This is a genomic window from Prosthecobacter sp. (genome assembly GCF_044236155.1).
Classification (GTDB): Bacteria; Verrucomicrobiota; Verrucomicrobiia; order Verrucomicrobiales; family Verrucomicrobiaceae; genus Prosthecobacter.
This window is the reverse complement of the sequence record NZ_JBIIHA010000009.1, coordinates 1-203,764: the sequence shown is the minus strand read 5'-3', so window position 1 is coordinate 203,764 and position 203,764 is coordinate 1. Positions and strand designations below refer to the sequence as shown.

Sequence of the window (203,764 nt, the reverse complement as noted above, 5' to 3'; positions counted from 1 at the left end):
AAGCTCGGTCGCGACGACCGCCTGCAAGTCTGGAGCAAACCCACGCAGCGCCCCGCTGGCAGTCCGTGGAAGAAGCGCGCCTGGAACAAGCTGCCCGCGCAGCTCGAAGTGCGGGTGGTGCGCGTGAGGATCGAGCGCAAAGGCTTCCGCACCCGCTGCCTGTGGATCGCCACCACCTGCACGGATGCCGTGCGCTACCCGGCCGACAAGCTCGCCGAGCTGTATTACCGGCGCTGGAGCATCGAGCTGTTTTACCGCGACATCAAAACCACCATGCACATGGAGGTCATGCGCACCAAAACACCGGCCATGATCCACAAGGAACTGCTCATGCACGCCATCGCCTACAATGCCCTGCGCGCCCTAATCTTGGAGAGCGCCACCGTGCATCAGCAGGAACTGGGGCGCATCAGCTTCAAAGGCGCTGCGGATCTGCTGCGGCAATGGCTTCCCCAGGCCGCCGCCTGTCATGAGCAGCCGCGCAAGCTGGCGCGATGGCATGAGGAGCTGCTTGAAGCCATCGCCAGCGTGCAGAACCCGCTACGACCGGGACGGCAAGAGCCCAGGGCTAAAAAACGACGCCCCAAGTCCTACCAACTGCTCACCAAACCGCGCCGCCAGTTCAAGGAAATCCCCCACCGCGAGCGCTACCGAGCCGCCGCTTAAATGAGTGCCATTCGGGACAGACACTTTATTCAAGATACTTTAAGGGGAGCGCCGAACGCCTAAAAACTGGCTTTGTGCGCAATAGTGCGGGTGTTCTACCAAACCCCGCCAAAAGCTCGTCATCAATCATTTCCAGCCGTTTTGAGGCATCCAGCGCCGTCACCCTCGTCACTTACTGCCTCCAAAGCCGCTTCGTGCTGCACTAGCTGCACTCTAATGCGTGCCAGCGACAGCCACACGGAAACGCTCTTCGGCATGACGGCCGCGAGACTCGCATGAGTTGACACCAAATCCAGAGACCACAAACTTGCAGCAACATATTCGTAGTGCTACAAGCCAAGTTATCAATGTCGCTAGATATGAAATGGCTGTCGCTGATTTTCGCCCTCTTTCCTGCTGCCTGCTTCTCAGCGGATGCCTCCATGGCTGTTAAGAACAAAGCAGGTAAAGAGCAATGGTGGCTGGAACTGTGGAAGAACGGAACACACTACAATTCTCCTATAATCAAGGTTTCTTTACCTCCTGATCCTACCGACCCTAGCGGTGTTCGGATACCGATTTTGTACGAAGTGCCAATCCGATCTGACTCTTACAAGAGCACGATTATCACCGCGCTAACTCGACTCGAAGAAATGGCTCGGAACGCCAAAATTCAGAAATTGACCTCGCCCATTACTAAGCGAGTAGAGGCTAAAAAGCTGAGCGAATCTTTTGTGTTCAGAATCAACGAAAACGGATCCCATTTGATGACAGTAAATGACAATGTGGTCTCTTCCGAGATGATTGCTGCTCTGAAACTGCTGATCTCGTCAATAGACCGTTACGCAGCAGAATTGGAGAAGATGTCGAAGATTTAACTGCTACTTAGGTCCCACTGTGGATAGCACAAGCCTAGGAAGTGAGTGCGCTAATGTGGCGGAGGAAATGACGGCTGGCGAATTATCCACGCCAGTAGTCCCGCAGCTTGCGGCGAATATTGGCGACGATTGAGAGCTTGTCCTTTGCGGATGATTTGCCAAGGCGCTCCAAGACTTCCTTGGCTAGCTTGCGCAAACCGACGTGGAATGGCTTTGTTGCTGGGCCATAGCGGGCCGCGAGTGTTTTGGAAGCCTCGGAACCCCAATCCGTCGCCTTCATGGCTTCAGGACGGTGCAAGACTTCTGCTTCTTTGCTGAACAGGGGTGGTACGGCGTTCAAGTCTTGCAGGCGCACAAGCGCAGCCCTTGCTTTGCTGTAAGTTCCGCTGCTTCTGTTTGGGCAGATGCTCAAGAGCGTACCCAGCGGCAGGATGGTGTGAGTAGAGTTCTTTTGCGCTTCGCTCACCATCTCCACAACGCTTTCGATGTCGGAGATGCTGAAAAAGTCGGGAATCTCGGGCAGCAACCAGCGATCCGTGGCTCGTAAACCCATTGTTGTCCAGAACTGGATTTCAGAACCGGGAAAGTCGATCAAAGCGATGTCGAATTCATCGGAAAGCGTCGCGAGCGAGTCTTTGAGAACGTCGAGAAAGTTACAGCGCGTTGCGCGATCATAGCCGTTGATTTCCTCGATGAATTCGCGCCAATCTTCCCGATTGGTGGCTAATACTGACAGCGACCCCAGAGGATCGGAACCTTTGCGCGGCTTTCCTCCTGACTCGCGATGCAGCAGGCACCCAAGTGCTTGCTCTTTGAGCACTCCCCCCTTCCGTGCACGATTCAAAAGGGGAATAACAGAGCACCCCTCTTTGAAAGCCTTTTCAATCGTTGCCTCGGGAATCAACGCCTTGGACGTGCTTCCCTGCGGATCAAGATCAACGACAAGAACGCGCTGTTCATGAAGCGAGGAAAAAAAGTCCGCCAGAAATACTGTTAGGGCGCTTTTTCCGACGCCCCCCCTTCATGTGGAAAATGCCGATTGAGATCATGCGCCAAATGAGTGAGGAGATGAATTGAGCTAAGTGTTAATTCGTTTCCACGACACAGCGGAAGCCATAATATGCCCGGCGATGAGTCGGGGGAAGCGCCCCTCTAAAACCTGAAAGCATGTCGTCGGCTTCATATCCATACCATGATCCGCCACGCGAGACGCGCCGTTCTTTCGCATCGTCGAACCAATCTGCGCACCACTCCCAGACGTTTCCACCCAGATCGTAAATGCCCAAGTTGTTGGCTTGAAACTTCATCGCAGGTGCAGTTGTGGCAAAACCGTCGGAATATCCTTTGATGAAGAAGTGTGTTGGAAATTTAGCATTGAAGGCGGTATCGGCATAATTTCCGAACCCGTTCGGTGGTATTTGCATCGCGCCCCATGGGAAAACCTTTGCGGCAGACATGTGCTTTGCGACTGGCGTTCCCGTTTTCGATTCGTTGCCCGCTATTCCGATTGCGGCGCTCCATTCAGCATCCGTGGGAAGGCGATGCTTGCGGCCATCTTTCTTGGTTAACCAATCACAAAATTCCGCCGCTTCATCCCATGTAACCATCGTCACAGGCTCGTTTTCGTCAGTGCTAAACGACACGCCTTCAAAGGACACATTTTTCCAGTTTGGACTGACATCCGTCACTGCGTTTGCATAGCTGGCGAAGTCGCTTCTGCGGGTCTCATGGATGCACATAAGAATGCTTGTTCCTGGAACTGGAACGAATTTCATGCCAAGGCTGTTGGTGTAAGCGCCAGCCTTGATTATGGGTAATGCTGCTGAGGCTGTGGGAGGCGTGTCCGTTCCCGCCGCCAAACTCTCCCGCATCTGCTTCACCAAAAGTGCTCCCTCCACTTTCTGCGCGGTGGTCAATTCGTCCTGAATCTGTGTGAGTCCTTTGTCATAACGCTGCTTAGCGTCGGCGAGGCTAGTTTTCTTGGCAGAATCCAGCTTTCCAAGCTCCAGCTTGTAAGTCGCGTAGATGTGTTTGAGAAGCTCAGGCGGAGTATCGCTGGAATCGGTGAGCATCCCGCCAGCGTTGGTTCTTTCGATGTCTGCCTTGATGCGGACGAGGGCGTCGAGGTCTTTTCGCTGGGCGGCCTCAGCGCTGGCCCGTTGCAAGGCTGGCTTCACTTTTTCATTCAGTGCCTTCAAGCCGTCATCAAAAGGCTTTGTCACATTCTGAAGCACATAAGACTCATATCCGGCCTTCAGCGAATCCAGACGTTTTTGAGCTTCCGGCGGCATGACGGAATCATCTCCCCGAACCGCCCACGACAAGAACAGCGCGGCGAATAATAAAACGGTTGAGGTGAAGGGCGCGGGAGTTCTCATATGAATTGAAACAAACGCAGAATGAGTGCCGGTCAATCCACAATGGATTGTGGAACCGGCTGCCCAGATCGCTCGCATCTTTTTCCAAGAGCTCGCATAAAGGGACGGTTAAAGTGTCCGTCGCTCTATCACGATGCATCATAATAGGTTACGGGCCGGGCGGAGGCGGGGTAGGAGGCTGCGGATCCTCCGGCGATGACGGATTCTCCAGGAGGTGCTGCATCATGTAGAGGCTCAGTTTTTCGGGCTGGCGGGGGAACATTTCGGCGAGCTTGAGGAGACAGAGGAAGAGCATCAGTTGCAGGTTCTCACGGGCGAGCTTTTTGCCCTCCTGGGTGGTGGTCTTGCCGCCGGTGGAGCTTTCACTGGCAGCGTAGATCGTGGCCCAGTTGTTTTTGAGGTTCGTGGCCTGGGTGACGGTGGCCGGGGCCAGGGAGGCGGCGTGCGTGGTGGCGGCCGTGTGCAGGGTGAGGAGGTGTACCTCCACCTGGTCGTCGCGGCAGGTGTTGAAGATGTTGCGGCCGTTTGGCAGAGCCTCCAGCAGCACGGGAGAGTCCGCACCAAAGGCGGCGATGAAGCCGGCCTCGATGCGCTTCACCTCCGTGGGGATGATGTCCGTGCGGAAGTTGTCCTTGGCCATCTTCGCGGCTTTACGGATGCCGAGCTTTCCCTGGTCCTGGGTGACGCAGTCCTCCACCACGCCTAGGGAGCTGGTGATGGCGGTGATGTGGGAGGTCAGCTCGCCACCGGCATTGTTGGCGATGAGCCGCTGGAGGCAATCGGTGGTGAATGCGACGAGTTCCGGCATGCTGATGTTCGGATCGTCGAAGGGGTTTTCGAGGAAGGTCGAGAGCGTTCTCATGGAGGTGGGGTGTGCGTCAGGTGAGTCAAAGCGCACGCCCGAGTCGAAAAAAGCGAAGCCCCAGCGTGCCATGGTGTTGGTCAGTTTAGGATTTTCTTAACGTCCGGGGCCTTTTACAGGAAACAGCTTGCTTGCGTCGATCCTTTTGTGGGCTAGGGAATGGGGATTATTTATGGATGACTACGGAAATCCACCCTATTTTCGGCCATTGCCGGTAATTTGGCTCCCCGCGGCTCCATTTTTCCAGACAGGCCGGGGAGATGTCTCGGAAGTCGTTCAAACGGCGTGAGCGACCGGGGAGATGCCTCGGAAGCCGTTCAAACGGCGTGAGCGACCAGGGAGATGCCTCGGAAGTCGTTCAAGCGGTGTGAGCGGCCGGGGAGACGCCTTGGAAGTTATTCAAACGGCGTGAGCGACCGGGGAGATGTCTCGGAAGTCGTTCAAACGGTATGAGCGACCGGGGAGATGTCTCGGAGGCCACTTCAAAAGGCAAGTCATCAGGAAGGTCGGCAGCGGTGGAGCCTCAAGCCGTAATGATTTCGTCTTCAAACGTAAAGCGATCCAGACTCAGCTTGGCCTTGGCTACGAGCCAAGGCGCATGGTGGCGGGCTCGAAGTTGAAGGACCGTACTCAGGAGGGACTCGCTGCAGTGGTAGCCGACCGTGACTTTCAGGATGCTTGCAGCTGGAATGGGCAGAAAGGCTTTCATCTTCTTATCCAGCAAGCGAAGCTCGCCTTTCTGTTCGGGTTCCTTCTCTTGGCCCATGGAATAACAGTTTTGAGCTGGAAGAATCCAACGGTATTCTGACTCAGGTTTCCAGTCTTCGCCTTTGTGCGTGACGATGTCCCTGAATCGTTTTGGCTTCTCCTCCGTCTCTAGCGACTTATCCAAGGGGTCAAAGCGCACTTCGGAGTCGTAATGGACGCGGAGAATCCATCCACGGTGTTCGGCCAGAGTCTTTCCGAAATCCAATTGGATCATCAATCCTTGATGCTTGTCCCCATAATGATCCCACATTCGAACATTGTGCTCTTTGCTCGTCATGCAGAAGATGAAGGAGTTTCGGCCATAGTCCCGGACTTGATTCTTGGCTTTGGAGGTTCGTTCATCGTCACGTGAATGAGGACTCAACTCGAGCCTTGGCAAAAACTCAAACGGGTCATTAAGATCGGCCGGATTACTGAACATGAGAGTGAGGTTCTCCAATGTTTTGATCCCACCTTCTTTACCCAAATACTTGAAAAGGAGGTTTGGAATGGGTTCTGCCATATCGCGTCGATTTGAGGTTGTTGATTTGAGAAGGTCTCGTGCCGATTGAGCCGACTTGGACTCTACGCCCTTCGCTCTTAGCCCTTCGCTTCTGGCTCCATGCCATCTGCGCCTTGCTCCATGCTGCTTCGTTTCAGCATGATGCCCAGCAGGGCGATGTCCGCCGGGGTGACGCCCTGAAGTCGGGCGGCTTGGCCGAGGGTAGTCGGTTTGGCGGCGGTGAGGCGGTGGCGGGCTTCGGTTTTGAGGGCGGTGAGGGCGGCGTAGTCAAAGTCGGCGGGGATGATTTTTTCCTCCATCCGGGCGGTGCGGGCGACCATGTCCTCCTGCCGGGTGATGTAGCCGGCGTATTTGATGTCGTTTTCGACAAGGCTCATGATCTCGGGGCTGAATCGGCCAAAGAGGTCGCTGGGGAGCTTGTCGGGGGTGTTTTCGGGCCGGCGGAGCCATTTTTCGGCGGAGAGGCCGTCGAGACGGGTCTCGTTGAGAAGGGTCTTGGCGGCCTGGATGGCGTCGAGCTTGGCCTGGGTGTGCTTTTGGCGGAAATCGGAGACGAGCCCGATCTGGGCGGCGAGGGGGGTCAAACGGAGGTCGCAATTGTCCTGGCGGAGGAGGAGACGGTATTCGGCACGGGAGGTGAAGAGGCGGTAGGGCTCGGTGGTGCCTTTCGTGACGAGGTCGTCGATCATGACAGCGAGGTAGGCCTGGCTGCGCTGGAGGAGGAAGGGGGTGCGGCCCTGGACCTTGAGGGCGGCATTGGCCCCGGCGATGAGGCCCTGGCCGGCGGCTTCTTCATACCCGGAGGTGCCATTGATCTGCCCGGCGAAGTAGAGGCCGGAGACGCGTTTGGTCTCCAAGGTGGGGTGGAGCTGGGTGGGGGGGCAGTAGTCGTATTCGACGGCGTAGCCGGGGCGGATGATCTCGGCGTTTTCGAGGCCGGGGATGGACCGGATGAATTCATACTGAACCTCGAAGGGCAGGGAGGTGGAGACGCCGTTGACGTAGAATTCCCGGGTGTGGCGGCCCTCGGGTTCCAGGAAGATCTGGTGACGCTCCTTCTCGGCAAAGCGGACGACTTTGTCCTCCACGGAGGGGCAGTAGCGGGGTCCCACGCCCTCGATTTTGCCCGAATACATGGCCGATTTGTGGATGTTTGCCCGGATGATGTCGTGCGTCTGGGGGGTCGTGTATGTGATCCAGCAGGGAATTTGTTCCACGTGGAACGTTACAGGCTGCCACCGATTCAGGGTGAACTGGTTTGGTCCCGTGGGGGGGAGGGGGGAGGATGAGTTAGAAGTTAGGGGTGATGGGTTAAGGGAGCTCTTAACGCCTAACTCCTCACCATTAACCTCTTCCGCTTCATCCTCGGGAAGGACGCCGGAGAGGTAGCTGAAGCGCGGGGCGGGCTCGTCGCCGGGCTGGAGGTCGCACTTGGAGAAGTCGATGCTGCGGCTGTTAAGGCGGCAGGGGGTGCCGGTTTTGAAGCGCTGGACGTCGAAGCCGAGCTGGCGGAGGCTGTCAGATAGGGTGGAGATGCTGTCGCCCATACGACCGCCGGCCTGGTTTTGCTGGCCGACATGGAGCAGGCCGCGCATGAAGGTGCCGGAGGAGATGACGACCGCTTTGGCCCGGTAGATCATGCCGAGGGAGGTGCGCACGCCGGTGACGGCATCGTTTTCGACGAGGATCTCGGCGGCGTTGCCCTGGTGGAGGTCGAGGTTGGGCTGGTTCTCGATGAGCCACTTCATGCGGAACTGGTAGGCCTTCTTGTCGCACTGGGCGCGGGGGGCCTGGACGCTGGGGCCCTTGCGGGCGTTCAAAAGGCGGAACTGGATGCCGGTGGCGTCGGTGTTCCGGCCCATGACGCCTCCGAGGGCGTCGATCTCCCGGACGACATGCCCTTTGGCCAGACCGCCGATGGCGGGGTTGCACGACATCTGCGAGATGGTGTCGAGGTTCTGGGTGAGAATGGCGGTGCGGCAGCCGAGACGTGCGGCGGCCATGGCGGCCTCGACCCCGGCGTGACCGGCTCCGCAAACGATGACGTCGTAGTGCTTCGGGAAGGTGTACAGAGACATGGAGACAGGGAGAAGAAGGGACTGGGAGACGGGGCGGCGGATCGTCCTCGTCCTCCTACTCGAACTCGTCCTCGATTCAATGCGCAGTGAGGGGTGAGACGTCGGAGGTCGGGCCGGGAAGGGGAGGATAGCACCGATGCGGCGATTGTTCCATGTGGAACGTGGGGGTGGAAAATGACGAAACCAGAATGCCGAATGTCGAAATGCGAAGCCCGCACGCAGTGAAGCGGTGATTCGGGCATCAGGTTTCATTCGGCATTCTGAATTCGTCATTCCCGCCTCACTGCGGGCCCCTCATCGCGCTTGCCTTTGGCACCCTTCCCGCTAGTATCGCGCTCCCCTCATGGCCAAGACGAAAGCATCCTCCGCCTCCCTCGCCGCACACGCTTCGGCTCCGATCAATCAGAAGCTGACGGCGGCTGACAAAGTGAACCTTTACCGCCAGATGGTGCGCATCCGTCGCTTTGAGCAGGTGTCGCTCCAGCACTACCAAGCGGGTCGCATGGGCGGCTTCCTCCACCTTTACATCGGCCAGGAATCGGTTGCCGTCGGCACCGTTTCTGTGATGGGCCCGAACGATCACGTCATCACCGCTTACCGCGATCACGGCCACGCTTTGGCGGTCGGCATGGGCATGAACGAGTGCATGGCCGAGCTCTTCGGCAAGGCCAGCGGTTGCTCCCGCGGCAAGGGCGGCTCGATGCACTACTTCGCGCCGGAGAAGAACTATTGGGGCGGTCACGGCATCGTCGCCGGCCAGACCCCGCTCGGCCTCGGCCTCGCCTACGGTTTGAAATACCGCGGCATCAAGGGCGCGGCCCTGTGCTTCCTTGGTGACGGCGCGGTGAACCAGGGTGCCTTCCATGAGTCGCTCAATCTCGCCGAGCTCTGGGATCTGCCGGTCATTTATGTGATCGAAAACAACGGCTACTCGATGGGCACCAGCCAGAAGCGCTCCTCCGCTTATGTGGACTACCTCGCCAAGCGTGCCGAAGGCTACGGTATGGCCTGGGAGCAGTTCAACGGCGAGGACGTCTATGAAGTGCGTGCCGGCGTGGGCAAAGCCATCGAGCGTGCGCACAACGAATCGAAGCCGAGCATCCTCGAAATCGCCACCTACCGCTGGGAAGGCCATTCCGTGGCCGACGCGAACAAGTTCAAATACCGTACCAAGGAAGAGGTCGAGAAGTTCCAAAACGACCACGACCCCATCCAGGTGTGGAAGCGGAACCTGATCAACGAAGGCGTCGCCACCGAGGACGACCTGAAGAAGATCGACAAAGAGGCGCAGAAAGAAGCCGAGGAGTCGGCTGAGTTCGCCAAATCCAGCCCCTACCCGGAGCCGGAGACCATCTTCGAAGACGTCTATTGGGAAGTGGACAACAAGACCGAGGCCGGACAGACCGGACGCCACTTCTTCAACGATTGATTGCGACCGAATCGGCTCTAATCATCTCATTTTGAGTCTTTTGGAGCTATTTCGGCTGTGGAGGTCGAAGTGTCCGCCGTGGCAGACAAGATGACCGCGTGCTTGTCGTAGGTGGCCTTCGTGCCGGTGAGTTGAGTGACGTAATTCAGCGCCTCGGACAGCGGGATGTTGCTCAGCGCGAGAGTCAACTTCCGCTGGCCGACCTCCTCGCCTTTGATGATCACATTCGGCACCACCTTGCCGCCGCTCGCGTTTTTGGAAAGCGTGCGCAGTCCTTCGATCGCCTCGGTGAGCGAGACCTCACTCATCTCGACCTTCGGCAAGATCACAGCCGCGTATTGATTCTTCAGCGTGTTCTCCGCCGGTTTGTGGTTCGCGCGAATGTAGGCCAGCATGCGGAGCGTGTCCGGATGCTTGGGATTCGCCGCCGCCACTCGTGCGAGAAGCTGCTGTGCCTTGTCAAAGTCACCTTGGTAAAACGCCGCGCGTCCTTGCTGATACACCGCGTTCAGATCCTCCGCATGAACGGGAGCCGCGAACAAAACAAAGGCCGCAAAAAATGCGGCCGTGGAAACAGAAACCTTCATCCCCATCAAATGTGTTTTCATAGGTTGGTTTGGATTTGCGGTGATTTCATCAAATCGCACGCGCCATGTCAAGACCGCTCCCGCAGCGAGGCTTGATGCCACGCGCATCCTGCTCCATCGGTGAATCATGCCGCCGCCCAAGAAAATCACTGCCAGCCAGGTGAATGTGCTCATCGGCAGCGATGAAGCGCGTGTGAAGGAAGCCGCGCTCATGCTCGTGCGCAGCCTCACGCCGCCGGACGCGGGCGACTTTGGCAACGACATCATCGACGGCACGGCTGACAATGCTGAGCACGCTGGAAACATCTGCTCGAACGTGTGCATGGCGCTGCAAACGCTGCCATTCTTCGGCGGCACGAAGGTGGTGTGGCTGAAGAATGCGAACTTCCTCGGCGATTCCGGCCCCGGACGCGGGCAGGACGCCGTGAACGGATTCGAGCGCATCCTCGATGTCGTCGAAGGCGGACTCGGCAGCGATGTGCGCTTCGTCATCAGCGCCACGACGATCGACAAACGCCGCAGTTCCTACAAGCGCATCTCGAAGATCGCCAACATCGAGGTCTTCGACAAACCCGATACCTCTCGTGCCGGCTGGGAGGTCGCCGTGCTGGCTGACGCTTCCCGCAAAGTGAAAGCAATGGGCATCACCTTTGAAAGCGGCGCGCTCGAGCTCCTCGTGCAGATGGCCGGCGACGACACACGGCAGATGGAAAACGAGCTCGAAAAGATCGACCTCTATCTTGGCGAACGCCGCCGTGCCGGATTGAAGACAGTGCAAGGCCTCGTCTCCATGAGCCGCGCCGGAGTGTTGTGGGATCTCGGCAATGCCATCGGCAAACGCGACCTTCCTCGCGCCCTCGAACTGCTCGGCACGCTCATGTATCAGGGACAAAACGCCATCGGCCTGCTGCTTGCGGCGATTGTCCCGCGTGTGCGCAGCCTGCTGCTCATCAAAGATCTCGGTTCCCGCTACAAACTGAACAAATTCAACTACCAAGGCTTCTGCACCTCGCTCGAAGGCCTGACCTCCACCGCGACCGGTCATCTGCCGCGCAAAAAAGACGGCACCGGCTTCAATGCCTATCCGCTGTTCCTCGCACTGCCGGAAACCGGTAACTTCACCCTCGAAGAACTCCACGCCGCCTACAAGGCCTGCCTCGCCGCGAACGTGAAGCTCGTCACCTCCTCGCTTGATCCCAAGCTTGTGCTCGAACGTCTTCTCGTGGGCATGCTGGCGCGTCCTTCACGCTGATCTCCATGACGACTTCCACCATCCTCACCTGTCTCGCCATTGGCATCGTCAGCGGCGTCATTGCCGCTTTGTGCGGCGTCGGTGGTGGCGTGGTGATGGTGCCTGCGTTCGTGTTTTTGTTGAAGCTGCCGCAAAAAACCGCCGTGGCCACCTCGCTCGCGATCATCATCCCCACCGCGTTGATGGCCACCACGCAGAACGCCCGCTCTGGATTTGTGGATTGGAAGATCGCCATCGTCACCGCCATCTCCGCGTCGCTCTTCGCCTACTTCGGCGCCGGCTGGCTCAAAACCATGAGCAACGAAACGCTCACGCGCATCTTCGGCGTTATCCTCGTCGTCTTCGGCCTCCGCATGCTCCTGCAAGGGAAGGCGTGACGTGCTCACCACACGAGCACGTCGAGCAAAAACGCCCCCACCATCCCCAGCGCCACGATCAGGCGCAGCACCAAACCGACTCCGGTGCCGAGCAACGAGCCCCAAGCTGACTTCGCCGCCGGTTGCAGGCGTTTCTTCTCGAAGATCAGCTCAAACGCCACGCCGCCGATGAGCGGACCCAGGATCAAACCCACCGGCACGAAGAACATCCCCACGATCCCGCCGATGAACACGCCCGCGATGCCCCAGCGGCTCGCACCGAACCAGCGCGCGCCCATCGCCCCGCTCACAAAGTCGATCACATACGACAGCACGATCCCCAGGCACAGCGCCACAAAACCCCAGACACTCATTCCAGCCTCCGGCCTCAGCACGGTGTGGATGATTCCTGCGGCGAAAATGAGAAGCGGCCCCGGCAGAAACGGCACCACCGATCCGATCAGGCCCACGATCAGCAGGCAGATCGTCAGCGACCAGACGCCGAGCACATCCCAGGGCATCGAGGTGAAAAAATGCGCGGTCGCATTCCACGCGTTGGTGAGCCATTCAGTCATCGCACCACCTGGTTTTCGATTCCACCGGCTCACGTCGGCTTTGCGGCCAGTACAGCCCCGCACGCGGCCAGCCGAGATAAATCAACCCCACGCAACGATCTTCCGCGCCGATTTGCAGCCAGTCCGAAAATTCGCGCGTCCCCAAAATCGGCGGCGATGACCAGTAGCAGCCCAAACCGGCCGCCGTGGCCGAAAGCTGGAGATTTTGCAGCGCGCAGGCCACCGCCTCGATCTCCTCGACTTCAGGAATCTTCGCGCCGCCACGTCGCTCCATCACGCAGGCGATCACCACCGGCGCGAGCAACGGGTTCTCCCCCATCTTCTTCATCTTGTCCTCGCGGAACTCGTTCGCGGGCGTTGTCGCCTGATAAACACGCTGCATCGTCTCTGCGAGCCGTCCACGCGCTGGGCCTTGATGCACGATGAACTTCCACGGCTCCGTCAGTCCATGATTCGGCGCCCAGGTCGCATCTTCGAGTATCGTCGTCAGCAGCGCTCGCTCCACCACGCGTGACGCATCCATGTCCACCGGCTTGATCGAGCGCCGGTGGCGGATCAAGGCGCTGATTTGTTCATGTGTGGCAATGGTTGTCATGCGCAATCCTCACACCATCGGCAGCACCTTGCTGAATGCGAGCGTCACCAGCAATCCGATCACCGAATCCGCAGTGAGCTGCAACGTCCAGGTGCGCAGGGTTTCTTTTTCGGTCATGCCGCTGAGGCGGTTCACGACCCAGAAGCCGCTGTCGTTCATCCAGGAGCAGAACATCGCGCCGAAGCCGATGGAAGTGAAGAGATACACCGGATGGCAGCCGAGCGCGCCCCCCGCGATCATCGGAGCCATGATCGAGGAGGTGGTCAGCATCGCCACCGTGGCAGAGCCTTGCGCCACGCGAACGACGGCGGCGACGAGCCAGCCGAGGAAGATCAAATTGATGCTGTAGCCCTGTGCGAGAGCCTTCACCGCATCGCCCACACCCGCGCTGCGCAGCGCCAGACCGAAGGCACCGCCGGCACTGGTGATGAGAATGATCATCCCGGCGGTTTCGAGCGGCGGACCGACGAGTTCCTCGACCTTCTTCAGGCCAAAGCCGCGCTGCTTTGCCAGCACCCACAGCGAGATCGCTGCGCCGATGAGCAGGGCGATGTTCTTGTGCCCGACGAAGTCCACCCAGGTGCGAACCGTGTCGAACCCTTGCTGACCGCCGAACGCATTCACCATGGTCAACCCCCAGCCGACACCATTCTTGGCTCCGCTGCCCGCCAGTTCGAACACCGTCGTCAGACTGATGAGCAGGATCGGCAGGATGACCGGCGTCATGCTCCAGAAGAACGACGGCAGCTCGCTCTCCGGCTTCGCGCTCACGCCTTGCAGATCGTCGAGCGAGACACCGCCCGTGGCACGCAGCGGCACGTCGGTCTTCTTGTTCAACCACTGGCTCACCATGAAGCCGAAGACGCAGGTGATCGCGCCGATGACCAGGCCGCCGAGCAGCGACTCGCCCACATTGAGGTGCAAATCATCCACCACCGCCACTGGCCCCGGATGCGGCACCGTCATCGAATGCGTCACCGTGCCACCGCAACAGACGGCGAGAATGTAGAGCGTGTAGTCCTTCCCCGTGCGCATGCGCAGCGCCATCGCCAGCGGAGCCATCAGCATGAACATGGTGTCGAAGAAGATCGGCGCGCTCAGGATGAACGTGCTCCACAGCAGCGCCCAGCCCGCTCGTTTCTCGCCAAAGAACGCCAGGAAGCGCCGCACCACCTTGTCGGCGGCACCGCTCTCCATCAGGCACATGCCGATGATCGCCGCTAGAGCGATGGAGATCGCAATGTCACGTGCCGTGTCGCCCAGCCCTTTGGAAACCATCTCCACCACGCCCACCATCGACGACATCGCCTTCGTCTTGCCATCCTTCTGCACGATGTCCCACGAGTCCTTGTTCGTCATCAGACCCGCCAGCATCGCCGCGAGCACCAGTGCCACAAAGGCATGCATGCGCAGTTTGCTGATGCCGATGATGATGATGGCGACGCTGACAGCGAGAACGACGAAGGGCCAGTAGCTGGCCGTGGTGGCGGCGAGGTGAAACATGGGCGCGATGCTGGCGGCCAGCCGCAATCACGTCAAGACATTCAACAGTGGACTCTCCCTGCTCTCACGATTCGTCACAAAGCGCATCAAAACTGCCTCGAATTGCCTGCTATCAGCGTCTTTTAGCTGACCTCTGGGAGGCGGTCTCACATGGTCCACCCCTGAATTTTCGCTGGCGCAACCGCCCCGGACGACTACTATCCGCCCACTCTCGCCCGAGATGGTGACCGTAGTTCAAAGGTAGAGCCCCAGATTGTGATTCTGGTTGTTGCGGGTTCGAATCCCGTCGGTCACCCCATTTTTCACTGGAGCGCCAGTGTTCCAGCGGCTTGAGTCGCCGCCACGCATGGACACGCTGGAAACCATCCTCGGCCACACTTTTCGCGATCCCGCGCTGCTCCAGCTTGCGCTCACTCATGGCAGCGTCGGCTATGAGAACCAACGTCCGCAAGCTGATAACCAACGCCTCGAATTCCTCGGTGATGCCGTGCTGCAACTGGCGCTCTCCCATCTGCTCTACTCGCGCTCACCAAAGGCTGACGAGGGAGTGCTGACCAAAGCACGTGCACAGCTTGTCTCCACGAAAGCCCTGGCCCGCCTCGCCCGGCAGATCGGCCTAGGTACGCATTTGATTCTCGGGCGCGGGGAGGAAGCCAATGGCGGACGCGATCGCGATTCCACGCTGGCAGACGCACTGGAGGCCGTCGCAGGTGCCATTTATCTCGATGCCGGCAATGCTGCCGCGCACCAATTTGCTACTCGCCTGTTCACGCCGGATCTCGACGCACTGGAGCAAGGACCGCTGGAGCGCAATCCCAAAGGAGAGCTGCAGGAGCTCATTCAAGCAAGTAATGCCACTCCGCCCGTGTATTCCATCGTCGCTGCGGATGGTCCAGATCATGCGAAGAGCTTCTGCGCGGCCGTTTCGTGGCTGGGACACGAACTGGGGCGCGGGAACGGCCGCAGCAAGAAAGAAGCAGAAACCGAAGCCGCCCAGGCAGCCTTGGAAAGCATCACCCTGAAAAAACTGCTGCGAAAAACGTGTGAAGATTCCGTGAGCAATCCTGAAAAGCCGGCCCCTGAGGCCAACAACTGAACGTTGTTCCATCCGATTCACAGCAACCCCAAAAAGCGTTCACAGCATCACGCGATGTGGAACCCTTGTGAATCCAAGGCAGAACACCGTTGTTGCAGTTGTTCGCAGTCCTTACGGATAAGAAGGTTCAGGCAAATGTACTCATCCCAATCATAAGCGTTGGGAACAAGTCACTGCAGCGGCCAGAACAATGGCACCAATGCCAGCACGACGAGCAGCATGACAAAGGTGAGACCACCGCCTACTTTGATGAAGTCAGCAAATCGGTACTTGCCAGGGCCATAGACGAGGATGCAGCTTGGCTCGAAGGGAGTCAGCACGGAGGCGGACGCGCTGAGCATGACGCCGATGGCAAAAGCCCGTTGATTGACTCCCATGCTCGCCGCCGCTTGCAAGGCCACCGGCAGTACGACGAGCGCCGCGGCGGCGTTCGACATTGGCTGCGTGAGCAAGATGGTCAGCAGACAGAAGCCGGCGAAGACCGCGAAGACACCCCATGGCTGAAGCAGCGTGGTGATGGTGTCTGCGACCATCGCCGACGCACCTGACGACTTCATCGCCTCCCCGAAGGCCATCATGCCGCCGATGAGGATGAGCAGCCGCCAGTCAATGTTCGCGTAGGCGTTCTCCAACTTGATGCACCGCGTTAGCACCGCCAGCAAAGCGACGATGACAAACGCGATAGTGTCCGGCACCCAGTCGAAGCTGCTGAGCAACACGGCGAGCACAAAAGCGCCTAGCAGCATGAAACCACGTCGACGTGATTCGGCACTGAACTGGTGCTGCGCCATCACGAGCATCTCACCTCCCTCCTCGACGGCACGGAAGCGCTCGGAAGGGCCCTGCAGAAGCAGCACGTCACCTGCACGCAGTTTTTCGTCCGCCATGTGGTGTGTGAGGGCACGATCGCCACGCGTGAGGGCAAGGACGGAAAGCCCCGTCCGCTGTCGGAAGTTCCCTTCCCGCAGGGAATGGCCGACGAAGCCCGAACGCGGCGCGATGACCACCTCGGCGACCTGCGCGTCCCGCATGTCCACGCCGGAGCTGCGCAGTGTCACATCCTCCAGGATGTCGATACCCTCGATTTTCTTCACCTTGATCAAGTTTTCCACTTTTCCAGCCACCAGCACGACATCACCCTCTGCGAAGCGCAGATGAGGCGCCGCGTCATACTGCTGGTCATCCCGGCGGATTTTGAGCACCTGGAACTCCAGCGCAGAAAAGTCAGAATCGAACGCTTCCTGCCCGATGAGCGGCGAATGCGGCAGCACGACGACTTCAGCGAGGAACTCACGCATCGCGTCGCCGCCAGAAGCAGCATCACGATCACGCTCCGGCACCAAGCGGGTGCCGATAAACACCATGTAAAGAATCCCGGTGAAAAGGATGACCAGGCCGACAGCAGTGAACTCAAACATGGTGAACGGCTTGAGCCCAAGTTTAGAGATCGCGCCACTCACCGCGACATTCGTCGATGTGCCGATGAGCGTGCAGGTGCCGCCCAGCAACGAAGCAAAAGCCAGCGGCATGAGCAGACGCGAAGGCGGGATCTTCAGGCGCCTCGCCAGACCCGTCACCGGTCCCACGAACACGGCGGTGACCGTGGTGTTGTTCATGAAGGCGGAAACACCGCCCACGACGGCCATCATGAACATCATGAGTCGTTTTGGCTGTGTGCCGAAAGTCTGCGCCAGAACTCCACCCATCAGATCCAGCACACCCGTCTCACGCAAAGCCGCGCCGATGACGAAAATCGCCGCCAGCAGGATGATGACACGGTCCCCGAAGCCGGCGAAAGCCTGGTCTGCCCTCAAGATTCCGCAGAGCACGAGCACGCAGAGCATCGTTAGCGTCACCAGGTCCACGGAGATTTTTTCCGTGGCAAAAGCGATGACGGCGACGACGAGCAGTCCGATGACGATCCAGGCTTCCATGAGAAGAGCATTCTTCGCGCAGAGTAACGACACGCTCAAGGCGCAAGCCATGCGCGAGGCAAGGTTTTGGAAGCATTTTGTCCTGGCCGGCGTTACTTCGCGCCCAACACCATGCGTTTCTGCACACGTCTCCTCCTGTTTGCCGCCTTTGTCAGCCTGAATGCCGCCGCCGCGCCGCGGGCGGAGCATGTCTTCATCATCAGCATCGACGGCGGCAAGCCGGCGGTGATTGCCGAGGCCGAGGCACCCACGCTGAAAAAGATCGCTGCTGAAGGTGCTGTGACATGGCAGGCGAGCACGATTTTTCCTTCGATCACACTGCCGTCTCACACGTCCATGCTCACTGGCGTGGGCCCTGACAAGCATCAGATCCTTTGGAACGGCTACACACCGATCAAAGGCTTCGTGAAAGTGCCCACAGTGTTCTCGCTGCTGAAAGCTACGGATCCAAAGGCCGTCACCGCCATGTTCGTCGGCAAGGTGAAGTTCCGCCACCTGTGGCTGAAGGACTCGCTTGATCTCTTCGACTTCGGCGGTCCGCAATCGTCGCAACCCGTCGCTGGCGCTCCTGAAATCGAAAAAGATAAGAAGCCCTCGCAGATGGTTGCGAAACAAGCCGCCGCGTGGCTGAAGGAACAAAAGCCGCGTCTGTGCTTCATTCACTTTCCTGATGTCGATACCGCCGGTCATAAGGACGGCTGGGGATCTCCCCAGCAGAAAGAAGCCCTCAAAGTCACCGATCAGGCGCTGTGGCAGGTGTGGCAGGCCATCAAGGAAGCCGGGATCGCCGATTCGAGCGTCATGCTCATCAGCGCCGATCATGGCGGGCACGACAAAACCCACGGACTCGACATTCCAGACGACATGATCATTCCCTGGGTCGCCTGGGGCAAAGGAGTGAAGAAAAACTTCACCATCACCGACAAGGTCACCACCTACGACACCGCCGCCACGGCTCTCTGGCTGCTCGACGTGCCCGTGCCGGCCGAATTCGACGGCAAGCCGGTCACAAGCGCCTTTGAGTGATCGTTCCGAAAGAAAAACCCGTGAGCAGGACGCTTGGCCTTGCCAAAACAGGGCCGGTTTCCTAACCTCACGCTTCTTATGAGCGAAAAATCATCCGTGAACTGGGAACAGTTGGAAGCGAAGCCGGAATTCCGCGCGCTGCTGGCCCGCAAATGGCGCTTCATCGTCAGCTCCACGATCTTCTTTGTGGCCTACTACTTCGCTCTGCCGGTGCTCGTCGGCTATTTCCCGACGCTGATGAAGAAGGAAGTCATCGGCCGCATCAATTGGGCCTACCTCTTCGCTCTCTCGCAGTTCTTCATGGCCTGGGCGCTCGCCTTCATCTACACGCGTAAAGCAGCGCAGTGGGATAAAGAAGCCGCCGCCGTGATCGCCGATCACTAAACTTCAGAAGACACACGACATGACGATCGCAGTATGGATGTTCCTCGCCTTCGTGGTTGCCACGCTCGGCATCACAATTTGGGCCGCCAAGAAAAACACCAGCGCGGGGGCCTACTTCGCCGCCGGACGCAGCATCACCGGCTGGCAGAACGGTCTCGCCGTCGCGGGTGATTACATGAGCGCCGCTTCATTCCTCGGCATTTCGGGAATGATCGCGTTGTTCGGCTACGACGGCTTCATGTACTCCGTCGGCTGGCTCGTCGCTTATCTCACGGTGCTCATCGTGGTGGCTGAGCCGCTGCGCAACGCGGGCAAATACACCATGGCTGACTTGCTCGCGTATCGTCTCACGCCACGGCCCGTTCGTGCGATGGCGTCGCTGAGCACGATCACCGTTTCGACGTTTTACATGGTCGCGCAGATGATCGGCGCGGGCACGCTGGTGAAGCTGCTGCTCAAAGACCTGCCCTGGATCAGCACGGAGGCCGCCATCATCGGCGTGGGCGTGCTCATGGTCGTTTACGTCGTCTTCGGCGGCATGCTGGCCACCACCTGGGTGCAGATCATCAAGGCCATCCTGCTCATGACCGGCACAATCTTCCTCAGCGTGCTGGTGATGAAAAATTTCGGCTACAGCTTCTCCAAGTTCTTCGACGCCATTGCCAACCTGACCTACGTCGATGCCAAAACGAAACTCGAAGTCACGCGCAACTTCCTCGAACCCGGCATGAAATTCGGTGCCGAGGTCACGAAGGGCTGGGGACCGCTTGATCTGATCTCGCTTGGCCTGGCGCTCGTGTTTGGCACCGCCGGACTGCCGCACATCCTCGTGCGCTTTTACACCGTGCCAGATGCCAAGACCGCCCGCGTCTCCGTCGTGTGGGCCATGGTCATCATTGGCACGTTTTACATCCTTACCACATTCCTCGGCTTCGGTGCCGCCACGATCCTGAAACCCGACCACATTGTCACTGACAACATGGCGGCCCCGCAGCTCGCGGAAACCCTCGGCGGGCCGATCTTCTTCGCGTTCATCAGCGCGGTGGCCTTTGCGACCATTCTCGCTGTCGTCGCCGGCCTTACCATCAGCGCCAGCGCCTCTTTCGCGCACGATTTCTACTCCAACGTGCTGCATCACGGCAAAGAGAACCGTCCCGGCCAGGAAGTGAAAGTGGCTCGCATCACCGCCTTCGTCGTCGGTGCCATTTCGATCTTCCTCGCCATCAAACTGCAGAACGTGAATGTCGCCTTCCTCGTCGGCCTCGCCTTTGCCGTCGCCGCGAGCGCCAATCTGCCCGTCATCGTGCTGAGCATCTTCTGGAAGAAATTCAGCACTACTGGAGCCGTGCTTGGTCTCGCTGTCGGTCTGGTCAGCAGCATTGTACTCATCATTTTGAGCCCCAGCATCATGGGCATCGACGGACCTGAAGTGGTCGCTGCGAAACGTCATCTCATTCAAGCCAACGCCATCTTCCCGCTCACCAATCCCGGCATTCTCAGCATTCCGCTCGGCTTCCTTGCCGCGATCATCGGATCCTTGCTGAAACGCGAGCCGGAGGCGGAAGCCAAGTTCACCGAGCTCAAAGTCCGCGCCCACACCGGCTTGGGTGCCGAGAAAGCCACGGCACATTGATTGGAAGTGATGCGGGCACTCCTGCCCGCAATTGAACGCTTTTTGCGGGCAGGAGTGCCCGCATCACTTCAAGTGCAGCACGGACACGGCTGCACGAAATGCCCTGGCGACACCTCTTTGAGGCTCAGGTCCATCCTCGTGCTCTCCTCCCACTTCGGGTGCTTCATTCGATGACCGAAAGCGCAGCCCGCAGGCGGATTGATCGGCGAGGGCACATCGCCTTTGAGCAACTGGCGCTCACGGCGCTTCGTTGGGTCCGCGATGGGGATCGCATCGAGCAGCGCCTTCGTGTAGGCGTGGCGTGGGTTTTGATAAAGCTCGGCCGCCGGGGCCATCTCGACGATTTTGCCGAGGTACATCACCGCCACGCGGTCGCTCATGTGCTGCACGACGCTCAAATCATGCGCGATGAAGAGATACGCGAGGGCAAAGTCCCGCTGAAGCTCCAGCAGCAGATTCAGAACCTGCGCCTGCACGCTGACATCGAGCGCGGAAACCGGTTCGTCACACACGATGAGCTTCGGCTTCAGTGCCAAGGCCCGCGCGATGCCGATGCGCTGTCTTTGGCCGCCGCTGAACTCGAAAGGATAGCGAAACACGGCATCCGCAGGTAGTCCAACACGCTTGAGCAGCTCCGCCGCCCATTCGCTGCGTTCAGCTCGTGTGCCCATCTTTTGAATGATGAACGGCTCCTCCAGAATCTGCCCGATAGTGTGACGCGGATTCAGCGACTCCGCGGGATCTTGAAACACCATCTGCATCTCACGGCGGATCGTCCGCAACGCACTCTGCGACTGTTTCGAGATGTCGTGGCCATTGAACTGGATGCTGCCCGCCGTCGGTTTGAGCAATCTCACGACCGATTTCGCCACCGTGGACTTCCCGCAGCCGCTTTCGCCGACGAGCCCGAGCGTCTCGCCCGGCTGGAGATCAAAGCTCACACCATCCACCGCCTTGCACGTGGCTTTCGTCGTGTAAAACACGCCACCACGCACCGGGAAGTGCATCTTGAGGTTCTGGACGGTGAGGAGGCTCATGAAGCAGACAATTGTTGGGCGAAACAAGCGCAGGCCTCGACGCCGTGGCCGTGGCCGCAGTCTTTCCAAGGCTGGCGTTGGCTCAAAACGCTGTCGTCGTGCTTGTTCGGGCAGCGAGAGGCGAAACGGCAGCCGGCGGGCATGTCGCGGAGGCTGGGAACCATGCCGGGGATGACGGGGAGGTCGGTCTTTGGCGGGTGATCGAGCTTCGGCAGGCAGCGGATGAGGCCCTGCGTGTAGGGGTGCAATGGTTTGGCAAAGATCTCATGCACCGGGCCGCGCTCGGCGATGCGCCCGGCATACATGACGGCGACGTCGTCGCAGACTTCGGCGATGACGCCGAGATCGTGCGTGATGAGGATGACGGCCATGCCGGTTTCGCGCTGGAGACGTTTGAGCAAGTCGAGAATCTGCGCCTGCACGGTGACATCGAGCGCCGTGGTCGGCTCATCGGCAATGAGCACCTTCGGATGGCAGGAGAGCGCCATGGCGATCATCACACGCTGGCGCATGCCGCCGCTGAGCTGATGCGGATACTCATTCACGCGTTGATCCGGAGCTGGAATGCCGACCCATTCCATCAGCTCAACGGCACGCTTGATCGCCTTTTCAGATGACATCGGCTCGTGGAGCTGGATCGCCTCGATGATCTGTCTTCCGACACGCTGCACGGGGTTCAAAGCCGTCATCGGCTCCTGGAAGATCATCGCGATGTCGTTGCCGCGAATCTTCCGCATCTCCTCAATCGGCAGCTTGGTCAAATCGCGGCCTTCCAGCAGCACCTCGCCGCCCAGGATGCGTCCTGCGGGCTGGGGCAGCAGGCGCATGAGGCTCATGGCCGTCACACTTTTGCCGCAGCCGCTCTCACCGACGACGCCGAGCGTCTTGCCAGCCTCCAGCGTGAAATCGACATCGTCCACCGCCGTGAGCAGGCCGTTGTCGGTCTGGAAGCCGACACGCAAGTTCCAAACTTCGAGCAAAGGGGCCGCCATCACTTGGTTCCTCCTGATTTGAGGTTGTGATCAAAGACTTGATCGACTTCGGGGAAGGTTTTGCCGCTGCGCATCGCGGCCTCGGTCTCGCGTTTCACGTCTTCGTCGATCCAGTGGAGATGATTCGACATGGGCAGCTCGCTCACAGCCACATTGAAGGTCTTTTCCGGCCACTTCACCCAGCGCCAGTAGGCCACGCGGTAGTAGTTCTGCTCGTAGCCTGGAATCCAGGCCGCCTCGTCATGAATGATCTGATCCGCGCCCCATGACGCTTCGCGGATTTGCTCGATGGTGGTGGCACGGCGCTCGTCCTCGCAGAATTTGTCCATGCGCGGATCGGCGAAGCTGGTGAGGTTGTTGGTGTTCGGCTTCGGCGTCTTGCCGTCCTCCATGAAGGCGTCCTTCGAATGCCAGGCCTGGTAGTGATCGGGGATCGGCGGCGTGACGCTGAAGGCGACGGACGCGGCCTGATGCTTCTTCTGCGTGGCCTTTTGGAAGTAGGCGGTGCTTTCGAGGCCTTCGAGTTTGTATTCGAGGCCGGCCTTGATCGCCTCCTCCTTGAGGCGCTGCATGACTTTTTGCACGATCTCGGTCTTGCGATGCAGGATCGTCACGCTGAGACGCTCGCCTTTGTCGTTCACGAGGACGCCGTCGTTGCCGAGCTTCGTGTAGCCCGCCTTGGCAAAATGCTCGCGGGCGAGCTGCACATCGAAGGGCCGAGCTTTGAGCGGTGGATCGCCGATGAGCGGGAAGCCTTCGCTGAAGCTGTTGAGTCGCTGGAAGTCGCCGCGCAGATCGAAGTCGATGACCTTCTGGTAGTTCGTGGCGTAGCTGAGGCCGAGGCGCACGTCCTTGTTGTTCAGCGGCGGCATGGCGCAGTTCAGCCACAGGCCGGCGTGGGAGCCGGGCCAGATGTTGTAGAACTTCGTCTTGTGGATGTAGCCTTTGTGCACCTCCGGGATCTCCAGCTTCTCATACCAGTATTCCGGGATGCCCATCGTGATCTGCTCCACGTCGAGCTCGCCCTGCCGGAAAAGCTCCAGCACCTTGTCCTGCAGGCGGATCACGCGATACACGATGCGGTCCACGTTGAAGCGGTGCTTGTAGAATTTCTTGTCGCGTGCCCACCAGTTCTTCACGCGGGAAAGTGTCACGCTGCGGCCGAACTGGATGTCCTCCTCGTGAATCACGTACGGCCCGGCGGTTGGACGGCAGCGCCACTGGTAGCGCTGCTCGAAGTCCGGCCCGAACTCGCGGTAGAAGTGCCGCGACATCGGTGTGGTGCTCACATAATACGGCGCGAGCGGCTTTGGATCAGCGAGCGTGATGGACAGCGTGCGGGCATCGTAGCGGGTGATGTTCGAGTAGTTCGTGCCATACCACTCGTTGCCGAAGGGGTTCTTCGGATACTCGCTGAGCTGCATGTAGAACTGGTTGAAGAAGTCATCTGCCTCAATGGGCGTGCCGTCGGAGAAGGTCGCGTCGGGATCGAGGCGGAAATAAACCGTGCGGTTATCAGGCGAGACGGCCCATTCCTTCGCCACACACGGGATCACGCGGCCTGTCTCAGGATGCAGGTTGATGAGCGACATCTCCACGTCGTCATATTGATAACCGCGAAAGGAGCTGTTGCTGTTCTCACCAAGCACCCGCAGCGTGGGCGGGAAGGAGAGGATGTAATCCCGAATCGTGCCGCCCTTCTTTGCGTTCGCATCGCCGATCTCCGGCTCGTCCATGCCGTTTTCCCACTTCAAATCGGCCGGAACATCCTCTGGCTTCGCGAAGGTGAAGTACTCGGGCTTTTTCAGCCGCTCGCGCACTTTGACGAGTTCGGCCTCCAGCTCGGCTTTTTTGGCAGCGTCGGTCTCCTTGGCGAGTTGAGCCGGAATATCCTTCTCCTGGCTCTGCAAGCCCTCCAGCACCTTCTTATTGTAGAAGCCCCAAAACGCCTCGCGCTCCTTGGTGCCATCGTAAGGCGGGAAATCGGCCGCATGAAGCGCCCCGCCAGCCAGGAAGGCCAGCAGCACCAAGCACTGGGCACTGAGCACTAGATTCTTCATTGGTAAGTCGTGAACTTCTTCGGATCAAAAGCCTCCCGCAGCGCCTCGCCGACAAAGGTGACGAGCAGGAGGATGAAAACCATCGCGGCGAACATCGAGGTGGAGATCCACAGCGCGGAAAGATGGTTCACCCCATCATCAAAGAGCCAGCCCCATTGCGGATAGGTCTCCGGCAGGCCAAAGCCGAGGAAGGCGAGCGCGGTGATGGATGAAATGATGCCGGCGACGCTGAAGGGCACGTTGGTGACCACGGTGGCGAGCATGTTCGGCAGCAGGTAGCGCGTGAGGATGCGCCAGGTGCTGGCGCCTTGCAGGCGGGCGGCGGAGATGTAGTCGCGCTCCTTCTCCTTGTAGGCCAGCGCACGCAGCGAGTAGGTGAGGCTCGTCCACGAGAAGAGGCAGATCACAGCGAGCAGGATGACGAGATTCATCTCCGCCACGGTGATGATGCTCACCACGATCATCACGATGTAGAGGAAGGGCAGTTCCTCGATGATTTCGATGATGCGCTGCATCGTGATATCGAACACACCGCCCAGGAAACCCATCAGCGAGCCGATGATCATGCCGACGCCGTAGGTGAAGACCAGATAGAGCACGATGGCCTTCAGATTGACCTGCCAGCCGCCGTAGATCTGCGCCAGCACATCCCAGCCCTTGCTATCTGTGCCGAGATAATGACCCGCCTTCCACAGCGGCGGGATCGGCGGATAAATCGTCACCTCATACGGCGTGACCGCCGCCTTCTCGAATTCCTCCTGCGGCATCTCACCCGTCCACTTCTCGCGATCCTTCACCCCCGCCTTGTAGAAGGCCGAAAAGGCCAGCGCACCGTTTTTGGCAAAGCCCTGCGACTCGCCATCGGGCACGCCCTTGCGGAAACGCGTGTCGGTATGCTTCTGCGCAGGCAGATCCACATACGAGGTGCGTGCGCGGCCGGAATACGGCTCCGTTTCACCGGGCTTGAACCATTTTCCATCGCGCTGCTCCAGCGTGATGGATTGCAGCGTGTCGGAATCGAGCACCGGATCCCATGGCACGAGAGGCATGAGCACAAATCCGCGCTTCTCCTTGCTCAACTGCTGCTTCAATTCGCGGTAATTCACCTCCTGCTCGCCCTGGAGGCCAAAATCCTGCGCCTGGTAGCGCTTCGTCACGAAGGCCGGGAAAGTCGTCTTCCCATCGCAGCGCACCATCAGCGCCCGTTTGCCCACGATGATCTGATCGAGCATCGCCAGGGCGATCAAGGCCAGCAGGATGCGAAACGACCACCAGCCGCGTCCAATGCTGCGAAAGCGGCGGAAGCGCTGCAAGGTCACCGGCGTCCAGCGGATCTCACGCGGCAGGAGCAGCAGTCCCAGCACGCCACCCGCGATCAGGAGCACGGAAGTGGCCCAGCCAAAGACACGGCCATTGCTGAAGAACCACGACACCGTGGGAATTAGCAGCCCGCCCAGCTCGCCGAGGATCGCGAGAGCGCCGAGGATGATCGCGGTGATGGAGAGTTTGCGGTTCATCACTCAAATCGAATGCGCGGATCGAGCCGCGCGGTGATCATGTCGGAAAGCACGTTGCCGAGCATGAGCAGCAACCCGCCGACCGTGACGGTGCCCATGACGATGGGGTAATCCTTCTCCAGCAGCGCGTTGAAGCCCATGAGGCCAAAGCCATCGATGTCGAAGATGCGCTCGATCAGGAAACTGCCCGCCACAAGCACCGTGAGGGCCTGCCCCATCGTCGCGGCGGCGGGGATGAAGGAATTCCGCAGCGCATGGCCGATGACGGCTTTTTTGAACTCCACACCCTTCGCCACGGCGGTGCGCACATAATCGCTGGCCAGCTGATCCAGCAGGTTGTTCTTCACCAGCATCGTCAATCCGGCGAAACTGCCGACCATGTAGCAACAGAGCGGCAGCACGGCGTGATGGAAGAGATCGTAGATTTTGCCAAAGAAGCCGAGCTCCGCGAAATCCGCGCTCACAAAGCCCTCCAGCGGGAACCAGCGCAGTCGAGCGGCAAACAACACCATCAAGAACACGCCGAGCACGAAGCCGGGAATCGCGTAGCCGAAGAAAATGAGCACCGAAGTGGCCGTGTCGGTTGGTGTGCGATGCTTGATGGCCTTCAGCACGCCCAGCGGCACGCACACCATGTAGGTGAGGATGATCGACATCACGCCGTAAAACAGCGAGATCGGGAAACGGCGCTTCATCATCGTCCAAACCGGCTCCGAGTAGCGTGTGGAGTCACCGAGGTTGCCTTGCAGCACGCCGGAGAACTTCGGTTGGTAGATCAGCGCCACATACGGCTGCGGTTTGTCGAGCTTTTGGCCCGGATTCGCCTTCTCCCACTCCTGCTTCTGCTTCTCCGGCGTGATGATGCGTGCCCGCCACGCGGAGGTATCCACATCCTTCAGCGGAACGATCTCCGCCTCATCCTTCGCATTGCGCTTTACCGTCACCACATTCGCGGTGCCGGGCAGTTTGACCTCGGTTTCCGTCTTCCCTTCCGCAAAGTCCGCCCGGGAGCGGTTTGTGTCCTTCGGCCAGGCACCCAGCCACGAGGCGTAGGCGATCAGGAAGGGCTTGTCGTGCCCGTACTGTTCCTGGAGCTTCAAAAGCTGCGCCGGCGTGAGGCCGCTCGACTGCTGGCGGCTGCTGCCACCTCGCTGCCCATCGCTTTTCATCCGTGCCTCCAGCAGCGCCTGCTCCATCGGCCCGCCCGGCGTGAAGCGAATGATGAAAAACACCACCAGCGTCATGCCGACAAGTGTCGGCGGGATGAGCAGCAGGCGGCGGATGAGATAAGCGGTCATTCAGCGGGTTGGAGGCGGGGAAGACGAAAAATCTCCGACATTACGAGCGCGGAGACAAGAATTTGTGTGTGTTTCGCGGGAAGTTGACACAAATGCAGCCCGCATGGAAGGCTGGCGGCGCATGAAACGCGTGACCACCGCACTCCGTCTGACATGGCTCCTGGCGGGTGTTATCGGTATTTCGGGCTGCGCGGACTCTTTCGCGATCAAAAACGAGGCCGTGCCTGCGGAGATGCAAAGCCAGCTCCAGGCGCAGGCGGTGCCGGCTTCCGAGCTGAAGGTGATCAGAGGCGGCCTCAATGTGCGCACGCAGAGCCAACCGCCGCCCGAGGGCGTGCTGCGAGTGCCGATGTATTACGAGAACGGCATCCCGCACATCAAAGTCAGCCTCAACGGCCGCAAGCCGAAGAAGTTCATGCTCGACACCGGTGCGACCTTCAGCGTGTTCGATGCGGAGCAGGCCATCGAGTATGGCATGCGCACCGTGCCGCAGGTGCGGCCGGTCATGGCGGGCGTGCTGGGAAAGGAACCCGGCATGGCGGCGCTGATCCCGACCGTCCAGATCGGCTCCTGGAAATTGGAGAACCTGCCGTGCATCATCCGCATGCAGCGCACCGCATGGGGCACCGGCATTTTGAAGGAGCATCTGGGCATTTCCGTGCTCGGTGTGCACCTGGCGGCGAAGCACTGCAAGTATCTCACGCTCGATTTCCTCAAGGAGCAGGTCGAATTCGGCTTCACCCGTGGCTTTGCCGGGAAGACACGCAAGCACATGCACCAGACGAAGCTGAGCATGGCCCGCGGCGTGCCGACGACGTTGCTGAAGCATGGCAAGATCGCCTGGGAGGCGGTCGTCGATTCGGGTTCGGTGTTTGGTGTGCAGTTGGATCAAAACATCGCCCAGCAACTAGGCTACCGGAACGGCGGCTGGCATGTCGGTGGCAATTATCTCATCACCGGCGTCGGCGGCGCCCAGTCACCGAAGGACGCGAAGGTGCGCGTGCTGGAGTTCAATGCGCTCGGCCTTTTCGGCTCGTATTATCCCTTCGCGGAGGTGGATGTCATGCCCGGCCCCTCGCTGCTCGGCACCTACCTGTTGGAAGACTACCGCGTGACGCTGGATTTCGAGCACAAGGTGCTCGTGGTCGAGTGGGGGTGAGCAAATCGAACGTCCATGCTTCGCTTGAATCGTAGATTTTTGCGACGACATCGCAACAGCGCAAGGGAGGCGCATAAAAGTTCAAAAAAAATAACATGACGGTTGCAAAGCGGTGCTCGTCTCCCTATCCTGGAAGTCCTTGTGAAATTTTTCACAAGCATTTTTGCTGATCTTTTTCTATGGGTAACTTTTTTCCGCGCTGGTCCAACTGGCTTCCTCTCAAGCTGGCCATTGCCGTCGTGTTCATTGCCTTCGGCGTGAGTGTCGGCGTTGCCTATTATTTCACACCGAAATACACGCGTGTGGGTTATGAGCCGACACAGCCGGTTCCGTTCTCACACAAGATTCACGCCGGACAGCTCGGCCTCGATTGCCGCTACTGCCACAGCTTTGGGGAGGCCTCCAGCCACTCGAACGTCCCCACGAACCAGACTTGCTTCAACTGCCACGGTCAGGGGAAGGGCGGCATCCGCGCCACGTCTCCGAAGCTGGAGCTGGTGCAGAAGGCGAACGAAACCGGCAAATCCATCCCATGGGTGAAGGTCCACAAGGCGCCTGACTATGTTTACTTCAATCACAGCGCCCATTTGAACCGCGGCATCTCCTGCGTGGCCTGCCACGGCCGCATTGATGAAATGGAAGTCGTCCGTCACGATCAGCCGCAGTCCATGGGCTGGTGCCTCGACTGCCACCGCAACCCCGAGAAGAATCTGCGCCCGCTCGATTACGTCACGAAACTGGCCTTCAAGCCCGCTGACCTGAAGCGTGACGAGTTTTACAAGAGCCTGCTCGACAAAAAAGTGCCTGCGGGTGAAATCGCGGCCGCCATCGGCGGCGAAGGTGCGAAGGCCGACGACCTCGGCGCGCTGCTCGCCCTCGCGGAGAAAACTTACGGCAAGGAAGTGACCCAGACGGAAGTGGGCACGCAACTCAAGAAGCACTGGCAGATCCAGCCGCCGGAAAACTGCACCGCCTGCCACCGCTAAACCCGCCGCCCCTTTTCCTGACACATGAAACGCATTTGGAAGCATCCCGAGGAGCCGCAGAACGCCAAGCGCTACTGGCGCAGTGTCTCCGAACTGGAGCGTCGTGAGAATTTCCTCAAGGATCTGGGCCGCGAATTCCCCGCTGGCGATACCCTGACCGAAGAAGAGCGTGAGAACGGCCGTCGTGACTTTTTGAAAATCATGGGCGCCAGCGTGGGCCTGATGGGCCTCGCCTCCTGCCGTCGTCCGCTGACGACCATCCTGCCCTACACCCAGCACGTCGAGTGGATGGTGCCGGGCAAGGCGCTGATGTATGCCACCACGATGCCGCGCAGCGGTGGTGCCACGCCGCTCGTCGTCACCACGCATGAAGGCCGCCCGACACATGTCACGGGCAACCCGCTCCACCCGCTCGGTGGCGGTGTGGATGCCTTCGCGCAGGCTTCCGTGCTCGATCTTTACGATCCTGAGCGCTCGCAGAAGCCTCTCGGCGCTGGCAAAGAACTTTCCTGGGCCAAGGCGAACGATTTGCTCGCCGCCGCCGCCGCCGAGGCGAAAAAAGGTGCCGGAATTGGCATCGTGACCGGAGCCACAAGCTCCCCGACCTACCTGCGTCTCCTCGCCGAGGTGAAGGCCGCCTTCCCGCAATCGAAACTATTCCAATACGAAGCTGCCGGTGGCGAAGGCCAGCCTGCGGCGAACAAGGAAATCCTCGGAGCGGGCGTGAAGTCCTTCGTGAAGCTCGGCTCCGCGATGCGCATCCTCTCTTTGGACTGCGATTTCCTCGGTCTTGATCCAGTCGCTGGCGAGCCGATCTCCGCTTTCACAAAGCACCGTGCGAAGGACGCCAAGGCGGCGGACATGAATCGTCTCTACGTTCTTGAAAACCGTTACACGCTCACCGGCGGCATGGCGGATCACCGCAAGGCTCTCCCAGCCAGCTTGATTCCTGCCGCCGCTGCCTTGATCGCCGCCGAACTTGGAGACGCCTCCGCCAAGACGCTTGCCGACACGGCTCCTGCCAGCCTGAAGGAGTGGATCGCTCCTGCGGTTCGCGATTTGATCGACAACAAGGGCAAGTCCGTCGTCCTCGCGGGTTCCCGTCACGGTGCGGAAGTGCACGCGCTTGTCGCCTCCATCAACAACGCCCTGGGTGCCTACGGCTCAACCATCGAACTTCTGCAGGACAACACCGCTGCGGAGTTCGGCACCTTCGCCGAACTTCAGGCCGCCGTTTCCGCCGGTCAGATCAAGACGCTCGTTTCGCTCACACCAGCAAACCTGTATTACGACGCGCCAGACGCGGAGTCCTTCAGCAAGCTCGTTACCGAGAAGAAGGTGAAGCTCATCCATGTCGGCATGCTGGTGAACACCACCGCGCGCCACGCCGCACTGCACATCCCTGCGGCCCATTATCTCGAATCCTGGGGTGATGCACGTGCCGCCGACGGCACTTACTCGATCGTCCAGCCGATGATCGCGCCGCTCTACGACGGAGCGAGCAAGATCGAGGTCCTCCTCGCCCTCCTCGGCCGCAAGAAATTCGGTCCGGCCGAGGCTGCCGCGCCTGCGGCCGCCGGTGCGGCCCCCGCAGCGCCTGCTGCTCCGGCGGAAGACGCCGCTTACATCGCCGTGCGTGACACCTTTGCTGCTGTGGTCGGCGGACTCGACGAAACGAAGTGGAATTTCACCCTGCGCGACGGTTTCCTCAAAGGTTCGGCCTTTGCAAAGGCCGGTGCGACGCCGAATGTCGCCGCCGTTGCCGGCATCGTCGCCAAAGCCAAGCCTGCGGCTGCTCCGAGCGACGACGCGCTCGAAATCGTGCTCGCCCCAGACTCCAGCGTGTTCGATGGCCGCTACACGAACAACGCCTGGCTCCAGGAGGCCCCGGATCCTGTGACGAAGCTCACTTGGGACAACGCGGCCTGGATCGGCTCCGTGACGTTCCGTCGTCTTGGCCTCAAAGAAGGCCAGCATGTCAAAATTTCCGTCGGCGGCGCTGAAATCGAAATCCCCGCCATCGAAGCTCCCGGTCATGCGACGAACTCCATCACCCTGCCCCTCGGCTACGGCCAGAAAGGCGTCGGTGTGGTCGGCAGCGATCGCGGTGTGAACGCCTACACGCTCCGCAAGCAACCCGGCGCGTTCGTCTTGAGCGGCGCGAAGGTCGAGGCGCTGGCTACGGTCGCCGAACTCGCGATTACGCAGGATCAGAACACGATGGAAGGACGTGCCATCTACCGCGAAGGCACGCTCGACACCTTCAACCAAGATCCCCATTTCGCCGGCAAAACCGGCATGGACTCCCACATCCCGGAAAATATTTCGTTCTACAAGGGCCAGGTCGGTGTGAAGTCCGACGAAAATCCAGCCGGCTTCGATTACGAGACCAAGCACCAGTGGGGCATGGTCATCGACCTCAGCAAATGCATCGGCTGCACCGCGTGCATCGTCGCCTGCCAGAGCGAGAACAACATCCCCGTGGTCGGCAAAGACCAGGTCCGCAAGGGCCGCATCATGCAGTGGATCCGCATGGACCGCTACTTTGCCGTGCCGAAGTGGGGCAAGAACAATGTCGAGCAGGAAAGTACTTGGGCCGAGGACAATCCGACCCCGGAACAGCTCGAAAACGCCGAGATGGTCAGCCAGCCGATGGCCTGCCAGCAGTGCGAGGCCGCCCCGTGTGAGACCGTCTGCCCTGTGAACGCCACCGTCCACACCGACGACGGCCTCAACGCCATGGCCTACAACCGCTGCATCGGCACGCGTTACTGCGCGAACAACTGCCCTTACACCGCCCGTCGCTTCAACTGGTTCGACTACAACAAGCGCAACCCGCTGACCGAAACGAAGGTGCTCGGTATCAAGATGAACAACCTTTACGCCGGCCCGCTCGGCGAGAAGAAGGAGGACGAAAGCCTCCGCCTGCAGCGCAATCCGAACGTCACCGTCCGCATGCGTGGTGTCATCGAGAAGTGCACCTACTGCGTGCAGCGTCTCGAAAGCGCCAAGATCCTGCAGAAGCAGGTGCAGCGCGACTCGAAGAACTTCCGCGTGCCCACCGACACCGTCAAAACCGCCTGCCAGCAGTCCTGCCCGGCCGACGCGATCGTGTTCGGCGACCTGGCCGACAAAAACTCCGCCGTGGTCAAGGCCAAGGCCTCCCCGCGTGACTACCAGGTGCTTAAATACATCGGCACACGCCCGCGCACGAGCTATCTCGCCCGCTTGCGCAATCCGAACCCGAAAATGCCCGGCGCGGAAAACATCGCCGTGTGGAGCAAAAACCAATTCTAAACCGGACACATGGACGCTTCCGCCACCGCTTCAAACACTCCGCGCATCCTCGACCGCGAGCCGCTGGTCCTGAACAACCGCTCGTACTCCTGGATCACGAACCGCATCTGCGGCATCGTTGAAAACAAGCAGCCTGCCCTCTGGTGGATCCTGTTTGTTCCGTCCGTGCTGCTGACCGGATTGATGGTGTTTTGCTTCGCCTACCTTATCTCCACCGGTGTCGGTGTCTGGGGGCAGAAACAGCCGGTCGCCTGGGCTTGGGACATCACGAACTTCGTGTTCTGGATCGGTATCGGCCACGCCGGAACGCTGATCTCCGCGATTCTTTTCCTCACGCGTCAGAAGTGGCGCACGTCGGTGAATCGCGCCGCCGAAGCCATGACGATCTTCGCCGTAATGTGCGCCGGTCTCTTCCCGGCCTTCCACGTTGGTCGTGTGTGGATGGTGTGGTTCCTCGCCCCGATCCCGAATGCCAACGCCATCTGGCAGAACTTCAAATCCCCGCTGCTGTGGGACGTGTTCGCCGTTTCGACCTACTTCTCGGTCTCATTGGTGTTCTGGTTCCTCGGTCTCGTGCCTGACCTTGCCACCCTGCGTGATCGCTGCCGTCCAGGCCTGAAAAAATTCCTCTACGGCTTGTTTGCCCTCGGCTGGCGCGGTGGCAACCGCCATTGGAGCCACTACGAGACGGCCTACATGCTCTTGGCTGCTCTTTCGACCCCGCTCGTGCTTTCCGTGCACTCCGTCGTGTCCTTCGACTTCGCCACCTCCGTCGTTCCGGGCTGGCATACCACGATCTTCCCGCCCTACTTTGTCGCTGGTGCCATCTTTGGTGGCTTCGCGATGGTGTTGACCCTCATGCTCCCGGTCCGCCGCATCTACGGACTGGATGACCTCATCACGCCGAAGCACGTGGACAACATGGCGAAGATCATTCTGCTCACGGGCACGATCGTCGGCTACGCCTACTGCATGGAGCTTTTCGTGGCCTACTATTCGGGCAATCCGTATGAAGGCGCGGCCTTCACGCTGCGCGGTCTCACCGGTCCGTCCACCTGGGCTTACTACTGGATGTTCGGCTGCAACGTCTTCGCCCCGCAGCTCTTCTGGTCCCGCTGGTGCCGCCACAATGTGTGGATCGTCATGATCGTCTGCATGTTCGTGAACGCTGGCATGTGGTTCGAACGCTACGTCATCATCGCCACCACGCTGGAGCGTCACATGATTCCAGGCTCCTGGCGTGTGTATGAGGCCACCTGGGTCGATAAGTACACCTTCCTCGGCACCTTCGGCTTCTTCATGATGCTCTTCCTGCTCTTCCTGCGTTTCCTGCCCGTCATCGCCATCGGTGAAGTGAAGGGCGTCCTGCCGCAGTCGAACCCGCATCACGACGATCACGGCGAGAAAGGCATCCAGGAGGAAGACCTCATGGACTACTCCGACCGCCACGTCGCCAAACCCGCCGCCGCCTAATTTTCAACCCGCACTCTGACCTGTGAGCACCACCCTCAAACGAGTCCACGGCTACCTCGCTGAATTCGACAGCGTGAAGGACCTGTATCACGCCGCCGAGCAGGTGCGTGACGCCGGCTACCAGCGCTGGGACGTGCATTCTCCCTTCCCCATCCACGGCATGGATGACGCGATGGGCAATCCGCGCTCGAAGCTGCCCTACTTCGTCTTCTGTGGCGGTATCACCGGCACCACGGTCGCCTTCATCCTGCAAACGATCACGCAGACGAACTTCTGGGACAGCATCGGCCTCGGTTTCCTGCAGAAGATCGTCGAAACCTATCCCACCGTCGTCCAGGCGAAGCCCACCGACATCTGGACGCTGCCCGCGTTCTTCCCGGTGATGTTCGAACTGACGATCCTGTTCAGCGCGTTCACCACGCTGTTTGGTTTGCTCGCCCTCATCGGCCTGCCGCGTTGGAATCATCCACTTTTCGCCTCCAAGAACTTCCCCAAGTTCTCCGACGACGGTTTCTTTGTCTGCATCGAAGCCCGTGATCCCAAATTCTCCCAGGAGGGCACCAAGTCCCTGCTCGAAAAAGCCGGCGGCAAAAACATCGAGCTCGTGGAGGACGAAATCTAAGCCGCGCGAATCATGAAGTACTTCTTCCTCAGCCTCATTTTCATCGGCGCGATCATCGTCAGCGCCTTCGGTACCCGTGGCAGCAAGTCCGAGCTCCCGCCGCTTGAGATTTTCCAAGACATGGACCACCAGGCCAAGATCAAATACCAGGCCGCGAGCGAATTCTTCGCCGATGGCCGCGGCGCACGCCTCCCTGTGAAGGGCACGGTGCCGATGGGCTTTGAAATCCCCGCCAAGGCCGCTGTCGATGGCGCTAAACCCGCGCGCTTCGCCTTCACCAACGGCGTGGACTACTACAACACCGGTAAAATGGGTGATTTCTACGGCGACGGCCTTCCGACCGAGATCACCAGCGATCCGCTGGTCTTCAACGAGGCCTTCCTCAAGCGTGGCGAGCAACGCTACAACATCCACTGCGCTGTCTGCCACGGCACCTCTGGCAACGGCAAGGGCGTGACCTCCAAGTACGGCATCCTAACCGCCTTCAACTTGCAGCAGCCCGGCGCGCTCGACCCCGCCAATGCGGCCGCTTTCCGTGCGGACGGAGCCATTTTCGACGTCATCACCAACGGCAAGGGCCTCATGGGTGGTTACGGCGGCAACATCACCGTGCGCGACCGCTGGGCCATCGTGGCCTACATCCGCGCCCTGCAAACCGCCGCCAAAGAGGCCGGCGTCACCCTCCAGTAACGGCACGATCACGCGAATCACGGCATGAGTCACCACGTCACCTTCAACGATCTGCCCCAGGGCGGAGAAAAATTCGAACCGGCCAAGGGCGGCAAGCTCATCGGCGCGCTGGGCCTCGTCGGCCTGCTCGGCATCGCCGCATCCCTCTGGTTCTTCTTCAAGGACACGGACACCTTCGCCTACTCCTGGCTGTTCGCTGTTTTCTTCACCTTCACCTTCGTCGTCGGCGGCTGCTTCTGGATTCTGCTCCACAGTGTGTCGAACTCGAGCTGGGGTGTCGCCGTGCGCCGCATCTGGGAGAATCTGGCGAACATGATCCTCGCGCTCGGCATCTTCGCCGCTCCGCTGCTTCTCCCATCGGTGCAAAAGCCGCTCTACGAGTGGATGAATCATCATCGTGACGCGGCGCAAATTGCCAAGGCGGACAACATTTCCGTCAAGGAAGCACTGCATCACATGGTCGAGCATGGTGGTGAAGTGGTTGCCGCTAGTGGCGAGAAAATTCATTTGCCGGCCAATCCTCATCTCCACGTCCTTGTCTCCAAGTTCGGCTACATGAACTTGAACGCGTGGTACATCCGCTTCGGCCTCTACTTCCTCATTCTCTGGTTCATCGCTCGCTACCTGCGCGGCAAGTCGCTCCAGCAGGAGCAGGATGGAGACATCAAGCACACCATTCGCTCACGCCAGTTCTCTTCCATCGTGCTGCTGCCTTTCGCGCTGACGATCACTTTTGCCGCCTATGACTGGCTTGTGGGTCTCGACTACATGTGGTTTTCCACCATGTGGGGTGTGTATATCTTCGCCGGTTGTGCTTGGGCCTCGATGGGCCTTTCCATCCTCGTCATCACCTGGCTGCGCAGTATGGGCTACCTACAGAAGGTCGTCACCGACGAGCACTACCACTTGATGGGCAAGCTGCTCTTCGCCTTCACGGTGTTCTGGGCTTACATCGCCTTCAGCCAGTATTTCCTGATCTGGTACGCCAACATCACGGAAGAAACCCGCTTCTACCTCACGCGTAACACGGAAGCCTGGCGCGGGGTCTCCATCTTCATCGTCGTCGGCCACTTCGTCGCCCCTTTCCTGCTCCTGCTCTCGCAGCCGCGGAAAAAGAAGCCCGCCGTCGTCAGCCTCGTGTGCGTCTGGATTCTCTTCATGCACCTCGTGGACATTTACTGGAACGTCATTCCTGAGCGTGGCCCGTCCTTGGGCAAAGGCGTCTGGGTGGATGGCGCCTGGGTGCAGGATCTCGCCGCGCTTTGCGCCGTGTTCGGCACGATGGGCTTCCTCTACCTGCGCGGTCTCGCCAAATACAGCCTCTATCCGTGGCGTGATCCCCGCCTCATCGAGTCCGTGAACGTCGTCAACTGATCCGCATCCCCGTTTTCTCATGTCGCAGTCCGAACAACCCAAAAAAGCCGGCGCCACCTTCCTGTGGGTGCTCGGAGCCTTCGCGGGCTTCGCCGTGCTATTCAGTGTCATCCAGACCGTGAGCGGTTCGAAGCTCGGGGAAGATCCCCGCGCTCCGGAACGTGCCGCCAACACCGCCGAGATTGTGAAGGCGCAGAATGAGAACCTCGCCAAGATCGGCATGAGCGACGCCGCGAAGAAGAAGGCCCTGTTTGAAAAGACGATCGCCGCCGCTGCCGCGAAAAAGCCCGCCGTGAGCACCCAGGTCGTCCCCGGCTCGCCCACGCAGCTCAAACAGGCCGCCGCCGCGACTCCTGCTCCTGCCGCCCCTGCCCCGGCTCCCGCCGCACCCGCACAGCCCAAGTAAGTCATGCAGACCACTCCCGCCACCCCTGACGCCGAACTCCAGGCCGACAATCTTCGCCGTGCGGCGATCGACAAGTCGGTGAAAGGCCCGGTGCTCTTCCTTTTCACCAACGGAGCCTTCTGGCTGATGCTCTCCACGCTGCTCGGCGTCCTCGCCGCGATCAAGCTGGTGGAGCCGACCTTCCTCGCCGGCTGCCCTTACATCAGCTACGGCCGCCTCCAGCCCGCGCATATCAACGCGCTCGTCTATGGCTGGGGTCTTCAGGCCGCGCTCGGCGTCATGGTGTGGATCATGGCCCGCCGCTCGGGTCAGGAACTGCGGACTGGCAAGAGCCTCATGCTCGTCGCCGGCGTGTTTTGGAACATCACCATCACCTTCGGAATTCTCGCCATCCTGATGGGAAAGAGCACCTCGATCGAGTGGCTGGAAATGCCCAAGTTCGTCTGGCCGGTGCTGCTCGGCTGCTTCCTTTGCTACGCCTGGCCGATCGCCCGCATGTTTGGCCGCGCCTTCCGTCCTGAAGGCTTCATGGTCAGCACCTGGTACATTCTCGGCGCCTGCTTCTGGTTCACCTGGATCTTCATCACCGCGAATGTGGCGCTCCACTGCCTGCCCAGCCTCGGCGCTCTCGGTGCTGGCATCGACGCCTGGTACATCCACGGCGTGATCTTGCTGTTCTTCGTTCCCGTCGGCGTCGGTGCCGCCTATTACTTCATTCCGAAGATCACCGGCAAGCCCATCGCCTCCGCGCAGCTCGCCTCCGCAGGCTTCTGGACTCTCGCCATCCTCGGCGGCTGGACCGGCATGCAGAAATACATGGGCGGCCCGCTTCCCGCCTGGATGACGGCCATCGGTGCCTGCACCGGCGTGCTGCTGCTCATCCCGGTCGGTCTGGTCGGCCTCAACCATCACCTCACCACGCTCGGCAAACACAGCGCCGTCGCCACCAGTCCCACGCTGCGCTTTGTCTTCTTCGGAGCCCTCTTCTATCCGGTGTCCGGCCTCATTCTCGCGCTGAATTCGTCCTTCTGGACCGGCGCGGGCCTCCAGTTCACCCAGTCCTGGTATTCCTTCCAGATGGTCAGCGTGTACGGCTTCTTCAGCATGTGCGTGTTCGGTGCCATCTACTACATCGTGCCGCGTCTCTCCGGCTGTGAATGGCTCAGCGTGCGCCTGATCCGCAACCACTTCTGGTTCTCCGTCTATGGCGTGGGCACCATTGTCATCATGAGCCTCGTCGCCGGCTGGCAGCAGGGCGCGGACCTGAACAATCCGGAGCACTGGGACCAGAACTTCATGAATCATGTCATCAACTCCCGCCCCTACGTCGTCTCCCGTGCGGTGGCCTGGGCGCTCATCAGCTTCTCGAACTTCATGTTCCTGATCCACCTCCTGCTCATGGTGGCCGGCCTCGGCCGTCGCAGCTCGGCTCCGACGCTGCTTTACACCGAGCATGACGAACACGCCTCTCCCGCACACGCATAATGAACTTCCGCACCTTCATTCTCGGCCTCGCCGCCTCCTTCGGCCTGCCCTGGCTGTGCCTCATCGTCCTTCCGGCGATGAAGTACCAGCAGCTCACCCCTGTCGCTTATGACAAGGAAAAAGACGGCGTCGAAGGCTTCTACCCGCCCGCGCCCGTCAACGGCCAAGGCCAGCTCGTTTACATTCGTGAAGGCTGCAACCAGTGCCACACGCAGATGATCCGCCCGACGCAGCTTGGTCTCGACGGCTGGTATAAAGGCTGGGGCCAAGACCAGGAAGGCCGCCCGGCCGTGGCCGTCCGCCCGAATGTGCTGCGTGACTACCTTGGCGAAAAATACGCCCACCTCGGCGTGCAGCGTGTCGGTCCTGATCTTGCCAACTTCGGCTGGCGCGCTCCTGAGGCGGCAAAAATCCACCTGCACCTCTACGCGCCGCGTTCGGTGAATGACTGGACTTCAATGCCCGCCTACACCGGCCTCTACAAAGTGCAGAAGATCCAGGGTCCGGCCTCTGAGCGCGCGCTGAACCTGCCGAAGAAATTCGCGCCACCCGCAGGTTACGAAGTCGTCCCGACTCCCGAAGCCGACCGCCTCGTCGAATACCTCCTTTCCCTCAAGAAAGATTATCCCATCCCCGGCCAGTCGGCCGTCGCCGCCGCTCCTGCCGCCGCGAAGAAGTAAGTCTCATCATCCAAGCCTTTCATGAGCGCCCCCGCCCATCCTGACAGCACCGATCTTGACCGCATCCACGCCGCTGTGAAGCGTGAGAAGGAGGATCTCGCCCCCGAAAGCCAGCCAGCGCCACTTTGGGCCACTTTTCTGCTCATGCTCGTCGCCATCATTGCCGGCGGCCAGCTCGGGCCGATGACCGGTGGTTGGAGTTTCGATGTGAGCAACCCCTTCGCCCTTGCCGGTGGTGGCGATCCGCGTCCAGGCGGCGCAGGTGCCGGCGGCACGCTCGACCCCTTCGCCTTGGCGATGAAAAAGGGTGCCAGCGGCTACGCGGTTTGTGGTGGCTGCCATCAAGGCAACGGCATGGGCATCCCCGGCCAATTTCCTCCGCTCGCCGGCTCTGAATGGGTGACTGGCGGCACTGAACGCCTCATTCGCGTCACGCAGCATGGCCTTGTGGGCGCGATCACCGTCAAAGGCGCCGGCTACAACACTCCCGGCGGCATGCAGCCCTTCGGCGCGGCTATGTCCTCCCAAGACCTCGCGAACGTGCTGACCTACATCCGCAACTCCTGGGGCAACGAAGGTACCATGATCACGAAGGAAATGGTGCAGAAGGTGCGTGACGAGGAAAAGCGCGCCACCCAATGGACGGAGGCCGATTTGAAGCCCTTCGCCGACAAAAATGTTCCTGGCGATATTCCCGCCGGCCCCGGAGCCACTGCCGCTGCCGCTCCTGCCGCAGCCAAATAAAATAGAGAACCGCGAATCATGTCGAATGTGAAGCACGTCGTTTCCCGCAAGGCATCTTTGGCTGCCTTTGGAATCGTCGTGCTGACTGCGAATGTGAGTTGTGGCAAAATGCCCGAAACTCCGGCCGGTGTGAGCCTTTCTCCAGCGGTCGAGATCGCTGAAACGACCAGCATCGCCGGAAAAGTGACCCTCAAAGGCGCGGATTCGGCCAAACTGCGCCAAGTCGTCGATGTCGGAGGCAATCCTTTCTGCACCGGTCACGGCGAGATCATCAACCCTGCCTGGCGTGTGGGCGCCGATGGTTCATTGGCGGACGCTGTCATCACTGTGAGAGGCAGTCAGCGTGCCAGCAATCTACCTTCAAGCGCTCCCCTGATCGATCAGACAAAGTGCGAGTTTGTGCCGCACACGCTTGCCATCCAGGCCGGTCAAAACGTCCGCTTTCATAACAGCGACCTCACCTTCCACAATATTCGCATCGCACGTCACAGTGCCGCCGGGAAGGAAAACATCGCCAATCTCGGCCAGCCTTCGCGCGGGGATGAAAACGTCCAGACTTTCAATTCCCCGGGGATCTATCGCCTCGAATGTGACGTGCATCGCTGGATGAACGCCTGGGTTTTCGTCCACGAAGGCATTCATGCGGCTGTTTCGGCCGCAGACGGTCGTTTTGCCATCAATCGTGCGCTCCGTGACGGTGATTACATCGTGGAGGCCTGGCATCCGCAGTTCAGCGAGCCTCTCTCGCAGACCGTCACAGTTCGCGACGGCAAAGCCACCGTTGATTTCGTATTCGATTACGCGCAAGCCATCCAACTTTGAAACTTGAACCTGGACCTCTGACCATTCTTCCATGAGCGCCGCCGCCATCTCCCATGACACCGCCCACGATCACGCGCATGACCATGCGCACGATCACCACGAGCCCGGATTTTTGTGGAAATACATCTTCTCCACGGATCACAAGGTCATCGGTGCGCAGTATGCGGTCACCGGCCTGATTTTCCTGCTCTTCGGCTTCTTCCTCATGCTGCTCATGCGCTGGAGCATCGCTTATCCTGGCGTGCCGGTGCCAGCGATCGAGGCGATCCGCGAGATTCCCCTCATCAAGGACCTGTTTGAATCCATGTTCGGCCGCTGGCTGAATCCAGATGGATCCCTCAACGGCGAACTCTACAACATGCTCGGTGCCATGCACGGCACGATCATGGTGTTCTTCGGCATCGTGCCGCTCGGCTTTGCCGGTTTCGTGAACTTCGTGATGCCGCTCCAGATCGGCACCATCGACATGGCCTTCCCGAAGCTGAACATGATGAGCTACTGGTTCTTCTTCATCAGCGGCTTGCTCATGATGTGGAGCTTCTTCGTGGGCACCGGCCCGGTGCAGACGGGCTGGACAATGTATTCGCCCCTGGCATCAACGACGGCAATCGGCGTCACCAGTGTCTGGGCGCACGGTCATACCTGGTGGCTGATGGCGATGGTGTTCAACATCTCCGCCTCGCTCCTCGGTTCCGTCAACGTCATCGCCACCGTGATCAACCTTCGTGCGAAAGGCATGAGCTGGATGCGCATGCCGTTCTTCTGCTGGGCGATGTTTGTGACCGCCTTCCTCCTCTTGCTGGCCTTCCCGCCGCTCGAAGTGGCCGCCATCCTGCAGCTTTCCGACCGTCTGTTCGGCTCGTCCTTCTATCTTCCCACGGGTTTGATGGAAGGCGGCAAGCACCTCGACATTTCTGGCGGTGGCAGCCCGTTGCTCTACCAGCATCTGTTCTGGTTCCTCGCCCACCCGGAGGTGTACGTGCTCATCCTTCCTGCGTTCGCCATTCTCACCGATGTGATCCCCTGCAATGCCCGCCGTCCGCTTTGGGGCTACAAGTCGATGGTCTATTCCGTGCTTACGCTCGGCTTCCTCAGCTTCCTGGTCTGGGCGCATCACATGTACCTCACTGGCATGGGTACGATGATGTCCACTTACTTCCAGATCACCACGGTGCTCATTTCCGTGCCCTCGGTGATCTTGCTGACATGCTTGATGATCTCGCTTTGGGGCGGCTCCATCCGCTTCAACACGCAGATGCTCTTCGCCTCGGCCTTCCTGCCGATGTTCGGTATCGGTGGTCTCACGGGTCTGCCGCTGGCCTTCGCCTTCATCGACCTCGCCCTGCATGACACCTACTACGTCATCGGCCACTTCCACTACGTTGTTGCTCCTGGCACCATCTTCGCCCTTTTTGCTGGCGTTTATCACTGGTTCCCGAAAGTGACGGGCCGCTTCATGAACGACAAGCTCGGCAAGCTGCACTTCTGGCCCTCGCTCGTCGGCATGAACCTAGTATTCGCTCCGATGTTCATCCAAGGCATGGCCGGTTTCCACCGCCGCTGGTATGACGGCGGCAAGTACTTCGAGAACACCTCCGGCATGACCAACTGGAGCACAACGCTGACCCACAAAGTCGGCGCCTTCTTCGGCCTCCACATCCCGGACAACATGCTCTCGCTGAACATTGTCATGTCCGTCGGTGCGTTCATTCTCGCCCTTGGCCAGATCCCCTTCATCATCAACTTCTGGTTCAGCATCAAGGGAGGCAAGAAAGTCGAAAGTGACAATCCCTGGAACGCCACCACGCTGGAATGGGCCACCCCCACGCCGCCGCCGCATGGGAATTTCCTTTTCGACATCAACGCGCACCGCAACCCCTACGAGTACAGCGTCCCCGGCCATCCCGCCGACTTCTACCCGCAGTGGGAGTCCGAACCCGGCAAGCCCGTGCCGCCCTCCAAGGCTGAGGCCCACGCGCATCATTGATCCCCCCGCGAACTGCGAACCGAGAACCGCGAATTTTCCATGGAAATCCCATACACAGTCCATCCCCGGCCCGACACCGGACTCTACAACGCCAAAGTCGGCATCTGGCTCTTCCTCGCTTCGGAAGTCATGCTCTTCGGCGGCCTGTTTTCCGCCTACATCTTCCTCCGCGTCGGCGCTGATTATCCCTGGCCCGTGCATGATCTCGATGTCACGCTCGGCTTCTGGAACACCATCGTTCTCATCGCCTCCTCCGTGACCGTGGTCATGGCCTGGGCCTGCCTGAAGTTGCGCAAATTCGGCTGGTATCGCATCAACATGGCCATCACCGTTCTTTGCGCGGCGGTCTTCATGGTCAACAAGAGCCTCGAATACAGCGCGAAGTTCAAGCACTACGCCGTGAAGCTCACCGACGGCACCATCCTCACCGGCCACATGCCCGAGGACGAGCACGGTCACACCATTCCCTACACCGTGAAGTTTGGTGAAGTCAGCGAACTCAACCTCACCCTTCCGGTGAAAAAGAGCGCTGTAGCCGCCGATCCGGTCAACCATGTGCTGCCACACGTCGATGGAGCCGCTCCCAAGTTCAAAACTCCCGACGGCAAAGAAGTCACGCTCGACGAGGCCACCTTCGCTGAACTCAGCGCCGCCGAAATCGCCAAGGCGAAGGCCGCCAAGAAGGACAGCGCCAGCCTGAAGCTCACCGCCAGTGCCCCGTTCAAAGTGGCCATCAAGCCGTCGCAGATGTTCGGCTACACGGACACCACCCTGACCTTCCGTGACGGTACCGTCGCCACCGGCAAGCTCATCGACGACAAGATGACCCTCCTCGTCGATGGCGTGGACGCCCGCGCGGTCGCCCAGTCGGAAAAATCACTCGCCTTTGACCACAAATACCTCGGTGAAGGCTGGCAGAAGGCATTCGTCGCCAATCGCGACCACCACATCGCCGAATTCGAAAAGAAATACACCGATGAGTCCGGCAAGCTGACGCGTGAGAAGTCCAAGTCGGCCACGCTTCAAAAAGAATCCCTCTTCTACAAGCTGCACAGCTCCACACCGCCCGCCGAAGGTGCCGCACACGGTGAAAAACACGGCGCCGAGGCCCACGCACCCTCCGCCGGTCATGGTGGCGGCCACGGTCATGATTACCCGACCGTCGTGCTCGACAAAAAGGACATCACGTTCTTCTCCAACTTCACACCGAAGCTCAACACCTACTACGCCATCTACTTCACCCTCACGGGTCTGCATGGCGCGCACGTCGTCGCCGGGGCGCTGGTGCTGCTCTACTTCCTCGTCTTCGACAACAAGCTCTTGAAGAAGGATCCCGAGCATCTGGCCAACCGTGTCGAAGTCGGCGGCCTCTTCTGGCACTTCGTCGATCTCGTCTGGATCTTCCTCTTCCCGCTCCTTTATCTCCTGTAAGGCTCTCACCTCCCACTTTTTCCCGTCATGTCTGACAACATCGAAGAAATCCAGAAGTCGGTCAAAAAGTACCTCTTTATCGGGGCTGCTCTGATCCTGTGCACCGGTGCCACCGTGTGGCTCTCCTACGTTGAGTTGCCGACGCATGGTCTCAACATTCTCGCGGGCATGATCCTGGCCACCTTCAAGGCCGCGCTCGTCGCCCTCATCTTCATGCACCTCAACCATGAGCGCAGCGTGATCTACAAGGTGCTCGCCTTCACCGTCGTCTTCGCGATCGTGCTCTTCGTGCTGTTTTACTTCTCCAACAGCGACCCGCTGGTCTTTGAAGGCTTTTACAGCAAGCCGGAATAAGGCCGCGTTGTTTCCAACCGCCATGTCCCTGAAGCACTTCCACATCGTCTTTCTCGCCTTCGCCATCCTGTGCGATGCCGCGTTCTGGCTGTGGATGCATTTCATGCCGGAGGACGCCGCCCGTGCCGGGGCCATGCCGTTGAAGCCTTACGCCGGTCTCGTTTGTCTCGCACTGCTGGCCTACGGCCTGTGGTATCTTGTCAAAAAAATGCGCACCATCATCATCTGATCATGCTCCCCGCGCTTCCATCTTCATTTCTGGCCTGCGCCACCTGCATGGCCGACAAAGGCAGCCTCGTCGGGCAGGCCCAGGGCTTCGCCATTCTCTTCATGCTCGGCGTTCTGGCCTTCATGTTCCTCTGTGCCGGCGGCATCGTGTTTTCGATGATGCGCCAGCAGCGCAAGGCATCCCAGCATGAAGCGCCTGCCGTTTGATTCCCCAGCTTAATACTTTCAACCTGAAACTTGGAACTCCCCAAACCTCATGAGCGTCTCTGACATCAACGAATGGATCGGCCAAACCCCTGTCGCCTCCGAGCATGGAGGCCTCGTCGATCACATGCTTGGCTTTGTGCACTGGGTCATGCTTGTTCTCGGCCTCGGCTGGAGCATCTACCTCTGCATCGCCTTTTATCGCTTCCGCCAGAAGAAGACGGCCAATGCCGACTATCACGGCTTCCGCGGCCATGCCACGACCCACATCGAAATCGGCGTCGTCATCGTCGAGGCGATCCTGCTCCTCGGCTTCGCCTTCCCGTTGTGGTCCCGCCAGGCCGATGAATATCCCACCTCTCCTGACACCATCCGCATGCGTGCGCTTGGCGAAAAGTTCCTCTGGAACTTCCAGTATCCCGGTGCCGACATGATGCTCAGCACCTGGGACCTGCGCAACGTGGACGGCGCGACCAATACGATGGGCAAGGATCTTCACGATCCGAACGGCAAGGACGACTTCGTCAATCCCGGCACCATGAAGCTGCCCGTCGGACGCCCTGTCATCGTCGATGTCGCCTCCAAGGACGTCATTCACAATCTCGCCCTCGTTCCCATGCGCGCCGCGCAGGACGCCACGCCGGGCGTGAAGTCTCACATGTGGTTCAAGCCAACGAAGGAAGGCACCTGGGACATCATCTGCGGACAGCTCTGTGGTCCGGGCCACGCGCAGATGAAGGCGATTCTCGAAGTCGTTCCCGCCGCTGATTACGACGGCTGGGCCAAGGAGCAGTCCGCCTCCGCGCTCAAGAAAACCACGGAAGCCGCGAAGTAACGTCGTTCGTAGTTCAAGTGATGTCGTTTGCAGCTCGAACTGCGAACCGCCAGCCAAGAACCGCGATCCGACATGTCACGCGCCTTCCACTATTATTCGCTCCTCACGCTCGCCGTCGGCGTCGTTCTTATCTGGTGGGGCGCGGCGGTCACCACAGAGGATGTCGGCCTTGCCGTGCCTGACTGGCCGCTGTGTTACGGAAAGGTCAATCCCGAGGGATGGTACAAAGTCCCCGCGTTGCTGTTGGAGCACGGTCACCGCTGGATTGCCATGACCATCGGCTGGCTCGTGCTCGGCATGTATTACTGGCAGTTCGCCAAATTCCGACCCGGAGTCGTCGAGGGAGTCGGTATCATCCTCTGCTCGCTCGGCTTTCTCGTCCTCATTTACATGGGATCTCTCATCATGGCGTCTGTCATCGCCGTGCTGGGCTTTTCCTGGCTTGTGTTGAAATGGTACAGCCAGCGCTGGCCTTTGCTGCGCGGACTCACCACGCTCGCGTTGCTGCTCGTCGTGTTGCAGGCCTCGCTGGGCGGCTTGCGTGTGTTGAAAATGTCCGATCCGCTCGGCGTCACCCACGGCACGCTAGGCCAGGTCTTTTACTGCCTGCTTGTCTTCATCGCCTTCGCCTCATCGCGCACCTGGACGGAGGGGCGGCTTGTGCTTAGCATCAAAGAGGCTGCCAAGGCGCGCTTTTGGTCGCTGACGCTGTTTCTCTGCGTCTTCGGCCAGCTCATTCTAGGCGCCACATTGCGCCACACCCAGCGCACGCATCTCGCCGCGGGTGACATTCTCACCACGAAGGGCCAGTGGCTGCCACCGTTCACGCCCTCGGACGTGTTTCTGCTCTTCGCGCACAAATACTGGGGCTTCACCGTCGCCTTGCTCGTTCTCTTTGTCGCCAGCCGCGCGCGCGGCTGGCTCGCCACACTTCCGCGTTTGCGCCCCGTGGCATCGCTTTTGATGTTCATGCCCACGCTTCAGGTCGCGCTCGGCATTTTTGTCATCCTCACCGGCAAAAGCTTCTGGGTCACCAATTTCCACGTCCTCAACGGCCTCGCACTACTCGCACTCAGCGGCCTCCTCGCCGCGACCTTCTGGGGAGACTCGCTCTGCCGATCCGAAGAAGAGGACGCATAACTTTGGCGGGAGCATCTGTTTCGCGTCGCTTGTAGTTCTCATACTGGCTTGCTTCAAAATGCTTCTCACGCTTGCATGCTTCGCATGAACTCGCCGCTTTCCATCGAGGAGCAGATACAGGTGATCCATTCGCGCCAGGACATCGCCGCCTGGGCTCTGGCGCGTTTTGGACTTCCTGCGGAATGGCGTGACACAAACGAGCCTGGCAACACCGGGCGTTGCCACGACGCTGTGGACCGGCTCTTCACGCTCACTCGCGAGGACATCGAGTCCAGCCTCGCCGCGCAAGGTCTCGCGCCTGAGCAGTTGCCGCATGTCAGGACGAAGCCGGACTCTCATGATGGCGCGTACTTCATCGCGAAACACGGCGGGTGGGAGTACTACTATCAGGAGCGCGGCATGCGGTGGCGTGAGGTTGTCTTCGATAATCTCGCCGAAGCTCGGAAACTCCTTCTCAACGACTACCTTCCCACCTGGCTGAGGCGCCTCCATGTTCCCGCCCTCACGGAGGACGGACAGCTCATCACCACGATGTGAGCTGGTGCGGCGACGGCACGCAGGGCCGTCTAGCCTGCTTTTTTGAAGCCACCTTGGTTTTTGCCGGATGGTTCCGCCAAATTCAGGGCGTATGTGCTCGCGTGAGTTTCCTTTCGCATTTCATCCTGAATCCGGCGCGTGGAGCCGTCTTCGTGGTTCTGTGCGGCATCACAATGACCCAAGGCGCGGACACGATGCCCGCCGCTCCTCCACCGGCGGATGACGGGGCCATTCCGCAGCCTATGAAGGACGAGGACTTCGACGCGCTCGTGATGAACCCGCCCTTCACGCGCACCCTCGGCGTTTCCGATTCGCTCATCCTCACCGGCATCGCGCAATTCGAGAAGGATGTCGTGGCCACGCTGCTCGACACGAAGACGATGGAGTCGCAGGTCGTCTCCAGGACGGCCAATTTTCAGGGCTGGCAGTTGGTCGGGGTGGAGGGAAATCCCGACGCAATCCAAACCTGGCGCGCAAGGATTCAGATTCCCGGCGGTGAAGTCGTCTCCATTCGTTATCAAAAACCGCCGCCCATTCCCGCGAAGAAATCATCCTCTGGCAAAAGCGGCGGCACCGGCACCGGCGGCAAAGCACCTCCATTGAGCTCGTCCCAACTGGACGCGGCCAAAAACGCCGCCGTGAACTACAAGGAAGGATTCGACGCCGATGGCTACCCGAAAGCCCCTCCGCCGGAGATGGTCGCCAAACTCTCGCGCCTGAGCACCTCGCAGCGCGAGGACATCAACCGCACCATGTTTGGCTACCGCAATCAAGGCCTCGGCCTCGACGAAAGACGTAAAATCTACGAGGGCCTCGTGGATCGCGCGACGCAGCAGCGCTGAGGGGATCAGCCCGCCTTCGCCAGCGCACCGGCCAGCGCCGCATAGCTCTTCTTCGCAGCGGCGACAGGTTCATAGCCCGGCTTGTTAAAGATCTGCCCGCTCACCTCCACCACAACGGGGCCTTGGTAGCCATGCTGTTTCAGCGTGGTGAAGTACTTCACGTAATCCGTGCGCCCTTCACCGGGCAGCAGGAACTGGAACTTCCCAGGCTCGCCCGTCGAGTCCTTCACATGGATGAACTTCGTGCGCGGCAGCAGCAGTTTCATGCTGTGCTCCATGTCGATCCCTTGCAGCTCAAAGTGGCTGTAATCATACGCCACTTGGATCGCCGGTGAATTCACCTGCTCCAGCAGCCACAGCAGCCGCTCGGGTGAGTTCACCGCGCTGCCGACGTGCGCTTTGATCGTGATCGTCGTCTTTTCCTTCTCCGCCGTCTCCGCCCACGACTTCAGACGCTCCACCATGCCCGCCTTCTGTTGCTCCCAGGTCGCCGGTTTGCCACCGCACACCGTTTCCAGAATCGCCGGCCGCTCCGCGTTCAAATCACGCGCCACCTGCGCCGCGTCGCGGATTGTCTGCAAAGAACTGGCATGCGCCTTGTCATCAGCGGTGAGGCTGAGGTTCACCATCAGGCAGGGCAGGTCCAGCTTCAGCGTGCTGAGCTGCCGCGCCGCCTCTTTGCGCGCCTCCGTCGTGAAGACCTTCGGCTCGGTGGGATAGCCGGCATTCAAAGCAAACTCGACATTCGCATAGCCGATTTCTGCGCAGGTTTTCAGCGCCTCGCTCAAAGGCAGCGTCTTCATGCCATACAAGCTGAAGCCAAGGCTGATCCCGCCGGGAGCCGCCGCCCGCGTGAGTTGTGGCAGGGCGGCAAACCCCAGGGCGGTGTGAAGAAAATGGCGGCGTGTGGGCATGACGGTGGTGCGTAAGTGGGTGGGCTTGCGTTGATAAAGTGGCGAGCGCCCGATTCCTTGCATGGAGAAGATGGGCGGGGCTGCTACGCCTTCGCTCGCTTCATCAGCAGATGCGCCAGACAAAACAATCCAGCCAGCGTCATGAGTCCGCCGAGGCCCAGGAGAATTTGAAAGGGCAGTATCTCGAAATCGGTCACCCGGCTGACCTGCGGGTCTTCAGGCAGATAAGTCACTCTGGCTTTGCCGGTTTCTTTGGCCGCCTGGTAGTCGGAGCTGCCGACATCAAACTCTTTCCTGATCGCTGGGTAATCGGCAGCTTTGTACTCCACGACCAAGGCATAGTACTGCCCCCCTCTGGAACCCCTTTTCGTGGAACTGCTGAGGACTCGCCCCTCGACCACCGCCGAGCTTTGTTCGAGTTTTTGAGCCGTCTGGACCTGGGTCCAGCCGAAAAACAGGAGCCAAATGCCAACCCCGATCAGGAGGGTGGTCGTCAGAATGGCTTTGAAGTTTTGCTGCCACATGGGATGCGAAGAGAGGTGTTTTGAGGGGGAACTTCGGTGTGATTTTCAATGTTCTCGCAAACGGTCTCCGCCACCAGCATTAAATGCGGTGAAGCAGGATCAAAGGCAGGCTGTGGCTTCATCGGGCGGCGAGCAGCGTGTGAATGAAAGCCGCCGCTTCCTCCAGCCGGTCGGCAGGCAGTCGGCGCAGTTCGTCGATGAAAGGCCAGGCCGTCATGTCCGGAGGTTGCCAGCATGGGCCGGAGTTGGAGAGGGAGACATGGGCTCCCTTCTTGACATTGGCAAGAGCGCGGACGTATGGGAAATGGCGCATGAAGATACTCTTCCTCGGCGAAAATCGAAGCCGGCTTAGCGTGGCATGTCTGGAGTCATTGCTGAATGCGGGTTGCGGCGAGGTGACTGTCGGTATCGGCGGCCTGACGTTCCGCGCATGGAGACGGAGGGTTGCCAGGGGGCTTCGCCGGCACGGTCTGCGAGGAGAGCTGGCAAGCGGCGCACGTTGGGCGAAAAGCCTGTGGGGAGCCTTGTGGGCGCGGCTGGGATGTGAGGGAAAACAAGAACGTTCGTTGCGCAGTGTGCTGGCGGAACACCCGGCGGCCAGGTGCTTTGAGTTCCAGGACATCAATCCGCCGGACAGCGTTGCGCGGCTGCGCGCGCTGGCCCCCGACGTCATTTTGGTGGCGGCGTTGACCCAGATTCTGAAGCCCGTGGTGATCTCGGTGCCGCCATTGGGTTGCATCAACACACATCCCGCGTTGCTGCCGCGATACAGAGGGGTGGCGCCTTCCTACTGGATGCTGAAGAACCGCGAGCGGTTCGCCGGCGTGAGCATCCATTACATTGACGAAGGCATTGATACTGGTGACATCATCACCCAGGAGGCTTTCGAGATTGAGGATCACGACGATGAGCGCAGCCTTGTTGCCAGATCGGCCGCCATGGCCGCCCGGCTCATGGTGGAGACGGTGCGGCGGCTTGCGGCAGGCGAATCGCTCCCACGTCGTCCGCAGGATCACTCTCAAGCAACTTACTCCACATAGCCGTAAAGGGTGAGTTGGTAGCAAAACCCGCTTGAGAAGCATCGCAACTAAACGCGGGAGCATGGGCCGATATCTTCCAGGAGAGCAACGCACGTCAACAGAGGAACAGACACTTTGTTGCCCCGAGCAGGAAGACCAGGATGAGGAGCGGTTGGCTTGGTTGGTCAGCCAATCCTGAACGCATGGTCTAAAACCGGATCACGCACACGCCGTAGTCCAGCAGCGGGCGGCCGGTGTCCGTCGTCTGGCGGAAGCGGGCCGGGATCTGGTAATACTGCGCCCGGCCATCCGCATTCTCCGGGCGCACCAGTTGCACCGCGCCGCGCGCCTTCAGCAGCCGCATGTGCTTCGCCATGTTGTCGTGGGATACCTGCACCTTTTTCGAGAGGTCCAGCGGTGTCAGATACAGCCCCGTCGCCAGCGTTCGCAGCGCCTCATAGCGCACCGGGTCGGCGATCGCCTCCAGCAGGCGCACGGGATTCGGAAACTCCGCCACCGGGACCGGCGGCGCGGGATCAGGAGGAGGCAAGTCGGCCATAGCAGGATCAAAGCGCGGGTTGCAGGGTCCGTGTGGCCAGCTCACGGCTGGAAACGCGAACGAGCGCATTTTAATACCGAACCTCCCAAGCGTCCATCCGCAGATTCGGACTCCAAAACCGAACTCCCGAGGCCGATGATTCCCCCTCCAGGCTCCGATCTCGTCCCAGTGAGTTAGCTATCGCCACCTTGGAGCTCCGAAACCGAACTCGATGATTCGACATTGGAAGCTCCAAATCCCATTTTGGACATCACAAGCCCCCAAAAGCTCCTTCCGAGCCTCCATCAACACGCCCCGTGCTCCACTCTCGATCCATCCAGTTCGATACTTTACCCTCAAACCACCGATTTCGTTCCTACGAGGGCGAAATGGGCAGCTCAAAGCTCCGATTTCGTTCCAGCGAGTTAGCTATTCGAGGCTCAAAGGCCGATAGGCGACTCAAAGCGCTTCCATCTCAGGTTCAGCGAACCCACTGGCCAACAACAGCACCGTCTGTCACCGGCCAATACCCTTCATGTGCTTGGGATTCGTCGCCAGATCCTTCGGCAGCTTCTTGCGGATCGAGCCCGCCAGATCATGGGCCAGATCGTAGCAGGTGGCGGTGCGGGCCGATTTCGAAGGCTGCAACTCGCGCTCCAACGCCGAGCGGACGAGTGCTGACTTCGACAGCTGCCGTGCGCGGCTTTCCTGGTCCAGCCGCAGCAGCAACGAATCCGGTAGTTTGAGAGAAAGAGTGCTCATGAGTCGCGCATGGTCATACCAGCCGATCTTGGCAGCAATACCGAATCTTGGCTATATAGGGTAGGGAAAGCGGAGCCAATCAGGCTCACTCCGGCAGCGGCCACACGACGAGGTCGATGGGATACAATGCACCATCTTCAGCGCTCAAAATGAAGTTGGTTTCGTTCGCGTCGAAGGCCCCCATACCATCACGATGCCAGGCGTGGTTTCGCAAACTCACTGAAACATCAGGACGTTCGCGCAGTGGTTCCCAGCCTCGTTCGTTCATCCATTGGGAGATGCGGTGCTGGAGCGTGCGAGGAGAAAGTGTGGTGTCCGGTCTGATCCAGCGCTGGGCCAGCAGCAGTCCCGCGTCCTCCCCGATGACTTCCTCGATGGTGCAGCCAAAGCCAAACTGCTCCCAGCACAGGCTCTCGCGGATCACGGCCTGGGCCAGCGTGCCGGGCTGGAACTCAATGAGGCCGCGGGCATTGCGACCGAGGATGCAGCCGAAGCCGGTCGTGTCGAAGCCGTTCTCCTCCCTGCCGCGCAGTTTGATGACTCGTTCTCCGGCATCGGCATCATCCCAAAACACGACCGCCTCACCTCGGCTGGTCATGAGTCGAAATCGCGCGCCTTCAGGTCCCAGCGGATTCCACTCCACCGTTCGGTTAATGCGCCTCGACAACCTAGTGGCCGTTTCGACTGCATCAGCGCTGTGCAGGCTACTCAAGCGGTCAATTTCGGCCTCAATGACCGCGCCATCGACTTGGCTAGCGAACTCCTGCGGACTCAACATGGCGCAGGGCTGGCTGAATGTGAATCTGCTTCCATGGTTGGAGACTCGTCACTTCGTCTCCCAGATGCCGACGCACGATTTGACACACTTCGGTGTAAGTTGGTCTGTCGCCATTCTTCGGCGGCAGGCGCAGCTTGGCCCCGCGTGGAGGAAGTTGAATCTGGGAAGGGTCGAAGGCCATGACGGCAGGATTATCCGGGTATCGAGCTAGAACGCAACCACGCTTTGCAGCTTCACGCCGCCGCAGATCACCCGCCCCTCCACCACGGCGGCACGCGGATCGAGCCTCCGCGCCGTCCGCACCTGCCCCCAGCCCGCACGCCACCGCCACAAGCCCGCGCCGAGCAGGAAGACATGGATGAGGTGCGGTTGAGATGGTTTGTCGTTTGTCAGACAGTTGCAGCCTGACGTCATTTCCACAGCAGCTCCCAAGCCTTGGCCGACAACACAGGCTCGTAGGGCTTGGTCGGCATCTCAGGCGGTAGCGGCGGGTTTGCGTGGCAGCCGGAATTTCTTCCCTGCATCCATCTCCGCCATGCGCCTTGTCATCTCCTTCTGCCAGACGGGAGACTGCTGCCTCAACCGATGCAGAAACGCCGATATCTCCTGCCGCTCCTTTTCCGTGATGCGGGAGAGCTGCTGTTTGAGTTGAAGCATGGCCATGGTGCTCATCGTTCAAGTGTGTGCGCGGCGTCACCGCTTTGCAAGCAAACCGTCGTCCCCCCGAACACGGACTCCCCGCCGCCGATCACCCGCCCCTCCACCACGCCGGCACGCGGATCCAGCCTCCGCGCCGTCCGCACCTGCCCCCAGCTCACACGCCACCGCCACAAGCCCGCGCCGTGCAGGAAGACGAGGGTGAGGAGCGGGCCCCACACCCCACCATGGTGCATCAAGAGAGCAAGATGATGAAGGGGCACTTTAGCTGCAATTGCTGGACAAATTGACGACAGATCTGCTCTGTGGGCCAAAACGAGTGCAGGTCCGGAAACAGCCTCCCTCAAAAAACCGCAAAAAACGGGAGAGATGGAGAGAGGTAGCACGAACAACCTCCAAGCCTGCTGTGTTGGTGATCCTCACCAAGTCTTGGCGGCTAAACTACACACCCCACCTCTATGCTTGCAGACATCATCACTCCTATCATGCTTACACTGTCACCCTCTTTTCAGGAGGTGCCCCCCATGGTTTATGACTGGAAAACCCAAAAAACAGTCGTTCAAGCGGCTGATGGCACTTTCCGCCCGAACGACACGGGAACAGCATATGGAACGAGATCTTATGTCGGAAGCACTTTAACAATTGACGACTTCAATTCCGACTAATCTATCTAAATAGAACCGAAAAGGTGAAGGCCTCCATGGCCTCCACCTTTTCTTTTTTATAATTTATGATTTTAATCCTCAGTTGGAGTGGAGACGAGACCACCGACATCATCATCGATGAACTCCATCCAATGCCGGTGTTTCGCTGGAACTTGGATTTGTGGCATCACTATGAGGCCTGCATTACCAATAAAAGCTTTCGAATCAAAGATCCGGCGGGTAGGGTGGCCGATGAGGAAAGCGTCATGGCAGTATACCTGCGCAAACTGTTCTTCAATCCCTGCCGCATTGATGTGCCAGCGGGTGGCAGCGAAGAGGCATGGAGGCGTGCCGAACTTGAAGCTATCTGGCTCGGCATGAGAGACCTGGCGCACGAACAAGGCAAGCTGGCATTGGTGCATCCAGCGAGCACTGGTCGATGGGGAAAGATCCGTCAGATGAGAGTCGCCCAAGAGTATTTCAGGGTGCCAGACTGGTGGGTGATTGCTGGCGGCGGCGGCATGGATGAAGTACCTGCGCCCGTGGTGGCGAAGACGTTTACCGGCACGAACATGGGTGGCGGGCTCATGCCTGTTCAAGAAGTGCAACCATCCAGGCTTTCCGCCGATTACCCTTGGTTCCTGCAGAGCAAAATGAAGCAGGCGAGCCATGACGTGACCGTGGCGTGGGTGGATGGTGAGCTGTTTGCCTATCAAGCAGACCGAAGTCTTTTCCAGGGTGAGGACGTGCGGGTACCTTCTATTGAATGGGAGCCACTTGTGCTATCCCTCCAAGAAGAACAAGCTATCTCAAAATTCATGAAACGAACCGGCTACAGCTTCAGCAGGCTCGATTTCCTGAAAGTGAATGGTGAATTGTGGTTTCTGGAAGTGAATCCGAACGGCCAGTTTGCCTGGCTGGACCTGGACCGGAAAAGCGGCTTGATACGTTCCGTCGGAAACGCCATCAAAGGTGTTTGGGAGAAAAACCAGGCACTCCATTCAAACTCACAGTAAACACGTCAGGCGTCCTCCGTTGGCTCCGCGAGAAGAAGGCGGATCTTTTGTTTGATACGCTGAAGTTCGGCTATGTCCTCTGCTTCGGTCATGGCCTTTGGGAGAAGGCAGGCAATTTCTTCATCCATCTGCTTCAACTCCGCTGGGAGGCTCTCATTTGAGGCCCCTGCGGTTGTGGGAGAATGACTGCCTAGGTTGTCCATTCAGATTTATATTCGGGGCGGGAAGCCAGTTCTCGCAGAATATTCATCACGCGGTAAACGGTGTTGTCAACCACACCACGCCGCACGCCAAGCTCTGCCGCCGCTTGTTCAACAGGTATGTTTTTGAGCTTAACCAATTCAAAAATCGCAAATTGCCTGGGGGAGACTCGGGTTCGCACGTCTTCCAGAAGCGAATGCAGCAGCGCTATGTGGTAGGACTCGTTTTCGTCCTCATAGCCATCGCATGTTGTTTCTTTAAGGTGGCGCTCAGCCAGATCAGCCATGTCCGCATGCAGGAGCATGCGCTTTTCTTTGCGAAGATGATCTACGATCCGTGCATTGCAGATGGTCTTCAAGAAGCCGCGAAGTTTTCCTTTTGACGGATCGTAGCTGTACTGTGATTTGGTGCAGAAGTCGGCAATTACAGCTGCTACTGCATCCTCGATGACCTCCCCCGGGGGCTCCTCTCCTCCAGAGTGTAACCTATAACTGTTCGAGCACATTGTGCGCAAAGCGGGATAATAGATTTCGAGGAATCTTTCCCACGATAGCTGCCAGTTCGAACCACGGTTAGGATTCCGTAGTTCGGAAAGCAGGCTCTGCGGGGTATCCGGCAACTTGGGGGGCATTAGAGTCAGTTGTCGCTTACCGCGTCATTTATAGACACGACGGTAAATCGCGAAAGGTTGTGGAAAGACTGTTCGGCAACGTGAGCATTTGCTCCTATTCGTTTGTGCGAACAAAATCTCTCCCAAAAAATGGCGTTTGGCCGCCACTTTAGGAACATGTTGATGCCAGGCTTTGATTACAGTGTCATCTTCTATTCGGCGGTGCCTTGTGCTTCTCCCATAAAACTAATGTCTGATCTTCGCGCGAAGCTTTAGCAATGCATCCTTGATTAGTGGCACCGCTTGTTCTTTGCCTTGTTCGGCTGCACGTCGCAGCCATGGTAGTGCGTTTGCAGGCGAAAGCTCTAGATACCGACCTGTCAGGTAGGCCTTGCCGATCCAAAGCTCCGCGTCCGGGTTGCGCAAGCCGGCCGCACGACGGTTGGTTTCCAAAGCGCGCAGAATCCGGTCCTCCGTTAATTCAGGGTTACTTGACTGGATTTCAAATGAAACGCGGCCGCCGGTTTCTTTCCTTGTGATTATGGCATCATCAAACTCATACATAGGATTCGGTTGAGCTTCAGTGCTCATTTTTTGCGTCATGATGAAGTTGGCTGCCCGCCATGAACTAATTCCCAGCTCATCTGCCCAAATAGCATTCAAGCTTTGCATCGGCGAATAAGTTATCGAGGCAAGTTTATCTCTCCATGACACCATGGTGGTGTCATTAACTGGCAAACCGTCACGCGTCTCCGCGATGACCGATAAAAGATAAATTGCCTCCTCCCTGCCTTTTTCGGCAGCTCGGCGAAGCAAACCAATAGCATTACTGAGATCTTCAACAGGTGGTATCTCCGTGTAGGCACAAAAACCAAGGATAGAATGCGCCGGGAAGAAATCTTGATCGGATGATAGTTTGAAATAGCGCAGGGCCATGGCCTCGTCCTTCTCCACGCCAAATCCCCAAAAGTAACAGCACCCCAGATTGTATTGTCCTGCCGCATCTCCTTGTTCAGCCGCTTTTAAAAACCAAGGTGCCGCCGCTTTTGGGTCAAAGTTCTCACCTTCGAGAAGGTGAATGTAACCACGCATGTTCTGTGCTTTCGCATGCCCCTGCATGGCACCATTATGTAATAAGCGTGACACAAGGATCAGATCGCGCGGTTGATCGGTCCTGCCATATTCCTTCATTGCGGCGCGAAATAGATTGTCAAGGCCGGCGGCACTTTTCTCAACCTCAGTTGTGCCAGTGTTTGTCTGCTTCTGCAATTTTGACAGGAATGTGCCACAAATAAAAACGGCGGCCAAAGCAAATACCACCAGAAGAGCTTTTGGAGATCTTGTTTTCTTCGTTAATTCGCCACTGCTTGCGCTCAAATTTGAGAGAGCATATCGCATGGCTGAAAAGTCCTGAAAGCGTTCTGATGAATCTTCGTGTGTTGCCCTGTAAACAATCTGGTGCATCGCCAACCATTGCTTGCGCTGCACTTCGGAAAGGGACTTCACCCCTCCAGGCGGCCATCGGTAAGCCGCACGTCCCATCTTGTCAGGTGTGTTCCCTGTTATCAGCGAAAACAATGTGGCTCCCGCTCCAAATTGGTCAGGGTGTCCCCCGCCTTCCAAATACCAACTTGGAGCTGCAAATCCGGGTGTTCCTCGTCGAGTCGGGTTTGGCAAATCCTCGCCCAACAAACTTACGTCAGCAATCATTGGCATGCCTTGGACATACAGAATGTTTTCTGGCTTTAGATCCCTGTGGAGCAAGCCCATGTCAGAAAGCTCTTGAAGACCTTCCAAAACAGGATCCATGACAGCAACTATTTCATCCGAACTAAACCAAGTTCCATTTGATTTCCGCTGCTCCATCAAGTGCCAGAGCGATGCAGGCTTCCAGTCGTGGCTATCGGGTGGGGCATCTCCTATGCCATCTGCAAGCGGCATCACATAAAACAGGCCCTCATCAGTCCGGTTGGCATGCTCTATCCGCATGAGCCGCTTGGAAGCATTTTTTAGCATGGCTCTTTGATACCTGACTAGAGCGTCTAACTCGCGATCCAGTTTATCTCTAAAGCTCGAAGGAACCCATTTTAATGCTTTCCAAACAGCTGGTGTAACAACAGGTTCACATAACCATACTTCACCGAAGCCACCTGTGCCGATCCTTTTACGGAGTGAATATCCATCGATTATTTGGTCTTGTTTCATAAATTCTTCGTCTGAAAGACACTCGGATTGCCCGTGCGTTACAACTGTAACAAACAATTGCTCACCCAAACAAACTCATCTGCCCTGCATCGTCATCGCTACGCGGCTTTTTGCGGGCTTTGGCGGGGACGCTGGTGGCGACGGGGACTTCTTTGACGCTTTCGGCGGGTTGGTGGCCGGATTCGAGCTGTGTGAGGACTTCCTTGGCGCGGTCGATCACGTTTTCGGGAAGGCCGGCGAGTCGCGCGACCTGGATGCCGTAGCTTTTTTCGGCGCAGCCGTGGAGGATCTTGCGGAGGAAGATGATCTGCTGATTCCACTCCTTCACGGCGACGTTGTAGTTCTTCACGGCACTGCGGCTTTGCGCGAGCGCGGTGATCTCGTGGTAGTGCGTGGCGAAAAGGCAGCGGGCGCCGATGTGGTCATGCAGATGCTCGGCGACGCTCCAGGCGATGCTGAGGCCGTCGAAGGTGCTGGTGCCGCGGCCGATCTCGTCGAGGATGACGAGGGAGCGCTCGGTGGCGTTGTTGAGGATGAGCGAGGTCTCGTTCATCTCGACCATGAAGGTGCTCTGGCCGCGCGCGATGTCGTCGCTGGCACCGATGCGGGTGAAGATGCGATCGACGAGGCCGATCTCCGCGCTGGCGGCGGGCAGGAAGCTGCCAATCTGCGCCATGAGCGTGAGCAGCGCGGTCTGGCGCAGGTAGGTGCTCTTACCGGCCATGTTCGGGCCGGTGATGAGGATGAGGCGGCTTTCCTCGGGCTCCAAGGTGACGTCGTTCGGCACGAAGCGCTCGCCGCTCGTCAGATTTTGATCGAGCACGGGATGGCGGCCGTCGCGGATGAAGAGGTTGCGCGTTTCGTTGAGGACGGGGCGGGTGTAATTGAAGAGTCGCGCGGTCTCGGCGAGCGAGCCGAGGGAATCGAGCACGGCGATGGCTTCGGCGGTTTCCTGGATCTGCGCGAGGTGCTCGAGGACGCGACTGCGCAGCTCGATGAACTGCTCGTATTCGAGCGCCTTGCTGCGCTCTTCGCTGCCGAGGATTTTGTCCTCCATGCGCTTTAACTCGTCGGTGATGTAGCGCTCGCCGTTGACGGTGGTTTGCTTGCGATGGTAGTCGGCGGGAACGCTGCCGACGTTGGCCTTGGTGATCTCGATGAAGTAACCGAAGACGGCGTTGTATTTAATTTTGAGGCTCTTGATGCCGGTGCGCTCGATCTCACGCGCCTGCAAATCCGCGATCCACTGGCGGCCGAGCGTGGAGGCATTGCGCAGCTCATCGAGCTCCGGCAGCCAGCCTTCGCGGAAGACGCCGCCTTCTTTGATCTGCATGGGCGGCTCATCGCAGATGGCGCGTTGGATTTCCTGGCAGATGGGGGTGAGGTCGTGGAGGCGCTGGGCGAGGTGCTCCAGAAGATTTCCCGCAGATTCAGGGAGGCCCACAGATTTTGATTCAGAGTAATCTGCTGGCTTCCCTGAATCTGTGGGAGAATCAAAACTGCTGAGTAGGGTTTTGAGTGATGGCACGACCTCCAGCGAAACAGCAAGCGCCTGCAAATCACGGCCATTGCCGCTGCCTTGGCTGAGGCGGGAGCTGGTGCGTTCGAGGTCACGCACTTCTTTGAGCAGTGTGCGCACCTGGCTGAGGAGCATGGGCTCGTCGAGGAAGGCGGCGAGCATGTCCTGGCGCTGCGTGAGGGCGTCGAGGTCGCGGAGGGGATGGAGGACCCAATGGCGGAGCTTGCGGGCCCCCATGGGGGTGCAGGTGCGGTCGAGGGCGCTCAGGAGGGTGTGCGCATTGCCGCCACGGGCGCTGACGAGTTCGAGGTGGCTCTGGCTGGCGGCGTCGATGAGCACGACGTCGTTGGTTTGGCCGACGCGGAGGCGCTGGATGTGATCGACACTGCGGCGGAGCTGAAATTGCAGGTATTGCAGGATGCAACCGGCGGCGCAGATGGCGGCATTCATGCCAGTGCAGCCGAAGCCATCGAGCGACTGCACTTTGAAGTGCTGCGTGAGGCTGTGCTGCGCCTGATCGAGCAGGAAGAGGTAGCTTTCGATGGGCTGGGCACTGCCGGGGCTGCCGAGGGCGTCGATGACCTCGCGCTGAGTGTCGCTGAAGAGCAGTTCGCTGGCCTGGAGGCGTTCGAGTTCGTCGGCGAGCTCGGTGGTGTCTTTGAACTCGGCGACTTCAAACTCGCCGGTGGTGTGATCGACGTAGGCGAGGCCAAATTTTTTGCCCTCGCGGAACACGGCGGCGAGGTAGTTCGGACGGTTCGAGTCGAGCAGATTCAGGTCGCTGATGGTGCCGGCGCTGAGGATCTGCGAGACGGCCCGCTCGACGATCTTCCCCGGCACGGGATCGGTGGTCTGCTCGGCAATGGCGACGCGTTTGCCAGCCTTGATGAGCTTCGCGATGTAACCCTGCGACGAATGATGCGGCACGCCGCACATGGGCACCGCGTTGCGTTTCGTCAGCGCCACATTCAGGATGGGCGAAGCGACCTTCGCGTCCTCGAAGAACAGCTCGTAAAAGTCCCCGAGGCGAAAGAAGAGCAGCACATCCTCCGGAAGCTCCCGCCGGATGGCGAGGTATTGCTTCATCATGGGAGTGGTGGCGGCGTCGGCGGACATCGGAAAGCGTCAAGAGGTCAAGAGGGGCGGGGAATGGTCAAGATAGGAGTCACGGGAAGTAAGTCTTGATCACAGGCAGCGTTTTTTGACAAAATCATTTTATGACTCAGTCCGAACGCGAAGCCCTTTTTGACCTCCTGACGCTCTCTTTGTATGCGGACGCGCATATTTCTTTGAAGGAGGAGCACCTGATGGAGTCTGCCTTCATCGCGGAAGGCTGGGAGTCCAAATACCCGAAGAGCCTGTTCATCGACGAATCGTTCGCCCGGGCGCGAGAGATGTCGGAGAACGAGGAAACAATGATCGACTACATGAACGACAGGGCCCAGGCCTTCAAAACGAAGACGTCGCAAAAGGAGGTGCTTGGGGTGGTGAAGAACATCCTCAAGAGCGACGGTGAATCCCCGACGGAAAACGAGTTCTACAGCCTGTTGGTGCAGGCGCTGCCAAAGCCGGTGAAATAAAAAAGCAGGGCCGGTCTGGCCCTGCTTCGTGGGTGAACCATCGTGGCATCAAGCCTTCGGCTCGGCCGGAGGCGCGGATTTTTTGCCTCCACCGCCTTCTGTCGTTTTGCCAAGGTAGGCGGGGAGCTCGACGCCGACGTTTTTGGCGATGTCATGCAGGGGAGGGACGGAGCCGACGAGACCGGAGAGAAAGTCGGCCGTTTTGGTCTTCCCGTCTTCGCCTGTGCGGCCGGAGTCCCAGACGGTGAGCTTGTCGATCTTCACGCCGGAGATGGCCTTGACCTGCTCGGCGACGAGAGCGGGCAACTGCTCCGTCACCATGAGCTGCGCGGCCTTGTCGGCACCACCCGCGGCATTGACGATGGACTGGAAGCCCTGCGCACGGGCCTGAAGCTGGGCGAGCGTGCCCTGCGCCTGAGCTTCCATGATGGCTTTGACACCCGCGGCTTCGCCTTCCTTGAGAATGCGGATTTTTTCCGCGTCGGCCTGTGCGACGAGTTCGATGCGGCGTTTTTCGGCCTCGGCTTCGAGTTCGATGCGTTGTCTCGCGGCCTCCGCCTGGAGGCGGATGCGGTTTTTCTCGGCCTCGGCGAGCACTTCGATCTTCCGCTTCTCGATTTCAGCCTGAACGACGATGTTGGCCATCTGCGCGGCTTCCTCACGTTTCGCACGCTGGCGTTCGGCGGCTTCTTCGGCGAGGTAGGATTCTTGAAGGGCCTTGGCGCTGGCGACTTTTTCAGCGGCAGTGCCCACGCGCTCGGCCTCGGCTTCTTTTTCGCGGCGGGCGGCGATGGAATTGGCGATCTCGACCGCAGAGAGGTTTTCACCGGTGACGGCTTCCGCCTGCGCCTGGGCGACGCGGATGCGCTTCTCCTTGTCGGCCTCGGCGGCGCCGATGTCGCCATCGCGTTCCTGCTGGGAGACTTTGATCTTGGCGTCGTTGATGGCACGTGCGGCGGCCTCCTTGCCGAGCGCCTCGATGTAGCCGGACTCGTCGGTGATGTCCTGGACGTTGACGTTGATGAGGCGCAGGCCGACTTTTTTGAGTTCGACTTCAACGCCGTTGGAAATGTTCGCGATGAGCTTGTCGCGGTCGGCGTTGATCTCTTCGATGGGCATCGTGGCGATGACGACGCGCATCTGGCCGAAAATAATGTCCTTCGCGAGTTCCTGAATCTGCGGCTGCGTCTGGCCGAGGAGACGTTCGGCGGCGTTTTCCATCACGCCTGGCTCAGTGCTGATGCCGACGGTGAAGGTGGAGGGCGTGTTGACGCGGATGTTTTGCTGCGAGAGCGCGCCGCGAAGCTGGATGTCGATGGGCATCGGCGTGAGGCTCAGGTAGGCGTAGTCCTGGATGACCGGCCAGACGAAGGATGCGCCGCCATGGACGCATTTGGCGGACTTGTTGCCGCCGACCTTGCCGAAGACGACGAGAATGCGGTCAGAGGGGCATCGTTTGTAGCGCGAGGCGAAGAACGCGAGCGTGGCGAAGACGAGGATGGCGGCGATGCCGGCAAGAATCGGGATCATGGAAAAGTCAGGCATGGTTCAGGTGGTTGGTTTGACGACAAAAGTGTTCGGCGGCATGAGACCGGTGATTTCGATGCCGTGCTGGGGTGCGAGCGCCTGCTCCGAGTCGGTGACGGCGCTGGCGGTGATGAGCCGGCCTTGCAGCATGACCTCGATCTGGCCGATGCCCTCGCGCTTTGGCGGGATGGTCACATACACCTGGCCGCGAATGCCGATGGCATTTTCATAATGCAGCGAGCCGTCGTCACGCATCGCCATGAGGAAACGCATCGTGGCGAACATGAGCAGCATGAAGGCGACACCGGAAACCACCGCCGCAGTAGCGATGCCACCGGCAGACATGCCCTGACGCTGCGCGAGCACACCCGCCCAGCCGAAGCCAACGAAAAACGCGACGAGGATGCGGAAGGAGAGCAGCTTCACGCTGTCCGTCGTGCTGCCGTCATGGGAATCGGCTCCGTGATCGAAATCCGATCCATGGCCGAGGAACGCTCCGATCAGCAGGAAGACCTGCAGCACGGACGCGAAGACGGAAATGGCCCAATAAAGTTGCGAGCCGGTGAGAAGGTCGGTCCACGAGGCGATCATGGCCGCGTTTGTAGCGGCTGCGATGCGGGCGGGCAAGAGCGGATGTGTTCCGCTTTTACACCAAGTTTGTAGCCCGCGTTCAGAGTCCTGGCGGACGCTCGGAGGCCTTGCGCATCTTCTTTTTCTCCGGCGGAGGCGCGGAGGGATCGAAGTAAACGCCGCCTACCACCTGTCCGACGCCGCCGGCCATCAGGAGCGCCGGGCGGTTGCCGTCGTCATCGCGGTAGTAGCTGCGTTTGAAGACCTTGCCGTCGGGATTCACGATGGCGTGGCAGTAGATGTGCGGCTGGGCCAGGAAGAAGACATGAAGCTTGTTCTTCGCGTCGATGCTGATCTGCGGCTGCGAAACCATGATGACGGGCCCGAGCAAAAGCGTGGCGAGATAAGCGCCGCTCTTTTCATCCGTCACACGGCTGTAGAGCAGCAGGGTGTTGAGCTCACGGAAGAGGATGATGTTGTAACGACGTGCGCGGCCTGCGTTGGGAAATCCATCCGGCACGCCGAAAGGCTGGTCGAAGAGGTAGGACTTCGAATCCGTGATGGTCATGCGCACCTTGTTGGAGGAGTAATACTGTCCGGTGATGGGATGCAGCACGTTGGCCACCATGTTGAAGGTGCCGAGGTCGGCGGTGGAGTAGCCGCCGGAGATTTCGACCGTCTGCTTGTTCGCGGCGCCGGCCTTGATGGTGATGGCCTGGTCCGAGCCGATGGTGACAGGCGCCAGCCTGCGACCGCTGGATTCCGTGATCTCGAATTGCAACCAGTCACGCCCCCCATGACCGCCGAGCACCACATCCGCGCCGGAGCGGTTGATGACGGTGACCTGCGCCACGACCGGCTCGCCAGTGAGGAACTGGTTCTTCATCAGGGTGAGGTTGGTCACATACTGCGCCCGCGCCGCGCCGGCGGCGAGGAGGCAGGCTGCTGTCAGCAGCGGAAGAAGACGGTTCATGAGCTTCAAGGTTTGGGTTTGGCAGGAGCGGTGCTGGAGGCGGTGCGGAATCCGCGTGCGAGTGTAGCCTCGTTTGCGGATTCTGGAAAGAGCCGGTCGGTGAGCAGATGATCGCTGCTTTTCTGGCCGAAATGCCCGCCGCGCACGACGGGCACCTTGATGTCGATGAAATCCGGGTGCGGCGGCCATTCACCGTCCCTGCTCTCGCCGGAGGTCCACTCGCTGACGTTGCCCGCCATGTCGCACACGCCGTAGGGGCTCACATCCTGCGAGACGCGGGTGATCGGTGCCCAGAGATTGTGGCCGTCGATGCGGCCGCCGCGGCCTTTCGGCGCGGGGTTGTAGTCATCGCCGAGATTGGCGGCGCTGGGCAGCGGCTGGTTGCCCCAGGGGTAGTTGAAGCCTTTTTCACCGCGGGCCGCTTTCTCCCATTCCTGCTCGGTCGGCAGGCGCTGTCCCTTCCATTTGGCAAAGGCATACGCGTCCCACCAGTCCACCTGGGTGACGGGTGTGTTCAGCGTGATGCTTTCGCCATTGAAGGTCGTGCCGCTCTTGGCCGCCGCAAAGTAGGTGCTCCATTTCGCGGGCTCGTGGCTCGTTTTGGTCTTGGGCTGGAGCGGATGGTCAAACTCACCCTGTTTCGCCGTTTTCAACGCGTCGAGGAACTCCGCATACTGGCCGATGGTGACCTCGTGCTTGCTGATCCAGAACTCGGGCAGCGTGACTCTGTCATTCTTCTGATATTTGAACTCACCTGCGGGCACTCGAACCATTTCGACCGGCAGGACAGTCACACCATTGCCAGAGCCAGCGCTGCTGCCGTTCATGAGCGCGCCGAGGCCGGCGACGATGAGCAGGACGACCCCGACCATCACCCACACCCACCACGGCTTTTGGCCGCTCACATCCACCGGCAGCGTCTCCGCCTCGATCTTGCGCACGATGCTGTGCTCGCGCATTTCATCACGCATTTCGTCCAGCGCTGTCAGCAGGCCTTTCCAGTCGTGATTCGCGTCGGCGAGCGACTGCAGCAGCCCGCGCGCCTTTCCTTCTGCTGCGACAGGACGCATCAGCCCCAGCAGGGCGCGCACGTCGGCTTGGGCATCGCGTTTGTCGGCGGACGGCGGACGGAAGATGTTCACGATGCTCGCCTGGTGCTCGGCATCGATGTAAATGTCACGCGCCGCGAGGCTGCGGTGATGGTAGCCGCGTTCGGTGGCGAACTGCATCGCCTCCGCCACGCCGAAGAGCACCTCCGTCAGACGGCGCTCGCTGAGCAGCTCCTCTGTCTGTTCGATCTCCGCCAGGCTGCGCCCGCGTGGCAGCTCGCGGGTGTAAAAAAGCCAGCCGTTCGCCTCGCCCGCCTCAAATAGCGGCGCGATGCGCGGATGCGTCAGCGAGGCCTTCACGCGCTCACGTTCCTTGAACTTCGCCACGATCTCCGGTTGCTTCAGATGCTCCGGCTTCAGCAAAACCAACGCCACCGGTCGCTGCACGGCAACCTGCAAGGCGCGATACGTTTCGGCCTCTTTTTCGATGTAGAGGCGCTCCAGCACCTGGTAATTCCCCAGCACGGTGCCCGGCGGCATCACCGGCGCTGGCGCGTCCGACTCCACCGTCAGCGTCAGCAGCGACCGCACGCGCTCCAGTAGCTTTTCCGGCGTGTAGGGCGCGTCCTTCAGCACCAGCGCGTCCTCGATCTGCGCTTCGAATCCCGTCAGATCATAGCGCGTGGTGAAAAGCACGCGCACTTGCGGGAAACGTGCTCGCGCCGCATCGCGCACGGCGAAACCCGTCTCCTGCGTCGGAAAAATCGCCTCCGTCACGAGTATGTCGAGCGCGTCGGCCTTCGCGATCCACTCCACTGCGGCCGCCGCGGTGGTGAAATCGACGATGTTGAAGCCCGGAAGGCTGTCTCGCAGCCAGACGAGGCGCGTGTCGTGCTGCGTGGCACTGGAATCAACGAACAAAAGAGTCATGCGTGCGGTTTCTGATGGCGATCATCTCCCCACGGGCGGGAGCAGCGGGTTGGCGCCGGCAGGAGCGCCCGGCGCGGATCCGAACTCCAGGAGATCGCGGGGCTCGGCGGCCACATCCTGGAGTTTGTTGTTGTAATAGAGGCGCAGCATGTAGCCGTGATATGAGCGGCGCCCATGCTGCTGCATTTCAGCGGCGGTCAGCGCCGGCAGATGATAAACCACGTCCAGCGTCTCCTCGCCGGTGCTGCCGCTCCAGTCCACGGGGGCGGACTGCCATGTCTCGACCGGCTCCGGCGCGATGCTCTGCGCCACCTGCGTTCCGTTCACCTTGTCGAAAAAGAAGACCTCCAGGTTCACCGCGTTGCGATCCACCAGATGGCTGCCGTTGCGCACGATCGGCACCCGCAGGGTATATCGCTCGCCGCTGCTCACGGAGAAATCTCGCGCCGCCTGGCAGGCTCCGAGGCGCAGGACTTTTTCCCCCTCGATGCTCGCGGTGGCGGTCGCCGTCGCGGCCGGACCCGCGCTCAGGCGGCGGGAGGCCAGCTCAAAAAAACTGCCCGCCTTCGTCGCGCCGAGAAGCTGGATGCGGCGCCAGTTGTCGGTGGCCTTCGCGGTCACGCCCATCTGTTCGTAAGTCTGCGCCATTTCGGCGATGATCGCGGGATGGTCCGGCGTGAGCTCATCCGCGCGGCGCAGCATTTCCAGCGCCCCGTTCATGTCGCCCGCTCCACGGATCTCCTTCGCGGTGGTGACCACGTAATTCACATCCCGCAGCAGCGTGGTCGCCGCGTCTGGCTTCGCCGGCTGCGGTGCCAGCCCGGGTGGCGGCATGCTCGATTTGGCTGGCGGCACCGTTGGGGCGGCCGGTTTAGGCACCGGAGCTGGTGTGGAAATCACGGCCGCGGATGGCGGCGCACCTCCTGTTTGCTGAAAAGAGCCAATTGGGGGCGGAGCGCTCGAAACCGGCGCTGCTGGTGCTGAAACAGCAGGTGCGGCCATCAGCGCACCCGGTGGTGGCGGAGAGATCGAACTGGCCTGCGGAGCGATTTGCCCAATTTCCGGCACCACACTCGGCTGCGCTGGCGAAACAGGCATCCCGACCGGCGCAATCGACCGGTCCAGCGGGTTCCGGGCGATCAAGAGTTTCACCGCCAGGCCGATCTGCACCACCGCCAGCACGCACAGCACTCCCCACGCCACCGCGGAGGCACGTTCGCGATCGGGAGACAAGATGGTGGAGGGCGGTGTCACGGGTTGCTGGAAAAAGAGCGTATGGTACGATTCCGGCCTCCCAGTGTCAATGCTCCAGGGTTCTTCGTTCAAAATGCCGGAAGGTCACACCCTGCCGTTGTTCGTTCATGCCTTGGAAACGTCGCCGCACCACCATCGGTGTGATTTTTCCTCTTCTCCCGCCGAAATCGCGGCGCAACTGTGCCAGCGCGAAGGCTTCGTATGGATGGATTCCTCCCTCGTCCTCCCTGGTGCCGTTTCGGTGCTCACGGCCGATCCCGTCGAGGTGCTGCAAGGTCACATCGACCATGATTGGGAAAAAGTCCGCGCCGCGCTGCGCACTCCGCGTGCTGCGGCAGGCGGCTTGTTTGGCTGGGTCGGCTACGACGGTCATTTCACCTTCGGCATTTATCCCCACGGCCTCGTCTATGACCACGATCATGCCCGCTGGTATCAGTTCGGCGATTTCAAATGGCGGGCTTCAAATTTCAAATCTTCGGCGGCTCCCAAGCTTCGCTTCCAGCCCGGCGTCAGCCGTGACGACTTCATCCGCATGGTGCGCCAGGCGCAGGATTACATCGCCGCAGGCGACATCTACCAGGTCAACCTCTCCTACCCGTGGAAAGCAAACTGGCCGCGTGATGCCGACGCATTCGCTCTTTATTTGAAACTGCGCGCCGTTTCTCCCGCCCCCCATGCCGCCTTCATGCAATTGGCTGGAACGACCGTCCTCTCCGCCTCGCCCGAGCTTTTCCTGCGCATGCATAGCTCGCGCATCGCCACACGCCCGATCAAAGGCACACGTCCTCGATTTGTGAGCGATCCTGGCCGCGACGCCGCCGCTGTGCGCGAACTCACCGCTTCTGCCAAAGAACGCGCCGAGCTGCTCATGATCACCGACCTCGAGCGCAACGATCTCGGCCAGGTCTGCGAGTTTGGCAGTGTCATCGTGCCGGAGTTGTGGCGTGTGGAAAGCTTCGCGCAGGTGTTTCACCTCGTTTCGACGGTCACCGGCACGCTGAGACCGCATGTCGATCATGTCGATGCCTTCCGCGCCTGTTTTCCCGGCGGCAGCATCACCGGTGCGCCGAAAAAACGCGCCTGCGAGATCATCGCCGAGCTCGAACCACCCCCGCGTGGCCTCTACACCGGTGCCATCGGCTGGTTTGGCTTCGACGGCCGCAGCCAGTGGAACATCGCCATCCGCACTGCGGTGCAGAAAGGCGATGAAATCACTTTCCACACCGGCTCTGGCATCGTCGCGGACTCCGTGCCCGAAAAAGAGCACGAGGAGACTTTGCACAAAGCAGCGGGCATTCTCGCAGCGGCGGCTTGATCACAACACGAGCGCCCGATTGCCACACGGAGGCGTATCGCTAGGCTCCTCCTCCCCATGGCAAAAAAATCCGCCCGCAAACTCATCGCCGACTCCATCCGCATCCACGGGGCGAAGCAAAACAATCTGAAGGGCATCGATCTCGATCTGCCGTTGGGGAAATTGAATGTCATCACGGGGCCGAGTGGGTCGGGAAAGTCGTCGCTGGCCTTTGATACGATCTACGCGGAGGGGCAGCGGCGGTATGTGGAGACGTTTTCGCCTTACACGCGGCAGTTCTTCGAGCGCATGGACAAACCGAAGGTGGATGCGATCGAAGGCATCCCGCCCGCCATCGCCATCGAGCAGGTGAACAACATGCGTAGCACGCGCAGCACCGTCGGCACGATCACGGAGATCAATGACTACCTTAAAATGATCTTCCCGCGACTCGCCGAGGCCACGTGTCCCGGCTGCAAACGCCCCGTGCGGCCGGAAACGCCGGAAAGCATCGTGCGCGAGCTGTTGAGCGCTTACGCCGAAAAACAGGCCCTCATCCTGTTTCCCGTTCCCGTGCCGAAAAACGCCGTCACAGCCGATTTCGCAGCCTTTCTCCAATCGCAGGGTTTTGTGCGTGTGTGGCTCTACGGCAACGTCATCCGCCTCGACGACGCGGAGGCGCTCAAAGGCCGCAAACTCCCTGCGCAGCTCTTCGTCGTCCAAGATCGTGTCACTCTGGATCCAAAATCCAAATCCCGCCTCTCTGAAGCCCTCGAAGCCGCCCTTCGCTACGGCAAAGGCCACTGCGCCGTTTCCTTCGAGGTTTCAGGTTCCAAGTCTCAAGTTTCAAGTTCCGCATCCGCGTCAGCGAACTTGAAACATGAAACTTTAAACTTCAGCACCGACTGGAGCTGTGCGGACTGCCACATTTCGCTGCCCGCTCCAACCCCAGGTTTATTTAGTTTCAACTCTCCGCTAGGAGCCTGCCCGACCTGCCGCGGCTTTGGCCGCACGCTCGGCATCGACATCGGCAAGGCGATCCCGGATGAGTCGCTGAGCATCAATCTCGGCCTCGTGCGTCCCTTTCAAGGCAGCACGTATGGCGAATCGCAGCTCGATCTCGAACGCGCGGCGCGCAAGCGTGGCATCGACATTCACAAGGCCTTCGACGATTACACGCCCGAGGAGCGTCACTGGCTCATCGAGGGCACTGACCCCGATCCCGAGGTCGCCTACAATCGCGGCGAGTGGTATGGCGTGCGCGGCTTTTTCAAGTGGATGGAATCGCGCAGCTACAAGATGCACGTGCGCGTCTTCCTCAGCCGCTACCGCGCCTACACCGAGTGCGGCGACTGCGGCGGCGGCCGCTTGAAGAAGGACGCGTATGCCTTTCGCATCGGTCCGCACACCATCGCCGATCTCTGGCGCATCCCGGTGAGCGATTTGCATCCGCTCGTGCAAAGCTGGTCCCTCAAAGAAGGCGATCACGCTGCCACCATGCTGCGCGATGAAATCGCCAGCCGCGTCAGCTACATGGACCGCGCCGGTCTCGGCTACCTGAATCTCGACCGCCAAACCCGCACTCTCAGCGGCGGCGAGCTGCAACGCGTCAATCTCACCACCTGCCTCGGTGCTTCGTTGGTGAACACCCTCTTCGTCCTCGACGAGCCCAGCATCGGCCTCCACCCCCGCGACATCGGCCGCCTCATCGGCGTCATGCACGGCCTGCGCGACAAAGGCAACACCCTCCTCGTCGTCGAGCACGAAGAAGCCGTCATGCACGCCGCCGACAACCTCATCGACATCGGCCCCGGCCGCGGTGAGAAAGGCGGTGAGCTTGTTTTCAACGGGCCGCTCGAAAAACTCGCGAAGACGAAGGGCTCGTTGACGGGTGATTATCTTTTCGGACGGAAGAGCATCCCCGTGCCACAAACGCGGCGCAAGGTCAGTATTCGGGCCATTCCTGGCCCGTCGCGGGGCAAGAATGCCCCGGCTACTCTCTCCATTTGCAGTGCGAGGCAAAACAACCTCCGCAAACTCGACGCGGACATCCCGCTGAACGCCTTCGTCTGCATCACCGGCGTCAGCGGCTCCGGCAAATCCACGCTGGTGCACGACGTGCTCTACCGGAACCTGCAAAAGCTTCGGGGCGAGGTTTGCGAGGAAGAACCGGGCCGCGTGGGCAGCATCAGCGGCTGGGAGCAGCTCGGCAGCGTGGTCATGGTCGATCAATCACCGCTCGCACGCACGCCGCGCTCGACGCCGGCGGTGTTTGTCGGAGCTTTTGATCACATCCGCACGCTCTTCGCCGCGTGCGATGATGCGGCCACGCAGGGCATCATGCCCGGCTTCTTCAGCTTCAACAGCGGCGAAGGCCGCTGCGAGCGTTGCATGGGCAATGGCTTCGAGAAGATCGAGATGCAGTTCCTCAGCGATCTCTTCGTCACCTGCCCCGAGTGCGAGGGGAAGCGCTACAAGCCGCACGCGCTCAAAGTCTTGCTCCACGGCAAATCCATCCACGACGTGCTCAGCCTGACCATCGACGACGCCGTGCCGTGGTTCGCCACCATCGAGCATCGCGCCGTCGCGGCGATCAATCGCAGCCTGCAACTCGTCATTGATGCCGGACTCGGCTACTTGAAGCTCGGTCAGCCGCTCAACACGCTCAGCGGCGGTGAAGCGCAGCGCCTCAAACTCGTCGGTCACCTCCTCGAACCTCAAACTCCCGGCAAAAGCAGCCTTCTCCTGCTCGACGAGCCCACCACCGGCCTCCACTTCGACGACATCGCGCTCTTAATTAAGCTGCTCCAGCGCCTCGTCGATGAAGGCAACAGCCTCGTCGTCATCGAGCACAATTTGGAAGTCATCAAATGCGCCGACTGGGTCCTCGACCTCGGCCCCGAAGGCGGCGCTGCCGGAGGCAATCTCGTCATCGCCGGCACGCCGGAGGACGTGGCGGAGTGCAGTGCGTCGCATACCGGTCGCTATCTCAAGCCAGTGCTTAGTGCTCAGTGCTTAGTGCTTAGAGAGGCGAGTGCGGCAGCGAATTCTAAAACTAAGCACTCAGCACTGAGCACTAAGCACTCAACCTCCGCCAACACCATTAGCATCCGAGGCGCCCGCGAACACAACTTAAAGAACATCTCCCTCGACATCCCGCGCGATGAATTCGTCGTCGTCACCGGCCTCAGCGGCAGCGGCAAATCCTCGCTCGCCTTCGATCTCATCTTCGCAGAAGGCCAGCGGCGCTTCCTCGACTCCATGTCCGTCTATGCACGCACCTTTGTCGAGCAGATGGAGAAGCCGGAGGTCGATCTCATCACCGGCGTGCCGCCCACCGTCGCCATCGAGCAGCGCATCTCGCGCGGCGGTGGCAAATCCACCGTGGCCACCGTCACGGAGGTGTATCACTTCCTGCGACTGCTCTTCGCGAAGCTCGGCACGCAGCACTGCCCGCAATGCGCCGTTCCCGTCAAAAAACAAAGTGCGGAAGCCATTCTCAAAACCATCCAGGGCCACCTGCGCACCAGCGGCGGCCATTTGCTCGCCCCGCTCATCAAGGCGCGAAAAGGCTTCCACACCGATGTCGCCGAAAACGCGGCCAAACACGGCATCGAGACGCTTTGGGTCGATGGCGAGTTCCGCGATACGATGGGCTTCAAACGCCTCGAACGCTTCAAAGAGCACAGCATCGACGCCGTCATCGCGAAGGTCGCCAAAGGCGAAAATGCCGATGTTTTGCGTCCACACATCGAAACGGCCCTCAAGATGGGCAAAGGCACCATCAAGCTGCGTCTCGCCGACAAAACGATGCACGTCCTCAGCACCGAGATGAGCTGCCCGAGCTGTGGTTTGAGCTTTGAGGAGCTCGATCCACGCCTCTTCAGCTTCAACAGCCCGCACGGCTGGTGCAAAGACTGCCGAGGCTTCGGCTACGTCGGCGCCAAACGCGATCTCCACGACCGCAACGCCGACGTTTCCATGCTGGAAGCCGAGTTGGAAGAAGAACGCCGCTTCAACAGCGACGACGACGAAAACGCCGCTCCACGCCAGCTTTGCTCCACCTGCCACGGCAGCCGCATCAATGAGATCGGCCGCGCTGTGCAGCTCCAGAAGAGTACCATTCAAGACTTCGCCAATCTCACCGCAGGCGAGGCCGCGAAGCTCATCGAGAAGCTCAAATTCGACGGCACCGAAGCCATCATCGCCCGCGACATCGTCACGGAGATCACGCAGCGCCTCAAATTCATGCAGGAGGTCGGTCTCGGCTACCTGCAGCTCAATCGCAGCGCCGACACGCTCAGCGGCGGCGAGGCGCAGCGCATTCGTTTGAGCGCTCAGCTCGGAAGCAACCTCCGTGGCGTGCTTTACGTGCTCGACGAGCCCACCATCGGCCTGCATCCACGCGACAACGAAAAGCTTCTCAACACGCTCGTCGCCCTCCGCGACAAAGGAAACAGCCTCCTCGTCGTCGAGCACGATGACGAGACGATGAAGCGGGCCGATACCATCCTCGACCTCGGCCCCGGCGCGGGCAAATTCGGCGGTGAAATCGTCGCCCAAGGCACGCTGGCGCATCTCTTGAAGTCCAAGCAAAGTGTCACCGGCCAAAGCCTCAAACATCCGCTCCGGCATCCCTCACGCGGCAGCCGTAGGCCTTTGCCATCCGCGAAATCGAAAGACGGCTGGCTCCGCGTCACCGGCGCCACCGCGAACAACCTCCAAAACATCGACGTCAGCATCCCGCTCGCTCGTTTGACCGTGCTCACCGGCGTCAGCGGCAGTGGCAAGAGCAGCTTCATGCACGGCGCACTCTCGCCTGCGGTGCGTGAGAAGATCAGCAAAGCCAAGATCAAGGTCACGAAGGCCTGGAAGAGCGTCAGCGGCTTCGAAAACCTTCAAACCGTCCACGAAGTCGATCAAAGCCCCATCGGCAAAACCAGCCGTTCCTGCCCCGCGACCTATGTCGGCATCCTCGACGACATTCGCGCTCTGTTTGCTCAAGTTCCGCTCGCCCGCACACGCGGCTACACCGCCAGCCGTTTCTCCTTCAACACCGAAGGCGGCCGCTGCGAAACCTGCGGCGGCAATGGCGAGATCAAAGTCGAGATGGCCTTCCTGCCCACCACGCGAGTCCATTGCGAAACCTGCCACGGCCTGCGCTTCAACGCCGCCACGCTCGAAATCGAATACAATAGTAAACACATCGGCGACGTGCTCCGCATGAGCATCACCGAGGCCGCCGAGTTCTTCGCCCCCGTGCAAAAGATCGCCCGACCGCTCAAACTGCTCGCCGACACCGGCCTCGGCTACCTCCAACTCGGCCAGCCCAGCCCCACTCTCAGCGGCGGCGAGGCCCAGCGCATCAAACTCGTCACCGAACTCCGCAGCGGCGATGGCAAAACCATCAAAGAGCAGCTCAAAGGCATTCAAAAAGCCGGCAAGCGCAATCTCTACCTCATCGAAGAACCCACCATCGGCCTCCACATTCGCGACGTCGCCCGTTTGATCGACGTCTTGCACCGCCTCGTCGATGAAGGCCACACCGTCGTCGTCATCGAGCACCACCCCGACGTCTATGCCGAAGCCGACTACCTCATCGACATCGGCCCCGAAGCCGGAAACGAAGGCGGAAAGCTCGTCGCGGCGGGAACGCCTGAGGAGGTGAGGAAGAGCAAGGTGAGCAGGACGGCGCGGTTTTTGTGATGTGCGCGCTGCATTTGGTGCCCAGCTTTTACAGTGGAAAATCTGGGGGCTGCGGGCCATTGAATGCTGCCCAAAGCCCGGCTGGGCGCTTTTGAGGAATACCTCGATTCGCAGCGCCACGCCGCAGTTTACCGTCAGTAGTCCAGTGATGAATGGGATGCCATTGATCGTTGAGAAGATGGGTGGCAAGTAATAGCCGGTCCTCATTCATCTGTGCGAATGCTTCGGCGAATTTCATTGGGCCAAGAACGCCGTCTTGCTCATCCCAGATAAAATAGCAGCGTTGCTTCGAGGGATTGTTGATCGTCCAAATGCCACCAAATGCGACGATCAGTGGCACAAGAATGCAAAAGAACAGGATGGGAAGTAACACGACCATTAGCACTCCATCTTCGGATCAGTGACGACTGCGTCAAGAGTCCGAACTATGACGGTTGTTGATCGTAGGACAGCAGTTATTTGATGGCTTGAAGAGGCTGCTGCTTTTGCTAGTTCTTCCACATGCCAGCCGTCATCCACCGCAAACCCAGCTCCAGCCTTGCCGAGTTTCCTGAACTCGCTCGTCTTCCCAAGGCGAAACGACTGAAACTGGCGGATGAGCTTTGGATGTCTGGCATCGCGGATGACAGCCCCGTGCCGCAGTGGCATCAGGAGACGCTGGATCAGCGTTGGAAGGACTATCAGGCAGGTAAAACGAAGCGGCTGACGCTCAAGCAGCTCGAACAACGCCTCGCCAAACGGTGAAAAGCCAGCCCGTCGAGTTCCTGGAACCGGTGGAGCACGATCTCCGCTACGCGAGAGAGTTCTATGAGTCGTGGAAGTTGCACGGAGCCAGAGATTTCATGCAGCGCTTTCGTGAAAGCGTGGCTTGGGTCGAGTGGAATCCAGAAATGTTCCCTCGAAAGCACCGCCAATTCCGTCGTGCGATCATCCGCAGGTCGTATTTTGGGATTTACTATGTGATCGAGCCGAAAGTGACCACCGTTGCGGCTGTGCTTGATATGCGGCGTGATCCGAGAAGCATTCGTGAGCTTCTTGAAAGCCGAAACTGATTTCCGGGAGTCAACGATTGGAGCACGGCTTGCATTCCGGCGGCTTCGGCCTTTGATGGCGGCCACTTTTTCAAACATAGACACACATCATGGGCGCACAATGGAAACAGAAATGGCGGGAGCTGGCGGCTGACCAGAAGGGGAAGATCACGGGCAAGCTGGTGCGCGAAATCCAGGTGGCGGCGCGTCTCGGCGGGCCGCATCCGGAGTTCAATGCGCGTCTGGCCGCCGCGGTGGCGAATGCGAAGAAACAGAGCGTGACGCGTGACACGATCGAACGCGCGATTGCGAAGGGCTCGGGCACCGGACCGGACGCGGTGCAGTATGAGACGGTGATTTACGAGGGCTTCACGCCGCACCGTGTGCCGGTGGTGGTGGAATGCCTCACCGACAACAACAACCGCACGAACTCGGAGATCAAGGTGCTGTTCCGGGCCGGAAGCATGGGCAAGGTGATGTGGATGTTTGATCACGTGGGCCTGATCGAGGCGCATCACGCGGACAAGTCGCTCGACATCGAGGTGGCGGCGCTGGAAGCGGAGGCGGAGAACGTGGAGCCGATGGAGATCGAGGATGAAGAAGCTGCCGGACACATCGGCGCGCGGTTTTTCACGCAGACGACGACACTGGATGCGGTGACAAAGGCATTGAAGGCAGCCGGGTGGGTGATCACGAGTTCTGAACTGGGCTATCACCCGAAGGAGTATCCTGAGATCAGTGACCAGCAGCGTGAGGAGGTGACGAATTTCCTGCAAGCGCTGGACGGACACGATGATGTGCACCGGGTGTATGCGGCGCTGAAGTAATGACGAAAGCAGAATGGCGAATGAGGAATGAATGCCGAAGCTCGAATGACGTGTTCGGGTTTCATGCCGTGTGGTTCATTCGTTGGTCATTCCTCATTCTGATTGCGTCGTTTTCACTGCTTCTGCTTTGCGGATGTAAGGAGAAGATCGCCATCAAGGCGAAAGCAACCGCACCGGTGGTGGTGAAGCCGACATTGATCACGGAGGCGGCACGACTGGGGCTTTCGGTACGCGTGCCTGGGGATGTGGAGTTCTGTTTGAGCAGTGTGAACTTACGCAAGCATGCGGAGGCGCTGAAATCCTCGCGCTGGTGGCAGGAGATGATGGCGCTGGTGGATGAAAAGACGCCGACGACCGATGTGACGGCCTGGCCGGTGGTGGAGGAGGCGTTTGTGGCGTTTGGGAAGGACAGCACGAAGGGAATCGTGATGCTGCGGCAGTTGAACGATCTCTACAACGAGACGGCGTATCGCGGGATGATGAGCGGAGGCATTTTGAAGGGGCTGGGGACGCAGTTTGACGCGGCGAAGATGCTGGAGGCAGCGTTGCATGACGCGCAGGTGCTGGAGGCGCTGGTTTTGTGGCTGGAGCGTTTTGAAATGCCGCCGCTGATGATCGGTGTGGCATCGCCGGAGCCGGAGAAAGTGCTGCAGAAGTTCAGCAATGACATCCGCCTCTCGGAATGGCTCGGGGATGCGCCGCAGTCGCGCATCATCACGACGCAGGGGGAGCAGATCACGGTGCATGAGGTTGCGATGGACGAGATTTTGACGGTGGATCGGCGACGGGAGTGGATGGAGGCGCTGGGGAAGGCGGTGCCGCTCCTGCCGGAGATGCGTGACCGCATCGCGCGCGGTCTGGACGTGCTGGCACGCAAAAAATGGGTGCTGGCGCTGGGCCTGGGGAAGGAGCGGGCTTATGTGGCGGTGGCGAAATCGAAGGAGCAGGTGCGTCTGGCGAACGCGGCAGAGGATTCGATGCTGTCGCGGCCGGAGATGCGGGCGCTGGACGCAAATGCGTTGAGGAGCCTTGGATTGATGGCGTGCTGGGACGGCGTGTTTTTGAACGCGTTGCAGTCGGACGAGCCGTTTCAGCCGATGTTGCGCGGTTTGCTGGCCGGTTTGCATTCGGAGACGATGTTTGCGGGCATGGCGCGGAGGCTGGAGCCGGTGATGGTGGAACTGGCGGTGGCTGAGCGGGCTTGTTATCGCGGCGATTACACGAACGGCGCGTTAGTGGCGTGGTGGGAGGGCGGTTTGCAGATGGAATGGGCTGGAGGCATGAGCACGTCGAGCGCGGCGGTGCTGTCGAAGCCCTCGGCTTTGTCGCCTTTGCTGGACGATGCTTCTGTGCTGCTGGGTGTGAGCGGGCAGAGCACGGCGCAGGGCGCGGTTATTTCGAGGCTTGGATGAAAACAGCGCACGCGGTGGCGAAGGAACTGGTCCAGGCGGGCGTGGGCGGAAAGCAGACGGCGGAGGCTTTGAAAGTGGCGGAGCAGTCCATTTTGCCCGCGGTGATTGATGTGTATGACGGCACGAAGACGATCTGGCAGAAGGGGCTGGGCGGTGATGGTGCATTCATCGTGGATGTCGGAGGCAGGATGCCAGCGCTGCCGGGATTGCCGCCGGGCGGGCAGGATGTGCCGCTGCCACGGCTGGCCGTGGTGCAGGAGATCAAGAATCGCGAGCTGATCGGTCTTTCGTGGCAGAACATGGAGCCGGCGCTGCAACGGCTGATGAGCAGCGTGCCCTCTGCGCAGCCGCTGGAGCTGCCGAAGGCGATGAGACGCGAACGCGATGGCGTGACGAGCTATGTTTACGCCCTGCCTTTTGAGTCGGAGGATCTGCTGCCGTGTGTTTCGCTGACGGAGAAATGGTTCATGGCGGGCACGTCACGAGGACAGCAGAGCCAATTTGAGAAGAACCTAAGACAGCCAGGTTCCGCCTTGTGGCCTGGGATGCGCGTGAAGATGAGCTTCACGAAGTTGCGGGAGTTTTTGCGGCTGTTCGCGACGGTGCGCGGCCAGGGCGGGGTGGATGTGTCCGGTTTGAAAAAGACCTTGAGATGGCTGGAGCCGCTGGAGTTGATGGAGATGCGGCTGTGGGGAGATGGTGACGCGGGACGCGGTGCGATGTCGTGGAAGATGCACGACGTGGTGAGCTATGATTGAGAGTACTCAGTTCCCAGTTTTTGATTCCTGGTTCTTCGTTTTCTCCTTTGGTGAAACGACGGCGGGTTCGGCGGACGGCTGCCAGGTGAGGGTGCCGTTGCCGTCGATGAGGTAAATGACGGGCACGGATTTGCCTTTGGGACCGTCGGGCTGGAAGCGGCCTTCGGTGTCGAAGTTGGCTATGCGGCCTTTTTCATAACGTATCCAGCCGAGGAGCCTGCCTGAACCGGGATCGTAGCGATAAACGTCACGCCATTGCTTCGGTGTGGTAAGGCGTGGACTGACGTAGGCGGGGGCGGTGGAACGCTCAAGAATGTCGGGGAAGAGAACCTGGCTAAGAAGGGTGAGATTGAGGCCGCGGAGCATGTGGCGCTCGCCGAGGGAGAGCTTGTCGGGCGGCGACATGGTGTCGATCTGGCCGGAGGCGTGCTCGATGAGGACGCCCTGCATGATGAGGCGGTGGAGTTCCGCTCGCACGTCTGCGACGGCGGATGATTTGGATGAACGTGAGGCGAGGGTGTCGAGTTCGCGCTGGAGTCCGAGGTAGAGCGTGTCGAAGCCGGCGATGGTTTGGAGGGCTTTTTCGATGCTGCCGCGAACGGTGGATGCGGACGCGTCGCCGACACGCTGGCTGAGCGCGTCACGAATGGCATCGCCGAGTTGTGAGCGAAGCTTTGCGGCCTTGTCTTTGCGTTTGTCGTCCCGTTCGGCGGCGGCGAGGGCGTCGGCCTGCGGCTTGAGCGCGAGGTATTGCTTTTGCAAAGCATCGCGCTCGATGGGTGTGAGGATTTTTTCCAGCAGGCGGCCGCGGAGGTCGGTGTCCTTCAAGCTCAAAGCGAGGAGGACTTTGAACCAGCGGGTGTCAGTCCCGGTGACGGGGAGTCCGAGGTCGGGATTGTGGGTTTGATAATGGATTTCGGAGACGTGGCCCTGCTCGTCGTAAAAGTGCATCTCGTTCGGCAGCATGTAGAAGCTGATGATGGAGGGGGCGCTGATGTTGACGCCGTTGTCAGCGAAGAGGCCGATGTCAATGCGATGGCTGCGGATGCCGGTGGCGGTGATGACGGGCGGCTGCCAGCGGACGCGGAGACGGATGAAGGGCTTTCCTTCACCGATTTCGATGCGGACGAATCGCGGATCGCCTTGGAGAAGCGCGGCGCGCATTTGCAGCGGGCCCTTGGCGGGATTGAGGGTTTTTTCGAGGCTGATGAGCATGCCGTGCTCCGCCTCATTGCCGCGCAGGATGCGGGCGATCGAGACGGGCGTGTCGGAGAGCCGCCAGGGATGAGCGCCGACGGTCTCGAAGAAGTTTTTGCCTTCTTCGACCTGGGTTTCTTCGAGGATTTGCATGGCAACGACGGGCGGGATGCCCTCCGGGGTCATGCTGTGCGCGATGTGAATCATTTTGGCCTCGTCGATCTGCGAGCCGTCGAAAACAACAGGATGTGCCCTGCCGGTGAAGTAGTCCTCCGGCATCCGCACCATTTTATTGGCACGACGGAGGATGGATTGAAGCGTGGGGCAGAGGAGGCGTTTTTCTATAAGGGCTTTTTGCGTCTCAGGACGGAACGCGGCGGTGGTGGAGAGCAGCGCCTGGAGAAACGGCTGGTCGGTGTAGGAAGAGCCTTGTGAAATGAGCAGGCAGGGCGTGTTCAGCGGCAGGAGGTCGCCATAGCCGCCGCTGATGCCGTTCGCGCCGATGTCATGATCTTGATGCTCGGGATAGATGAAAAGGTTGTTGGAGAGATATTGCTGCGCGAGGAAGCGGTTCCCGCCGGGGTCCATCATGTACATGCGGGGCAGGCAGCCGAGCTGGGTGGCGGCTGAGGCCATGGAGCAGTTGCCAAGCGTGGGCGTGGCTCGGATTTGCGTGGCGGCGCCTTTGTCAGTCTCCGTGCTTTTGAAGACTTGAAGCAGGGGATACTGGCCGGTGTTCAGCGGGGAGTGCTGGCCGTCGCGGTTTTCATAAGTGATGGCCTGGAGGCCGGCTGCGGTGCCGTTGGCGAACCATTCGTTGAGCTGCTTCGCGATGTCGTCCGTGCGTGTGGTGACGGGCTGCGCGGCGATGCCGACGACGCCAAGCGAAAGGAGCGCAAGGTGACGTAAAACAGCCGTGGGCGCGATGGACACGCGGGATTGTCACGGCTGCGCGGCCTGTGCGCAAAAGGAATGTGCCGCAGGGAGTTTTTAACTCCCGCTCGTGGCGAGAGGGAAGCGCAGCTTGATCTCCGTGCCCTGGTCCGGGCTGCCTTGGACGAAAAGCTGGCCGCGCATCTGGTCCGCGAAGACGGCGAGGATTTTAAGGCCGAGGCCGTTGCTGTCTCCAGGATGAAAGCCCGAAGGAAGGCCGATGCCGTCGTCGCTGATGACGAGTTCGCCGCTGGATTGCGCGTATCGCAGCGTGGCGGTGATTTGTCCCGTGCGTCCGTGGGGGAAGGCGTGTTCGAAGGCGTTGGAAAGCGCTTCATTCAACGTGAGCGCGAGCGGCATGAGCCACTCCGGCTCGACCGAGCCTTGCTGGATCTCCAAACGCACACCAATCTGCCCCGGAGGTGCTTCGTAGCACTCGCGGAGGTGCGCGACGAGGTCTCGGGTGAAGTCGCTGAAGGTGTCGCCTTTCCCGAGCGCGATCTGGTAGAGATGCTGGTGCAACGCGGCGATGGCGCGCACACGGTTCTGGCTGGAACGCAGGGCGTTGCGGGCGTCTTGATCGCTGACTCCATTGATCTGCATGTTCAGCAGGCTGGAGATGATCTGGAGATGATTTTTGATGCGGTGATGTGTCTCGGTGAGCAGGAGTTTTTCACGTTCGAGATCCACCACGGGCCAGCGGTGGCTGGAGGGCGATACTACTTGGAAAGCGAGAGGAACGGCGGCCTTCAACGACGCCGTGGGCGTCCGCAGCGCCGGAGCCGGTGCGGGTGTCGAATCGGAGGCGAGGAGCGTTGCGAGTTCGTAGCCGCCATCGTCGAGCAGGCGTGCGCTGATTTTGATCTCGCCACGTTTGCCGTCGCCGCCAAAGAAGGTGTGCGGGACGAACTGCCGTGGATTTTCAGACTGCCGCATGAGATCGGCGAAGAAGCCGGTGGCGTCTGAAGGGCGGAAGAATTGATGCAGCGGACGTCCGATGGCGGTGGCTGCGTCCAGGTCGAAAAATTGTCGTGCATGTTCGCTCCAGGCGCGGACACGTCCGTTGGCATCGGTGATGAGGAGGGTGACCGGGACATCCTGCGCGGCGGAAGCGAGCAGGGCTGTGATTTGTGGCTCCGGCTCCGGGATTACCGTCGGCGCAGGGGTGAATTCTGAATCTGTTACCTCCTGGAGGTAATGGATCGTGCAATGGGTCTCTCCCTGGCTGTCCGGCACAGTGGCCAGGTGAAGGACGGCGCGTGTGAAAGTGCCGTCGGCGCGCTTGATGCGCACGCCGAGCGCCTCGGCTTGTCTGCCGCTGCTTTGCAAGGCCCGCAACGCGTCCCTCCGCGCGGTGGCGCTCTCAGGATCGAGCCATGCATCGAGCGGATAGCGCCGCAGTTCGGACTTTGCTTGACCGAGCAACGCCTCGGCATGCTGGTTGACTTCAAAAATGACGCCGGTCTTGTCGGTGAGCACGATGGCGACGGGACTGCCCTGCAGCAGGGTGCGGAGCTTTGCCTCCATGCTGCGGAGCTGCTCCTCATGCCGTGTGTGCTCGGTGGTGTCCTGGATGCTGACGAGCAGACCGCCGCCGGGAAGAGAGACAGGATGGAATTCGAGCTCCTTGAGCAGCCCGTCGGCCGTTGCCAGGGAAATGGTGCGGGTGAGCTGGCGCCGCCAGACACTTTCCCGCCAAGTCAGCACCACTTGCTCGCGGTGCTCGTCCGTGGGGCAGGCGTGAGCCAGCCAGCTTTCGACGGTTTGATCCTTTTCAAGCGGACGGCCCAGCAACCGGGCGAGGCCTTCGTTTTGGAACACCGGCGCGCCGCGCTCATCCAGCACGAAGATGCCGCAGGGAACGCCTTCAAGATAACTGCGCAGCCGCGCCTCACGCCGCCCAAAGGTGTGCTGTGCCTCGGTCAGCGTGCGCAACTCCTGCTGCGCTCGCAAAAGATCAGCCTGCATGCGCTGCATCGCCGCGTCGTCCACGACCGGCGGTGGCGCGGGAGGAGGCGGAGGCTGGACAGGCATCTGAAAAGTGACGCGGGTCACAGCTTCGGCCGCCGCCTGGGCTGGCAGCGCCATGAGCATAAATTCCTGGCCAGAGGTGTTTGAATCCTTGCCTTCAAGAGCGGAAACAATCCAGCGCATGGGCTTGCGCTGGTCGGCAGAAGCCGGCTGTGTGATAATGCAGGCGGGGGATGATTCTGTGGTTCCGGAGACGCTTGCCAGGGCATCGAGTGTCTGCTGGCGCAAGGCTCCGAAATCACGTCCTTCGCCAAAAACCTCCCAGAAGCAGGTGGCTCCCTCTTGAATGCCTTTGTCTAGAGTGAGGCGCGCAGCGGAGACGTTCGAGCGCAAAATGACGCCTTGAGCGTTGAGCACGAGCATGGGCAGTGCGCAATCCAAGGGAGCCGGCGTTTTTTTGGCAGGCGCCGGGGAGTCTTGATCTTGGATTTCGGCTGTGCCGTCGGATTCATCCGTGTTCGCTGCCTGAGGGGCGCTGAACTTCTCGCAGGTGATCATCAGACCACCGACGGAGGCGTCGCGTTTTTTGCGCCACGGGCGGACTTCCCAGCGATAAACGAGATGGCGTCCATCCGGACTGCTGAGAGAATCGTGCTCGCTGCGCACGATGTGCCCCTGCAGTGCGCGCTCATACACCTGCCGCCATCCGGGATGCAGGCCTGGAAAGATTTCATACTGGCTCCTGCCGACGAGCGGCTGGACCTGTTGAAGGCCGAATTCATGAATCCACTGCCGGTTGGCCAGCATGTAGCGCATCGCGCGATCAAACATGGCCATCGCCACCGGGGCATTTTCTACCAAGACCCCGAGGACCAGCTCCATGTCATCGGGCTCAGGTTTGGAACTCTCGTGAGAAGTGTTGCCTATATATGAACTGACGGAAGAACTGGTGCGGGCCTCTTTGACTTCCTCACGCATTTTTTCCAAGGGCGAGGTATGCGCCTTGGGCTGAATGACGTTTCTGAGGACAGATGAAGACACTTGAGAATGCTTTGATAAATTTAAAATTTAGCCTCTATCAAGTTATCAACAAGGCGAAAAAGCAGTGAATTGAGTCGCAATTCAGCAATAAACGCACCGAGAAGCAAGCATCATCATTTAGAACGGTTCTCAGGTTCATTCACGATGATAAGGCTCGCCACGCATGATGGTGTAAGCCCGGTAAATCTGCTCAGCCAGGACGATCAAGGCGATATCATGTTGAAGGGTCAGATGAGAAAGTGACCAGCACACCTGGGCTTTGTCACGAAACCCTGGTGAATGTCCATCCGCCCCTCCAATCACCAAACAGACTCTCTTGCGACCAGACACCTCCTCACGCTCGATCCAGTTCGCCATCTCCACGCTACGCAGGGAGCGTCCGCGCTCATCGAGAACAATGCATGGATCCTTCCCGCAAACGGCTTGGATCTGCTGCTCCACCTTGTCCAAGGGCCCTTCTTTGATGACCACATGATCAAATCGCGCGTAGTGACGAAGCCGCTTCCAGTACAAATCCAACGCGTCCTTGACCCAAGGATGTCCGGGTTTGCCGATGGTGATGATACTCCACTGCATCAAGTGAAAGAGCCCACTTTGGGCAAGCGAACAAGAGGAACATGTGTGTGGAAATTACGACTATATTTAGTTATTTTGCGTTCCATCACCATCGTTGTTGTTGCATAATTTAAAAAGATCGTTAAATTGAGAATGCAAATTCAAAAATTAACCGCCTGTACCTGCGTATGAACAAAGTTACTGATTCCAAGGTTCGTCTCGCCACGGCCAGCCTTACAGCTCTGATGCTTGCATCTTGTGCTGTGCCTCCACGCCAAGCATGGCACGAGATTCAAACCCGTGGTCTGATCACTTATCTGTCCAATGACAGCAAGCCCTTAGGAGTCAGTTCAAGCACCACCGTGATGGCTCAGAACAATGCAGCCACTCAGTCAGCCGCTTCTACCGTGCTTGTTGGACCTGACCGTCCATCAACTCCGCCTCCTTCGATGTTGAATGCCTCCACCATGCCGGTCGCCCAGGCTGTGCCTGATCTGCCCGGCTATGTGCGCACACCTTTCACCAATCCTCCACGCCTTGTGGATGTTCGCGGTATGTCCGCAGGTTCCAAAGTGGTCTGCCCCTACACACAGCGTCCATTCTTGGTTCCTGGCGGCGTCTCCGCCTCATCATCATTGGCTTCTTCAAATGCCTCGGATCGCTCCAAGCCCGCGCCATCCCCTGAGCGCCCTCGCACGGCCCCAGTTTCCAACAGCAACGTGGCTGCGATGACCAATCCCGCTCCTTCCGCACCCACACAGCCGAAGGTCGCACCCGCTCCCAGCGCTAGCGTGGAACTGCCCTATGGATCTCCAATCGCTGGCCGTCCTGGCTTTGTGAACAGCCCCTATGCGGCCAAACATCAGCTTGTCGATGTCACCGGTCTGCCTGTCGGCATGGAAGTGAAATGCCCCTACACGGGCAAGCTCTTCCGCGTGCCCGCGCAGTAATTGAGCGACTTTGTGAGATTCTCAAATCTACCCCGCCAGGAGCAATCTTGGCGGGTTTTTTGTGTCGGTGACTGGAATGTGTGTCGGCATGGTGATTTGCCTTCATGTCACAACATGCCATGATGCAGTCTGCATGGACGCCCCCGCTGGTTTGCTGACCTTCACAGGCCGCATTTTTCTCCACTTTCTGACTTACCTCGGACAACTTTCCGCCTTGATGCGGGAGTTGATCATCGCCCTGCGCTCCGGTGTGTGGCGTTTGAAACTCGTGGCGCAGCAGGTCGTGGCCATCGGCTATGGGTCGCAGGCGGTGGTGATTGTCACGGGCGCGTTCACGGGCGCCGTGTTTACTTTTCAGAGCTACGGGAAGTTCAAGGACTTTGGCATGGAGACATCCGTCGGCGCGGTGGTGTCCGTGGCGCTCTGCCGTGAGTTGGGCCCGGTGCTTGCAGGATTGATGGTGGCGGGTCGCGTTGGCGCCGCCATGGCGGCCGACATCGGCACCATGAAAGTGACCGAGCAGGTGGACGCGCTTCGTGTCATGGGCGTGCACCCGGTGGACTACCTCGTGTTGCCACGCTTTTTGGCCATGATGATCTCCATGCCCTTTCTCGTCGCGGAAAGCGTGTCCTTCGGACTCATCGCCTCCTACATGGTGATGAGCCTCGGCTACGACATGCCATCCGCCTGGTATCTCACTCACTTGGTGGATCATACCAACATGGACGACCTTAAAATCGGCATGATCAAGGGTTTCATCTTTGGCATGCTCATCACCCTCATCGCCTGCCACCAGGGGCTGGCTGCGGAAAATGGCGCGGTGGGAGTCGGTGCTGGCACGACCAGAGCGGTCGTCATTTCATCCTTGGTGCTGTTGATCGTGAATTTCTTCCTCTCGATCGCGCTGAACTACATTTATCCCATCGGCACCGTCTGACCATGGCCGCCACGGAAAACAGCACTCGTCTCAATGAGGCCGCCGGAACGTTCATCGAACTGCACGGCATCCACAAGCGTTTTGGAAGGCAGGAAATCCTCTGCGGCATCGACCTCACGCTCAAACACGGCGAGACTCTCTGCCTCATCGGCCCCAGCGGCGAGGGAAAAACGGTGACGATGAAGCACATCATCGGCCTCATCCAACCGGATGCAGGAGATGTCTTCGTCGCAGGCATGCACGTGAACAAACTGAAGGAGCGCCAGATGGCTCCGCTCCGGCAAAAGGTCAGCATGTTGTTTCAAGGCGCCGCGCTCTTCGATCGCATGACCGTGGAGGAAAACGTGGCCTTCCCTCTCTTGGAAAGCGGCCTGCGTGACAAAGCCGAGATCAAACGGCGCGTGCTTGAGGCGCTGGAGGCCGTCGATCTCGCCGAGCACCTCCATAAATACCCCACCAGCCTCTCAGGCGGTATGCGCAAGCGCACCGGCATCGCGCGCGCCATCATCACCCGCAGCGAGTGCATTCTCTACGACGAGCCGAACTCGGGGCTCGATCCCATCGGTTCCGACATCATCGACCAGATGATTCTGCGCATGCAAAAGCGCTACGGCGTCACCTCCATCATTGTCACGCACGACATGCGCAGCGTTTTCAAGATCGCGGACCGCGTCGCCATGCTTTATCGTGGTAAAATTCACTTTCTCGGCACCCCTGACGAATTGAGCGCCTCTTCGGATCCAATCGTGCAGGATTTCATCAACGGACGCTCGGACGTCACCGGCTGATGCCACTTCACCAAACCCGCGCATTCCCTTCTTATGATCGACAGTGACAAAAAAACCGAAATGCTCGTCGGATTGTTCATCTTTGTCGGGCTGCTCATGATGGGCGGCCTGATTTTGCAGTTCGGCCGCGTGCGGGAGATCTTCAAGGACACCTACACCCTCCGCGTCGCCTTTCCGAACGCCTCCGGCATCAAGGAAGGCTCCCCCGTCTTTCTTGGCGGCTCCCGCGTCGGCAAGGTGGATAAAAAACCCAAGCTCAATGACACCTTCACCGGCGTCATCATCGACCTCGAGCTTTTTAGGGACGTCATGATTCCCGCCGACGCCACCTTCGCCATCGGCTCCGCCGGCCTCATGGGCGACGCGTTGGTCGAGATCAAGCCCAGCGGCAAGGCCACCGATGTCTTTCTCCCGCATGATTATGACAAGATCATCGAAGGCGAAAAAGCCGGCAGCCTCAACGACCTGCAAAGCACCGCCAAAACCGTCGGTGAGAAGGTGGACGTCGTGCTCGACGAAGTTCGCGTGGCTCTGAAGGACGTTCAGGAGGCCATGGTGAAGGTGAACAAAGGCGCTCTCTCCGACAACACCCTGCAAAACTTCACGCAGGGCATGGAGCACCTGAACAACACGCTCAAACGTGTGGATGAAAAAGTCCTCGGCGATGAAAACGCACAAAATCTCAAGACAGCCCTCGCTGAGCTCAAGGACGCTGCCACCAGCTTCAAGGCCGCCTCCAAGAACATCGAGGAGTCCAGCAAGCGTCTCGGCCCCATGTTCGACAAGCTCGACCCTGCCATCGCCAAGGCCGACAAAGTGATGACCACCGCCGACGAGTCGCTCCAGTCCATCAAGAAGGCCGCTGACAGCTTCGCCGCCGCCGCCGCCAACATCAGCTCCAGCAAAGGTCTCCTCGGCGCCCTCATGAACGACGCGCAGATGCGCAGCGACTTTCGCGACCTCATCTACAACTTCAAAGTCAACGGCCCCCTCTGGTACAAAGACACTGCGGAAAAACTTCGTCAGGATGAGTTGAAAAAGCAGCAGGAAACCATCCAGCCGCCAAAGCGCGGCATTTTCCGCTGAGCGCCCGCTTTCTCACGCCAGTACCTCCTGCAGCGCGGCCGTGTCCTCATGACATTCCGCCTGGATGAGCATGCGCAGCCTGCGCCGCGCGCGATGCAGCGCCGTGCGCAATGCTCCGCTCTGCGGCCCGCCGGCGCCGCCGCGTGAATTGCTGCCAAGGTTCTGCTCCAGGCATCCCCAAACATCATCACGGCCCTGCGAACGAAGCTCCACGCTGATGCAGTTCAGCGCGCGCTCGATCACGCCTCTCGCCCAACCGCGATCCACCTCGCGATCCGGGGACGCATGCACATCAGCGACGTCGATGTTCTCCCCGTTCTCATCGCTCAACGAAAAGCAAACCATCCCGCCGCCACGCCGCTGCCGCGTGCGATGCTGCCAGCGCTTGATCAGATGCGTCCGCATGCGCGCAAACAGGAACGCCGCCTGTTCTCCATGATCCGGGATGGCCGCCGCGCGTTCGTGCTGCCCCTGCGCCACCAGTTTGGCGAACAGCTCCTGCACCGCGTCCTCCGCGTCATGCGCCTCGCAGCCGCGGGAGCGGGCGAAGGCACACAGCGCATGCCAGTGGCGTTGATAAAGCGCGGAAGGATCTGCTTGAAAGGACGAGTCCGTGGTTTGGCTTGTCGCGGGACGTGTCGGAGTTTGCATGACGGTGTGGGGGCTGTTCATGCGGGTATTGGAAATCCGCCGCATGAAGCCCCGCCCCGCCTCATCATTAAAAGCGATTTATCTTCGTGCGTGGGACCTCCTCCGCGTGACATTGACGCCGTTCACATTTCCGCGCATGAGCGTACCGGCCAATACCCGCAGCTTTCGCATCCGTCTGGCTTTGCAGACGATGCTCGTCGCCGGGGCGTTGGTGGCCGTGTTCGGCGCCGCCGCCTGGTGGTATGCCAGTCAGACCTTGGAGCGCAGCGTTGATGACCGCATTATCGCGCCCGCCCAGCGGGTCTGGAGCCGCATCGACCCCTTCACCACCGATGAGGAGTTCAAAACGATCGCCGATCTCGTGTTCGGCACCTCCCCCGACCGGGACGCCACCCATGCCGTCCTCGTCGTCCAGGAGCATCTTCACGGCAAAACCATCTTCGCCACGCCGAACGCGCCGAAGGACCTGGATGTTTATTTCCGCAGTTGCTTCCCCACCTCGGAGGAGATCAACCGTGCTCCGCCGGAAGGTGCTCCCGGCATGTCGCCACCTGGTGGCCGCCGTCGCCCCGCGCGCCATCATGGCGATCAGTTTGACGACCTCCTCGGCCTGCCGCCAGAGCCTGACTCGGCTCCGCAAACAAACCGCTCCCTGCCGTTCAGGCCTCAAATGCCCATGGTGCGTGAGCCCTCCACCTTCACCGCACGTTCCGGCGGCATCGATTGGCGCTTCGGTGCCTTCAGCAGCCCCAGCTACACCATCTTCATCGGCCTCTCCCTCACCGACTTTTATGCTGAGGTCAACCGCATGGCCTGGTGGTACGTCGGTGCGGGCGCTCTTGGCCTCGTCCTCGCCGGATTCGGCGCTCTTTGGACTTCCAAACGCGCCATGCGTCCGCTCGAGCGCGTCGTCACCACCGCCCAGCGCCTCACCGCCAGCGACCTCGCCGAGCGCATTCATCTCCATCGCGACGACGACCGCGAATTCGCCCAGCTCATCGACGTCCTCAACGGCATGATGGAACGCCTGCAAGGCAGCTTCCAGCAAGCCGTCCGCTTCACCGCCGACGCCTCCCACGAGCTCAAAACACCGCTCGCCATCATGCTCGCCACGCTCGATGACGCCGTGCGTCACGCCGCGCCCGGCAGTCCTGAGCACGAACGTTTCCTCTCGCTCTTTGAGGAAGCCACGCGCCTCAAACAGATCACCCAGAGCCTCCTTTTGCTCTCCCAGGCCGACGCTGGCCGCCTGCCGGTGCATGCAGAAACCTACGACCTCAGCGCCGACCTCGCGCGCTTGATCGAAGACGGTGAAATCCTCTGCGAGCAGGCCGGACTCACGCTGGAACACCACATCGAGCCGCAGATCAAAGTACGCGCCGATCGCGCCCTCTTTCGCCAGGTGCTGCAAAACCTCCTCAGCAACGCCATCAAATACAACCGTCCGCAGGGATGCGTTACCCTGCGTCTCACCACGGAGGACAGCGCCGCCGTTTTTACCATCGCCAACACAGGTCCGGCCATTCCTCCCGAAAATCAGCAGCGCCTCTTCGAACGCTTCTTCCGTGGCGACACCGCCCACACCCGCAAAACCGACGGCTTCGGCCTCGGCCTCAACATCGCCACCGAACTCGCCCGCGCCAACGGCGCCCGGCTCCGCCTCGTCCATTCACAAGACGACGAAACAGTGTTCGAGGTGAGGATGAGCGTCGCTACTTGAAGAGCTTCAATGCTTCACCGAGCACCCCGGACCCACCGTCTGGAAGAAGTCGTTCCCTTTGTCATCGATCAAGATGAACGCGGGGAAGTCTTCGACTTCGATCTTCCAGATGGCTTCCATGCCGAGTTCGGGGAACTCGACGACTTCGACCTTTTTGATGTTCTCTTTGGCCAAAATGGCCGCAGGGCCGCCGATGCTGCCGAGGTAGAAGCCGCCGTGCTTTTTGCAGGCGTCGGTGACTTGCTGGCCGCGATTGCCTTTGGCGATCATGATCATGCTGCCGCCGTGGCTTTGGAAGAGATCGACGTAGCTGTCCATGCGTCCTGCGGTGGTAGGTCCAAAACTACCGCTGGGCATGCCAGCGGGCGTTTTGGCGGGACCGGCGTAATAGACGGGGTGGTTCTTGAAGTAATCGGGCAGCGGCTTGCCGGCATCGAGCATCTCCTTGAGCTTCGCGTGCGCGATGTCGCGGGCGACGATGATGGGGCCGTTGATGAGGAGGCGCGTGGTGGTGGGATACTTGCTGAGTTCGGCGCGGATCTCGGCCATGGGGCGGTTCGTGTCGATGCGCACGGCGTTGGTGTCTTTGCGGTGGCGCAACTCCTCGGGGATGTATTGCAGCGGGTTCGTTTCGAGCTTCTCGATGAAGACGCCGTCACGTGTGATCTTTCCCTTCGCCTGGCGGTCGGCGGAGCACGAAACGCCGATGCCGATGGGCAGTGACGCGCCGTGACGCGGCAGGCGGATGACGCGGACATCCAAGGCGAAGTATTTGCCGCCAAACTGGGCGCCGATGCCGCACTCGCGGGCGGCCTGGAGCATTTGCGCTTCGAGTTCGACATCGCGGAAGGCGCGGCCGTGTTCGTTACCGGTGGTGGGCAGGCCATCGTAATACTTCGTGGAGGCGAGCTTGACGTGTTTCATCGTCGATTCCGCCGAGGTGCCGCCGATGACGAAAGTCAGGTGATACGGCGGGCACGCGGCGGTGCCGAGCGAGGTCATTTTATCGCTGAGGAACTTCACGATGCTCTTCGGATTGAGCACGGCGCGGGTCTCTTGATAAAGGAAGGCTTTGTTCGCCGAGCCGCCGCCTTTGGCGATGAAGAGGAATTTATACGCGTCGCCATCCGTGGCATACAAATCGAGCTGCGCGGGCAAATTGGTGCCGGTGTTCTTTTCGTCGAACATGTTCAGCGCGGCGTTTTGCGAGTAGCGCAGGTTGTTCTCCGTGTAGGCGAGATAGACGCCCTTCGAGAGTGCGGCCTCGTCACCGCCGCCGGTCCAGACCTGCTGGCCTTTTTTGCCCATGATGATGGCGGTGCCGGTGTCCTGGCAAAAGGGCAGCAAGCCAGCGGAGGCCACGTCGGCGTTTTTCAGCATCGTGAGGGCGACCATGCGGTCGTTCTCGCTCGCATCGGGGTCGTCGAGGATGGCGGCGACCTGCTTGAGGTGCTTCGGGCGCAGGAAGAAATTGATGTCGTGGAAGGCCTGGTTCGCCAACAGCGTGAGCGCCTCGGGATCGACGGCGAGCAGCTCTTTATCGCCGATCTTTTCGACGCGGACGTGTTCCTTCGTCAGCAGGCGGTATTCAGTGTCGTCGGTGCCGAGTTCGAGGAGGGGCTGGTAGTGGAAAGCGGGGGTTGGCATGGCTTCCGTGAGCTAGCAGCGGTTTCGGAGGGCTGCAACGCCGTGGTGGAGCTGGAGTGGTGGAGTATTGGAGTTCTGGCAAATCATCACTCCAGCATTCCACGACTCCATCACTCCGCTTTTGCAAACACCGCTCGCTTCCAGATGGGCACACAGGTTTTGATCTCCTTCAGATACCAGCGGCAGAGTTCGAATGCCTCCGCGCTGTGTTTCGTGCGCACCTTGATGATGATGCTCGGCTGCTCGGCGGCGACGAAACCGAGGCGATGCTGGATGAAGACGCGATGCGGGCCGTGCTCGCGTTCGCAGCGTTCGACGAGTTCACGCAGCATCTTCTCCGCCATCGGCAGGTAGGCGCTGTAGTCGATGCCGGAGATCGGTCTGCCGTCCTCTTCACCACGCACGACACCGAGAAACTGCGCCTCCGCGCCTTCGCCGGATTTGAAGACCGTCGTGGCGGGCTGGATGGGTTCTTCGCTGAGAATGAAAACGGGTGGCATGAGACGAGCAGTTTATCTTGCCTGCCAGTTGGCAGGTTTGCTAGCGTTTGGTGTCTCTCGTCATGAAACGCCTGATCTTTTCCCTCCTCGCGGCCTCCACTTGCCTGCACGCCGCCACGCAGATCACCTGGAAGCGCCAGCAACTCCACGGTGATTTTTACTCCGAGGGTGCCGCCATCGGTGACATCAATGGCGACGGCAAACCCGACGTCGTCGCGGGACCGTTCTGGTGGGAAGGCCCGGCGTTTGAGAAAAAGCACGCCTACTACGAGCCGAAGGTTTTCAGCATCAATGGCTACTCGGACAACTTCTTCGCCTACGTCCACGATTTCGATGCCGACAAGCGGAACGACATCCTCATCCTCGGCTTCCCCGGCAAGGAGGCGCGGCTGTATCTGAACAACGTAGAACGGACTTCCAAGTCCGTTCAGCCCGACGCCAAAGAGGAAACGAACTCGGAAGTTCGTTCTACGTATTGGCCCATGCACCTCGTCGCCGACGTGGTGGACAACGAATCGCCCGTCTTCACAGACATCACCGGCGACGGCAAACCGGAGATCGTGTGCAGCACCGGTGGCAAATTCGGCTGGTTCGCCCCGAACTGGGCCAAACCGACCGAGAAATGGCCTTTCGTTGCCGTCACGGATGACATGAAGGTCGCCAAATTCACCCACGGCCTCGGCGTCGGTGATGTGAATGGCGATGGAAAGCTCGATCTGCTCGAAGCGCGGCGCTGGTGGGAGAATACGAGTGTGGTGCAGGCCTCTGGCCTGCCCAGTGCAGCCGGGACGGCTGCACCACACTGGACCCAGCACAACTTCGCTGCCGGAGTCGGCGGTGGGGCGCAGATGTTCGCGTATGACTTCGATGGCAACGGCACGAACGATGTCTTCACTGCTCTCGCAGCGCATCGCTATGGCGTGGCGGTGTATTTGCAGGCCAGTGATGCGGGCACTCCTGCCCGCAATGATGAGGCAGGCAAGAGTGCCCGCCCCACTTGGAATCGAGTTATGCTCGTCAGCGAACAGCCGCAGGACAACGACTACGGCATAGTCTTCTCCCAGCCGCACGCCGCGCACCTAGCGGACATCGACGGCGATGGCATCAAAGACATCGTCACCGGCAAGCGCTACTGGGCACACAACGGCCACGATCCCGACGAGCGCGGCCATCGCGTCATCTACTGGTATCAAACGAAGCGCGATGGCAAAGGAGGCGTCGATTTCGTCCCGCACCTCGTCGATGCCGAAAGCGGCGTCGGTGTCGATGTGCAAGTCGGCGATGTGAATGGCGACAAGCTGCCCGACATCGTCGTCGGCAACAAAGCGGGCGTTTATGTCCTCACGCAGCAGCGCAGCGAAACCACCGCCGACCTCACGCCGAAGAAGCTCTACGGCCCCGCGCTCAAACCGCAGGCCGAATACGCCAAAGGCCAGTCGCCTGCGGATGCGCTGAAGTCCATCCAGCTCCCCACCGGCTTCAAAGCCGAACTCATCGCCGCGGAGCCGGATGTCGTGCAGCCGATCGCGTTCACGTTTGATGAGCGCGGCCGCATCTGGGTCGTGGAAGGAAACAGCTACCCGCAGCCCCGCGAGGTCGGAAAAGGCCAGGACCGCATCAAAATCCTCGAAGACAAGGACGGCGACGGCACTTTCGAGACGAAGAAGATCTTCTGCGAAGGCCTGAATCTCGTCAGTGGCATCGAGCTCGGCTTCGGCGGCGTGTGGGTGGGGGCGGCACCGTATTTGATGTTTATTCCCGATCTCGATCACGATGACCGCGCGGACGCCTTGAATGGGGCACATGCGTCCCATGTGACTTATAAGACCTATGCGTCCTATTCGCAGGTGCCTGGGGTGAACTTCACCGCCTACGCCCTTCTCGACGGCTGGGGCACCCAGGACACGCACGAAACGCTCAACAGCTTCATCTGGGGCCCGGACGGCTGGCTTTACGGCTGCCACGGCGTTTTCACGCACAGCCGCGTCGGCAAACCGGGCACGCCGGATGCCCAGCGCGAGCCGATCAATGCCGGTGTGTGGCGTTACCATCCGGTGCGGCATGAGTTTGAAGTCTTCGCGCATGGCACCAGCAACCCGTGGGGGCTCGATTACGACCAGCATGGCGAGTGGTTCGTCACCGCGTGCGTCATTCCGCATCTCTACCACATCGTGCCGGGCGGGCTGTATCACCGGCAGGCCGGGCAGCACTTCAATGCCTACACCTACGAGGACATCAAGACCATCGCCGACCACGCGCACTATGCTGGCAATCCGCGACCCGATGTCACCTTCGACAAAACGACCGGCGCAGGCGTGATGAACAACGACACCAACGCCCTCGGCGGCGGTCACGCGCACTGCGGCCTCGCCATTTATCAGAGCAGCCTCTTCCCGCCGACCTATCGCAACCAGCTCCTCTTCGGCAACCTCCACGGCCATCGCCTCGTCGCGAACTACACCGACGTGAAAGGCAGCAGCTACATCGGCAAACACGCCGCCGACTTCCTGCGAGCGAACGACATGCACTTCATCCCCGTCACGCAAAAAGTCGGCCCGGATGGGGCGCTGTATGTGAGTGATTGGTCCGATCAGCAAATCTGCCACCGCGGCAGCGGAGCCGTGGAGCACTGGGATCGCAGCAATGGACGGATTTACCGCGTGACGTATGCCGGCCCTCCTCACACCTCCGACAGGTCGGACGTGTCCGACAAGTCCGACTTCCCCAAGGCTCCCTTCGATCTCGCGAAGGAAACGGATGAGAAGCTGGCCCGACTGGCCGTGCAGACGAAGAATGAGTGGTTTTCACGCATGGCGAGGAGGGTGCTAGCTGAGCGAGCCGTTGTGAAAATAGACGTTCTTGAACATATCACGCAGATTCTCGCTGATAAACCAAGTGGAACTCAGATCAAAACTTCCGAGCTGCCAAAGTCCTTTTGGCTCATGCGCAGCATAGCAGATTCCGCAGCCGCGTTGCGCCCGCATCAGGGTTTTGCACATGACTTTAACCTTCCTCCCGCATCCGCTAATGAGTTGATCAAAGCAATCTCGATCCGCTTGAGTCATCCCGCTTTTCGTGGACCACCAGAAAGTGATCCGACCAATCCAAAGACTGATAACAACCCAGCCCAGAGTGTTGCCGACTGGAATGGGTTGATTCAAGGTCTTACCAACCTAGCCACAAACCAGAGTTCCCCCATCGTCCGCCGCGAGCTCGCCTCCGCGCTTCAGCGTCTTCCCCAAGATCAACGCAAAGACCTCGCCACCGCCCTCCTCAAGCACGGCGAAGACGCGGAAGATCCGATGATCCCGCTGCTCATTTGGTATGGCATCGAGCCGGTGGTGGCGGCGGATGCGGCGGTGGGGTTGCAGCTCGCGGCGGTGTCGAAGATGCCGAAGGTCACGGAGTTCATCTATCGCCGACTGGCGGGCGAGGAGGCGGGGATTCAAGGACTGCTCAAGCTCGCCGCGGAGTCGAAGGACGCGGCGCTGCGGCAGAATCTGCTCACGGCGGTCGTGCAGGCGGCTCGCGGAGGCAGCAAGGTGTCCCAACCGGCGAATTGGGCGGCGATGCGGGAGAAAGTGGCTTCGGCTTTAGCCGAATCCGGGGATGCGGCTCAAGCCGCAACCACTTTGCTGCTCGAACTCGAAGCCCACATGGGCATCGAGGCGGCTTTGAAGCACTTCCGCGATCAACTCGCCCTCGCGACCGCAGGCACGGCAGCACGTGAAAGCGCCTTGAAGGTGCTGTTACAGGCCAAAGATGCCGCCACAGCCAAAATCCTGCTCAACATCGTCTCCAACGACTCACCGGCCTCCCTTCGCCGACAGGCCATCCAGGCGCTCGCCTCGCTCAAAGACGCTGAAACACCCCAAATCCTCGGTGCGGCGCTGCCGAAGCTCTCCGCGAACGAATTGCCCGATGCGGTGAACACGCTCGCCTCGACGAAAGAAGGCTCGAAAGCGCTCTTGAAGGCCGTGGAGGCCAAAACCGTGCCTGCGACGGCCTTGTCGCCGTTTTTGGTGCGACAGCTCACTGCCTTCGATGACGCGGAGATCAATGCCTTGATCAAATCCGCCTGGGGCGATGTGAACGCACCAAAAGCCGATCTTGGCGAGCGCACGAAAAAATACAAAGCGCTGCTCACACCCGCCGCGTTGGCCAAAGGCGATCTCGCGAAGGGCAAGATGCTCTACACCGCCACCTGCGGCCAATGCCACAAACTCTTCGGCGAAGGTCAAAACGTCGGCCCCGACATCACCGGCAGCAATCGCGCCGATTTGAACTACCTGCTCGAAAACGTGCTCGATCCTAACGCGGTCATCGGCAAGGCCTACCAGCTCAATTTGTTCACCATGAAGGACGGCCGTGTGATGAGCGGCGTCATCAAAGACGAGAACCCCGCCGCGGTGAAGATCGCCATGATGGGCGGCGTGGAGTTCACGCTGCCGCAGGCGGACATCGCCAAGCGCGAGGTCTCGAAGCTCAGCACGATGCCGGAGGGGCTGTTTGATGCTTTGCAGCCGGAGATGGTGGTGGATTTGGTGAAGTATTTGCAGAGCGGTTCTGTAGTCCCGCCTTCAGGCGGCTCAGGAAGACCGGCTAAAGCCGGGACTACAATACCCGGCGCCCTCGAAGGCGAATCGATGAAGGTGCTCGAAATCACCGGCGGCAAAACCGGTCGGCAAGGCATGGGCGGCTTCGGCGGCGAGTGGAGCGGCGGTGCGCAGCTCTGGTGGACCGGCGGCAAACCGGATCAAAAGCTCACGCTGGCCATTCCCGTGAAGGAAGCGGGCAAGTACACGCTCTACGGCGCTCTCACGATGGCGCGCGACTACGGCGTGGTCAGCATCGCTCTCGATGGGAAGCCGGTGACGTCCTCCTTCGATGGCTACAACGGCCCCAAGGTCATCCACACCGGCGAAAAGGAGTGGGGCACGCATGAATTGAGCGCTGGAGAGCACAAGCTGACCTTCACCCTCGCACCGCCGAATCCGGATGCAGTACCGTCGAACATGGTCGGCCTGGATTATGTGAGGCTGGAGAAGAAGTGACTCATGAAACTGCCGGGTGCCCCAGATGCGATCGTCGAGATCGAAAAGCTCAGCGATTACTCGTTCAGCCCGGATCACCCGGTGGGAAAACACAAGGCGAGAGTGTTTGAGGCATCGTTGGGATTGCGCCGACAGCATGCGGTGGAAATGCAAAACCGGCTGCTCGACGCGGCGCGAACGTATGATTGCACCGCCACCAAGAACACGACGCACGGGCAGCATTACGAGATGGACTTCATGCTCACTCATCAAGGCAGGTCTGCGCTGGTGCGTGCTGTCTGGATCATCCGCCACGGTGAAAAATCACCTCGTTTGGTGACTTTCCATGTGTTATAAGCTCTGCGTTGTCCTTATGGAAACACGCCCCATCCATCAACTCGATACCGTGGCACTGCTGCATGCCGTGCCCGAGGAACATCTCGCCGTCGGACAGGTCGGCGCAGTGGTGGAGGTCTATTCGCCAGATGAATTTGAGGTCGAGTTTGTGGATCTTCACGGCAAAACCTTGGGCTTGCGCACATGTCGCCGGAACGAACTGCTTCTGTTGCAGCACGAGGCACTCGCGGCGGCATAAAGCTCGGATCAGTCCTGCACCAGCGCTTCATCAAAGCGTGCGATCAGCTCCTGCGTGTCCTCCAAACCGGCGGACACGCGGATGAGCCAGCGGCTGACGCCGACGCTTTCGACCCAGTCGAGTTCTTCGTAATGTGCGAGGAGCGTGTAGGGGCACACGAGCGTGAAGTTGGTGCCGAGGCTGGGGCCTTTGCAGACACGCAGGGCGTCGTAGAACTTTGCGCTCGTTTGCTCGGGGTTCTTGAGCGTGAAAGAGAACAGGCAGCCGTGGCCGCCATTCTCGCGGCGGATGAATTCGTAACCGCGTCCGCCTTCCGTCGCCGCATGCCACACTCGATCCACCTTTGGATGCGTGCGCAGGTGATCGGCGAGTGCTTTGGCATTGCGACTCATGGTGACAGCACGCTGCACGAAGTCGCGGCTGTTGAGTTCGAGGGCCACGGCATCGCCACGCCAGAGTTCGTGATCGGCGTGCGCGGTCAAGAAGGCGGAGAAGGCGGCGTGATGCGGTGATTTTCGATTCAAGACGACGCTGCCGGCCAGAACATCGCCCGCACCGGAAAAACTCTTCGTCAGACTGGTTGTGACGACATCAGCAGCTCGATGCGCATCGGCATGGGCGACGGTGGAGATCGTGTCATCGACGATGATCGGCACGCCGGGCTGCGCGGCGGCACGAATGGCCAGCAAACGCTCGAAATCGACGCAGCGGAGCAGGGGATTGCTCGGCGCTTCGCAGAAGAGGCCGGCCAGCGGCTCGTTTTGCAGCAGTGTGCGCAGATCGTCATACTCGCTGTCTTTGATGAGCGGCAGGAAGTGTGCACCGCTGCCGAAGAACTGCTGCAGCTTCAACACATCGACATACGGGAAGTCGAGCTGCGTGGTTTTGCGGCCGGGGAAGAGATGCGTGAGCATGCGATGCACAGCAAAATTCGCCGCCATGCCGGACGGGAAGAGAAACACGTCCTCTGGCTGCTGTCCGGCCAGTTGGGCGATGCGTTCGCGGATGATGCAGTTCGCTGCTTTTCCTTCTTCTGCCGTTGCTTCGCTTTGGTGCTCGCCCAAGGCATCGCAGGCCTGCCGTGTGCTGACGCATTCGCCGCAGAAGCGCCAGAACTTGCGGGCCTTCACGTAGCTATCGGCGGGAAACACGGCGACGCCGAGTTGGTGCGCTGTCCATTCAACCGCACGGCCGGTTTCGATGAACTGCACGCAGCGTTCCGCGTGAATGACACGCGGAAAGACGAGGCAGCGTTCGCCAGCGGCAGCGAATTCCTTTTCGGCAGCGGCGAACAAGCGCGTGATGGCCGGCGGACAGCAGAAGCGTGGATAGCCGGATTTGAACTTCGAAACGATCTCTTGATCGCCTTCCTCATAGCCGATCACATGTTTCCACAGTGGTAGGCACACCGACACGCCGAGTTCGTGATCAGGGATCGCCTTGCCGAGGTCCTCGGCGTTGCAGAGAGGGTGTTTGAAGAGGTCGGTCATTAAAACTTCGATCTTGAACCGCTGATTTGACGCTGATCAGACGCAAATAAAGAAATTCATTCATCAGCGTCACATTAGCGTCTGATCAGCGGATTAACTGAACTCACTTCGCCGCCAGCGCCCGTTCAATGTCCGCCCACAAGTCTTCGACGTGCTCAATACCGACAGAGAAGCGCACGAGACCGTCGGTGACGCCGGCGGCTTCGCGGGTTTCTTTGGGAATGGAGGCGTGGGTCATGCTGGCGGGATGGGCGACGAGGCTTTCGATGCCGCCGAGGCTTTCGGCCTGGGTGAAGAGGCGCAAACGGCGGATGAAGGCGAGGGTGTCGCCGTAGCTGAGGCCGAAGTCGGCGAGGAGCATGCCGCCACCGGCCTTCATCTGCTTTTTGGCGAGCTTGTACTGCGGATGGCTGGGCAGGAAGGGGTAGTTCACGCTGCGGACACGTTTGCGGCCTTTGCGGGCCTTGAGTTCTTCCAGCCGCTTCGCGAGTTCGAGGGCGTTGGAGCAGTGGCGCTCCATGCGCACGGCCTCGGTCTTCGCACCGCGCGAGGTGAGCCAGGCGTCGAAGGGACTGGGCTGCAAGCCGATGGCCTTCTGCGCGAAGATCATTTTTTCCTGCCACTCGTCGGAATTCGAGCAAACCGCACCGCCGAGGCTGTCGCTGTGGCCGTTGGTGTATTTCGTGGTGCTGAGCAGCGAGAGGTCGGCACCGAGATCGAGCGGCTGCTGGAGCAGGCTGGAGGCGAAGGTATTGTCCACGGCGACGATGCTGCCGGCGCGATGAGCGACATCGCTGATGGCTTTGATGTCGAGAATCTTCAGCAGCGGGTTCGTCGGCGATTCGAGCCAGACGAGCGCGGGCTTGAGCTGCGTGATGAGCGCGTAGTTTTCAGGATTGGTGAGGTTGGCGTATTTGATGGTGACGCCGAAACGACGCAGCACTTTTTCAAAGATGCGGTAGGTGCAGCCGTAGATCTGCTGCTCGGAGAGGATCACATCCCCCGCTTTGAGCGAGAACAGGATGGCGGAGATGGCGCTGAGGCCGCTGGCGAAGATGGTGCAGTGCTTCGCGTTTTCCAGGCTGGCGAGCGTGCCTTGCAGGTTGCGGAAGTTTGGATTGCCGGAGCGGGTGTAGTCAAAACCGGTCGGATTGCCGGTCTCGAACGTCGAAGTCATGTAGATCGGCGGAATGACCGCGCCGGTCTCGCTGCGGTAGTCCTGTCCGACATGAATCGCGCGCGTTTCAAAGCGTGCGTCGGCGGGAAGGGTCGGGTCTTCTTTCATGTGCGATGGATGCCGCAGCAGATTTGGCTTTGCAAGGCCGCTGCGCTCATGCTTTATGGATCAAATCCGCTCTTTCATGGCCGACTCCACTTCTCCTCGTAAATTCCGTCGTGTTCTGCTCAAACTCAGCGGCGAGGCTTTGAGACAACCGGGCAGCACGGACAACATCAGCCCGCCGATCGTCGAAGACATGGCGGGCCAGATCAAGGCGGCGCACCAGACCGGTCTGGAGATCGCGCTGGTGGTGGGTGGTGGCAATTTCTGGCGCGGTGTGACCGCGAGCAACAAAGGCATGGAGCGCGCCACGGCGGACTACATGGGCATGTTGGCCACGGTGATGAATTCGCTGGCCCTGCAAAGCATGCTGGAGGCGATGGACGTGCCGACTCGCGTGCAGAGCGCCATCAAGATGGACAACGTGGCCGAGCCCTTCGTCCGCCGCAAAGCGATGCGTCACCTCGAGCTGGGCCGCGTGGTGATCTTCGCCGCCGGCACAGGGAATCCGTTCTTCTCCACCGACACCACGGCCGCGCTGCGTGCCAGTGAGATCAACGCCGAGATCGTGCTCAAGGCCACCAAGGTCGATGGCATCTACGATTCCGATCCGAACAAGAATCCGAACGCGGTGAAGTTTGACCGCATCAGCTTTCACGAGTGCCTCACACGCCAGCTCAAGGTGATGGACTCCACCGCCTTCTCCCTCTGCATGGAGAACAACATGCCCATCGGCGTCTTCAGCATGAACGAGCCGGACAACATCCGCCGCGCCCTCACCGGTGAGTACATCGGCACGATGGTCGATGCCAAGGGCTGATGGCCGACTTAAATCTGCGATCTGAAATTTCAAATCCCACGACTATGGACCCTGAAATGACCATGATGGAGGCCGATGAGGCCATGACGAAGGCCGTCGAGCACGCCATCCACGAGTTCGCCAGCGTGCGCACCGGAAAGGCCAACCCCACGCTCGTCGAAAACATGGATGTGCATGTCATGAGCTACGGCAGCCACATGAAGCTGAAGCAGCTCGCCATGATCACCACGCCCGATGCGCGGTTGATCCGCATCGAGCCATTTGATCCGGGCACTTTGCAGGACATTGACCGTGCGATCCGCGAGTCACGTCTCGGCTTGAACGGCAGCATCGAGGGCAAGGTGATCCGACTGCCAATCCCGGCCCTGTCCCAGGAGCGCCGCGAGCAGATGGTGAAGATGTGCAAGACCCTCGGCGAGGAAGCCCGTGTCCGGGTGCGCTCTGCCCGCCGCGAGGCTCTGGAGGCCTTGAAGAAAGGCGAGAAAGACGGCAAAATCACCGAAGATGACCTCCACCGCCTGGAAAAGGACGTCCAAACGATGACCGACAAGAAAATCGCCGAGATCGACCAGCATGTGGCGTCGAAGGAGAAGGAGATCCTGACGGTCTGAGCCAAGACAGTCACAAGTTTTAAGTTTCGGGTTTCAAGTTCACCTCGACATGACACCAGCTTCAAACTTGAAACCTTGAACCTGAAACTCAGACAACGTGTTCCCCGCCCGCGACTACCTCGACCTCACGCACACGAAGCATGGCATCCTGTTTCCGGATGACTCGCCTGTGTGGACGGCGCTGGTGCGGATCGAACAGTACCTGGAGTTTCGTTTGCAGCGTGAAATCCGCGCGCAGGTGCCGCCGGGCGCGTTCATCGGCGAGGATGTGTTCATTGATGAAGGCACCACACTGGAACCGGGCGCTGTGATCAAAGGCCCGGCCTGGATCGGGCGGAACTGCCAGATCCGCGCGGGCTGCTACATCCGCGAAAATGTGATCATCGGAGACGGCTGCGTGCTTGGGAACTCGTGCGAGTTCAAGAACTGCGTGGTCTTCGACGGCTGCGAAATCCCGCACTACAACTACGTCGGCGACTCCATTCTCGGCCATAAGGCGCATCTCGGCGCGGGCGTGATCCTTTCCAATGTGCGCCTGGACCGGCTGGAGGTGCATGTGAAGACAGAGACCGACTCCATGCCCACCGGCCTGCGGAAGTTCGGCGCGATCATCGGTGATTATGCGGAGATCGGCTGCAACAGCGTGCTCAGCCCCGGCAGCATCATCGGACGGCGCAGCATCGTGTATCCGCTGACGCATTTTAGCGGCGTGCTGGACGCGGATTTGATGCTGAAGACGCGGCAGACGCAGCAGCTCGTGAAGCGGCGGCGCTGAGGCAGGATCTTTCCCGCAAAGAGTTTTGAATCAGGCGCGCCAGCATGGCGTCACAATGACACCACGCCTTATGAAGACACGTCTTCGCTCCCTTCTCGCCCTCGCGGCGCTGCTCTCATCCGTCAGTTGTGAGAAGCCTGTCGCTCCACCAGCATCGGTGGCCCCGGACCCGGAGGAGATGGTAAAAACACAGGCGGAGCTGGCCGCGGCACGCGATGCGCTGCAACGTCAGGCGCTGGAGATCGAGACCCGCAGTGCATTGATGGAAAAGCAGCTCGCGGAGATGGAAAAGACGGTGAAGCAGCAGGAAAATGCCGCGCTGCGCGGCTCGCTCGATGCCTTGAGAAAGCAGAACGACGATCTGCGCGCGCAAGCGGACACGGCGCGGCGGCAGAGCAGCGTGATCGCGCAAAAAATCGCGCCTCTGCCCCGGCTGAACTCCGCGCCTGTGGCTTCGACCCCGCCTGACTACTCGCTGTTTTACGACCGCCTCACGCCCTATGGCCGCTGGTTCGACGTGAGCGGTTACGGCTACTGCTGGCGGCCCACGATCACGCCGCCGCGCTGGCGGCCGTATGTCGATGGCTGCTGGGTGTGGTCGTCGCTGGGCTGGACATGGCAGTCAAATGAGCCGTTTGGCTGGGCCACGTATCACTATGGCCGCTGGGTGAATCTCTCGCGTTACGGCTGGGTGTGGGTACCAGGCCATGAGTGGGCACCTGCGTGGGTTTCGTGGCGCCAGAGCCGCGACTACGTCGGCTGGGCGCCGCTGCCTCCGGATCGTGGCCCGTGCAACGGCGTTTATCGCGACTGCGATGCACACTACAACCTCGGTCCGTCGAGCTACACCTTCATCACCACGAATCACTTCACACAGCCGAGCTACACCACCGTTTGCGCGCCTGTGACGCGCAACACCACGATTTTTCAAACTAGCGTGAACGTCACCCAGATCGTGCGCTGCGACGACCAACCGCGCCGGAACGTCTTCAAGCACCATGGCGGCCCGCCGCGCACGCAGATGGAGCAGGCTTGTGCGCGACAGGTCCCGCAGGTGCAGGTACAAACAGCTTCCGTGGACCAGCTTCCGCAGCCACGGCCCGGGCATCATCGCGAGGAGGCCTTGTCGCAACCAGTCATCGTCGATCTGCCCGCTGCAAAGGCCGGCGTGCCGCCAGTCCGCCCGCAGATCACCGACCGCATCGACAAACCGAAGCGTGTCGATGCCTTTGAAGGCGTGCCGCAGCAGGTGGCGCGCGAGATTCGCGAAACCATCGCCGAGGACAAGGTGGCGGCCGCTGTTCAGCAGCCTTTGCCGCCCGTCGTTAGCAGCCCGACGCCCGGCCCTATAGCCGAAGTCGTCACGAGGGAGACTGTCCGCCCCGCGATTGCCGTGGACGAGAAAGCCACGATGACAACCATTCAAACAGCCGCCACGGAGACTCCGGCGGAAACAAAGCCCGAACAGCTGCCTAACGTGACGCCAGTTGTTGCAGCGACTCCAGAACAGCCACAAACAACCGCGCCTAGGTTGTTGATGCCTGTTCAGCCTGCTACGGTCATCGCCACCGAAGCACCGGCGGTGGTGAACAGCCCGGTTCCGCTCGTTTCGGCCGAAACAAGCGCCCAGCCCGCGTCAGTAGTCGAAAAAATGACCGCTGCGCCCCCGGCGGTGGAACCGCAGGCTGCAGAAGCAGAGAAAGCACGTTTGCAGGCCGCCACCGAACAGAATCAACGCGAACAAGCCGAGGCTGCGGCCATGCAGCAAAAACAGCAGGACGAGCTGGCCGCCCAACAACGTGCTGCCGCGGAGAAAATGACCGCCGAGCAAGCCCAGGCGGCCGCAGAGGCTGAACGCGTCCGCCAGCAGGCCGAGGCTGCCGCGATGCAGCAGAAGCAACAAGACGAACTGGCCGCGCAGCAACTGTCTGCGGCCGAAAAGATGGCCTTGGAGCAGGCGCATGCCGTCGAGGCGGAACGGGCACGCCAGCAAGCTGAGGCTGCGGCCATGCAGCAGCGCCAGCAGGAGGAACAAATGGCCCAGCAGCGTGCCCTTGCGGAAAAAATGGCCGCTGAGCAAGCCCAGGCCGCCGCTGAGGCCGAACGCGCACGCCAGCAGGCCGAGGCTGCCGCCATGCAACGCCAGCAGGAGGAAGCCGAACGGCGCGCTCAAGAAACGGCCCGGCGTGAGGCGGAGGAGCAAATGCGCCGCGCGCAGGAAATGGCCCGCCAGCAGGCCGAGGAGGCCGCTCGTCGTGCGCAGGAGGAACAAATCCGTCAGCAGCAGGAAATGGCGCAGCGTCGTGCCGAGGAGCAGATGCGTGCCCAGCAGGAGGCCGCCCAACGTGCCGCGCAGGAGATGGCCCAGCGTCAGGCTGAAGAGCAGGCACGCCGCGCCGCCGAAGAACAAATGCGTCGAGCCCAAGAGGAGGCACAGCGTGCCGCCCAGGAAGCAGCGCAGCGGGCGGCGGAGGAAGCCCGTCGTCAGGCTGAGGAGGCGGCGCGTCGTGCGGCAGAGGAAGCTGCGCGCAATCAACCCCAGCCGCAGAATCCTGGGTCATGAGCTTGGATCACACCCGCAGCATGTCCTTTACCACCTGCCAGTAGAGAAAAAGACAGCCGCGCCAGGAGTAGCGGAATTCACCGTTGCCGGTGGGCTCGATGACGCCGGCGGTGATGTTGTGGTCGATCTGAGCGCTCATGTCCCGCTCGATGTAGGCGTGGAGGTATTCGGTGTCCTGGAGGGCGAGCTCCTCGGTGGTGATGCCCTGGCTGCGGAGGAAGTCCTCATGGCGTTCCAGCAAATCCTCGAACGAAGCGGCATGGGTGTAGCGGTTGAGCTGCTGCTTGGGCGAATGCTTCATCGTGGCGGCGAAGGGATAGTTCGTCGTCGTGCAGGTGATGCCGTCCTTCGTGCGTGAAGTGAGGCTGACGTAGGAAAAGCCGAAGTCGCCCTGCTGGGCGAGCGCCACGGAGGCCTGGATGCGTTTCTCAGCGTGATAAAACAGACGCATGAAGTGGTCTGTCTGGCTCCACTGCCAGCCGGTGTCGCCCACCTCGGTGAATCCGGCATCCTCGGCTTCGCCGCTCAGATCGCCGAGCTCGGGAAAAACCTCACGTGAGGGAGGGAAGCGGTGCTTGATCTCGCTTTTGATGGGAAAACGCAGCCGGCGCACACGGAAGATGATCTCCAGCCACGGCAGCATGAACCAGAAGCTCACGCAGACGAGCCCGCCGAGGTGCTGGCCGCCGGTGAGAAAGTAGCCCGCGAGATACGAGGCCCCGAGCAGGGCGAACCAGCCCAGCTTCTGAATGAAACGATGGTCAAAGCTGCGGCACGCGACGGCAAAGACGACGGCCGACGCGACATAAAGGATCTGCTGGAGCGTGTTTTCCATGAGGCCGCAGGGTTGGATGCGGCGTGAAGGCTAAAGGAAAACCGCCGGTAAATCAACCCGGCATGCAGACACACAAGCGAGCCTGAAAACAAAAAGCCGGACGCGTCTCCCGAAGCGCCCGGCTTTTGTCTAACACGAACCAACCGTCGTCAGAAATTGATCTGCGCCTGCAGACCCAGGAAGTGGAAGTTCACATCGCGATAACGCGGAAGGGTTGCGGCACCGCCTGGATTGTCCGTCGAGTTCGTGCGCGTACCTGTGGCATACATCAGTGTGATCTCGAACTCGGGGTAGGGGATGTACTCGATTCCAAGAGCCAGCTCACTCGAGCGGTAACGGGGAGCATTGTTGGCAAACTTGCGGGCACCATCGAAGGTCTGCCAGCGGATGAAGGGCAGCAACTCCGATTGATTCGGGAAAACGTGACGATAGACGGCCTGCACATAGCCGCCACTCAGGCTCTCGCTGTTGATCGAACGCATATCTTGGCTCAGAGTCGGCTCGTTCCCCCAAGTCCACTCTGCCTCGAGGCCGAATGGCTGCGGATAGAGGATGGCATTGACGGCAAGACGCTCGTCACGCAGGCCACGTGTATCAAATGTGGGAGTGACTGAGCCTACACCAGTCCCGATCAGGGTGGCATTCGGGTTGTAGCGACCGCTGAAGTAACTCGCCCCCACTTCCATGATCTGATCCCCAATGGAGAAAGGCCAGGCTGCGCGCGCGATGTAATGAACGTCTCCATTACGGTCGTTTTGGTTGATACCCTGGCCCCCGTAAACGCCGAAGTTCAGGACACCGTAGTCTCCAGAACCGCGCAAGCCCATTTTAACGAGGTCCTTGAACAGGTTCCGCTTCTCATAAGGAGCCCAGATGAAATAAGCGCCGTAATCGCGTTCGCCTTCGACGGCGGAATTCAGCGCATCAGGTCGCTCCAGCGCGTAACGGTTTTGGGATGATTGAAGGTTGGTAAAACCATAAGGAACCTTCGAGAGACCCAAGCGAACGCGGAACTCGCGGGCCGGATCCAAGGAGATATCACCGTAAATATCGCGGGCTTGCAGGGAGGTCGAACCAGTCTGGCTCGCATTGAAATCGGATTGCAAATAGAGGTAGAGATGATCCGTGACGTCGCCGCTGAGAATGAGGCGTGCCCGCCGGATGCCAATGGATGCAGTATCATTGGCGATGCTGCTGTCATTGAACTGATGGTAGCCAGGGAGATCATCGTCCCCAAGGATGCCGTAGAACCGGTTTTGCACATAGCCACGCACCTTGATCCGCTCGTACCATTTGTCTGAAAGCAGGGCGTCTAGGTCTGCCTTGCTCATCGTGGAGGGGCTGGTGTTGTCGCTGATCTTGGACATTTCCTCTTTCTGCTGCTGCACATTCTGCTGCAGGTTCGCAAGGGTGGCCTCGTCTCTTTCGAGGCGTTGTTCCAGAGCGGCGGATGAAGAGGAAGTTTGAGGCTTCAAAGAGCTCTCTTCGGCCTTCATCGTCTGCACCAACAGTTCGTACTCATCTGCGGTGATGGAGCCCTTCTGCTTCAGGATATAAAAGAGTTTCTCCATCGCCGGACTGGCGGTCAACGGCAACGTCGGAGGAAGGGCCACGGTAACCGCCGTGAGAAGGGCGAGCACGCGTGCGAGAGCGCTGTGTGGCTTGGTCTTGAACATGGAATGTGTCAGCTTGGTAAGATTATGTTTGCTTCCGTCACACAATTTGCGTGACGACACCCACCCTTAAACAAAAGGAAGCACTGGTGACGAGCGATCCAATGTGACACTTCCGTCACGAACTTTTGGGTGTTTTGGGAGGTGTTTATGTGACAATTTCTTCACAGAAGCCGTTTTGATTCCATCCCCGACTTGAACACCCTCGGCGTGCCGATTCCCGGCCGTTGTTAAAAAGATCAAACTGCCCACCCATCCATGAAATCCATTCTCTCCGTCCTTTGCCTCACCCTGGCCGCCACGCTGGCGGCCCAGGCCCAGTCCACCCTCCGTATCCGTGGATCGGACACCCTCGGCGCAAAGCTGATCCCCTCTCTTGCCGAGGCTTTCAAGAAGCAGGGCGGCAAGGTGAGCTTTGACATCGCCGCCGAAGGCTCCTCCACCGCCTTCACCAATCTCGCCGCAGGTACCGCCGAGATCGGCATGTCCTCCCGCAAGATCAAGCCGGACGAGCGTACCCTTTGCCGTAGCAAGGGCATCGCTATCAACGAAATCGAGATCGCCTGGGACATGATCACCGTTGTCGTGAACAAGAACAACCCCGTCGCCGACCTCAAAAAGAAGCAGATCATGCAAATCTTCGCGGGTGACATCAAGGACTGGAGCGAAGTCGGCGGCAACCCCGGCCCCATCTCGGTGTACACCCGCAACACGTCCTCCGGTACCTACAAGGACTTCATGACCATGGCCATGAAAGGCCGCGAATACGGCTCCAACAGCCAGAAAATGGCCGGCAACGAGCAGATCGTCTCCGAAGTCTCCTCCAACGCCAACGGTATCGGCTACATCGGGTATGCCTATGCCGGTGCCAAGGGCATCAAAATTGTCTCCATCGACGGCTCCTCTCCGAATCCCGCCGCCGTGAAAAGCTACGCCCTGGCCCGCCCCACCTTCCTTTACACCAGCGGTGAGCCCGCCGGCACCATCAAAGAGTTCATCGACTTCTGCCGCAGCCCTGCTGGTGACGCCATCATCACCAAGGGCGGCTTCGTCCCGCTTTCACAGATGAAATAATCGTTGGTTGACCCCTCTCCAAATCCGGCGAAGGAGAATCTGCTTCTCCTCGCCGGATTCTTCTTTGAAGGCCAGGAAACACACCTGCATGGACAGTCCCGATTCAGCCCGTAGGCCACCGTTGCGAAGCCTGATCGTCAGGAACCGCAAGCGCACCGTCTTGGGGATGGATCCACAACAGGTCATCAAATATTTCTTTGGCTCGAACGCCAGCACCGCCGTCATCGTGCTCGTGCTCATCATGGTCTTTCTTCTGCGGGAGGGCATCGACTTTCTGCCGACCTACCGTCACGAGCTGGAAACCTACCGTCAGGCCGGCCTTGAGCTCTGCGACATCGCTGACCGGCCTCTGAAGGCGCAGCAGGAGCTCACCAGCATCCTGCGACGAGCCAAGGCCGCCGCCGGCGATGCGGCTGTCAAAGAAGCGCTCGGAGATGCCGAGGACACCTTTGACACCGCCATCGAGCCCGCCACTGAAGTGCTCGACGAGCTCAAAGAGCATGCCCAGGAGACCAAGGAGCTTGCCGTCGAATTCCACACGCTCGAATCTAGCCGCCAGCAGCTCCTCGCGGGGGCCGCCAAGGCCAAAGACCCTGCCGAGAAGGCCGATCTGCTCAAAGAAGCCGAGGCTTCGAAGGTCGATCCTGTGAATTTTGGCGAACGCATCGCGCCGTTGCTCGAACGCCGCGAGGAACTCGTCACGAAGCTGAATGAGTACGTCATCGCGCTTGAGACAGCCGCCGCCACGCTGCCGAATGACAACCAGTTCGTCGAGGAGGTTCGCGCCGCAGTGCCGCGGCACGGCAAAGACATCAAAACCGCCGCGGAAAATCTCAAGGCGTGGCAGTGGGAAAAACCCGTCTCCATGTTCAGAGTCATCGGCGCGTTCTTTTTCGGCAGACAGTGGATCACGAACAGCTCATGGCAGGACTTTTACGGTTTTGTGCCATTGCTCACCGGCTCCGTCGTCATCGCGCTCATCGCCATTTTGCTCGCCACTCCGATCAGTGTCACCGCGGCCATCTACACGAATCAATTCGCCTCCGATCGCGAAAAGGAAATGATCAAGCCCGTGATCGAGTTCATCCAGGCCATTCCATCCGTCGTGCTCGGCTTCATCGGCATCTCGCTCGTCGGCAATTTGATTAAGGACGTGAGCGAATGGGGCATTCTGCAATGGGTGCCCGGCTTTCCGATCCAGGAGCGCCTCAACATGTTCAACGCCGGCTGCCTGCTCGCTTTCATGGCCGTGCCGACGATGTTCAGCCTCTCCGAGGACGCGCTGAACAACGTCCCTCGCGCCTACATCGATGCTTCCGATGCTTTGGGTGCCACGAAGCTGCAAACCGTCTTCCGCGTCATCGTTCCCGCGGGCATCTCCGGCATTCTCTCCGCGATTCTCCTCGGTTTGGGACGCGTGATCGGTGAAACGATGGTCGTGCTGCTCGTCGCGGGCAACCGCATCGCCATTCCCGACTTCAGCGCCGGCCCCGGGGTCATCTTCCAGCCTGCGCACACGTTGACGGGCATCATCGCCCAGGAGCTTGGTGAGGTCTCACGCGGCAGCTCGCACTGGCAGGCGCTCTTCATGGTCGGCATCGTTCTTTTTGCCATCTCCCTTCTCGTCAACTGGTGCGCGCGGACCGTCGCGCGACGCTTTGAATCTCACAAGGCATGATTCCCGCCTCCAACGCCGAAAATCCCTTCGCCGGAGACAACTCCGGCATCCAGAAGCGCGAGACGATCGCGCGCTGGGCCTTGCGCGTGGGCAGCTATGTCGTCGTGCTGACCACCGCGGCCATCATGCTGCACATCTTCGCCAAAGGAGCGCCCGTCGCGTTCCAGTCGAAGTGGCCGTTTGTGAACACGAAGTTCCTCACCGAACTGCCCGCCACGCTGCACGTCATCGAAGGCAGGCAGGGACAGCACATCGAAACCGACGTGAATGGCGCCGACGCGGCCAAAAAACAGCTTGGCGAGAACTTCACCTCCGAAAAAACCATCTCCTACTCCGGCGGCGGCATTCTCGGACCGATCGTCGGCACCGCGCTGCTCGTGATTGTCAGCGTGAGCGTCGCTCTCTTCCTCGGCGTGTCCTGTGCCATCTATTTGAGCGAATACGCGAAGAAGGGGAAGTTCCTCGAAACCGTCCGGCTTGCCATTTTGAACCTCGCGGGCGTTCCTTCCGTCGTGTTCGGCCTGTTCGGTCTCGGCGCGTTCGTTTTGACCGCGCCGAAGTTTGTCGATGTGCCCGCGGAGCGCTCCGTGTTCGCCATTCCGCTCGGCTTCACCACGCTGAGCTTCGAAGGCTGGGACACCTGCGTGCTCTCCGGCGGCTTCACGCTCGCCTTCGTCATCCTGCCTGTCATCATCACCGCCAGCGAGCAGTGCCTGCAGGCCGTGCCGCAGGGTTTCCGCGAGACGAGCATGGCGCTCGGCGCCACGCGCTGGCAGACGATCCGCTACAGTGTGCTGCCCTTCGCCACTCCGGGCATTCTGACCTCAAGCATCCTCGGCATCGCCCGTGCTGCTGGCGAGACAGCGCCGATCATGTTCACAGCCGCGCTCGCTTTCAAAGACAAGCTGCCCTGGCAGAAGGATTTGCCGCCGCTGCCTGCGGACGCGTCGATCTTCGCGCACTGGGAGCAGAGCGTTTCCCGCTTCCTCGGCATCTTCACCGAGTCCGTGCAGGCGCTGCCGTATCACATCTACACCCTCGCCGCGAAAATCCCGCAGAACGAGTACGCCGAGCGCGCGCAATACGGCTCCGTCTTCGTCTTCCTCGTCCTGGTCGCGTCGCTGGCCGCCGCGTCGATCTGGCTGCGTATTCACCTTCGCAAGAAATACAAATGGTGACCTCTGCCTCCAAACAGCCGGTCGTCCAGGTGCGCGGCATGGATTTCTGCTACGGTGCCAGCACGGCGCTGCATGACATCAGCCTTGAGGTCGAATACCACCGTGTCACCGCGCTCATCGGCCCCTCTGGTTGCGGCAAGAGCACGCTTCTGCGCTGCATCAACCGCATGAACGACCGCGTGCCCAGCGCCCGCGTCACGAAGGGCGAGGTGTTGGTGAAGGGCAAAAACATCCATGACGCCGATGTCGATCTCACCCAGCTCCGCAAGCAGGTGGGCATGGTTTTCCAAAAATCGAATCCATTCCCGAAGAGCATCTATGAAAACGTCGCCTACGGCCTGCGCATCCACGGCGAGAAGCGCAAAAACGTGATCGACGAGGCTGTGGAGCGCTCATTGACCCAGGCCGCGCTCTGGGACGAGCTCAAGGACCGGCTCAACGCCAACGCGCTCGCGCTCTCCGGCGGCCAGCAGCAGCGTTTGTGCATCGCGCGCGCCATCGCCACGCTGCCGGATGTGCTCTTGATGGACGAACCCTGTTCCGCGCTCGACCCGATCTCGACATTGAAGATCGAGGAGCTCATGCACCAGCTCGCGCAGAACTACACCATCGTCATCGTCACCCACAACATGCAGCAGGCCGTGCGTGTCTCTGACTTCACCGCCTTCCTCCACCTCGGCACGCTCGTCGAATTCGCCCCCACCGAGGAGCTCTTCACCAATCCCCGCGAAAAGCTGACGGAGTCGTATCTCCGCGGCACCTTCAGTTGAATTTCATGGCCGCCGCAATGCCAGCTTCCGTCTCTGAAGAACCGCTCATTCGAGTGGAGAAGTTCAATTATGCCTATGGCAACCACCAGGTGCTGTTCGATGTCGATTTGAACATGCGGAGCAAGGACGTCACCGCTCTCATCGGCCCGTCCGGGTGCGGCAAAAGCACGCTGCTGCGCGCCATCAACCGCATCAACGACCTTGTCGATTCCGCACGCGTCGTCAGCGGCGGCATCAAGATCGACGGCGTCGATTTGTACGCGCCGGAGGTCGATGTCATCAGCCTGCGCCGCAACGTGGGGATGGTCTTCCAGAAGTACAATCCCTTCCCGCGCTCCATCTTTGAAAACGCCGTCTATGGCCTGCGTGTCGCCGGCATCAAGGACCGCCACGACCTCGATGAGGCCGCCGAGCGCAGTCTCAAAGCCGCCGCGCTATGGGATGAGGTGAAGGACCGGCTGCACGAGATGGCCACCGGCCTCTCCGGCGGCCAGCAGCAGCGTCTGTGCATCGCACGCGCCATCGCCCTGCAGCCGCGCATCCTGCTCATGGACGAACCCTGCGCCGCGCTCGACCCCATCGCCACCGCGCGCATCGAGGAGCTCATCCTTCAATTGCGCGACCAGTACACCTTCGTCATCGTCACGCACAACATGGAGCAGGCGAAGCGCATCGCAGACCGCACTGCCTTCTTTTACAAAGGCAGGCTCGTCGAGGAAGACGACACGATGACCATCTTCAACAACCCGAATGATCCGCTGACCGAGTCCTACATCACTGGACGGCTGGCGTGACGGCCTCGGGGTTGCAATGCAACTCTCATGTCGCATGGTGAGGCAATGAAACTATGTCCGATTGTGTTTCTTGTCCTCGCCGGTGCTGCGCAAGCCGGCGTGGAGGTGGACGTCGAAAAATTCGGTGAAGGTCTCGGCGGCTGGAAAAAGGAGGGCGGCAAGGCGGCTGAATACAAATTCTCCGAAAGCAACTACCGCACCTACAAGCCCGAGATCACCAGCGCTCCCGACGGCGGCATTTTCATCTCGGTGCGCGTCGATCACATGCGCGGCATGTTCTCCGCTGACGACCACGCCAGCCTGGAGATGAGCTTCGGCCCGGATGGCGAGATGCTTTCCGCCCAGGCCTACATCTCCATCCAGGACCGCCGCATCAGCAGCGACATGTTTCGCAGCGGCGGCCGGTCCGCGGCCAACGCGGTGGGCTCCGTCGTCAACGGCACCGCCGAGCGTGCCGCAAAGCTCGGCAGCGAGGTATTTGCCAGTCTCGCCTCGAAGGTCCTGCGTGAAAACGTCACCGAGCCGGGGCGCGTCTCTTTTCCCGCCGCGCTGCGCCACAATTACAACATGCTCTACCCATGCGTCCGCGTCGTGAAAGACCCGCCCAAGGCGCTGCCGGTCGAGGATGATCCCAAAAAGGCCGCCGCAGTGCCAACGCCGCCCGCCGCCCCAGATCCCGCGAAAAAACCGCCTGGAGGCATGATCGAGGTGCGCACTTTTGGCGAGCCGGTGACGGGGGAGCCGAAAAAGGAGCCAGAACCGGCCAAACCATGAGCCGCAGGCAGTTGCTCATCGACGTCGGCAATGGCCGCACGAAATTTGGCCTCGCCACCAGCGAAGCGATTGTCGATCACCGCGAGCATCCCACGCGCGAAATCTCGCCGGATGCCATCCGGGACATTCTTCATGGCTGGGCCTTTGAAAACGCAGTGCTTTGCAGCGTTGTGCCAAAGGCGGTGCCCGCTTTCCAGGATGTGCTCGGAGCCCAGCTCCTCGTCTTGCGCCATGACACGCCCATGGGCATCGGCATTCGTTATCCGAAGCCGGAAAGCATCGGCACGGACCGCCTCGCGAACGCCGTCGCTCTCGCGCACATGCACGGGGCGCCCGGCATCGTCATCGACTTCGGCACAGCCGTGACTTTCGACATCCTCAGCCCAGACAGGCACTACATCGGCGGCGTCATCGCCCCCGGGCTGCGTTTGATGACGGATTACCTGCACGAGCGCACCGCGTTGCTGCCGCGCGTCGATTTGCGCGAGCCCGCCAGCGCCATCGGCCAGTCCACCGAGGCCGCCATCCTCGCCGGAGCCGCCATCGGCTACCGTGGCATGGTGAAAGGCATCTTGGAGGCGCTGAAGAAGGAGCTCAATGCGTCTGACGCCCACATCGTCGCCACCGGCGGTGATGCCGAATGGATCATCGCCGGGATGGGGGAAAGCATCACCGTGGACCCCGATTTGACCTTGCACGGCCTGCGTTTGGTGGGCAATCTCGCCGCCGCTTCGGGCGGAATGACGAACCCTGGATGACGAGTGATCTGGCATCATTCGACATTCGACATTCCGCATTCGTCATTTTCCCATCATGTCTGACTCTGCAAAAACCTCCATTGGCATCGACTTCGGCGGCACCTCCGTGAAACTCGGCGTCTGCCGTGGCGAGGAACTCCTCGTCACCGACGAGCCCATCCCCACCGCGAATTTCCACGGTCCGGCCGCGCTCATTGGCGAGATGGCCGCGCGCGTCGCGAAGCTGCAAAAGACCTACCCGGCCATCTGCGCCATCGGCGTCGGTGTTCCAGGTCTCGTCGATTTCGACCACGGTTTTGTGCATGAGCTGACAAATGTCCCCGGCTGGAAGCATGTGCCCCTCAAAACCATCCTCGGCGAAAAAACCGGCCTGCCGGTGCTCGTCGAAAACGACGCGAATGCGATGACCTACGCCGAGTTCCGTCACGGCGCCGCCCGCGGCCTGAAAAATGTCATCGGCCTCACCATGGGCACCGGCATCGGCGGCGGACTCGTGCTGGATGGCAAAATGTTCCGCGGCAGCGGCTTCGTCGCGGGCGAGATCGGCCAGATGAGCATTCATTTCGACGGCAAGCCCGGACACTATGGCAATCTCGGCGCATTGGAAAAATACACCGGCAACCAGCAGATCGCGGAGCACGCCGTACAGCGCTACGCCGAGGCCGGCATCGAAAAAGACGTTGCCGACTGCACGCCGAAGAAGATCGCTGACGCCGCGCAGGCCGGTGATGACATCGCGCGACAGATTTGGGGTGAGGTGGCCGACTGGCTCGGCACCGCGCTCTCCAGCATCGCCTGGCTGCTCAATCCCGACGCCTTCGTCATCGGCGGCGGCGTCGCACAAGCCGGTGATCTGATCTTCACACCGCTCAAAAACAAGGTGCAGAGCATGCTCAGCACCGTCGTGTGGGAGCGCTTGCAAATCCTGCCCGCCCGCTTCAGCAACGAGGCCGGCATCATCGGCAACGCGGCGCTGGCTGCGGATGCGGTTTGATCGGTAGGGCGGGCTGTCCCCAGCCCGCCGTCTGACGGCGCTTGCGGAGCAAACGCCTTGCCCGCCTCACTTCTTCTTCGGCTTCGGCTCCCAGTCCTGGGCCTTGATGATGCCCTCAAGGTCCGCCTTCGCGGCGAAATCGGCCGGGAGGAACTGCCACTGCGCCAGATAACGCAGCGCCTTCGTCACCTGCATGATCTCGCCTTTCTTCGACTCGATCTTGTCGGCGGGAACGGCTTTCATCGCGTTCGCAAAGTCGTTCACGGCACCGGTCGCAAATTCACGGGCCTCGGCGTTCTCCGCGTAGCACAGCGACTCGAACAGGCGCAGCATCTTCGCATGGCCTTCGAGCTTCGCGGCGTCCTCGCGGATGCCTTTGGCGATCTCGGCGCGCTTCGCTGCGGTCGCTTCCTCGCTCATGCGGCTGTATTCGCCGCCCTCAACGGCACGTTTCGGCAGCGGGCGATACCAGATGTTGCGGAAGCGGACGGGATTGCCGTGATCCTGGATCTTGAGCGGGCCTTTTTCAGGGAAGGCGCGCGGTTTGGAGCGCTTCATGTGCCCGCCGCCGCCTTCAAACGGCGTGTGATCCTGCGTCAGCACGCCGTTCACAAACACGGTGATGTAACCGGGGTCGATTTCCTTCCCGTCTTTGAAGACCGGCTTGCGAAACACAATGTCATAGACCTGCCACTCGCCCGGAGCACGCAGCGGATTCGCCGCCGGCGGATTGATGCCATAAATCGACGATGCGAAACCGTCGGCGTAAGTAGGGTTGTTGTAGTTGTCAAGCACCTGCACCTCGACCGCGCCCATCAGGAAGACACCACTGTTACCGCGGCCCTGGCTGTTGCCCTCCACCTTGCTCGGCGCGCTCCACTCGATGTGTAGCTGGCAGTCGCCAAACTCCTCCTTCGTGCGGATGTACCCGCTGCCCGGCACGCATTGCAGCGCGCCGTCTTTGACGACCCACTTCGTCGGCTCGCCGTTCTTGTCGGAAATCCATTTTTCGATCTCTTCCGGCTTGCCGCCGAAAAGAACGACGGCATCCGACGGCGGAGTGCCCGGCACTTCCTGCGAGCTGAACGTCCCAGGCTCCACACGCACCGGCTGCGGCCGGTTCATGTCATGAATGGCCCACGGATGCGTCTTGTCCGGCGGATCACCATAAAAGCCGCCCTCGGCGAGCGCGGCGGTGGTCAGAAGCGAAAAAACGAACGTGGGTAGGGCGGAGCGGTTCATGGCGGGCGAGGAATACGCAGGGTGAAGATGCAGGCAATCGGGATTCGTTCGGACCGGGGGTCATCGCACCCAGATCTCACGCTCACTGGCATCCATCTCCATTTCCCACGCTTTCAGCTTCGATTTAAGGTCTTCGAGGACTTCCAGGCGCTGGTAGCCGAGGTTCACTCGCTCGCCGATGTCGGCTTCGAGGTCAAAGAGGAGGTCCATGGTGTTGCCGTCGTTGATGTACTTCCATTTCCCGTGCCGGATGGCCTTCTGCTTGCGATTCGAGCGGTCGATGCGCCAGAAGAAGGTGCGGTCGATGGGTTTGGCATCGCTGGTGAGCAACGGAATGAGATCAATGCCGTCGAGCGGCTTTTCAGGCGGCGTTTGGGCTCCAGCGATCGCTGCGAAGGTCGCATGCAAGTCCATCGTGATGGCCATTTGCGAGGTCACTTTGCCTTTCGGCAGCTTTGCAGGCCAGCGCATGAGGCAGGGCACGCGGATGCCGCCTTCCCACACGGTCGCCTTGTGATGAAACAGCGGCAGATTGCGGCTGTAGCGCTCGCCGCCGTTGTCGCTGGAGAAAACGACGAGCGTGTTGTCGGCGAGGCTGTTTTTCTCGAGTTCGGCGAGGATCATGCCGACGCCATGGTCGATGCGCTCGACCATCGCCTTGTAAATCTCCCGGCTGCCGTGGTGCATGGTTTCCTTGGTCACCATCGGCGTGTCGGGCGCGTCCGGGGCTTCAAACGGAGCGTGGACGGCCAGATGCGGCACGTACATGAAGAACGGCGCGGTCTTGTGCTCGCGGATGAACCTCGCCGCGCGTTCGTTGATGAGGTCGGTGAGGTAGCCTTCGCGTTTCACGGGCTCCAGACCATCGCGCAGCGCGTAGGTGCCGTCGTAGTAGGTGTGCTTGTAATAGTCGCAGTGGCCGAGGAGTTCGCCGAAGTACTCGTCGAAGCCGCGCTTGACCGGATTGAACTCGTCCTTGAAGCCGAGGTGCCATTTCCCGAACGCACCGGTGGCGTAACCGGCCGCTTTGAATTTTTGCGCGAGCGTGATCTCGTTCAAAGGCAGGCCGAGCGCGTGAATGTCCTTCTCCGGCACCCATTCGCCGTTCACGCGGCGGAATTGCTCGACCTGATAACCGAACGCAAACTCCAGCCCGCAGCGCTGCTGCCAGCGTCCGGTCATGAAGCCGGTGCGCGTGGGCGTGCAGACGGGCGCGTTCGCGTAGAAGTCAGTGAACTTCACCCCTTCCGCCGCAAGACGGTCGATGTTCGGTGTGGCGATGTCCTTGCACCCCATGCAGCCGAGGTCGCCGTAGCCGAAGTCGTCGGCGAGGATGAAGACGATGTTGGGCTGTGCCGCGAATAACGACGAGCAGAGGGTGAAAAGAGAAAGAATCAGCGGGCGCATGGAATGCATGTGAACGCGATTTGCGACCTGCGCTTGCAGCTTGCGTCTTGCATGTCTGTGCAAAGACATGCCGGGCCCTTGCTTTCTCAAATCTCGCTGAGCACGCCGGTGTTCGCTCCAAACTTGTCCAGTTCGATGCCCGTTTGCTGGATCATGCGGACGAAGAGATTCGAGAGGAAGGTGTTGTTCTGCTTGTCGTGGACGATGTGGCCCGCGTGCTTGTAGCCGCCGCCGGCGAGGATGACGGGCAGGTTCATGTTGTCGTGGTTCGACGCGTTGCCGAGGTTGCTGGCGAAGAAGATGGATGAGCGGTCGAGCAGCGTGCTGTCGCCCTCGGTGCTGGCTTTGAGTTTGTCGAGGAACTCTCCGAAGACGCGCATCTCGGCGTCTTCGATGAGCGCGAGCTGTTCCAGCTTGCCGGGGTCCTGGCCATGATGCGAGGCATCGTGGTGGCCGATGTTCACGCCCTGGATCTCCGGCTTGTCCTGCGACCCGAGCCAGAGCGAGATGGCGCGGGTGCTGTCGGTTTGAAACGCGAGATGCACGAGGTCATACCACTGGCGGCTGCGCTCGACGAGCTGCGCGCTGCTCAGCTCCTGCGGCGGCTTCACGTCGAGCTTCGGCTTGGGCGTGAGCTGCCAGGTTTCATCCTGTTGCAGCTTCTGCTCGGCCTCGCGGATGGAGGAGACATACAAATCGAGCCGGTCACGGTCTTCGCTGCCGAGTTTGGCGTTCAGGCTGCCGAGTTGATCACGCACGTCGTCGAGAATGCTCTGTCCGTCCTTGATGCGGCGCATTTCACGGGCGGTTTCGTCCGCGGTGCCCTGGATGAAGAGCTGCTTGAAGACGCTGCTCACGCGCTGCTCCGCGGGAAGGCGCACGCCACGGCGGTTCCACGCCGCGCTGCCACCGCCGATCACGAGCGAGTTGAACCGCGTCTGCCCCGCGAGGTGCGACGCGACTTCTTGATCGAGAGAGATGCTGTTTTTGATGTCGTTTGGCCGGATGAAGTCGGGATGCACGCCGGTGAAGAGCCCGACCTCCGCGTAATGCCCCGCGCCGTAGCGATGCGAGAGGCCCGAGAAGACCGTGAAGTCCTCGCGGCGGCTTTGCAGGAACTTCAGGTAGCGGCTGGGCGTGTAGTTCTTGCCCGTGTCCGTCGGGAAGAAGTTCGGCGCATGCATGCCGAGCGGCCTGCCGACCAGCAGCACACGTTTCGGCGTCGAGGCGGCCTTTTTCGCCTCCGCGGCGCTCAAAGGCATCATCGCATCGAGAAACGGCAGCCCGATGGCAATGCCGGAGGAGCGCAAAAACGTGCGGCGGTCGAGAATGGGGCGTGGCATGGCGGTTAAACGTCCTGCGGAGGCTCATCTCTCCATTCGGATGACAAACGATTCCACCGAGGTGGAAAGCGTGTGCGCACCATCCGCGATCTGGAGTCCCACATGCTGCTTAAATGGAAGTTCGATGACGCTATGTATGGGATTACTTGTGAGTTTTTCCATACGCTCGCTCCACCTTCGCCACGCGGAGTTGGTAATCCGCATACCATCGCGACTTGCCCGTCTCTTGTGCGATGCGGTGTTCCGCGTTCGCCTTCCAGTTCGCGATGGCCTGCGTGCTCTCCCAATACGAGACCGTGATGCCAAAACCGCCCGCCCCGCGGGCGCTCTCCACGCCGAGAAAGCCCGGCTGCCCGGCGGCCAGCTCCACCATGCGATCCGCCATGTCGCCATAACCTTCATCGCCCTCCGTGCGCTGCGAGGTGAAGATGACCGCGTAGTAGGGTGGCGCAGGTGTTGAGGCGAAGGCGGACATGGGGATTAATGGTCAAGAACGTGGATGTCATCGCCCACTCGGATGACACCATCGCTCAGGATGTCCGCCCGCAGGCCGCCGCGGTCGGCGAGGGGCTTTAGCAGGGCTTTGCCGGTCACTTTGTCCAAGTGGGCACAAGGCGGGCAGAGGCGGATGCCTTCGATGAGCACGGTGCCGATGCGGAAGCGCTTTCCGACGAGGTCATTCAGTCGCAGGCCCTCGGTCACGATGTTTCGCCGTGCCTCATCGGCGCTGAGGCCGATCTCGGCGAGCACTTCGCTTTCGATCAGCGTGAGTTCGCGGCCCGGGCCTTTGGGTTCCCAATTCGTAAACGTGCCGCAACCTTCAAAGTAGCGATCCCCGACGAGGCCGCGATGGGCCCGCGCCTCGGCCACAGTCACCGCCTGCGGCAGCACGGTGGCGGCTGGGCTGATGTAGATGGCGGCGACGGTCGCGGGCATGCGCCGATGGTGGCCGCCGCATGAAACGGCGCAAGAGCCGCGTCCGTTACTTTCGGGGCGTGGCGGGCTTCCGCTTCCCGATCTCCGACGTATCGAGCACTTCACCGCGAAGGTTTTTGAACTGAGCCGTGATCGTCTCGGCTCCGGGACGGAGCGTGAGAAGCAGGTAATGATCCTCGCGAGCGTTGAAGCGGGACTGCGGATCTTTGTAGAGATCGCCATCGCCTTTGAGGCAGGTGTTGAAGCAGGGCAGGCCGTTGAACTCGGCCCGCTCGGCGAAGTAGCCGAAGCCGGTGAAGACCGCGCTGGTCTGCTCAAAAAGAGGCAGCCAGGCTTTTTGGTCGTAGCTGCGCATGAGGGCGTTTTGCTCGTTGTTCAGCGTGAGCACGAAGGCGGCATCGCTGCGGGCTGCTTCGCGTGCGAACCACGCATGCTGCTCCGAACCGGCGGTGATGGGATGATTCGTCTGCCACGTCGTGCCTTGATCCTTCGTGTGGCTCGCGTCGAGGGCCAGAAGGCGCAGGCTGAAGTCCGGAATGTCGAAGCGCCAGCGCCACTCCACATCCGGCAGCACGAAGAAATCGCGATACGCCTTCGCCTCGACATCATACACGGCATGCGCGGGCGGTTTGGGGCCGCGCGAGGTGATCTCGCGGTCGTGATTGCCCAAAATCGGCATCAGCGGCGTGGAGCGAAACAGCTCGCGATGCTGATCAATAAGCGCGCTGAAGGCTTCGTGCCCTCGCGGCCTTTGCCATGCAGATCGGGGACATTGTCGCCGAGTGTCACAAGCAGATGCGGATCGTCCTTCATCAGCGATGCGAGGTCCTTGCCCTTCGCAAAGCCCCAATCGCCCACCATCGCGATGCGCAGTTCCTTCGTCGGATAGCCTTTGAAGTGAAACACCTCCGACGCATCGCCACCGCTGCGCACGCGGTAGTGATACACGACGTCTCGCTGCTCCAGCGGGATCTCGACGTGATGCAGCGTGACCTGCTCATCGAGCTTCGCCTGCAATCCCAGTGCCGCGCTCGTGCCAAACTCCACCACCGAGCCACCGGGCGTGTCTGTCTCCCAGTTGATGACGATCTTCGATGGATCATTCGAGGCATGCGTGAGCCACACCCGCTCAATCGGTGCGGCGGCGAGAGTGGTGGTCAGCAGAAGAAAAAGAGAGCGGAGCATGGACCGAATCATACGCGGTCCGCGGGCGAAACTCAGCCACTTGCTGATGTTTCGGATGACATGATGCCTGCACCATTGGCGTTCCTTGCGACCCAACTTCCGTATGAAACGCATCGCTCTCTTCCTCCTCGCCGCCTTCACTTTGCACGCCCAGCAGCGTGTGGAGGTCTCGCGTGATCTGTGGATCTCTGCTTACTCGAAGGAGGTGGAGGGAAACAATGGCGGATCGCACCGGCTGAAGCTCAAGGGCATCCAAGAGTTCTTTCTCATCGACTTTGATCCAGCGGCGCTACGCGGGAAGAAGATCGTCAAAGCGCAGCTTCATGTGCATCTCGCCTCGCCGGAGGCTCCGCTGCGGCGCACGACGGTGTCATCGATCACGCAGGAGTGGGTGGAAGGCACCGGCAGCAGCTATGCGAAGACACCGGGCGCGAGTTCCTTTGTGTGGGCGAAGACCGGTGAACTGCGCTGGGGCAACAACGATCCCGACATCACCAGCGTCGTGTGCGGCGAAGGCGGCTCCGTGTGGGGCTTTGGCGAGGCCTCCACGCCGGATGCGGAGGGCTGGCAGATCATCCCCATCGCTCCCGAAGTGGCTCAGGCGAGGCTCGATGGCCGTTCGCATGGCTTTTACGTCATCGACGACATCGGCAACGAATACACGCGCGATGGCAACGCGGTGAAGTTCACGAATTTCGTGAATCGCTACGTGTCGAGCCGCGAGGACAAGCGGGTGCATAAGCCCTACTTCACGCTGTGGCTCGAAGATGGTGCGGTGGAGGCTCCAAAGGCCGTTTCGGAGGTCAAATCGGTCACCGCAGCCATTTTGCCGGAGATGCCGAAGGTGGAGGCCGTGAAGCCGAATTTGCCCGCGAAAGACGTTTTCGGATCCGAACTGGCCTCCACACACTTTTTCGCGGCGAAGGGCGAAACGATCGGATTTTCGGTCGCTGGCCCAGCCATCGTAAAAGCGCAGAGCTTGGGTGTGAAGCTCTACTCGATGCCCAAAGTCGGCGGCATGCATGATCCGCTCGTGCCGGGCACTGGCGATGACACCTTCATCGAGCTCCACGTGCCGAAAAACACGCCCGCAGGCAAACACGGCGGCACGGTGACGGTGAATGGCACCGTGATGCCGTTCACGATCACGGTTTGGAACTTCACGCTGCCGGATCGTCTGTCGTTCCTGCCGCAGATGAACGCTTACGGCCTTCCGGGGCATGTGCGCGACTACTACCGGCTCGCGCATGAGCATCGCGTGGTGCTGAACCAACTGCCGTATGGCTGGACGGGCAAGGTGGATGAGCCCGCGCCGAAGCTCGGCGGCGATGGGAAGTGGGATTGGACGAAGTTCGATGCCGAGTTCGGCCCGCTGCTCGATGGCAGCGCCTTCGGCGATCTGCCGCGCGGCGCGGTGCCGGTGGAGGCGTATTACCTTCTGCTGAACGAGAACTGGCCGATGAAGCACGACGAGCACTTCAAAGGCGGCTACTGGATCGAGAGTGCCTTCGATGAAGGCTATTGGACGCAGTTTCGCGCGATGTCGGCGGAGATCGCGAAACACTTCGAGGCCAAGGGCTGGACCGAGCCGATGTTTGAGTTCTACCTCAACAACAAGGTGTACTTCAAAAAGGACGACTGGCGGAAATGCAGCGCGGCGTGGATTTTCGATGAGCCAGTGCACACGCAGGACTTCTGGGCCATCCGCCACTACGGGCGCGAGTTCTGGAAGGCCACCGAGCCGTTCAAGCATATCCACCTCACCTATCGCGCCGACATTTCCCGCCCGCAGTGGCAGCGCGAGTTGCTCGATCACTGCGTGAACGTCGAAGTCGTCAGCGGCGTGCTGCGCGACTACTGGCCGCGTGTGCAGCGTCGCGCCAAGGACTGCGGCAATCTTTATTACATGTATGGCAGCGCGAACGCCATCGGCACGCCGAACATCACGAATGCCGCATGGTGCGTGGAAGCATGGTCGCTCGGTGCGGATGGCGTGGTGCCCTGGCAGACCATCGGTCGAAAAGAGTCCTGGCAGACCCCCGACGAGCTCTCCGTGCTCTACCCCACTGACAACGGCCCTGTGCCCAGCCTGCGTTTGAAGACCTTCCGCGCCGGTCAGCAACTCGTCGAGTATCTCACGCAATACGCCGCGGTCAGTGGCGAGAGCCGCGAAGCGGTCATGGCCGCTGCGCGAGCCATCCCAGGCCTCAGCGCCACGCTGGTGAAGAAAAACGAGGAAGACGCCGGCAAGTCGCAATTTGGCAAAGACACACAGCCCGCCTTTGAAGCGCTGCGGATGCGAATTGGAGCCTATCTCGATGCCAAAGCGCCTGCTCCGAAGGATCGCTGGCATGATCCACGGCCTGCGCGGCCGGATTTGAAGAAGGCGCGGGAGATCGTGCCGCTGGTGCAGTGAAGCAGCTCACTTGCTGCGAAACGGCCTGCTCTGCACGATCTCATGAACGAGCGAGCGAAAGCCGAAGTTCTTCGTTTTCACTTTGGCGACGATTTGCTCGATGACTTCGCGGTCGGCGAACTGCGGCTCGGCGCCGGTGGCGTAGGTGAGGAGTTTTTCGGCGAGGTTGCGGGCGATTTGATCGGGGTTGGCGAGGAGGAGGCGCTTGTAGTCCTCGACGGTGGTGAAGGTTTTGCCATCGTGCGTGACGCCGCCTTTTTCGACATCGGGACCGCGATAAAAGGCGCGACCGGTGTAGCCAGCAAGCTGCACGATGCCGGCCTGCGTGCGGGCGGAGGCGCGGTAGAACTCGCGGTAGCCGCCGATGGGGTCAAAGGACTCCAAGGCGAAGCCTGGAGGGTCGATGTGCTGATGGCAGGAATTGCACGAGGCGATGTTGCGATGCTTGTCGAGCTGCTGGCGGATGGTGGTGGCTCCACGGATATCCGGCTCGATGGCAGGAACGTCGGGTGGCGGTGGTGGCGGCGCTTTGCCGATGATGTGCTCGAGCACCCACTTGCCACGCAGCACGGGCGAGGTCGTGGTGCCATCGGCGGTGACTTTGAGCACGCTGCCCTGCGTCATCACGCCGCCGCGATGCGAGCCCGCAGGGAGATTCACGCGGCGGAATTCGGATTGGGGAACTGAAGACAAGGAGACAATCGGACCATGAGACAATGAGACAGGGAGAGTCTCCTTGTCTGATTGTCTCACTGTCTGATTGTCTTTTGCCGCTGCTTCGAACGCCTCCACAATCCCGTAATGCTCGGCGAGGCGGCGATTCACGAGCGTCCACGACGAATCGACGAACTCGAGCACGCTGCGGTCGTTTTGCAGCACGTCGTCGAAGAAGCGGCGTGTCTCCTCGGGCATGGCCCAGAGCAGCGTGCCGTCGAAGTCGCCGTAGAGATTCGGATCAGGAATGGTGGCGTCGATTTTGCGGAGTTCGAGCCACTGGCCGGTGAAGTCATCGGTGAAGCCGCGTGAGCGTGGTGACTGAAGCAGGCGCTCGGTTTGTTTTCGCAGCTCATCCGGCTTCGTAACGTCGGCAGCGAGCAATTCGGCATCCGGAGGCAGCGAGGTGAGGAAGTAGGCGAGACGATTCGCGAGCGCGAGGTGGTCGAGTTCACCGGGTGCTTCGACAAAGAAGAGAAAATGTGGCGAGGTGAGCACGCTTTTGTAGCCGTAGGTCATGGCATTCACGAAGCTCTCGCCCGCGTCGAGCCTAGCGTGCACTTTGCCGATGTAGTGCTTCAGCGTGTCTTCTTCGACCGGACGACGAAACGCACGCGGGATGAAGGTGCGCAGCAGTTTTTCCGCGTCTTCCTTCGGCGTGGCGCTGACGGGCTCGAGCGGATCATTGAGCCATTGGTAGATGTTCGTGCGCTTGCTCCAGTCCTGCGGCTTTTTGCCTTCCGCTTTGGCTTTGGCGGCGGATCTGGGCATCAGCTCGGCATGGCCAAAAAGCGTGCGATAGGCCTGCGAGGGGAATTCATCGACGGGGCCTTCGATTTCGAGCCACTCGATGAGAAAACCGGGTCCAGTGTGATCTTCGATGGGCTTTTTGGTCGCGCGGATGTCCCAGTTAAGCTGGAGTTGCAGCACAAAGGCCTCGCCGGCTTCGAGATCGATCTCCGTTTCGATCACACGCGGATCGCCGGGCGGAAAATCGACGACATCGCGCACCACCGGCGGCTCGCGCCCGCGGTCGATGGTGCAATACGCGACCGGCACGGGCACATTCGCCGCGCCGACGGCAGACGCGGACATGCGCACTTTGTAGCGGCCCGCGCCCTGCACGCCCGGCGTGCAGACGAGGCCGTAACGCGGCAATTTGCTGTAAACGACGAGCGCATCGCCCTTGAGGAAGCAACTGCGCGTGAGCGTCTGCTGGAAGTTCGAGCCCTTTTGCGAGATCTCGCGGCCCGTGCGGCGCTCTTTGACGGGCAGATGCGGATGCACCGGAATCACTGAGCTGACGGCCTTCTCCGCAGCCGCTTGATAGAGCAGCAGATGTGTCGAGGAGAGGTCCAGCACGGTGCTCACATTGTCGAAGCCGCCCGCGCTGTTATCCGCGGGCAGCAGGTCTTTGAGCTTCGGACGCGTACCGGTGAGCTCGCGCACGGTGTTCTCGTATTCGGTGCCGTTCAGACGGCGGATCGGCACGCGGCCCTGCGTGCGCTGTTGTTCCAAAGAGGCCGCGTGCAGCGACTCGCGCAGGATGTTCAGCGATTCATCGCGCAGCGCCTGCGGCGGTTGATCCGACTTCTTCGGCGGCATTTCGCCCGCAGCGATGCGGTCGTGCACCTTGATCCAAGTCTTCATGCTCACCTCGCCATCGAGCCGCAGTTTGCCCTTCTGCACGTCCTCGCCGTGGCACTCGACGCAATGCGCGTCGATCAGCGGCCGCACCTTCGGCTCAAAGGCGTGAAGCGAAGCGGCAAAGAAGAGCCCTGAGATGAAAAGTCGGCGCATGAAGGCGAAACGATGGCTGTGGCGAAAATATCTCGCGGCCACGCCACGTTATTCAGGGCCGCTTTCCACCATGAAACTCACCCGCCGCCTCCTGCTCGCCTTCGCCGCTCTCGCCACCACCGCCTTCTCTGCCGATGAGGAAGGCTTCACGCCTCTGTTCAATGGCAAGGACTTCGCCGGCTGGAAGGGCCCGGTGGAAAACTACGAGGTGAAGGACGGCGCGATCGCCTGCAAGGCCGGCAAAGGCGGCACCATCTACACGGCGGAGGAATACGCTGACTTCGTCGTGCGACTGGAGGTCATGATCCCCGCGGGATCGAACAACGGTCTCGCCATTCGTTACCCAGGCAGCGGCGATACCGCGTATGTCGGCATGTGCGAGCTCCAGGTGCTGGACAACGACGCGCCGAAGTATGCGAAGCTCGATCCTCGCCAGTATCACGGCTCCGCCTACGGCATGGTGGCCGCGAAACGCGGTCATCTGAAGCCCGCGGGCGAGTGGAACGTGCAGGAAGTCACCGTCAAAGGCTCCACCATCAAAGTCGTGCTCAACGGCGTCACCATTCTCGACTGCGATCTCAGCAAGGTGAACATGGACGAGGTCATGGGCAAAAAGCCGCACCCCGGCAAAGACCGCACCAGCGGCCACTTCGGCTTCGCCGGTCACAACGACCTCGTTTTGTATCGCAACATCCGGATCAAGCGGCTGTGAGACTTGATAACCTGCCCTGGCACACCCCCGCTAACTCCATGCGCCTTCTCGCCCTGTCTTTGCTCGCCACCTCGTTTGCCCTTGCTGACGAAAAGCCGGATCTGCCCATCATCGACATCTCGGATCAAAAAGATCGCCACACGATCATCGCGGCGGGCACGGAGCAGGTTTATCAGGGGCATCCGACGACCACGCTGCTCGCGGATGGCCAAACGATCTTTTGCGTGTGGTGCATCAACCACGGCGGTGCGGCGGGACCGATGGCGCGGAGCGATGACGGTGGCAAAACGTGGACGCGTATCGACGACACGCTGCCGGAGGGCTTCAAGACGCATCAAAACTGCCCCAGCATCTACCGCATGACAGATTCCGCAGGTAAAGAGCGGCTGTGGGTGTTTTCAGCGGCGAAAGGCAATCGCAAAGGCCCGGGCATGCCGAGCATCATGAGCGAGGACGCTGGCAAAACTTGGAAGGAGATGCCGCCGCTCGGTTTTCCCTGTGTCATGACCTTCAGCAGCATCGTGCGGCTCAAAGATGGCCGTTACCTCGGTCTCTACCACAAAGGCCCCGGCGGCGCGGACAAGGCACCGCTCGAAGTGCTACAAACGATCACTGCGGACGGTGGATTCACTTGGAGCGAGCCGAAGGTCGTCGCGAGCTTGGCGGGCAAGAATCCGTGCGAGCCGTTTGTCTTCCGCTCGCCTGACGGCGCGGAGCTTTGCTGCCTGATGCGCGAAAACACGCACAAAGAGCGCAGCCTCGTGATGTTCAGTCGCGATGAAGGTCAAACCTGGAGCGCGCCCGCCAACACCAGCTGGGGCCTCACTGGCGACCGCCATGCCGGCGTCTTCACAAAGGATGGCCGCATGGTGGTCGCGTTTCGCGATCAAGCTCTCAACAGCCCGACGAAAGGTCACTTCGTCGCCTGGGTGGGAACCTATGACGACATCAAAAGCGGCAAACCCGGCCAATACCGCGTGAAGCTCCTCCACAGTCACGCCGAGCGCGTGAGCGACTGCGGCTATCCTGGCATGGAGCTCCTGCCTGATGGCACCATCGTCGCCACCACCTATGTGAAGTATTCACCCGGCAAGGAGAAGCACAGCGTGGTTAGCGTGCGCTTTGATTTGGAAACCACTGACGCTCTGGTGAAGCCATGAAAACACTATTTGCCTTGTTGCTTGGTGCCTCGTTGCTAAACGCCCAGCCCTTCCTCGTCGAAAACGGCCAGCCGCGTGCCGAAATCATCATTAGCGACAAGCCCACGCGCACTCAGCGAGTCGCCGCGCATGAGTTTCGGCAGCAGATCGAGAAAATCAGCGGCGCGAAGTTGCCCATCGTCACGCAGCCTTCGGGTAACGCGGTCAAAGTGTTCATCGGAGCGAGCAATTCATGCCCAGTGAAGGCAGAGGGACTCAAAGACGGCGCGTATCGCATCGCTACGGGCGCGGATTGGATGGCACTGATCGGCGATGACGCCGATTTCGAGCCGGTGGGGCCGTTTGCGAAGCACAATGGCGACATCCCGCGAGCACAGGCCGAGTGGGATAAAATCGTCGGAGCACCGTATGGGCTGCCGAATCCCGGTTTGTACAAGCATCGGGCCAAAATCCCGCTGGATGGCGAAACACTCGAAGTCTGGGGCCTCGACGAACGCGGCAGTTTCAACGCGGTGAGCGGCTTTTTGCAAAAACTCGGCGCCCGCTGGTTTTTGCCCGGCGAACTCGGCGAGGTGCTCCCCACGATGAAGACCATCGAGCTACCGAAGCTCGACGAAACCGTGAAGCCGGAATTCGCTTTGAGGCAGTTCAACTTCCGCTTTGCCACCTGCGGGCCGGACTCCGCGCTCTGGGTCATGCGACTCGGCATTCGCAATGACGAGCGCCTGCAAATCGCCCACGGCATGGCGAACATGACGAATCGTCAGCCTGTGTTCGACGCCCATGCCGACTGGTTCGCGATCTACGGCGGCAAACCCGACTTCAAGGCCGGCGACTCGAAGTGCCAGCTCTGCTACTCGAACGACGAACTCTTCCGCGAGACCGTGCGCTATGCGCGAGCGCTGCTCGACACCTTCCAGCTTGAAAGCGTCTCCATCATGCCGCCCGATGGCTACACCTCCATCTGCCAATGCGAGAAGTGCAAAGGCAAGGACTCGCCCGAGCGCATCGAGCGCGGCCTGCTTAGCGATTATGTGTGGGACTTCGTCAATCGCGTGGCCAAAGAGGTCCGCAAAACGCATCCGAACGCGAAGGTGCTGAACTGCGCTTACGGCGTCTATACCCTGCCACCGCTGAAGATCGACAAACTGGAGCCGAACGTGCTCGTCGGCATCGTGGGTGGTCGTCGCCCGATGAACATCGCCGCCTCCAAAGCCGAGGGCGAAGCCGCGCCGGAAGCTCTGCGTGCAGCTTGGGCAAAAAAGACCGACAACCCCATCATCAACTTCGAAAACTATCCCTTCACCGATCGCGGCTGGTATCTGCCCGCCTTTGCCTCGAAATCGATGGGTGACAGCGTCCTCGCCACCAAAGGCATGTCGCAAGGCGAAGACATCTGGCTCACCGTGCGTCAGGACTTCGATAAAGTCGGCATCGGCTTCAATCACTTCCTCGTCTATTTCACCGCCCGCGCTTATTGGCCCGGCTACGAGCCAACCGCCGCCCTTCGTGAGTATTGCCGCCTCTTCTACGGCCCTGCTGAGAGCGAGATGCACACCTTTCTCACCTTCTGTGAAACCAACTGGAAAGTGATGGATGTGGACAAGGCCAAAGCCGATGAAGCGCTCGCGCTTTTCGAGAAAGCGAAGGCCAAAACCGATGTCGCGAGCGTGTTTGGCAAACGCCTCGCTCTCATCGACGACTTCCTCAAAGGCCTGCGCATGAAGTCACAGCAGCTCGGCCAAAAACGCGGCCCCGTGCCCACCGTGCGCCTGGTCGGCGATGCGAAAGGCATCGTCATCGACGGCAAACTCGACGACGAATACTGGCAAAACTGCCCCGCAGCCGCCACGGGCAAGTTCCGCGAGCTTCAAACCGGTCGCGTGCCCACCTTTGGCTCCTCCTTCAAAGCCGGATGGCAAGGCAACAACGTCGTCTTTGCCATTCGTTGCGATGAACGACGCGGCGATAAGCTCAACATCACCGCAACCCGCGAGGATGATCAGGCCTTGTGGCTTGGCGACGCCATCGAGATCGAACTCGCCACCGAAACGCACTCCTATTATCAAATCGCCGTCAGTCCGAACGGTCACATCGTCGATCTCGATCGCGGAGCGCCGCGCAGCCAGTGGTTCACATGGGACTCGAAAGCCGAAGTCGCCACGCACATCGCCGACGATCATTGGACCGTCGAAATCCGCATTCCGGTCACGGAGGATGAAAACGATCCACTGCATCAAATCATCGGCCGCCACCCCACGCAGAGTCTGCCTTGGCACATCAACCTCTGCCGCCAGCGCATCCGCGAGGACGGTGAGGAGCACAGCGCCCTCTCGCCCACCGGCGTATCCAATTTCCACGCCCCGATGAAGTTCGCCCACTTCTATGGTGGTCGTTCCCATCAGTTCGACGCCGATCCGAGCGTCACCGACTTCGCGCTCGGTTTTCAGGCCGCGATACAAAAGCGCAAGCCCGAGCCCTTCCTCGCTCTCGCCGCCACCACGCCGATCTCCGGCTTCCAAAAGTCCGCCGCACTCGAACAAGCCGCGCTGCTCGACAAAAACGCAACCTTCCTCGACCAAATCCCCATCGCTGCCGTCCAAAAGACCGCGCAGATGCAAAACCTGCTCGCCAACTTCAAAGCGCTCGAACTCGTGAAGCAATTCGCCGCCGAAGATTTCTCCCAATGGCCCTTCTGGAAGCGCGGCGATGGTTTGCATCATCGCGGCCGCGCCTACTCGATCACGAAAAACGGCGACAAAGCCGAATCCGACCTCAGCGCCGCTTTGGAGTTCACGGGCGACCTCCGCGTCCGCGAGACCATCCTGCTTTTGCTCGCCCAAAACCGTGAACTGAACCTCAAAAACGACGAAACTGCCCTGCAAGCCTACGAAGCCATTCTCGAAGGCAAAACGCGCCTCGGTGGTGCCGATGAATACTCCGCTCTCCAAGGCATCGCGCGCATTCAAACGCGTCAAAGCCAGTTCGATGAAGCCTTGAAGACCCTGAACCGCGCCGAGCCGGAAAAACTCCAAGGCGTGTGGAAAACGAACTTCGAGAAATCCATCGAAGCCGTGAAGCAAGCACAAAAATAGTCGGACAGTTCGCTCCAGAGTTTGGCGTCTGGTTCTGACATGAAACCGCTTCTCTTTCTCTGGTGTGTCGCGTCAGCCTTTGCCGCTGATGCGCCCACGCTTCACCCAAAGGCCTCCGCGTTGCCATTCACGCATCAGGGGCCGTTTGTGAGCACTACGGACGGAGGCGTGCTGTGCATCGACACCCACAACACGCTCCGCAGTGATGATGAGGGCCGCACCTGGAAAACCACCACGATGTTTGAAGGGCCAGCGAAGTTTGCCGTCAGCAATGAACGTGCCCTGCTGCGCACTCGCGAAGGCGTCATCCTTTCCGCCTGGATGAACGGAGCTGAAAGACAAGCACCGAAAATCTGGCATTGGGGCGAGAAGGACGTGCAGTGGGCAGACTTCATCCTGCCCACCTACAGCAGTCGCAGCACCGATGATGGCAAGACGTGGGAAACGCCGCTGAAGCTGAGCGATCCCTGGTGTGGCTGCATTCATTCACTCATCCAGATGAAGAGCGGTCGCATCGTGCTCGTGGGCCAGGAAATCATCCCTCAGTGGCGTCATGCGACGGTGATGTGGGCCTCTGATGATCTCGGCAAAACCTGGCAGCGCGGCGATGTGCTCGACTACGGCATCGGTGCTCATGACCACGCAGGCAGCATCGAAGGCAGCGTCATCGAGCGAAAAGATGGCTCGCTTTACCTGCTGCTGCGCACGGAGTCCGGCTACTTGTGGGAAGCAACCTCGCGCGATGGTTTGAAGTGGGACGCCTTGAAGCAAACGACGATCAAATCCGTCACCTGCTGCCCGCAAATGGCACGTCTGGCCGATGGCCGAATCGCACTGCTTTGGAACGCGCCTCCAAGGCATGATCCTAGCAGCGGATCGAGTCGCTCGGAGCTGTCGCTGGCCTTTTCCGAGGACGAAACGGCCTCGTGGTCGAAACCGGTCATCGTCGCGGCGAATTATGCGCCCGGTGGTCGCGTGTCCTATCCTTATCTCTACGAGCGCAAGCCTGGCGAGCTTTGGATCACCACGATGCAGGGCGGCCTGCGCATGAAGGTCAACACCGCCGATCTCGGCGCGGGTGAGATCCCCGTCTTCGTGCCGCCGCCGAAGTCCGTGCCGAAGCCCGGCGGCATCATCATGTTTGGTGACAGCACCACCGCGCCGCGAGGCAATGTGAAAGTGTATGCCGAGCGGGTGCAGACGGCGCTGCAGGGCATCGGATCATCCCTCAGCGTTTACAACGCGGGCGTTCCTAGCAACACGACCGTGCAGGGTCTCAAACGCCTGAAACAGGAAGTGCTGGCCTACAAACCGCGCGTCGTGGTGATGCAGTTCGGCATCAACGACTCCGCCGTCGATGTCTGGCGTAATCCGCCGATGACCGAGCCGCGTGTCTCGCTGGAAGCCTTCCTCGAAAACTACCGCGCCATGATCACCGCAACGCAGAAGCAGGGAGCCAAGGTCATCCTCATGACCACGAATCCGCTGCGCTGGACCTCGAAGCTCCGCGAACTCTACGGCAAGCCACCTTACAACGCAGATGCCGAGGACGGTTTCGAGTCGCTTAACCTCACGAACTACAACGCAGCACTCCGCAAGCTTGCCTCAGAGCTGAAAGTGCCGCTCGTCGATGTCCATGCCGCCTATCCGGCCTTTGCCGCGAAAAACAAGATGACTGTCGAGGCCATGCTCACCGACGGCATGCATCCCGGCGATCTCGGGCATCAACTCGTCGCCGAGTTGCTCGTGCCGGCGATTCGTGATGCGGTCAGGTGAGTCTTACTTCGACCTCAAACCCGCTGTGTTCACCGAAATGACGCGGTAGGCGTGTTTCTTGCCCGCCTCGGCCTTGGTGTCGGTGAAAGTCATCTTCACGAGCGGATTCGTCGGCGTGTCGCTGTATTGCAGACCTTGGAAGATCGGCCTGCCGAAGGGATTCTTCGGCTGCTCCGGCACCGTGGCGATCTGCATGCCGTCGCGCTCAATGATGAAATGGGCGAGACCACTTTCGAGATCGGCCTCGGCGTCCCAGGCGAGTTCGTTGCCGTTCACGCGCACGTTCGTCGGCGCAGGCGGTGGGGTGGTGTCGGTAATCTGCGTGTCTTTGACGAACTGCATCCAGGCTTTTGCAACGGCCTCGTTCGGCAGCCAGACGGCCTTGTTCGCATCGCCGTTGAATTGGGCGGCAGGAACGGCCTCGGTGCCCAGCAGAGGGGCGAGCCAGGCGCCATCCGTCGGCATCGCGTTCATCGCATCGCCGCTGTTTTTCGGCAGACGAGCGCTTAGGCATGCATCGAGCCATGGAATCGCCATGTAGCGTGAGTTGCCGCACTCATGCGCGGTCAGCGGATCGACGGCGACACCAATCAAACCTCCTTTGCCGCGCACGGCGTTGAAGAACTCCTCATTCGCGGGCCACACGCCGGCAAAGCGGCCTTCTTTGACGGTGACACCCTCCTTCGTGCCTGGATTGCACATCACCGGCACCTTCAGCGCTGCATCCGGCACAATGTGAGTTTTGATCGTCGTGCGCTTCGCATCCTCTTTCAGCAGTGGCACACCGCTGCGCAGCCATGCGGCGGCGACGCGATCAGGATGCGTCAAAACCATGCCGCCCGCCCAATGACCGCCGCCGCTGTGGCCCCATAGCGCCCACGGCACCTTCGACAGCTCCGGGTGACCGCTCTTTGCCCCTAGATCGACGAGACATTTCTGAAACGCGGTGCCCGAACCATTGCGCGGATCGCACCACATCTGGCAGTCGGCTTTTTCCGGCTGCTCATACGAGGGCGCGAGCAACGCGCAGTCATGCTTCTTCGCCAGAGCCTGCCAGTGCAGGTCAAAAGCGCCCGTCAGGCCCGACTTGCATGATCCCTCACCACAACCGTGCTGATGCACGATCACGCCACGCACGGCCTTCACGCCCGGCGGAATCCAGATGGTGTAGTTTACTGGAAAAATCAGCTCGCCCGGCTTTGTCGAAGCCTCATAGCGAACGCGGTAGTAAGGCGGATCGGCCGCGGGAAAGACATCATACGGCGCATTTTGCGCGGACAGGGAAGTGGCGAGGGCGAGAAGAGCGAAGGCGAGGTGACGCATGGCTGAAAGCAAACAGAGAACAACTTCGAGAAGTTGCACGCAAGCGGCCAAAAACTGCGTTTGATCCGGGCTCGCATGAAACTCCTCATCGCCTCCGTCATCCTCGCAATTCACGTTCCGTCGTTCGCCCAGACCTCAATTAACCCGCCCAAGGGCGAGCCGACCAACGCCGCGGAGGCGGCCGCGCAGAAAGCGAAGGCCGACGCGGTGGTCGAGGAGCGGTATCAGGCGCTCGTCGCGAAGCTCCCGCCGGACCAGCAGGCCTGGGAACGTGTGCTGCAGGACCAGTTGGGAGGCTTTTACCTGCCCATCCACAAGCGCGAAAAGATCGCCGGACGTTCCAGCGCCTGGGACTTCGTGCAGGATGATCCGAAGCTGCCGCGTGTGCTGCTGATCGGCGACTCGGTCTCCCGCGGCTATACGCAGGCGGTACGCAAAGCGCTCGCAGGAAAGGTGAACGTGCATCGTGCGCCTGCGAACTGCGGCCCGACAGCGAGCGGCCTCAAAAACATCGAGGTCTGGCTCGGCGACGGGAAGTGGGACCTCATTCACTTCAATTTTGGCATTCATGACCGCAATACCCCGATTGCAGACTACCAGCAGCGGCTCGAGCAGCTCATCGAGCGTCTGAAAAAGACTGGAGCGAAGCTCGTCTGGGCCAGCAGCACGCCCTGTCCCGACACGAAGAACGGCCAGTACAAATCCGCGCCCATCCTGGAGCGCAACGCGGCCGCGGCGGAGGTGATGAAGCAGCACGGCATCGCCATCGACGATCTTTTCACCGCCATCACGCCGCATCTGGCCAGCATGCAAAATCCTGACGACGTCCACTTCAATGCCCAAGGATATGATTTCCTCGGGCAAACAGTCGCCCAGGCCATCACGGCAGCCTTGAAATAAACCTCTCACGCCCCTCCACCCATGAAGCTCGTCGTTCTCCTGCTCATCGCTCTTGGTGGCGTTTCCATCGCCGCTGAGACACCCGCCAAGAAAAAATCCGCCATGGGTGCCGATGCGCCTCCGGGCAAGGTTTACGTCTATAAAGAGAGCGCCGGCAAACCGCGCCAGATGGAGATCTATTTCCCGCCGAATCACGACCCTGCGAACTCCAAAGTGCCCGGCATGATCCTCTTTCACGGCGGTGCTTGGGGCGGAGGCTCGCTCGGGCAGTTCCGCATTGCCTGTGCCTACTTTGCCAGTCGCGGACTCGTCTGTGCCACGGCGGAGTATCAGATGCTCAGCGCGGCGGATGCCAAAAAGCTGCCTGCGGGCGAAACTCGCAAGCGCGTGTGCGTCACCGATGCCAAAAGCGCCATCCGCTGGTTCAAACAACACGCCGGTGAGCTCGGCATTGATCCGCAGCGCATCATCACCGGCGGTGGCAGCGCAGGCGGACACATCAGCGCCCTCGCCACGATGAATCCCGGCCTGAACGACCCCGCGGACCCGAAGGACATCGACACGAGCGTCGTCGCGTATGTGTGGTTCAATCCGGCCTTTGCCACCGATGACCACAAGGACCCCGAGATCGACGTTTTGCGCCATTTGAAGGCCGATCTGCCGCCTGCCATCGCCTTCTTCGGCGACATGGACAATTGGAAGAAAGGCTGGGACACCGCCCATGCGAAGTGGAAGTCGCTCGGCACGAAAACCATCGATCTCCAGATCGCGCCCGGCCAGTCGCACAGCTTCTTCAACAGCGGCCCTTGGCAAACGGTCACGCTCATCGCCGCGGACCAGTTCCTCGTGAAGCACGGTCTGCTCACCGGCGAGCCCACCAAGACCATGCCCGCCACCGGCGAGAAGCTCGTACCGACGCCTTGACCATCACTCCACCACTCCATGCACCCGTTACTCCTCATCACTTCGTCCTTCCTCATTCTGGTTTCCTCATTCGCCGCCGAAGGCGACGGCACCTCGCTCTTCAACGGCAAAGACCTCACCGGCTGGGATGGCGATCCGAAGCTCTGGAAGGTCGAAAACGGCATCGTCATCGGCACGAATCCCACGCCGGAGGCCATGGCGAACAACAGCTTCCTCATCTGGCGCGGCGGCACGGTGAAGGACTTCGAGCTTCGCGCCACTGTCCGCGTCATCGGGGATAACAACAGCGGCATCCAGTATCGCAGCCGCGAGCTCAAGGACGTGGCCCCGTGGGTGATCACCGGCTACCAGTGCGACATCCATCCCGCGATCGAGCACACCGGCATGACGTATGAGGAGCGCGGTCGCGGCATCTTCGGCCTGAATGGCAAAAACGTCCTCCTCGACCCCGATGGCGCCCTCTGGCAGCTCAGCGAGCACTCGCCCGTGAAGGTCGATGTGAGCCAGTGGAACGAATACGTCATCGTCGCACAGGGAAACCGCCTCCAGCACTTCATCAACGGCCAGCCCACCTCCGAACTCATCGACCACGACGCGGCCAAACGCACGCTGGAAGGCCTCCTCGCCATCCAGCTCCACAAAGGCAACCCCAACCGCGTCGAGATCCAAGAGCTCCGCCTCAAAGTCCTGCCAGAAATCCCGCTCGTCCCCTTCGAGCCCGCCAAACTGCCCGCCACGACGACGAAGATCGAAAAACCACGCACCAGCCGCCCACAAGGCACGGGGCCGGTGGTGCCGGTGAAGAAGTGACGAATCGGGCGAAGCAAAGTAGATCTCGCTCCGTCGAGATGAGCTGAGCGCTCCGCTAAGTCAGGCGTTTTCAAACTTCGAACGTCTTCCGATACTGCGCCAGCCTTCCGCTCATCTTGCGGTGCATGATGGCTACCGTGCTAGCGCGATTTCATCCTCACTTCAAAGCGCTCGACTTTGAGCTTGTCAGAATCCTTCACTCCATGCCAGATTGCTGCGTGGCTATGAGGGTTCTTCCTTCTAAACTCGGATTTAGAGTCCTCGCTCTCCACACTCTGCCGCGATTGCTGATTTCAGTCGGCAATCGCGGCCTGCCTTTCTCCCATGAACGCCATCTATCTTCGCCGCAGCCGCAAAGTTGTGTTGAAACCAGGTTCTGGCAGCCAGCCGGATGACACCATCGCGGCCATGCAGAAAAACCTTGAGGCGCTTGGCTTCTTGATGAGCCCGGCATTGATGGAAAGAGTTCGCACGCTGGAGCAGGATGCTCTCGCAAGCTTCTATCGCTCACTGATCAAAGACCTGCGTGAGCTGGTGGGTGCTCATCGTGAGTTCAAGCCGATGTATCCCGACTTTCCGGAACAAGTGCGCCAGATGCCCGAAGGACGCCTCTACTTGAACGCCATTCTTCACTACCTGACGAACAAACTGCCCGTATTTGCCAAATCAGACCGCCCGGCGTTGGCTGAAGCCGTCGAATTGCGTGTGATCGATCTTGGCGACCGCGAGGACTTCGAGCGGATTTTCACCCGCCTCGCCGGAGCAAAGACCTCACTTTCGCCATCTGACAAAGCCGACCTAATCTGGTTCGTATCCCAGTATCAGGAAAGGGTCGCGCCATTGCTGCCCTCGGAGATACCATCGAAAGAGAACCTTGCCGTGCTTGGCGCTTCGCTGATCCGGCACGCGTCCGCGACCGCTGGCATTCTGAATTCCCACATCAAGACCGCCACAGACGTACTTCGTCTCGCCGTGGCATTGTCCGATGGAGATGTGTCTCTCGCCTCCAGTGTGAAGTTCACCAAGTTCACCCGTGCATGGAGACGAACCCTGCTGGCATGGCTGGAGCGGACGGGCAATCCGGTGGAGGACATGCTGCGCTGGAAGAAGCGTTGGATTCGCCTTGGTGAACGACTGCATCCCGGCGACTACGCCGAAGTCTTCCCCAAAACCTACGCAGCCTTCAAAGCTCTCCGAAACGACGAACGGGTGGTCACCTTCAATAGTCAGATGGAGGCACTGCTGGCTGCGCGGAATGCGGAGAGTGCCTTGCGCATGTTGGAGTCGAGGCCGGGCGATCTGGCGCGGCGGCTGGATCATTTACTTCGCATCGCCACGGACCGCGACACCGTCCTGGCAAAGTTTCGCCTTACAGCGGCCAGCGTGTCCACACCGGTGCTGCTCCAGATGCTCGCTCACTTCCGGCAACGCGATTCCATGCCGGACTTGCGCATCTTCTTTCCGAAAGGTGAAGTCGGAAAACTCTTTGCCATTCCGTGTGAACTGCCTGTTCTACCAAGCCATGTCAGGGGCGAAGTCACCTCTCTTTGCGAAGAGGCTTTAGTGGAGCGTTTTTCGAAGAAACCATCACTCGGGAACTGCTGGCTCGACAGTCGCATGGCGCACTACATCGTTCCGCTGGCTCAACGATCGGCTTCCAAGGCCCTGCGCACCATCACGCGTGGCAGCCGCCTGCCGCTTCCTTGTGCCAAAGTGCTTCGATTCTTCATTTGGTGGCGAAATGGCTCCAGCCGCACGGACATCGACCTCAGTGCAGCACTCTTTGATGCCGATCAGCGACATGTGGACCATCTTTCCTACTACAATCTAAAGAACTTCGGAGGTTGCCACAGCGGAGACATCGTTGATGCGCCTCAAGGTGCTTCGGAATTCATCGACGTGGAACTCGACAAGCTTCGCGCCAGCAAGGTGCGCTACATCTTGATGATGATCTCCAGCTTCACTTCCCAGCCCTACTGCGATCTCCCGGAGTGCTTTGCAGGTTGGATGTCCCGTCAGGAATCCGGGTCAGGAGAGGTTTACGAGCCCAGCACCGTGCAAGACAAGCTCGATGTGGCATCCAACACACGGATCTGCATTCCCGCCGTTTTCGATCTCGAAGCCCAAGAAGTGATTTGGGCTGACCTGGCGCTCAAAAACCATCCGGCTTACAGCAACAATGCCATCAATAACCTATCTTCATTGTCGCTGATGCTTCGATCACTCACGAGTATCGCGAAGCCCGACCTGCACACGCTATTTGCGCTTCATGTTCGTGCGCGGGGAACTATGGGTGCTTCGCCAGCAGATGCCGAAACGGTTTTTTCTCCCGAAGCAGGGATCACGCCGATGGATGTGGATCGTATTCGTGCGGAATTCTTGTGACGGGTGCTCAGCCCCGAACAACATGGCTACTTTGCTCACGCCGATTCGTTGCCTTTCCACCCTATCCCCATGCGCCTCTTCCCCCTCATCTTCTGTCTCCTTGCCCCATGCTCCCTGCTCCAAGCCGCCGCAGGCGCACCAAACATCATCATCCACTTCATCGACGACCTCGGCTACGGCGACATCGGGCCGTTTGGGGCGGTGAAGCAGAAGACGCCGCATCTGGATCGCATGGCGCGGGAGGGGATGAAGCTCACGTCGTTCTACGCCGCGCCGGTGTGCAGCGTGTCGAGGGCGCAGATCATGACCGGATGCTATGGCGCACGCGTTTCCGTGCCCGGCGTGTATCCGCCCGGCAGCAAAAACGGGCTGCATCCGCAGGAGCACACCATCGCGGAGCGCTTGCGGCCGCTGGGCTATGCTACGCAGTGCATTGGCAAATGGCACCTGGGCGACCAACCGGCGTTTTTGCCGACGAAGCAGGGCTTCGATCACTACCTCGGCATCCCGTATTCGAATGACATGCTCAAAACCGCGTCGGTGGACGGTCGCCGCGTCGTGCCGCTCGTGCGCGATGATCAAGTGGAGCGCCTGCTCGATGAGACGGACCAGGATCGCATCGAGGAAATCTACACCGACGAAGCCGTGAAGTTCATCCGCAGCACCCAATCAACGAAGAACCAAGAACCAGGCACCAAGAACACGTCGCAGCCGTTCTTCCTCTACTTCCCGCACACCGCCGTGCACACGCCCATCCATCCCGGCAAGGCCTTCCAGGGCAGCTCGCAAAACGGCCGCTTTGGCGACTGGGTGCAGGAGGTCGATGCCAGCGTCGGTCGCGTGTTCGACACGCTGCGCGAGCTGCAGCTCGACACGAACACGCTCGTCATCTTCACCAGCGACAACGGCCCCTGGCTCATCAAAGGTCCCGATGGCGGCAGCGCGGGCCCCCTGCGCGGCGGCAAAGGCAGCACCTGGGAAGGCGGCGTGCGCGTCCCCACGCTCGCGTGGTGGCCCGGCAAGATCGCGCCCGGCAGCGTGAGCGATGCCGTCGCCGGCACCATCGACGTGCTGCCCACCTGCCTGAAAATCGCCGGAGCCGAAGTGCCCGCGCAGCCCGTGATCGATGGCCGCGATCTCTCCCCGCTGCTCTTTGGCCAGAGCAAAGACTCGCCACGCGAAGCCCACTACTACTTCTCCAGCTACAACCTCCAGGCCGTGCGCCAAGGCCCGTGGAAGCTCGCGCTCACCATGCAAAAGGAAACCATGGGCCAAGAAGCCGCCGACGATGCGAAAAAGAACCCGCGACTCTACCACCTCGATCAAGACATCGGCGAGAAGACCAACCTCGCCGCCCAACATCCCGACATCGTCGCCAAACTCACCGCCCTCGCCGAAAAGATGACCACCGAGATCGGCGGCGACGAACCCAAGTCCCGCCGCCCGCCCGGTGAAGTCGAAAACCCCATCACGCTGTATCCCACGAGCGACAAACCCAAGGAACGGCGCAACGCGAAGCAAAGTCCCCCTCTCGCTCCGCGAGAGGAGCCAGGCGCTCCGAAAGCACCTCAAACCTACGATTTGAGCGCCATGCTCCGAAGTGCGCCGAAGGCTCATCTTGCGGAGCAAGATGGCTACCTTGCTCACGCCACACTCGCTGCCGACAAAGCCCCGCAAATCGCCGACACGCCCTTCACCCTCACCTGCGAAGTCACCACCGCGCAGCGCGATGCCATCCTCATCGCCCACGGCGGCGCCAGCACCGGCTACGCGCTCCATCTCAGCGGCGGCAAGCTCATCTGGGCCATCCGCCACGGCAAAACCCTCACCACCGCGCAAACCGACTACCCCGCCGACAACCAACCCCACCGCATCACCGCCACACTCGGCAAAAAAGGCCAGCTCACCCTCCAACTCGATCAAAACGAGTCCGTCACCACGAAAGGCCCCGGCCTCATCCGCTCACAGCCCAAAGAAGACTTCTGCCTCGGCCACGACAACAAAGTCCCCGTGGCCACTTACACCGCGAAGGGGAAGTTTGAGGGGAAGATGCGCTTGGTGAACTTTGAGTGATCGGGTATGCTAGCGGCCTAAACTTGGCGTGAAGAAGAAAGAATACAGGTATCGAATTCAACATGCGTGCTTCAAATGCCGGAAGGCTTTTAAGTTCGAGTATCTGACTTTGGAGCAGGAGCAATCCGCATGGCTGAGCTTCAAGCTGTCGGGCAAGAAGCCGAGCACAGAGTTCATCGAAAACCCACATGTATGCCCTGAATGCAAAAATCCTGTGGAGTTGATGGGCAGAGCTTTTCGTGCACCCAAAGCAGACGATTTGGACGCATGGAAGGCTGTCGAAATCTTGTTTTTGGCTGGCTATCGCTTCTGGTCTTCCGTTGGCAACCTGCCAACTACCTCCAAAGAAGCCAAAGCATTCGTGAAAGCACACAGGCTGACCAATGAAGGAGAGAAGCTTGCTCACAGAATCAAGGCTACGCATTCCTGCTGAATTCCTGGCATTAAAGATTCAGCCTCTCTGCTCCTCAGCCCCTCTGCGGCAAAACCGAGCGTCCTGAACGTTCGATTCTGCCGCAGAGGGGCAAAGAGGCAAAGGGGCTGAGTTTGAGAGTGCAACATCCTCACCCGCGTCCCGTTCACGAATAATGCGCCGTGCCTTCACCCTCTGTCTCTTCGCCCTCAGCTCTTCGCTCTACGCTCAAAAGGCCGCCACACCGCCGCCGTCGAAGCCGCCGCTGGTGAGTGTGGACATCACGAAGCTACCGGAGGGCGCGACGCATCTCGATTTATGGTTGCTGTGCGGGCAGTCGAACATGAAAGGACGCGGTGTGATGCCGGAGGAGCCGAAGAATGACCCACGCATCGTCATGATGCATAAGATGGATGACCAGTGGTATCTCGCCCGGCATCCGCTGCATCTCACGGGCGATGCGAAGACCTTCCAAGGGCATGACAACGCCGGTGTCGGCCCTGGACTGGCCTTTGCGGAGGTGCTGGCCGCGCAGGACAAAACCGTCGCCATCGGCCTCGTGCCTTGCGCGGTCGGTGGATCGTCGATCAAGCTCTGGCAGAAAGGCGCGAAGCTCTATGACGAAGCCCTTCGCCGCGCGAAACTCGCTCTGCAAACCACCGCGCCCGTCAAAGCCCGCCTCCGCGGCATCCTCTGGCTGCAAGGCGAGGCGAATGCGAACGCTCAGGACCGCCCGCAGTATGCCGGGCAGCTCCGCTCGATGATCGAAGCCTTCCGCACCGACCTCGCGATGCCGGATCTGCCCTTCATCGCCTGCACCATCGGCGAAATGCAGCCCGAGCCGCGCCTCGCTGACCTCAAGGCCATGAACGAGATCCTGCTCGCCCTGCCGAAAAGCGTCCCGCACACCGCCTGCGTCGATGCCCGCGATTTGAAGACCCACATCGGCGACAGCGTGCATTTCGACACCGCGGCACAAAACGAGATCGGGCGGCGCTTCGCGGCGAAGTTCAGGGAACTGGCCAAACCTTGAGCGTCCATTGTTGGCTCAAAAACCGGCCAACATCTTCAAGATGGTCGAGAAGGTGCTACCGCCTGCTTGGCATTCAACGACGCTCGTCTTGACTTCCTGGACCCTTTGACGTGCAGCATTTGCCTTCCCACGCGAAGCACCTTGACCCGCTCCCCCCGCTTTTTACTTCTCAGCCGCCCCAAATCCCCCCTCCGCGCCCCATGTCCGCCAAGATCATCTACACCCTCACCGACGAAGCCCCGCTCCTCGCCACGTATTCGCTGCTTCCCATCGTCAAAGCCTTCACCAAGGCCGCAGGCATCGAGGTCGAAACGCGCGACATCTCCCTCGCCGGCCGTATTTTGGCGCAGTTCGGGCAGCAGGACGATGATTTGAGCTACCTCGGCAAACTTTGCCTCGAGCCGACCACGAACATCATCAAGCTCCCGAACATCTCCGCCTCGGTGCCGCAGCTCAAGGCCGCCATCGCTGAACTTCAGGCCAAAGGCTACAAACTCCCCGATCTGCCCGAAAACCCGCAGACCGACGAGGAAAAGGAAATCAAAGCCAAGTACGCCAAGGTCATGGGCAGCGCCGTGAACCCCGTGCTGCGTGAAGGCAACAGCGACCGCCGCGCTCCGAAAGCCGTCAAAGACTACGCCAAGAAGCATCCGCACAAGATGGGTGCCTGGTCCGCCGATTCGAAGACCACCGTCGGCACCATGGGCAAAGACGATTTCTTCTCCAACGAGAAGTCCACCTGCGTCGCCGCCGCCACCGAGGTCAAAATCGAGTTCACCGGCAAGGACGGCAGCACCAAGACGCTCCTCCCCAAACTCGCCCTCAAAGCCGGCGAGATCATGGACGCCACCAAGATGAGCAAGAAGGCCCTCGTCGCCTTCTTCGAACAGCAGATCGCCAAGGCGAAGGCCGATGGCGTGCTCTTCTCGCTCCACATGAAGGCCACCATGATGAAGGTCAGCGACCCCATCATCTTCGGTCACGCCGTCAGCGTCTTTTTCAAAGACCTCATCGCCAAACACGCCGCCACGCTCGCCGAGATCGGTGTAAACTTTAACAACGGCTTCGGCGACCTCATCGCGAAGTTCGACAAGCTCCCCGCCGACAAAAAAGCCGAGATCGAGGCCGACATCCAAGCCGCCTACGCCAGCGGCCCCGCTTTGGCCATGGTCAACAGCGACAAAGGCATCACCAATCTCCACGTCCCCAGCGATGTCATCGTCGATGCCTCCATGCCCGCCATGATCCGCGGCGGTGGCAAGATGTGGGACGCTGCCGGCAAGGAGCAGGACACGCTCGCCGTCATCCCGGACAGCAGCTACGCCGGCATCTACCAGGCCACGATCGACTTCTGCAAAAAGAACGGCGCTCTCGATCCGAAGACCATGGGCAGCGTGCCCAATGTCGGCCTCATGGCCCAGGCCGCCGAAGAATACGGCAGCCACAACAAGACCTTCGAAGCCCCCGCCGATGGCACCATCCGCGTCACTGAGACCGCGGGCAATGTGCTCTTTGAACACACCGTCGAGCAGGGCGACATCTGGCGTGCCTGCCAGACGAAGGACGCCCCTGTGCAGGATTGGGTCAAACTTGCCGTCAACCGCGCCCGCGCCTCGCAGACCCCCGCCGTCTTCTGGCTCGACAAAGCTCGCGCCCACGATGCCCAGATCATCGCCAAGGTCGAAAAATACCTCAAAGACCACGACCTCACCGGACTCGACATCCGCATCCTCCCGCCCGCCGAGGCCTGCACCTTCAGCTTGGAACGCATCGCCAAGGGCCTCGACACCATCTCCGTCACTGGCAACGTCCTCCGCGATTACAACACCGACCTCTTCCCGATCCTCGAAGTCGGCACGAGCGCCAAGATGCTCTCCATCGTCCCGCTCATGAATGGCGGCGGCCTCTTTGAAACCGGTGCCGGCGGTTCTGCGCCGAAGCATGTGCAGCAGTTTTGCGAAGAGAACTACCTTCGCTGGGACAGCCTCGGCGAGTTCTTCGCCCTCGCCGCGTCCTTCGAGCACCTCGCCGACACCTTCAAGAATCCGAAAGCCAAAGTCCTCGCCGACACCCTCGACGCCGCCAACGGCAAGTTCCTCGAAAACGACCGCAGCCCCGGCCGCAAACTCGGCACCATCGACAACCGCGGTAGCCACTTCTACCTCTGCCTCTACTGGGCCCAAGAACTCGCCGCCCAAACCGCCGACGCCGCCCTCGCCGCGACCTTCAAACCCATCGCCGAGTCCCTCACCACCAACGAGAGCAAGATCGTCGCCGAACTTCTCGCCGTCCAAGGCCAAAAAGCCGACGTCGGCGGCTACTACAAGCCCGACAACGCCAAAGCCGATGCCGCGCTCCGCCCGAGTGCGACGCTGAATGGAATCTTGGCCAAATTGTAAGTGGCGAGGGTATTCGCACAGATCTCTACTCGAACTTGATCGCGTAGAGATCGGCATCCTTGAGCGTGAAACGCAGCCTCACGGGCTTTCCGGCGAGCGAACTCACATCACGCCCATTTTTCCAGACCACCGTGCGCTCGATGGAATCACCAAAATGCTCTTCGCAGTCGCTTAACGCGAAACCGGTCATTGCTTTGCCGTTCGCGTCCTGAATTTCGATCTTCACGCCACCGGCCGCGGAGGTGGCGAAGTTCATGGTGAGGGCTTTGCCGGTGAAGGTGATCGGTTTGGTGATGACCTCTCCGCCGCTCATCGGTGCGTGCAGCGAGACAAAGCCATCAAGACGCAGCGTGTAGCGACGCAGCGCGTTGCTGTGGTCCGTCCAGTAGCTCTCGGTGGCGTAGAGGCTGAGCTCGTTTGGAGCGCCTTCCATGGATGACCTTGTCTCCACGGGATGCCAGGCGATGTATTGATGGCCGTAGTTCCAGGTGCCGGGACGCTCGATGCCGGGCGGGAGGAAGGCTTCATTCCAGCGTTTGAAGGTCACGCCATCGCGGCTGGCCATGAAGAGACCTTCGGTGACGACCATGCCGTAGCGTTCGCTGGCTTTGGAACGCCACTCGCGGTGCTCGCGTTCCGGCAATGCACGCATGCTCTCCGACCAGCCACGCTCGATGTAGCGCGTGGGAAAGCCGAGCAGTACATGCGGAGCCCGATGGTAGGGCTTCACCTGGTTCGTGTAGAGCGCCTCGCCGGGCGAATCGACGTAGCGCAGGTCCCGCTGGTTTTCCCAATGGATGAAGTCTTTCGACGTGGCCGTGCGGATGGCGCGAAGGCCACTCGGCTTCCAGTTCTTCTCGTCCGTCGTCCCTTCGGTGAAGTAGCGCCAGTAGGCGCGATACAATCCGGCCTGCGCATCCCAAAACGCGAGGTTTTGCGAATCAAACGCGCCATCCGTGATCACCGGCGCATCCGCCATCGGCGACCAGCGAAGGCCATCGGGCGATTTCAGCGCGAGCAGGCCTTTCGGCGAGTTCGAACGCACGATGGCTTTGTATTTCGCATCGGAAGCAGCATTCGGGTTCTCATCTTTGAAGACCGCTGGATGCCCGCCATCGGGATTCACCTTCCCCATCTTGCCATGCGGGATGACGATATTGTTGGCCTTCGAACCTTTGAACTCATGCAAACCGAGTTCTGGCTTCCGCCAATGGATGCCGTCATCGCTTTCGGCGTAGCAGGTGAAGAGCGGATGCTCGCCGGTGTTTACCTTGCCGGGCGCGGTGACGGTGAGCTGCCAGGATTTGTAATACATGCGGTATTTGTCACCATCTTTGAAGACGCTGTGATAACCGCTGCCACTGCCCTCCCACGGTGCGTCATGTGTGATGGCGATCTCTTTCGGCTGTGGCTGATGCAGACGCTGCTCCGCCTTGCCGGTGAGTTTTTCGATGAGAAAGTCATCCACAAACAACTCACGACGCGAGCCAATGGCGATGGGATCGGCAGACAGGGAGGATACAGCCAAGAGTGAGATGAAGAGATGCTTCATGGCAGACCTACGCAGCAGATGGGTAAAATAATGACGGGTAAAATGATGTTCTGAAGGAAATCCGTCTCCCCATCATTTTACCCTTCATCATTCTACCACCCTCATGCCTGCCGTTTCCCGCACCGAAGACCCCACGCCGCAAAGCCGCTGCCGTTTTGCTTTAAAGTGGTGCGACATCACGCCGCCTGCCGACATCTACCACCGCATGTGGGGCGCGGCGAAGCATGAGCGGGCCACGGGCATCCACCGGCCGCTGCGAGCCACCGTGACCGTCTTTGCGCCGATGGAAGGTAGCGAGCGGCAGATTCTGCTCGCGCTCGATCATTGTGTGATGGGAGCCACCGAGCACGTGAACCTCGCCGCACAAGCCGCAGAAATCGGTGGCGTGGCAAAGGAGGAAATCCTCGTCGTCTTCTCGCACACGCACGGTGCGGGCTTGATGGGCCTTGATCGGGCGAATCTGCCCGGCGGCGACCTCATTCCGCCGTATTTGCAGTCACTCGGCGAGAAAGCGGGCGTTTTGATCCGCGACGCCATCGCCTCGCTTCAGCCCGCAGGGATCGTGTATGGCCGCGGGAAGTGCTCGCTGGCCACGCATCGCGATTTTTGGGACGGGAAGCAGTTCGTCTGCGGTCACAATCCCGGCGTGCCTGCCGACGACACCATCATCGTCGCCCGCGTGACCGATGATGCGGGCCAAATGCTCGCCAGCATCGTGAACTACGCCTGCCATCCCACCACGCTCGCGTGGGAAAACACGCTCATCAGCCCCGACTACATCGGCGCGATGCGCGAGCTCGTCGAACGCGACACCGGCGCTCCGTGCCTCTTCCTCCAAGGTGCCAGCGGAGAGCTGGGACCGCGCGAAGGCTTCGTCGGCGCCACCGCCGTGGCAGATCGAAACGGCCGCGAGCTCGGTTACGCCGCGCTTTCAGCCCTCACCGCCCTTCCCGCCGCCGGGACGACTTTTGTGTATGCCGGCCCCGTCGTCTCCGGGGCCACGCTCGGCTCGTGGAAGCATCAAAGCATCGACGTGACCGAAAAAACTACCTGGAAGCTCCAACGCTGGCAAGAGCCTCTGCGCTATCGCCCCGGCCAGCCAACCATCAAGCAAACCCAGGCTGAACTCGATCAATTCCAAGCCGCCGAAGCCGCCGCCCGCGCCGTTGGCGATGAATCCCGCGCCGCCGACTGCCGCGCGATGGCCGAACGCAAAACCCGCCTCCTCCATCGCCTCCGCCAGCTCCCGCCCGGCGAAACCTATCCGCTCCAAGTGGTCCTCTGGCACCTTGGCGATGCCATCTGGCTCGGCGTGCAGGGCGAAAGCTACAACCTCCTCCAAACCGAGCTCCGCCGCCGCTTCCCCGACCGCATCATCATCGTCGCCAGCATCGCCGCCGACTGGGGTGCCTCCTACCTGCCCCCACGCGAACTCTACGACACCGGCATCTACCAAGAAAGCATCGCCATCGTCGCGTCGGGTAGCCTTGAACAACTCATCGAGTCGATTGCTCAGCGAATTTCCGTTTCTTAACCGCTGATGAGACGCTGATATGACGCTAATGGATTTATCAGCGTCGCATTAGCGACTTATCAGCGGTTCAAAACTCTCTCCTCCCATACCATGAAAATCACCGCCATCGAAACCCTCGTCTGCCATGCCCGGATGCGAAACTGGGTGTTTGTGAAAGTCGTCACGGATCAGCCCGGCCTCATCGGCTGGGGGGAGGCGACGCTGGAGTGGCACACGCGCAGCATCGTGGGGGCGATTGAAGACATGTCGCATCTGCTGATCGGCGAGGACCCGACGCGGGTGGAGTATCTGTGGCAGATGATGTATCGGCAGCACTTCTGGCATGGGCACGGCATCGTGCGGGCCACGGCCATCGCGGGCATCGACCTCGCCCTTTGGGACATCGTGGGCAAGGTGGCGAACATGCCGCTCTCGAAGGTCTTTGGCGGTCCGGTGCGGGATTGGGTGCGCACCTACTGCCATCTCGGCGGCGGGAAGATGGAGGATTTTTATCAGACGCCCGCCGACAACGCGAAACGCTTCGCCGAACTGGCGCAGCAGGCCGTGGCGGATGGTTACACGGCCTTCAAAAGCATGGCCGTGCCGAGCACGATGCCGATCGAGGGCATGAAACCCGTCCGGGCCGCCGCTGCGGCCGTCGCCGCGATGCGCGAGGCGGTGGGACCGGACATCGACATCATGGTCGATTGCCATGCGCGGCCCTCACCGGCCATGGGGCTGAAGTTTGGCAAGGCGCTCGATGATTTCGGCCTCTACTTCTTCGAGGAGCCCTGCTGGCCGGAGGCCGTCGATGGCCTGGCGAAGATCAACGCGGCCCTCACCACTCCCGTGGCCAGCGGCGAGCGTGTGACGAACCTGGAGGCCTTCAAAGACATGTTTGAAAAGCGTGCGGTCGAGATCTGCCAACTCGACATCACGCACTGCGGCGGCCTCAGCGCCGCAAAACGCATCGCTGCGCTCGCGGAGGCGCATCGCATCGCTTTAGCACCGCACAATCCGCAGGGGCCGGTGAGCACCGCTGCGTCGCTCGAGTTCGGTTTCAGCCAGCCGAGCTACATCATCTGCGAAACCGTGCACAACGATGTGCCGTGGCGTCAGGATGTGGTCGAGGAAGGATTCGTCATCGAGAAAGAAGGCCGCATCGTCCGCCCCAACACCAAACCCGGCCTCGGCATCACCATCAACGAAGCCGAGGTGAAGAAGCATCCCTTCCAGCAAGAGATCGTGCTGCGTGAATTCAGCCCCGATGGTGCGGTGACGGACTGGTGATGTCATGAAACCCACCCGCGCACGTTGTATCGTCCTCGCCGGACTCTGCTCGGCGGCGGCGCTGGCTTATTTTGTGCGCAATGGCGTGGCACCGGCAGAGAGCACGATCCGCGCAGACCTTGGGCTCACGAAGGAGCAGTCGGGCATGATGATGAGTGCGTTTTTCTGGCCGTATGCGCTTTGTCAGATCCCGGCGGCAATGCTGGCGCAGCGTCTCGGGACGAGATGGGCACTGTCGCTTTACTCAGTGATGTGGTCGCTCGCCACGGCGGGCTTCGCGCTCGGTGAACTCGGTTGGATGACTGCATCGCGAGCCTTCATGGGGGTGGCACAAGCTGGCCTCGTGCCGGTGGGTGTCAGTGCGATGGCCCGTTGGTTTCCCAAATCATCGCAAGCCACTGCGGCGGGTGCGTTCAGCGGTTTCATGTCTGTCGGCAGCATCATCGCTGCCCCGCTCACGGCCACGCTTGTGCTCGGTTGCGGCTGGCGATGGATGTTCGTGCTCTACGCGATTCCCGGCGTGCTATGGGCGGCCTGGTTCGCTTGGTGGCATCGTGAAGAGCCCGTGCAGCATCCAGCGGTGAACGCGGCGGAGCTTGAGCTGATTGGAACGCCGGCAGTCAAAACCACGAGTGATGCCTCAACAAACGTGTGGCAGCGCTTGGCGGCGAATCCCGCGCTTTGGTTGCTCTGCATGCAGCAGTTCTGCCGCGCAGCGGGTTACATTTTCTTCGCGAGCTGGTTTGCCACCTATCTCCAAGAGGCGCGTGGCATGGCGCTGGTGAAATCGGCGTGGCTCACCACGCTGCCGCTTCTCGCCGATGTGTTGGGCGGTTTCTCGGGCGGTGTGATCTCAGACACACTGCTGCGTCGCACACAGAGCCGTCGCATTGCCCGTCAGGGCATGGCGATGACGGCGTTGCTGCTCTGCGCGGTGCTGATCTTCGTCGCATGGAATGTCTCTGATCCGGTGCTGGCTGTTGTCGTGATCAGCGCGGGCATGTACTGCGCCGGCCTGGTGAATCCATGTTATTCCGCCACCCTCATGACGTGCGGCGGAACGCAGACAGCCACCTGGAGCGCCATCACGAACATGTGCGGCAATTTCGGCGCGGCGAGTTTTCCGATTCTCGTGCCGTGGCTCATCGCTCACGCGGGCGGATGGGATGCCGTGCTCATCGCCTTCGGAGTCATTTACATCCTCGCAGCGGCGTTCTGGTTTCTGCTACAAACCAAAAGCGAGCAGCGTCTTGTCCGTGCGCAGGTAGATCACGCCATCGACGATCGCAGGTGAAGCAAAGACGGGTGCTTTGAGGTCATTGCGGGCCAGGACATTGAGTTTGTCACCCGTGGCATCGAGCACAGACACCACACCACGCTGAGAGACGACATACACGCGGCCATCGGCGGTCACGGCAGAGGCGTAATACTCGCCGGATGCGGATTCGAGTCGCTCCGCCTGATAAATCGGGCTGCCGCTCTTCACCTCGTAAGCCGAGGCCAGTCCACCACCTTTCACGGTGAAGACACGTCCGTTGGCGATGACCGGCGTGAACACATACGGCAGATGCTTCGTCTGGCTCCACACCACATGCGTCTTGGTGATGTCGCCGCTGCCACCGGGCTTGATGGCGCAGAGCTGATTCATGGCGTCCGCGAACATGCCGCGCATGACTTCATACTCGGACTTGGTGACCTTGCCGTCCTTGTCGGCATCCACGATCGTGAAGCGGCTGCGCACCGGGCCTTCGGGAAACTCCGTTTCAGCCAACAGTCCATCTTTATCTGCATCTTGCGCGGCGAGAAAGGTCTCGTGCGGTTCCATCTCGACGCGATCATCTTCATCACCGCCTACATTCCAACCACAGATCAGCAGCTCATTGTTCGTTGCGATCGGACTCGTGTTGGCTACACGAGACATGCCGCTGGCCGACCAGCGTTGTTTGCCGTCCTTGAGATCGTAACTCCGCGTCCACAGCGAACCGCACACGATCAACTCCTCCACGCCATCGTGTTTCCAAATGAACGGCGTCGAAAACCCACGGCGGAACTCGCGACGATCGACGCGCCACGCTTCCGCACCTGTTTTGACATCCAAGGCGATCATGTAGCTGCCCACGTCCTGATCGGCGACGATAATCACTTTCCCATCCGCGATGATCGGTGACGAACTGGTGCCAAACTCGACCACCGGGGCAGGCAGCGGCTTTTTCCACAGCTCCTTGCCGTTCCAATCATACGCTAGCACTCCATAGCTGCCGAAATACGCGATCAAGCGTTCGCCATCCGTGCAGCACGTCGGAGCGGCAGGACTGCCAATGCGATGCGCAGCTTCGACTTTCTCTGCTGGCGCTGTCTTTCGCCACAATTCGCGTCCGTCCGTGCGATTCAGGCAGAACGTGACCAGTTTTCCATCAGCGAGACCGGTGAGCGCGATTTTATCGCCCCAGATGCACGGTGACGAATGACCGAATGGCACCTCCGCCTTCCATTGCAGATTCTTCTCCGCGGAGAACTCAACGGGCGGCTTTCCACTTCCAATTCCGAGTCCGCCTTCGCCGCGAAACTGCGGCCAGTTCGATTCAGCGAGGCAGGTGGAGGCGAGAAACAGTGCGGGAAGAAATTTCATCGAGTATTCAACCCCACAAACCCTTCAGCAGCTCACCAGCTTTCACGCCAAGCGGGAATTTCTTCGCGTGCGCATGCGTGTCGATGCCTGATAGTTGACGCAGGGCCTCGTGGATGTGTTCGGGACGCATGCGGATGCCCTTGTCATCGAGTGCGAGGCTTTGTGCATTGATCGGCTTCGCAAACTGCTTTTCATCGGTCGCACCAATGACGCGGTTTCCCTTGATGCCGGGACCGAGGAACATCGCAGATCCGATGGACCAGTGATCCTTGCCATTGCCTTTGTTGTAATCAGGCGTGCGGCCCATCTCGCTCTGCATGATGACAACGAGCTTGTCGCGGAGGCCGAGCTCCTCGGCGCGGCGAATAAAATATGTGATGCCGGCGAGAAACTCGGGAATCAGCTTCATCTGGTCGCGGTCGTTGTTCGCGTGGCTGTCGAACTGGCTGATCGTCAGGTTCGCGCTCACGCACACTCCCGCTTTGAACGACGCGAGCGCGATCTCTGCCATTTGCGACATGCGCTCTTTCGGAATCGAGCTCGGAATGAATGGCACGACGCGTTGCAGCGCCTTCGAGCTGATCTGCGCGGCGTAGAGCATGTTTTCCGCGCGTTCGAGCCGTGGCAGATGCGGCGTGGCGGCCTGCGCGGCATGATGTTTCGCCAAAGCCTGCTCGATGCGGTCCATGACGAAGGCCTCATGATACGGCGAGCGCTCATTGCCCTCCACATGGTCGGCGAGCGCGACTCTTTTCAGCGAGGGCAGATACGGCACGCGCGACATGGCCACGAGATTGCCGGTGTTCGAGTAATTACCGAAGGTGAGATACGCCAGCGGGCACTGCGGGCCTTTGCACGCGGCCACCAGCGCCGCGAAGGTCGGATACGCGAGGCTGTCGAGCTTCCCGGTGGCCATGTAGCGTGCGCCGGGGCTGTGATTGTTCACCGAGTAGTCGAGTCCGTTCACGACGAGCAGCTCCTTGCCGAACTCGGCATAGAAATCCTCATTGCTCATGCCGCCGTCCTTCGTCTTCGCCGTCGGCGCGAACTTGTGGGTGCCGTGCGTGAGGATGTCGCCCTCTTGATAGAGCCGGTTAATGCCACCGATGCCCTTCGGATCCATCAGGTAGGTCGTGTCCCAGCCGCCGGAGGCATTGAACACGACATAAAACGGCCCCTCATAAGGCGGCGTCTCCTTTTCCGACGCCCGCAGCGTGCGCGGCACCGCCAGGCCGAGTCCGGCCAGGGAGCAGAGTTTGAGGAAATCGCGGCGCATTTTTCGTTTAACGGCTTGCCGGGAGCTTTGTTTCCGGAAGCGCGGCCATCATACAACGAGACGATCAGACAAGCAGCCCATGAAAACCCAGGACGGGAAAGCGCGACCGCGCGAAGCAGGGACAAACTGCACGTCCTGATCGCCGGCGGCGGCTTCAAGCACGGCCAGCACCTTGCCTTCGACACCCAGAACAACCACAACCTCGCCACGCTCTACGTCAGCATGCTGCAAAGCCTCAGCATCGAGTCCGACACCTTCGCCAGTGCAAAAAGAACGATGGAGGGCCTGGAGAAGGCGTGAACGGCTCCCCATGACACGAGTAAGCGCCCCAGCGCCGCTCACTCATCGCCGCCGCTCTCACTGCTTCGATGAAGAGCCGCTGGCGATGCTGTGCGGAGGCACATCGAGAGCACCGATGGGCTTGGTGCCTTCGAAAAACACCACGCGCCGCGGTTTCGACGTCGGGTTCCAGGCGATGAGCGTCCGCGTCTTTCGCGCGGCATTGGCATACACCATCGAGGTCGGGGATGAGCCGTGCGCTGTGAAGTCGGGCCGCCCCAGTTCGACGAGGGCGCTGGCCTGCCAGTAGGTGTTCATCATCCACTCATTGTGCGCGATCGTGTCGCCGGGTTCGGACCCGAGCTTGTCGAGTCCGGCGACGACGCGCGCGGCATCCGCATGCATGAGAAAGCCGAGGTGGTAGCTCGCAAGTTCACCCCCGAGGGATGGGATGTCAGCCGCTTTCTTTGGCGTGCCCGGCTTCTTCGCCGCTTCCTTTTCTTCAAATGCCGCCTGCTCGCGCTGCCATCCGGCGTGGACTCGGGTGATGAAGGTCTGGTCACGATCATAGAATGCCAGGTGCGGGGCGGTGGGAAGCCACTGGATGCCGTAGATCCACGCCGGGCTGGCGGTGAACCAGGTGCCCCACACGATGCTGTGGCACCAGATCATGCCGCAGGCCTCGTGGGCATAGCTTTTTGGAAACACGTCATCGTGCGGGTCGAACCAGTACTCGACATTTGCCCGTGTTTCAAAGGTGTAGCCCATCACGCCCGCCGCCGTGAGCTCCTCATCGCCGAGGGCTTCGCCAAGCAAAATCATGCCAGCCCATGAATTCACCGCCTCGCCCGTGCTCTCCTGGTTGTTGCCGTCGTGAAAGCCGTTGCCGTCGGCAAAACTGTGCCCACGCCAAAGGTCAAAGGTGCGGAAGCGCGGAAAGCGTGTGTCGGCGCGATCATAGTTCGCGTAATTCTTGGCGAGCAGCTTCGCAAACTCACCGAACCGCGGGGCGAAGTCCGGCTGCAACTGCGAGAGCAGTGCCGCGGCATACACGAAGTAGCCCTGATGAAAGTGCGTGTCGGTGAAGTGCTCCGAGCCATATGCGGAGGGGAAGCCGACGAGCCCTTTGCGCCGGGGGTAGTAGGCGAAGAATTGCTCGCTCTCACCCGGCGAGAACGTGAACCAGTTCTCCAGGCCCGCGCGGAGTTTCCCGGCGATGGCATCAAACGAGGCGTCCCGCATCTGCCGTGCGATGAACACCGCCTGCGCGTGCTTCACGAGCTCCTTGCCACCCCAATAGGTGTCGCCGCGCAGTTGCTTATTTGGGTCGGTGAAGTGCTTTGCAAGCAGTTCCCTCACCCGTGCCGCGTCGAACGATGGGGTGGCTGGCGCGGGCAAGTTCGGCAGGATGCCGTTAAACGGATGAGCGAGTGTGAAGGTGTCGCCCGTGCCGCACTTCATCGTACCGCGAATGGTCGTGTAGTTCGGGCCTTCGAGCTTCAGGGGCGCGGTGTTCTCGCGCCAGTGATGCGGCAGGAAGCCCTGGATGACCTGCCCGCCCGCGCCCGGCTTCAGCGGCTCGGTGATGATTTTCCATGTCGTCGTTACGCTGCCCGCCGCGCGGTCGTATTTCCACGAGAGCTGCGTGTCACGCGGCACCGCGAAAGCATGCCGGTGAAACAGCGCGATGTCCTTTTCCGCAGGCAGCGGACACACGACGAGAAACGCCGACTTCTCCGCGAATGTCACGGCGATGCCCGCCTCCGTCTGCTCGAATCTCGTCCCGTCGGGTGCGAACACGCCCCAGGCCCGCCCTTCATGCGTGAGGCCGAGCGCATCGCCCGTCATCGGCAGCGAAGCCGCGGTGCAATCGACCTTGAAGTAGGTCGCCGCACTCTGTCCACGCGAGCCTTTGCCCTGCTGTCCCCCGAGCGCGATGAGCGGCTGCACGCCGGTGAACTCACACCACACCGCCGGCATTCCCTCGCCCAGCGTCACATCCATGAACCGCGTATCGCTCTCGAAGCAGCGGAACGACACGGTCCAGTCCGTCCAATCCTTCGCACGCGAATCCAACGGCTTGAAGTCGCGGCCCGTGATGATGAGCGGCCACTCCGCCAAGGCCCGCGCGCCATCGCCGCTGAAGTTCTGCACCTGAAACACCTCCACGCCCTCCGCCGTCGCATCCACCTTGTGCGGCATCGCCCACAGGCCCGTGCCGTAGGGCTGGAAAAGCAGATTTTGGAACCACTTGTTCGATGGAACCGGACGTCCGTCATCCTTCACCAGGTAGAGCATTCGCGCCTCGACTGCCTCCACGCGGTCAATGCCCGTCTTCTTGTCCACCATTCTTCCGAGCGGCGGTGACGAGGCGTATGAACCATTTCCCACGGAGATGGGCAGCTGCTCAGCGTGCGTCGAGAGCACAGATGCAAGCAGGGCGATGAGGACGGTCGGGCGGCGTAGAGTCATTTTAAAAAGGTGGCAGGACAAGCCTGGGGTATCAGCAGGAGAGCATGCACTACTTACGACAAGCTCACTCATAAAGAAACTCGCTCCGCCGCAGGAGATACGTCATCACGGCCCGCCAGGCGCGGATGGCGTAGTGGGGGTCGGGAACGACTTTGCGGTCGGGATCGGGGCGGCAGTAATAACTCTCTTGGGGCTCGTGTTTGGATTTTGCAGCGTCGACAATGATGCTGCGGAAGAGATCGAAGCTGCGTGTCACCTCCTCGGAATCCGGCGCATCGGCACGCCCTAGCACGCGTTCATGCAAGTGCGCGATGGTGCGGCGGATTTTGGCATCGTTTTCATCACTCACGGGCAGCGTGTCAGGCTCCACCTCGCGGAAAAACAACCGCTCAGCGGCCGGGCGGGTGAAATCGAGCGCGGTGTGCTTGCAGGCGATGTCGTTGCTCATCGTGCGCATGATCGCACCCATGGCACCACTGGGATCGGTGGCACGTTCGGTGACTTCCTTGCTGTCGATGCCGCCGTAGAGCATGCCGAGGCCGCCATCGCGTGCATGCAGACGGCCCCAACTTTTGCCAAACACGGCCGCGATCTTCCGCTCCAGTTGCTCGGGGGCCAGCAGTCGGGTGAGTCCGATGTCATCGAGTTCCGCGAGGCGTTTTGCGTCGGAGATCGAGGTGTTGATGCCATCGGCACGATAAAAATCGCTCAGCACGAGGTCCTGGATCACCTGCTTGAAGTTGAAGCCGTTCCTCGCGAAACGCGGGGCGATCTCCTCGATCAAGCGGCGTTGCGTGGCGTAGGCGCGGTGCTTCGCGTCATGCAGCGGATCGTCGAGATCCTTCGGCGGCAGCAGCACCTTACGACCTGAAAGGATGTACCAGGCGTGCTCCACCATCGCCACGGCGAAGCGCGGGTCTTTGGCGGTGCGCTCGCCGAGCCATTGCAACGCGCGCCAGCGCTGCTCAGGCGGCATGTCCTCGCCTTCAAAACCAGCCTGGAACATGTCGGTGAACCATCCGTCCTTTCTGCGGCCATACACGCCTTGATCGGCGAATTTCCAGTAGTCCTGAAACAGGCTCGCCACAGGATCGAGCGTCTTATGGCAGACGACGCACTCGCTGGCCTCCATCGTCGGCACTTTGTACTTCGCGGTGACCGCGGCGGCATCCGTGACGCGCGCGGCGAGCTCCAGCACATCCACGCCGAGGAAATGCTGGTAATACATGCGCGCACGGAGGCGGTTGCGGTTCGTCTCCGTCGTCGGATAGCGGCAGAGCCATTGAAACGTGCTCAGCAGACCCGCATGTGGGTAGAAACCGCTCTCGCTTTCCTGGTCCTGCTGCTTCACGCGGCCTTTGAGCGCCTTCAGACGCACGGGAATGAACTCCAGCGGATCATTCACGTCTTTGAACCGCTCTTTGATCTCCTCAAACACGCCGTAGCCACGCGCTCCATATGGCGAGAGCATGATGTAATCCGCAGTGACGATCTCGGTGAAGGGATGGTCGTTGCGCACGATGTGCTCGATGAGCCGCAGCGGCTCCTCATGCAGCGCGCGGCGGTAGTCGTCGGCCATTTTGTAGCCAGCCTGGCGCTTCGCCTTCTCGTCGGCGATGTCATCAAACTTCCATTTCTGATACCAGTGTCGCTGCGGAAAGTGATCGTAGCTCAGATAAGTTTGGTCCGGGTTCCCATCGGTGCCGAGCGTGAGGAAGATGTCGTTGAAGCCCTCGCGGAGCCTTTCGTAGAACGCGTCCTCCTTCATCACGGCGTCGAGATGCGTTTTCACATCCCGCTTGAGCTCCGCGTCATTCGGCAATCGTCCCGCAAGCGAAAGCGTCGCGCGGCGGATGAGCCTGCGGTCGTCGAGCATGGCCACACCGTCAAAAAACGGCCTCTCGTCTGCTTTCGAGGCGATTTTTGGCGTTTGGACCGGCGCGGTGACTTCCTTCACAAAATCCGCCAAAAGACGAAAACCGGCCGAGCCTGGCTCAAACACCACTTTGCCGCCGTGTTTGAGCTTTCCCTGCGCTTTGAGCAGCAAACGCGACTGATCGCCCTGCGCCACTTCGCGTGCCATTTTCGCGAACGCGGCCTTGTTTTGCCGCATCACCTCCTTGCGGCCCTCCACGGGCGTTTTCGACGGATCGACGAGGATCAGTTCGCTGTCCTCCGCATCACCGCCGACCTTGTGGCACTTCAGGCACTCCTGCGACGCCACCTTCGGCCATAGCTGCTCGTCAAAAAAACCCTCCGCCCACGCCGCGACGGGCATCAGTGAGAGGGCAGACAGCACGACGAATCTCATGCGGAGGTTTAACGCAGCCCGGTGAACGATCATTTCGATCCGGCGCGTTCCATCCCCATCATGAAGCTGCCGATTTGCCTGTTATGGATGACCACCCTTCTTCACGCTGAAATGCGTGTCTCGACCGATTTTGAAGGCGGCAATGCGGAGATCGTGAAGCTCGATCAAGCCTCCAAAACACTGCGCATCATGCCAAAGCTCCATGAAGGACGAGGCTGGCCATGCTGGTGGTATTTCCGGCTCGACGGACTCACTCCGGGCGAAACGATCACGCTCGAATTGCAGGCGCAGACGAAGCCCTTCCGCGAAAACCAAGTGCTCGCCGCCGCGTGGTGCCAGCCGAAGCATGCGTGGCTGAGCAGTGATGGCGAAACGTGGTCGCCAAGTGAGGCGGGAACGCTGAGCGCCGACAAGGTGATGAGCTATCAAATCAAGCCAACGACCGAAAGCCTCCGCGTGGCCTGGGGGCCGCCATTTGTGCCTGCGGATGCCGAAAAACTGCTCACCGAAATCGCGTCGAAGTTGCCGGAGTCAAAGCGCTTCGAGCTTTCAAAGACACGCGATGGCCGTGTGGTGCCTGGCATCCGCATCGGCGATGACAACGCGCCGCATCAGGTTTGGGTTGGTTCGCGACATCACGCTTGGGAGGCCGGTGGCAGCCAGGTGGGCCGTGGCTTCATCCGCTGGTATGCGAGTGATGAGGCGAAGGCTCTGCGAGCGAAAACGTGCCTGCACTACATCCCCATCATGGATGTGGACAACGCGGCCATCGGCGCCGGCGGCAAAGAGGCGGTGCCGCGTGATCACAATCGCGACTGGGCCGCCGAGCCGATCTATCCCGAGGTTGCCGCTGCGCAGCGCATGATCCGTGACATTCACACGAAGCGCGGCCTCGATGTCTTCATCGACCTGCACAATCCGGGCGCCGATGATCCTATCTTTTTCTTTGGTCCATTCGCCTTCGAGCGGATGACAGGCATTCAGCAGCGGAATTACCAGCGCTGGATCGACATTGCCGCCGCCAGCATCACCGAACCGCTCAAAGTGCAGCCAAAATATCGCTTTGCGACCTATGTGAAGACCGATGAAGAACGCGGCCGCATGAGCAGCGGCTGGGTGCGTGCGAATGCAGGCGACTTTACCATCTCCGTCACGCTCGAGACCGGTTGGAACAGCCCGCTGATGTCCGTGGCAGGCTACGGCAAGGTGGGTGCCGGCCTCGGACGTGCGCTGGCCGCTTACCTCCAAGAAAATCCCCGGCGTGAATGATCATTCCAACCGCCACGTTGCCTGACGCAGCACGGCGAGTTTCGGCTCGGCCATACTTTCATACCAAACCGTCAGCAGCGTGCCGTCCGGAAGTTCCACGGTGCTCGGGTAGCCAAGATCGCCGCCTTTGCCGTCGCCGGAGAGAATGATCGCCTCGCCCCAGGTTTTGCCGTTGTCGGTGCTGATGCGTGCCTGATTGCCGTAAGGTTTGCGACGGTGGCCGTAGGTCATCACGAGACGTCCATCACGCAAACGCAGAAGATGCGAAGGCAGGCCCCACACACCGATGGAATGCGGCTCGCTCCAGGTTTTGCCGCCATCGGTGGATTCAGACTGCAATGTCTCGCCCTTGTTCGCCTCGTTGTGATTGCGAATCTGCGCAATGAGCGTGCCGTCAGCGGCCTCGACCGCATGCAGTTCATGGTAACCGCGCACGACGCTGTCACCTTTGCGCGTCGGGATTTCAGCCAGCCACTGCCACGTCTGGCCATCGTCCTTCGATTCCGCGACGCCGATTTTCTTGTCATTGCTCCACAACTGCTTTCCGGCGTAAAGCAACCGGCCGTCCTTGAGTTGAATCGGGCCATGCGGGCTGTTCACGACAGTGGGAATCGGCTTCGACCACGTTTCGCCAACATCGGTGGAACGCAGCACCCATTCGCCGAGTTGCGCTTTGCGTTCCTCATCGCCGAGCTTCTCGTGCGCGGATTTCCAGCGCGCGTAGCGTTCCGCAGGCATCGCCTTCGACACCCAGCCTTTGTCCGTGTGCTCAGCCATCGCCGTGGCCTTCTTGAACGAGTCCTCATAGGCCAGCGATGTGAAGGTCGTGACCAGCAGCGTGCCCTTCGCCGTCTCCAGCACGCCTGAATCGCGATCATCGATCGGCCCGTCGTAAATCACCCGTGGAGCGGACCATGTGCCGCCGTGGTCGGTCGATTTCATCGCCACCACTTTTCCAAACGGACACACATGCGCCTCGCGTCCGCCGGAGCACGTCACCCACAGCTCGCCGTTCGCGCGCTGTGCCACCGTCGGCCAGCCGTGGTAAAACTCCGGCTGCTGTGAAATGACCTTCGTTTCGAGGATCTTCGCGCCTGGCGCGGCCCCGCGAGCAATGAATGGAATGGCGAGAGCGGTGGTGGCGATGAATTGGCGTCGGCTGGTCATGGCAAGACTACTACGCGTTCATTCGCTCACTTTGACGTGCCAAAAAATCGTATGGTCCCTCGAGACTCAAGAACGCGTGAATTCCTCGCGGGTCAGCTTGCCATCGTGGTCTTTGTCGAAGGATCGGAAGCGTTTTGGAGCGTCTTCCTTCTTCGCAAGGCCGTTGGTGTATTCTTCGAGGGTGAGAATGTTGTCGGCGTTTTTGTCCCAGCGTTGGAAAGCGGCGGCACGGTCCACGGTGGGCGCTTTTGGGGGCACGGCAACTGGTGTGCGGCCACCGGACTGCACAAAGGGCGTGGGGAGGGTTTTACGCCAAGCGTTGAGCTTCGCTTTCAGCGTGGCGACGACTTCGGGCTGCTTGTCCGCGAGGTTCTGCTGCTGGGAGCGGTCGGTGATGACGTTGTAGAGCTCAATGCGGGCGAATTTTTCGTCGTGGAGCAAAACGTGATCGCCATCGCGAATGGCGTGGGTGGGCCAATCGGCCTCCTGAGAATGCGGACCGCGCCATTCCCAGAAGACAGGGGCTTCGCGGGTGAATGGCTGGCCTTTGAGGGCTGCGAGGACGTTGATGCCATCGCTTTGATAACCGGCGGGCGCTTTGACATCGAGCGCGGCGAAGATCGTGGGCATCACATCGACGCCGGCGAGCACGCTGGTCTTGTCCACGCGACCTGCGGGCACCACACCGGGCCAGCGGACGATGAAGGGCACGTTCACGCCGCCGAGGTAGAGGCTGCGCTTCCGTCCGCGAAGGCCGCCGGTGGTGCCGACGCTGTGATAAAACTTTTCGCCGGGCTTGGCGTGTGAGTTTTCGGGGCCGTTGTCGCTGGAGAAGAAGACGAGCGTATTTTCGGCGAGCTTGAGCTCATCGAGCAGAGCGAGCACGCGGCCGATTTGTTTGTCAGCACGCGTGACAGCCGAGTAGTAAGTGCGCTGCGGCTCGGCGGTGTCGGGATATTCTTTTTTGTCCTCATCGGAGGCGGCGACGAGGTGATGCGTCTCATGCAGCCAGAGATTCAGGTAGAAGGGCTTGTCTTTGACGCTGCGGATGAAGCGCAGCGCATTCTCCGTGGCGGCGGTGGTTTGGTAGATCGGTCCATCTTTGGCAGGCACGTCTGCGAGGCTCGTGCCTTCAAACACATCGCGACCTGGGCCGACCCACACGGCGGCATCGTCGTAGCCGTATTCGACGGGCAGCGGAGCATTCATGGTCTTCTCCTGGCCGCTGAGATGCCATTTACCGTAGTGCGCGGTGGCATAGCCGGCCTCATGCAGCGTGCGCGGCAGCAGTGGTGCCTTCGGATCAAGCCAGTCCGGCATGCCGCGTGCCACATTCTCCGCATGCGTGGCGAAGTGCTGATGCACGCCATGCCGCGCCGGATACTGCCCGGTGACGATGGCCGTGCGGCTCGGCGAGCACACGGGATTGCACACGGTGAACTGATGGAAGTCGGCGCCCTCCCGCGCGAGGCGGTCGAGATTCGGCGTCTTCAAATGTGGATGCCCGTGGCAGGCCAGATCGCCAAAGCCCCAGTCATCGGCGTAGATGAAGAGGATGTTCGGACGCTGGGCACGAAGCATCAGGGGGAGAAGGAGAAACAACAGCAGCGCTCGCATGGCCGCCTTGAAACAACCAGCCGACTCACTTCTTGCGCACAAACTTCTGCACGCGCTTGCCCGTTCCTTCCGCGACATAAACCGCTCCGTCCGGGCCGATGGCGATGTCGTGACCAAGCTGAAACTGGCCCGGTGCATCGCCTTGGCTGCCAAACGTGTCGATCACATGTCCCGTGGCATCGAGCTCCACCGCCTTGCCGCGTTCCGACAGCTTCAAGGACGGCGAACCGCCATCAATGATGAAGAGATGGCCATTTGCGCCGGTCTCCACGCCATAAGGCTTGCCGATGTGCGGTCCCTTCCATTCGTGGAGAAAGCCACCTCTTGCGTCGAAGACCTGAAGTCGTTCGTTCTCACGGTCACACACGATCACACGGCCCTGCGTATCGAGCGCAATGCCATGCGGCAGGTTGAACTCGCCCGGCCCTTTGCCCTTCGCGCCCCACGCGAACTCAAATTTCCCGTCAGCGGTGAATTTCATCACGCGTGTGTTCTTGTAGCCGTCGCTGACAAAAAACGATCCGTCACGCAGCACAGCCACATCGGTGGGCAGGTTGAAATGCGTGTGATCATTCCCCGGAACACCCGCTTCCCCCAAAGTGAGCAGCACTTTGCCCTCCGGCGTGCATTTGAAGACCTGGTGCAATCCCACATCCGTGAGCCAGAGATTGCCTTCGTGATCCACCGTCAGCCCGTGCGGCATGATGAAGCGATTCGCTCCCCACGAGCTGAGAAGTTCGCCGCTCCCGCCTTCAAACACGCTCACCGTCGGCTGCGAGATCGTCTCCTTCGGGAACGGATTCGTCCATGAACGGCCGCTGCGATGGAAGACGAACACACGGTTCTGCGCATCGACGCCCACTCCGGCGCAAAGGCCGAGCACATGATCTTCAGGCAACTGAGGCCAGTCCAGCACGACTTCGTGCTGCGGCTGCGCAAAAACGCTCGTGGCAATAAGCAGGATGGCCAGTGAGCCGCGCATGTTCATTTCAGCTTCGACACCTTCACGTCATCCACGTCCGCCGATTTGTTCACGGCGAGTGTGATCATGCGTTTGGTGGGATGGGCGATGCCTTCGCTGCTGAAAGCGCCGATCTCCTGCCCGTCGATGCGGACGGACATTTTGTCTGCGGCGATGGTGATGTGCATCGTGTGCCAGTCTTCGGGCTTGAGGTCGAGTTTGAAGGCTTTGGTCTTCGATTTGAGCAGCGCAGCGAGTTCGGGTGACTTGTCACCGGCCAAGCGGCGCTCGCGGATTTGGTTGTCCATGCCGCCGGTCATCGAATCCATGATGGTGAGGCCTTTGTTGGTTACGCGGGCCATGCAGAGATGCCCGGCGTGGACGGTTTTGAGTTCGCGATCGACGAAATCGACGCCGAGATCGTCGCCATCACCGAGTTTGAACTTCAATTCGACGATGCCGTCTTGAAATTCGGCCGCGTGAAAGATGGCGACGCCGTGATCGGCCTCGGCGTGCTTTGTGACGTGCATCACGCCATCTTTGAGATCGACCTGCTGGTGGCCTTTCGCGCGCCAGGCGCTGTTGCTGGTCCAGCCATTGCCGATGTCCTCCTTGCCGGGCGTTTTTTCATCGCGGGCGAAGTCGTCGGAGAAAAGGAGCACGGGCTCGGCGGCTGTTTGAGCGGAGAGCCAGGGGCAAAAGGCAAAGAGAAAGCAGAAGAGGCGGTGGCGGGGCATGTTTCGTGAACGATCCAGAGCCTTGACTCTCTCAACTCGAGTCAGAGCTCTTCAAATTCCGTCTGGGGTGATGTCGTTCTCAAGGCCACTTCGCCAGCACCTTGCCTTCAGCCGCTTTGAGCGTGAGGCCCTCGAGCTTCACTTCGCCCTCGCCAGCAAAGGGATCGAGACGCAGGCCGTGAAGGGTTTTTGCCTCGTCGATGCGGAGTTTCATGTCGTGCCATTCACCGTCGTGGTTCACGTCGAAGTCGAGGTGTTGGCCTGTGGGGAGGATGGTTTCGGGGTCGGTGGTCCAGTAGAGTTCTCCGGGGCCGGTGGAGCGGCTTTGGAGGCGGAATTCGAGGGTGTAGGGGCCGGGTTGCTCGATGCTGAGGCGCTCGAAGGCGAGGCCGGGATCATCTCCGGTGCTCTGGAGGATGAGTTGGGGGCCTTCGACGGTGAGCTTGGTGTCTTTGCGGGCGCGAGGAAGGGCGTTGGCGGGCTTTTTTCGGGCTTTGCCTTTGCCCTTGGTTTTGTCGGCTGTGGGGGAAGCGTCGTAATGCGTCCAGCCGGGGTTGAGTTTCGGTTTGGCTTCGGTGGCGACGGGCTTGGTTTCTTTGCCGGTGGCGTGGAGGACGTTGGCAGTCATGTCGTGCCATTGCTGGGACATGCGGGCGACGATGTCGGGGTGCTGCGCGGCGACGTTGTGGGTCTCGGCGCGGTCATCGGGCATGTGGTAGAGTTCCCAAGGCTGGCTTTGGAAGCTGACGAGCTTCCATTCGTCATCGCGCAGGCCGCGGTCACTGGAAAAGAGGAGGTGAATCGGCGGACGTGTGTTGATTTCACCACCGGCGATGACGGGCGCGAGCGAGATGCCGGCGAGCGGTGTGGGTTCTCGCTCAGGGAAGGTCATCGGCATTTTCGCTCCGGCGATCTCGGCGAAGGTGGGGAGCACATCGACGAGATGCGCGGGGCTGCTGACGACGCTGCCCGGCTTCTGCTTCAATCCAGCGGGCCAGTGCAGGATGGCGGGCGATGAGATGCCGCCTTCGAATTGGTTTTGTTTATAAAAGCGGAAGGGGGAGTTCCGCGCCCAGGCCCAGCCGGTGCTGTCTCCCCAATGCGTTTTCGGATCAAAAGGCTCCGTATTCGGTGTGGCACCGCCGCGATGAAAGGGGCACGCGCCGTTGTCGGAGACGAAGAGGATGACGGTGTTGTCGAGTTCGCCGTGTTTTCCGAGATCGGCGATGAGGCGGCCCATTTCCTGGTCGATGCGGTCGATGAGGCCCGCGTAGGCCGTCATGAGGCGGGTTTCCTTCGTGCGCTGCTCAGCGGAGAGCTGGCTCCATTCTGGAATGTGCTCGGGGCGTGGCGATTCGGTGGTGTCAGCAGGCAGGAGGCCGATTTGCTTCTGTTTGGCCACACGGGCGGCGCGGAGGACATCCCAGCCAGCGTCGTAACGACCGAGGTATTTTTTGAAATCCTGCTCCAGCGGCTGAAGCGGCGCATGGGGGGCATTGAAGGCGATGTAGTGAAACCATGGCTTTTTAGCGGCGCGTGCTTCGGCGATGAATTTCAGCGCATGATCGACGTTGGCGATGGTCGTGTAAAAGCCTTGCTCGGGCACGTTGAAGGGCTGGCCGTTCAGGCGGAAGGTTTTGTCGCCATGGAAGTAGTTCGTGGCGCCGGAGAGATGGCCAAAGTAGCGCTGGAAGCCGAAATCGGTCGGTTCTTTGTCGAGGTGCCATTTGCCGGTCATGGAGGTGAAGTAGCCAGCGGGTGCCAGCACCTCGGGAATAATCACCGCACGCTTCAAAGCCGTGTCACCCGCCTGTCGGCACCAGCGGCCGCTGAGCAGGCTCACGCGGCTGCTGTGGCACTTCGCGGTGTTGTAGAACTGGGAGAAGCGCAGGCCGTTGGCGGCCAGTTTGTCCATATTGGGCGTTTCGATCTCGCTGCCGTAGCAGCCGAGGTCGGAGAAGCCCATGTCGTCGGCCATGACGAGGAGGAAGTTCGGCTGCGCCGAAAATGACGAATGCAGAATGGCGAATGAGGAAAAGAGAACAGCGAGGAGGCGCATGGCCTCAAAACGAGACGGAGACAGAGAACTTCCTCGCAATGCGGCCCATCCGCAGTTCGTTTGCACGCCATGCTCAGACTCTTAGCCATTCTACTCCTTGCCCTTTGCTCCTCGCTCTTTGCCGCGAAACCAAACATCATCGTCATCATGGCCGATGACCTCGGTTACGGTGATGTGGGCTGTTACGGAGCGACGGCGGTGAAGACGCCGAACATCGACCAACTGGCTGCGAAGGGCCTGCGCTTCACCAGCGGCTACTGCAGCGCCTCCACTTGCACGCCGACGCGATTCTCGCTGCTTACCGGCACTTTTGCATTTCGTCAAAAAGGCACCGGCGTGGCTCCGCCGAATGGTCCTGCGCTGATCAAACCCGGCACGGAGACGATGGCGTCGATTTTGAAGAAGGCCGGCTATGCCACCGCAGTGATCGGCAAATGGCATCTCGGCCTCGGCGATCCAAAGCCTGACTGGAACGGCGAGTTGAAGCCCGGACCGCTGGAGATCGGCTTTGATCACTGCCTGCTGCTTCCCACCACCAACGACCGCGTGCCGCAGGTGTATGTGGACGACCACCGCGTGCGGAATCTCGACCCCAAGGACCCGCTGTGGGTGGGCGACAAGGCACCAGACGAAAATCATCCCACCGGCATCACGCATCGCGACACGCTGCGCATGAACTGGACGCATGGTCACAACCAGACGATCCACAACGGCATCGGCCGCATCGGTTTCTACACCGGCGGCACGGCCGCCCGCTTCCGCGATGAGGACCTCGGCGACGCCTGGATCAACGAGACGAACCGCTGGATCGAGGCGCATGCGAAAGAGCCCTTCTTCCTCTACTTCGCCAGCCACGACATCCATGTGCCGCGCATGCCGCACGAACGTTTTCAGGGCAAAACCACGCTCGGCTACCGTGGTGACGCGATTGTCGAGTTTGACTGGAGCGTCGGCGAGATCATGAAGACGCTGGACCGGCTCAAGCTGGCTGAGAACACGCTCATCGTGCTTTGCTCCGACAACGGTCCCGTGCTCGATGACGGCTACGTCGATGGCGCGGTGGAAAAACTCGGTGCCCACACGCCCGCAGGCCCGTTCAGCGGCGGAAAATACAGCGTCTATGAAGGCGGCACGCGCACGCCTTTTATCGTCACCTGGCCTGCTCGCATTCAGCCGGGCGTCTCGGATGAACTTGTCTGCACGGTCGATCTCGCCGCCAGCTTTGCCGCCTTGACCGAAACAACTCTCGCTGACAACGCCTGTCTCGACAGCCAGAACGTCCTTCCGGCTCTTCTCGGCGAAAAAGGGGCCAAAGGACGTGATGCATTGCTTCAGCAGGACAACAACGGCAACAACCTCGGCCTGCGCATGGGCGAGTGGAAGCTCGTGAGGATGAAGACGAAAGGCAAATCCCAGGCTGTGGTCACAAAGAAGAACCGCGATGAAAACCAGGCCCCGCTTCACCGCCTTTACCATCTGCTGGATGACCCTGCCGAGCTCAAAGACCTCAGCGGCGAGCAGCCGGAGCGGTTGAAAGCGATGATCGCAAAGATGGAAGAAATTGTCGCGGCACCGACGCGGAAGTGAGGCATTCCAACAGCCCACCTATTCACATCACGGCAGCGGCTTGACCGGTTCGATGTCGCTTTGATTGATCCAGCCGGCCTTTACCGGCTCGCCGCGCATGAATTTCTCGTAGAAGCCGACGTTGGGCTTCGCGGCGTGCTCGTATTTGTCGAAGATGTTGCCCTTGCCGTCCATGCGCGGGTCGCCCTGCGCTTTCAGCTCCGTGTGAAGCTGGTCGCGCATGGCGGCGGCACGCGGATCGGCGGGGATGTTCTTCACGAAGTCAGGGTCGGACTTCAGGTCGTAGAACTCGACCGGAGGGCGCAAACCGAAGCAGAGCTGCCAGAAGGGGTCGGCTGGGTTTTTGCGGTGCGCGTCGATGAGGAACGACTTCGTCGCGCCCGCGTCACAATCCATGTAACCGGTCTCGGGATTGCCGCCCGGCCAGCGTGAGGGCTCGAAGTTTTCGATGAAGACGCTGTCGTGCTTCACGATGGCGCGGATGGGATAACCCCAGTCGTTGGGGCGGCCGACATCGGTGCGCTCCTTGCCGATGAGCACATGATCGCGCTTGTGGGCGGGCTTGCCGGCAAACAAGTCGGTCAGGCTGTGTCCTGGAGACTCCGCCATGCCTGTCTCGTTCCACTTCAAGCCCGCCACCTCGACGAACGTCGGCGCGAGATCGATGAAACTGATGAAGTCGTCGATCACGCGGCCTGGCTGGGTGATTCCTTTTTTCCACATGACGGCGAGAGGGACATGGTTGGCCTGCACGTTCGCGTTGCCCTTGCTGCGCGGGAAAGGCATGCCGTGGTCGGCGGTCACGACGACGAGCGTGTTGTCCAGCAGGCCGCGTTTTTCGAGGTCGGCGAGCATGCGGCCGAGATGCGAGTCGAAATGCTCCACCTCGAAGGCGTAGTCGAGCATGTCGTTGCGCACGATGTCGTTGTCCGGCCAGTAAGCGGGCACATGGTCGATGTCGGTGAGCTTTTTGCCGCCTTTGGCGACACCGCTGCCGAATTCATAACCACGATGCGGCTCGATGGCGCCGCACCAGAAGGCCCAGGGCTTGTCCGCAGGCGCGGCGTCGAGGAAGTCGGTGAAATTCGCGGCGTAGTCGCTGTTGCCGATCTCGGACGTGGGCGGTGTCGCTTTGCGTTTGTTCCATGCCTTGCCGGTCATCTGGCGCGGATTGCCGTTTGCATCCTTCGCCACGCCCGGTCCCCAGCCTTTCGTCGTGTGGCCGACATTCCAGCCTTTTTCCGCCAGCGCCTCTCCCCAGCCTTTAAACTCCGGCGGGAAGTAGCAGATGTGGTTCGCCGCCTCCTTGAGCTGCCAGGAGTTGCGTCCTGTGAGAATGCACGCGCGCGACGGAGCGCACTTCGCGTTCGGTGTGTAGGCGTGTTTGAAAAGCAGGCCCTCCTTTGCCACGCGGTCGAAGTTCGGCGTCTTGACCCAGGGCGTGCCGTAGGCGCTCGCATGCGGCCCCCAGTCATCGGCGATGGCGAACAGAATGTTTGGCCGCTCGGCGGCGAATGACGAATGCAAAATGACGAATGACGAAACAAGAAAGACGAGGCTCTTCATGGAGATGCGGGGGAGAATGTTATTTCTTTGCCTTGCCCTTCTTTTTCGCGCCCTCGCCCTTTGCAGTGCCGCGCTGGCCCATCGGCAGGATGGGGCCGCCGCGGGCGTTCATTTCGGCGTCGCAGAGTTTGCGCATTTCCGCGAGCGTTCCGGCATGCGAGGCATCGGTGGCGAGGTTTTTGAGCTCGTCGGGGTCCGTTTGCAGATCGTGCAGGAACTCGAACACGGGCTTTTGGTCGAAATAACGCGCATAGACGTAGCGCTCGCCGCGAACGCCCTCCCAGGTGAGCGTGGGGGCGAGATCGAGATGCTCGCAGAAGAAATGAGTGCGCCAGGGTTTGTCGCTGCCTTTGCCTTCGAGGATCGTTGAGAGACTTCGGCCTTCGTAAGCGGCGGGCCGCTCCGCGCCGGCCCAGTCGATGAAAGTGGCGGGCAGATCGACATTGAGCACCATCTCGCGCGCGACACGGCCGCGCTTCTCCTTGGGCAGGCGCGGGTCGTAAATGACGAGCGGAACGCGCAGCGACTCCTCGAAGTGCGACCATTTGCCCTGAAAGCCGCGGTCGCCGAGGTAGTAGCCATTGTCGGCGGCATAGACGATGATGGTGTTCTCCGCGAGCCCGGCCTCCTTCAGCGCGGCGAGCACGCGGGCGACGCCCTTGTCGATACCGCTGATCATGCGGAAATAGGCGCGGAGGTTTGTCTGGTATTTCTCCGGCGTGTCGTAGCCCCAGAAGAAGCGCTCGCGGTTGATGCTGTCCTTCAGGAACTGCGGATGCGCCTCGTAGATGGCTGCATCGCCGAGGCGTGGCGCAGGAATCGTGACATCCTCATACATGCCGTCCACGGACTGCGGCCAGGGGTAGTGGCCGATGCCGGGACGCTTGTCCCCGTCCTCCGCATGCGCAGCATTGAAGGAAAGCTGCACGCAGAAGGGCTTGTCCTTGGATTGTTTTTTGAGGAAGTCGATGCCCCGGTCGCAAATGAGGTCCGTCTCATGCCGCTTCGAGCCATCCGGCATCGTTTTGAAGTAAGGACTGCGTCCGATCTGCTCGAAGGCGTCGAACTGCTCCTCCGGCTTGAAGCCCTGCGGAGCCTGGAAGTGCCATTTGCCGAAGTGGGCGGTGGTGTAGCCTGCTTTGCGGAGCTGCACGGGATAAAGAGTGGCCGCGGCCTCCGGCGTGACCTTTGGCACCGCCGTGCGCTGCACATGCGAGCGCGCCCACTGGCCGGTGAAGAGGACCGCGCGGCTCACCCAGCACACGGAGGTGGTCACGAAGGCGTTTTCAAAGCGCACGCCCTCCGCGGCGAGCCGGTCGATCGCGGGCGTTTTGACGATGGGATGTCCTGCGCAGCCAAGCGTGTTGAAACGCTGGTCGTCGGCGAAGAAGAAGAGGATGTTCGGCTTCGCGGCACCCTCCTTCGCCAAGGCTATGGAGGGCAAGAGGAGCGAAGGGCAGACAAACAGGAGGCAGAAAAGCAAACGGCGGGTCATGGGCGTTTGAAAACGCGGGAAGATCGCGGGGCTTTCTTGTTTGTGCCGCCGTTCTTTTCACTGAAGCCTGCGGCGCATGTTCACGGCCGGGTTTCTTTGCCGTCCGGCAGATCCTGATTGCAGACACCGTGCGTGCCGGGCTGGAAGAGGTTGTTGCTGAAGCGCAGATTGCGCGGATGGCCGGGCTCGCCGGCGATGATGACCGCGTATTTGTAGCGCGGCGCACCCATGTTGTGCACGAGATTCCCGGTGATGATCACGTCGGAAAGAGGCGGGTCATCAGGGTCCTGTCCCGAGTCGAATTTGAAAGGGGAGCGTTCCATTCCCCACATCCAGTGCGCGTCTCCATGGCCGAAATCAGAGATGATGTTGTTCGCGATGACCGAGCCGCCGTCGGCGTTGGCCGGCCTGCCTTCCACGGCGGGATGCGCGGCGGCTCCGGGCATCAGGCCGATGGCCCAGAGGTCGTTGCGCGCGAATTGGTTTCCTGTGATGAGCACGTTGCGGCTGCCGTGCATGGCCTTCATGCCGATGTGCGCATGGTTCACGATGTTGCCCGCCACGACCACATGATCGCAGTGCAGGTCGATGCCCTGTGCCGCGTTTTCGACATGATTGCCGATAATGCGCGTGAAGTCGCTCGTCTCCGGCGCGGTGACGAGGATGCCGCTGCCCTGGCGCCAGTTGTCCGTGTGGCCGGCATCCCAGGCCTGCTGGCTGAGGTGCGGTCCCTTCTGCGGGTTCTTCTTCACAAAATCGCCCAGCTTGTGCCTGTCCCTGACCTCTTTGGAAGCGGAGAAGGTTTCCTCGACGACGTGGTTGCCTTCGATCAGCGTCCCGGTGCAGTAGCGGATCATGATGCCGGTGCCGTCGGTGCATCGGAACGCATAGCCTGACACATCTCCCTGCGTGCGGTCATCCACGCTCACCCGCATGTAATTGCGCACCACACAGCGGCTGATGCGTGTGTCGCGCGAGTCGGTGACGAGGATCGCGCCGGATTTTGTGCGGTTGCCGATCACGCGCACGTTCTCGATGACGAGATCGCGGCACTTTTGAGCGATGATGCCCTCCTTGTCCGCCCGCGTGTCTCCCTCGGGCCGGGTGAGCGTGAGGTCGCGGATTTCGACACCTTGCGCGTTCTCGATCTCAATGACGGGATGATCTGGATTTTTCTGGATGATGCGCCCCGGCCCATAGAGCCCGCTCCGCTCACCACGGATGCGGATTTTCTCTGTGATCACATGATCACCCGCAGGAACAAAGAGCATCCGGTTCGGATTCGCATCCAAAGCGGCCTGGATGGACGGGTGGCTTGTGACCGAGAGCTCGAAGGCGTGAATGCGAAGCGCGCAGAGCACGCCGACGATGAGGAGAAAAATGTGACGCATAGGACCGGTGTTTTGCCAAACGAGGCAAAAGATGCAAAACACAGCGTCATTTGAACCTGAATGGAACTTACCGCAACGCCGCAAGCCGGATCGCTCCTTTGGTTGTAAGCGGGTGCGCGGGTTCACCGCGCTGCGTGCAGATCAGTTGGCCCTCAGCCATCAAATTCGCCGCCACCTCACGCACGCGAGGCATGAGGAGTCGCCAGTCCTTGCTGAGGTCTCGCGCGGCCTCCGACGGGCAAAACGTCGCACCTTCGCTTCGCCGGGCGGCGAGGTCGAGCAGCTTCGCACGGATGGCTTCGGCGGTGATCATCGCGTTTTGCCCCGGCGGCAGGCGTCGCTGCAAAACTTCACCCGGTCCCAGTCACGCTCCCACTTCTTCCGCCACGAGAACGGGCGTCCGCAGGCGGGACAGATCTTCTCGGGCAGATGCTCTTTGCGGACGCCGCGCATGCCTCACGACTCTTTTTCGATGCGGATCATGACCTCGTTGCGCCGCATCGGGATCGGCGTCCACGGCGGATCGTAGTAGGCGAAAAGCGGCTCGCCTTTGCCGGTGAGCTTTTGCGCGCTCATCCAGGCACGCAGGGCGGCGATGGCGTTTTTCTCGTTCTCCTCGTTGCGACCTCCCGCGAAGCGCAGCACGGCAAAACGGGCCGCGGGCAGGCTGGTCAGGGATACATCGTTGCCGGCGGGTTTGGGCACTCCTTTGCTCACCGTGGCCTGCGGCATGATGAAGCTCATCGTCTTTGTCTCAGTCGTGTTGGAAATGAGCACCGGTGAGGTCATCTCGATCTTTTCCTTCGATTCGTTTGTGCCGGTGATGAAGCGGAACAGGTTCCCAAAGCCGCCGTTCATGCCATCCGCAGCCATCGGGCTGGTGGCGAGCGAGAGGGCGGGGTAGTCGCGAATCTCGAATTTGTCGTCGGTGCGGATCACCTTGTATTCGGGCGTCTCCGTGGCTGCGCTTGCGTTGGAGGCAAGCCAGAACACGGCGAGAGCCACGGGCGCCATCAGGAGCAGAGTCGTCTTCTTTTTCATGCGGGGGTTCGGTTAGTTTGTTTGTTGCGGGACTTTCGCGAGCTTCGTTGTGTCGTAACCCTGCAGCCGCATGCGTTGCAGGATGCCCTGGTAGGTTTTGTCATCGAGCGAGGTCTTCCGGCTCAGCACCCAGCCGAGCTTGCGCGAGGGATAGCCGATCACCGCCCATTGATAATCTTCATCGAGGTCGATCACGAGAAAGGGCACGCGGAAGGGCCAGATGAACTGCACGCGCCACTCGGCATTCGTTTGCTTGTCATGCACCCAGGCCACGCCCTTCCACTCCTCCAGCGGAGCGTCGAGCGAGCCGCGTCGGAAGAGATACGAGTTCTGAATGCGGCCATCGGGGCGCAGCGCATAGCGGTCGAGCGTGCCGACCTTGCCCTTCTCCAGCGAGTAAGGGATGTGCGCGAAGACATACCAGTCACCCATGAAGCGCGGCAGATCGACCTTCGGCACCGTCTTCAGCGGCGGACGGGCACAGGAGGCGAGTATGGACAGCATGAGCGTGATGAGGAGACGTGTTTTCATGTGAATTCAGTGGGGATGCCGATGGCTTCCCAGGCGGTGCGTTCCTTTTCGAGCCCCTCGGCACGGCGGCGGGCCTTGTCGTTCGCGTATTTGCCGAGCACGAGCCGCAGCGGCGGTGATTCGGCATCCACGACGGCGAGGATGGCCTGCGCGGCCTTGGCGGGATCGCCGGGTTGCTTGCCATTCATCGAAGCGATGAGGCGTCCAAACTTGCCCGAGGTGCCGTCGTAGTCCGAAATCGGCTGCGAGGCCTTCTCGAGGCTGCGCGTGACGAAGTCGGTGCGAAACGGCCCAGGCTCAACCAACGTCACACGAATGCCGAGCGGGGCCAGTTCGAGCCTCAAACTTTCGCTAAGGAACTCAAGCGCGGCCTTGGCGGCACCGTATACGCCAAAGCCCGGGTAATTCGAGATCGCCGCCGCCGCGCTGAGGTTGATGATGTGACCGCTTTTTTGTGTCCGCAGCATCGGCAGCGCAGCGCGGATGACATTCAGCGGGCCGAAGAAGTTCGTTTCCACATTCCGGCGGATTTGATCGTCGTCACACTCCTCCACCGCACCGATGAGGCCGTAGCCCGCGTTGTTCACGAGAACGTCAAAGCTCCCCGCCTCCGCGATGGCCTCACGGATGTTCTCCACATCGGTCACATCGAGCGTCAAAACACGACAGGCCCCGCTTTCGAGGTCGGCGATGCTGCGCACATCGCGTGCGGTGGCGATGACACGATGCCCGGCGGCCAGCGCCGCCTCCGCGATGGCTCGGCCGAAGCCGCTCGAACAGCCGGTGATGAACCAAGTTTTCATGAATTGAGCCTCCAAAGAGTGAAGTTGAGCACCGAGGCAAAACTGACCCACGCGAGGTAGGGCACGAGCAGCATGCCCGCAGGACGCGAAACCGCCCAAAAGGCCCGCAATGTCATCAAGATCGCGATCCAGAGCGCCAAGATCTCGACCAGCGCCCAGCCCATCTCATGCGCGCCAAAGAAAATCGGTGTCCAGGCCGCGTTCAGCGCCAGTTGCACGAAGTAAAGCTTCAGTGGCTTCGCAAATCCGGCGCGCTTCCACACCATCCATGCAGCAACGGCCATGAGCGTGTAAAGCAGCGTCCACGCCGGGCCAAACAGCCACGGTGGCGGGTTCCAAGTCGGCTTGTTCAGCGCCGCATACCACGGACCCGGCATGCCGATGAACGCGCTCAATGCGGGTGCGCAAAATGTGACGACAAGAAAGCCGCCGAGGGCCAAAGCATTGCGGGACGACGAGGTGGAGGCGCTCATGATGCCTTCGAATACGTCGCCCGCAGCTCTTTTGCCTGCTTTTGAATGGCCGCGCGCTGTTTTTCATCCAGCCGTGCCAGATTGCGCACCTGCATGCTCATGCGCTGGTTCTGCCGCAGCTTCGGCTCATGCTGCAGCAGGTAGTCCCAATACAACGTGGTGAAGGGACAGGCCTTCGGCCCGGTGCTCTGCGCCGGATCAAAGCGGCAGCCGGCGCAGTAGTTGCTCATGCGCTGGATGTATTTGCCGCTCGCCACATACGGCTTGCTCGCCATCACGCCGCCATCACCGTATTGCGACATGCCGAGCGTGTTCGGCAGCTCCACCCACTCGACGGCATCGACATAGACGGCCAGATACCACTCATGCACCCGCTTTGGATCGACTCCGAAAAGCAGCGCGAACAAACCCGTGACCATCAGCCGCTGGATGTGATGCGCGTAACCGTAGCGCAGCGTCTGGGTGATCGCATCGCGCAGGCAGCGCATGTCCGTCTCGCCCGTCCAGTAGAACTCCGGCAGCGGCTCATGCGCCTGCATGGCGTTCCGCTCCAGGTAATCCGGCATGAACCGCCAGTAGATGCCGCGCACATACTCACGCCAACCGAGGATCTGCCGGATGAAGCCCTCCACCGCCGTCAGCGGTGCCTTGCCATCGCGCCACGCCTTTTCCGCAGCGGAAATGACTTCGCGCGGATCGAGCAGCTTCAGATTCATCGCCGCGCTCAGCCGTGAGTGATACAACCACGGCTCGTTCGTCCACATCGCGTCCTGATACTGCCCAAACTCCGCCAGCCTGTGCTCGATGAAGTCCTGAAGCGCCTGTCGCGCCTCCTCCGCCGTCACCGGCCAGTCAAAATCATCCAGCGTGCCCGGATACTTCGCAAAACGCTCGTTCACCATCGCGATCACCTCCTGCGTGATCGCATCCGGCTTGAACCGACGCGGCGGCACCCTCAGGCCGGGGCCGTCCTTGCCAAACGACTCGCGATTGTCATGATCAAAGTTCCACTGCCCACCCACCGGCTTACCCTTCTCCATGAGGAAACCGGTTTTCTGCCGCATCTCGCGATAGAAGAACTCCATGCGCAGTTGCTTGCGTCCCTCCGCGTGCTTCGCGAACTCGGCGGTGGTGCAGAGGAAGTGCCGGTCCTCGCGCACCTCAAGCGGCACCTTCAGTGCCGCCGCCACTTTCTCCATCTCCCGCTGCACCGCCCACTCACCGGCGTGAACCATCACGAGTTGTTTCGGATTCAGCTCATCCACGCTGGACCGCAAGGCACTCGCAAAATCCGCATGCGCTTCCATTTCATGATAAACCACCCGCCAGCCGCGTCCGCGCAGCGTCTCGCGAAAATGCCGCATCGCCGTGATGAACATCGCGATGCGCGCCTTCGTGCTCCACACCTTGGTGGACTCCCCGGCCACCTCCGCCATCCAGATCGCATCGTCCTTCGCATTGAAGTCCTCCAGCGCCGCCGACTTGAGATCGAGCTGGTCGCCAAGAACAAGAATGAGACGGGAAACACGCGGCATGGACGTGGTTTACGCCCCGGTCTGGGAACGCGACGGCTCAAAATCTCAGGATTATCCAAAGCCGATGCACGCACCTTGCATGTTCAGAAGCGTTGGTCTGTTCATGTTGTCCCGCATGACGAAATCCCTGCTGCTTGTGCCCTTTCTGACCACCGCCGCTCTCGCGGAGCCGGTGAGCTTCAGTCGCGAGGTGCTGCCGCTGCTTTCGGACAACTGCCTGAGCTGCCACGGGCAAGATGCCTCGCATCGCAAAGCCGATCTGCGTCTCGACACGCAAGAAGGGGCCCGCGAGGTGCTGAAATCGGGCGAATTCATCAAGCGCATCCTCACCGACGATCCCGATGAGGTCATGCCACCGCCGAAGTCTCACAAACCGAAGCTCAAAGCCGAGCAGGTGGCTCTTTTGCAGCGCTGGATCAAAGAAGGTGCCGCTTGGGGCAAACACTGGTCCTTCGAAAAACCCGTCAAAGCGAAGACCGAAGGCCATCCGGTGGATTTCTTCGTGAAGGCACGCCTTGCAAAGGAAGGCCTGAAGCTCTCTCCGCGGGCTGCGGAGCATACTTTGAGGCGGAGGCTGGCTTTCGACATCACGGGGCTGCCGCCTGCGCAAGACAATCAGACAAGGGGACAATCAGACAAGGAGGCCGGCAAAGCACCTGGCTCATTGTCTCCTCATCCGATGGTCTCATTGTCTTCCTACGATAGCTATGTGGACTCTCTCCTGGCTTCACCGCACTACGGCGAACGCATGGCCATGTTCTGGCTTGATGCGGCGCGTTACGCGGACACCGACGGCTTCCAATCCGATGCCACGCGCACGAACTGGCCTTGGCGTGACTACGTCGTCGAGTCATTCAACGCGAACAAGCCCTTCGACCAGTTCACGCTGGAGCAGTTCGCGGGGGATCTGCTGCCGAATGCCACGCCGGAGCAAAAGATCGCCACGTGCTTTCACCGCAATCACATGACGAATGGCGAGGGCGGTCGTGACAAGGAGGAGAGCCGCATCGACTACGTCATCGACCGCGTGAACACGATGGGCACCACCTGGCTCGGCCTCACGCTCGGCTGCACGCAGTGCCACTCGCACAAGTTTGATCCCATCTCGCACCACGATTACTACGCGCTCAATGCCTTCTTCAACAGCATCGACGAGGACGGCGCGGCCGGCACGAATGCGAAGCCCTATCTGAGCTACCAGTCGCCGCATGCAAAGCGCGCCGTCGAGGAATCGCAAAAGCTCGTCGAGGCACGCAAACCCATCGAAGCGAAGGCCAAAGCCGACGCGGAGAAGCCCTTCGCGAAGTGGTTGGAGCAGCAGCAAAAGCAGGTGAAGCCCGATCAAAGCGCCTGGAAGATCATTTTGGGCTCGGTGGAGTCGCAGGAAGGCACCAAGCTGGCTCAAACGAAGGATGGCATCGTCACCGCCAGCGGACCGAATCCGAAGCAGGATGACTACCGGCTCATTGCCAGCCCCAAACTGCCGCGCCTCACCGGTTTGAAGCTTGAGGTGCTGCCACAAAGCGGCGTGCTCTCGCGTGGCAAGTCAGGCGAGTTCATCCTCACCGACATCAAGGTTCAGGTGCGCCGTAAAGGCAGCTCGCAGATCCGCGACATCGCCGTCAAAAGCGCCGTGTCCGACACGAAGATCGAAGGCAAGGCCCGCGAGTATGGCGATGTGAAAGGCACGCTCGATGATGATCCGCGCAATGGCTGGACCACGAAGGGGTTTCCCAAAGATCAGCCTCACACCGCGCTCTACGGCCTCGCCGAGCCGCTGGTTCTCGAAGGCGATGAAGAACTCATTTTCGAGCTGCGACATCGTTCGACGAATGGCGATGCGAACATCGCGAAATTCCGGCTTTCCGCGACGGATCAGGCCGGGCCCGCCGTGCGCGAAATCGGCCCTACGCCGCTCGAAAAGCTCGCGAAGGGCGAAATCGATCGCGTGAAGCTCATGGCGCAGTTTTTGGAAGATCATGAGCCGTATCAACTCGCGAAGGCCTCGCTGGATCGTGCGAATGCGCAGTTCAAGGAAGTGCAGACCGCCGCAGGTAAATTGAACGTCATGGTCCTCGCTGAGCGCAAGGAGCCGCGCGACACGCATGTGCTCCTTCGAGGCGTTTGGGATAAAAAGGGCGATGTGGTGCCGCGTGGCGTGCCTGCGGCCATCGCGCCCTGGCCAGAAGGACTCGCGAAGGACCGCATCGGCCTCGCAAAGTGGATCACGTCGAAGGAGAACCCGCTCACGGCCCGCGTCTTCGTCAATCATGTGTGGCAGATGCTTTTCGGCGCTGGTTTGGTGCGCACACCCGATGATTTCGGCCTGCAAGGCCAGCGCCCCACACATCCCGAGCTGCTCGACTGGCTCGCCGTCGATTTCATGGAGAACGGTTGGGATGTGAAACGCCTCATCAAGACCATCGTGACGAGTGAAACGTATCAGCAATCATCTGATCGGACCGATCCGTCTGATCCGTCCAATCTTCTTTTGTCGAGAGGCCCGCGCTTCCGCCTTCCCGCGTGGATGATCCGTGATGCCACGCTCGCTTCCTCCGGCCTGCTGAATCGTGCGCTCGGTGGACCACCGGTGCGGTCGCATCAGCCCGAAGGCGTGTGGGAGGAGATTTTCATGGGCCGCTTCACTTACGAGCCGAGCCAGGGAGCGGCGCAGTATCGCCGCACGTTGTATGCCTTCTGGCGTCGCAGCATCGCGCCGACGTTTCTTTTCGACAGCGCACAGCGTCGCGTGTGCGAGGTGGGCATGAATCGAACCAACACACCGCTCCAAGCCCTCACGCTGCTCAATGACGAGACGATCAAAGAGGCCTCCCAAGCCCTTGCGAAGCGTCTGCTGGCCGCAAAGCCGGAAGAACGGCTCACCAAGCTCTACGAAGCCATTTTGAGCCGCCAACCGACCGCTCAAGAGATCGCCGTGCTGCAACGCGAGCTCGACCGCGCCTTGAATCATTACCGCCAGCATCCCGAAGATGCCCGCAAACGCCAAACCACACCCGAACTGGCCGCGCACACCCTCGTGGCCACTCTGGTCTTCAACCTCGACGAAGCCATCACGCATGAATAAGCCCACCCGCCGCCATTTTATCGCCACCGCCGTGCTCGCGGCTCCATTCGTGAAAACGTTCGCCAAAACCGCGCCGGAGTTTCACGGCGCGATCATCGGTCATGGCACGCATCGTTATCGCGTGGACAAGCTGTGGAGCCAGGCGGACGCCGCAAAGACGCCGGTGAAGGATTGCCATGAGATGGTGCAGATGCCGGATGGTCGCTTGTTCCTGCTCACGAATCACAAGCAGAACAATGTGCTCATCTACGACGTGAAGGGCGCTCTGCTCGGCCAGTGGACGCTCGGCATGAATGGCGCGCACGGTTTGACCTTCCACGACGGTCATCTCTACATCTGCGATACGAGCGGGCGCGTCGTGAAAGCCACACTCGATGGCCAGATCGTGCTCGAACTGCCCCACGCCGTCAAAGCAGGCATCTACAAGCCAAGCGAGGCCTACGCGCCGACTGAAAGCGCCGTCGCGCCGAATGGCGACATCTACGTCGCGGATGGTTACGGCTCCCAATACGTGCTGCGCTACGACAAGAGCGGCAAATTCATCTCGAAGTTCGGCGGCAAGAGCACGCAGCCGACGAATCCGGGCAAGTTCATGCAGGCGCATGGTGTCGCCATCGACTCGCGTGGCGGCGAGCCGCTGCTCGTCGTCACCGAACGCGTCCGCAACGAGTTCAACTGGTTCAAGCTCGATGGCACGCATGTCCGTGGTGTGTATCTGCCCGGCGCGTATGTGAGCCGACCGGTCATCCACGGCACGAATCTGTATTCCGGCGTCTGCTTTGGCGCGAAACCGAACGACTACCGCATGTGGCAGAGTCGCGGGTTCGTCACAATCCTCGATGCGAATGACAAAGTGATCTCGAATCCCGGCGGTCACGCACCCGAGTATGAAAACGACAGCCTCAAGGTGCTGCTGCAGGACCAGCCGGTCTTCAACAACTGCCACGACGTCTGCGTGGACACGCAGGGCGACCTGTATGTATGCCAGTGGAACAGCGGGAATGTGTACCCTTACAAACTGCATCGCGAATCATGAACGACGGACCTCTCAACACCACCCGCCGCTATTTCCTCGGCCAATGCACCGGCGTTTCCGTCGGCGCGATGGCTCTGCATGCGATGGGGCAGGAAACGATCGGCTTGCCCTCGCTGCCGCATTTTGCGCCGAAGGCGAAGCGAGTCATTTTTCTCACGCAATCAGGCGGGCCGTCGCAGATCGAGCTTTTTGATTACAAGCCGGGCCTGATGCAGTGGGCGGGCAAGGAACTGCCGGAAAGCGTGCGCCAGGGTCAGCGGCTCACGACGATGACGGCGAACCAGAAGCAGCTCATCCTGCCGGGCATCACGAAATTTGCGAAATGCGGCCAGAGCGGCGCGACGATCAGCGAATGGCTGCCGCATTTGCAGGGCGTGGCGGATGACTTGTGCTTCATCAAGTCGATGACGACGGATCAAATCAACCACGCACCGGCGATGACGCAGTTTTTGACCGGGCATCAGCTTCCGGGCCGTCCGAGCATGGGCGCGTGGATCAGCTACGGCCTCGGCAGCGTGAATCGCAACCTGCCGGACTACCTCGTGCTCATCTCAAAGATGCAGCGCCCGAGCGATCAACCGCTCTACGACCACTACTGGGGCAGCGGCTTTCTGCCGTCGCGTTATCAAGGCGTGAAGCTGCGGAACTCGAAGGACCCCGTTTTGTATCTCAGCGATCCTGAAGGCCTGCCGCGTCATTTGCGCCGTGGCATGCTCGACGGCCTCGCGGAGCTCAATCAGATGCGATTTGAGCAAACGCAGGACCCGGAGATCACCACGCGCATCCGTCAGTATGAGATGGCCTATCGCATGCAGGCCAGCGTGCCGGAGCTCACCGACCTCAGCGACGAGCCGGATCATGTTTTCGAGATGTATGGGCCCGATTCGCGGCGTGCGGGCAGCTACGCGGCGAATTGCATCCTCGCGCGACGCCTCGCGGAACGCGGCGTGCGCTTCATCCAGCTCTTTCATCCCGATTGGGATCATCACAGCCGTTTGCCGAGCTGGTGCACCGCGCGGTGTCGCGACACGGATCAGCCGAGCGCGGCTTTGATCAAAGATTTGAAGCAACGCGGCCTGCTCGACGAGACGCTGGTGCTCTGGGGCGGCGAATTCGGTCGCGGTGTCGCGGGTCAAGGCAAGTGGGACAGCCCCGAGGCGGGTCGTGATCATCATCCGCGCTGCTTCACGATGTGGATGGCCGGCGGCGGCATCAAACCTGGCACCACCTACGGCGCGACGGATGACTTCAGCTACAACGTGGCCGAGAATCCGGTGCACGTGCGCGATCTGCACGCCACCGTGATGCACCAGCTCGGCATCGACCACGAGCGCTTCACGTTCCGTGCACAAGGCCTCGACTTCAAACTCACCGGCGTTGAGCCGACGAAGGTGGTGAAGGACATTCTGGTGTAAGTCGCATCACGCTGCGGGCAACCGCACGGTGAAGGTGCTGCCGTGACCGACTTCGCTGCTGACGCCCACGCTGCCACCGTGGGCTTCAACGAGTGCCTTCACGATGGACAGGCCGAGACCGCTGCCGCCGTGAGTGCGCGAGCGCGCCTTGTCCACGCGGTAGAAGCGCTCGAACAAATGCGGCAGATGCTCGGGTGCGATGCCACCGCCGCTGTCGATGATCTGGATTTCAATCCACGGCGGCGCTTTGGACATGCGCACGGTCACGTTTTCACCCGTGGGCGAGTAGCGCACGGCGTTCTCGACGAGATTGAAGATCACACGCTCCAGCGCGACGCGGTCGCCATTCACGCTGAGTGGCTCGGTGGTCGTGTCCTCGTGTTGGATGATCATCTGGCGCTCAGCGGCGAGGTTTTGCAGGCGATTGATCACCGTGGAGCAGATCTCGCTCACATTGACGAGTTCACGCTGCGTGATGGCATCGCCGACATCGACATGCGCGAGCGCGAGCATGTTCTCGGTGAGGCGGGAGAGGCGCTCGATCTCCTCTTTGTTGCTCACGAGCACGTCGCGGTATTCCTCAGCGCTGCGAGGTTTGCGCAGGGCGACTTCAATCTCGCCGCGCAGCACGGTGAGCGGCGTGCGCAGCTCGTGTGAGGCATCCGCAGTGAAGCGCTGCTGGGTCATGTACGAGGCCTCAAGGCGATCAATGAGTTGATTGAAGGCTTTGGCCAACGCCGCGAGTTCGGTGTCATCCGAGGGCACAAAGAGCCGGCGGATGCCAAGCTCGCCACTGGCCAGGCCGCGAGCGGCTTCTTCCATCGAGGCGACTGAGCGCAGCCACTGCCGACTGAGATACCATGAGGCAATGCCACCGGCGATGAGCATCGCCGCGCCACAAGTCAGCAGCCACGCAAGCAAGCGGCGCTCACGTGCGAGCACGTGGTCCAGCGGCATGAGCGCCTGGGCATAAATGACCACGGGCTCGCCCCACATGTCCCGACGAGGATGGGTGGCGGCGCGGTAGGCTCGGCCATCGCAGTGAATGGTCTCGATCACCGCATTGCCAGCAGGATGCTCGGACCGCTTCACCTCGTCGCTCAGAGGAATCGACGTGGCGAGGTTGCTCGACTTGCCTCGGAAGGCACCGCTACCATCAAACACCTGCAGCATGAAATGGCGCTCCTGCACCTGCAGGTCCTGCTCGATCCATGGTTCGATGCGCAGACGAATGGGATTCACCATTCGTCCGAGCAGCATGGCCTTTGAGCGCAGAAAGTCGTCTACATCGTTCATCATCGCCTCACGTGCGACGAGCCACACAATGACGCCGAAGATCATCATTCCCGCCGTCAGCAGGGCGAGGAAGCTCAGAAAAAGGCGGCCGCGAAGAGATCTCATGGTTTTTGCAGCAGATAGCCCGCGCCGCGCACGGTTTGGATGAGCGCGGGACTAAAGCCACGATCGATCTTCTCACGCAGATGGTAAACGGTGACCTCGATGACATTGCTCGGGGTGTTGGGCAGCTCTTCCCAAACGGTCTCCGCCAGCTCCGTCCGTGTGACGACATTTCCAGCACGGCTCAGCAGATGAGCGAGCACGCCGAACTCCTTCGCGGAGAGCGTCACCAGCCTCCCGCCGCGTGTCACACGGCGCGCACGCACATCCATCTGCAGATCGGCGGCGTGGAGCAGCACGGCGTCCTCCGTGCTGCTGCGCCGTAGCAGCGCACGCACTCGCGCGAGCAGCTCGGCGAAAGCGAAAGGCTTCACGAGATAATCATCCGCGCCGAGATCGAGCCCCTGCACGCGGTCGCCCACCCCGTCACGTGCGGTGAGCATCAGCACACGCGTGCAGACGTGCGCGGCGCGCAGCTCCCTCAGCACGGAAAAGCCGTCACGCTCTGGAAGCATCACGTCGAGGATGATGAGGTCAAACTGGCCGCTGCGGGCCTTGGTGAGGCCGGTTTCGCCGTCCGCGGCTGTTTCCACATGGAAGCCCTCCTCGCGCAGCCCGCGTTCGATGAAACGGGCCACCTTGGTTTCATCTTCGACGACGAGCAGGCGCATGAGAGCGAAGAAACGCGGCGATGCAGGCCGCGAAACGGTTATTTCTTCTCCAACACCATCAGGAACTGGCCGACCTGCGGGTTCGTTTGAAGTTTGTCGGGACGCTGCGAGCGCGGATTGTCATTCGCCGAGCACCACTTCAGCGTCTTGCCGTCGAGATCGAAGATGCCCTCGTATTTTTTACCCGCGAACTGGCCCTCGGTCCCTGTGGCATCGATGCGGCGACCGCTGATCTTGTAAGTGCCCGCGCCCATCTCACGATTGCCCTGCGGATTCGAAGCGGTGATTTTATCCTCGGTGATGACCAGCCGGATGTCGCCGTGCTTTGAGCCGTCGCTATCGGCCATGTAGCCGTCCCAGGTGCCGATGAGCTGGGTCTTGGAGGCTTCTTTGCCGCCACCTTGTTTTTCCTCAGTTTTCGCCTTCGAAGAACTCGAAGTAGAAGTGGTGGATGCTGATGTAGTTATTGATGCCGGCGCCGGCGCGGCTCCAGTTTGTGTTTTGATGAAGGCTTGGTCAGCCTCGCTCAAGCGGGTGATGGGAAATGACGTGTTTGTGCCATTTGCGATTCGCAACACCACATTCGCCCCATCAACTTTGACGAAATCACCTTCGGCCGTCTGGCCTGTGGTGGAGGTCCATGTGCGGGCATTCACCACGACATGGGAGGTGAGAATGGCAGTGACGAGGAAGAGTTTCGTGTTCATGGCGGCGGGCCAAACATGCCTCCGCATGCCGCCATGCCTAATGAAAAGGCTTTCATCTTCACGCCGCCATCGGCATGCCATAGGGCAGCGAATCGGGCAGCGGAGCGAACTCGCGGATCTTCGTCCACAAGGAGGAGTAGTCCTTGTTCACGTCGCCGCTGAGGCAGTCGGTGATCTCATTGCCGGCGTCGGGATACTTCATCACCACGTCCTTGAAGGAGAAGTTCGGGTTGTAGAAGGCATAGACGAGCTTTCGCATGTTCTCGACGCCTTCGCGCATAAGGCGGCCATACTCCGCGAATCGCTCAGGCGACACGTCATTGGCCTTCAGCGCCGCGTGTACCGCGTCTGCGGCCAGTACGCCACTTTTCAGCGCCAGCATCACGCCGCTGCTGAAAACCGGGTCGAGGAACGCATACGCGTCACCGACGAGCAGAAGACCCGACGAGGCGCCGAATTTCGAATGGAAGCTGTACTCGCTCGTGATCCAATACTGGCCGGTGGACTGGCCCTGTGAGAGATGCTCCTCGATCCATTTGTTCTCGCGGATCTCACGTTCAAACATGGCTTTCGGATCTTTGACTCCATCACGGCTGAGATATTTGCCCTCGGCGACGACGCCCACGCTCACCATGTCGTCATGCTGCGGGATGTGCCAGAACCAGCCTTTGTCCGGTACGAAGGCGATGGTGGTCGCGCCTTCGTCGATGCCGGCTTCGCGCTTCGAGCCTTTGTAGTAGGTCCAGACGGCCACCTTGTTCAGGTAGGGATCCTTCACGCGCCAGCCTTCGCGGAGAGTCGAAAAGGCTTCCTTGCCCGAGGCGTCGATGACGAGCTTGGCCAGCAGGTGCTGCTTTTCGCCCTCCTTCGTCTGCACCTCGACACCGATCACGCGGCCGCTGTCGTCCTTGAGCAGCTTTGTTACCGTCGTCTCTTCACGCACCTCCGCGCCTTTCGCACGGGCATGATTCATTAGCATGAGGTCAAACTCCGAGCGCAACACCTGCCAGGTCTGCGCGACGGTTTCGCGGTCATAACGATTGAAGAAATAGAAGGGCTGTGAGCGCTTCCCGTCCGGCTGCACAAAGCTCACGCTGTACTTCTTCGTGAAATGGCTCTTTTTCATCGTCGGGATGAGTCCCAGCCGCTCCAGCGGCCCGAAGGTGAAAGGGATCAACGATTCGCCGATGTGGTAGCGAGGAAACTTCTCCCGCTCGATGACGAGAACCTTGTGGCCGTATTCCGCCAGGAGTGAGGCGGTGCTCGTGCCTGCAGGCCCGCCGCCGATGATGAGAACGTCGTGATGGCTGTTCATGATGACTTGAGTAATACGCACGCAAATTCGTCATCGACGCCGATGCTCACAATACCATTTCAGCATCGCATCCATGCCGGGCGGCGATGGAGATCAAGGCGTCTCGCTCACTTCTCCCAGCAGTTTCAGCGCGACCTTGACGAGCTTCTCGCCGCTACCTGCCTCGCAGCGGGCGCTGACAATCTCGTAATTGCCCTGCGGATAGGCTTCTTTGTTCGGCACATAGCCGATGCTGCCGTTCGCCAGTTCGGCGATGAGCGTGTGCTTGAAAGGCGAGGCTTTTTTGAGCACGAGGCCGAGTTCGACAAAGATTTCGCCGGGCAGCGCGACGACGGCCACGTCGTTACTGATGGCGATGACCTGCACCTCGGCGAGCAGAGGCTTGTCCTTCTTGTCGAGAGTTTCGAGGATGCACACCGTCTCCGCCATCGGCACGGTGCCGAAGTTTTTCGTGAACATGTTTGCCGCCATGTCCTTCGCCTTGGCGATCTGCGCCTCGGTGAAGCTGCGACGCTTGAGCGTGACCTGCTCGGAGCGGACACGTGGCTTGAAAGCGTCGATGCGCTTCAAGTTTGGCCACGCCGCATCGGCGGCATCGGCCAGCGCGGTGCCGAGCTCGAGGGTGGTGCGGCGTTTGCCCGTGATGTAGTCGGTGTGGTTGATGTTGCCGCAGCAGCCGTTCGCGAAGACAGAGATCATCTCCTTGCCGTGTCGCTCGCTGACGAGCCGTGTGAAGACGCCGGGATAGTCCGCGGAGATTTTCACACCACCGCCGACGGAAGTGGGATGCATGGCGAAGTTCAGCAGCGAGGCCACGGGCCTGTCCCCCGCTTCAAAAACAAGCACGCCGACATCGGGATCGACAGGACCCGCAGGCCGGTCCTGCGGTGTGAGCTTTTGTGGCTGCCAGATCGCCTCTTTTTGTCCTTCGCGCAGGATGCGGCGGTTGAAGCTGATGCCCTCCGCCCTGCCGATGGCAATCGACGCGTTCACCGGCGCGAGTTTTGCCTTTGCCTGTTTGACCGAGTCGGCGATAAGGCCGGGCAGAGAACTGATGTAGGCCACGCCAGGCGGCGAATTCACCTTTGTGATATCATCCATCATCGAATCACGCGGCTGCTGCGGCCCGGTGTGCGTGTGCGTGCCGGAGATCATGACATGATCCCCCTCGATCCCGCATTGTTCCTGGATGAGCTTTCTCGCGGCCGCCACGATGGGCCGAACGGTGCCTGAGAGATCGAGCACGATGATCACGGCATGCGTGCCGTCCTTCTCCATGACAATCGTCTTCGCATAAAGCGGATCTAGCACGCCCGCGGAGCCGCGAAACTTGTAGTAACCACCGAGCGGCGTGCCGTCCTTCGGCGTGATGTCCACCTTTGCAGCGCCGACGCGGAAGTCACCGGCTTGGGCTTGGAGAACGAGGAAGAGGCAGAAAAACAGTCTTGCGATCATGATGAGGATACGCCGTGCTTGAAAGACTCCCTTCACCGCGCCGATCATGTTTCCATGTCTGTTCTGGATCGCTTCAACCTCACCGGCCGCCGTGCTTTGATCACCGGCGGCTCACGCGGACTCGGTTTGGAGATGGCGCGAGCTTTGAGCGAGGCGGGCGCGGAGGTGATCATCACGGGAACCAACGAGGAAAACCTGAGGCGGGCCTGCGAGTCTATGACCCTCGATGCATCGTGCAGCGTCACCGCCATCCAGGCCGATCTCTCGAAGCCGGAAGAAGCCGAGCGCCTCTGCGATGTCGTGCTGAAAGAGCACGCGCCCATCGACATCCTGATCAACAACGTGGGCGGTCGCCGCATCAACACGCCGACGGAGGATCTGGCGCTGGAGGATTGGCAGCGGATCATCGACCTGAACCTCACGCAGGCCTTCATCCTCACCAAATGCCTCGGTGGAGCGATGATCCCGCGAAAATGGGGCCGCATCATCAACATCGCCTCCATCAATGCGCTCTGGCCCGGCAAGGCAATGCGAGGTCGCAGCTACGAGGCCTCGAAAGGCGCGCTCGCCATGTTCACGAAGGCCGTGGCGGCGGATTGGGCCGTGCATGGCATCACCGTGAACGCCATCGCCCCCGGCCCGTTTTTGACCGATGCAAACCGCCGCTGGATCGGCGAAAAGCCCGAGTTTGAAGGCGAAGTCGCCAGTAGCATCCCCATGGGCCGCTGGGGCCGACCGGAGGAGATCGGGCCGCTCGCGCTGTATCTGGCCAGCGAGGCCAGCAGCTTCATGACGGGCAGTGTTTTGGTGCTGGATGGCGGTAAGCTGCTTTGGTGAATTTTGAACTATGACGAACAAACACGAACTCCGCGGCGTCCTGCCGGTTTTTCAGACGCCTTGGCTTGAAGATGAGACGCTCGATCTCGACACGCTCGAAAAGGAGATCGCGTGGCTTTACGACTGTGGGTCGAACGGGATCGTGATGGCGATGGTGTCGGAAACACTGCGCCTCGACAGCGAGGAGCGCGAACAACTCGCCGCCGCCGCGTGCAAATTCGGCAAGGACCGCGGTGTGGTGGTGATCAGTGTGGGCGCGGAGTCGTCGAAGGTGGCGGAGCGGTATGCAAAGCATGCGGAAAGTGTTGGCGCGGATGCGGTGATGGCGATTCCGCCGGTTTCCATCGGCATCGGCGAGAGTGAGTTGCTGGCGTATTACACGCGCATCATTGAGGCGATCCGCATCCCGGTGATCGTGCAGGATGCGAGCGGGTATGTGGGCAAGCCGATGCCGATTGCGATGCAGGCGCGGCTGTTGGAGGAGTTTGGGCCGGAGCGCGTGCAATACAAGCCGGAGGCGAGCCCCATCGGGCCGAAGCTGAGCGAGCTGCGGGATGCGACGAAGGGGCTGGCACGCGTGTTTGAGGGCACGGGCGGCATCGCGCTGGTGGATTCGTTCAAGCGGGGCGTGGTGGGCACGATGCCGGGCGCGGATTTGATTCGTGGCCTCGTGCCGCTTTGGAAGGCGCTGGAAGCCAGTGACACGGAAAAGGCGGATCGCATTCACGGGCCACTGGCGGCGCTGGTTTCAATGCAGACAAGCCTGGATGGCTTTTTGGCCGTGGAGAAGCATCTGCTGAAACGGCAGGGCATCTTCAAAAACACGCTCGTGCGTGGCCCGGTAGGCTTCAAACTCGATGCCGAGACGACTCGCGAAGTCGAGCGTCAGTTTGATCGCATGATTGCGGCAGCACATTGATTTAAAGCCATGATCATCGACGTCCATTCCCACGCCTGGCACTTTCCTGCCGACTTTTCCGACGATTTCATCACGCAAGCCGGTCGGGCGCGGCCGGGGGTGAAGGTGGACATGAGCGCGACGTATGAGGCCTATCGCGCATCGGCTCCCGAGGACACCACGACGATTGTTTTCGGCGGGAAGGCACGTCTGAGCGGCCTGTGGGTCGATGACAAGACCGTTGCCGATTATGTGGCAAAGGATGCGAAGCGGCTGATCGGCTTCATGTCGATCGATCCGACGCAGGAGGGCTGGGAACGCGAGATGCGCGTCGGGTGCGAAGAACTCGGCCTCCGAGGCATCAAGCTGCTGCCGATGTATGCCGGTTTCAGCCCCGATGATCCGAAACTGGAGCCGCTTTGGCAGTATGCGGAGAAAAACAGCCTGCCGGTGCTGTTGCACATGGGCACGACCTTCATCGCGCAGGCGCCGCTGGCCTTCACGCTGCCACGTTTGATCGAGCCGGTCGCCGTGAAGCATTCGGGCGTGAAGATCATCCTCGCGCATCTCGGTCATCCGTATGAGGGCGAGTGCGTGGTGACGATCCGGAAGCACGAGAACGTCTTCGCGGATGTCAGCGCGCTGCATTACCGCCCGTGGCAGCTCTACAACTCGCTCATGCTCGCGCAGGAATACGGCGTGTGGCACAAGGTGCTCTTCGGCACGGACTTTCCCTTCACCACGGTGAACGCGAGCATCGACGGACTCCGCAAGCTCAACGACATGCTCGAAGGCACGAAGCTGCCGCGTCTGGAGTTGAACCATATCGAGGCGATGATCCATCGCGACAGTTTGAAGCTGCTCGGCCTGCAACCGTGAAAACAAGCACGAAACCTCGGCGCGGCACGGCAGTTTAGCAGAGTGCCTCATGGACCTCCCGCCTGTCTCCAGCCGCCGCCACGATCTCGATGCCCTGCGTGCGTTTGCGATGCTGCTGGGCATCGCGTTGCACGCGGCGCTGTCCTTCACCGGCGGGCCGTGGATGGTGCAGGACTCGCGGACGAGCGGTGTGTTTCAGGTGCTCGTCAGCGCGGTGCATGGCTTTCGCATGCCGTTGTTTTTTGTGCTGAGCGGCTTCTTCACCGCGATGCTGTGGCGGCGGCGCGGTCTGCGCGCGGTGATCGCCCACCGCTTTAAGCGTGTGTTTCTGCCGCTCCTGCTCGGCACTGTGACGATCGTGCCGGTGATGTTCTGGCTGGGCGCGGTCGCGGCGCAAACCGAGGCGCAAAGCGCCGACAAAGGACCGCCGACCTTGTGGAAAGCTTGCGCGGCCGGAGATCATGACCTCGCGCGCCGTTTGATGGATGAAGGAGCGGATGTGAACGCGCCCGATCCAGCGCTCGGCGTGAGGCCGTTGAGCTACGCGGCCCTCTTCGGGCGCGTTGAGATGGTGAAATTGCTGTTGCAGCGAGGCGCTGATGCGAACGGTGCGAACCGCGATGGCGGCACCGCCCTGCACGGAGCCGCGTTTCTTGGTCGTGCAAGTGTCGCACGCGATCTGCTAAAGGCCGGCGCCGACCCCAAGATCAAGAATGAGCGCGGCGAGACGGCGCTCGAAGCGACGCTGGCGGACTGGGGCGTGACGCAATTTATCGCCAAGCTCATGAAAGTGCCGGTTGAGAAGGAGAGGGTCATGAAGGGGCGCGAGGAAGTGCGTCTCATGCTCGGCGGAGGCGCGCAGGAGGCCAAACCGCGTCCCTTGCTCGCGCTCTGGCTGTTTTTGACGCAGATGCCGCTCTTCAGCCATCTCTGGTTCCTGTGGTTCCTCTGCTGGATGGTGGCCGGTTTCGTCGTGTGCGCGTGGATCGCGAATCGCATCGGGTGGAAGCCCGGCCCACGCCGCTGGCCCACTTCATCCCTGCGTTATCTCTGGCTGGTGCCGCTCACATGGGTCCTTTCATGGTTCATGGGTCGTGACATGCCGAATTTCGGCCCGGACACGTCATCCAGCATCCTGCCGCCGCCGCACCTGCTGGCCTACTACGCCATCTTCTTTGGTTTTGGCGCGCTGTATTACGAAAGCGAAGACCACGAGGGCCGTCTGGGCCGCCGCTGGTGGCTCGCACTGCCCATCGCTTTGATCATCGTGTATCCCCTCGGTCTCGCGGTGACTTATGGCGGCGCAAAGCTGCGTGGCGTCGCCATCTTGCTTCAAGTCATCTACGTCTGGATGATGAGCTTCTCGATGATCGGACTGTTTCGACGCTTCATGTCGGAACAGCGGCCATGGGCCCGCTATCTCTCGGACGCTTCTTACTGTATGTATGTGGCGCATCTGCCGCTGGTGGTCGCCGCGCAGCTTTGGGCGCGTGACTGGCCGCGGGCCGCGGGTGTGAAATTCGCGCTGATCTTCGCCGGCGTCTTTGCCGTGCTGCTGGCGAGCTATGAGTGGCTCGTGCGCCCCACCTGGGTCGGAGCGCTGCTGAACGGGCGGAAGGCGGGTGCAGGCGCAAGATAGGAGCCTCGTCTTGCAACCCGCCCGCCCCACGTCCGGGCGCGCATCATGGGCAATAAGCATGCTGATGACGACACCCCTTCGATACGGTCGCCATGCGCCCGTGGGCGGCTCGACAAGCCATAGCACGACGCAGGAATCCGGACCTGGCGCTCGTTTAATGGCGCGCATGAACCATCTCACACCTTCCCCATCCCGTCGTGCTTTCCTCCAGACTTCCGCAGTGGCCGCGTTCGGTTTTCAATTCGTCCCGGCGCATGTCGTTCGTGCCCAGAATGGCTTGCGCGCGCCTTCGGAGAAGATTCGCATCGCGGTGATCGGCTGCGGCGGACGCGGCGCGGTGGATTTGAAAGGCGTCTCCGGCGAGGAGATTGTCGCGCTTTGCGATGTGGATGATCGTCGTGCCGCGAAAAGTTTCGAGGAGCATCCCAAGGCAAAACGCTTCAAGGACTTCCGCAAAATGTTCGATGCCATGGGCAACGACATCGACGCAGTGGTCGTTGCCACACCTGATCACACGCACGCCGCGGCCTGCCTTCCAGCCCTCGACCTCGGAAAGCATGTGTATTGCGAGAAACCGCTCGCTCACACGGTGAAGGAGGTTCGGCGCATGCGTAAGGCCGCGCTGGAAAAGAAGGTCATCACCCAGGTCGGCAACCAGGGGCATTCGTCGCACTCCATTCGTCTGTTTGTCGAGATGGTGCAGGCAGGAGCCATTGGCAACATCACCGAGATTCACGCCGGCTGCGATGCCTTCCGCGATGTGTATTGCCGCATCGGCAAACCAGCGTCGCAGCCGGCCGAAGTGCCGAAGGAGCTCGATTGGAGTTTGTGGATGGGTCCCTTGAAAGAGCACGCGTATGAGCCGGCGGCGGTGCCTTTCGCCTGGCGTGGCTTCAGTGCTTATGGAAACGGATGCATCGCCGACTGGGTCTGTCACATCGTTGATCCGAGCTACTGGGCGCTCGACCTCGGCGCGCCGACGGCCATCACCGCCGAGGTCACGGGCTATGATCCGGTCAAAGACGCCGCGTATTATCCCAAAGGCAGTCGCATCACCTACGAGTTCGCGGGGAAAGGCTCCCGCGGTCCCGTGAAGCTCGTCTGGCACGATGGCGAGAGCACCATCCCCACGCCGCCGGAGCTGGAGGAGGACAAGCGCAAGGTCGTTGGCATCGGCGCGGTGATCATCGGCGACAAAGGCAAGATCATGCACGGCTCGCACGGCGCGGGCGGCGTGCGCATCATCCCCGAGTCGAAGATGAAGGGCTTCACCATGCCGCCGCAGACACTCCCGCGAGTCGAGAAGGGCGATCACCACAAGGACTGGCTTGATGCCATCCGCGCGAACCGTCCCGCGGGCTCGCCCTTCGAATACGGCGGCGCATTGAGCGAGATCGGCCTACTCGGCATGATCGCCATCCGCCACGCCGGCCAGCGGCTTGAGTGGGACAATGAAACCGTTGCCTTCAAAAACGCCCCGTCCGCCAACGCGCTGCTCGACAAGCAGTATCGAGCGGGCTGGATCTCTTGAGCCGTTTCGCAGCCACAAACCTCCAAGACATGGCGCTTTCATTCACGGTCCGCATGAACACCCACGCACTTCTCTTTGCCTCCATCATCGTCACATCCTCTCTCCCTGCTGCCGACTGGCCCGCCTGGCGCGGCCCCACCGGTGATGGCCATGCAGCACCGGGACAAAAATTGCCGGTGAAGTGGAGCGAGAGCGAAAACCTCGTTTGGAAGGCCGCCGTGCGTGGTCGTGGGCATGGTTCGCCGATTGTCATCGGTGATCAGGTGCTGCTGGCGACGGCGGATGTGGAGACGGAGGAGCAGCTCGTGCTTAGTTTTGATCGTGCCACCGGCAAAGCACGCTGGGAGGCCATCGTGCATCGCGGCAACCTGAACACAAAGGGCCACAAAATCTCCTCGCAGGCCTCTTCCGATGTCGTGAGCGATGGCGAGCGGCTCTACGTGAACTTCCTCAACAACGGCGCTGTTTTCGCCACCGCGCTCGATTTGAAGGGCAAGCAACTCTGGCAGCGTCGCGTGTGTGATTTTCAGGTGCATCAGGGCTTTGGTTCCTCGCCCGTGATTTATCAAAACATCGTGCTTGTTTCTGCCGATCATCGCGGCGGCGGAAAGATGACTGGCCTCAACAAACTCACCGGCGAAATCGTGTGGCAGCAGGATCGCCCGCCGGTGGCAAATTATGCCTCGCCCGGCATCGTGACGGCCGCGGGCAAGGTCCAGGCCGTGCTCGCCGGTTGCAATAAGGTCGAGAGCTTCGATCCGCTCACCGGCAAAAAGCTCTGGAGCATCGACGGCAGCACCGAGGAGACCGTCGTGACCGCGGTGACGGACGGCAGCCGCGTTTTCCTCGGCGGCGGTTATCCAAAGCGCCACACCATGGCCGTCGAGGCCGACGGCAGCGGCAAGATCGCATGGGAAAACGTCACGCAGACCTACGTGCCCTCCATGCTCGTGAAAAACGGCCACGTCTTCGCCGTCGGCGATGCCGGCCGCGCCACGTGCTGGAAATCCGCCACCGGTGAAGAACTTTGGAACGAAAAAGTCGATCGCGAATTCTACGGCTCGCCCGTGATGGCCGACACACGCATCTACGTCACCAGCAAAGCCGGCGTCACCTCCGTGTTCGACGCCACGCCGGAGAAATTCACCCTCCTCGGCCAAAACGCCCTCGGCGACGAATCCTTCAGCACGCCCGCGATTTGCGACAACCGCATCTACCTCCGTTCCGCGAAGACAAGCCCGTCACGGCAGGAGTTTTTGTGGTGCGTGGGTGAGTGACACGGCCTGAACACGGCCTGTCAGAGAAGCGACAGCCCGCGCGTTACAGCCTCGCTCATGAAAAAGTCGCTACTTTTGCCCTTCCTGCTCACTGTCACTGCCTTCGCCGCGAATGAATCGCCGGAGGATGTCAAAATCCGCGAAGCCATTCCTTTCGGTGGTGACTTCAAACCACAGCCGAAGGTCGGTGCGTTTGTCGTCGTGGGGCATGGTGCTCGCATTTTGACCTCGAAGGATGATGGCAAGACGTGGAAGCAGACCTTCTTCGCCGCGTCGGGGGCGGATCATGGGCCTTGGGCCACGAAGGCTGTCGCTTACACGGGTGGTGTCTTCGCCGTGCCGGTTGGTTGGGGGGCCTCGACGATTTACTTGGCCTCCGATGATGCGCTGAACTGGCGTCATCTCACCAGCGGCACGTCAAAGCTGCCGGAGGGCAAGGGCGATGCTCGCGTGATGCCCGGCGCGTGGGGCATTGCGGGAGGCAAAGGCACTTTTGTCACCGCAGGCTACATGACCTTCACCGCCACGTCCGACTTCGGGAAGACTTTCGATGCCTTCGGCATGTGGGGCGCGTTCAAAGGAGATCCACGGGGCAAGCTGAGCACGCATCACGTCGGCGCGGTGTATTGCGGCGATGCCAGCGGACGCTTCCTCGCGCTTGGTGACAATCGCGGCGACTCCGGCCCGAAGTTTGGCAACCTCTTCGCCAGTGATGATGCGGGCAAGACCTGGAAATGGCTCGCGCCGAAAGGCCTCGATGCCTCCACCGGTCGCGGCACGCTCGAGTGCAACGGCAAGCTGCTCGTGATGACCGACAAAGACGCCGCGAATGCTTGGACGAGCACTGACAACGGCGAGACTTGGGACGGCCCGCACGCCACCGGCACACAGCGAGCCACCTTGAGCGTCGTCGGCAGCGAGTTCTGGCTCTGCGCCAAAAAATCCCGCGTCAGCACCGACGGCCAAACCTGGCGTGATCTCCCCACCGCCGTGCCCGATGGCAAAATCATCGCCAGCGACCAAGGAACGCTCCTCAGCATCCATCCACAGCGCACGAACATTCAACGCAGCACCGACGGCGGCCAAACCTGGCAGGAAGTGCATCAATACACCCCGCCCGACATCAAAGGCGGCGCGCAAGGACTGCGTGCCGGTGCGTGGGGCTTGGTGGCTCCGTGATTGCGATCACGGATGATCAAACCGCTTCCCCGGCACCGGTTTGCCGTCTTCGAGGAGCCACATGTCCTGCGCATCGATGAAATGCCAGTCGCCGTAAAGGGCGAAGAGGTTCGCCTGACGGAACTCGAGCTCCAAACGGACCATTTTGCCGACGAGAGGCTCCAAAGCGGCCTTTTTCCACTTCAGCGCGTGTTTGAGCGAGTTCGCGTTTCGCATCGGAAGGCAGTCATCGAAGGTGTAACCGGGCAGCGGCTGGCTTTTGATGTCGGTGAGCTGGAAACGCACCTCGCCGAAGTCAGCGGCGGCGTTGATGGAAAGCTGCGCGGACTTCAAAAGCATCGGCTTCGACTGAATGCGGGCAAAGTCGCCACGCGAGCGAAGGTGCATGAAGCCATCGCGACGTAGCGTGTGCAGCAGGACGGCACTCGTGGGCTCCTTCGTCGCGTTTTTCGCCGCACGTTCGCGACCGTGCGCACCTTTGTGTGATTCGGAGTAGATGCGGATCTCATCGCCCGCTTCGACGAGGCTGCTGGGCCGGATTTGAGCGCAACCATGCTCGGGAATGGGATTCAGCGCGATGAACGGCTTCCTTTGGCCGCGGATAAAGTGATGGCCGTCGTAGCTGAAGGTGAGCTGCGAATCGAAGTCGCCAAAAAACTGGTTGTAGCTGTTCACCGGCACGCTGCTGGAGTTTCGGAAGGTCCAGAGCACGCCCACATAGCCAGGACCGCTGCGCAGCACTCGCATGCCGTAGAAGCCCACGGCTCCGTCCACATCGAGCGCGTCGGGTTGCAGATGCAGTTGCGGATCGCTCCACGTTTTGAAGTCGGAAGTCTCGCGCAGCACGAGTCGGCGATCACCCCAGCCAGGACGTGCGGTGAGTACATGTGTGCGATCGCTCTCGCGGTAGAAACAAAACACCGGCGGCTCCGGCTCCCAATCGTCTGTGGACCACTGGCCGTCTTTCTTGAGCTGCCAGTGCAGGCCGTCCTTCGAGACCAGCGTGGCGGCCATGCTCATGTAGCGCTTTTTGCCCTCACGCTTCGCGATGTCATGCCACGGATGCTTTCCATCCGCCAGCGCCTGCTCAAACACAGCGTCCGCATCCTGCCGACCGAACATCTTGAAGGCAAAACCATCCGCCGCGACGGGATCGTGATACACGCCGCTGCCCTGGCCGTGCGTGAAGGTGAAAACATGATGCGGCGCAAGCTTTCCACCCTCCGGCTGCGCATCCGGCACGGGCAGCGGCCGCCACGCGATGCCATCCTCGCTCTGCGCCGCCATGATCGTGAACGGACTCCACTTGATCGAGTAAATCATCCGCCACTGCCCACTCGCCACATCCCGCCAGACCGATGGAAACACCATCGACGCATCCGGGAACTGCGGATCGGTGTAAGTGCCCGCTGCGACGGCCTGCGGCGTCGTCTGCACCAGCTCGGTGTTATTCCATGCATCCCAATGCGCGAGATCCCAAAACGGCAGCGTCTTCTCGGCGAAGGCGAGATTGGCGGTGAAGAACAGACAAAGAAGCGTGCGGCGCATGACGGTGAAACGTCGCGAATGGCTCCTTTTGGCTCGTTTCCACTGCTTCGCGGCAAAGTGAGGCCTCGCGCTGCGTTTCCGCTCCACACCATGAAACCCTTCCTCTTCCTGTTTTTCGCCGTTACTGCCTTCGCAGCCGAACCGCTGGCCCAGAAGGGCGAGTTGATCTTCAGCGATGACTTTGAGCGCTCTGAACTCGGCGAGTGGAAACCGCTCATCCCGTCCTTCGCCGTGCAAAACGGCGTTTTGAAGGGCTGGCAGACGCGGGACGACCACGGCGCGGTGGGTCGCGTTTACAGGCCGATGAAGGACGTGATCGTCGAGTTCAAGTTCATGCTGGATGGCTCCACGGGCTTCAACGCGGTCTTCGATGACAAGAACCACAAAGGTTCGCATGCCGGACACATTTGCCGCGTGGCCTTTGCGCCGAAGCAGATCCGCATCGGCGATGACAAGGAGGGCGTGATGCGAAACGACATCTTTGAGCTGCGCAAGGAACCTGCAAAGAAGGCCGAGGCGGACAAGTTGCTCGTCGGACGCGGAAGTGCCGTGAATCGCGTCGTCGAGCCGAAAAAATGGCACACCGTTCGCATCGAACTCCTCGGCGAGGTGCTCCGTGTGACGATGGACGATGAGCCGGCCGGTGAACTGAAGTCACCCGGCATCGCCCACGAGACCAAACAGAGCTTTCACTTCACCGTAAACGGCCCCGGCGTGCTTTTCGATGACGTGCGCATCTGGACGGCAAAATGAACCCTCTTCCCGGCCGATGACTCTGCCTTTTGCTCCCTCTTTGGCTCTTGTGGCCACACTCGCGCTCGGTCTCGCCGCCAAAGCCGAAGATCCAGCCACGCTCATGACCACGCGCGGCAAACTCCTCGCCAGCGAGGACTTCGCTCAAGCGCCTCCACCCTTCTCCGGCAAGCCCGTTGGCTTCGCGAGCGGCTTCACCGGCTGGCGCTACAGCAGCGCCACGGGTGGCAAAGGTGGACGTTGGGAGATCGCGAAGGGCGAGTTCCGTGGCATCGAGACACCTGGCGCGAACCATCCAGCCACGGCCTCGTTTGGCCTTCCGTTTCAAAATGTGATCATCCAGTGCGAGGTGCGCCTCAACGACGTGCCAGACGAGGGCCGGAAGTATCGCTCACTCTTTGTGAAGGCTACGGATGCGAAGGACTACGTCATCTCGCTCAGCCTCGGCCAAGGCGGGTTGTTTTTGACGCCGTATGACGCGGAGAGGATCAATCCAGCAACAAAGCAGCGCGAGCAAGGCACCACCGTGAAGCTGCTGAAGCCCATCAAACTCAACGAGTGGCACACCGTCGTGCTCGAAATCCAAGGCGATGAAGTTGTCGGCACGCTGGATGGTCAAAGCATCACACTGAGCAACATGCTCATCGGCACCGCCAAACACAGCCTCATGCTCGGCGCGGGGACGGAGGCCAGCTTTCGCAAGCTGCGCATTTGGCAGGCGCTGCCGAATGCCGAGTGGGAGAAGAACAAGGCGAAACTCCATGCCGCCGCAAAGCCATGAGAGCCGCACTTTGCCTCTGCCTTTGGAGTTTGTGCGTCATGGCAGATGAACTGCCGAAGACGCTCCGCCTCGATCTTCAGCGTCCGGTTGATCCACGACTCGCGAAGATCGAATCCGGCGACTTTGGCAGCGGTGAGGTGCATGTGGCTCGCGCAGCCGTCGAAGTCCGCGCTTTGTCTGGTAAGCTCAAGCCGGGCGATCAGCTCGTGCTCGCGGGCACGGCTTGGAAGGACGCACGATTCACCTTTGAAGGTCGTGGCACGGCTGAGGAACCGATCATCATCCGGCCCGAGAAGCCGGGCAGCGTGAGTTTCACCGGCGAATCCGCAGTGACGTTTCATGGCGAGCATCTCATCGTGCATGATCTGGCTTTTCAAGGTGTGACGGTATCGAAGAACAACGAGGTGCTCTTCCGCGTGGGCAATGGCGAGGCCAAACCGGCCAATCACTGCCTCTTCAACCGCCTGCGCTTTGAGAACTGCGGCTCCACGAACCCTGCGGACTGGCCGAAGCTGCATCTCTGGCTCATGAGCATGCGCGGTCGTGGAAACACCGTGTCGAACTCCACCTTCAGCGGCTTCAAGCACATCGGGCAGATGCTCGGTGCGGCGGAACTGCCCAAGGACGGGCTGCAACAACTGCATGTGCTCAACAACCGCTTCCTCGACCGACCAAAGATCGACGATCAAAACGGCTACGAGATCATCCAGATCGGCTGGAGCGGCTCGCGTGCGGCTGCCACAGGATCGCTCATCCAGGGAAACATTTTCGAGCGCTGCGACGGCGAGAACGAACTCATCACGCTCAAGGCCTCCGACATCGTCGTGCGAAAGAATCGCTTCATCGCCAGCCAGGGCGTGCTATGCCTGCGCACCGCTCGCCGCGTGTTCGTGCAGGACAACCTCTTCGACGGCCAAGGCCGCGAGAACACTGGCGGCGTCCGTTTGCAAGGTGATGGCCATGTCCTCATCGGAAACATCTTCCGCAACCTGAAAAAGCCGAAGGACTACTACGCCTGGCCCATCTCCCTCATGGCCGCCGACGTGGAGACCTACGGCGAAACCGACGCTCTCGGCGGCTACGGACGCTCACACGACATCCTCATCACCCGCAACCGCTTCGAGCATTGTGAGAAGCGCATCGCCGTCGGCATCTACGCACGCAAAGAGTATCCACTGCTGCCTGAGAATATCGTCGTGCGCGAGAATGTGTTCGCAGGCATGGGAGATGGCAGCGCCTTCAACTACATCGCCCCTGACCCGATCGGCGAACTGCCGAAGGAGCTGCATGAGTCCAAAAACACCTTCGAGCCATGAAAAGCCTTCTCCTCACACTCATCGCTTCGTCATTCGCCATTCCACATTCGTCATTCTCGGCGGAGCCGCGTCCCAACATCCTGCACATCCTCGCCGATGACATGGGATGGAATGCGCTGAGCTGCTACGGCAACAAAGACCTGCAAACGCCGAACATGGATCGTCTCGCGGCGCAAGGGATGCGCTTCACGCAGGCGTATGCGGATGCGCAGTGCTCGCCGACGCGTGCCGCCTTTCTCTCTGGGCAATACGGGGCTCGCACGGGTGTATTCAAGGTGCTGAACGAGAAGGAGCCGTCGTTTGCACCGATGCGTTCCGCCGAGGCTAAGGATGCTCTGGGGCCGGAGACGGCCACGCTGGCGACCACTTTGCGCCAAGCGGGCTACACGACGGGCATCAGCGGCAAGTGGCACATCGCGAACAACTACGCCGTCGCTGCCCTGCGGAAGCGTGAAGGTTACTTTGACTCCTACGGCTTCGATTTCGCCGGTCCGGCGAATGGCAATGAGCATCACGAGGATAAAACCGTCACCGCCATCACCGACGACATCATCGGCTTTATCGAAGCGAACCGCAGCAAGCCGTGGTTTGCCTTCGCCGCGCATTTCAGCCCGCACACGAAGCTGGAAGCCCCGGAGGCTTTGATCGCGAAGCATGTCGCCCGAGGCTTCAAGCGGTCGGCAAACGATGAAGGCAGCTCCAGCGAGTGCCCCATCGCCAACTACCTCGCCATGCTGGAGCATCTCGACAACGAAGTGGGCCGCTTGCTCGCGAAACTCGATGAGCTCAAGCTCAGCGACAACACCCTCGTCATCTTCACCAGCGACAACGGCGGCCTCTCCCGCGTGACCGACAACGCCCCGCTCCGCGAAGGCAAAGGCTCGCCCTACGAAGGTGGCATCCGCGTCCCGCTCCTCGTGCGCTGGCCGGGCAAAGTGAAGCCTGGCAGTGAGTGCGATGTGCCGGTGCATACCGTCGATTTTTATCCGACGTTTATGAGTGTGGCGGCTTCGCAAAGTAGCCCTCTCGCTCCGCGAGAGGAGCCGAAGATTCCGCCAGCCAACATCGCCACCGAATCATCGGACACTCCGCCTGCCAGCAACACGCCCCGTTCATCTCGACGGAGCGAGATGACTACTTTAGACGGCGAGAGCCTCCTCCCTCTACTGACCCAAACCAGTCCGCTCCAGCGACCCGCCTTGTTCTGGCACATGCCCACCTACACCACGAACTACGGCCGCACGCCCTGCGCCGTCATCCGCGAGGGCGATTGGAAGCTCATCCACTGGTTCGGCGACTACCTCGACACCACCGGCTTCACGCCCGACGACAAACCCTACGGCAAACTCGTCCTCGGCCCGCGCACCGAGCTCTTCAACCTCCGCGAAGACCCCTGCGAAACGCGCAACGTCGCCATCGACCGCCCAAAGAAGACCACGCACCTCACCAACGCCCTCAACGCCTGGCTCAAGCGCACCGGCGCGAAGCTGCCCACGCCAAATTCCGACTTCAATGAGAAGCGGTGGTGGATGTCCGCAGGCAAACCAGTGAAAGGCGACAACTAAGCCATGTCAGCTCTCGGGCGTCTTGCCCACCATCAATGGCGGCACCTTTCGTAAGCGCCTCTGGCCAGCCCCGCTGCGAGGAGAGAAGCCTACGTTTTAGCACTCCCTAGGGCGTGTTTTAAAATTGGTTTCTGAGGGATAAAGTGCAGATGGCAAGAAGGACAAAAGCCATGAATGAAACATCGGTTTTGTCATACCGGGTGGCCACGCGTTGCATGCGTTTGATCTTTT

Annotated in this window: 170 protein-coding genes, 1 tRNA gene and 1 pseudogene; 94 read left to right on the top strand and 78 right to left on the bottom strand. The window is 60.6% G+C overall.

Going from position 1 to position 203,764, the window contains the following annotated elements:
• Positions 1-666: transposase (locus ACILSE_RS10595; protein ID WP_395717361.1), on the top strand; the 666-nt coding region annotated here is incomplete at its 5' end.
• A gap of 359 nt (positions 667-1,025) precedes the next feature.
• Positions 1,026-1,523: a hypothetical protein gene (locus tag ACILSE_RS10590; RefSeq protein ID WP_395717360.1), complete on the top strand. Its 498-nt coding sequence runs from the start codon at positions 1,026-1,028 to the stop codon at positions 1,521-1,523.
• Positions 1,524-1,605: 82 nt separating this feature from the next.
• Here the strand turns inward: ACILSE_RS10590 and ACILSE_RS10585 are convergent.
• From ACILSE_RS10585 to ACILSE_RS10565, 5 genes and pseudogenes are all read right to left on the bottom strand, one after another.
• Positions 1,606-2,532: pseudogene (locus ACILSE_RS10585) on the bottom strand (ParA family protein); the annotation flags it as partial.
• 76 nt (positions 2,533-2,608) lie between these two features.
• On the bottom strand, positions 2,609-3,901 hold the full coding sequence (locus ACILSE_RS10580; protein ID WP_395717359.1) for a formylglycine-generating enzyme family protein: 1,293 nt from the start codon (positions 3,899-3,901) through the stop codon (positions 2,609-2,611).
• A 148-nt stretch (positions 3,902-4,049) separates the two neighbouring features.
• Positions 4,050-4,763, bottom strand: coding sequence for a hypothetical protein (locus ACILSE_RS10575; protein ID WP_395717358.1), 714 nt, complete (start codon positions 4,761-4,763; stop codon positions 4,050-4,052).
• Between the two features lie 523 nt (positions 4,764-5,286).
• Entirely contained in the window at positions 5,287-6,033 is a 747-nt protein-coding gene (locus ACILSE_RS10570; protein ID WP_395717357.1) for a DUF2971 domain-containing protein, read from the bottom strand.
• Positions 6,034-6,110: 77 nt separating this feature from the next.
• Positions 6,111-8,111, bottom strand: coding sequence for a tRNA uridine-5-carboxymethylaminomethyl modification enzyme MnmG/GidA (locus ACILSE_RS10565; protein ID WP_395717356.1), 2,001 nt, complete (start codon positions 8,109-8,111; stop codon positions 6,111-6,113).
• 343 nt (positions 8,112-8,454) lie between these two features.
• Between ACILSE_RS10565 and pdhA the strand changes: the two genes are divergently transcribed.
• The gene (gene pdhA, locus ACILSE_RS10560) at positions 8,455-9,540 is read left to right on the top strand and encodes a pyruvate dehydrogenase (acetyl-transferring) E1 component subunit alpha (RefSeq protein WP_395717355.1); all 1,086 of its coding nucleotides are present in this window, start codon (positions 8,455-8,457) and stop codon (positions 9,538-9,540) included.
• Between the two features lie 26 nt (positions 9,541-9,566).
• On the opposite strand, the gene ACILSE_RS10555 is transcribed toward pdhA, so the two are convergent.
• Complete coding sequence (locus ACILSE_RS10555; RefSeq protein ID WP_395717354.1) at positions 9,567-10,148, bottom strand: tetratricopeptide repeat protein; 582 nt, start codon at positions 10,146-10,148, stop codon at positions 9,567-9,569.
• A gap of 106 nt (positions 10,149-10,254) precedes the next feature.
• Between ACILSE_RS10555 and holA the strand changes: the two genes are divergently transcribed.
• Positions 10,255-11,379, top strand: coding sequence for a DNA polymerase III subunit delta (holA, locus tag ACILSE_RS10550; protein ID WP_395717353.1), 1,125 nt, complete (start codon positions 10,255-10,257; stop codon positions 11,377-11,379).
• A gap of 5 nt (positions 11,380-11,384) precedes the next feature.
• On the top strand, positions 11,385-11,756 hold the full coding sequence (locus ACILSE_RS10545; RefSeq protein ID WP_395717352.1) for a sulfite exporter TauE/SafE family protein: 372 nt from the start codon (positions 11,385-11,387) through the stop codon (positions 11,754-11,756).
• A 5-nt stretch (positions 11,757-11,761) separates the two neighbouring features.
• Here the strand turns inward: ACILSE_RS10545 and ACILSE_RS10540 are convergent, their stop codons facing one another.
• Genes ACILSE_RS10540 through ACILSE_RS10530 form a run of 3 tightly spaced genes read right to left on the bottom strand, consistent with a single transcriptional unit; the run spans position 11,762 to position 14,408 of the window.
• Positions 11,762-12,310 (bottom strand): DUF456 domain-containing protein, encoded by a 549-nt coding sequence (locus tag ACILSE_RS10540; RefSeq protein WP_395717351.1) that lies wholly within the window; start codon positions 12,308-12,310, stop codon positions 11,762-11,764.
• A complete protein-coding gene (locus tag ACILSE_RS10535) occupies positions 12,303-12,905 on the bottom strand; it encodes a nitroreductase (RefSeq protein ID WP_395717350.1) in 603 nt (200 codons plus the stop codon). Before ACILSE_RS10535 ends, ACILSE_RS10540 begins: the two co-directional genes overlap by 8 nt.
• 9 nt (positions 12,906-12,914) lie before the next feature.
• Positions 12,915-14,408 carry a GntP family permease gene (locus ACILSE_RS10530; RefSeq protein WP_395717349.1) on the bottom strand — a complete coding sequence of 498 codons (1,494 nt, stop codon included), beginning with the start codon at positions 14,406-14,408 and terminating at the stop codon, positions 12,915-12,917.
• A 223-nt stretch (positions 14,409-14,631) separates the two neighbouring features.
• Between ACILSE_RS10530 and ACILSE_RS10525 the strand changes: the two genes are divergently transcribed.
• Both ACILSE_RS10525 and rnc read left to right on the top strand, forming a co-directional pair.
• Positions 14,632-14,706 (top strand) — tRNA-His (locus ACILSE_RS10525).
• A 48-nt stretch (positions 14,707-14,754) separates the two neighbouring features.
• On the top strand, positions 14,755-15,504 hold the full coding sequence (gene rnc, locus ACILSE_RS10520; protein WP_395717348.1) for a ribonuclease III: 750 nt from the start codon (positions 14,755-14,757) through the stop codon (positions 15,502-15,504).
• Positions 15,505-15,674: 170 nt separating this feature from the next.
• Here rnc and ACILSE_RS10515 read toward each other — a convergent pair whose 3' ends face one another.
• Complete coding sequence (locus ACILSE_RS10515; RefSeq protein ID WP_395717347.1) at positions 15,675-17,438, bottom strand: SLC13 family permease; 1,764 nt, start codon at positions 17,436-17,438, stop codon at positions 15,675-15,677.
• 111 nt (positions 17,439-17,549) lie between these two features.
• On the opposite strand from ACILSE_RS10515, the gene ACILSE_RS10510 reads away from it, so the two are divergent.
• The 3 genes from ACILSE_RS10510 (at position 17,550) to ACILSE_RS10500 (ending at position 20,481) form a co-directional block, all read left to right on the top strand.
• Positions 17,550-18,464 carry an alkaline phosphatase family protein gene (locus ACILSE_RS10510; protein ID WP_395717346.1) on the top strand — a complete coding sequence of 305 codons (915 nt, stop codon included), beginning with the start codon at positions 17,550-17,552 and terminating at the stop codon, positions 18,462-18,464.
• Between the two features lie 78 nt (positions 18,465-18,542).
• On the top strand, positions 18,543-18,848 hold the full coding sequence (locus ACILSE_RS10505; RefSeq protein WP_395717345.1) for a DUF485 domain-containing protein: 306 nt from the start codon (positions 18,543-18,545) through the stop codon (positions 18,846-18,848).
• A gap of 19 nt (positions 18,849-18,867) precedes the next feature.
• The gene (locus ACILSE_RS10500; protein WP_395717344.1) at positions 18,868-20,481 is read left to right on the top strand and encodes a cation acetate symporter; all 1,614 of its coding nucleotides are present in this window, start codon (positions 18,868-18,870) and stop codon (positions 20,479-20,481) included.
• 68 nt (positions 20,482-20,549) lie between these two features.
• On the opposite strand, the gene ACILSE_RS10495 is transcribed toward ACILSE_RS10500, so the two are convergent.
• From ACILSE_RS10495 to ACILSE_RS10475, 5 genes are read right to left on the bottom strand one after another with little or no spacing between them, the layout of a single operon-like run.
• Complete coding sequence (locus tag ACILSE_RS10495) at positions 20,550-21,518, bottom strand: ABC transporter ATP-binding protein (RefSeq protein ID WP_395717343.1); 969 nt, start codon at positions 21,516-21,518, stop codon at positions 20,550-20,552.
• Positions 21,515-22,510, bottom strand: a complete 996-nt coding sequence (locus tag ACILSE_RS10490) for an ABC transporter ATP-binding protein (protein ID WP_395717342.1) — start codon at positions 22,508-22,510, stop codon at positions 21,515-21,517. Before ACILSE_RS10490 ends, ACILSE_RS10495 begins: the two co-directional genes overlap by 4 nt.
• Positions 22,510-24,570 (bottom strand): extracellular solute-binding protein, encoded by a 2,061-nt coding sequence (locus tag ACILSE_RS10485; protein WP_395717341.1) that lies wholly within the window; start codon positions 24,568-24,570, stop codon positions 22,510-22,512. Before ACILSE_RS10485 ends, ACILSE_RS10490 begins: the two co-directional genes overlap by 1 nt.
• Positions 24,567-26,087, bottom strand: a complete 1,521-nt coding sequence (locus ACILSE_RS10480) for an ABC transporter permease subunit (RefSeq protein WP_395717340.1) — start codon at positions 26,085-26,087, stop codon at positions 24,567-24,569. The genes ACILSE_RS10485 and ACILSE_RS10480 overlap by 4 nt, the downstream gene beginning before the upstream one ends.
• Positions 26,087-27,385: an ABC transporter permease subunit gene (locus ACILSE_RS10475; RefSeq protein WP_395717339.1), complete on the bottom strand. Its 1,299-nt coding sequence runs from the start codon at positions 27,383-27,385 to the stop codon at positions 26,087-26,089. The genes ACILSE_RS10480 and ACILSE_RS10475 overlap by 1 nt, the downstream gene beginning before the upstream one ends.
• A 130-nt stretch (positions 27,386-27,515) precedes the next feature.
• Here ACILSE_RS10475 and ACILSE_RS10470 point away from each other — a divergent pair, with 130 nt between their 5' ends.
• The 21 genes from ACILSE_RS10470 (at position 27,516) to ACILSE_RS10370 (ending at position 48,681) form a co-directional block, all read left to right on the top strand.
• Positions 27,516-28,544, top strand: a complete 1,029-nt coding sequence (locus tag ACILSE_RS10470) for a retropepsin-like aspartic protease (RefSeq protein ID WP_395717338.1) — start codon at positions 27,516-27,518, stop codon at positions 28,542-28,544.
• Positions 28,545-28,723: 179 nt separating this feature from the next.
• Positions 28,724-29,530 (top strand): cytochrome c3 family protein, encoded by an 807-nt coding sequence (locus tag ACILSE_RS10465; protein WP_395717337.1) that lies wholly within the window; start codon positions 28,724-28,726, stop codon positions 29,528-29,530.
• A 24-nt stretch (positions 29,531-29,554) separates the two neighbouring features.
• Positions 29,555-32,827 carry a TAT-variant-translocated molybdopterin oxidoreductase gene (locus ACILSE_RS10460; RefSeq protein WP_395717336.1) on the top strand — a complete coding sequence of 1,091 codons (3,273 nt, stop codon included), beginning with the start codon at positions 29,555-29,557 and terminating at the stop codon, positions 32,825-32,827.
• Between the two features lie 9 nt (positions 32,828-32,836).
• Positions 32,837-34,300 carry an NrfD/PsrC family molybdoenzyme membrane anchor subunit gene (gene nrfD, locus ACILSE_RS10455; RefSeq protein WP_395717335.1) on the top strand — a complete coding sequence of 488 codons (1,464 nt, stop codon included), beginning with the start codon at positions 32,837-32,839 and terminating at the stop codon, positions 34,298-34,300.
• 22 nt (positions 34,301-34,322) lie between these two features.
• On the top strand, positions 34,323-34,922 hold the full coding sequence (locus ACILSE_RS10450) for a DUF3341 domain-containing protein (protein ID WP_395717334.1): 600 nt from the start codon (positions 34,323-34,325) through the stop codon (positions 34,920-34,922).
• A 12-nt stretch (positions 34,923-34,934) separates the two neighbouring features.
• A complete protein-coding gene (locus ACILSE_RS10445; RefSeq protein WP_395717333.1) occupies positions 34,935-35,612 on the top strand; it encodes a c-type cytochrome in 678 nt (225 codons plus the stop codon).
• A gap of 24 nt (positions 35,613-35,636) precedes the next feature.
• Entirely contained in the window at positions 35,637-36,986 is a 1,350-nt protein-coding gene (locus tag ACILSE_RS10440) for a hypothetical protein (RefSeq protein ID WP_395717332.1), read from the top strand.
• Between the two features lie 19 nt (positions 36,987-37,005).
• Entirely contained in the window at positions 37,006-37,392 is a 387-nt protein-coding gene (locus tag ACILSE_RS10435) for a hypothetical protein (RefSeq protein ID WP_395717331.1), read from the top strand.
• Between the two features lie 3 nt (positions 37,393-37,395).
• Positions 37,396-38,877, top strand: coding sequence for a cbb3-type cytochrome c oxidase subunit I (locus ACILSE_RS10430; protein ID WP_395717330.1), 1,482 nt, complete (start codon positions 37,396-37,398; stop codon positions 38,875-38,877).
• Positions 38,877-39,557: a cbb3-type cytochrome c oxidase subunit II gene (locus tag ACILSE_RS10425; protein ID WP_395717329.1), complete on the top strand. Its 681-nt coding sequence runs from the start codon at positions 38,877-38,879 to the stop codon at positions 39,555-39,557. The genes ACILSE_RS10430 and ACILSE_RS10425 overlap by 1 nt, the downstream gene beginning before the upstream one ends.
• Positions 39,558-39,578: 21 nt before the next feature.
• Positions 39,579-40,301, top strand: a complete 723-nt coding sequence (locus tag ACILSE_RS10420) for a c-type cytochrome (RefSeq protein WP_395717328.1) — start codon at positions 39,579-39,581, stop codon at positions 40,299-40,301.
• 18 nt (positions 40,302-40,319) lie between these two features.
• A complete protein-coding gene (locus ACILSE_RS10415; protein WP_395717327.1) occupies positions 40,320-41,123 on the top strand; it encodes a carboxypeptidase regulatory-like domain-containing protein in 804 nt (267 codons plus the stop codon).
• A 31-nt stretch (positions 41,124-41,154) separates the two neighbouring features.
• Positions 41,155-43,110, top strand: a complete 1,956-nt coding sequence (locus ACILSE_RS10410; RefSeq protein WP_395717326.1) for a cbb3-type cytochrome c oxidase subunit I — start codon at positions 41,155-41,157, stop codon at positions 43,108-43,110.
• 39 nt (positions 43,111-43,149) lie between these two features.
• Positions 43,150-44,541 carry a heme-copper oxidase subunit III gene (locus ACILSE_RS10405; RefSeq protein ID WP_395717325.1) on the top strand — a complete coding sequence of 464 codons (1,392 nt, stop codon included), beginning with the start codon at positions 43,150-43,152 and terminating at the stop codon, positions 44,539-44,541.
• 27 nt (positions 44,542-44,568) lie between these two features.
• Complete coding sequence (locus ACILSE_RS10400) at positions 44,569-44,895, top strand: cytochrome C oxidase subunit IV family protein (protein WP_395717324.1); 327 nt, start codon at positions 44,569-44,571, stop codon at positions 44,893-44,895.
• 22 nt (positions 44,896-44,917) lie between these two features.
• Positions 44,918-45,124 carry a hypothetical protein gene (locus tag ACILSE_RS10395; RefSeq protein ID WP_395717323.1) on the top strand — a complete coding sequence of 69 codons (207 nt, stop codon included), beginning with the start codon at positions 44,918-44,920 and terminating at the stop codon, positions 45,122-45,124.
• A gap of 2 nt (positions 45,125-45,126) precedes the next feature.
• The gene (locus tag ACILSE_RS10390) at positions 45,127-45,330 is read left to right on the top strand and encodes a hypothetical protein (RefSeq protein WP_395717322.1); all 204 of its coding nucleotides are present in this window, start codon (positions 45,127-45,129) and stop codon (positions 45,328-45,330) included.
• A gap of 49 nt (positions 45,331-45,379) precedes the next feature.
• Complete coding sequence (locus tag ACILSE_RS10385) at positions 45,380-46,162, top strand: cytochrome c oxidase subunit II (protein WP_395717321.1); 783 nt, start codon at positions 45,380-45,382, stop codon at positions 46,160-46,162.
• A gap of 72 nt (positions 46,163-46,234) precedes the next feature.
• Positions 46,235-47,302: a heme A synthase gene (locus tag ACILSE_RS10380; RefSeq protein WP_395717320.1), complete on the top strand. Its 1,068-nt coding sequence runs from the start codon at positions 46,235-46,237 to the stop codon at positions 47,300-47,302.
• Between the two features lie 84 nt (positions 47,303-47,386).
• Positions 47,387-47,839, top strand: coding sequence for a hypothetical protein (locus ACILSE_RS10375; RefSeq protein WP_395717319.1), 453 nt, complete (start codon positions 47,387-47,389; stop codon positions 47,837-47,839).
• A 101-nt stretch (positions 47,840-47,940) separates the two neighbouring features.
• Positions 47,941-48,681, top strand: coding sequence for a hypothetical protein (locus ACILSE_RS10370; protein WP_395717318.1), 741 nt, complete (start codon positions 47,941-47,943; stop codon positions 48,679-48,681).
• Positions 48,682-48,686: 5 nt separating this feature from the next.
• On the opposite strand, the gene ACILSE_RS10365 is transcribed toward ACILSE_RS10370, so the two are convergent.
• From ACILSE_RS10365 to ACILSE_RS10355, 3 genes are all read right to left on the bottom strand, one after another.
• Positions 48,687-49,595, bottom strand: coding sequence for a sugar phosphate isomerase/epimerase family protein (locus tag ACILSE_RS10365; RefSeq protein ID WP_395717317.1), 909 nt, complete (start codon positions 49,593-49,595; stop codon positions 48,687-48,689).
• An 83-nt stretch (positions 49,596-49,678) separates the two neighbouring features.
• Positions 49,679-50,119: a DUF3592 domain-containing protein gene (locus ACILSE_RS10360; protein ID WP_395717316.1), complete on the bottom strand. Its 441-nt coding sequence runs from the start codon at positions 50,117-50,119 to the stop codon at positions 49,679-49,681.
• Between the two features lie 118 nt (positions 50,120-50,237).
• Positions 50,238-50,432 carry a hypothetical protein gene (locus ACILSE_RS10355; RefSeq protein ID WP_395717315.1) on the bottom strand — a complete coding sequence of 65 codons (195 nt, stop codon included), beginning with the start codon at positions 50,430-50,432 and terminating at the stop codon, positions 50,238-50,240.
• On the opposite strand from ACILSE_RS10355, the gene ACILSE_RS10350 reads away from it, so the two are divergent.
• Complete coding sequence (locus tag ACILSE_RS10350) at positions 50,431-51,159, top strand: methionyl-tRNA formyltransferase (protein WP_395717314.1); 729 nt, start codon at positions 50,431-50,433, stop codon at positions 51,157-51,159. The two genes, ACILSE_RS10355 and ACILSE_RS10350, sit on opposite strands and share 2 nt — an antisense overlap.
• 187 nt (positions 51,160-51,346) lie before the next feature.
• On the opposite strand, the gene ACILSE_RS10345 is transcribed toward ACILSE_RS10350, so the two are convergent.
• The 6 genes from ACILSE_RS10345 to ACILSE_RS10320 all read right to left on the bottom strand — a co-directional run bounded on the left by ACILSE_RS10345 (position 51,347) and on the right by ACILSE_RS10320 (position 54,094).
• Positions 51,347-51,697, bottom strand: coding sequence for a winged helix-turn-helix domain-containing protein (locus ACILSE_RS10345; protein ID WP_395717313.1), 351 nt, complete (start codon positions 51,695-51,697; stop codon positions 51,347-51,349).
• Positions 51,698-52,192: 495 nt separating this feature from the next.
• On the bottom strand, positions 52,193-52,438 hold the full coding sequence (locus tag ACILSE_RS10340) for a ribbon-helix-helix protein, CopG family (protein ID WP_395717312.1): 246 nt from the start codon (positions 52,436-52,438) through the stop codon (positions 52,193-52,195).
• 85 nt (positions 52,439-52,523) lie between these two features.
• Positions 52,524-53,036, bottom strand: coding sequence for a hypothetical protein (locus ACILSE_RS10335; protein WP_395717311.1), 513 nt, complete (start codon positions 53,034-53,036; stop codon positions 52,524-52,526).
• A gap of 387 nt (positions 53,037-53,423) precedes the next feature.
• Positions 53,424-53,630, bottom strand: a complete 207-nt coding sequence (locus ACILSE_RS10330) for a hypothetical protein (protein ID WP_395717310.1) — start codon at positions 53,628-53,630, stop codon at positions 53,424-53,426.
• A gap of 60 nt (positions 53,631-53,690) precedes the next feature.
• A complete protein-coding gene (locus ACILSE_RS10325) occupies positions 53,691-53,873 on the bottom strand; it encodes a hypothetical protein (RefSeq protein ID WP_395717309.1) in 183 nt (60 codons plus the stop codon).
• An 11-nt stretch (positions 53,874-53,884) separates the two neighbouring features.
• Positions 53,885-54,094, bottom strand: a complete 210-nt coding sequence (locus ACILSE_RS10320; protein ID WP_395717308.1) for a hypothetical protein — start codon at positions 54,092-54,094, stop codon at positions 53,885-53,887.
• A gap of 509 nt (positions 54,095-54,603) precedes the next feature.
• On the opposite strand from ACILSE_RS10320, the gene ACILSE_RS10315 reads away from it, so the two are divergent.
• Positions 54,604-55,533 carry a hypothetical protein gene (locus ACILSE_RS10315; protein WP_395717307.1) on the top strand — a complete coding sequence of 310 codons (930 nt, stop codon included), beginning with the start codon at positions 54,604-54,606 and terminating at the stop codon, positions 55,531-55,533.
• A 190-nt stretch (positions 55,534-55,723) separates the two neighbouring features.
• On the opposite strand, the gene ACILSE_RS10310 is transcribed toward ACILSE_RS10315, so the two are convergent.
• The 3 genes from ACILSE_RS10310 to mutS all read right to left on the bottom strand — a co-directional run bounded on the left by ACILSE_RS10310 (position 55,724) and on the right by mutS (position 61,184).
• A complete protein-coding gene (locus ACILSE_RS10310) occupies positions 55,724-56,365 on the bottom strand; it encodes an RNA polymerase sigma factor (RefSeq protein WP_395717306.1) in 642 nt (213 codons plus the stop codon).
• A gap of 225 nt (positions 56,366-56,590) precedes the next feature.
• Positions 56,591-58,549: a protein kinase domain-containing protein gene (locus ACILSE_RS10305; protein WP_395717305.1), complete on the bottom strand. Its 1,959-nt coding sequence runs from the start codon at positions 58,547-58,549 to the stop codon at positions 56,591-56,593.
• 61 nt (positions 58,550-58,610) lie between these two features.
• Positions 58,611-61,184, bottom strand: a complete 2,574-nt coding sequence (gene mutS / locus ACILSE_RS10300) for a DNA mismatch repair protein MutS (protein ID WP_395717304.1) — start codon at positions 61,182-61,184, stop codon at positions 58,611-58,613.
• 101 nt (positions 61,185-61,285) lie between these two features.
• Between mutS and ACILSE_RS10295 the strand changes: the two genes are divergently transcribed.
• Positions 61,286-61,648 (top strand): hypothetical protein, encoded by a 363-nt coding sequence (locus ACILSE_RS10295; protein WP_395717303.1) that lies wholly within the window; start codon positions 61,286-61,288, stop codon positions 61,646-61,648.
• Between the two features lie 48 nt (positions 61,649-61,696).
• On the opposite strand, the gene ACILSE_RS10290 is transcribed toward ACILSE_RS10295, so the two are convergent.
• The 5 genes from ACILSE_RS10290 to ACILSE_RS10270 are packed head-to-tail and all read right to left on the bottom strand — an operon-like array spanning position 61,697 to position 67,951.
• A complete protein-coding gene (locus ACILSE_RS10290; protein ID WP_395717302.1) occupies positions 61,697-63,193 on the bottom strand; it encodes a flotillin family protein in 1,497 nt (498 codons plus the stop codon).
• A 3-nt stretch (positions 63,194-63,196) separates the two neighbouring features.
• Entirely contained in the window at positions 63,197-63,802 is a 606-nt protein-coding gene (locus tag ACILSE_RS10285; protein ID WP_395717301.1) for a hypothetical protein, read from the bottom strand.
• Between the two features lie 43 nt (positions 63,803-63,845).
• Positions 63,846-64,718 carry a hypothetical protein gene (locus tag ACILSE_RS10280; RefSeq protein ID WP_395717300.1) on the bottom strand — a complete coding sequence of 291 codons (873 nt, stop codon included), beginning with the start codon at positions 64,716-64,718 and terminating at the stop codon, positions 63,846-63,848.
• Positions 64,719-64,723: 5 nt separating this feature from the next.
• Positions 64,724-66,697: an SUMF1/EgtB/PvdO family nonheme iron enzyme gene (locus ACILSE_RS10275; RefSeq protein ID WP_395717299.1), complete on the bottom strand. Its 1,974-nt coding sequence runs from the start codon at positions 66,695-66,697 to the stop codon at positions 64,724-64,726.
• Between the two features lie 21 nt (positions 66,698-66,718).
• Complete coding sequence (locus ACILSE_RS10270; RefSeq protein ID WP_395717298.1) at positions 66,719-67,951, bottom strand: tetratricopeptide repeat protein; 1,233 nt, start codon at positions 67,949-67,951, stop codon at positions 66,719-66,721.
• Between the two features lie 205 nt (positions 67,952-68,156).
• Between ACILSE_RS10270 and ACILSE_RS10265 the strand changes: the two genes are divergently transcribed.
• Both ACILSE_RS10265 and uvrA read left to right on the top strand, forming a co-directional pair.
• Positions 68,157-69,266: an anthranilate synthase component I family protein gene (locus ACILSE_RS10265; protein ID WP_395717297.1), complete on the top strand. Its 1,110-nt coding sequence runs from the start codon at positions 68,157-68,159 to the stop codon at positions 69,264-69,266.
• A gap of 57 nt (positions 69,267-69,323) precedes the next feature.
• Positions 69,324-74,951: an excinuclease ABC subunit UvrA gene (gene uvrA / locus ACILSE_RS10260; protein WP_395717296.1), complete on the top strand. Its 5,628-nt coding sequence runs from the start codon at positions 69,324-69,326 to the stop codon at positions 74,949-74,951.
• 28 nt (positions 74,952-74,979) lie between these two features.
• Here uvrA and ACILSE_RS10255 read toward each other — a convergent pair whose 3' ends face one another.
• Complete coding sequence (locus ACILSE_RS10255; RefSeq protein WP_395717295.1) at positions 74,980-75,324, bottom strand: hypothetical protein; 345 nt, start codon at positions 75,322-75,324, stop codon at positions 74,980-74,982.
• 128 nt (positions 75,325-75,452) lie between these two features.
• Here ACILSE_RS10255 and ACILSE_RS10250 point away from each other — a divergent pair, with 128 nt between their 5' ends.
• The 5 genes from ACILSE_RS10250 (at position 75,453) to ACILSE_RS10230 (ending at position 78,979) form a co-directional block, all read left to right on the top strand.
• The gene (locus tag ACILSE_RS10250; protein WP_395717294.1) at positions 75,453-75,695 is read left to right on the top strand and encodes an addiction module protein; all 243 of its coding nucleotides are present in this window, start codon (positions 75,453-75,455) and stop codon (positions 75,693-75,695) included.
• On the top strand, positions 75,692-76,003 hold the full coding sequence (locus ACILSE_RS10245) for a type II toxin-antitoxin system RelE/ParE family toxin (RefSeq protein WP_395717293.1): 312 nt from the start codon (positions 75,692-75,694) through the stop codon (positions 76,001-76,003). The genes ACILSE_RS10250 and ACILSE_RS10245 overlap by 4 nt, the downstream gene beginning before the upstream one ends.
• A gap of 89 nt (positions 76,004-76,092) precedes the next feature.
• Positions 76,093-76,809, top strand: a complete 717-nt coding sequence (locus ACILSE_RS10240; RefSeq protein ID WP_395717292.1) for a YebC/PmpR family DNA-binding transcriptional regulator — start codon at positions 76,093-76,095, stop codon at positions 76,807-76,809.
• A 266-nt stretch (positions 76,810-77,075) separates the two neighbouring features.
• Positions 77,076-78,221, top strand: a complete 1,146-nt coding sequence (locus tag ACILSE_RS10235; protein WP_395717291.1) for a hypothetical protein — start codon at positions 77,076-77,078, stop codon at positions 78,219-78,221.
• A complete protein-coding gene (locus tag ACILSE_RS10230) occupies positions 78,218-78,979 on the top strand; it encodes a hypothetical protein (RefSeq protein ID WP_395717290.1) in 762 nt (253 codons plus the stop codon). The genes ACILSE_RS10235 and ACILSE_RS10230 overlap by 4 nt, the downstream gene beginning before the upstream one ends.
• Before the next feature lie 6 nt (positions 78,980-78,985).
• Here the strand turns inward: ACILSE_RS10230 and ACILSE_RS10225 are convergent, their stop codons facing one another.
• The 3 genes from ACILSE_RS10225 to ACILSE_RS10215 form a co-directional block, all read right to left on the bottom strand.
• Entirely contained in the window at positions 78,986-81,109 is a 2,124-nt protein-coding gene (locus ACILSE_RS10225; protein ID WP_395717289.1) for a hypothetical protein, read from the bottom strand.
• A 57-nt stretch (positions 81,110-81,166) separates the two neighbouring features.
• Positions 81,167-83,962, bottom strand: a complete 2,796-nt coding sequence (locus ACILSE_RS10220) for a PAS domain S-box protein (protein WP_395717288.1) — start codon at positions 83,960-83,962, stop codon at positions 81,167-81,169.
• Positions 83,963-84,256: 294 nt separating this feature from the next.
• Complete coding sequence (locus ACILSE_RS10215) at positions 84,257-84,697, bottom strand: 23S rRNA (pseudouridine(1915)-N(3))-methyltransferase RlmH (RefSeq protein ID WP_395717287.1); 441 nt, start codon at positions 84,695-84,697, stop codon at positions 84,257-84,259.
• A gap of 446 nt (positions 84,698-85,143) precedes the next feature.
• On the opposite strand from ACILSE_RS10215, the gene ACILSE_RS10210 reads away from it, so the two are divergent.
• The 4 genes from ACILSE_RS10210 to ACILSE_RS10195 all read left to right on the top strand — a co-directional run bounded on the left by ACILSE_RS10210 (position 85,144) and on the right by ACILSE_RS10195 (position 88,437).
• A complete protein-coding gene (locus ACILSE_RS10210) occupies positions 85,144-85,626 on the top strand; it encodes a hypothetical protein (RefSeq protein ID WP_395717286.1) in 483 nt (160 codons plus the stop codon).
• 133 nt (positions 85,627-85,759) lie between these two features.
• On the top strand, positions 85,760-86,563 hold the full coding sequence (locus ACILSE_RS10205; RefSeq protein WP_395717285.1) for an MlaE family ABC transporter permease: 804 nt from the start codon (positions 85,760-85,762) through the stop codon (positions 86,561-86,563).
• A 2-nt stretch (positions 86,564-86,565) separates the two neighbouring features.
• Positions 86,566-87,351: an ABC transporter ATP-binding protein gene (locus ACILSE_RS10200; protein ID WP_395717284.1), complete on the top strand. Its 786-nt coding sequence runs from the start codon at positions 86,566-86,568 to the stop codon at positions 87,349-87,351.
• A gap of 33 nt (positions 87,352-87,384) precedes the next feature.
• Positions 87,385-88,437: an MlaD family protein gene (locus ACILSE_RS10195; RefSeq protein WP_395717283.1), complete on the top strand. Its 1,053-nt coding sequence runs from the start codon at positions 87,385-87,387 to the stop codon at positions 88,435-88,437.
• Positions 88,438-88,449: 12 nt separating this feature from the next.
• Here ACILSE_RS10195 and ACILSE_RS10190 read toward each other — a convergent pair whose 3' ends face one another.
• Positions 88,450-89,109, bottom strand: coding sequence for an RNA polymerase sigma factor (locus ACILSE_RS10190; RefSeq protein WP_395717282.1), 660 nt, complete (start codon positions 89,107-89,109; stop codon positions 88,450-88,452).
• Positions 89,110-89,224: 115 nt separating this feature from the next.
• On the opposite strand from ACILSE_RS10190, the gene ACILSE_RS10185 reads away from it, so the two are divergent.
• Complete coding sequence (locus tag ACILSE_RS10185) at positions 89,225-90,808, top strand: sensor histidine kinase (RefSeq protein WP_395717281.1); 1,584 nt, start codon at positions 89,225-89,227, stop codon at positions 90,806-90,808.
• Between the two features lie 6 nt (positions 90,809-90,814).
• Here the strand turns inward: ACILSE_RS10185 and ACILSE_RS10180 are convergent, their stop codons facing one another.
• Entirely contained in the window at positions 90,815-92,455 is a 1,641-nt protein-coding gene (locus ACILSE_RS10180) for a fumarate hydratase (RefSeq protein WP_395717280.1), read from the bottom strand.
• A gap of 110 nt (positions 92,456-92,565) precedes the next feature.
• Positions 92,566-92,955, bottom strand: coding sequence for a molybdenum cofactor biosynthesis protein MoaE (locus ACILSE_RS10175; RefSeq protein ID WP_395717279.1), 390 nt, complete (start codon positions 92,953-92,955; stop codon positions 92,566-92,568).
• Positions 92,956-93,017: 62 nt separating this feature from the next.
• Here ACILSE_RS10175 and ACILSE_RS10170 point away from each other — a divergent pair, with 62 nt between their 5' ends.
• Genes ACILSE_RS10170 through ACILSE_RS10160 form a run of 3 tightly spaced genes read left to right on the top strand, consistent with a single transcriptional unit; the run spans position 93,018 to position 98,583 of the window.
• Positions 93,018-98,009 carry a PVC-type heme-binding CxxCH protein gene (locus ACILSE_RS10170; RefSeq protein WP_395717278.1) on the top strand — a complete coding sequence of 1,664 codons (4,992 nt, stop codon included), beginning with the start codon at positions 93,018-93,020 and terminating at the stop codon, positions 98,007-98,009.
• A 3-nt stretch (positions 98,010-98,012) separates the two neighbouring features.
• Positions 98,013-98,345: a DUF6883 domain-containing protein gene (locus ACILSE_RS10165; RefSeq protein WP_395717277.1), complete on the top strand. Its 333-nt coding sequence runs from the start codon at positions 98,013-98,015 to the stop codon at positions 98,343-98,345.
• Positions 98,346-98,361: 16 nt separating this feature from the next.
• A complete protein-coding gene (locus ACILSE_RS10160) occupies positions 98,362-98,583 on the top strand; it encodes a DUF4926 domain-containing protein (protein ID WP_395717276.1) in 222 nt (73 codons plus the stop codon).
• Positions 98,584-98,591: 8 nt separating this feature from the next.
• On the opposite strand, the gene ACILSE_RS10155 is transcribed toward ACILSE_RS10160, so the two are convergent.
• Positions 98,592-100,073, bottom strand: a complete 1,482-nt coding sequence (locus ACILSE_RS10155; protein ID WP_395717275.1) for a PLP-dependent transferase — start codon at positions 100,071-100,073, stop codon at positions 98,592-98,594.
• Positions 100,074-100,176: 103 nt separating this feature from the next.
• Complete coding sequence (locus ACILSE_RS10150) at positions 100,177-101,358, bottom strand: trans-sulfuration enzyme family protein (RefSeq protein ID WP_395717274.1); 1,182 nt, start codon at positions 101,356-101,358, stop codon at positions 100,177-100,179.
• Between the two features lie 76 nt (positions 101,359-101,434).
• Here ACILSE_RS10150 and pyrH point away from each other — a divergent pair, with 76 nt between their 5' ends.
• The 4 genes from pyrH to ACILSE_RS10130 all read left to right on the top strand — a co-directional run bounded on the left by pyrH (position 101,435) and on the right by ACILSE_RS10130 (position 106,121).
• Positions 101,435-102,172, top strand: a complete 738-nt coding sequence (pyrH, locus tag ACILSE_RS10145; protein ID WP_395717273.1) for a UMP kinase — start codon at positions 101,435-101,437, stop codon at positions 102,170-102,172.
• Positions 102,173-102,216: 44 nt separating this feature from the next.
• A complete protein-coding gene (gene frr / locus ACILSE_RS10140) occupies positions 102,217-102,783 on the top strand; it encodes a ribosome recycling factor (RefSeq protein WP_395717272.1) in 567 nt (188 codons plus the stop codon).
• Between the two features lie 97 nt (positions 102,784-102,880).
• A complete protein-coding gene (locus ACILSE_RS10135) occupies positions 102,881-103,558 on the top strand; it encodes a UDP-N-acetylglucosamine diphosphorylase (protein ID WP_395717271.1) in 678 nt (225 codons plus the stop codon).
• A gap of 70 nt (positions 103,559-103,628) precedes the next feature.
• Positions 103,629-106,121: a DUF6600 domain-containing protein gene (locus tag ACILSE_RS10130; protein ID WP_395717270.1), complete on the top strand. Its 2,493-nt coding sequence runs from the start codon at positions 103,629-103,631 to the stop codon at positions 106,119-106,121.
• Between the two features lie 7 nt (positions 106,122-106,128).
• Here ACILSE_RS10130 and ACILSE_RS10125 read toward each other — a convergent pair whose 3' ends face one another.
• The gene (locus ACILSE_RS10125; RefSeq protein ID WP_395717269.1) at positions 106,129-106,956 is read right to left on the bottom strand and encodes a hypothetical protein; all 828 of its coding nucleotides are present in this window, start codon (positions 106,954-106,956) and stop codon (positions 106,129-106,131) included.
• A gap of 149 nt (positions 106,957-107,105) precedes the next feature.
• Positions 107,106-108,632 (bottom strand): porin, encoded by a 1,527-nt coding sequence (locus tag ACILSE_RS10120; protein ID WP_395717268.1) that lies wholly within the window; start codon positions 108,630-108,632, stop codon positions 107,106-107,108.
• A 255-nt stretch (positions 108,633-108,887) separates the two neighbouring features.
• On the opposite strand from ACILSE_RS10120, the gene ACILSE_RS10115 reads away from it, so the two are divergent.
• From ACILSE_RS10115 to ACILSE_RS10080, 8 genes are all read left to right on the top strand, one after another.
• Positions 108,888-109,703, top strand: coding sequence for a PstS family phosphate ABC transporter substrate-binding protein (locus ACILSE_RS10115; protein ID WP_395717267.1), 816 nt, complete (start codon positions 108,888-108,890; stop codon positions 109,701-109,703).
• A 166-nt stretch (positions 109,704-109,869) separates the two neighbouring features.
• Entirely contained in the window at positions 109,870-111,381 is a 1,512-nt protein-coding gene (gene pstC / locus ACILSE_RS10110; protein WP_395717266.1) for a phosphate ABC transporter permease subunit PstC, read from the top strand.
• A complete protein-coding gene (gene pstA / locus ACILSE_RS10105; protein ID WP_395717265.1) occupies positions 111,378-112,559 on the top strand; it encodes a phosphate ABC transporter permease PstA in 1,182 nt (393 codons plus the stop codon). Before pstC ends, pstA begins: the two co-directional genes overlap by 4 nt.
• Positions 112,553-113,329, top strand: a complete 777-nt coding sequence (pstB, locus tag ACILSE_RS10100; protein ID WP_395717264.1) for a phosphate ABC transporter ATP-binding protein PstB — start codon at positions 112,553-112,555, stop codon at positions 113,327-113,329. Before pstA ends, pstB (ACILSE_RS10100) begins: the two co-directional genes overlap by 7 nt.
• Before the next feature lie 17 nt (positions 113,330-113,346).
• A complete protein-coding gene (gene pstB / locus ACILSE_RS10095; protein ID WP_395717263.1) occupies positions 113,347-114,123 on the top strand; it encodes a phosphate ABC transporter ATP-binding protein PstB in 777 nt (258 codons plus the stop codon).
• 63 nt (positions 114,124-114,186) lie between these two features.
• Positions 114,187-114,897: a hypothetical protein gene (locus ACILSE_RS10090; RefSeq protein ID WP_395717262.1), complete on the top strand. Its 711-nt coding sequence runs from the start codon at positions 114,187-114,189 to the stop codon at positions 114,895-114,897.
• Positions 114,894-115,655: a type III pantothenate kinase gene (locus ACILSE_RS10085; protein ID WP_395717261.1), complete on the top strand. Its 762-nt coding sequence runs from the start codon at positions 114,894-114,896 to the stop codon at positions 115,653-115,655. The genes ACILSE_RS10090 and ACILSE_RS10085 overlap by 4 nt, the downstream gene beginning before the upstream one ends.
• A gap of 55 nt (positions 115,656-115,710) precedes the next feature.
• Positions 115,711-116,649, top strand: a complete 939-nt coding sequence (locus tag ACILSE_RS10080; protein WP_395717260.1) for an ROK family protein — start codon at positions 115,711-115,713, stop codon at positions 116,647-116,649.
• Between the two features lie 66 nt (positions 116,650-116,715).
• Here the strand turns inward: ACILSE_RS10080 and ACILSE_RS10075 are convergent, their stop codons facing one another.
• From ACILSE_RS10075 to ACILSE_RS10045, 7 genes are all read right to left on the bottom strand, one after another.
• The gene (locus ACILSE_RS10075) at positions 116,716-117,891 is read right to left on the bottom strand and encodes a DUF1080 domain-containing protein (RefSeq protein WP_395717259.1); all 1,176 of its coding nucleotides are present in this window, start codon (positions 117,889-117,891) and stop codon (positions 116,716-116,718) included.
• A gap of 60 nt (positions 117,892-117,951) precedes the next feature.
• Positions 117,952-119,298 (bottom strand): sulfatase, encoded by a 1,347-nt coding sequence (locus tag ACILSE_RS10070; protein ID WP_395717258.1) that lies wholly within the window; start codon positions 119,296-119,298, stop codon positions 117,952-117,954.
• An 86-nt stretch (positions 119,299-119,384) separates the two neighbouring features.
• Positions 119,385-120,641 (bottom strand): DUF1552 domain-containing protein, encoded by a 1,257-nt coding sequence (locus tag ACILSE_RS10065; protein WP_395717257.1) that lies wholly within the window; start codon positions 120,639-120,641, stop codon positions 119,385-119,387.
• A 142-nt stretch (positions 120,642-120,783) separates the two neighbouring features.
• Positions 120,784-121,116 (bottom strand): antibiotic biosynthesis monooxygenase family protein, encoded by a 333-nt coding sequence (locus tag ACILSE_RS10060; RefSeq protein WP_395717256.1) that lies wholly within the window; start codon positions 121,114-121,116, stop codon positions 120,784-120,786.
• A gap of 5 nt (positions 121,117-121,121) precedes the next feature.
• The gene (locus tag ACILSE_RS10055; RefSeq protein ID WP_395717255.1) at positions 121,122-121,577 is read right to left on the bottom strand and encodes an MOSC domain-containing protein; all 456 of its coding nucleotides are present in this window, start codon (positions 121,575-121,577) and stop codon (positions 121,122-121,124) included.
• Between the two features lie 46 nt (positions 121,578-121,623).
• Positions 121,624-122,256: a hypothetical protein gene (locus ACILSE_RS10050; protein ID WP_395717254.1), complete on the bottom strand. Its 633-nt coding sequence runs from the start codon at positions 122,254-122,256 to the stop codon at positions 121,624-121,626.
• Complete coding sequence (locus tag ACILSE_RS10045; protein ID WP_395717253.1) at positions 122,256-122,762, bottom strand: hypothetical protein; 507 nt, start codon at positions 122,760-122,762, stop codon at positions 122,256-122,258. The genes ACILSE_RS10050 and ACILSE_RS10045 overlap by 1 nt, the downstream gene beginning before the upstream one ends.
• A 103-nt stretch (positions 122,763-122,865) precedes the next feature.
• Between ACILSE_RS10045 and ACILSE_RS10040 the strand changes: the two genes are divergently transcribed.
• Positions 122,866-125,178: a hypothetical protein gene (locus tag ACILSE_RS10040; protein WP_395717252.1), complete on the top strand. Its 2,313-nt coding sequence runs from the start codon at positions 122,866-122,868 to the stop codon at positions 125,176-125,178.
• A 6-nt stretch (positions 125,179-125,184) separates the two neighbouring features.
• On the opposite strand, the gene ACILSE_RS10035 is transcribed toward ACILSE_RS10040, so the two are convergent.
• Positions 125,185-127,692: a DUF1592 domain-containing protein gene (locus tag ACILSE_RS10035; RefSeq protein ID WP_395717251.1), complete on the bottom strand. Its 2,508-nt coding sequence runs from the start codon at positions 127,690-127,692 to the stop codon at positions 125,185-125,187.
• 70 nt (positions 127,693-127,762) lie between these two features.
• On the opposite strand from ACILSE_RS10035, the gene ACILSE_RS10030 reads away from it, so the two are divergent.
• Genes ACILSE_RS10030 through ACILSE_RS10015 form a run of 4 tightly spaced genes read left to right on the top strand, consistent with a single transcriptional unit; the run spans position 127,763 to position 134,435 of the window.
• Positions 127,763-128,404: a DUF1080 domain-containing protein gene (locus ACILSE_RS10030; protein ID WP_395717250.1), complete on the top strand. Its 642-nt coding sequence runs from the start codon at positions 127,763-127,765 to the stop codon at positions 128,402-128,404.
• A 38-nt stretch (positions 128,405-128,442) separates the two neighbouring features.
• The gene (locus tag ACILSE_RS10025) at positions 128,443-129,564 is read left to right on the top strand and encodes a sialidase family protein (protein WP_395717249.1); all 1,122 of its coding nucleotides are present in this window, start codon (positions 128,443-128,445) and stop codon (positions 129,562-129,564) included.
• Entirely contained in the window at positions 129,561-132,659 is a 3,099-nt protein-coding gene (locus tag ACILSE_RS10020) for a DUF4838 domain-containing protein (protein WP_395717248.1), read from the top strand. Before ACILSE_RS10025 ends, ACILSE_RS10020 begins: the two co-directional genes overlap by 4 nt.
• Before the next feature lie 39 nt (positions 132,660-132,698).
• On the top strand, positions 132,699-134,435 hold the full coding sequence (locus ACILSE_RS10015; RefSeq protein ID WP_395717247.1) for an exo-alpha-sialidase: 1,737 nt from the start codon (positions 132,699-132,701) through the stop codon (positions 134,433-134,435).
• Positions 134,436-134,438: 3 nt separating this feature from the next.
• On the opposite strand, the gene ACILSE_RS10010 is transcribed toward ACILSE_RS10015, so the two are convergent.
• Positions 134,439-135,758, bottom strand: a complete 1,320-nt coding sequence (locus tag ACILSE_RS10010) for a hypothetical protein (protein WP_395717246.1) — start codon at positions 135,756-135,758, stop codon at positions 134,439-134,441.
• Between the two features lie 75 nt (positions 135,759-135,833).
• On the opposite strand from ACILSE_RS10010, the gene ACILSE_RS10005 reads away from it, so the two are divergent.
• From ACILSE_RS10005 to ACILSE_RS09970, 8 genes are all read left to right on the top strand, one after another.
• Positions 135,834-136,658 carry an SGNH/GDSL hydrolase family protein gene (locus ACILSE_RS10005; RefSeq protein ID WP_395717245.1) on the top strand — a complete coding sequence of 275 codons (825 nt, stop codon included), beginning with the start codon at positions 135,834-135,836 and terminating at the stop codon, positions 136,656-136,658.
• A gap of 21 nt (positions 136,659-136,679) precedes the next feature.
• Complete coding sequence (locus tag ACILSE_RS10000; RefSeq protein WP_395717244.1) at positions 136,680-137,582, top strand: alpha/beta hydrolase; 903 nt, start codon at positions 136,680-136,682, stop codon at positions 137,580-137,582.
• A gap of 18 nt (positions 137,583-137,600) precedes the next feature.
• Entirely contained in the window at positions 137,601-138,392 is a 792-nt protein-coding gene (locus tag ACILSE_RS09995) for a DUF1080 domain-containing protein (RefSeq protein ID WP_395717243.1), read from the top strand.
• A gap of 324 nt (positions 138,393-138,716) precedes the next feature.
• Positions 138,717-140,777 (top strand): TerD family protein, encoded by a 2,061-nt coding sequence (locus ACILSE_RS09990; RefSeq protein ID WP_395717242.1) that lies wholly within the window; start codon positions 138,717-138,719, stop codon positions 140,775-140,777.
• Between the two features lie 69 nt (positions 140,778-140,846).
• Complete coding sequence (locus ACILSE_RS09985) at positions 140,847-142,850, top strand: sulfatase-like hydrolase/transferase (RefSeq protein WP_395717241.1); 2,004 nt, start codon at positions 140,847-140,849, stop codon at positions 142,848-142,850.
• A 28-nt stretch (positions 142,851-142,878) separates the two neighbouring features.
• Complete coding sequence (locus tag ACILSE_RS09980; protein WP_395717240.1) at positions 142,879-143,283, top strand: hypothetical protein; 405 nt, start codon at positions 142,879-142,881, stop codon at positions 143,281-143,283.
• Positions 143,284-143,437: 154 nt separating this feature from the next.
• A complete protein-coding gene (locus ACILSE_RS09975; protein ID WP_395717239.1) occupies positions 143,438-144,295 on the top strand; it encodes a sialate O-acetylesterase in 858 nt (285 codons plus the stop codon).
• Positions 144,296-144,495: 200 nt separating this feature from the next.
• Positions 144,496-146,694: an NADP-dependent isocitrate dehydrogenase gene (locus ACILSE_RS09970; RefSeq protein ID WP_395717238.1), complete on the top strand. Its 2,199-nt coding sequence runs from the start codon at positions 144,496-144,498 to the stop codon at positions 146,692-146,694.
• 25 nt (positions 146,695-146,719) lie between these two features.
• Here ACILSE_RS09970 and ACILSE_RS09965 read toward each other — a convergent pair whose 3' ends face one another.
• Positions 146,720-148,246 carry a hypothetical protein gene (locus ACILSE_RS09965; RefSeq protein WP_395717237.1) on the bottom strand — a complete coding sequence of 509 codons (1,527 nt, stop codon included), beginning with the start codon at positions 148,244-148,246 and terminating at the stop codon, positions 146,720-146,722.
• 103 nt (positions 148,247-148,349) lie between these two features.
• Between ACILSE_RS09965 and ACILSE_RS09960 the strand changes: the two genes are divergently transcribed.
• The 3 genes from ACILSE_RS09960 to ACILSE_RS09950 all read left to right on the top strand — a co-directional run bounded on the left by ACILSE_RS09960 (position 148,350) and on the right by ACILSE_RS09950 (position 152,343).
• Positions 148,350-149,780: a hypothetical protein gene (locus ACILSE_RS09960; protein ID WP_395717236.1), complete on the top strand. Its 1,431-nt coding sequence runs from the start codon at positions 148,350-148,352 to the stop codon at positions 149,778-149,780.
• Between the two features lie 90 nt (positions 149,781-149,870).
• The gene (locus ACILSE_RS09955) at positions 149,871-151,049 is read left to right on the top strand and encodes an enolase C-terminal domain-like protein (protein ID WP_395717235.1); all 1,179 of its coding nucleotides are present in this window, start codon (positions 149,871-149,873) and stop codon (positions 151,047-151,049) included.
• 4 nt (positions 151,050-151,053) lie between these two features.
• Positions 151,054-152,343: an MFS transporter gene (locus tag ACILSE_RS09950; protein WP_395717234.1), complete on the top strand. Its 1,290-nt coding sequence runs from the start codon at positions 151,054-151,056 to the stop codon at positions 152,341-152,343.
• On the opposite strand, the gene ACILSE_RS09945 is transcribed toward ACILSE_RS09950, so the two are convergent.
• Together ACILSE_RS09945 and ACILSE_RS09940 are read right to left on the bottom strand one after the other, a co-directional pair.
• The gene (locus ACILSE_RS09945; RefSeq protein ID WP_395717233.1) at positions 152,275-153,678 is read right to left on the bottom strand and encodes a PQQ-binding-like beta-propeller repeat protein; all 1,404 of its coding nucleotides are present in this window, start codon (positions 153,676-153,678) and stop codon (positions 152,275-152,277) included. The genes ACILSE_RS09950 and ACILSE_RS09945 overlap by 69 nt on opposite strands.
• Positions 153,679-153,685: 7 nt before the next feature.
• A complete protein-coding gene (locus ACILSE_RS09940) occupies positions 153,686-154,954 on the bottom strand; it encodes a DUF1501 domain-containing protein (RefSeq protein WP_395717232.1) in 1,269 nt (422 codons plus the stop codon).
• Between the two features lie 15 nt (positions 154,955-154,969).
• Between ACILSE_RS09940 and ACILSE_RS09935 the strand changes: the two genes are divergently transcribed.
• The gene (locus tag ACILSE_RS09935; protein WP_395717231.1) at positions 154,970-155,254 is read left to right on the top strand and encodes a hypothetical protein; all 285 of its coding nucleotides are present in this window, start codon (positions 154,970-154,972) and stop codon (positions 155,252-155,254) included.
• A gap of 57 nt (positions 155,255-155,311) precedes the next feature.
• Here ACILSE_RS09935 and ACILSE_RS09930 read toward each other — a convergent pair whose 3' ends face one another.
• Together ACILSE_RS09930 and ACILSE_RS09925 are read right to left on the bottom strand one after the other, a co-directional pair.
• Complete coding sequence (locus tag ACILSE_RS09930) at positions 155,312-157,705, bottom strand: glycosyl hydrolase (RefSeq protein WP_395717230.1); 2,394 nt, start codon at positions 157,703-157,705, stop codon at positions 155,312-155,314.
• Between the two features lie 64 nt (positions 157,706-157,769).
• Positions 157,770-160,016 (bottom strand): DUF1592 domain-containing protein, encoded by a 2,247-nt coding sequence (locus tag ACILSE_RS09925; RefSeq protein ID WP_395717229.1) that lies wholly within the window; start codon positions 160,014-160,016, stop codon positions 157,770-157,772.
• Between the two features lie 60 nt (positions 160,017-160,076).
• Between ACILSE_RS09925 and ACILSE_RS09920 the strand changes: the two genes are divergently transcribed.
• Positions 160,077-161,285, top strand: coding sequence for a M14-type cytosolic carboxypeptidase (locus ACILSE_RS09920; protein WP_395717228.1), 1,209 nt, complete (start codon positions 160,077-160,079; stop codon positions 161,283-161,285).
• Here ACILSE_RS09920 and ACILSE_RS09915 read toward each other — a convergent pair whose 3' ends face one another.
• The 5 genes from ACILSE_RS09915 to ACILSE_RS09895 all read right to left on the bottom strand — a co-directional run bounded on the left by ACILSE_RS09915 (position 161,286) and on the right by ACILSE_RS09895 (position 167,826).
• The gene (locus ACILSE_RS09915) at positions 161,286-162,452 is read right to left on the bottom strand and encodes a sialidase family protein (protein WP_395717227.1); all 1,167 of its coding nucleotides are present in this window, start codon (positions 162,450-162,452) and stop codon (positions 161,286-161,288) included.
• Positions 162,453-162,518: 66 nt separating this feature from the next.
• Positions 162,519-164,033, bottom strand: coding sequence for a sulfatase-like hydrolase/transferase (locus ACILSE_RS09910; protein ID WP_395717226.1), 1,515 nt, complete (start codon positions 164,031-164,033; stop codon positions 162,519-162,521).
• A gap of 61 nt (positions 164,034-164,094) precedes the next feature.
• Entirely contained in the window at positions 164,095-165,051 is a 957-nt protein-coding gene (locus ACILSE_RS09905; RefSeq protein WP_395717225.1) for a peptidyl-alpha-hydroxyglycine alpha-amidating lyase family protein, read from the bottom strand.
• 2 nt (positions 165,052-165,053) lie between these two features.
• A complete protein-coding gene (locus tag ACILSE_RS09900) occupies positions 165,054-165,767 on the bottom strand; it encodes a family 16 glycoside hydrolase (protein WP_395717224.1) in 714 nt (237 codons plus the stop codon).
• A 79-nt stretch (positions 165,768-165,846) separates the two neighbouring features.
• A complete protein-coding gene (locus ACILSE_RS09895) occupies positions 165,847-167,826 on the bottom strand; it encodes an arylsulfatase (protein ID WP_395717223.1) in 1,980 nt (659 codons plus the stop codon).
• Between the two features lie 69 nt (positions 167,827-167,895).
• On the opposite strand from ACILSE_RS09895, the gene ACILSE_RS09890 reads away from it, so the two are divergent.
• The gene (locus tag ACILSE_RS09890; RefSeq protein WP_395717222.1) at positions 167,896-169,413 is read left to right on the top strand and encodes an arylsulfatase; all 1,518 of its coding nucleotides are present in this window, start codon (positions 167,896-167,898) and stop codon (positions 169,411-169,413) included.
• Positions 169,414-169,440: 27 nt separating this feature from the next.
• Here ACILSE_RS09890 and ACILSE_RS09885 read toward each other — a convergent pair whose 3' ends face one another.
• The 10 genes from ACILSE_RS09885 to ACILSE_RS09840 all read right to left on the bottom strand — a co-directional run bounded on the left by ACILSE_RS09885 (position 169,441) and on the right by ACILSE_RS09840 (position 178,248).
• Entirely contained in the window at positions 169,441-170,979 is a 1,539-nt protein-coding gene (locus ACILSE_RS09885) for a sulfatase (protein WP_395717221.1), read from the bottom strand.
• 19 nt (positions 170,980-170,998) lie between these two features.
• Positions 170,999-172,474 carry a sulfatase gene (locus ACILSE_RS09880; protein ID WP_395717220.1) on the bottom strand — a complete coding sequence of 492 codons (1,476 nt, stop codon included), beginning with the start codon at positions 172,472-172,474 and terminating at the stop codon, positions 170,999-171,001.
• A gap of 80 nt (positions 172,475-172,554) precedes the next feature.
• Entirely contained in the window at positions 172,555-173,865 is a 1,311-nt protein-coding gene (locus tag ACILSE_RS09875; protein ID WP_395717219.1) for a nitrous oxide reductase family maturation protein NosD, read from the bottom strand.
• A gap of 67 nt (positions 173,866-173,932) precedes the next feature.
• Complete coding sequence (locus tag ACILSE_RS09870; RefSeq protein ID WP_395717218.1) at positions 173,933-174,178, bottom strand: DUF3253 domain-containing protein; 246 nt, start codon at positions 174,176-174,178, stop codon at positions 173,933-173,935.
• On the bottom strand, positions 174,175-174,318 hold the full coding sequence (locus tag ACILSE_RS09865; RefSeq protein WP_395717217.1) for a DUF2256 domain-containing protein: 144 nt from the start codon (positions 174,316-174,318) through the stop codon (positions 174,175-174,177). The genes ACILSE_RS09870 and ACILSE_RS09865 overlap by 4 nt, the downstream gene beginning before the upstream one ends.
• A 3-nt stretch (positions 174,319-174,321) precedes the next feature.
• Positions 174,322-174,906 (bottom strand): SOUL family heme-binding protein, encoded by a 585-nt coding sequence (locus tag ACILSE_RS09860; protein ID WP_395717216.1) that lies wholly within the window; start codon positions 174,904-174,906, stop codon positions 174,322-174,324.
• A gap of 12 nt (positions 174,907-174,918) precedes the next feature.
• Positions 174,919-175,437, bottom strand: coding sequence for a lipocalin family protein (locus ACILSE_RS09855; protein WP_395717215.1), 519 nt, complete (start codon positions 175,435-175,437; stop codon positions 174,919-174,921).
• Entirely contained in the window at positions 175,434-176,240 is an 807-nt protein-coding gene (locus tag ACILSE_RS09850) for an oxidoreductase (protein ID WP_395717214.1), read from the bottom strand. Before ACILSE_RS09850 ends, ACILSE_RS09855 begins: the two co-directional genes overlap by 4 nt.
• The gene (locus ACILSE_RS09845; RefSeq protein WP_395717213.1) at positions 176,237-176,713 is read right to left on the bottom strand and encodes a TspO/MBR family protein; all 477 of its coding nucleotides are present in this window, start codon (positions 176,711-176,713) and stop codon (positions 176,237-176,239) included. Before ACILSE_RS09845 ends, ACILSE_RS09850 begins: the two co-directional genes overlap by 4 nt.
• The gene (locus ACILSE_RS09840) at positions 176,710-178,248 is read right to left on the bottom strand and encodes a cryptochrome/photolyase family protein (protein WP_395717212.1); all 1,539 of its coding nucleotides are present in this window, start codon (positions 178,246-178,248) and stop codon (positions 176,710-176,712) included. The genes ACILSE_RS09845 and ACILSE_RS09840 overlap by 4 nt, the downstream gene beginning before the upstream one ends.
• A 115-nt stretch (positions 178,249-178,363) precedes the next feature.
• On the opposite strand from ACILSE_RS09840, the gene ACILSE_RS09835 reads away from it, so the two are divergent.
• Genes ACILSE_RS09835 through ACILSE_RS09825 form a run of 3 tightly spaced genes read left to right on the top strand, consistent with a single transcriptional unit; the run spans position 178,364 to position 183,784 of the window.
• Positions 178,364-181,333 carry a DUF1553 domain-containing protein gene (locus tag ACILSE_RS09835; protein ID WP_395717211.1) on the top strand — a complete coding sequence of 990 codons (2,970 nt, stop codon included), beginning with the start codon at positions 178,364-178,366 and terminating at the stop codon, positions 181,331-181,333.
• Positions 181,326-182,369, top strand: a complete 1,044-nt coding sequence (locus ACILSE_RS09830) for a 6-bladed beta-propeller (RefSeq protein ID WP_395717210.1) — start codon at positions 181,326-181,328, stop codon at positions 182,367-182,369. Before ACILSE_RS09835 ends, ACILSE_RS09830 begins: the two co-directional genes overlap by 8 nt.
• Positions 182,366-183,784, top strand: a complete 1,419-nt coding sequence (locus ACILSE_RS09825) for a DUF1501 domain-containing protein (protein ID WP_395717209.1) — start codon at positions 182,366-182,368, stop codon at positions 183,782-183,784. The genes ACILSE_RS09830 and ACILSE_RS09825 overlap by 4 nt, the downstream gene beginning before the upstream one ends.
• A 6-nt stretch (positions 183,785-183,790) precedes the next feature.
• Here the strand turns inward: ACILSE_RS09825 and ACILSE_RS09820 are convergent, their stop codons facing one another.
• The 5 genes from ACILSE_RS09820 to ACILSE_RS09800 form a co-directional block, all read right to left on the bottom strand.
• Positions 183,791-185,185 (bottom strand): sensor histidine kinase, encoded by a 1,395-nt coding sequence (locus ACILSE_RS09820; RefSeq protein WP_395717208.1) that lies wholly within the window; start codon positions 185,183-185,185, stop codon positions 183,791-183,793.
• Positions 185,182-185,853: a response regulator gene (locus ACILSE_RS09815; protein ID WP_395717207.1), complete on the bottom strand. Its 672-nt coding sequence runs from the start codon at positions 185,851-185,853 to the stop codon at positions 185,182-185,184. The genes ACILSE_RS09820 and ACILSE_RS09815 overlap by 4 nt, the downstream gene beginning before the upstream one ends.
• Before the next feature lie 38 nt (positions 185,854-185,891).
• A complete protein-coding gene (locus ACILSE_RS09810) occupies positions 185,892-186,560 on the bottom strand; it encodes a hypothetical protein (protein WP_395717206.1) in 669 nt (222 codons plus the stop codon).
• A gap of 58 nt (positions 186,561-186,618) precedes the next feature.
• Positions 186,619-187,875 carry an NAD(P)/FAD-dependent oxidoreductase gene (locus ACILSE_RS09805; protein WP_395717205.1) on the bottom strand — a complete coding sequence of 419 codons (1,257 nt, stop codon included), beginning with the start codon at positions 187,873-187,875 and terminating at the stop codon, positions 186,619-186,621.
• Between the two features lie 93 nt (positions 187,876-187,968).
• On the bottom strand, positions 187,969-189,330 hold the full coding sequence (locus ACILSE_RS09800; RefSeq protein ID WP_395717204.1) for a neutral/alkaline non-lysosomal ceramidase N-terminal domain-containing protein: 1,362 nt from the start codon (positions 189,328-189,330) through the stop codon (positions 187,969-187,971).
• Between the two features lie 54 nt (positions 189,331-189,384).
• Between ACILSE_RS09800 and ACILSE_RS09795 the strand changes: the two genes are divergently transcribed.
• The 7 genes from ACILSE_RS09795 to ACILSE_RS09765 all read left to right on the top strand — a co-directional run bounded on the left by ACILSE_RS09795 (position 189,385) and on the right by ACILSE_RS09765 (position 197,570).
• Positions 189,385-190,167 carry an SDR family NAD(P)-dependent oxidoreductase gene (locus ACILSE_RS09795; protein WP_395717203.1) on the top strand — a complete coding sequence of 261 codons (783 nt, stop codon included), beginning with the start codon at positions 189,385-189,387 and terminating at the stop codon, positions 190,165-190,167.
• A gap of 10 nt (positions 190,168-190,177) precedes the next feature.
• Positions 190,178-191,086, top strand: coding sequence for a dihydrodipicolinate synthase family protein (locus ACILSE_RS09790; protein ID WP_395717202.1), 909 nt, complete (start codon positions 190,178-190,180; stop codon positions 191,084-191,086).
• 9 nt (positions 191,087-191,095) lie between these two features.
• Complete coding sequence (locus tag ACILSE_RS09785; protein WP_395717201.1) at positions 191,096-191,944, top strand: amidohydrolase family protein; 849 nt, start codon at positions 191,096-191,098, stop codon at positions 191,942-191,944.
• Positions 191,945-191,993: 49 nt separating this feature from the next.
• Positions 191,994-193,583, top strand: coding sequence for an acyltransferase family protein (locus ACILSE_RS09780; RefSeq protein ID WP_395717200.1), 1,590 nt, complete (start codon positions 191,994-191,996; stop codon positions 193,581-193,583).
• A 166-nt stretch (positions 193,584-193,749) separates the two neighbouring features.
• The gene (locus ACILSE_RS09775; protein ID WP_395717199.1) at positions 193,750-195,114 is read left to right on the top strand and encodes a Gfo/Idh/MocA family protein; all 1,365 of its coding nucleotides are present in this window, start codon (positions 193,750-193,752) and stop codon (positions 195,112-195,114) included.
• Between the two features lie 53 nt (positions 195,115-195,167).
• Positions 195,168-196,391 (top strand): PQQ-binding-like beta-propeller repeat protein, encoded by a 1,224-nt coding sequence (locus tag ACILSE_RS09770; protein ID WP_395717198.1) that lies wholly within the window; start codon positions 195,168-195,170, stop codon positions 196,389-196,391.
• Between the two features lie 57 nt (positions 196,392-196,448).
• On the top strand, positions 196,449-197,570 hold the full coding sequence (locus ACILSE_RS09765) for a hypothetical protein (RefSeq protein ID WP_395717197.1): 1,122 nt from the start codon (positions 196,449-196,451) through the stop codon (positions 197,568-197,570).
• A gap of 6 nt (positions 197,571-197,576) precedes the next feature.
• On the opposite strand, the gene ACILSE_RS09760 is transcribed toward ACILSE_RS09765, so the two are convergent.
• Complete coding sequence (locus ACILSE_RS09760) at positions 197,577-199,118, bottom strand: hypothetical protein (RefSeq protein WP_395717196.1); 1,542 nt, start codon at positions 199,116-199,118, stop codon at positions 197,577-197,579.
• A 90-nt stretch (positions 199,119-199,208) separates the two neighbouring features.
• Here ACILSE_RS09760 and ACILSE_RS09755 point away from each other — a divergent pair, with 90 nt between their 5' ends.
• Genes ACILSE_RS09755 through ACILSE_RS09740 form a run of 4 tightly spaced genes read left to right on the top strand, consistent with a single transcriptional unit; the run spans position 199,209 to position 203,533 of the window.
• Positions 199,209-199,871 carry a hypothetical protein gene (locus tag ACILSE_RS09755; RefSeq protein ID WP_395717195.1) on the top strand — a complete coding sequence of 221 codons (663 nt, stop codon included), beginning with the start codon at positions 199,209-199,211 and terminating at the stop codon, positions 199,869-199,871.
• Positions 199,872-199,887: 16 nt separating this feature from the next.
• On the top strand, positions 199,888-200,652 hold the full coding sequence (locus tag ACILSE_RS09750) for a hypothetical protein (protein ID WP_395717194.1): 765 nt from the start codon (positions 199,888-199,890) through the stop codon (positions 200,650-200,652).
• On the top strand, positions 200,649-201,968 hold the full coding sequence (locus ACILSE_RS09745) for a polysaccharide lyase 6 family protein (protein ID WP_395717193.1): 1,320 nt from the start codon (positions 200,649-200,651) through the stop codon (positions 201,966-201,968). The genes ACILSE_RS09750 and ACILSE_RS09745 overlap by 4 nt, the downstream gene beginning before the upstream one ends.
• Positions 201,965-203,533 carry a sulfatase gene (locus ACILSE_RS09740; protein WP_395717192.1) on the top strand — a complete coding sequence of 523 codons (1,569 nt, stop codon included), beginning with the start codon at positions 201,965-201,967 and terminating at the stop codon, positions 203,531-203,533. The genes ACILSE_RS09745 and ACILSE_RS09740 overlap by 4 nt, the downstream gene beginning before the upstream one ends.
• The last annotated feature ends 231 nt before the right edge of the window (positions 203,534-203,764 follow it).

Coding starts and splice junctions, on each gene's coding strand:
- ACILSE_RS10150 (WP_395717274.1), bottom strand. CDS start 101,358: ATGAAAGAAGACCCGACCCTTCCCGCCGACGCACGCTTTGAAACGCGC.
- ACILSE_RS10385 (WP_395717321.1), top strand. CDS start 45,380: ATGAGCGTCTCTGACATCAACGAATGGATCGGCCAAACCCCTGTCGCC.
- ACILSE_RS09800 (WP_395717204.1), bottom strand. CDS start 189,330: ATGATCGCAAGACTGTTTTTCTGCCTCTTCCTCGTTCTCCAAGCCCAA.
- ACILSE_RS10275 (WP_395717299.1), bottom strand. CDS start 66,697: ATGACTCTTTTGTTCGTTGATTCCAGTGCCACGCAGCACGACACGCGC.
- pstA (WP_395717265.1), top strand. CDS start 111,378: ATGATTCCCGCCTCCAACGCCGAAAATCCCTTCGCCGGAGACAACTCC.
- rnc (WP_395717348.1), top strand. CDS start 14,755: ATGGACACGCTGGAAACCATCCTCGGCCACACTTTTCGCGATCCCGCG.
- ACILSE_RS09955 (WP_395717235.1), top strand. CDS start 149,871: ATGAAAATCACCGCCATCGAAACCCTCGTCTGCCATGCCCGGATGCGA.
- ACILSE_RS10535 (WP_395717350.1), bottom strand. CDS start 12,905: ATGACAACCATTGCCACACATGAACAAATCAGCGCCTTGATCCGCCAC.
- ACILSE_RS10230 (WP_395717290.1), top strand. CDS start 78,218: ATGAAAACAGCGCACGCGGTGGCGAAGGAACTGGTCCAGGCGGGCGTG.
- ACILSE_RS09770 (WP_395717198.1), top strand. CDS start 195,168: ATGAACACCCACGCACTTCTCTTTGCCTCCATCATCGTCACATCCTCT.
- ACILSE_RS09805 (WP_395717205.1), bottom strand. CDS start 187,875: ATGAACAGCCATCACGACGTTCTCATCATCGGCGGCGGGCCTGCAGGC.
- holA (WP_395717353.1), top strand. CDS start 10,255: ATGCCGCCGCCCAAGAAAATCACTGCCAGCCAGGTGAATGTGCTCATC.
- ACILSE_RS10250 (WP_395717294.1), top strand. CDS start 75,453: ATGCCAGCCGTCATCCACCGCAAACCCAGCTCCAGCCTTGCCGAGTTT.
- ACILSE_RS10475 (WP_395717339.1), bottom strand. CDS start 27,385: ATGACCGCTTATCTCATCCGCCGCCTGCTGCTCATCCCGCCGACACTT.
- ACILSE_RS10565 (WP_395717356.1), bottom strand. CDS start 8,111: ATGTCTCTGTACACCTTCCCGAAGCACTACGACGTCATCGTTTGCGGA.
- ACILSE_RS09790 (WP_395717202.1), top strand. CDS start 190,178: ATGACGAACAAACACGAACTCCGCGGCGTCCTGCCGGTTTTTCAGACG.
- ACILSE_RS10305 (WP_395717305.1), bottom strand. CDS start 58,549: ATGAAACAAGACCAAATAATCGATGGATATTCACTCCGTAAAAGGATC.
- ACILSE_RS10265 (WP_395717297.1), top strand. CDS start 68,157: ATGGATTCCTCCCTCGTCCTCCCTGGTGCCGTTTCGGTGCTCACGGCC.
- ACILSE_RS10085 (WP_395717261.1), top strand. CDS start 114,894: ATGAGCCGCAGGCAGTTGCTCATCGACGTCGGCAATGGCCGCACGAAA.
- ACILSE_RS10165 (WP_395717277.1), top strand. CDS start 98,013: ATGAAACTGCCGGGTGCCCCAGATGCGATCGTCGAGATCGAAAAGCTC.
- ACILSE_RS10365 (WP_395717317.1), bottom strand. CDS start 49,595: ATGCCCACACGCCGCCATTTTCTTCACACCGCCCTGGGGTTTGCCGCC.
- ACILSE_RS10425 (WP_395717329.1), top strand. CDS start 38,877: ATGAACTTCCGCACCTTCATTCTCGGCCTCGCCGCCTCCTTCGGCCTG.
- ACILSE_RS09810 (WP_395717206.1), bottom strand. CDS start 186,560: ATGAACACGAAACTCTTCCTCGTCACTGCCATTCTCACCTCCCATGTC.
- ACILSE_RS10390 (WP_395717322.1), top strand. CDS start 45,127: ATGCTCCCCGCGCTTCCATCTTCATTTCTGGCCTGCGCCACCTGCATG.
- ACILSE_RS09885 (WP_395717221.1), bottom strand. CDS start 170,979: ATGAAGAGCCTCGTCTTTCTTGTTTCGTCATTCGTCATTTTGCATTCG.
- ACILSE_RS10580 (WP_395717359.1), bottom strand. CDS start 3,901: ATGAGAACTCCCGCGCCCTTCACCTCAACCGTTTTATTATTCGCCGCG.
- ACILSE_RS10180 (WP_395717280.1), bottom strand. CDS start 92,455: ATGCCAACCCCCGCTTTCCACTACCAGCCCCTCCTCGAACTCGGCACC.
- ACILSE_RS10280 (WP_395717300.1), bottom strand. CDS start 64,718: ATGAACCGTCTTCTTCCGCTGCTGACAGCAGCCTGCCTCCTCGCCGCC.
- ACILSE_RS09945 (WP_395717233.1), bottom strand. CDS start 153,678: ATGAAATTTCTTCCCGCACTGTTTCTCGCCTCCACCTGCCTCGCTGAA.
- ACILSE_RS09880 (WP_395717220.1), bottom strand. CDS start 172,474: ATGACCCGCCGTTTGCTTTTCTGCCTCCTGTTTGTCTGCCCTTCGCTC.
- ACILSE_RS09825 (WP_395717209.1), top strand. CDS start 182,366: ATGAACGACGGACCTCTCAACACCACCCGCCGCTATTTCCTCGGCCAA.
- ACILSE_RS09855 (WP_395717215.1), bottom strand. CDS start 175,437: ATGAAAACACGTCTCCTCATCACGCTCATGCTGTCCATACTCGCCTCC.
- uvrA (WP_395717296.1), top strand. CDS start 69,324: ATGGCAAAAAAATCCGCCCGCAAACTCATCGCCGACTCCATCCGCATC.
- ACILSE_RS10380 (WP_395717320.1), top strand. CDS start 46,235: ATGTCACGCGCCTTCCACTATTATTCGCTCCTCACGCTCGCCGTCGGC.
- ACILSE_RS10155 (WP_395717275.1), bottom strand. CDS start 100,073: ATGACCGACCTCTTCAAACACCCTCTCTGCAACGCCGAGGACCTCGGC.
- ACILSE_RS10240 (WP_395717292.1), top strand. CDS start 76,093: ATGGGCGCACAATGGAAACAGAAATGGCGGGAGCTGGCGGCTGACCAG.
- ACILSE_RS09860 (WP_395717216.1), bottom strand. CDS start 174,906: ATGAAAAAGAAGACGACTCTGCTCCTGATGGCGCCCGTGGCTCTCGCC.
- ACILSE_RS10330 (WP_395717310.1), bottom strand. CDS start 53,630: ATGACGTCAGGCTGCAACTGTCTGACAAACGACAAACCATCTCAACCG.
- ACILSE_RS09890 (WP_395717222.1), top strand. CDS start 167,896: ATGCTCAGACTCTTAGCCATTCTACTCCTTGCCCTTTGCTCCTCGCTC.
- ACILSE_RS10120 (WP_395717268.1), bottom strand. CDS start 108,632: ATGTTCAAGACCAAGCCACACAGCGCTCTCGCACGCGTGCTCGCCCTT.
- ACILSE_RS09975 (WP_395717239.1), top strand. CDS start 143,438: ATGCGCCGTGCCTTCACCCTCTGTCTCTTCGCCCTCAGCTCTTCGCTC.
- ACILSE_RS09930 (WP_395717230.1), bottom strand. CDS start 157,705: ATGACTCTACGCCGCCCGACCGTCCTCATCGCCCTGCTTGCATCTGTG.
- ACILSE_RS10540 (WP_395717351.1), bottom strand. CDS start 12,310: ATGACTGAATGGCTCACCAACGCGTGGAATGCGACCGCGCATTTTTTC.
- ACILSE_RS10325 (WP_395717309.1), bottom strand. CDS start 53,873: ATGCTTCAACTCAAACAGCAGCTCTCCCGCATCACGGAAAAGGAGCGG.
- ACILSE_RS10555 (WP_395717354.1), bottom strand. CDS start 10,148: ATGAAAACACATTTGATGGGGATGAAGGTTTCTGTTTCCACGGCCGCA.
- ACILSE_RS10010 (WP_395717246.1), bottom strand. CDS start 135,758: ATGCGTCACCTCGCCTTCGCTCTTCTCGCCCTCGCCACTTCCCTGTCC.
- ACILSE_RS10410 (WP_395717326.1), top strand. CDS start 41,155: ATGAGCGCCGCCGCCATCTCCCATGACACCGCCCACGATCACGCGCAT.
- ACILSE_RS10065 (WP_395717257.1), bottom strand. CDS start 120,641: ATGCCACGCCCCATTCTCGACCGCCGCACGTTTTTGCGCTCCTCCGGC.
- ACILSE_RS10295 (WP_395717303.1), top strand. CDS start 61,286: ATGACTCAGTCCGAACGCGAAGCCCTTTTTGACCTCCTGACGCTCTCT.
- ACILSE_RS10395 (WP_395717323.1), top strand. CDS start 44,918: ATGTCCCTGAAGCACTTCCACATCGTCTTTCTCGCCTTCGCCATCCTG.
- ACILSE_RS10220 (WP_395717288.1), bottom strand. CDS start 83,962: ATGGAGCTGGTCCTCGGGGTCTTGGTAGAAAATGCCCCGGTGGCGATG.
- pdhA (WP_395717355.1), top strand. CDS start 8,455: ATGGCCAAGACGAAAGCATCCTCCGCCTCCCTCGCCGCACACGCTTCG.
- ACILSE_RS09840 (WP_395717212.1), bottom strand. CDS start 178,248: ATGCCGCGTGTTTCCCGTCTCATTCTTGTTCTTGGCGACCAGCTCGAT.
- ACILSE_RS10185 (WP_395717281.1), top strand. CDS start 89,225: ATGAGCGTACCGGCCAATACCCGCAGCTTTCGCATCCGTCTGGCTTTG.
- ACILSE_RS10335 (WP_395717311.1), bottom strand. CDS start 53,036: ATGACCAGCCGAGGTGAGGCGGTCGTGTTTTGGGATGATGCCGATGCC.
- ACILSE_RS10545 (WP_395717352.1), top strand. CDS start 11,385: ATGACGACTTCCACCATCCTCACCTGTCTCGCCATTGGCATCGTCAGC.
- ACILSE_RS10445 (WP_395717333.1), top strand. CDS start 34,935: ATGAAGTACTTCTTCCTCAGCCTCATTTTCATCGGCGCGATCATCGTC.
- ACILSE_RS10215 (WP_395717287.1), bottom strand. CDS start 84,697: ATGCAGTGGAGTATCATCACCATCGGCAAACCCGGACATCCTTGGGTC.
- ACILSE_RS10000 (WP_395717244.1), top strand. CDS start 136,680: ATGAAGCTCGTCGTTCTCCTGCTCATCGCTCTTGGTGGCGTTTCCATC.
- ACILSE_RS09785 (WP_395717201.1), top strand. CDS start 191,096: ATGATCATCGACGTCCATTCCCACGCCTGGCACTTTCCTGCCGACTTT.
- ACILSE_RS10460 (WP_395717336.1), top strand. CDS start 29,555: ATGAAACGCATTTGGAAGCATCCCGAGGAGCCGCAGAACGCCAAGCGC.
- ACILSE_RS10500 (WP_395717344.1), top strand. CDS start 18,868: ATGACGATCGCAGTATGGATGTTCCTCGCCTTCGTGGTTGCCACGCTC.
- ACILSE_RS09780 (WP_395717200.1), top strand. CDS start 191,994: ATGGACCTCCCGCCTGTCTCCAGCCGCCGCCACGATCTCGATGCCCTG.
- ACILSE_RS10465 (WP_395717337.1), top strand. CDS start 28,724: ATGGGTAACTTTTTTCCGCGCTGGTCCAACTGGCTTCCTCTCAAGCTG.
- ACILSE_RS09795 (WP_395717203.1), top strand. CDS start 189,385: ATGTCTGTTCTGGATCGCTTCAACCTCACCGGCCGCCGTGCTTTGATC.
- ACILSE_RS10190 (WP_395717282.1), bottom strand. CDS start 89,109: ATGAACAGCCCCCACACCGTCATGCAAACTCCGACACGTCCCGCGACA.
- ACILSE_RS10345 (WP_395717313.1), bottom strand. CDS start 51,697: ATGGCCGACTTGCCTCCTCCTGATCCCGCGCCGCCGGTCCCGGTGGCG.
- pstB (WP_395717264.1), top strand. CDS start 112,553: ATGGTGACCTCTGCCTCCAAACAGCCGGTCGTCCAGGTGCGCGGCATG.
- ACILSE_RS10030 (WP_395717250.1), top strand. CDS start 127,763: ATGAAACTCACCCGCCGCCTCCTGCTCGCCTTCGCCGCTCTCGCCACC.
- ACILSE_RS10045 (WP_395717253.1), bottom strand. CDS start 122,762: ATGCTCCGCTCTCTTTTTCTTCTGCTGACCACCACTCTCGCCGCCGCA.
- ACILSE_RS10400 (WP_395717324.1), top strand. CDS start 44,569: ATGTCTGACAACATCGAAGAAATCCAGAAGTCGGTCAAAAAGTACCTC.
- ACILSE_RS10070 (WP_395717258.1), bottom strand. CDS start 119,298: ATGCGCCCGCTGATTCTTTCTCTTTTCACCCTCTGCTCGTCGTTATTC.
- ACILSE_RS10035 (WP_395717251.1), bottom strand. CDS start 127,692: ATGCGCCGACTTTTCATCTCAGGGCTCTTCTTTGCCGCTTCGCTTCAC.
- ACILSE_RS10440 (WP_395717332.1), top strand. CDS start 35,637: ATGAGTCACCACGTCACCTTCAACGATCTGCCCCAGGGCGGAGAAAAA.
- ACILSE_RS10570 (WP_395717357.1), bottom strand. CDS start 6,033: ATGGCAGAACCCATTCCAAACCTCCTTTTCAAGTATTTGGGTAAAGAA.
- ACILSE_RS10055 (WP_395717255.1), bottom strand. CDS start 121,577: ATGCCCGCGACCGTCGCCGCCATCTACATCAGCCCAGCCGCCACCGTG.
- ACILSE_RS09845 (WP_395717213.1), bottom strand. CDS start 176,713: ATGAGCGCCTCCACCTCGTCGTCCCGCAATGCTTTGGCCCTCGGCGGC.
- ACILSE_RS10315 (WP_395717307.1), top strand. CDS start 54,604: ATGATTTTAATCCTCAGTTGGAGTGGAGACGAGACCACCGACATCATC.
- ACILSE_RS10355 (WP_395717315.1), bottom strand. CDS start 50,432: ATGCGCCATTTCCCATACGTCCGCGCTCTTGCCAATGTCAAGAAGGGA.
- ACILSE_RS10575 (WP_395717358.1), bottom strand. CDS start 4,763: ATGAGAACGCTCTCGACCTTCCTCGAAAACCCCTTCGACGATCCGAAC.
- ACILSE_RS09910 (WP_395717226.1), bottom strand. CDS start 164,033: ATGCTTCGTGCCCAGCGTCCGAACATCCTCTTCATCTACGCCGATGAC.
- ACILSE_RS09990 (WP_395717242.1), top strand. CDS start 138,717: ATGAACGCCATCTATCTTCGCCGCAGCCGCAAAGTTGTGTTGAAACCA.
- ACILSE_RS09740 (WP_395717192.1), top strand. CDS start 201,965: ATGAAAAGCCTTCTCCTCACACTCATCGCTTCGTCATTCGCCATTCCA.
- ACILSE_RS10420 (WP_395717328.1), top strand. CDS start 39,579: ATGAGCGCCCCCGCCCATCCTGACAGCACCGATCTTGACCGCATCCAC.
- ACILSE_RS10080 (WP_395717260.1), top strand. CDS start 115,711: ATGTCTGACTCTGCAAAAACCTCCATTGGCATCGACTTCGGCGGCACC.
- ACILSE_RS10485 (WP_395717341.1), bottom strand. CDS start 24,570: ATGAAGAATCTAGTGCTCAGTGCCCAGTGCTTGGTGCTGCTGGCCTTC.
- ACILSE_RS09995 (WP_395717243.1), top strand. CDS start 137,601: ATGCACCCGTTACTCCTCATCACTTCGTCCTTCCTCATTCTGGTTTCC.
- ACILSE_RS10590 (WP_395717360.1), top strand. CDS start 1,026: ATGAAATGGCTGTCGCTGATTTTCGCCCTCTTTCCTGCTGCCTGCTTC.
- ACILSE_RS10430 (WP_395717330.1), top strand. CDS start 37,396: ATGCAGACCACTCCCGCCACCCCTGACGCCGAACTCCAGGCCGACAAT.
- ACILSE_RS10040 (WP_395717252.1), top strand. CDS start 122,866: ATGAAACGCATCGCTCTCTTCCTCCTCGCCGCCTTCACTTTGCACGCC.
- ACILSE_RS10310 (WP_395717306.1), bottom strand. CDS start 56,365: ATGCCCCCCAAGTTGCCGGATACCCCGCAGAGCCTGCTTTCCGAACTA.
- pstB (WP_395717263.1), top strand. CDS start 113,347: ATGCCAGCTTCCGTCTCTGAAGAACCGCTCATTCGAGTGGAGAAGTTC.
- ACILSE_RS10290 (WP_395717302.1), bottom strand. CDS start 63,193: ATGCCTGACTTTTCCATGATCCCGATTCTTGCCGGCATCGCCGCCATC.
- ACILSE_RS09875 (WP_395717219.1), bottom strand. CDS start 173,865: ATGCGTCACATTTTTCTCCTCATCGTCGGCGTGCTCTGCGCGCTTCGC.
- ACILSE_RS10175 (WP_395717279.1), bottom strand. CDS start 92,955: ATGCCACCCGTTTTCATTCTCAGCGAAGAACCCATCCAGCCCGCCACG.
- ACILSE_RS09850 (WP_395717214.1), bottom strand. CDS start 176,240: ATGAAAACTTGGTTCATCACCGGCTGTTCGAGCGGCTTCGGCCGAGCC.
- ACILSE_RS10020 (WP_395717248.1), top strand. CDS start 129,561: ATGAAAACACTATTTGCCTTGTTGCTTGGTGCCTCGTTGCTAAACGCC.
- ACILSE_RS10160 (WP_395717276.1), top strand. CDS start 98,362: ATGGAAACACGCCCCATCCATCAACTCGATACCGTGGCACTGCTGCAT.
- mutS (WP_395717304.1), bottom strand. CDS start 61,184: ATGTCCGCCGACGCCGCCACCACTCCCATGATGAAGCAATACCTCGCC.
- ACILSE_RS10415 (WP_395717327.1), top strand. CDS start 40,320: ATGTCGAATGTGAAGCACGTCGTTTCCCGCAAGGCATCTTTGGCTGCC.
- ACILSE_RS09920 (WP_395717228.1), top strand. CDS start 160,077: ATGAAGCTGCCGATTTGCCTGTTATGGATGACCACCCTTCTTCACGCT.
- ACILSE_RS09970 (WP_395717238.1), top strand. CDS start 144,496: ATGTCCGCCAAGATCATCTACACCCTCACCGACGAAGCCCCGCTCCTC.
- ACILSE_RS10005 (WP_395717245.1), top strand. CDS start 135,834: ATGAAACTCCTCATCGCCTCCGTCATCCTCGCAATTCACGTTCCGTCG.
- ACILSE_RS09925 (WP_395717229.1), bottom strand. CDS start 160,016: ATGAGATTCGTCGTGCTGTCTGCCCTCTCACTGATGCCCGTCGCGGCG.
- ACILSE_RS10505 (WP_395717345.1), top strand. CDS start 18,543: ATGAGCGAAAAATCATCCGTGAACTGGGAACAGTTGGAAGCGAAGCCG.
- ACILSE_RS10515 (WP_395717347.1), bottom strand. CDS start 17,438: ATGGAAGCCTGGATCGTCATCGGACTGCTCGTCGTCGCCGTCATCGCT.
- frr (WP_395717272.1), top strand. CDS start 102,217: ATGGACCCTGAAATGACCATGATGGAGGCCGATGAGGCCATGACGAAG.
- ACILSE_RS10050 (WP_395717254.1), bottom strand. CDS start 122,256: ATGCCGATTTTGGGCAATCACGACCGCGAGATCACCTCGCGCGGCCCC.
- ACILSE_RS10210 (WP_395717286.1), top strand. CDS start 85,144: ATGCCGGTCGCCCAGGCTGTGCCTGATCTGCCCGGCTATGTGCGCACA.
- pyrH (WP_395717273.1), top strand. CDS start 101,435: ATGGCCGACTCCACTTCTCCTCGTAAATTCCGTCGTGTTCTGCTCAAA.
- nrfD (WP_395717335.1), top strand. CDS start 32,837: ATGGACGCTTCCGCCACCGCTTCAAACACTCCGCGCATCCTCGACCGC.
- ACILSE_RS09820 (WP_395717208.1), bottom strand. CDS start 185,185: ATGAGATCTCTTCGCGGCCGCCTTTTTCTGAGCTTCCTCGCCCTGCTG.
- ACILSE_RS09950 (WP_395717234.1), top strand. CDS start 151,054: ATGAAACCCACCCGCGCACGTTGTATCGTCCTCGCCGGACTCTGCTCG.
- ACILSE_RS10195 (WP_395717283.1), top strand. CDS start 87,385: ATGATCGACAGTGACAAAAAAACCGAAATGCTCGTCGGATTGTTCATC.
- ACILSE_RS09965 (WP_395717237.1), bottom strand. CDS start 148,246: ATGAAGCATCTCTTCATCTCACTCTTGGCTGTATCCTCCCTGTCTGCC.
- ACILSE_RS09960 (WP_395717236.1), top strand. CDS start 148,350: ATGCCTGCCGTTTCCCGCACCGAAGACCCCACGCCGCAAAGCCGCTGC.
- ACILSE_RS09900 (WP_395717224.1), bottom strand. CDS start 165,767: ATGCCCCGCCACCGCCTCTTCTGCTTTCTCTTTGCCTTTTGCCCCTGG.
- ACILSE_RS09865 (WP_395717217.1), bottom strand. CDS start 174,318: ATGCGCGGCGTCCGCAAAGAGCATCTGCCCGAGAAGATCTGTCCCGCC.
- ACILSE_RS10490 (WP_395717342.1), bottom strand. CDS start 22,510: ATGGCGGCCCCTTTGCTCGAAGTTTGGAACTTGCGTGTCGGCTTCCAG.
- ACILSE_RS09835 (WP_395717211.1), top strand. CDS start 178,364: ATGACGAAATCCCTGCTGCTTGTGCCCTTTCTGACCACCGCCGCTCTC.
- ACILSE_RS10480 (WP_395717340.1), bottom strand. CDS start 26,087: ATGAACCGCAAACTCTCCATCACCGCGATCATCCTCGGCGCTCTCGCG.
- ACILSE_RS10200 (WP_395717284.1), top strand. CDS start 86,566: ATGGCCGCCACGGAAAACAGCACTCGTCTCAATGAGGCCGCCGGAACG.
- ACILSE_RS10340 (WP_395717312.1), bottom strand. CDS start 52,438: ATGAGCACTCTTTCTCTCAAACTACCGGATTCGTTGCTGCTGCGGCTG.
- ACILSE_RS10435 (WP_395717331.1), top strand. CDS start 37,006: ATGTCGCAGTCCGAACAACCCAAAAAAGCCGGCGCCACCTTCCTGTGG.
- ACILSE_RS09775 (WP_395717199.1), top strand. CDS start 193,750: ATGAACCATCTCACACCTTCCCCATCCCGTCGTGCTTTCCTCCAGACT.
- ACILSE_RS10375 (WP_395717319.1), top strand. CDS start 47,387: ATGAACTCGCCGCTTTCCATCGAGGAGCAGATACAGGTGATCCATTCG.
- ACILSE_RS10495 (WP_395717343.1), bottom strand. CDS start 21,518: ATGAGCCTCCTCACCGTCCAGAACCTCAAGATGCACTTCCCGGTGCGT.
- ACILSE_RS09750 (WP_395717194.1), top strand. CDS start 199,888: ATGACTCTGCCTTTTGCTCCCTCTTTGGCTCTTGTGGCCACACTCGCG.
- ACILSE_RS10205 (WP_395717285.1), top strand. CDS start 85,760: ATGGACGCCCCCGCTGGTTTGCTGACCTTCACAGGCCGCATTTTTCTC.
- ACILSE_RS10130 (WP_395717270.1), top strand. CDS start 103,629: ATGAAGACACGTCTTCGCTCCCTTCTCGCCCTCGCGGCGCTGCTCTCA.
- ACILSE_RS10025 (WP_395717249.1), top strand. CDS start 128,443: ATGCGCCTTCTCGCCCTGTCTTTGCTCGCCACCTCGTTTGCCCTTGCT.
- ACILSE_RS09765 (WP_395717197.1), top strand. CDS start 196,449: ATGAAAAAGTCGCTACTTTTGCCCTTCCTGCTCACTGTCACTGCCTTC.
- ACILSE_RS10115 (WP_395717267.1), top strand. CDS start 108,888: ATGAAATCCATTCTCTCCGTCCTTTGCCTCACCCTGGCCGCCACGCTG.
- ACILSE_RS10015 (WP_395717247.1), top strand. CDS start 132,699: ATGAAACCGCTTCTCTTTCTCTGGTGTGTCGCGTCAGCCTTTGCCGCT.
- ACILSE_RS10530 (WP_395717349.1), bottom strand. CDS start 14,408: ATGTTTCACCTCGCCGCCACCACGGCCAGCTACTGGCCCTTCGTCGTT.
- ACILSE_RS10360 (WP_395717316.1), bottom strand. CDS start 50,119: ATGTGGCAGCAAAACTTCAAAGCCATTCTGACGACCACCCTCCTGATC.
- ACILSE_RS10350 (WP_395717314.1), top strand. CDS start 50,431: ATGAAGATACTCTTCCTCGGCGAAAATCGAAGCCGGCTTAGCGTGGCA.
- pstC (WP_395717266.1), top strand. CDS start 109,870: ATGGATCCACAACAGGTCATCAAATATTTCTTTGGCTCGAACGCCAGC.
- ACILSE_RS09895 (WP_395717223.1), bottom strand. CDS start 167,826: ATGCGCCTCCTCGCTGTTCTCTTTTCCTCATTCGCCATTCTGCATTCG.
- ACILSE_RS09815 (WP_395717207.1), bottom strand. CDS start 185,853: ATGCGCCTGCTCGTCGTCGAAGATGAAACCAAGGTGGCCCGTTTCATC.
- ACILSE_RS09940 (WP_395717232.1), bottom strand. CDS start 154,954: ATGCGCCGCGATTTCCTCAAACTCTGCTCCCTGGCCGGACTCGGCCTG.
- ACILSE_RS09745 (WP_395717193.1), top strand. CDS start 200,649: ATGAGAGCCGCACTTTGCCTCTGCCTTTGGAGTTTGTGCGTCATGGCA.
- ACILSE_RS10075 (WP_395717259.1), bottom strand. CDS start 117,891: ATGAACCGCTCCGCCCTACCCACGTTCGTTTTTTCGCTTCTGACCACC.
- ACILSE_RS09755 (WP_395717195.1), top strand. CDS start 199,209: ATGAAACCCTTCCTCTTCCTGTTTTTCGCCGTTACTGCCTTCGCAGCC.
- ACILSE_RS10060 (WP_395717256.1), bottom strand. CDS start 121,116: ATGTCCGCCTTCGCCTCAACACCTGCGCCACCCTACTACGCGGTCATC.
- ACILSE_RS09760 (WP_395717196.1), bottom strand. CDS start 199,118: ATGCGCCGCACGCTTCTTTGTCTGTTCTTCACCGCCAATCTCGCCTTC.
- ACILSE_RS10170 (WP_395717278.1), top strand. CDS start 93,018: ATGAAACGCCTGATCTTTTCCCTCCTCGCGGCCTCCACTTGCCTGCAC.
- ACILSE_RS10405 (WP_395717325.1), top strand. CDS start 43,150: ATGGAAATCCCATACACAGTCCATCCCCGGCCCGACACCGGACTCTAC.
- ACILSE_RS09905 (WP_395717225.1), bottom strand. CDS start 165,051: ATGCGCGGCTCACTGGCCATCCTGCTTATTGCCACGAGCGTTTTTGCG.
- ACILSE_RS09830 (WP_395717210.1), top strand. CDS start 181,326: ATGAATAAGCCCACCCGCCGCCATTTTATCGCCACCGCCGTGCTCGCG.
- ACILSE_RS09870 (WP_395717218.1), bottom strand. CDS start 174,178: ATGATCACCGCCGAAGCCATCCGTGCGAAGCTGCTCGACCTCGCCGCC.
- ACILSE_RS09985 (WP_395717241.1), top strand. CDS start 140,847: ATGCGCCTCTTCCCCCTCATCTTCTGTCTCCTTGCCCCATGCTCCCTG.
- ACILSE_RS10125 (WP_395717269.1), bottom strand. CDS start 106,956: ATGGAAAACACGCTCCAGCAGATCCTTTATGTCGCGTCGGCCGTCGTC.
- ACILSE_RS09915 (WP_395717227.1), bottom strand. CDS start 162,452: ATGACCAGCCGACGCCAATTCATCGCCACCACCGCTCTCGCCATTCCA.
- ACILSE_RS10510 (WP_395717346.1), top strand. CDS start 17,550: ATGCGTTTCTGCACACGTCTCCTCCTGTTTGCCGCCTTTGTCAGCCTG.